This is a genomic window from Sphingomonas sp. J315, from assembly GCF_024666595.1.
Lineage (GTDB): Bacteria > Pseudomonadota > Alphaproteobacteria > Sphingomonadales > Sphingomonadaceae > Sphingomonas.
This window is the reverse complement of sequence record NZ_CP088296.1, coordinates 1405259-1631015: the sequence shown is the minus strand read 5'-3', so window position 1 is coordinate 1631015 and position 225757 is coordinate 1405259. Positions and strand designations below refer to the sequence as shown.

The following is a 225757-nucleotide window of genomic DNA, read 5'->3' as shown; positions in this document are numbered from 1 at the left end:
CGGGCGCGGGGCACTGTCGACACCGCGCGCGGTGCGGCGGGAGCCGCACATGGCGCGACCGGCAATCTCGGTGGCGTCACCGGGGCGCTGGCAGGCGGCGGATCGGCAAGCGGCTCTGCCGGTTCGGGCGGCGCATCGGGATCGGCTGGCGGCGCGGGCGGAGGCATGCTCGACATCGATAGCGGTGCGGCACCGTCGCTCGATCGCGGCATGCCGATCCAGGATGCGCGCGGCCGTGTCGTCGGCAAGCTGCGCAGCGTCAATCGCAACGCGCGCGGAGAGATCGAATCGCTCGGCGTCGCGGTGGGACGCAAGGTGGCGACCATCCCCGCCGACAATTTCAGCTTCAGCGGCAACGCGCTCGTCTCGGCGATGGGCAAGGGCGAGGTAAAGCAGGCGGCCGAGGGCAACGGTACCCCCGAATAAGCCGGCGTCAGGAATGCGGCGCGGCCGGGGCGATGCCCCGGTCGCGCTTGCTTTACGCGGGCACCATCTCCGCCCGCTCCGTCTCGCGGATCCAGCCGCCGCCCAATACGCGCTCGCCGGAATAGAGCACCGCCGCCTGACCCGGGGCGACGCCATATTCGGGGGCGTCGAACACCACCCGGTCGCCGTCGAGCCGCGCCGGGACCGGCCGGGCCATCGACCGCACCTTCGCGGTGAGCGGTGCGCTATGGCTGCCGCCGATCCAGTTCAGCCCCTCGATCCGCGCGGCGCTGACCGCGAGCGCCGACTTCGGACCCACCACCACATCGCGCGTCGTCGGGTCGAGTCGCAGGACATAGAGCGGCTCTGGGCTGCCGCCGATCTCAAGCCCGCGACGCTGGCCGACGGTGAAGTGGATCAGCCCCTTGTGCTCGCCCAGCCTATTGCCCGCCTCATCGACGATCGCTCCGGCGGTATCCGCTTCGGGGCGCAGTTTTCTGACCAGCGATGCATAGTCGCCGTCGGGGACGAAGCAGATGTCCTGGCTGTCGGGCTTGTCCGCGACGCCCAGACCGATCTCCGCCGCGATTTCGCGCACCCGGGCCTTGGGCAGGCCGCCCAAAGGAAAGCGCAGGAAGTCGAGCTGCGCGCTGGTCGTCGCGAACAGGAAGTAGCTCTGGTCGCGCGCCGGATCGGCGCCCTTGTGCAGTTCCGGCCCTTCCGGCCCCTCGACCCGCTGCACATAATGGCCGGTGGCGAGGCAATCGGCGCCCAGATCGCGGGCAAGCGCGAACAAATCCGTGAATTTCGGCCCCATATTGCATTTGACGCAGGGGATCGGCGTGCGGCCGGCAAGATAGGTGTCGGCGAAATCGTCGATCACGGTCTCGCGAAAGCTGCTTTCGTGATCGAATACATAATGCGCGATGCCGAGCCGGTCGCACACCGCGCGCGCGTCGCGGATGTCGCGGCCCGCGCAACAGCTGCCTGCACGTCCGACCGCTTCGCCATGATCATAGAGCTGAAGCGTGACGCCGATCGTCTCCGCGCCGGTGCGCGCGGCGAGCGCGGCCACGACCGAACTGTCGACGCCGCCCGACATGGCAACGACGATCCGCCGCTTTTCGAGCGGCCCGGCAAGCTGGAAATCTCCGGTGAACATCGCCGCGCACATAGTGATTTCACGGTGCCGATGCAAAAGCGCTGCATTTACCGGGCTTTTAGCCTTCGTCGCTAAACGGGGTCTAATGGATTCGACCGATGACAGCAGGCTCCAGTGGATTTGAGCTTCCGATTCGACCGGGATGTGGCGGCGACGCCCATCGTCGCGCCGATCGCGGTGCTGCTGGCGACTGCGGCAGTGCGCCAGTCGGCGAGCCCGACTGCACGGCTGCAGATTCGGCTCGACCGGCGCACGCCCGCGCACGGATTGCTCGCCCCGCCGCACGGCGCGTTCAACCTGGCGGTCGAACGCACGCTAACCCGATGGCAACGGCAATGAACGCGCCGTTTACCGTGCCGTTTAGGCGAAGCGAAATCCGCAGACGTTATGACGGGCTTCAGATGCAGTTGGGGACCCCCCGCCCTGATCGAGGTAAGAATGATTGAGAACCAGAAGATCCGTCCAGCCAAGGTGATCGGTCCGCTCGGCGAGCCGCTGACGCTCGATTCGCTGCCGCCGCCCCAAACGACCCGCTGGGTCGTGCGGCGCAAGGCGGAAGTCGTCGCGGCGGTCAATGGTGGCCTGTTGAGCATCGACGAAGTGTGCGAACGCTATGGCCTGACGGTGGAGGAGTTCGCCGGCTGGCAACGCGCGATCGACCGGTCGGGCATGCCGGGCCTGCGCGTCACGCGCATCCAGCATTACAAGTCGCTGTACGAGCGCCAACAGAAATATTGAGAAGCGGGGGCTTCCCCGCGTCACATCGCCAACTCTCCCATCCGCCCGCGCCTCAAAACGCGGGCGGAACCATTTTCGGCCCCTGCGCGTCTTCGCCCCACATCGTCCGCACCGCTTGCGGACGTCACAGTGGAGGAAGACATGGATCTCGTGGGACTTATCGTCTGGCTCGTTGTCGGTGGCGTGGTCGGTTGGCTCGCCAGCATGGTGATGCGTACCGACGCGCAGCAGGGCATCCTGCTCAACATCGTCGTCGGCATCGTCGGCGCGTTCATCGGTGGCCTGTTGTTCGGCGGGTCGATCAACAGCGTGATCACCGTGATGACCTTCGTGTCGTCGCTGGTTGGCGCGATTATCCTGCTGGCGATCGTCAATCTGGTCCGTCGCGGTTCGGTGCGTTGACGATTTGATTCTGCTGCGCTGAATGCGGTGCACCAAAGATAACGAGGGGCCGTCCCAAGTGGGGCGGCCCCTTTTCGTTACTGCAGCAGAAAGCGGACCCGGACGTTGGCGCTGACCTGCTGTTCGCCGGGTGCGATCTGGGTCGAATCCTTGGCTTCGGCGCGGACCATCATCTGCGGCATCGGGCCGGGGACATCGCCGTCGCTGCCCTCGCTGACCACCACGATGCGGGCGACCCGCATGCCGAGTGTGCGGGCATAAAGCTCGGCACGGGCGCGGGCGCGCTTCACCGCATCGACCCTGGCCTCATCCATCGCGGCGTCGATGGCATCGATCGTCAGGTTCGGCCCGTCGATCTGGTTCGCACCCTGTTTGACCAGCGCGTCGAGGATCGTGCCGCTGCGCGCAATGTCGCGAAACCGAACCGATACGCTGTTGGTCGCCTGATAGCCGGTGATGGCGGGCGGCTGGTTCTCGGCATAGCGATATTGCGGGTTGAGCGAGATCGTCGCGGTCTGGACATCGCGGTCGGCGATTCCCGCTGCCTTCAGCGCGGTAAGGACCGACGCCATCTGGCGCGCATTGGCGGTCAGCGCCTCGGCGGCGGTCGCGCCCTGGCTGACCACTCCGGCGCGAATCAGCGCGACATCGGGCACCCGGTTGACCCGGCCCTCGGCCACCACGTCGAGCAATGTGCCCTCGACCGCAGTCGCGCTCGGGGCGACCTGCGCCGCAGCGGCGAGCGGAAACGTCGCGGCAAGGGCGGCGACGGTCATCAATCGGATCATGGATTCAGGGCCTTTCAGCAAAATGTTCCGCCGCTGTCTTGACGCGGGGCGGAACAACGGGGGCTGAACGGCCCATTGCGCTGCTGGCCCGATCCCCGACCCTTGCCACCCATCAACGATTGCGTGCGGGTGACCGGGAGGGGGAGCGGGCGGCACCGCTTTCAGTAAAACCGAATGCAGGCGCCAAATTCAACGTGCGCGGCGGGTCATTACCAGGCGGTACAGCGCCAGCAGCACGATCGCGCCCACAGTGGCGGCAATATAGCTGTTGAGCGTGCTGGTCAGATCGACCCCGATCGATGGCGCGACAAATCCGGCGAGCAGCGCACCGGCGATGCCGATCAGGATGGTGACGATGATGCCGCCAGGGTCCTTGCCCGGCATGATCAGCTTGCCAAGGACGCCGGCCACAAGGCCGATGAGAATCCAACCGAGAATTCCGTCGGGCATGTATTCCTCCTGTTGTGACCCCTCACCCCAATCAGCATCCCCCGATCAGGCTGGAGCGCCGGGGAGATTGCCCGATGATCGCGTCGCTGAATACCCCCATTTGCGTGCGACGGCCCTTGCGCCGATTCCCCAAAACGGGCATTTCGCGCGCACTGTAAAACTGCCCTTGAGGCAAGTGACTTATTCAGATAATACAGCGCGACGGGGAAGACCCGCGCCGGCGTTGCGTCGGGGGGTAAAAGAGGTCGCGCATGAATTACGAGGCTCGGATGTTCGGTGGGGAAGAACGGCTCGCTCTGGCGGGTGAGGGTGAAACGCGGTCGCGCCGCAAATGGTGGATCATCGCGGGGGTCATCGCACTCGTCGTGATCGTGGCCGCGTGGTTTGCCTTTGCGTCGGGCGGTGCGGGCGACAAGGCCGATCCCGCCAAGGCGGGCGCGGCGGGCACCGTCAAGGGCGCGCCGGGCGGGGCGCGTCAGCTGCCCACCGTGACCGTTGCGGTGCCGGGTCGTAACACGATCACCTCGGTCATCACGGGCACCGGTTCGCTCGCCGCACGGCGCGAAATGCCCGTCGGCGTCGCGGGCGAGGGCGGGATGGTGACCCGCGTGCTGGTCGAGCCGGGCGATTGGGTCAATGCGGGTCAGGTCCTCGCGACCGTAGATCGGTCGGTGCAGAGCCAGACCGCGCAATCGCAGGCGGCGAACATCCGCGTCGCGCAGGCCGACCTTGGCATCGCCCAGGCGGAACTGGATCGCGCCCAGCAGCTCTTGTCGCGCGGCTTCGTGTCCAAGGCGGATATCGATCGCAAGACCGCGACCCGCGACGCTGCCGCCGCGCGTGTCCGCGTCGCCCAGTCGCAGCTGTCGGAAACCCAGGCGCGCAACCGTCGCCTCGACATCCGTTCGCCGGCGGCCGGGCTCGTGCTCACGCGCGCGGTCGAACCGGGCCAGATCATCAGCTCGGGTTCGGGCACGCTGTTTCGCATCGCCCAGGGCGGCCAGATGGAGCTGCGTGCCCAGCTGAGCGAGGCGGATTTGCACCGCGTGCCTGTCGGCGCGCGCGCCGAGGTCAACCCGGTCGGGATGGAGCAAAGCTTCACCGGCGAAGTGTGGCAGGTGTCACCGATCATCGATCCCCAGACCCGTCAGGGCATCGCACGCATCGCGCTGAGCTTTGACAAGGCGCTGCGTCCGGGTGGTTTTGCCTCGGCCCGCATCACTGCGGGCGGCGCGGTCGCCCCGCTGCTGCCCCAGTCGGCGATCCAGAGCGACGCCAAGGGCAATTTCGTCTATATCCTGAATGCGAAGGACGAGGCGGAGCGACGCGCGGTGACCACGGGTGAAGTGTCCGACGCGGGCGTCGCGATCACCAGCGGCCTGGCGGGCAGCGAGCGGGTGGTGCTGACCGCCGGCGCGTTCCTCAACCCGGGTCAAAAGGTTATTCCCAACCTCACCACCCTGAAGCGGTAAAGGCACGGACATGCGCAACATCTCCGCCTGGTCGATCCGGAACCCGGTTCCGCCGATCGTCCTGTTCATCGCGCTGACCATCGCCGGCTTTGTCAGCTTCGCGCGGATGGACGTGAACAACGATCCGGACATCGACTTTCCGATCGCGATCGTCGTCATCAGCCAGCCGGGCGCCGCCCCTACCGAACTCGAGACGCAGGTCACCCAGCGCGTCGAATCGGCGGTGCGCGCGCTGCAGGGCATCGACCAGATCGAGTCGACGGTTCAGGAAGGCAGCTCGCAGACCGTCATCCAGCTCGACATCGGGACGCCGATCGATCGCGCCGTCCAGGACGTGCGCGAGGCGGTAAACCAGATCCGCAGCGATCTGCCCGACGGCATCCTCGAGCCGCAGGTGTTCCGCGCCAACACCACCGACAATGACATCGCCAGCTTTACCGCGATCACCACCGACATGACGCTGGAAGAGCTGAGCTGGTATGTCGATAATGCGGTGTCGAAAGAGCTGTTGTCGGTTCCCGGTCTGACCGCGGTCGAACGGATCGGGGGCGTCAACCGCGAAATTCGCGTGATCCTCGATCCGGCGAAGGTCCAGTCCTATGGTCTGACCGCGAGCCAGGTGAACCAGCAGCTGCGTCAGGTGAACCTGAACGCTGCGGGCGGTCGCGCCGAAATTGCGGGAACCGAACAGTCGGTGCGCGTGCTGGGTAACGCGGCCAATGCCTATCAGCTCGGCCAGACCCAGATCGCGATCGGCGGCGGGCGCACCGTGCGCCTCGCCGATATCGCCGATGTCCGCGACCGCTATGCGGAAATCCGCAGCTCGGCCGAATGGAACGGGCAACAGGTGCTCGCCTTCGACATCAAGCGCGGCAAGGGTGCGTCCGACGTGTCGGTCTTCGCCGAAGCGGAGCAGAAGCTAAAGGCGCTGCAGGAGCGCAACCCGAAGGTGAAGTTCGAGGTGTTGTTCAACAACACCAAATACGCGAAGGATCAGTATGAATCGGCGCTGTGGGCGCTGATCGAGGGTGCGGCGCTCGCCGTGGTCGTGGTGTTCCTGTTCCTGCGGGACTGGCGCGCGACGTTCATATCGGCGCTGGCAATTCCCCTGTCGGCGATCCCGACCTTCTTCTTCATGGAGCTGCTCGGCTTCAACCTCAATCAGATGACGTTGCTCGCGCTCAGTCTGGTGGCGGGCGTGCTGGTCGACGATGCCATCGTGGAGATCGAGAATATCGTCCGCCACATGCGGATGGGGAAAACCGCCTACCAGGCGTCGATCGACGCGGCGGACGAGATCGGCGTCGCGGTGGTTGCGACCACCATGTCGATCGTCGCGGTGTTCCTGCCCGTCGGCATGATGCCGGGCATTTCTGGCCAGTTCTTCAAGAATTTCGGCCTGACCGTCGTCGCCGCCGTGCTGATGAGCCTTGCCGTCGCGCGTCTGCTGACGCCGATGATCGCCGCCTATTTCCTGAAGGCGAAGGGCCACGCCACCCATGGCGAAGGGTGGATGATGGATCAGTATATGAAAATCCTTCACTGGACGCTGCGCCACCGCTGGTCGGCGGTGGTGGGCGGGCTGGCGTCCTTCGCCCTGACCATCTGGTGCTTCACCGCGCTGCCGATGACGTTCCAGCCGAACCAGGATCAGGACGCGGTTACGGCGACCATCGAAATGGTCCCCGGCACGACGCATGAGCAGACCAAATTGGTGGTCAATCGCGTCCGCGACCTGCTCGCGAAGCAGGAGGGTGTCGACAACACCTATTCGCGTGCCTTTGTCGCCAATGGCCGTGTCACCGCGATGCTGGCCGAGGAGCGGCCGTTCAAGAGCGACGAGTTCGAACGGCGACTGACCCCGGAACTGGCAAAGATCCCCGACGCCCGCGTGTCATTCCGCAACCAGCAGGGCTGGGGCGGATCGGGCCGTGCGTTGACGATCACGCTGGGCGGTGAGGATCCCGCGCTGCTCCAGGCGACGGCGCAGAAGATCGTGGAGGAGATGGAGAAGCTCAAGACGGTCGTCGCCCCCCGCGTCACCGGCGACCTCAAGCGGCCTGAAATCGTCATCCGTCCGCGCATGGACCTGGCTGCCGATATGGGCGTGACCACGGCCGCGTTGTCGAGCGCGATCCGCATCGCCACGCTGGGCGATATCGACCAGAACAGCGCGCGATTTTCGCTCTCCGACCGCCAGATCCCGATTCTGCGTGGCGCTTGACGAAGACGCCCGTGCCAAGCTTTCGACGATCCAGAACCTGCCGGTCGCGACCCAGTCGGGCGGTTCGGTGCCGCTCAGCCTGGTCGCCGATATCGGATTTGGCGCGGGTCCGACCCGGATCGACCGGATCAACAAGCAGCGCCGCATCATGATCGGTGCGGACCTCGCTCCCGGCGTGGTCAGCGGCGACGCGATGGCGCAGATCAATCAACTGCCCACGATGAAGAATCTTCCGCTCGGCGTCGGCAAGCTGACCGTCGGCCAGGCCAAGTGGCAGGCGGAGATGATCCAGAACTTCATCGTCGCGGTGGTCGCCGGCGTCTTCCTCGTCTTCGCGGTGCTGGTGCTGCTCTATCGCCGGTTCATGTCGCCACTGGTGAACATGGGCTCGCTCCTGCTCGCGCCGCTCGGCGGACTGCTCGCGCTGATGATCGCTGGCCAGCCGATCTCGATGCCGGTGTTCATCGGTCTCCTCATGCTGCTCGGCATCGTCGCCAAGAACTCGATCCTGCTGATCGATTTCGCGCTGGAAGAGATGGAGAAGGGCGTCGACAAGCTCACCGCCATCGCCGACGCCGGGCACAAGCGTGCCCAGCCGATCGTGATGACCACGGTGGCGATGGTCGCGGGCATGGTGCCGACGGCCATTTCGCTGACCGGGGACAGCTCGTGGCGCGCGCCGATGGGCATCACGGTGATCGGCGGACTGATCCTGTCGACCATCCTGACGCTGCTGATCGTACCGGCAAGCTTCAGTCTGGCGATCGGTGTGGAACGGTGGATGGGGCCACGTCTGCGCCGCCGTCTGCTCACCTACACTCCGGGCGATGAGGACAAGCCCTACGGCCCGGCGGCGATCGACCATCAGCCCGGCGGCCGGATCGGACATCGCGGAACCGAGGGTCCGGAGCCCGCCGAGTGAACCAAAACAGGGCACGCGGATTGTTACGGGTATGAACCCGACGATCCGCGTGCTTTCTGGTCCAGTGATTCGCGACCGTGACCCCGTCCCGCCCGGCCTGAGGCGGATGCGCATTCTCGCCACCGGACTGCTGGTGGCCATGGCGTTCGTTTATTTCGTCGCGCGCAGCTACGAGCCCGACTACACCGTGGCGGGTTTCATCCGCGCTTTTGCCGAGGCGGCGATGGTCGGCGGCCTTGCCGACTGGTTCGCGGTCACCGCGCTGTTCCGCCACCCGCTGGGCGTGCCGATCCCGCACACCGCGATCATTCCGCGCAACAAGGACCGGATCGCCACCACGCTGGCCAATTTCCTGCGCGACAATTTCCTGATCCCGCGCGTCGTCGCGCGGCGGATGCACAATATCGATGTCGCGGGAGCTGCCGGCCGCTGGCTTGCCCAGCCGCCGGAGAGTTCGGGCAGGCTGCGCCGCGGCGCATCGCGCATGGCGGCATCGATGCTCGAATCGCTGGACAAGGATCAACTCGGCGGTCTGATCAAGGGCGCGGTAGGCAATCGTCTGCGCCAGACGGACATTGCTCCGCTGCTCGGCCAGGCACTGGGCGCTGCGATCGCGGAGGGGCGGCATCTGCCGCTGATGGACGGGATGCTGCGCTGGCTGGCGAAGATCATCGATCAGAACGAGGCGCTGATCCGCAAGATGGTGCACGAGCGTGCGGGATCGATCATGCGCTGGACCGGGCTCGACGAGACGCTCGCCAATGCGATCATCGACGGGCTGTACAAGCTGGTGTCGGATGTCGCCGAGGATCCCGGTCACCCGCTGCGCGCCAAGGTGGAGGAGGGGCTCGAGAAGCTCGCCTTCGACCTTCAGTTCGACATCCCGACGCGAATGCGGGTCGAGGAATTCAAGGCTGAAATGCTCGACAATCCGGCGCTCGCCCGCTGGATCGACGGCATGTGGGAACAGGGCCGCGCGGCTTTGCTCCGCGTCGCGCGCGATCCCGATGCGGCGCTGACCGGCAAGCTGGGCGACGCGCTGCGCCAGCTTGGGCAGACGCTGCAGAGCGACCCGCGCCTCAGCCACATGATCAACCGCTTCGTCCGCCGCGCCGCTGTCGGTACCGCCGCCGACTATGGCGACGGCATCGTCCGACTGGTGTCGGACACGGTGCGCGGCTGGGACGCACGGACGATCACCGGGCGGCTCGAAAATGCGGTGGGCAAGGACCTGCAATATATCCGCATCAACGGGACGCTGGTGGGGGGCCTGGTCGGGCTGACGCTGCACACATTGCACATTGTGTTGTAAGGCACCCCAAACATCCCCCTGGCGGGAGAGAGTTTTGGGGCTACCCCTCCCAGTCCAGCACCGCCCATCCCTTCGCCGCCGCCAACTTTCGCAGCGGGCCATGCGCATTCACCGCGAACGGCTCGTCCGCCCATTCCAGAACCGGCGCGTCGGAGACATGGTCGCTGTAGAAGCGCACGCGAACGTCCTCCCGCGCGATCCCCTCGCGCGCCATCCACGCTTCGATCAGACGCAATTTGGCCGGGCCGTAGCAATTCTCGCCCTCAAGCCCCGCCAGCACATTACCGTCGGCATCGCGCCGCGCGGCCGTGGCAATCACCGTGCCGACGTGCAGCCGCGCGGCGATCGCCTCAGCGTAATAGCCATGGCTCGCGGTCGCCAGTACCGGCTCCCACCCCGCCGCGCGATCCGCCTCGACCCGGGCGCGGGCGTCGGCGAACAGATTGGTGCTCGCCATATCGTCGGCAAAGGTCTCCGCCACCGCCATCAGGTCCGCGGGCGGGATCGCGCGGCCGATCATCAGGCGGTGGGTGATCTCCTTCAGCCGTGCGCGGTCGATCGCCTTGGCCAGATAGGCAAGACTCGCCAGCCCGGCGAGCGGCAGCAGCGCCAGCCGCCACGGCGCGCGCGTTTTCGCCGCATGAATCAGGAACGGCGTCCAGGTCGCGCGCCGGGTGATCGTCTTGTCCATGTCGTAAATGGCGAGGCGGCGCATCGGAACCTTTCCTGACCGTCCGCAATTGGTTCGGTCCATATCTTATCCTCTACCTGCAGGTGCTTGCCGTTCCAGCCCGAATCAACGATGGATGGTTGCGATGAGCGCGCCAGCCGATTTCCAGCATGACACGGCCGAGGGAGCGCTGCGGTTCAGCGGCAACCTGTCGTTGCGCAGCATCGGCGATCTTCCGACCCGGCTCGGTGCGGTCGAAGGCGATGTGCGCACGCTCGACATGCGCGGGATCGAGCGGATCGATACGGTCGGCGCCTGGCTGATCCACCGCTTCGCGCGCGACCATGATGCGCAGGTGACCGGGCTCGACGCCAATCAGCAATTGCTGTTCGACCACGTCGCCCAGGCGGACCACCCGATCGAAGGCCCGCCCAAGCCGATGGGCGCATTCGCGCAGCTGCTCGCGGAGATCGGCGAGGCGGTCGTCCAGGCGTTCCAGACCATGTACGGCCTGCTGGGCTTCATGGGTGCGACTGCCGTCGCGGCGGGACGCGTGATCGCGAACCCGCGCCGCTTTCGCTATCACGCGACCGTCCACCGGTTCGAAGTGGTCGGCGTCTCCGCGCTCGGCATCATCGGGTTGATGAGCTTCCTGATCGGCATCGTCATCGCGCAACAGGGCGCGGTGCAGCTGCGCCAGTTCGGGGCCGAAGTGTTCACGATCAACCTGGTCGGCCGGATCACCCTGCGCGAACTCGGCATCTTGATGACCGCGATCATGGTCGCCGGCCGCTCGGGCTCGGCCTTTGCGGCGCAGCTCGGCACGATGAAGCTGACCGAAGAGATTGACGCGATGCGCACCATCGGGGTCAACCCGATGGAGGCGCTGGTGCTGCCGCGCGTGATCGCGGCGGTGCTGATGCTGCCATTGCTCGGCTTCTACGCCTCGCTGCTTGGCATGATCGGCGGCGGACTGCTGTGCTGGATCGCGCTCGACATTCCGCCGATCACCTTTGTTCAGCGGCTGCGCGAAGTGGTACCGATCACCGACCTTTATGTCGGCCTGGTCAAGGCGCCGGTGTTCGGTGCGATCATCGCCATCGCCGGCTGCTATCAGGGGATGCAGGTGGAAAGCGATGCCGAGCAGGTCGGCATGCGCACCACCACCGCCGTGGTTCAGGCGATCTTCCTCGTCATCGTGCTCGACGCCTTTTTCGCGGTGTTCTTCACCGAAGTGGGGTGGAACTGATGACCGCCCCGACATTCGACGATGAAGAGGCGATCATCCGCGTGCGCGGCCTGCGCAACAGCTTTGGCGAGCAAACTGTCCACGACAATCTCGACCTCGATGTGCGGCGCGGCGAGATTCTCGGGGTAGTCGGTGGGTCGGGTACCGGCAAATCGGTGCTGATGCGGTCGATCATCGGGCTGCAACAGCCAGACGCGGGCGAGGTCCATGTGTTTGGCGAATCGGTGCTCGATGCCGATGAACAGCAGGCGATCGAGATTCGCCGTCGCTGGGGCGTGCTGTTTCAGGGCGGCGCGCTGTTCTCGACGCTGACCGTGGCCGAGAATGTCCAGGTTCCGCTCAAGGAATTCTACCCCCAGCTCGACCAGCAGCTGCTCGCTGAAATTGCGGCGTACAAGGTGGTCATGACCGGACTGCCCCCAAATGCCGGCCCCAAATATCCCGCCGAACTTTCGGGCGGGATGAAGAAGCGCGCGGGCCTGTCGCGCAGCCTCGCGCTCGATCCCGAACTGCTGTTTCTCGACGAGCCGACCGCGGGGCTTGACCCGATTGGAGCGGCCGCATTCGACGAACTCACACGCTCGCTGCAGCAGACATTGGGCCTGACGGTGTTTCTCATCACCCATGACCTAGATACGCTCTACGCGATCTGTGACCGGGTCGCGGTGCTGGCCGACAAGCGGGTGATCGCGGTGGGAACGATCGACGAGCTGCTCGCTTTGGACCATCCGTGGATCCAGGAATATTTCAACGGACCGCGCGGACGCGCGGCGGTGGCGAGCGCAGAACGCGCCGGGGCCATGGGGACTTAGGATGGAAACACGCTCAAACCATGTGCTGGTCGGCGCGGTCGTGCTGATCCTGCTCGCCGTACTGGCCCTGTTCACCGTCTGGCTCGCCCGCGTCAACACGACCAGCGAGAAGGAATATGACATCTTCTTCAAGCAGGCGGTCGATGGGCTGAACAAGGGGTCGGAAGTCGCGTTTTCGGGCGTGCCGGCGGGACAGGTGCGGGAAATCGGGCTGTTCAAGCCAGACCCCAGCCTGGTGCGCGTCCGCATCGCGGTGAACAGCGACGTGCCGATCCTTCAGGGCACGACCGCAACGATCCAGGGCGTCGGATTCACCGGGGTTAGCCGGATCCAGCTCGATGGCGCGGTCAAGGATGCGCCGCCGATCGTCTGCCCCGATGCCAACCCGCGCAGCGTCTGTCCGCTCGGCGTGCCAGTGATCCCGACCAAACAGGGTGGTCTTGGCGCGCTGCTCAACTCCGCGCCGCGTCTGCTGGAGCGTCTGTCGACACTGACCGAGCGGCTGACCGAGCTGCTGTCCGACCGCAACCAGGCGTCGATCAGCGGCATCCTCGCCAATACCGAGCGGCTGACCGGCGAGCTGGCCAAGGGCGCCCCCGATATGCGCGCGACACTCGCCGAACTGCGCACCACGGTCGCCAAGGCGGGCGTGGCGGCCGAGCAGATCGGCAACCTTGCCGGGACCACCGACCGCGTGCTGGGTGACGAGGTGGGGCCGGCGATGAAGGATTTCCGCAAGGCGATCGAGTCGGCTGACAAGAGCATGAAGGCGCTGGAACGCACGTTGGGCAAGGCCGATGGCGGGATCGACGAGGTCACGACCAGAACGTTGCCCGAGATCAACCAGCTGATCCAGGATCTGCGCCAGATGACGGCGGCGCTGGCCTCGGTTGCCGAAAAGATCGACCGCGAGGGAGCCGGATCGCTGATCGGATCGCCCAAGCTGCCCGACTACGACCCCAAGAAGAAGTGAGCCCGATGATGCGCAAGCTCCTCCTCGCCCCCGTCCTGCTCGCCGCACTCCCGCTCGGCGGGTGCATCAAGTTCGGAGCCGAACCGCCGCCCTCGCTGCTCAAGCTGGAGGCGGACGCCACGATGCCGACCGGCCAGACGGTGAGTTCCGCGACGACGCGCTCGATCGCCGTCGCGGTCCCGTCGGTGCCGCAGGAGCTTGCGGTGACCCGCGTACCTGTGCGCAGCGGCGATACTGCGGTCGCCTATCTCAAGGATGCGCAATGGGTGGAGGCACCCAACCGCATGTTCGCGCGCATGCTCGGCGATACGATCTCGGTGCGAACCGGGCGCGTCGTGCTCGGCATGCGTCAATCGCTGTCGGACCCCGGCGCGCGGCTGGGCGGAGAGCTGCGCCAGTTCGGCATCGACGCGGATACGAACGAAGCGGTGGTGGTCTACGAGGCGACGTTGGTGCGCGACCGCCGGGCCGCAGCTGAGGGCACACGCCCCGCGCTGACGTTCGAAAAGCGCCGGTTCGAGGCACGGGTGCCGCTGGCGGAAATCGTCCCGGCTGCTGCGGGGGCTGCGCTCAATCAGGCGGCGAACCGCGTGGCGGGAGAGGTCGCCGACTGGGTCGGAAAATAGCTTCTACTCCGCCCGGCGCACCGGCGGCATGACGTTGCAGATATCCGCGCCGCCCGAGGGCAGGTTGAAAAAGGGCGGTTGACGGTTTTCGCGTGCCTTGACCCAGGCCACAAAGCGCGGGTTGTCGGCGGCGCGATACTGAAAGCGCGGGCGCTCGCTTTCGGGCAGGTCGCTGGCGAGTCGCCCGCGTATGAACGGCACATGCTGGCTCGCCTCCTTGTAGAGGCCGAGCCCGCCCTCGGTCCCGCGGGGCAGCGCCGACAAATGCTCGATCCCTTCCAGCACCCGTCCGACGATCGCGATATTGCGGTCGAGATGGCGGGGGCCATGCCCGATCACGGCGTAGAGGTCGCCCCCGCTGCCCGTGCTGGGGGCCAGGTCGCGCGCGACGCCGACCATGGCATAGCAATGCGGGATCCACGCGACCGTGCCGTTGGTCGCGAGCGGCCAGCCATCGGCGCTGTGCCCGGTGGCGGTCGAATAGGGATCGGTGCGGGTCAGTCGCGTCACCGCGTCGTAACGCGGCCAGTCATATTCGGCCGGCGGTTGGGCGATGACACCAGCAGGCAGCGGCTTCTTCTCGGTCGGATCGCCCCATTGCACGACATAATTGTCGTGGACGCGATAGACGCGCGCCGCGTCCCACCAGCCCGCCGTCGCCAGCTTGCGGATATTGGCGACATGGACCGGCGCGTAACGCGGGGCGAGGCGGATCACTACCTGCTTGCCGTCGCCCAACGTCATCACCAGCAGCTCATCCGCCGGAATGTCGCGCCAGTCCGCCGCGATCGGATCGGAGGGCATTGGAGCAGGGGCGGGTGCCGGGGTCTGAAGCGCGAGCGCGAGGATGAGGGTCAGCATTGCCCCAAGCTGTCACGCCAAGCGCGCCTGTGCAACGCGCTTGCGCAGCGACCGGCAAATCTCTAGGCAGCGCGCTTCCAGCGGTGCGGAGCGGTGGCCGAGTGGTCGAAGGCGCTCGCCTGGAAAGTGAGTATACGCCAAAAGCGTATCGAGGGTTCGAATCCCTCCCGCTCCGCCACTATTCTCGTGCAAAACCAATCACTTAGTTGAGATAGGATGTGCCGGGATTGGCGCGCTTAGCACCGGTATCCGTGAAAGTCACGTTAGCGGGACTGTCGGGATCGGACGCTCGAATTGGCGCGGTTCCGCCATTCGACGACTCGAGAATGTCCAGCCCGCCAACGAGATCGTTCGGCCGAAGGTGGACGTAGCGGTCCGCAGTGATCTTCGGGTCCGAGTGGCCGGCCCATTGCTGAAGCTGGAGCAGGCCCATCCCGCCCTGGGCGAGGCGCGTCAGGCACGTATGCCGCAGCGTGTGAAGCGTGACGTCGTCGATGCTGAACCCGGCGGCCTTCACGTCCTCCCGGATGTTGTCCCACATGTACCATGCGGTCCCCTCGGAGATCGGGAAGTAGCGCCAAGCACCCTTCCGCTGGGCGAGCTGTCGGCCGAGCTCGTCGAGCCCTTCGCTCACCGCCGCGGTCAGCGGGAGCGTGCGGGGCTTGTCATTCTTCGTCCTGTAGCGGGCGAAGGTGACGTAGCGGCGACCGTTGAGGTCCGTGATGTCGTCCGGGCCGATCCCGAGGGCTTCTCCGAGGCGCGCCCCGGTATCCAGCAGGAACCGGATGAGCCGCTCGAAGCGCCACCACTGGCGGCCGGGCTCCTCGGTCCGTCGCTTCTCGATGGCGAGGAACACAGCGAGCTCCTCATCGCGCTCGAGGATGCGGTCCTTCAGGTTAGCCACGCGGATCGCCGGCATGGTCGGCTTAGCGACCAGCAGCGGGCGGCCCTTGTCGTCGGTCCAGATGGTCGCCATCCGGAGCGCCTTGGAGACCATGTCCATCTTGCGCTTGATCGTGCCGGGAGCATAGCCCATCGCGCGAAGTTCCTCGACCAGCCGTTCCAGGCGGGAGTAGTTCATCGCGGAGACTACCTCGTGACCAATGAGGCGGCCTAGGATTTTCAGGTTAGACCGGATGGTCCCTTGGCTCTTGGCTTCGCCCGGCGCCCACACGGTCTTCTCAGCGCGGTCGAAAAGGTTCTGCATGGTAACCGTACCGTCCCCGGAACGTGACCGTTGAGTCGACGTCTGAGGAGCGATCCCGAGCACGATGTCCTTTCCCATCGCCCTCGCCTTGGCGAGGTCGCGGGTGTTCGTTGAGACCCGGCGGCGTGCGCCGGTCTCGTCGAGAAACTCCCAGTAATGGATGCCTGAAGGCTTAGTCTTGAGCTGAGGCGCTGCCATTGAGCATATCCTTGATTTGAGCGACCTCGCGCTCGGCAAGATCAATTAGGACTATATCGCTCTCTCCAGGGATCGCGACCTGGGTCGCGAGCTCAATGAGCCGCTCGACCACGTCCAGCGGAAGCGTTATCGCCACCTCACGCATTGGCCCGGTCGAGGGGCGCCATCGCCAGGAGCGCAGCGCGCACCACTTCCTCGCCTTTCGGCGTCAGGGTGAAGAGCTTCTCGCGCTCGTCATCCGGGTTGATCTCACGGGTCAGCCAACCGAGACCGTTGGGGTTCCGCGGCGAGGGCTCGAGGAACACCTTGTAGGTGTTCTTCACGCTTCTCGCGAGGGCATCCGAGCCGGCGCCTTCCATGATCTGGAAGAGCGTCAAGGGAACCCCGCGGATCGCGCCGGTCGCCGCCAGAAAGAAGAAGGCGGCTTGGCTGAGGCTGAGCCGGGCATTGCCGGCATCAGCTAGGTACATCAGGAAGGCCGAGGACCCGGCCAATTCGCCGACGTGTCTGTTCAGCGAGCTTCTTGAAGTCTTCATCGTGGCCCCTGTCGCTTGGCGCGCGGCCATTGCCGTTTCCGCCGTCATAGTGGGTCTCCTTATCGCGGTGATCCCGCCCCGTCATCATCATAGATAACTCCTACTCGCTGTCATTGCAACGTGACAACCCCTAGAGAAGGATAGTCACGCTACCGGGACAAGTCAACGACTCGCCCGTAGTGGAACAAGAGGAGAACTGACTAAGAAATTTCCTACATTGCAAGATCGCACCCCGCAACCGCTGAAAATTCTGCGGTCCTCCGTGGCTTTTATGCATCCATCAGAGAGACCGGATAGATGTCAGGTTCGGCGTCCTCGGTGTCGTCCAGCGTGAGGAGCTGGGTCTCAACGACGAAGGTCTCGGGTCCGACCGGAAGACTCCCGTGTATCATCGGATGGGTCGAAATCTCCTCGACAAAGGTCTCGGCGCCGGAGCGCGCGGCCTCCTCGCTGCCCGCCTCAATGCGGACCCGGAGGTAGGTGGGGACTTCAACGTCATAGATCGCCATGATAGGCTCCTTTCTGCAACTGATGGGCAAAGGGCCGCCCGGAGCGAGTGCTCAACAGACGGCTCGCTCCTGCCACGGAGAACTCAGGGCTCGAGCCAAATCCAGAGGAAGTTGGCGCCGACGGCGAGAGGGAGTTGGATACCCTCGGGGGCGAGCAAGGCGGCCAGAACGCAGCCCGTCACGGCGACCTTCACGCCCAGATAATGGCCATGCGTGGTCGGCCGATGGACACGGCACGCAGCCAGATAAGTTCGATCTGCGATCCTCATTTCTGCCTCCGCTTCATGGCGTGCATGGCGACCGCGATCCCGGCGAGCAGGATCAGGTAGCTGACAAAGACGACGAGCTCACCGCGCATTGGAGGCTCCCGTCGACTCGGCCGCGAGGCCGACCCCGAGGCACACTAGGGCGGCCCAGCCGTAGACCCCGTGTCCCTCGACAGCGACCGCCGCGAAATAGACGAGATGAATACGTCCGGCCCAGGCCTCGGAATGGTGATGGATGCGCTCCCGACAGACCGAGAGCGTGTGAAGGATGTTCGGCATTGAACCCTCCTGAGGTTTAGGCAGTCTCAAGCTTGGGCGTGTGGAGCGCCTGCCAGAGCCACTTGATCGACGTCGCGCCTTCACCGGCCGCGTTAGCGACTCGCTTGACGGACCCAGCCCGGACATCGCCGACCGCGTAGAGCCGCGGCATGGAGGTCTGGAAGAAATCGTCGGTCACGATGAACCCGTGGTCATCCACCTGGCAGAGCCCGTGGATGAAGCCGCAGTTGGGCGTTGCCCCGATCATCACGTAGATGTCACTGACCGGCAGGATCGTCCGATGGTCGGTCTTGCGGTTCCGGAAGGTGACCGTCTCGACCTGATCGGCGCCACCGATGATTTCCGTCTCGCATCCGTAGTGGACCGTGATGTTCGGCGTACGCTCGATGCGGTCGAGAAGGTAGACCGACATGGTCTCGCGAAGGCTATCCTTGCGGACGAGGAGGTGGACGTGCCGGGCCTTACCCGACAGGAACATGGCAGCCTGTCCGGCGGAGTTGCCCCCCGCCGATCACGACCACGTCATCGCACCGGCACTTGCGGCGGACCTCGCTCGGCGTGCAGGCATAGTGGACGCCCTTGCCCTCGAACCGAGCGAAATCGGTGGAGGGATCAAGCCGTCGGTACTGCGCGCCGGAGGCGACGATCACAGACCGCGCCCGGATGATCGACCCGGAAGCCGTCAGGATGTGGAAGCAGTCGTCGATGAAGTCGACCTCGACCACCCGACAGGTGATGAAGGTCGCCCCGAACTTGAGGGCCTGACGACGCGCGCGACCGGCGAGAGCCGGCCCGGAGATACCACCGGGGAACCCCATGTAGTTCTCGATGCGGCTCGAGGTTCCGGCCTGGCCGCCGATCTCGCTGACAAGGACGACGACCTCAAGGCCCTCGGCGGCAGCGCCGATGGCAGCGGACAGCCCAGCCGGGCCTCCGCCGATGATGGCGACATCAATGGGCATCTTCGCCTCCTCTGTCTTTGAGCAAGGTTAGGGCCGCAGCGTCCCGCTCCGACTTGGTAGAGTATTCCCGCCGAACCTCGGTCAATTCGTCTGTCCGGTCGAACAGCACAAATCGACGACCGTTGCTTCCGTCATAAACCCCCCCGCCTAAGGCCATATTTTTGGAGGTTCCGAGAGCTCAGAGCGTCCATCACACGGACTCCTCTTCAGGGTCGAGCACCACGGCGATCTCTTCGACCAGCCCCGGACCTTCCGGGTTGTCGCGCAGATGCTCGAACGCCCGGATCATGGAGTTGGCCAGCTCGGTCCGCGACTGACCGTTGCGGTCCGCCAGAGTGACCAGCATGTCGAACCCGACGATCATGTAGCAGCCCGGACAGAGCGGCTGAGTCGAGGCCTGGTGGAGAGTCCTCCCGCGCGCACCAACGCGCATGAGGTGATCGAGGTCGGTGGCTAGGGCCTTGCCGAGATCGGCGCGCTTACCGTCGGGGACGTGGATCAGGTTCGGATCGCCGCCATAGACGCGGCCCTCCGTGCCGTCCTGTGTAAGGCGCACGCCAAGGCGTTCCGCCAGAACGGTGGACATAGTGCTTCTCCTTGTGGCAGACTCCGCCCCATGCGGAGCATCTCTCAGACGTGGACGAGCGGTTTCGTCGCGCTCGTGACGCTGATCCTTTCAGCGGCCGCGGTCGGTGGCCTCGTGCTGTTCGTGACGGCGGCCGTAGTCGGCAGCGATGACGCGCCAATCTGGACGGCCTATGCGGCTCCGTTGTGGGTGCCGTTGAGTATCTGGATGGGCCTCAGCGGTGTCCGGAAGGCTCAGCCGTGAGGACCTGGGCAAGCGATAACGTCTCGCCCTCACGCAAAGGGCCGGAGTAGGACCGCAGCATTGCCCAGAGGTTTTCCTTGACGGCCTCCCTGTCGGACCCGACGGGATAGCTGGCCTCGACACCGGGACGGAACCAGCCGGGACGGCCGTAGATTTCCAGTCGGAACCGGATCATTGCCAGTCCGCCCCGGCCCCGCTGAGGGCGCTCTCAAGAGGCTCGAGGGTCTCCGGATCGAGAGGACGCTTCGGACCGACCGGAATGAACATGCGCTCAGCCTCCGACGTTCCCATTTCGACGGCCTTGGCCGGGACGTCATAGACCACCGGCCGGAACCCTGCGGCTACGTAGAGGCGACGATACCGAAGCGGAAACCACCGCTCGAAGCACTCGAGGTCTGGGGCTCCAAAGATCGGAGGGCGACCGAAATCGCGCTCGAGGCGCTCCCAGCGGCGGCTGGCTGAACCATATCGAAGGTCGTTCAACGTCTCCGCGATGGCTCTTGAAGAAGCGGTGATTTCCGCAACAAACTTGCGGAACTCCTCCCACCCCAGCACAGGCCAAGCCGTGCCGTAGAACGGCCCCCGACCAGCTTCATCCTCCATCCGATAGATGAGCATGACGTGTCTCCCTATGCGTGGATATATCCGGCCTCGAGGGCCGGCCCGAACTTTTCGAGCGTGAGCATGAACACGGGGAACGGCTGATCGGCGATCTTGTAACCGTTGTCGCTCCAGTCGACGGTATTCTCGTCTACGAGACGAGCGCCGAGCTCGCGCGCGATGGCAGTCGATCCGACCGGACGCTCAGCGGCGGGGATGAAGTCGGCGATGGCAGGGACGTCATCGACGAGGGCAGTGCCACCAAAGCACATAATTCTGTTCCTTGTTCTGATCCCGACACGACGTCGGCTAAAAGGGCGGACAGCGAGAACCGCCCGCCCTTCAGGTCGAGGTTGGTCAGATGATGCGGGTGAAGACGGCGGCGTCGCCGACCTCCTGGTCGCGCGTGGTGATCCAGACGCCAGCGGTATCCGGGGCGAGCGGGTCGCCGAGGAGGATATAGGCGACTTCATCCCGGTCGATCCCGACCGCGCGGATATCGTCAGCAAACAGCATGACCGAGTCCGCGACGGCGGCCGCATCAGGGGCGGGTGTCAGCTTGCCGGCCCAGACAAGGGGCTTCAGGTCCCGTGCTTGGCGCTTCGCGCCGACAGGTTCGTGACTGATCGGCAGCAGGTTCGCATCAGCCGCTTCACCGGTCGGCGTAACGGTGATGAGCGAGGCGTCGTGCTCACGAAGTTCGGTGTCGAGCATGATAATTCTCCTTGGCATTATCCGGCCCAGCGCCGGCTAGACGCGCGGATGCGAGACCCGCGCGTCAGGTCGAGGCTGGAGTAGGAGGGAGGCCGCAGCCTCGACAATCGGGATGGGAGGAACATCCCGTAAACGTGAACATTGGTTAGGCGGCGAGTGGGTACGACGCGACGACCTCCGCCTGGGTCGGATCAAAGACGACCTGAACGCCGCCCTTGAGAACGTGCTGATCCGGAACCTCGAACTCGAAGAGCTTGTAGGCCCGGTCATGGAGCGCCTGACGGGCGCGCTTCGGAAACCAGCGGATGACGTCGCGGATCGTAGCGCAGCCGCATGGACGCCCGCCGCCATTCAGTATTCCGTCCTCCCAAGGACAGGGCATGGCCTGATAGTGGCTCGGGCGTCCCAGCGCATATTCGAGGACCCGCTGGCCTTCTCCCTGGAACGGCCCCTGACCGCAGTCGCGCTGCACACGAAAGACACGCATCTCATATCCTCCCTGAAACGTGACTATCAGATGAAGTCGACCCGCACGGGTGACGTTGAGCGCATCACGGTGTCCTGCCGGTAGAGCGCCTTATAGACCCTAGCGACCGCCAAGAGCGCCTTGACGCTCTCCTCCGACCCGTCATGGGCGACCTCGATGATCGTCGCGGGTTCGTGAACGGGCTCGCCGGTCGCCTCATCGCGCCATGCGCCCTCGGCGTGGATCACAGTGTATCCCGCCGGAAACGCAGGGGCGACGTGACGAGCCTCGAAGCGCGCCCAGTCTAAGGCGTCCACGAAGGAGCCGTCAGGGACCTTGCGGCCGAACGTCAGGCGGTCAAGCGTGGTCAGCATGGTCAGCCCTCCGGATTGAAGTGGTTCCGTCGAGGTGGTCGAAGTGGACGTCGAGGCCACGCGCCCATCCAGCCCGAATGGCGACAGTGGTTGCGGCGGCCTCGGTAGGGTAATCGGCCAGCCACATTGGAAGGCCGTCGGTGTCAGCCTCGTAAAGCCCCCAAGCGGCAATACGGTCACCCGCAAACGCCCGCTCGAAAGAGCCGTCGACCGGCTTGACCGGACGGACTTGGAGATAGCTGTCATCCATCACTATCCCCCTCGTTGCTGTCCGGGTCCTCAGCGGCCTCCATGTCGTGCATCCGGAGAGCCGACAGGACGAAGGCCTCGACGTCCGCCACTCCGGCTTCCAACCGGGCGAGGTGGGTCAAGCCCGTGATGAGGTCCTTGATCCGGGTCGACAGAGGCTCAACGTCATCGACGGATCGACCGGAGCCGGGGAAGTAGACCTGAGCGTCGAAGGCGTCCTGAGCGATGCGCGCCCAGTCCGCACGGTCACGGTTGGTGACTTGGAACATGGCCGGCTCCTATCCGATGATGCTGTAGGGTTTCGCCTCGCCCATCCGGTAGAGCTCCGAACGGTAGCGACCGGGTTCCGCGAGGGAATACGGCGGTTTCCAGTGGTCCGCCTGATCGTTGATCGCCTCGTGGTCGGACTCAACCGCAAGGTAGCGATCCAGCCAGACCGTCCCGTCAGGCTCGCGGATGACAAGGCGATGCGTGGCGACCTTGCCGATGATGGCGGTCGCCTCACCGCGCTCGATTGCGCCCGTGACGTGGTGGCGGAGGGTTCCAAGCGGGCTCACTTCAGGTCGCCCTTGCTCTGCGCGACGTAGGCGTCAGCCAGCCGCGCCATGCGGAACAGCTCCGCTTCGGCGGCCTTGATGCCGTCGTAATTGCCGTTCTGGAGGATCATGGAGATGATCCCCGCCGTCTCTTCCCATGTGGGCGTCAGGTCGATGGTTCCGACCACTTTGACGTCACCGGCCTTCACAGCTTCACCCGCGCCGCGTCAGCCAGCGTGGCGACAGCGGTCCCCGGATAGTGCTCATCCAGAAGCGCGGTGCGCGCCGCATAGGATAGCCGTCCAACGACAGCTTCCGCAGCCGCGATAATCGCAACCGCTCCCTTGAACGTGAACATTGTTCGCCTCCTCAGATGAACAGGTCAGCAAAGAGGAACGAGATCAAAACCCCCGTGACGGCCCCGAGAATGAACATTGAAAGCGCGAGGCTTTCCTCATCTTCGCGGATGCTGCGGTTGGACATGACGGTCCCCTAAACGTGAGTATCGGGTGCAATCCGGGTGATCCGGACGGCTTCTTTTGGGGATGGCTGCGCAGCGTGTTAGGTTCGTCCGACTAGTCGGTGCACCGGGTCGAAGTCCCCTAACGCATCCCCAAAAGAAACCGGGGCGAGCGTGATCCGTCGCACTCGGCACTCGCCCTGTTTCCCTTTTCGTAAGCCTCTACGCCACACGGCGACCCCTTGCGGGACGGCTTGGCCCTGCCCTAGCAATGCATATCCCTCCGCAGGACGCATATCGCCGGTAACCAGACCTCTTGCGCGGACTGAACGCTGTAGCCTACTCAAGCCGCCCGCATGTTTTCCAGCTTGCAGCGCACAAGGCGCGGTCCCACTGTTAGCCCATCCGACGCTTGCGCGACTAGGAAGGGCCATGCGTGCCGCAAGATGGTTCTCCCATCGTCCGACAAGGCTAAGCCGCCAAACAGAGGCGGATCAATCGAGGGGGCTTAGCGGTCCCTCTAGCTTCCCCCGGACGGACCTAAGGGAAGGCTTATCTATCGCCGTTCGATCCTAACGCGTCGCGTTAGGCTCCACCGTGGCGGACCTTGGCGGGTTCCGATTGGAGCCGCTAGAGAACCGCGAGAACCGTCCGACTAGACGTAACGGGAGCCGCAGAACCCCTTGGCATCCAAGCCCGGCCATTACAGCACAAGGCAGGGGACCCTAGGTCCGCCGCCGGAGGTCTTTCGCCCCGCGTCCGGATCATCCGGCGACAACAGGAATATGGATTAATCCGGTGTCCGATACAATCCCCCTAACGTGATTTTCTCGACTTTTTTCGGTTTCCCTTGTGCATCAAGCACTTAGCGGGGCGTTTTTGGCGCTTCAGGGGTGCTTCAAGGCAGCCGGCAGGGTTCCGCTAAGGCCTCCGCGATGGTCCCCGGATCGAAAAAGGCAGGGGCTAACAGGCGCTCGCCTCGCTGTACGGATCAAGCCAGCCCCGTCCCCTGCCGTCCCTCGCCCCTCCAGCCCCTCCACCGTGCCCGTCTGGCGCACAATCCGCCATCCGATTGGCTGATTTGCGAGGGGTCCGCGTCAATTGTGCCAGCATGTTGCGCCAAGAGGACGGCGTGGCGCCTTGCGGACAGGGGAAGACGCGACGCGCGTAGCAAGAACCGTGCCACCCACCCCTATGGGGGAACCGCGGTGTCGAGCGCGCGTATATGGGGTCTCGGAATTGTGCGCCAAAAGTGATCGACTTATACGGTCCAGCGTATAGGTCCCCGACATGCGCAAAAGCGTATATGCTCTAATTTGCCCCAGGAGCCCCGTACAGAGCCTTCAGGCTCCTCACGCTACCCTGATAGCCCCCTTACCCATATCTGCGCTGTAGACCCTGTTTCACGGCGTTTCACGGGCCTATGGATGTCCGAAAGATGCCTACATGGTTCGGACAGTCCCCGGCCGGGTGTCCGACCAGGGTCCGCCACGGCGAGAGACCGGTCCCAGGGGAGGGGACCCCTTGAAAAGGAGACCGATCTTTCTACGTATATACCTTAAGGATACTATAAGGGTTCCGTGACGGTATCCCTTACGGTATCCCTTACGGTATCCCTTACGGTATCCCTTACGGTATCCCTTACGGTATCCAGTCTATGTTTCTCTTTCTGTCTTCTACCCTAAGGAGAACCTCAAGGACTCCTTCACGGCATCCTCAAGGCGTTCTCAAGTCTCACCACTCGTGATCCCGGCCGAACCCTATGGGTGGGGGGAGTGTGATAGATCGGGTCCCCGTCCGAGGTGACCAATCCGGTATCCACATGGTCCGGACCGTCCACCGTGAGGTGGGGGAGAAGAGGGTCGTCCTCCCAGGGACCCAGCGACCGGGGTCGGGGAGGGGCCACTCGGCGTCCCGTGATGTAGGCCATAAGGTCTCCTAACGGCGCCTGCCGCGTCCCCGGCCGGTCTTCCGGCGGGAGTGGACAGGGATCACCTGGGTCTGGAAGATCAGCCGCTCGAACTCTCGGTCCTGAGCCTCCTTCAGCTTCAGCTCCGCCTCGTGGGCGTCGGCGTTCATCCGACTGGACCAGTAAGCGAGAGCGTGGGCGAGGACGTCGAGGCGGTCGTCGTGCTTCAGAGCACCACGAGCCTCGGTCAGGTGCGTGAGCTGATAGAGCCCAGAGGTCTCCATCGAGGAGCCCCTATCGGAACCCTTGAGGAGCTGTGCGGCTCGCTTGGCGGACTGGAGGTCGTCCCGCACGACGGTCGTGTCGATCACGATGCGATGCTGCTGGAGCGCCGGCCGGATCAGGCCCATCATGCGGACCTCCTTCTGCCCAGAGACCTTGTGGTCTTCGGTGGCGACCGGGTAGCCGACCGCGCGGAGGTGAGGCTCGAGGAGCCGCAGGAACATGCCGTCGCCAAAGTTGCCCTCGGCCCGAACCAGGTTCACCTTCTCCTCCTTCGCGATCTCCGCAAGGCGCCGCAGGGTTGCCTCTGAGTGGCCGTCACGGAACCCGCCCCAGCGGCGGATGAAGACCACGCCGTTGAGGAACTTGGTCACGATGTAGGCGGTCTCGTCGCTACCGCGGCCCGAGGGGTCGATGTCCATGACGGACCCGCTGAAGGGCTGGAAGTCGGCGGAGGTGAAGATCGGCGCGTACAGCCGGTCGCCGTCGAAGCCGACGTTGTCGAGGTCCTTGTGGACCTTCTCCGGGGCAGCGCCCCAGGCGACACGAACTGGAGCGACCTCCGGAGGGACGTCCATCACGATCAGGTCGCGGGTCTTTAAGGGGAACCGCTCGGCGTCGCTGAGCGACGTGTCGAGCATGAATTGGAGCTGGAAGCCGGCCGCACCCCACTCCGCCTCACGTTCCATGAGGTCGGTCTCGTGGAACCGGTCAGGGTCCGTTGGGGCTCCGCCGAGGGTCGAGCCGGTCGCCTTCATCAGCGCTGGGTTGGCGTCGATGTCGGCCTTCAGCGGCGGCGCCAGGAGGTCGGCGTAGAGGTGGAGCTTCTCCGCCAGGGGGATACCGGGCGGGCCATAGCCGCATCCCGTAGCCCTTCTCCATGAGGTGCCGATAGATCGACTGCATGGACTGGAAGGTGCCGAGGTAGATCACCTCGCCGCCTGGCTTCAGGATCGCCGCGGCCTCCTCAGCCCGGCTCTCGATCTTCTCCCGCTGCGCCTCCGTCTCGGAGTTGCTGGGGACCTCGATGTCGTCGAACAGGATCAGATCAGCGCGGCCGCCGGTCATCTGCCCGGTGATCCCGACGGCGAACACCGAAGGGTCCTTTGAGGGCGATGAGGGGCCAACGTCGAACTCGAGGGTGGAGTTCTTCTGCTTCGGGCCGGCGCGGAGCTCGGCCCAGGGGACCTCCTCGCGCGTGATGCGGTCTTCAGCGTTGATGAGGGTGTGGACGAAGGCGGCGACCTTGGTCGCAAAGCGCTCGTTCGCGGACACCACCATGATCTTGAGATCGGGCTCGCGCCAGAGCCGCCAGACAATGTAGGCGGCCGTGAGGAACGTCTTGCCGACGCCGCGGAAGGCCGCGATGAACCGCTTGCGCGGCCCGTTGGCGATGTAGTCGGCGATGTCGAGCTGAACCCGCGTGGGCTTAGGAAGCCCCAGGATGCGGGTCCAGACATACCACAGGAAGACGATGAAGGAGCCTTTGAGCTTCTCTTCGGGGGTCACAGTGCTCCCTTGCGCGTCAGATATGCCGTGAAACGCCGTGGAACAGGGTCCTCAGCGTGAATATCACGTTTCGGGTACTAGGAGACCACTCGAGGCTCGAGGGCGCTGTACGGGCCTCCTAGAGGCTCACTGGAATGAGGCCATGTCGCCCACGTCGAGGTCCCTGAGGGCTTCCGCGAGGTTCGACACCGCCGATCCCCGAGCCGGGGAGTCGATGCCGTTGTCCTTGAGGAACTTCAGGACCTTGTCGATGAGCTGCGGGTTGAGCGCCTGGTAGGCGGGGTTCGGGATTTTCGCCTTCCCATCAGGGGATCGGATCGTCCGCGGTTCCCGCGCAGCGGCCGACGCCCGCTTCAGTTCGTCCGCCAGCGTGCGTGCCGCGAGGGCGTGCAGGGCGTCGAGCTCTGAGGCGGCAGCGCGGCTCACTTGCGCTTCCCGAAGAGGGACTTGAGGTGTTCCCAGAGGTCCTTAGGGGCTTGGCCAGCGACCTCAATGGCCGCCAAGCGGAACCGGCGTGCGCCCTCAAAGGCCGACATGCCGATCCCGAGCTTGACCGCGTCTTGTACGATGGTTGGCCAATCAGGAAACATTGCGACCAGCGCTCCTCCAACGTAGTGGCTCACGATGAGGCCAACGGTGAATTGAAGGATGCGTTGGGTCCACGGTAAGGCGCCCTGGAAGAAGACGCCGAGCGCCGCCCCGATCATCCCCGGCACGAGTCCGGAGATGAAGCCGAGGATGTCCCTCAGGAGAGTTGCGGGTTCGTTGTGGGTCAATTTAAGGGAGTCCTTGAGAGGCGGTGCGTCATGCAATCCACGGGCCTTCGACCGTCAGGTTGAACTGCGTCCCCGCGTCGATGTTTGTGGTCGACTCACCCGAACCGGCCGATCCGAACACTATCTTTGCCGAGTTTTCGGCCTGAATGAACGCGGTGAGCGTGACAGGCGCGGGCAGAGCCTCGAGCGGCACCGCCCGTACATCGTCGCCGGGTCGCCCGCCGTTCAGCGTGAAATTGAGCGAAGCATTCGCCGTCGGGGACACATAGACTGCGCTGCCCAGCGTCAGGGTGAACTTGATATGTCGCCCCGTCCGCCCATTGATCGACACGAGGTTGTCGTTGACCGACGCCCCCTCAGGCAACGCATCGTTCATCCGCGCATTGGTGACGAACGCATTCCCCCGGTCGGGACCGGCTCTGTCGTCTGCGGCTGTCCGTCATAGACGATCACCGCGCGCGCCGTTTCGGCAACGCCCGTCTGAACCGAGCAGTTCGTAGAGCCGCTTAGCTCCCCCTCCACGTCGTGCGACGTGATAAGCCCGATGGTCAGCCAGCAAGCTCGGTTAGGACCATCTGCCGCGAAATAGCTGATGCCGTAACTCTTGTTGTCGATGGCCCAGCCAATATACCCATCCTCGATCCGACGGATGTTCATCCTGATATTGTCGTTCCGGCCGAACACCCAGATTGACGAACCCAGATTGTCGGCCGGCTTCCCGCATCCGCTGATGAGGTCGAAGTCGAACGAACAGCCCGTCGATCCGAACGCAATCACGCCGCCATGTGATCCGCGAGACAGGCGAGCGCCTGTGACCGTGAACCGTTTTGCAATCGGCAGCGCCAGCGCGGCGAATTGCGCCCACCCCGACGTGCGATCATACGTCCCATCAATGTCGATATTGGTCAGTGACGTATCGACCATGCCGAAAAACCCGACCGAGTTGGTGAAACTACGCGCCAGCGTTTCGGCAATGGTGATCGTAGTTCCATCCTTTGAGACGACATTGTAGATGCCGCCAACCAGCGCCTTTACAACAGCATTGTCGGCGTGTGCTTCGGCAGCAGTCCCGAACATGCCCCGGCCCGTCATCGTGAACGATCCACCCGATGCAGACACCTCGACGATCTCGCTTCCGATCAGCAGATAGACGAGGTTACTCGTCCCGAGTGTCGTGCTGGCGGTCTCGTTGAAGGCGATTGCCCCGGTGCCAGTCCCTAACGCACCGTCAAGCGTGTGCTCGATATAGCTGTCTTCATCGTGCGCCAGGATCAGCAAGCGCGCACCGGGCTGGATGCCGCCCGCGAACTGTGCCGTCAGCGTCGACGCCCCCGCGGTGCCGGTGACATAGGTTTGCCAGACATGCGACTGAACGACGCCAATCGCGGGCGCCGTGTTTTCCGAAAGCGTGGTGATCTTGGCTGACGCGCGGATCGTTACCCGCTGCGCCTCGATGGACAGGTTCGACGGGAGCTTGATTGGCCCGCCGCCAGTGACGTTGGTGTTAACGTCCTTCGTTATCACAACCGATCCAAGCCGAAGTTTGGCCCGGCATCGGTAGAGATCGGCAAATGGGTTTACCGACCAGTGCCAGGTTCCGCGAACCATAGTCGCGTCGATTTCAGCACCAGGACGGTTGGCTTCTACCCATTCAAGCAGGGCTTTGAACTTTGCGGTGATGTCTATGGAGTTCGTTCCAGACATCACGTCGGCCCGCTCGGCTGGTGTGAGCACGTCAAGGAGGCTAATTTGTTCCGCAACCTTGTGGTTGAGATCGATAATCTGGGAACCCGTCGCCGCCTGTTGGAACGTGACCGACTGCGCCCCCTGACGTACCCATGCGCCCCCACTCAATGGCTCGTTGTCGCTTTCGATGATGTTGATGTCGTCATCGTCTCCGGTGAAATCACCGGGGGTCCAATTGAAGGTCGCCCCGTCATAGATCATCGTGACGTTGGCAATCGCCGCCGCCTTGAGCTGGGTCAGATCGGCGGCGACGTTGCCTGCTGCGCCGGGCTCGCCCTTAAAGAGAGTCCGCGCGGCCGCCACGCTAAGCGCAGAGGGGTTCCCGTCAGTGTCATACGACGCTAGACTATCAGCCCGTGTTGAGGCGCTTGGCAGTGCGGCAATCGACTCACCTTCCGGAGTCCTGACCGCCCGAGCAGTGATCGCCGCCGCGTCGTCAGCAATCTCCTGAACCTTGCGAAAAACTTGATCGCTGTCGACGTTCAGATCGGACGCGCCGAGAACGGCGGTATCGGCGAATTCGACCTCACGATCTTCGAACGGGGTGGAGCGGAAGATTTTGATACGCGCTCCGGTGTCAGGAGCGGCTGCGAACCTAAGGGTCGAGGGGTTGTCGAGGGAGAACTCGGTCGCTTCGCCGTCGACCGTCGCGTTCAGATCGGTGGTGCTCGACTTATAGTCGAACGGGATCGAGTAGGTGACGGTCGAGCCGTCACCCACGTAGACCACTTGGGTCGCCATTGGGTTCCTTCAGAAGTAGGGGGTGAGGCCGGGAACTCGCCCGGCCTCGGAAGCGATCAGCGGCGGCTGACCTTGAGGTCGACTTCGACGGCCGCCGAGGCGGCGATGTCGGCACCGCCAACCAAGAGTTCGATGATGTCGCCGCTGGCCAGGTCGAAGGGGACGGTCGTCTGCGCGGCGCCGGTAACCTTGCTGGCTCCGCCGGCCGTCGTGGCCGCCGTAAGGACCGTTCGGGTTCCGCCGCGGTTCGCGCGGAGCTGGACCGTGCAGCTTGCGCCGAGGGTCCCGCCGACCTTCAGCGAGGCGTCGAAGAGGCGGAAGTTCTCACCTACAGGAACCGTGAAGATTTCGATGGTGTCGGCGTTGTCCGCCGCGTCGGCGGCGAGGGTGACGCTCTTGCTGATGACACTGAGGCCACGGCTGAGCTGAGGGATGGTGTCGTTGCGGTAGGAAGTGACGTTTGCCATGTTCTATGGTTCTTTCGTTACTCGCTCGGTTGGAGACCAAGCTGTTGGGCAAGGCGCTGGGCCTCGCTCTCGTTCTGTTCACGGGTTGCCCCGCGGAGCTCGCCGGCCTCAAAGACCTCCTGCCGGAGGGCCTTGTAGGCGAACCCCTTATCCTCCTGGAGGAGGGCGTCTGTGGCCAAGCGGCTGAAGCCCTCCATCTCCTTCCGGATCGCTTCGACGCGCGCGGCGTCAGCCATCTCGGCATACTCAGGGAGTTCAATCAGGGTCTGGAGGGTTTCCTCCAGCGTCAGTCCGGTCCGCGCGTTGCGAACGACCTGACCTTTCAGCTCGAGGAGCCGGCTGTATTGAGCCGCTGTGAGCTTCACTCCCTCGACGGTCCGCCGAGAGCCGGGGACCTTGAAGGAGAGGCGCTCGAGTTCGGCCGCCAACGGATCGGCGTCCTCGTTGGACCCGACCCCAGCGCGGAGCCCGACCAGTCGGTCGAGGCCCTCGAGGGGGACCGGGCGGCCCAGGAGCGGGTCCCGGCGGACCGGCAGCGTCGAGGCGCCGAGCGAGGCCTTCATCAACTGATCGTTGAAGGTCATCGCCTGACGCATCGCCTCGTCGCCCCACTTCTCCGCCTGGCGCTGAACGCCGGACGCGGGAACGAAGCGGGTCGCGAAGCCTTGGATGAAGCGATCCACACGAGACGAGAAGTCCTCGTCCGAGGTGGCCCCTGCGAGGTCCGTGAGGTTCCGCAGCGAGGTCAGCCAGGTCTTCGACAGCATGTTCGCCGTCAGGGACCACAAGGTGGCCTCGATGAGCTGCCCCATCATCTCGGGGGCATCGGGGTCCCCTTCGATGGTCCGGAAGTAGTCTCGGAGATCCGCGCCGATCCCCAGCAAGGTGCCGAGAGGATCGATGCGGCTGAACTCGTAGACGTCGTCGCCGACCCGCAGCGAGTAGCTGGGGCGGCCCGTCCGGGCGGAGCTCGTGTAGCCGCCGTCGTTGCCCACGATGGTCCGGTCGTCCGCCAGAGCGAACGCCGTCGACATCGCGATCAGGCCCATCGAGATGCGCGCGAGCGCCTCATCCCGTTCTGGCCCGCCGGCCACGATGGCCTTCCTGATGCGGTCCTTGAGGAGGCCCAGGGGGTGTAGTCGATGGCGGTCCGCTCCAAGATGCGGAGCGGGGTCTTGATGAACGGCACCACAAGGTGGAGCAGCGGGGTCGCCCCCAACCCGTCGTTCATCTTCTGCGTGATGATGAGCTCCAGCTCGTCCTGGAACAGGACTTCCCGAGCTTCAGCTTCGCCGGCCGCGCCGACCGCTTCCCGAACTCCGGCCTCGAAGCCATCGTCCGACCAACCGGCTGAGTGATCGGCGAGCTGGATCGTTCGGGCCTTGAGGTACTGGCTCAGGCTTGGCCCCTCCAGGCCCAGCTCCGCCGCCTCGCTCGCCGCGGTTCGCACCGCGTGGCTGTAGGCGCCGGCACGGGCCGCAAGGGTCCCGATGAACTGGTCAGGGAGGTTGATGAACAGGATCGTCCCGAGACGCGACAGCGAACCGACCACGTTGGTCGACCCGGCGATCACCCGCGCGAACGCGGCAAGGCCTTCTTGGAGGAACTCTGGGCCCGGCATTTCGCGGGCCATCTGCTGCATCGCGCGCCACTCCGAGGGGAGGATCGCGAGGTTGCGATAGCTCTTCACGTCGGCGCGCTCGAAGGAGCCGTCGATGATCTCACCGGCCGCCCGGTTGGAGCGGTCAGCGGCCTTCATGGCGAGCTTGTGGAGACCCAGCGTGTCCAGGTTGAGGGACAGCTCGGAGCCGCCCTCCTTCTCCAGGACGCGGATCGTGTTCGCGAAGGCCTCGCCGAAGCTGGAAACCAGCCCGTGGGAATAGGCCCACGCATCCATTACTGCCAGCCGAGCCTGGGCGCCGGCCGCCTTCCCGCCCAGAGGGGCGAGGGCCAGTCGGGCCATCATCGACATCGTCCGTTCCAGGATGCGCGATCCCAGCATGGTAGCGCCGGAGGCGACGTTGTAGATCGCCGTGGCGGACGAGAAGAGGTTCCCGACGGTTTCCTTAAGGGCTCCGTCAAGCCTCCTCAGGACGCTCATGTTCTCCCGACGGACGTGCCGCGAGAGCTCCCCGACGTCGCCGCCGAGGGAAGTGAGGCGTGCCAGGGCTTCCAGCTTTTCGGCATCCGTCACGAGCCGCTCAGCGAACTCGGAGGCCCCTTGGACGACGCGGTTCTCGGACACAGCGCGGCCGGTACTGACTGCCTCTGTCTCCAGGGCATCAGTGACCGTCTTGGCCGCCTTCGGCTTGCTGACCTTGGCGAGCGTCTGAAGGGAGCGCAGCGCCCGACCGACCTCCGACCCGGCACCGCGCAGGGCGCCCAGGTAATAGGCGTGCCGGTGGAAGGCTTCGAGGAACTCGGCCCACTTGGCCCCGGCGCCGCCACTCACGATCTCAGTCGCGGCCTCGTCGGCCAGCGCGAGCAGCTTGTGAGCGTGTGCGCCGACGAACATCCGGGCACCCATCAGCTCCTCAGCGAGGTTCGACGTGGAGCCGTGGACGGACTTCAGGACATCCGCGGTGGAGGCCAGAGAGCGCGCTGCGGAGGCCGTTGCGGCTTCCGTGATGCGGAGGTTCGAGCGGCCCAGCTTGGAGGCGTAAGTCTCGTACAGCTCCGCCATCCCCTTCTGGAGACGGCCGAGCATGTCGGGATCGTCGAACTTGGAGAAGTCGAGCTTCGCCGGATCAATGCCGATCTTGGCGAGGGCGTTCTCGGGGTCGCCGAACAGGAGGTTCTCAGCGAACCGTGCGGCAGTCGCTTCGTCGACCTCGAGGTCACCCGACTTCCGCTTCAGGTAGTCGAGCACGTCCTCGAAGTCGGTGACGTTCGGGGCCGCCTTGGCGTCCTTGGAGGGATCGTAGGCGCCCTTGGGGATGTCCGAGAACTCGGCATCCGCAGCGCCGGCTGCGTTGTCGTTCGCACCGCGCGAGACGTTGTCGTTGGCGACGGTGGGAAGGTTGCGCGCCTTCGGGTCGAGCTTGACATCCTTCTTCAGAGCGGCGACCGTGGCGGCCGCTTCATCAGCCGTACCCTTCCAGGCGCGGTAGGCGCGGATCGCCTTGGAGCCGACCTCGAAGGCCGCATCGCCGAGGAGGCCGATAGGGGCGCCCACGGCGGCCGCGCGGAAGCGCGTCTCGAGGGCGTCGTCATCGTCTTCCGCTGCGAGCGCGTCTAGGACGTCCGACTTCAGCCCGAAGCCGTCGCGGAGCGCGTTGGCGATGTTGCCGGAGACCGGATCGGACTGGGTGAAATCGACAGCGGCGCCGGCAAGCATACCTCGGCCCGCCCGGCCGAGCCAGGTGGCCCCACGAGCGATCCCGACGGCCTTGGCGTAGCCGGTGAAGGGGATGGCGTAAGAGGTCAGGCCGCGGAGGACGCGCTCGGCGACCCCGGCGTTTTCCTCGCCTTCGAGCGTCGGCAGCGTGGTAGCCTTGCGGCCGGCCGAACCGGGGGCGAAGGTGGAGCTGACGGCGCCCGCGATGGCGCCTCCGGGCCGCGTGCGCTTGACGAGGTCCAGGGCGGAGCCCACGACCCCGCCGCCGGGGAGACCGGTCAGCGGGTTCTGCGAGAACTGCCCGAGCTGGACGTCACGGCGCGCGGTGTAGCCGGCAAGGTCCCCTACGGTATCGATGAGACCCTGTGCGGCGTCTCGGAGACCACCGACGGTGACGCGGTAGATCGAGAAGGGGCGGGGCTTTGGAGGCCGCGTAGGCCGCGCGGCGGCGGCCTTATCGAGATGCTTCCCGCCCTGCTCCTTGTCGTCCTCGTCCCGAAGCTCCCGCTCCAGGCGGCGCAGCTCGTCGAGTTCAGCCTTTGTGAGGGACATTCAGTCTCCTTGAGGGGGGTCTTAGCGGCCTCCCTGGCGAGCCCTGAGCTCCTGGAGGCGGCGCTGCTGAGCCTTCTTCCGACGTTCGTCGTTGGGGCCGTGCTTCGCGATTGCTGCGATGTACGCGGACTGAGGGTCCTCGCCGCTCTTGATGAGCTTCTTGTATTCCGCGAGCATTGCCGGCCGGGGATCGACGGGGTCCGGACCGGCTCCTTGAAGAGCCCGCTGGACGCTCGTCCCCTTGAGGGTCGGCGGCTTGTAGTAGTGGTCGATATACTCGGCGTGCTTGGCGACTTCAGGGTCCGAGAGGCGGGCCTGCTCGCCCTGACGGGCGGCAGCACGCAGCATCTTGAACCGAGCCACAGCTCGCCGGCCGGAGCCTAACTCGCCGCGCTCGAAGCGCCGGACGTCGTCCTCATGGGTCGCGCCGCGGAGAACGCCAGTGCGCCGCATGTCGGCCTCAGCGCCCGCCTCGAAGTCGAGGTCGGCATCTGCCGAGCGTTCGGCCTCACGGGCTTCAGCGGTTGCCATGCGGGCTTCCTGACGGGCGTCGGACTCGATGCTGTCGACCAGCGCAGAAGCGAAGCGGCCCGAGATATCGTCACGGGTTTCCCATTCGCGGATCGTGGCGATGCTGGGCGTCCGCCCTTGCGCCATCTCCGACATCAGGATTTCTTCGTTCGCCTCGTAGCGCTCCGTTCGGATGCGCCGCGCCTCGACCCGCATGTTCTCCTTGATCCGGTCACGCTCCCCGCGGATCGTGGCGATCTCTTCAGGGGAGAATGAGGGCGAGCCATCCTTGCGGGTGGAGCGCCCGAGTGCGTCCAACCACTCGGGGCGCTTCTTCTCTTCGGCTCCTGAGAGGAACGCTGAGAGGAGGGCCTTCTTGGCCACACCGCGAGGGACAGTGTCCGGAACGCGGGCCATCGCCGCCTCGAAGTCGAGGGGCGCGGGAGCGGCAGCGACTTCAGCGTTCGCCTGCGCGGGCTGGAGGTTCGGATCGGCCGTCGCTTCGGTGGCTGTCTCGGGAAAGCGGAAGCTCTCCGGATCGACAGCTTTCCCGTCGACGCGAACCACATAGTGGAGGTTCGGCCCGGTTGCGGTGCCGGTTTTGCCGACCTTCGCGAAACTCGAGCCGGCCTCGACCGTGTCGCCCTTCTTGACCCCTACGGAACTCAGGTGACTGTAGGAGGTCTGCACCCCGCCGGGGTGCTCGATGACGACGAAGTTGCCAGAGTTCTTGTCTTTGCCAACACGGATGACCTTGCCGGACGCCGGGGCCTCGACGGAGGCCCCTATCGGAGCCGCGATGTCGATGCCGTTGTGGTTCGTGGAGGCACCAGCGGTTGGTGCGCGTCGGCTCCCGAAGCCGCTGGTGAGCCGCCCTTGGACCGGTAAGCGGCCAGTAGGCGCCTTCACCGGGGACACAGCGGCCGCCTTGGGGGTAAGGTTCGCAAGTGTTGGCGGAGCTCCAGGAATGGCCGCAATCGGCCCCTGCTCGAGCTCCTGAAGGACGTTGAAGGCCACTCGGCCGACCGCCTCGGAGTTCGTCCGTTCGCGGATCGCTTCGTAGGCAGCACCCATCAGCCGAGTTCGCGTGGCGTTGAGCTGCTGGGCCACCGCCAAGGAGGCTTTGGGGTTCCCGAAGTCTCGAGGCTTTCCCTCGTCATCGGTCGCGAAGGACCCGAAGGCGTTGTCGATGATGCCCTGAATGTCGTCCAGCGTGGCCGGATCGTCCTCGTCCGCCAGCCGATCTTCGATCAGCTTCGTCACGTCGAGATCGAGTTGGAATGCGCCTCGCTTGGCTCCCTCCAGTTGGAAGGCCTCACGGTACGCATTCGACTTGGCGAAGAGGGCCTCATCGGGAGCCCCGCGGGCTCCATCTAGAGTACCCATGCCGGCGCGCTTGGCGGCCGTCTTCTCCATCGCGTTCTCGCCGATGGCGGCGGCAACATCAGTGGCCAGCCCTAGCGTGCGGGCGAGGATTTCAGCGCTCTCGGCCGGGCCTGAGGGACGGACGATGGGGGCGTTGATCTCCAGTCGAGGCGCATCGGTGTCGCGCCGCGACGGGAGGGTATAGTCGCGATTTGAGGTTCCTCGGCGCCGAGCTTCAGTCGGCGTCCGGGTCTTCGCCAAGTCTGCCATCAGGGCTCCTTGAGGTTAGGTCTTCTTCGAGGCGCCCGCGTAGGCGCTGCCGCCCGAGAGGGCGATTTGGAGCCCCGCGCCTAAAGCGGTCGGTCGCGATGACATCCGCGCTTGCGCTTCAGTCCGTGCGGCGTCCTTCCGGCTTTCCCGGTTCGCCAAGGAGCGGGAGTTTGACAAGCCAGCTTGCTGCGCGCTGTCGATAAGGAGAGCCTCGATCCCGCCACTCTCAAGGTTTAGGCCGGCTTCTCCGGCTGCAACCATGATACGGCCCTGCTCTCGGCGGGCCTCGCGGAGACGGTCATTGATCTCGGCCGTGGCGGCCCGGTCAATTTCCTTCTCGCGCACGGCTAGTTGGGAATTAATGGCACCGGCTTGGGCATTGGCTGCCTGAATTTGACCTACGGTCGAGACCGCGGTGCCGGCGACGGCGATGGCCGCAAGAGCGATAGGGTTACACACTAGACGGTCCTCGCAAACTCAAAGAAGAGCCGGCGCTCCGCGCCATAGGCCGCGTCTGCGTCGATTAGGTGGAAGCCCGAGCGAAGGAGCCATTGAAGGCTTAGCTCGTTTCGGGCGTCGATGAAGTTCCAGAGGACCGGGAAGTCCTCATGCATGTATTCGAGATGGCGGCGTGTCTGCCGCGCGACGGCGATCCACTCCCGCTCGATCCCCGAGGTCCCGAGGAGCCACACTATGCCGACACCCGGCGTAGGAGCCGGGGCGACACCGAAGGCGCCGATAGGGAGGCCGGTGCGGTCGAGGATCAACCAGGACCGATCCGAGGCCGCCCAGCTCGCCTTCAGGGTCTCCACAGGGTCACCCTCGGTGGACGCCTTGACCTCGTCGAGGTCCTCCTTTCGGAGGTTCTCACCGATGTAGGTCAAGGCGTCCATGAGAGTGTCGTAGGGGATCGTTGAAGTCTCTACTGTCCGGGCCCTCAACCGAAGGCTCGCGAGAAGAAGAGGCCTTCCCACTCAGCCGCGACCCAGATCGAGGCGTAGGGACTCGAGTTGGTCAGTGCGACGTAGACCAGCGAGGCATCGCCGGCCACCGGGAAGGTGAACGAGGCGGTCCGGTAGGGCAGACTGCCTAGTCGGTACGTGTTCGAGCCGATCACTCGGCCATTAAACACGACAGTCTGGGTCAGGTCCCCGGCGGCGACCGCGTCCCGCCCGTAGGGCTGGATTTTGGCCTCGAAGTAGGCGGTGTCAGAGTGGAAGACCGTGAAGGTGTGGAGCTGGAGACGACCGGTCGTCAATGGACGCCCCTGGTAGTCCAGAGGGAACTGACGGCTGAAGACCAAGCGGGTCTCATAGACCTCACCGACGGTGGCGGTGTGGCTACTTTCGTTGCCCGGCACGGTGACCGTCAGGCCATCGAAAGTGTATCCGCCGACCGGGATCAAGGACTCCGGATGAGTAGCCCCGGCCCCTCGAACGAGCCTGAAGGTATCCGGATTGGGCTCATACGGCAGGGTGAACGTGGTTGTTCCTTCCTCAGCGTCGTATTCCCCCTCAATCGACAGTTGTCGGTCGAGATAGATGAGATGCTGCTGGTCCGGCGTCTTCGCCTCCGGACGGAGGTCGATCTTCTCGAGGAAGAAAGAGCCGTCACGCTTAATCAGGAGGTGAAGCTCGCCGTCGAGGAAGACCCCGGAGACGACCTCGCCGTTCCCGAAGTCCCACGGCCGCCAAGCGGACAGGATTTTACGCTCGCCGTCCCAGAAGAACTGGTAGACGAAGGCCTTGTTGCTGTCCTCCGCGTTCGCCCGCAGAACCACCACCGCGTTGAGGTCGGGTATCGGGATCAGGCGTGACACGCCGGTCTTGATGAGGCCCGTTACGTGCGCCGTGATGTCCGCTGCGTCGGTCGCGTCGGACCCGTCGAGGCGGCTGTATTCCTGGACCGCGACGTAGCCGCCGGAGTCCGATGCGAAATACACTTGGTTCCCGAGGGGGACCGGCCGGACACCCGGAGAAGTCACGAACGAGGTCACCGGGTTAATCTCGATGCTCGCGGCTGACAGCCCGGACTCGCCATTCGATAGGGAGAACTGGCGCTGAGCGCTGAAGAGCATGATCCCGTCGTTGAAAGGGACCGCATAGTCGAGCAAGGCCACGTCGGTGGTCGTTGCGGAAACCGACAGGGGGTCGCTCTCGATATAATCGAGAACCGTCCGGCGCCAGAAGTCACCATAGTCGCCCGCTACCGAGAATACGACGCTCTCGTCGACCAGGAAGCCCAGCCGGTTCTTATAGAAGAACACGTCGCGCAGGCGGCGGTTCACGAACGGAGGGGCTGGGTTGGTCACGAGATCGCCCACGCGGCGCGGCTTCCAGGAGAAGGGCGCGAACACGAAGCTCCCGTCCGACTGCCTCACAAGGGCGTGAGGCATCGTCGCAGCGGAGATCGCGTTGGGAAGTCCAGGGGATACAGTTTCGTCCCAGACGCTCCCGTTACGGACCACGTAGTATGAGACAAAGCCAGTCTCCGCGGAGCCGGCAATCCTGTAGATTTCGCCATCGGCGGGGCTCTCAGGGAGGTCCTCGAACTTCTGCACGGTTCCCGTCAGGGCACCTGCGGTCGGGTTCGGGCCATACTGGTACGCCCCACCACCGATAGGCGCCTGTGACGGGTCACCAAGGAATACGCCGTAGTCCCGCGGCGAGTTACCGCCCGGCCAGACGTAGTAGTCCGGCTGCGGGGTCTGATCGGCTTCAACCTCATCTAAGGCGCAGACGACGTCCGCGTTCACGATGAAGGTGTAGTCCGCCACGGTGATCGCGCGGTACGAGGAGCCGGGGGAGCTGAGGTAATCAAGCCCGCCTGGGGCTGTCACAGTCTGCTCCTCGCCCGTCTCGTGGTCGAAGACCTTGATGAGGTCTTGGTTCACGATCACGAGATAGCGCTCATTCACGTCACGATTGATATGGTGGATGAAGGCACCGTCGAGGTCCGCCGATACGATCTCCGCGACTAGGCGGGTAGGGGGGGCGGCGGGCGACGCCACTAGCGATCTCGCCCCAGGTATTGAGCTCATCCTCGGTTTGATCGGGAGAGCGGAGAATGGCCGGCTGGCGGGAGACGCCATTGTTGATCGCCGGCAGAGTGCGCGTGGTGAGCGCCAACTATGCCTCCAGTCTGGAGGTCAGAACCTCCGACGGCTGTAGAAACGGCGAACTCCAGCGTTCGCGCGGAAGACGTTCGTGTCTCGCGTCCGGCGCTCGCCGCGCTGGAGCAGAAACCAGGCCCGCTCTTCGTCAGTCTCATTGTATCGGTCGAGGACCGTCGAGGAGACCACGCGAGCCTGGAAGCGCCGCGCTGCGGCCGTCGAGATGTACGTGCGGGCAATCTGCGGGAGATCGTTGAAGGCGATGCCCCAGATGATCTTACAGTCCACCGGGGAAGTGAACGTGAAGGTCCGGTTGTCGAGGTCCCAGAGGCACATGGAGCCGTTCTGGGGATTGCGACGTTGCGCGACGTTGACCGTAGGGTCCGCTGCGTCCACGTCGAGGACGCCGTTGGGGATCAGGATGTACCCATTGGCGTCCGGAGAAAGGGGATAGGCGTCGTCCGTGTTCCAGCTCCAGCCGGCCGTCTGGACGTCGCGCGAGGTTTCCTCAAGGTCCTGTCGGGCCTTGTTGACGTCACCGATACCGGTGACCTCGAGGGTGTTCACGGGGGCCTGACCGATGCTCTTAAGCATCCGGTTGACCGCCTCGAGTTCACTCATGGGAGCGAGCAGCGCCATCAGCGAGTACCTTCCAGATATTTGATGGCCTCTCGAAGGAGGTCCGGGCTGTCTCGAAACTTGCCGAGACCGGTGTTGCATTTCTGACAGAGAAGGCCGCGCACTTCCCCCGTCGAGTGGTCGTGATCGACAGCCAAAGATCGGCCGTCTTTAACCTGCTCTGGTTCGCTACAAATCGCGCAGACGCCGCCTTGAGCTTCTAGCAAGTCGTGGAAATCCGTCAGACTTAGGCCGTAGCGGTTTCGGAGATCGCTCTCTTTCGCGCGTGTCGGGTGTCGCGCCCGATAGCGGCGGGTCGCGTCTCGGTAATACGCCCGCCGGCAATGGTCGGGCCACGAATGGATAGGCCCTTCAACGTCTTGACAATCCAAAATTCGGCCTACGTAATGACGAAAAAAGGGGCCGAGCCCAAAGGCCCGACCCCTTTAGGTGTGCGAGTTAAGCGATCTTCAGTTCGACCGCGCACTTGTTGCGCAGAGCGCGCGTGCCGCGCATCTGGCGACCGATCATCAGGATGCCCTGCTTCTCGGGCTGATCGACCATCTGGAAGCCGAGGTCCTGCACGACTGCCGAAGCCGCCGCGAACTCGGTCCACACGATGCCACGAGTGTTCGTGAAGTCAGCGCGATAGTACGAGGGGATCGCGGTGTTCGAGCTGTCGTTGACGCCGAAGACGCGCGAGGCGACGTTCGACTTCAGGATTTCGATGTCGTCGATGGTGCTCAGCGTGTGCTTCTGGATCGAAGCCGCGCCGCCGTTGTAGTCACGGTTGAGGTTCCGGTCCGACCGGGCGAGCAGATACCACTGCGCCGGGAGCAGGAGGCCGTAGACCTTCTGCGTGTCCACCGGGACGCGCTTGGTATCCATCGCCTCCTTCGCCTGGCTGAAGCCGTCGAAGAGGGTCGTTGCGGTGGTCGCGAAGCCGGCCGAGGTCAGGCTCGAGCCGCCGCTGTCGCCCGTGAAGAGAGCGCCGCCGCGCGAGGCCAGGATGACCGCACGCATGATGTTCGCGTCCGAGTGTTCGGCCAGTTCGCGGCCGATGGCCTCAGTGTAGGGCGACCGGACGTTGACGTCGAAGAGCTCCTCATCCACGTCCGACACGAAGACCGAGGAGATCAGCTTGTCGTCGGGCGTGACGGTCACGTCCTGCGAGGCGATCTGGCCGCCAGTGATCTCCACGCCGGGGACGTGGTATTCTGCGCTTGCGTTCCAGAAGGCGGGGAACTTGACCGACTTGGCGCCGGAGAGCTGCTGCGTCTTGTGACGCGAGTCCATGACCGTGGTAGCGTTGTAGGCCGTCAGGACCTCGCCGCCGCGGACATCGAGCATCAGCTCGGTAACGTCGCTACCGCCCTGGCGAAGGGCCGGACGCGACGGATTGCTATTTGCCATGTTACTTTCGTGCTTTGTTGAGGTTGGGTTTCTTGGGTCCCGTTGTTCCTCAAGGTCCGCGCGTGAGTGGGGTTGTCGGCCGCAGCCGGCCCCCGCTTCGGATTATCTTTTGGCAGCTTGGGTATAATCCGGAGAGACAGCGGCCTTCCGAGGAGCGTCCTCTGCGCTTTCGCGCTCGACCACTATCCGCTCTGCTGTTTGGCCCCGTCAGGGGCGTCTCTCCGGGCAGGAATAGCCCGAGTTCCACGGGCGTCCCCCTGAGCGCGTCCGCTTGAGGGTTGTTGGGCGAGTGAGGGGCGGGCCAACTGTCCCCGTCCCGATCAGTGCGCTGCGGTATCTATCCGCGCGCCGACCAGGACCATCGCGTCATCGGCGGAAGGGGCCGGACCGCGGAGTGATCTCCTTGACGGTGCCGGCCTTCTTCGACCGTTCGAGCTTCTGCACGGCCTTGATGCGGGCGGCCTTGTCACCAGCCGCGTCAGCCGCGGCGAGGTCCTTCAAGAACTCGCTCTTGTCCGTGTAGACTTCCCCGGTGACGGGGCCGTTATTGATGTTCGTGAGCCTGCCTTCGCCCGGATTGGCCTCCTTGAAGGAAGCCATGAGGCCCTTCACGGTGGTCTTCACGAGCGCCGGATTACCGACCGAGGCGTTGAACGCGGCGATCTCCTCCGGAGACCAGTTCTCGGCCGCCCACGCGGTCGCCTCAGCGAACGCTTCAGGACTCCCGGCGGCTTCGTGAGCGGAGGCTTCAAGAGCCCGCTCCGTCGCCTTGACGCCCGCGATGTAGGTCTCGAGGGCCTCGGCAGGGATGCCGGCCGCGACCAGCGCGTCCTTGTGCTCCTGCGGAAGGTCGCCGCCTGCGGTGGCGTAGGCCTCCTGAGCGGCCGCGATGGCCGACGTCAGGGCCTCGTTGGGCGGGTCCTGCTTCTCGCCGGTATCGGCGTCCGGATCACCGTCCGGATCACCGTCGGGGTCCACCGCGTTGGCGTCGTCAGCGGGAGGATCGCCCTCGGGCTTGCCTCGGCCCTTCTCGAGCTCGAGGTAGCTCTTGAGGAGCGCCTCCTGGTTCACCTCGCCCTTCTCGGCGTCCCAGAACTTCTCCGGGACGTTGTCGGGGCGGGTAGGCTTGTCGGTTTCCGGAGCGGTGTCCGGCGTGGTGCCGTTACGGCCGAGTTCGGCGAGACGCTGGGTCTCTTCCGACAGCTCGATCTGATCCTCTTTGCCCTCCATGGCGATCAATACCGAACCGTGTGTACGATCCCGCCGTCAAGCTTGAAGCTCTCTTCGCGGTCAGCCTTGGGGGCCTCCGCGGGCGGGAGATCGGTGTTGTCGATGAGCTTGATGTTCGTGTCGACCGACACTTCCGGCTCGACCGCCTCGATGGCCGTCTCGACCTCGATCTTCGGCTGCTCCGGCTCGGTCACGACCGGCTCTACGACCGGCTCAGGCTGAGGGGCCGTCGAAGCGGCCCGATTTGGTTTCGACATTCAGTCTCCTATTGAGCGGCCATTGCGTCCATCGCCCCCTTCGCCACTTGCGGGGCGACGGCGGTGGCGATGTCCCCAGCGGCGGCGTTCGTCTGATCCGCCTCCATGGCCTCGGGGGATTTGATGAGGGTCTCGACGGCTTGCACGCCTCTGCCGGTGCCAAGACGCTTGGCGATCTCAGGCTTGTCGAGGAAGTCCAGCGCGGCCTCTCCGGGAGAGTCTCCCGGAGATCGCGCAGCCAGTCGCGTAGAGCCGCCGTCTCGTGGTTCTGCCCGAGGGCGTTGAACCCGGTGACGATAACCGGCGTGACGCTCGGCGGGAGCTTCGGGGCCTTCTTCTGGCGGCTCAGGATGTAGAGGAGCCGCTGGGCGTATGGCCGCTGCACTTCCGACGAGAGGACGGTATAGGTTCCTCCCAGCGCGTCTTCGAGTTCCGAGGCGATGGCCCGGATTTCCTCAGCCGTTACGCGCTCCGCATCGCGGATGGCGTTCGTCGTCAGGAGGAAGGCCTGGCTCAGCCGCCGCTCGATGGACTGGGCGATACTCCAGAGCACGTCGAAATCCATCGACTTGTCGAGCTGGAGCGTCTTGATCCGATCCGCGAACCCGGTGAGCACGTCGCCGGACTCGGCCGTCGCAAGCTCCTCTACGTCGATGCCCGAGTTCGGATCGACGATGCGGAGGATGCGGGCGGCTTCGGCTCCGAACTTCAGGATAGCCTGCGAGGCGTCCTCGAGGGTCAGGAGGTCGCCTGCGTACTCGGTCACATAGGACCGACCGTAGTCGGAGCCGGGGACGGCCTGCCACCGAAGGGCTTGCCAGCCAGCGTCGTCGACTTTGACGGACCCGCGCGAGCCGGGTACCTCGATGTCGTTGATCTCCTCCCAGTGCTCCACCTGATCCTTGACCCGGCGGATGTACGTGTAGAGGGGGACCTTCCTCTCTTCCTTCGCGGATGCCTTCGAGGGGTCTTCGTCTTCCTCAATTTCGATCTCGACGGCGGCCCGAATGGCCTCCTCAAGCTCGGAGGGGTAGACTTCCTCGCGGATCACCGCCTCGATCATGTCGCCCTGGGCGTTGCGGCGGACCACGTACTGGTCCAGACGCCACATACGCATCCGGGTCCCGTCGTCGGGGTGATAGACGAGGACGTTCCCGGCCACCACAAGGTGCCGGAAGACCTCCATCCAGATAGTGCGGGAGCGGGAAAGCTCCGCTAGGACCATCGCCTTTCGGGAGATGCCGGCGAGCGCCGCCTGGACGTCCCCGATCTTGGAACCCATCTCTTCCGCCGTGTCTTGATCGACGTCGAGGCGGAAGAAGGTGCGCTCCGGAGGGAACATGGTGACCAAGAGCTTGGCCGAGATATTATTCACGCCGCGTGCGCCGACGGAGGTGTAGGGCTGCTCCGTGACGTCGTGCGGGTCCGAACTGCCCTCTTCAGGGATCAGTCCGGGGATGGTGACGCGCGCCGCTTCTCGAGACGATGTCAGGACCGTGTTGCGGGCCTTGCTGAGGCGGTTGTACGTCTGCGCTGCGGTCGCCAAGGGCTACCTCAGTTTCCCATGATCGGGATGCGGATGCCTGACCGGGTGTTCGTCTCGTCGCCGCCGCGGTCGATCCTCAGTGAGGAGCGGCCCATGCGGGTCGAGCGGATGGACTGGTCGAGGCCGTCCAGAAGGGGGTTCCGTAGCACCGGCAGCGGCTTGTTGCTGTCGGTCGGCGTTTGGATTTTAGGGGTCTTCACGACGCACACGGCGGCCGGCTCCTCGTCGGGCGCTCGGCGGCTCCTCGTAGGGCCGCGCTCGCCATTGCTTCAGGAATTGCACGACGGACCGTTGACCGGCGCCGTACTTGATTTGGTCCATCGTTGTGTCAGGCCCGATGGCGGGCTCGGGGAAACGTCGATCCAGCTCGTCAAGGAGATCGTCGACGGAGTTCGGGAAAGCGGTCACTCGGCCTCTCAAGGAAAAAAGCCCCCGCCCCACGCAAGTTGACCCCGCGCTTCACCGTACAGACGGCTGCTACTGGGTGTTGCTGGGCGAGGGCGAGGAGGGCTTGCCAATAGGAGGCTATGAGGAGCTTCTACGTCTCCTCTAGGCGTCCCCTAATTAACGTCTTCGGGATCGTAGGCGGGCGGAAGCCAGAGGAGCGGGCTCCGGCCGTCATAGTCCCGGTATTGGAGGATGCGCGCGAGGCGGGCCTGACGGATCGCAGCGTCTTCGTCGCGGCCGACATGGGCGAAGGCCATCAGGACCTCCTCCCAGGCCTCCTCCTCGGTCTCCGCCTCGAGCACGTCCTGAGCGTAGGGGCTCAGCTTGCCGACGCCGGGTGCGCCAGGATAGCCGTCGGTCGTGTCGCCGACGATGGTCTGCCAGAAGTGGAACCGGATCGCCTCGATCTCGGAAATGTCCAGGATGCGCGGCTTCTTCAGCGGGCGCCCCTTCTCGTCGACCTGGCCCTGTGGGCGGTAGAGCAAGCCGGGGACCGTCATCATGTCCTTGTCGGCCGACACGATGATCCTCTCATCGGTCCGCGAAGGGTCCGTTGCGATGATCCCCATGACGTCGTCCGCCTCGAGCGCGGTGCGCTCCTCGACGATGTATTCCGACCGGAGCCAGTCCTTGACGTCGTAGAGGTAGACCGGGCGCTCGGTGGACGCGCGGGCGGACTTGTAGGTCCGGTCGATGCGGTCCTTCCGGAACGACGTCAGGTCGTCCGATAGGCACACGATCATCTCGTCAGGCTGGAGCCGGTCGATGAGCCGGTTGAGCTCGTCCTCAGCGTAGCGCTTGGCGGCCTCGAAGTCCGCCGAGACCGACACCGTCTCGCCGTCCCACTTGTATCCCTTCTGCGTTGCCGCGGAGGATCGGTAGGACAGGAGATCGGCGTCAACCAGGAGCGTTCGGGTCACGCCGACGGCTCCTCCCAGGTAACCCCGAGTTGCGCCAGGCGGCCTTCGTGAAACGCGAGAAGCGTGTGGACGACGAGGTCCTGCTCCTCCGCGGTCAGGCGCAGGAACAACCGGCCCGTGTCCTTCACGGGACCTTCCGGGTCTGTCCCGGATAGCGTCAGGTAAACCGGCCGGCTCGGGTCTGGACTCCACGACCCGATCTCGTCGACTCGGGTCAGCGAGTGGTAGGCACGACGGAGTTGGTCAGGCTGCAAGGTGTCGCTCCTCAGTGAGTTCGTGGAAGCGGTCCAGGAACCACTTCTTCGCCTTCGGCTGCGCGACGGCGGCGATCCGGAGACCAGGAGCGGGCTCACCGGGGACCAGCCCCGGCATGGGCGGCGGCTTCAGGAGGTCTCGCTGCTCCGCCAGCAAGACGGCGTTGTCGGCCAGCTTGATGGACGGATGGAGCTCGATAGGGAGTTGAAACCGACGCGCGATGGCGCCCCAGACGCGATCCTCGATCTCTCGATAGTTCGTCAGGGCGGGCTTCACGGGTCTCGGAACGTCCACCACGTAGGCCTCTGAGGCGTCGTGGAGGAGAGCCTGGAGGGCATGCTCCGGTGGCACGAACCGGGAGACATAAACACTATGCTCCGCGATGCTGTACCAGTGATCGGCGTGGCCGGCGAAGCGCCCCTGCATTGAGAGCGAATGGGCGATGTCCTCGATGTCGACCTCTTCGGGGCGCGGATCGAGAGGCCAGAAGGCCTTGCCCGTGTAGGTCTGCATCCAGTTTCCGACGCGGTCAGTTCCGACGGGCCGATTGTCGTAGGTTTGGTTATCGTAACTCATTCGCCGATCCCCTGCTCCTCGACAGCTCGGAGAGCGACGGCTCGGGGGCTCCGCCAATACTCGCCGAGGTGGAGGTCGAAGCAAGCGGCGCAGGACCCCCAGTTCACGACGTGCTCACCGTCGGAGATCGGGGCTCCGCACTCGGCACACCACGCGATCTCGACCGCGAGGGCGCGGCTCATTAGAAGACCCCCAGGAAGCGCTTGCGCTCGAGCTTCTTCTTTGCTTCAGCTTCGCGAGCATCACACGCGCGCCCGATACCAACGAGGCCGTCAGCGCGGGCGTTAGCTTCGTCGACTTGACCGCTCTCTCTGTTAGCGAAATCGACCCAATCCCCAGCGCGGTCAGTCCTGGGGAGGGGAGCGTGAGGGGTCTTCTTGGTCAGCCCCGACGCCTCCGCCATCTGGGTGAAGCACGGTTGCGCATACAGCGTCGTCGACGCCGTCACGCAGGCAGAGAGCCCGAAGGCCAGCGGCATGAAGAGCAGGGTCAATGCGGTCCGCCGCACCCGGCGCAGAAAGGATGTCACGAGATGAGGTCTCCGTGATCGTGCGGATTTCCCGGACTCGGTCCTGGGTCTGCACGGTGATCTTGAGGGAGTCCGTTCCGGCCGCAGCTTGGCTCTCGGCCACGACCTGATTGCCGCGCGCTTGGGCGGCGTCAGTCGCAAGGGAAACAGGGCGGATGAAGAAGTACCAGCCCGCAAGGGCGGCGAGGAGAAGGGTTCCGATGAGGGCTCCGATCTGGAACCCTCGGGACCACTTGAGGGGGCTCACGCTGGCTCTTCGATACGCACAGGAACGACTTCACAGCGTCCCATGTACGCGGCTGTCTTGTGGTTGCCGGCTCTGACGTGCTCTTCAGACCACGCTCGACGCTCTTCCTGATATCGCGCCTCTTTCGCGGCGGACTTAGGGTTCCTCCAAAACTGAGCCTCTTCAAAAGGCGCGCCGCCTGAGTAGCTCTCACCAAATGAACGCCATTTGGTCGGGTCCTCGACAGACCTGACGGCGTAGAGGGTAATGAAGCCCGGCATCAGAGATCGACCCGGCCGCCGTCGCGGAACGCCTTGAAGACGATCCGATAGGCGTCCTTGAAGAAGTCGAAGAAGGCCGGCAGTTCATCCTTGTAGAACTCGTAGCTCCCCAACACGAAGCTCGCGGCAGCGGCGTAGGGCAGGAACACAAAGGCGACGAACAGGGCAATCAGGCGGTTCTTGAAAGCGGTCATGGGTTTCCTTTCGGAGACGCTCCAGTCACCCTGACGCCCCTCTGGAAGGTGGCGTAGAAGCTCGCGATGGCGCGGAGCTCTTCGATGCTGGCGTCTGATTTGAGACGGTTGGCTCGGTTCGAGATCACGACGATGTTGCCCGGCACGTAGCCAAGCTCCGGCTCGATCCGGTCGAGGGACGGCGAGTTCGGCCCGCCGCCCTTCTTCCCGGTGATCTGGAACAGAGGAAGCCCGAGGATCGGGCAGTGTGTGGGGACCACGATGTCGCTGGCTTTGAGCAGGAACGGCACCCCCCGCGGCTTTTGCGCGGGCGCGGGCGTTCTGGATCATCACCGTGCGGACGTCAGTGGGTTGCCGACCAGCGGTCCCCGATGTCGCAGCTCCCCGCGAGGGGGCAGCGGAGCCCGAACGCTTCACCCGCTTTGCGGATGGCGTCAGCGGCAATCGACCCGATCTCCTTCGCAAGGTTCTCGTCGGCCTCTATTTGGAACTCATCATGGACGTTTACGACGAAGGCGTACTCGCGGCCGAAGGACCAGCCACGAGCCTCGAACTCCTCGTAGGCGAGGACCAAGGCCAGCTTCATCATGATGGCGCCGCCGCCCTGGAGCAGGGTGTTGAGCGCCGAGTGGAGACCGCGGACGTGCAGTTTCCGACCGTCGAGGCCTCGGAGTGACCCGCTTCGAGCGGTCTCCTTCACCTTCTCCTGGAGCTTCCCAAGAGCAGGCAGGCCTCCTTCGATCTTCCGCCGGCCGCGCAAGCCGAGACGGCTGAGGGCGCCTTCACGCTCTTCGCCTGCCGGGTGCTTCGACGCGAACGAGGCTCGGGAGTTGTCCCCGAGGTCTTCGTAGGCGATGAAGCCGAGCTTCCAGTTCCCGGCGCCGTACAGGTAGGCGTAAATCCAGGTCTTGGCGTTGTCGCGGGAGTTGAGCCCGACAACGTCCCGGTTGACGCTGTGTGCGTCGGAGGCGTCCGCCTTGTTGCCGTCGACCACGTTGTGGACGTAGGCGCCGCCGTCGTAGCGGGCCATGTAGTGGGCCAGCATCCGGAGCTCGAGCCCCTCAGCGTCAACGCCGACGAGCTTCTTACCCTTCGGCACGATGAACAGCGAGCGGAGCTCGTAGCCATAGCCGCCGGCCAGCCCGAGGATCGGGTTACCGTCGTGGTCGACCTTCACCTTTGGCACCTGAGCCAGGTTCGGGCTGAAGTGGGTCATGCGGCCCGTGACGGCGCCGTTGGAGTTGACGCGGCCGTGGATGCGGCCGTCAGGCCCAACCATCTTGAGGAGGGCCTTGTCACCAGTGGCGAGGAAGCCCAGCCGCTTGGCTAGGGTCAGGTAGTCCTTGAGGAGCGCAGCCTCGGGATACTCCAGCCCGTCGAGGGTCGTTTCGTCGACCTTCGGCTTGCCACCCTCGGTGAACTCCTGCGGCCGCCAGCCGAAGAGCGTGGTCAGTCGGTTGGCGATCTTGTCGCGGGAGTTCGGCTCGAAGCTGACCAGCTTGAGCTTCTCGTAGGTCTCGCCCTTGGCGAACTCGACGAAATACTCGGAGCCGTCCTCGCGCCACCGTCGGACCTTCGTTCGGCGCTTGGCAGTGACGACCACTGGCTGGCCCTTGTAGCGGACCGGCTCGACCCACGGCGGAAACGCGACGCGCAGCTTGTCCTCGAGCTCGGCCATCACGCCGGTCATCTCGATGGCGAGCTTCTCAGCCGCCTCAACGTCGAACAGGATGCCGTGCTTCTCTTGGAGGTCGATGATCTTGGCGACCTTGGTCTCGATCTCGAGTGAGGTCGGCGAGTAGCCTTCCCCTTCGATCTTCTCGACCAACTTGCATGTCACTCCGACGTCTTGGTCGCAGTATTCGTCCATCTCGACCGTGAAGGCGTCCCAGGGACCTTTGAAGTCCCCCTTGTATTCGCCCAGACGGAAGCCCCAGGCCTCCAGCGAGTGCTTGCCGATGAGCTTGAGCTCCTCGAACTCGCGAGGCCGGCGGCGACGCTTGATAGCGCGGAGGTCGATGTCTCGGATTTGGGTCCAGATGACCCGAGCGTAGATCAGGGTATCGTGGATGCGGCCCTTGGGGCGGAACCATGGGAAGATTTTTTTGGATCGCGGGGATGTCGTGGCCGATGATGTTGTGGCCAGCGATGTCTTCCGCCTCCATCAAGCGGCGAGCTCCGTCTTCCAGGGAGCCGTCCCGCGGGGCAGGGGTGCCATCCGCGTAGAAGCCCTCATTGTATCGCTCCCGCCGGCCGGTTGCCCGGTCGACGAGATTGATGCAGTGGAGCTTTGTCATATCCGCGAGAAAGCCGTCCCCTTCGGTATCGAAGACGAGCATCGGCCTCCTTTGGATTAGAGCTTCAGGATGCTCCCGATGCGGTCACGGACCGCGATGGCAGCGCGCTCTTCCGCCGAGTGTTCGGCGTGGCGGGTGGCGAGGACATCGATGGCGCGCTCGACGGTTACCTTGCGGAGCTGTGCTCCTTCGGCGACCGCCTGAGCTTCGATCTGAAGGACCTCGAGTTTGGCTTCGAGGTCAGCCGCGGAGGGAGCTCTCAGGGCGCGGAAAAGGGACAGGGACATAGGGGGTTCCTTGTTCTTGGATCAGACCGCGGCGGCTTCTTCAGCGGCCATCAGGTCGTCGACGAGCTTCGCGTAGCCGACCATGTCGTGCCAGTTGTCGCGGTAGGCCGGGTCGCCGGTCAGCGCCCGGCTCATCTTGAAGAGGATCATCTCGATCCCCTCGCGCTGGTAGTCCGTCATGTGGGGCCACGAGGGGGCCGACGAGATCAGCGCTTTGAGCCTCTGGGCGAACCGCGCGTTGTCCGCGAAGGAGCCGTAACGGGACCCGCGCTCGGCGAGGGTGGCGGTAATCCCGACGCTAGGGGTTTCGGAGGGGGCCGTAGAGCGGTTTCGGATGAAGTAGTAGGCGTTCCGATCCCCGCTGTTCCAGGTCCCATCCGCCTCATACCACCACGAGTCGCGGAAGCCATAAGGCGGGTCGCCCCGGCGATAGGTCGCGTCAGGGGGAATTTCGACCAAGTAATGGTTGTGCCGGTTTGGACCCTCCAACAGCAGGACCGGGGTTCCATCGTCCAGCTCAATGGGGGCCGACCAGTCGATCTCAGAAGTCTTGGCCTTGCGTTTCGTCACGGAACTTTACCTCTTCCTCCAGGTCGACCTCAAAGAGCCGCCCGGTGTCTCGGTCGTACTGGAGGCCAAACGTCACGCCCGTTGCGTCGCCCGTCTCGCGATCCTTGAGGATGCGGAACGTGGTCGGATCGTCGGGGCGTTGCTTGTCGCGTTCCAGCGCGAACATGTTGTGGGACCAGCGGGCGATGGCTCGGCCGCCAGTGAATTGCTTTTCGAGGACCCGTCCGCCCTCCTCGTGCGCCTTCCCGTCCGGTGTGGTTAGGTGGCTGATGAGGTAGAGCGTGAAGTCATGCTGCTCGACGAGGCTGGCGAGGTCCGCCATGATGACGTCAAGAGCCTTCCGGTCGTCCTCAGCGAACGCCAAGAGGGCCGTGAGGTGATCCAGGAAGACATCCTTGATCCCCAGGCCGAGGACCATGTAACGGATGACGTTCTTGATCCCGTCCCAGTCCTTCGCGCCGAAGTGGTCGTAGGGGAACAGGAGACCGTCCATCTCCTCCATCGCGGCCTCGAGCTCCGCCGGATCGAACTCGACGCCGGGGACGTGGACGCGCTTGCCGATACGCATACCGGCGAGGGTCTTCAGGGTCTTGTCAGGGGCCTCTTCGAGGAGGATCGCGCCGACCTTGCGCGGGGTCTGCCAGTCGGGCGGAAGGTCCATCCCCTCGTGGTCCTCAGCGACCATCGCCGGGAACATCGCGGACAACATGAGCTGTTTGAACAGCGTCGTCTTGCCCGACCCGACGCCGGCGCCAATGGTGTAGAGCTCCCGCCGACGGATGCCGTAGGTGCGCTCCGTGAGGGTCCGGAAGGGGAACGGGAGGCCGAAGGTTGGAGGCGCAAGCGCCTTTGCCTTCAGCTCACCGACCGACCGGATGCCGTCCGGCCGATACGCGCGGGCCTGCCAAGCGGCGTCGACCAGCTCCTTGGAGCGGCCGGCCTTGACCATCTCGTTGGCGTCCTTGAGGGGGAGCTCAGCGATGTAGGCCTTGCCCGGCGTGAGGACTGCCGCGGCTTCGACCGAGGCGGCCCGGCCGGGATCGTCCATGTCGAACATGAAGACGACGCGGTCGAAACCCTCGAGCCACGCTGCGGCTTTCGCTATGGCCTTGGCCGCTGACGGGGCGCCGTCCGGAATGGAGACCGCTGGCCACGTCCCGCCCATCGCCTGGGCCACGGACATGGCGTCGATCTCGCCTTCCGTCACGACGACCATGCGTCCCCCGGACTTCCACTTGGCTTGTCCGAAGAGTGGGAGAGCGGCCTTCTTGTCGCCAACCCAGCTCATGCGGTTCTTGTCGCGGGGGCGGACCTTCTGCGCGACCACGCGCCCGGAGGCGTCGTGATAGGGGGCCAGTTGGACCGTCTCGCCGCGCTGTTTGCCGACCCGGTAGTCGAACTTCTCGATGATCTTGAGATCGAGCCGCCGGGATGCGAGCGGGGCCTGCTCGCCGGGGATCAGGTCGGGGCTGAGAGGCTCCGAGCTGGAGCCCTCACGGGACGCGCCGTGCGTCACTCCACAGGAGAAGCAATGCGTGTGGCCGTCGTCGTAGAGGGCGCAAGCGTCAGAGCTTCCGCAGTCCGAGCAAGGCCCCTTGGAGACCAGCTCGGAGTCGCTCACTCGCCCAGCAACGCCCGCAGACGAGCGCGCTTTTCACGAAGCTCTTTCTTCAGGATCGAGCGGATGGTCTCCATTGGAACGTAGACCGTGAAGCTGGGGTTGTAACCGAGGACCGCCGAAGCCCGTGAATTGGACCCTTTGGTCTGCTCAAGCTGCCGCTCTAGGACGGAGATGCGGTCGGAAATTGCGACGACCTCGCGGGCGGTTTCTACCGCGCTCACGCTGTTCGCGTCCCCTTCCAGGTCGCCGTCCGCGCCAGCCCGTTCATGTGGTTCAGCGCGGCGCCGTAGACGACATCTTCGGGAACCCCGATGGCCAGCATGGCGTCCTCGAAGGCCAACCGCATGGCGGTCTTGTAGCGGAGCGGACGGATGCGCTCAGGCGCGGGCGCGCTCGACGCGCCTCCGTGCGGACGCCGACGATTTCGAGACGAGGTGGTATTCGCCATAGGGCGCTCCTTTGGTGTCGACTTTGTGGACGGTCACGATCTCCATCCCTTCCGGGAGGAGGTCGGACCGTTCGTTCCGCAGTCGGTGGATGACGTCGGCCAGTCGGAACCGGCCGTATTCGATGAGAGCCGAGCCCTCAGAAATGTGACCGCGCTGCGCCAAATGGCGGGCGACGGTGTCGATGCGCGACTTCATAGGATGAAGACCTCTTTGACGCTGTCACCGCGGCCGAAAGCCCGTGCCAGGCCTTCGGCCGCGATGAAGCTTGGGCCGGACTTTGCGGCCGAGACGCTTATTCAGGCTCCCAGGCGCGGAAGGGAGGGCGGGTTCATCAGCATCGTCGTCCCATGCGACCCATCCGATGCTTCTCACAGCTTCGCATACTCCGACTTGGCGTCGAAGCTCGGGCAGGCCTTCATGTATTCATGCGGCTCGACCTTGCCGTCCTTGTCGAGGTCCGGCGAGAAGTCGCGGTGGCCCTGGACGATGGCGTTCGGGAAGCGCCGCTTGAGGGACTTCAGGAGGTCCGTCAGGGCGACCTTCTGGGCAGCCGTTCGGGTGTCCTTGGGGGTCTTGCCATCCTTTGCCAGGCCGCCGGCATAGACGATGCCGATGGTGTTCGCGTTGTGGCCCGCGACGTGCGCGCCAGGCTGCTCTAACGGGCGGCCACTCTCTACGGTGCCGTCCAGACGGACCACGTAGTGGTAGCCGATCCTGGCAAAGCCGCGCTGCCGGTGCCAGCCATCGATCTCCTTTGCGGAGACGTCACGGCCTTCAGGCGTGGCCGAGCAGTGCACCACAAGGTGCGTGATTTTCCTCATTCCGTGTTCTCCAGGAACTCGATCTGGACGAGGTATCCGGGGGTCTCGCCGGGCCTCGTCCAGCGCTTCCGGAAGGGACCCTCGACGATCTGATCGTCGTCCTTCCACCAGCCGCCAGACTGCGTGATGGCGTCGAAGACGCCCTTCTCGAAGTTGTCGCGGTCGCCGGAAGGGCGGCGCTTCTTGGTCGTCTTCGGCTTCTCGACGATCACCTCCACGCCGACCGAGACGTCCCCCTCGAAGGGGGAGTCAGGGAATGGCGCCTCGAGCTCTTTGATGAGCTCGACCGCTCGGTCCTTCCATTCCCGATACTTCGGGTCGGTGTAGACCGTAGCGAAGCGGCCCCGACATGTGCATCGGGACCGCTGGCTGGGGTTGGGGGGATCGCGAGAAAGAACTGGCGCTTCACGTTAGAAGTCGCCGTCATCTCCGCTCTCGTCCGAGAAGCCGCCGGCCGAGGTCGGCTCGTCGCCGTCTTCGATGTCGTCGCCGTCTTCAGCGGTGAAGCCGTAGAAGTCCGCGGTGCGTTCGCCGCCCTGGATCAGCTTCAGAATTTGCGCGCCCTCGAGCTCGAAGCGCACGCCGATGGTCTTGTCCTTGGCCATCCAGTAGTCCATCGGGACCACGCCGAGCTTCAGCACGGAACCGCCGCCGATCTTCGGGGGTTCTTGAGGGACTTGCCCTTCGCGTTGAAGATGTCGGGCTTCTTGTCGAAGCTCTGGCCAGCGCGTGGGCCGTTCTTGATGTCGACGCGGGCGTTCATCGAGGCGCGGAAGATGTAGAACCCGGTCTCGTCGCCGGTCTCGGGGTCGATCTCGGGCTTGATGATGGCCTCAGCCTTGTTCAGCTCCTTCAGGAGCGCGCCCTTCTTCTCGCGGGTCAGCTCGGCCTTCTTGGCCTCGAAGGCCTCGTCGAGGATCGCCTGGGCGGCGTCAACGACCGGCTGCCAATTCGGGAGATCGTCGGCGGCGATACGGAGACGGGCGTGATACTCGCCGGTATCTTTTTTGAACTTGTAGTCAGGCTCGTTCAGCGCGGGCCAGATCGACGGGGCGGCCGGCGTGATGAGGCGGGGGTAATCTTTACGTTCACGAAGCACGGATGCTTGTCTCCTTCAGCGGTCGGCGAGGATGCGCTCGACGTCGCGGGTGAGGTTGCGGAGGAGGTAGCCCTCAGCGGAGAGCTCGGACTGGATGGCGACGTCGACGACGCCATCATCCAGATATTGTTCGACGGCCTGCTCCAGGAGGAACTGGATGCGGCCCTGTTGCGCGTTCACTGGCGAAGTTCTCCCTTCGCGTATTCGGAGATGGCCGACGCGGCGGACTCGACCGCCTCGATGTCGGGGACCTGACGCTTCGCCCGAGCAATGAGCTCGTGGGCGTCCACACCCAGCGCGCGGGACAGGATCACGGCAGCCGCGAAGACCGCCTCGATCTGCCGAGGCGCAGGGAGGTGCTGGAGCGCGTCGATCACCTTGAAGGCGGGGTCACGGACCGCATCGGCCGATACGGAGGCCGCCAAGGCGAACCGGATGTTCGCCGGGACGGTTCCCCATGACGGATGCATCAAACGAGCTCGACCCGCTTGAGGACGTCGCCTTCGGAGGTGAGCTTGATGACGCCGATATGGCGCGAGGAACCGCCGACACGGCGGTCAGCGTCGGCTTCCGTCTTGTAGAACATTCCGACGGATGGGCCACTGTGCCTCGCCGAGCGGTAGACGTTAGCATAGCGCTCGATGCGCTCCGGCACGTTGACCAAGTCGGCGTCATTCGGAACCCCTCCGGACCCGCTCAGACTGCCGTCAGGATACCGATAGACGATGACCTCCTCGTCGCCGACGTCGATAGCCGCGAGGATCGGGCGAGAAGCGTCGCGACCCCTGAGGTCGGTCGCGAGGATACGAACCGGGAGACCGCTACGGGTCCGGGCCGGCTTGGTGGGATCGAAACTCATGTGATATCTCCTTGGGCCGGGCAGGCCGGCTTCTGTCTCCTAGAGGTGGAACCTAATAACGTTTGCGGGATAGTCCCTTAAACGTGAGTATCAGGCAAAGACGTAGGGGCTCCTCTCGATGTCATCGAGATCGAGCGTTCCTTTGGGCGGCAGCGGAGGGATTTGTTCCGCAAGGTCAGGTGGAAGCTGCTCAACGATCTCGTCGCGCAGGCGGGCGAGAACGTCAGGCCTGTATTGGTCGACGAAGGTCTCCCGAAGGATCGTGACGAGCTCGTCGGTCCGCGCGGCGTGCGTCCCGAAGCTGTCATGGATCACCGCAAGGTAGTCGATGCCCCGCGCCTTGGCCCCGCGCGCGACGGCCCGAAGATGGGCGGCGTCGAGCGAGTGGACGAAGTTTGGGGCGATGCCGTTGATCTGGCCACGGGAGTTGATCCCGGAGCCCTCGACGGCGAGCGTGACCTTGATCTGACGGCCCATCCAGTGGGCCTTCACGCGGCGCCCGTAGAGCTCCCGGTACGATTGCTCGACCGGCAGACCGTCAGGGGTCGTCCAGCGGATCGGCTCGTTCGCCGCAACGGCGACCCTCGCGACATCGCGCAGCCACCCCATCGCGCCACTCGCGGCGGACACGACCTCGGAGATCGCCTCATACATGACGTGGCTCAGGTAGAGCGCAGCGGCATAGTTGTCGGCTCCTTCGAGATGCGGCAGCTTGCCGGCCTCCGCGTTCGCGCGGTCTAGGTCCCGCAATGCCGACAGGATCATGTCCTGCATCCCGAAGCGGGTCGCCGAGTAGACGAACGTCATCGTCGGCCGCTTGGAGATCGCGCGGATTACCTTCCCGTTCCGCCACGGGTCCGCTTCTGGCGCCGGGTCGGCGTCCACGACGGCTTGAGCCCGTCGGCCGACCTCCATGTAGACGTCCTGGGGCTCCGCGGCGGGCAGGAGGTTGACCGCGGCGGCGCCGACAGGATCGCGCAGCATGGCGCTGAAGTGCTGAAGACCGGAGTTCGACCCGTCGAGCGGGATCGGCAGGCGCGAGACGTGCGCTTCCCCGTGCTCGAGGAAGTCGGCGAAGTCGAAGGCGGCCGCGAGGGCCATCCACGGGGAGTCCGCGGTGGTCCAGAAACGGTTACCGTCGAGCGGGTTCAAGGCGCTGTCGATGAGCTCTGCGGAGTGCGCGTAGGTCCAGTCGACGCGGTCTTTGAAGGAGACCTTATCGACCCCGAACAGGTTAGCGATATGGACCGCCAGCCAGAACCCGCCGGTCGGCCCGACGGGCAGCCCGTGGGCAAACTCGAGGAGCGCCTTGCCGGGGTCGTCGGCTTGTGGATGCACGCCCATCGCCGGCATCGGGTAGACGCGTCCGCGGAAGTCCATTGAGTGCGGGAAGTAGATTTCCGGCTCGTCGACGAACTTCTCCCCGAGCCAGAGCGTCGTCTGCACCCGGAGGCGCCGGGCACGGGCCTCGGCGTTCGCCTCGTGGATCATTGCGGCTTCGCGGTTCCAAGCCTTCCGCACGTCGTCGTCGACGTCGGCCGCCTCGGGTCGCTCAGGGATCGTCTCGTCTTCGCGAGGCGGAAGGCCGGCGAGCGTGCCGCCTCCATCCCAGACCTCGCGCATCACCTCAAGGACCCGGCGATTGATCCGCCAAGGGGTCTCTTGGATATGGTTCACGGCCTCGTAGACGAGAGGCATTGAGGTTTCCGCGAGGAGACTTTGGTGGGTCTTGGAGCTCGACTTCACGATCCGGTGCGAGGACAGGCCGGTATCTTGACGACCAGCATGGGCCACCCGACGGGAGCCCAAGTAACCGCCAACCTTCGGCGTCCGCCAGCGCTTCGGCCGAACGATCATGGGCAAGAGCATCGGGCTCAGGAGCTCGCATCGCGCGTGCTGCCGCTCGAGCCAATCTTCAACCAGCTCGGTGGGTCGTATTACATAAGCGCGATCTCGCGGTCGAATATGCGTGAGGTCGACCTCGAACAGGCCCGTGGCCTCGATCAGCGTCTCCAAGACCATCGTACCAAGGTGGATTTTCTCCGTCACCGTGATCTCCGCCCGAGCGTCCTCGTTCTTGAGGACGTTGCGGACAGCGGATGCGCGCTTCTTCGAGCCTCGTGTCTTGCCCTTCTGGCTCCCGACGAGGCCCCGGTAGCCCGGAGCGTTCTTCTTCCGCAGGCTTTCCATCTCGACGTGGTGGATGATCGCCTCGCCGAGGTTGCGAGTGGTCGTCTGAAAGGAGGCGCGCGCCATAGCGGCACCCAGCGCGACTCGAGCGGCGAGATAGGCCACAACCTCAGGCTTAGCGCTCTCCAGCCACTTGAGGGCAGAGAAGCGCCGGCCAGCTTTTCCCGACGCCGCCGCAGCCAGCTTCTCTCGGAGGAGCGCGGCCGTAGGCTCGACCGCCAAGCGAATGAGCTGTTGGCCAGGGGGAGGTTGGCTTCTTCGTCGAGCGGAACGCGCTCACCCTCTTCAGGGCGAGGACGGGAGTTCCGATAGCGGATCGCGCCCAGCGTCAGACCCTCTTGTTCGAGGTCGAGCTGACGCCGGACGTCTTCACGTAGGATCATTGAGGTTTCCTTATGGTTCCTTAAGGGTGTCGCCCTTCGGGCTCCCCTAGAAGTGGAACTTAATTGCTCCCGTTAGCGTGAGTAACGGCGCTCATATCTCTCCCCGCCAGGCTGACCTGACGACCATCACGGTGAAGCCCAGGCATAGAAGAACCATGCCAATCGCGCCGATCTTAAGCGGGGCCGGCGAGTCCATCTCGAAAGCCATCAACGGCCCCGCCAGCATGGCAAGCGAGAAACCTCCCGCAAGAGAGCCCGCAAAGATAGCTTTGAGCAGTCGGAGAATTGCCACACTGCGCATCTAAATACTCCCTTAAACGTGACTAGTGTGCCAAACCGTGGCGGCGCCGCGCGGATCGCGCAGCGTTCCATTGGCACAGTCGAAAAATGAGCTGAAAAGTGGCGGAAAACGGCCATCGGGATGCCGCCCGCTCCGCCAGAACCCCGATCCATGGCGAACCAATGCGAACCAGCGCGAGCTGCTAAGCTTTTGCTTTTATATCGACTTTTCTGAAATCCAAATCGCCCTCTTGTTCGCCATGGGTCGTAGTTGTGGGCTTTAGACCGCCGCCAGAGTTATGGCCAAACTTATGACTTGATAGCGATCTTAGATTTCATTTATCGCTTGGCGCGGCGAATGTGATGCGAATCAGAAACAAGTTAAATGTGAAGCAGCTGGCTGGGCTCAGGTCACCCGGTGTCTACTCCGACGGCGGCGGGCTGTACCTGCGCGTTCGGAGCAGCGGCTCGCGGTCTTGGCTTTATATTTACTCTCTGCACAGCCAGCGTCGCGAAATGGGCCTCGGCTCGGATTTGGACGTCACACTGGCAAACGCGCGTGAGAAGGCAGCTGCTGCACGCGAACTGGTACTGGCCGGGATTGATCCGCAAAGGGCACGGATTACGGCCAAAGCTTCAGCGCCTGAAAAGTCGCCGATGACGTTTGGCGAGTTCGCGACCGATCTGATCGACAGCATCGAGGACGGCTTCAAAAACCCAAAACACCGGCAGCAATGGCGCAATACGCTGACGACCTACGCCGCCTCGCTCTTCCCCGTGCCGATCGCCGACGTGTCGACGACCCATGTGCTCGAAGCGCTGAAGCCGATCTGGTTGAGCAAGGCCGAGACGGCCTCGCGCGTTCGTCAAAGGATCGAGCGCGTCCTGGATGCTGCGAAAGTCAAAGGACTACGTTCCGGTGAGAACCCGGCGCGAGGTCGCGGTCACCTCGATCTGCTACTGCCCAAGCGCCCGAAGGCCGATGTAAAGCATCATGCCGCCCTGCCCTTCAATCAGGTCGCTGGGTTCGTGAAGGAACTTCGGCAAAAGGCGGGAATGGCCGCGCGTGCTCTCGAGTTCACCATTCTGACTGCCGCACGATCGGGCGAAATTCGCGGCATGACCTGGAGGGAGATTGATCTCGAAGGCAAGTTGTGGACCGTGCCAGCGAGCAGGATGAAGGCCGGTGCCAGTCATGAGGTCCCCCCTGAGCGATGCGGCAATCGCGATCCTCAAAGCTGTCCGCCCAGAAACGCTTCGGCCCGAGACGATCGTATTTCCCGGTGCCCGCGGCGTTATGTCCGACATGACGCTTTCGAAGGTGCTGAAGCGTATGAACCGGGATGACATCACCGTTCACGGATTCCGATCGACGTTTCGGGACTGGGCTGGCGAGACAACCCAATTCGGGCGCGAAGAGATTGAAATGGCGCTGGCGCACACGATCGAATCTGCGACCGAGCGCGCATACAGAAGAGGCCGCGCCCTCGACAAAAGACGCGACCTCATGGCCCAGTGGGCCGATTATTGCCTAACAGCCAACAGCTCCATCGACGCCAACTCGCCTCACACCGGTCACGGCAGTGACCAGAACCCCATTGACGCGAACGTCTAACTGCCTGCCAGGCTGGTTCGGCATTCCGTCATAGGTGCGTCCTTGGAGCAAGCGTCCGGTTAGCTTCTTTTTCGGCCCGCCCCATTGCTTGAAAAAGAATGCGACGTCGTGACGGCGGCACATCCGATATATCTCGCGCACCCAGGCCTCCGGCATGGGCCGAGCACCCGGACCACTTTCGCTGCCCAAGATCGCCCAATGGAAAGGCTGGGGGGCGCACGCCCCCAGCGGTTTAACGGGTCTTGATGATGGGCAGGTTCCAGCGTTTGGCGCGGATGTACGGCATCAGATCGACCCAGAAGCTGGCGATGGCGTCGGGATGCAGCACCGCCTTGCCGCCGTGCGCCTCCCGCAAGGCAAGCGCCCGTACGAAGGCAGTGATCCTGCTGCGAACGCCCACGCCGCCACCACCGGCAAACATGGCGTCCTCGAACGGAACCATGGTGCGAAGCTGCGCCAGGCGAAGGTAGCGGACATACCGATCCCCCTTCTCGCTGCCGTTCATCTGTCCCCGCTTGCCATCCTTCCCTGGATTCCAGTTCATGCACTTGTATGGCTGTTTGAACAGATATGCTGATACGCGCATTAAGTTGATCGGTGTCGCCTCAACCTTCTTGACGTTGATGGCGGGTGCACCAGAGATGTTGGATGCGTAGCGAGCGGCATGCTTCACGGCGACTTGATTTGCCTTGGCCAGCGTTCCCGGCGGTCCAGCGATGATGGCGTGCCCATGGGGTTGGAGAACCCGACCCCCGTGCGGATGACGGTGGCTGTTGAACAGTGCCAGCTCGTAAACGCCAAAGAAGAAACCCGGCGCCATAGCCCGAAGCGTACTCACCATGCGTTTCCGTGACGTATTCGGGTCGAGCTCGGCGACGAAGTGTGAGGTTGCATCTTCCCCCGAGATGAGGGTGACCAAACCAAACTCGATCTCAGAATCGGCCTGGGCCATCTCAGCGAGCGAAACACCGAGAATCTTGTAGGCTTCCAGGCACACGAGCTCGCTGGTGAGCAGCGGAACGGATACTGCCCCAGGGTGGTTCAAAAGCGCCTCCACAATGGCGCGCTTATTGGGTGGCACCTTTTCGCAAAGCGCCCTCAACGCCTTCTTGCGATGGGTGGCAGCCCATTTGGAGATGTGCGCATCGATCTCCTGATCCGTCCGGCATGCCCACAGGCCTTTGTACGTCCCATCCCTCGGTTCAGGTGTATTGGTACCGTTGAGTAAGGCTGGATCAACGAGCGAAATGTGCGGCTTTGGCCGCGTACGCTTCTTCCATGTTGAATGCTTTCGACTTGAGTTGCCGACTTTACGCCTCGAATTGAAAAAATGTTTCAAAGTGCGGTTCGAACCGTTGTTGCGCTTTGCCATAAAAAATAAATTTCTTTCGACTGAATCGGGCGCAAACAGCCGTGTTCAGACGTGTAGGACGCCTAAACTTGATATGTTTGCAATGTACGGATTGGTTGAATGAATACTACGAAGCTTGCCGGTATGATGCGTCTCTCACCACGCACCATTCGGCTGCTCGTAAATTTAAATTATTCTGTAATTTTCTAGATTGACGGGCAGCTTTGTCAGACAGGCGTAGCGATTGGCTAAAGTCCTGCCGCTCGATGGATGCTAGCCAGCGTGATACGCGTTGCACGCCCGAGCTTAACGCGATCCAGCACCCCCGAGTTGATCAGCTGATATGCCTTTGTCTTTCCACAGCTTAAACGCTTGCAGGCATCCTTCATCGTTACCAACAGCGGTTCTACACCACGACAGTTCGTGATCATCCCCGCGTCTAGTGTCGCAGACTCGTTCTTTTTAGCCATGGTCAGGTCCTTTCCGTGGGAGATACTTGCTATCTCCACGCTCTCAAATCCGCATGCCATCTGCGGACAAGAGCGTTCAAACACGGATGATGGCGTGACACAGAGCGGCTAGGATAATGGATTTGGCTATTTGGCCGGGCTGCCAAGTGGCACAAGCTATGCGCCGCTCCGGTGCCACAGGTCCATGATGGCTTTAGCCTTCAGTTTTGTTGTCGACTCCGGTGGTTCTTCACCTGTTTCCCTTACTATGCGCTCTCGAATGAAACTCACGATCCTCGCCTGCGCACCATAGTCATCTGAGCTGCCAAATTGAGACATGTCACCGTGTTCGACTCGAGACTCGAGCTCGGCGAGAGCCGTGGCCCATGGCCACTTCTTTTTCTAGGCTTGGCCCGTGCACTGCCTCGCTTCTCGTCGACGTGGCGCGCTAGCTTGTCCAGGTAGTCGGACGCTTTCTGCGCATTGAATTGAACATCGAACGCCACCCATCGCTTCGGCACTTCGACGAACCATCGGTCGTCACCTTCCCATTGCACCAGGCCTCCCTGTGCAGAAGCGGCATGCGCAAATATGCCCTGCTGCCAATTCCATAATCTGCCTGGCACGATCGAGCGGCCCCCTCGCCAGAACGCCGGCAAAATAAGGACAGGCTGTTCGTTAAGCGCGAAGCGCTCATAGCAAAATGGACCAAACTCTCTTGGTGCTGATATAGGAACCTCCCCATAGTCAGGTCCTACGATCCCCACTGCTGCCCGGGCGTGCCAAGCGTTATTGACCAGTGCTTCATCTAGCGCCTTTTCGGCTAGTTCTGCGTTGCCCAAAATTTGAATCGTCCGATGAAAGATATCTGAGCTATCTATCCAATCACTTGCTACAGGCGGTTGTTTATCAATCAAAAACATATTGCATCACTCAATGTTCCCGACTTGTTCTAAATAAATTTATGTGCTAACGTAAGCGTAGCAGCAACAGTTAAGCTCGTTACACGAGGGTGATCTGAACAGACGTTTGCATTCAGTAAAAGTTAAAAGCCGCCGTGCCAAACTCATCCCCATCCCAGACCAGAAACGCTTCGTCGAGCGCGTGGCAACGAAGCGTCATGGCACGCGAAATATGGTAATCGCGTTGCTCAGCCTCAAAGCCGGACTTCGTGCGTGCGAAATAGCCGGACTTGATTGGTCGATGGTTTGCGACACGAGCGGTCACGTCGCCGACAGTCTTGAGATCGACCGATCGATCGCAAAGAAGGGCAGCGGTCGTCGCATTCCGATGCACCCTGAACTTCGTGCCGCGCTCATTCGCCTGCACACTGAATTGAATGGCCCACGATCAGGGCCCGTGTGTCTGTCGGAACGGGGGCACGCAATGACTGCGAAAGTCGTGGTGAATTGGTTTTCCCAGCACTATCGGGCGCTGGGTTTAGCGGGGTGCTCCAGCCACAGCGGTCGTCGAACCATGATAACGATGGCCGCGCGAGCGCTCGCACAAGTCGGCGGCAGTCTGCGTGACGTTCAGGAACTTGCTGGGCATCGCAACCTCGCCACGACTGAGGGATACATCGAAGGCGATCGAGAGGCGCAACGTCGCTTGATCGAGCTTGTATAGCGGTGGGCGGAAGTGCACACGCTGCGCTCCGCCCTCCACCCCAACCATCCTTCAAAACCTCTCACGCCGTCGAGTTAGCGGCACGCCGTGAATTGGCGCCTTTCCTTCAAGGGCAACTCGCTTCGCTATGCAGCGTCTACTCGATCATTCATACGCTAGAGTTAGCGTTAGCCAACGCTCAGACGCCGTCCGATGCTCGGTGTCGACAGCTGTTTCGGCTCAGCGTCGAATATCTCGATCGGCGACGATGGCTGGCCGAAGCCTTAGTTGACGGCCTCGAGCCTGGGCGCCGCAACGCGCTTGCTCGCCACTTGGCCAAAGCGGTCACCACGACTGACGTTGAGATTGCCTTTGAAAGGCCGGATCATCGCGGCTGGTCGATCGAACACGTATTCACTTGGATCGAGCAGAGCCTGGCCCGTGGTCAGCCCGTGTTGATCACGCTCACCGGTGCCCTCGAGCACCACACGGTGGTTGCGGGGATCACCGCTAAGCGCCTCCAACTGTTTGACAGCAGCGGGCACCAGTTCGTCCGTAGGTCCAGCTGCGGCATCCGCAGCGGTCGCTACCGGCTTCCGCTCAACGCACTGCTTCGCGTCGCGATCACGCGACCGACCTAGCCCCACGATTTCCACCACCGACGATGAAGGAGACTGGCAATGGATGGCCACGATGGGATGACCCGCGCCCAGCGCATAGCGGCGCTGAATGACCGGCTACGAACGACAGGGCAGGGGGGCCGCATGTTCGTGACGCAAGCGGTCGCTGCCTTGCCGTCGCATGTCAGTGATCAACTGCTAACCCGGTTGCGCAGCTTCGCCGAATTTACGCCGCACAATGATCCGCATGGCGAGCAGGACTTTGGCATTATCACGATCGAGGGCACCGATTTCGCGTGGAAGATAGATTATTACGATGTGAACCTGGAATACGGCTCGCCGGACCCAGCCGACGAGACCATCACCTGCAGAGTACTCACGCTGATGACGGCGGAGGATCTCTGATGGCCCACCGCACTCTTGAACTTTGCCGTTTCCCCCAGCATAGCGATGTCACCTGCGGTCAGTCCCGCGGGGGAGGCGTAGGAACCTCAGATAGCATACGCCGGTCGAGATCTTTCGGCCGGGTGGCCGTCACGCATGTCCAGGGTCCGCCTAAAGGTGGCGGCGCCTTGGGTATGCTCAGGGTTCCTAACACCCGGCTCTCGCCGGTGCCTCCACGATTGGGGGTGCTGATGCCGCGTGACCTGACCATTCACCTTTTTCAGCGCTGAGATTTGCGCCGGCCACGCCTCCTAATCAGGGGAGGGCGGAGCGATGAAGAGGCTCGATCATCGCGGGCCCCACGATGGCCGCTCGGACGACATCATTGATGCCGAGTTCACGGAGGTTCCTAGAGGTCTGGGAGCAGCGTCTAACGATGGGCAGACCATTGGTCAGTGGCTGCGCAGTGTTTGTTTGTACGGTTTGAAAGTCGTGGGAATTGTAGTCTCCCTCGGCATCATTGCGACCTTGGCGATCGCCATGTTGGCCCCGCTTTTCGAGACGGATCAGGCTAACGCGATTGACCATGAGCCGCTCGATGTGAATGCGACCGAGCCAAGCCCTGACTTTGTCGCGTACATTTACAACGACCCAACTAGTGCTGGCGGTATCGCCATGATCGACGAGCTTCCCGACAGCGCCGCCCCCGTGTGCGACGGGAAGCTGATCTGGACCTTCAACGGCAACGACGACACATTCACGCTGACAGGGCCGGATACTAGCAGCTCAGGCCGCTACGCATTCGACGGCGCTCGGCTCAAGCTGACGAACGTCGAGGAGCAAGATGCTGACGGGAATGCAATTGGCGCGGCTAGGTCGTTCACGCATGAGGTTTCACGAGGGGCTGGAGGCCGAGTTGTAATCGGCAGCAGATCCTATCGACAGTGCGCGGCGACGGGCGCTGGCGGAAACGATCGCCAATCGCAAGCTGAGCGAGAGCGAGCGGCTTCCAGTACCCCGGCGCAAGCTGCTACGTCGGAAGTGCCAGCGCTTACCTGCCACGCCATTGAGCAAACAGCCGCCCAAATTATTTCCGGCCGGACCGGCCGAAAGATTATCGAAATCAACATTTCGAGCGAGACGGTGGAAGACGGCCAACTGAGTTGCAGGGGTACTGCGATGACCGATACTGGTGGGGGGCACGATCAGCTTTGGTACATCGACAACTCCTCAGGGACGTCGATTGGTGGTAGCTTACTTCATACCAGTAAGCTTCTGATCCTTCCGTGCCTGGCGCTAACCTCGGCAGAGTGGCGGCTTTGCGTCCTACTTTTGGTCATTCCGCTTGATCGACGGATAGCCCAAAATCTGCCACCAGCATGATCTCCTGCAACGCCGGCAATCGGGTGGAAAGCCGCCCGATGTCTTTCGATCACTTGGATGGCAAGAACCGACGCTTGTTCACGAAGCTCGGCGATGACACCTTAGTTTCTCTGCTGCGTTAGCGGCGCCGCGCGCGAGAGATGGGGGGAGAGGGGCCAGGAGTGGGTAAGATCGGAAGAAACCAGCCTTGTCCGTGTGGGAGCGGCAGAAAATATAAGAAGTGTCACGGTCAACTCGGTGCGACCGTTAGTCCTGCAGCAACGATCGTGGCAGGGGCACGGCTGCGTGCGCGCGAGGCATCTGAGATCATCCGCCAACGAGCGGAGGGGCACGGTAGGCCCATCATATCGACGGAATTCAAAGACTATCGGTTCGTCGCGATTGGCAGGCGAATGGCTTATGGCAAATGGCGCTTCTTCACCGACTTCTTGATCGACTTTGCCAAGGATACACTGGGGCGGGACTGGGGTCGCTCTCTGCAGGGACGGAAGCAAGCCCACCCCTTTCTGGAGTGGCTTCGCCTCTTGCAGGCCCACAAGACGGAGGCCACCCTCCAGGCAGATGGGACGGTGTTCGCCACGGGGGCCGCCTACGCACTTGCGGTTTTCCGTTTCGCATACGCGCTCTATCTGATCGAGCATCATAGCAAGCTTCCCAAGCTACTGTTGAAGCGGCTCCGAAATCCTCACACGTTCAGGCCTGCCGCTTTGGAGACGTTGGTCGTCGCGGCATTCGCTCTTGCCGGATTCAAGGTCGAGATGGGCGAGACTCAGCGCGGCGTCAGTCCGGAAGGCGAGTTCACTGCCATCGGAGAAAGCGGCATCGCTTACAGTGTTGAGGCCAAGCGCAAGGATCACTGGACGGCCGGCACGGGAGACGTCCAAGCTGAAGCTTTCAAGGATGAGCTCCGTCAGTGGGTGCGACAGAAGCTCTACGCAGCAGCACGAAAGAAACTGCCAAAGCCGATTTACTGGTTCGAGCTTTCCATTCCGGACTTGGATAATCGTGAGAAAGCCCTGTCAGTCCAAGCGACCGTTCGCGAAGCTCTACGCTTGGCGGAGCGCGAACTGCGGGTCGGCGGCGAAGTGCCAGGCCCCGCCTACGTCTTCGTGACGAGCCACTGCTATCTGGCGGACGATCGTGCCGCCGGCGAGCATTGTACCATGTTGGAGGGGTTCCACATCCACATGCATGTCACCGGGGACGTGGTCGACATTGAGGCGGCCTTAGATGAGCGCGACCGCGATCGCGAGATGGTATGGCTGCTCAAGTGCCTAGAGCGAGTGCAGCAGGTTCCCCACCACTTCGACGGGACCCCAGATGCGCTTGTCGGCCCTAACAAGAAGCCGTTTCCTCGTCTCCAGGTGGGCGAAGTCACAACAATTGAAATGCCTGATGGCGCAACATTCGTCGGCTTGGTCCTCGACGTCGTTTCAACGGGCGACAAGGCGCATGTTGTGTTGATGGACGAAGCAACGGGCGCTCAGCGGATGCTTGAGGTCCCTCTGTCGGCAGAGGAGCAAGCGGCTGCGGCTACCTTAGGAGACGTCGTGTTCGGGAACCCGAACGCTACCGAGCGCATTCCCGACGAAGATCCCCTCGCAATCTACGACTTCTTTTTAAATACGTATTCTAGAACCCCACGGGATAAACTGTTGTCGTTCATTGCGGAACATCCTCACGCGCGCGAGCTTAGCAAGCTGGAAACTCCCGATCTGTGTCGGCGAGTATGTCGCGAATGGGCCAAGTCCGTCATTGCCGACCATCAGCGGCGAAACCCAGGCCCTCACCCCATCAACCGGCCTGTCTCGGTGATGGCGCCGGACAACACCGACCAGCAGGTTGACGAAGGCAGCCAAAGTAAAAACCCGGTTGGCATGCGGCAGGCCGATAAAACCACCTGACAAACTTCAGGTCTAGGAGGAATCCTTTTAAGCGCAAGGCGTGCGCATTTAGGCCGAAGCTGCATTTGATCACTCGGACACCAGCAAGGTCAGCTAGGCGCCAATTGGGCATCGGATCTGTCTAATGCAACAAGCTGTTGCGGTGATACGGTTCAGCCGAATGCACGGCCACAGGCCCTGAGCAAAATCACTAGTGGAATTCATCAGTGTCCGGGTGATCCGAGAACCATTCGCATGATAGGATCAGCAGCCACCGGCCGATGGCTTCTGCGCTTCCCCTAAGCTGGGTCCAATCATGGGCAAAATCATCGCTGGAACCATGGATAAGCCTGCTCCGACCCGCATCGTAAATTTGAGCAATCAGGGCCTTGGTCGTGCGGCCATCGGTCATCAGCGGATCATCGGGCTTATGACCCAAGCGAGCACCGATCAGGGCGATAATGCCCCGAGCCTTTTTCCCGCCCGCCAATGCATCCATGCTGGCAGCGAATTTGGTGGTCGCGATCTGATCCTGTGCTTCACGGCAGGCCTCGTGATACCACCAGAGGCTAAGGAACAGCGCGTTCATAACCTTCGGGCGTCTCGCTGGCCGGACCGGTTGTATGTAAGCGAAAAGTGCCTTCCCAACTTGATCAAACAGCCATTGATAGGACCGGATATTCTCCAGCAGTTCCGGTTCTGAATAGCGGCCGGAAGGCATCTCCGGGCGCTCGGAGTTCGACCCCACGTTGGCGCCATTGCCAAACAGCACGGTGTGCCGACGATCCCGTCGCCGATCATACAGCAAGTTCATCCAGCGAATACCTTCGGATGGCTGATGCCAAGACAGAGAGATCGCCGTCATGGCCAGCCGAGCCGCGAGCAGACCTTTCTGCTGAACGTACTTTCCTGAGAGGCCCTCGGTGGCGACACTGCATACGATCGGGCACTCGCCGATCGCGTCAAAAATCGATTCCTCAGCGGCAGAATCGAAGCTGCGCTTGCGCTTTCTGAGCGGTTTCCCGTTCCAGTGAGCCAGCAGGCGGCGCGCCGTCGTCGCGGATAGTTTGCCTGCTTCCAGCATGCGCTGCCGCCAAGCTTCCCGTGTCTCGAATTGGACCGGTCCGATCTGGATGGGGTATGGCTCGTCGCCCTCGATCAGGTGGCATCCAACGGTCAGGTGGATAGGCCGAATGCTTTGTTCGACCTGTTCGGCCAGTATAGCCGTCACCCGGCCGCTGACGGTGGGATGTAATTGTTGATCGGATAGATCGAGGTCGATCTCCCCCAGTGCCGTCGCAACGGCCTGATGGACCAGCCGTTCAAGTTCATCGATCTTAAAGCGGGGTCGCAATCTTGGGTCATTATCCCAACATATCCGCGCGTAGGCCACGATGGCCTTCAACAACCCTTCGGTCGCGCGGAACGACCGACCATCGCCTGGCCACAGGGTGGGCGGAAAGCTGATCTGTCTAACAGGACCAGATTGCGGACGTTGCCATTTCTCGGTCTGCGCCTTTCGGATTTCCCGCAACATCTCGGCAATCAGTTCGGATTTGGTCGTCATAAATGGTTGGCATCACTTCCGTGTTGGACAAGACCGTAGGTCGAGAACTTTCACCATCAGGCGTATATCACCGCGGAAGAACCGACGGCAGCTGACGACGCCTCGGCCCGGAACCGCGAATGTCAGCCCCGTCGGCGCAAATGATCAAGGGTTCAAAGCGCGTGGAATGTCCGGCTGTGGCGTAAACGGGACATAACTGATGCCGGATCGGAACGGCTGGAGCTGGTCGCAAGCCGAGGTTCGCTAATATAACGCGACAATGGCAGCTATCGCGTTTCCTAATTTCGAAAGCGGACTAACCATTTAGGGCCCATCAGCAGCCTGCCTGCTTTCGTCACAACCAGCCCGTCGGCAACGCGCCCTAATGTCGGTCGTTCCGGCAGGCCTCAAGAACTCCTGAAACCTGCCGTTCGATCAGACGCCGTTACGTCCGGACCGGGCGAACCGACTCAGCCTGCGCCCGCTTTCGGTCGCGGACTTCCGGCGCAAACTTGTTCGTCGCTTTGCTCATACACGCTCCACCTTCTCAGGAGTTGGAGCCTCCGGCAAACCCGGGGCGGTTCACGAAGTCCGCAGAATCGGTCGGGAGCTCACCGGTGAGTTTTCCGAGGCGGGTGTGGGTAGCAACCTCCCCTTTGGTATATTCCCAGAGGTTGGCGCGCATGTCGCCGACCTTCGGCTTCGTGAGTGCTGTAAAAGGACCGCGCGCAAAGGGCAGCTGACGTTAACCCGATCCTGCCGACCATGACCTGACCAGATTGTGATAGCATCCAGTCAGCGCGATCAGTGCGGCGTCCGCGTCGCCGACACGCGCTCTCAGCGATTGAATGGCGATGTCCATGTCGAACAGGATGTCACGACGCCCCGCATCAGCGACCAAGCTCTCGACCCAGAAAAACGATGCCACCCGTGTCCCGCGCATGACGGGCGACACGCTGTGGAGCGTAGTCGCCGGATATAGAAACAGGTGCCCGGCCGGGAGCTTCACCCGTTTGCCATCATGTCCGTCCTCGATCACCAGTTCGCCGCCATCATATTCGTCCGGGTCGGACAGGAAGAGGGTAGCGGACAAATCGGTCCTGATCGTCGCCCCGCTGCTGCTGGGACGCCAGGCATTATCGACGTGCGAGCCGAAGCCTTGGCCGATGCCGTAGCGATTGAACATCGGTGGAAAGATGGAACGCGGCAGCGCGACCGACCGAAATACGAGACTCTGTTCCAGCGCCGCCAGGATGATGGCACCCGCTTCACGGGTTTCGGCGCAGTCTTCGGGAAGCTGCGCGTTGCTCTTGGCGAGCGCCGACTGATACCCGGCCGTAGCCTTGCCGTCCGCCCATGGCGCGTGTTCAAGAATGAGGCGGATGCGGCGAACCGCATCCGCGTTCAGTAGGTTTTCGAGCTCGATCATCATGCCCGAGCCTTCAAAGATCAGTATTTGAACGTCAAGGTAAGCGTTGCCGATCGACCCGCCGCCGGAATGGACTGGCCGCTGGCGAAGGAATAGAAATAGCTTTCGTCGCCGATATTATAGACATTTGCGCGCAGTCCGATCCGATCGGTGATGTCATATTCGGCAAAGGCATCGAAGACCGTGTAGGAGGGCGTGACGATCACGAAATCCGATGTCGCGGTCGGACGGATGTTGCTTGTCCGGCTGGACACGTGTTGAGCGCCGCCGCCAATGACAAACCCCGTCGCCAGTGCATAGCTGGTCCAGATCGAGGCGGAATGCTCCGGCGTTCCGTCGAGCCGCTGGCCTACCTCAAAAGGACGGTTGGATCGGGTCACTTTTCCATCGAGATAGCTGTACCCTGCGAACAGGTTCCACTTCGACGTGACGCGACCGACGGCCTGGAGTTCAAATCCACTGACGCGCTGCTCGCCATCCAGCACGACCGCTGGATCGCCCGGGTTGATGCCCGGGGTCCGCGCATTGTCGCGGGTTATCTGGAACACCGCACCCGAAAGCTGCAGAGTGTCCTGCATCAGGTCGATCTTGGCACCTGCTTCCCACGCCCGGCTCGTTTCCGGATCGACGAAGAAGTTGGCTGCGGTGACGGGAGCATTGTTGTTACCGCCCGCCAGCTGAACGACCTCCGCCCCGCTGCCCGGTTCGAACGCGGTGCCATAGGCGACATAGATGCTCGAATTGCTGCTCGGCTTGAACACCAGCGCGGCATTGCCGCTCCATTCGCTGTCGCTGCGGGTGAAATCGACCACAAATCCCGGCGCGGTGCCGGAATCATCGATGCCCCGCGCGCGGGTCTTGACCCAGTCATGCCGCACTCCGGCAACGATGTTCCATTGTTCGCCGAGTTCGATCGTGTCGAATATGTAGAGCGACTGTGTGGTCACATCGGTCCGTGCACGTGTGCCGTTGTACGCGATCGGCGCTGCCGCCTGGAGCACCGGGTCGAACAGGTTCGTCACAGGGCCATTGGCATCGAGCCGCCGCCGGTTCTCGTTCGATTCGTCGACCAGTTCGCCGCCGATCACCAGCGTATGGTCGATTCCGCCGGTCGCGAACTTCGCCGTCAGGCTGGTCTGGTTGATGAACAGCCGGTCGACCTGATCGCGCGGCTTGCGATTGCCGACGGCCTGGGTGGCAGGTCCCAGCGTCGTGACACTGCCGACAAAGCGAGGCGATGAGATCAGCTGGTCGTTATGGACCCTAGCGAAGCGGGTCGTATTGCGGATGGTCACGCTGTCGCTGAAACGATGTTCGAACCGCCCGGTGACGCTGTCCGTGGCCACCGTGCGATAATCGGTCGAATAGCCATAGAAGTTGGTGCGGTGGACGGGCGCTACGCGACCTTCGAAGCCGGATCCCGCCAGACTGGGATTGCGACCATTGGGCAAGCCGGCATCGGGACGGTCGTTCTGCTCCAGATGTAGATAATTGACGATGAAGCTGGTGTCGCCGTCAAGGCCGAAGCCGATCGAAGGCGCTACCGCCCAGCGGCGGTTGAACACATGATCGCGGCCCGGCTCATCCGCACTGTGTCCCATCGCGGTCAGGCGAACGGCAATGCCGGCCGCTTCGTCGACCACCTGGTTCACGTCGAACGTACCACGGAAGAAGTTGTCGGTGCCGACACCCAGTTCGCCGGAAATCCGACCTGCTAACACGGGTTGGCGGGTCACGATGTTGACGGTCCCGCCGACATTGCCGCGGCCGGCAAATGCCGAAGCCGGGCCCTTGGTGACTTCGATCCGCTCGGCATAGAACGGATCGCGGAAATAGTTGCCGGGATCGCGAATCCCGTCAACGAACACATCGTCCCGCGCGGAAAAGCCGCGCACATTGAAGGCGTCCGATCCGCCTGGCGGATTACCCTCGCCGGCCTGAAAGCTGATGCCGGTGATGTTGCGCATCGCATCGCGCAAGGTGCGGCGGCCCTGCTCGGCCATGAGGTCGTCCTCAACGACGGTGATGGTTTGCGGCGTATCGACCAGGGGCTGGGTATGCTGCGGTGTCGACAGGCGGTCGGCCAGATACTTCCCCGTTACCACGACCTCATTCTCGACAGGGTCCGACCCCTGCGCAGAGGCCGGGGTCCCTGCAAGTGACGCGCCGGAAACCAGCGCGCCGATCAGCGTATTGCGAATCACTAACCACTCTCCCGCGAATATCGCGAGCCGAATAATCGTAATGCGAATTAGTTGCAACTTTGAGTTTGGCTTGAGGCGCTCGCGCCCGTCGGGCTTTGAATGCTGGCGAGTGCGCTGATGATTGCTGTCGGAGGCTTGATTAGCACCGGGGAATGACCGTCGCGGCAGGGCTAATCAGTGCGAAGTCGCTCGGGCGGATCGAACGAAAGTGCCCCGAACGATGCGAAACAGCGGTGCGCCTTGCCTCCGCAGAAAGGTCGCCGACCTGCGTAGGCTCAGCGAAAGATGCGCGCCCGCTTCGGATCGACCGCAATCCCAACCTGCTGCCCGGATTGCGGGGCGTCGCCCCGTACCGAGAGCGTGAAGCGGGTCTCGGCGATCCGTACCGTCACATCGGTTGCGTCCCCGGAAAACCGGGTGTCGATCACCTCGGCGCGAATGGGGGACTTCTCGCGCAGGGCAAGGGCGTCGGGGCGCACCATCAGCTCGGCGGGGCCGTCGGCCTGCGCCCCCCGCGTCGAACGTCCCGATGACGCACTGGGTGACCCCGGCCCGAATTTGCGCGGGAAAGACGAGCGCATCTCCCAGCAATCGTGCGGCCCCCACCGACACCGGGGCACGGTAACAATCCTGCGGCGACCCCGTCTGTAATATCTGTCCGTGCGACATCAGGATCAGGTGATCGGCCACCTGCATCGCTTCGCGCGGGTCGTGGGTGACGATCAGCACGCTCGTTCCGGTTGCGCGCAGATCGGCCAGCACCGCCGCCCGCACCTCGGCGCGCAGCTGGCCGTCCAGGCCGGAAAAGGGTTCGTCGAGGAGCACCAGGGCTGGGTCGCGGGCCAGCGCGCGGGCGATTGCCACCCGCTGCTGCTCCCCGCCGGACAGGGTGTGCGGCCAGGCATGCGCCAGATGCTCGATATGAAAGCGCGCGAGCATCGCTGCAACCCGCTCTGCCCGCGCCGCGCTCGGACGCCCGCGCAGGCCAAAGCCGATATTGTCGGTGACGTTGAGGTGCGGAAACAGCGCGAAGTCCTGAAACACCAGCCCGACGCCGCGATCCTCCGGTGCGATCGCCCGCCCGGGCTGCGAAGCGATCGTGCCGCCCAGGTGGATTTCGCCGCCATCGACCGGCTCCAGCCCAGCGATCATCCGCAGCAGCGTGCTCTTGCCGCAGCCAGACGGGCCGAGCAGACAGGCGACGCCCCCCGCCGTCAGGGTAAAGCTTGCGTCGGTCACTGCCGGCCTGTCGCCATAGCGGCGCGAGACAGTCCGGACGTCGAGCACAGGATGGGTCATCCGCTTGCGCCTAGGTGCCGGGCCGCGCCCGCGCAATCCGGCGCGTGAGCCATGCGACCGCAGGCAGCGACAGCGCGACGATCAGGATCGAGGGCAGCCCGGCCTGGCCCAGCCGCTCGTCGAGCGCATAGTTGCTGGCGATCACCGCCAGCGTGTCGAAGTCGAACGGGCGCAGGATCAGCGTTGCGGGCAGTTCCTTGAGCACGTCGATGAACACGATCAGTGCGGCGGTCAGCATTGCGCCGCGCGCCACCGGAAGCTCGACGGCGAAGGCGGCGCCGCTCTCGCTGCGCCCGAGCGTCCGGGCCGCCTGGATCATCGACGGGGTGACCCGCGTCAGGCCCGCGTCGATCGGCTCAAGCGCGGCCGCCATCAGTCGCGCGGCATAGGCATAGACGAGCAGGACGATGCCCACCGCCATGCCCGATCCCGGCACCAGCCCCCAGATGACCCCGGCCGGCGCGAGCAGCCCGATCGCCATCACCGCGCCGGGCGTAGCATAGCCAAGGCTTGCCAGCCGTCCGGCAAGCGGCAGCCGTCGGGTTCCGAGCGCGAGCATGGTTGCGAGAGTCACGGTGACGATCGCACCGGCGATGCCGAGCGACAGGCTGTGTCCCGCCGCGCGGGTCAGGCGCGGCCAGTCCGGGGTGACCCCGGCGACATTCCATGCGAGCCAGCCGACCGGAAGCACCAGGCCCGCGAGCAGCAGCACCGCGCAATATCCGGTTGCCGCCCAGGCCGAAGGTCCGGCGAGCGGTCGGACCGGCATGTCGCGCCAGCGCCCGCGGCCCGATTCATGCGTGCTGCCCCGGCGACCCTGCCGTTCGATCCACAGCAACAGCGCTGCGGCTGCCAGCAGCGGGAGCGCGAAGCGTGCGGCGCTGACCGTCGATCCATAGACCGACCAGGCGCGCACGACGCCGGTGGTAAGGGTCTGGACGCTCAGAAACTGGACCGCGCCATAATCGGCGAGCGTCTCCATGACTGCGAGCGCGACGCCTGCGGCGAGCGCCGGTCGTGCCATCGGGAGCGCCACCCGCCACAGCGCCTGCGATCCGCTGCAGCCGAGCATCCGCGCGGCTTCGAGGATGTTGACCGACTGGTTCACGAACGCGGCGCGCATCGCGAGGTAGACATAAGGATAGAATGCGCAGGACAGCACGAATGCCGCCCCGCCGCTGGTGCGGATCCCGAATGGCAGGTCAAAGCCAAGGTCGGCGCGCATCCAGCTGCGCAACGGCCCTGCGACATCGAGCAGATCGGCATAGCCATAGGCCAGCGCAAAGGCGGGGACGGCGAGCGGCAGCGCGAGCGCCCAGGCGAACAGGTCGCGCCCGGGGAAACGGTGCATCACCACCAGCCAGGCCGCGACCGTGCCGGTGACCGCAGTGGCGATGCCGACGAGCAGCGCCAGCCAGGCGGAGGTGGCGGCATAGCGCACGACGTCGCGCCCGGCGATGTCCGCGGTCTCGCTGCCCAGCGCTGCGAACACCACACCGATCAGCGGCAACGCAACGGCAATTCCGGCCGCCCCTGCAAGGGCGGCCGGGATCGAGATGCGTGGAAGAACGCCTTGGCGCAGCGCCGTCAGCGCCAACCCGCCGCGCTCATCATCGATTGGGCCTCGGGCTGGCGCGCAGCGAAGGCGGCGACGCTCATCGGGTTGGCGGTGAAGGTCGCATAGGCATCCACCGGCGGCGGTGCGGGCACATCGGGCGACGCGGGGTACTCGTTATTGTTCTTCGAGATATGCGCCTGGCTGTCGGCAGAGGCGAAGAATTCGAGCAGCTTGAGTGCATTCGCCTTGTTCGGGGCGTTGGCCGCGACGCCGCCACCGGAGATGTTGATATGCGCGCCCTTGCCGTCGAGGCTGGGGAATCCGAGCTTCACCTTCTGCGTGATGGCGCGATCCGCTGCGTCTTCACCGGTGGCCATCCGCACATAATAATAGCTGTTGGTCAGCGCGACTTCACATACGCCAGCGCCGACCGCGCAAATCTGGTCGCGGTCGCCACCCTCCGGAGGGCGGGCCATGTTGGCGACGATGCTCTTGACCCACTGGTCCGTGCGTGCCGGCCCCCCAGGCCTCGATCAGGGCACCGACGAGCGAGAGGTTATAGACGCTGTCGGACGAGCGGACGCAGATCTTGCCCTTGAAACGCGGGTCGGCAAGCTTGGCGTAATCGTCAATCTCTTCGGGCTGAACCTTGGCCGCGTCATAGGCGACGACGCGCGCGCGGCGCATGAAGCCGTACCAGTTTCCGCCGGGTTCGCGCAGATTGTCGGGGATGCGCGCGGTCAGCGTTTCGGACTGAACCGGCTGGAACAGGCCCGCCTGCTGCGCGCGCCACAACGCGCCGGCATCGGCGGTGATGAACAGGTCGGCAGGGCTGTTTGCACCCTCGCTCTTCATCCGGGCGATGAGTTCGTCGGGCCGCCCCTCGATCCGGTTGATCTTGATCCCGGTTTCGCGCGTGAACCGCTCATACAATGCATTGTCGCTGTCATAATGGCGCGCGGTGTAGAGGTTGACGACCTGTTCACCCGCGGCTGCGCCGCTGTCCTTGGCGCCGTCCGAACAGGCGGTGGTCAGCGCGAGCGTAAAGGTTGCGGCGACGGCAAGAAATCTCGACACATCAACTCCAGTCGTTCGTAAATGACCCCGCCGATCTAGACCAGTTGCAACCGGTTCTCAACAACCCCGTGGCGGGATCAGCAGCGCGTCATTCGATTCGCTAGCGACCAGCCAAACCGCGCGCAACGCGATCCGACGCTCAAAGCCGCTGAGAAAAGTTGAGATGTTCGAGATGCACCGCGCGCCGGATGATGCCGCTGATCACCCGCCGATCATCGACCCGCGCCACACCGCGCACGTTGTCCGGCAGCGGACGCAGCCGTTCGAACTGGGCTTCACTCAACCAAAACTCGCTCTAATTCCCGAAAGCGGTCGTCGTTATCATGCTCTTGCGGTTCGCTTGGAGATGAGACGCAGGCCGCCTAGAAGAACGGCAGTGAGCGGCATATGTCACCCGAACGCGGTGGGCCGTCCTTCGCGGTCGACTGCAACCATCGTAAAGCGCGCCGACCCGGCCAGGCGGCGTTCGCCCGTCAAAAGGCCTTCTGCCCACAGGTCCACAGCGATTTGCACCGACGTGCGGCCGGTACCAACCGGTCTGGCTGCGAGTTCGACCAACTCACCTTCACGGATGGGAGACTCGAATTCAATCTTGTCCGACGCCGCCACGACCATCACCGCGCGCGCGCGCCGGGTCGCGGCGATAAACGCCGCCTTGCCCATCATCTTGAGCGCGTCGCCGCCGTAGAGCGTACCATAATGGTTGGTCTGCGGTGGGAATACGATCTCGACCATCCGCAAGAGATCGTCGTTTGGCGCAGAAGCAGTCAGGTCGAGCGGCGGGAGCGGCAGGACCGTTTCGGCCGTCTTTACCGCGACCATCGCAAAGCGCCCGCTCGCGCAGGTGCGTCGCTCACCAGTAACCAGGGCTTCGGCAACGAGTTCGACCTCCACATCGAGCGAACTGTTGCCGACACGAACCACGCGACCGGTGGCCTCGACCATCTCGCCGATGCGTCCCGGTGCCCTGAAATCGATCTTGTCCGATGCTGCGGTAACGAACGGTGCGCGGCCATGACGTGTGGCGGCAAGAAACGCCACCTTGTCCATATGTGCGAGCGCCACGCCGCCGAACAGCGTGCCGTGATGGTTGGCATCGCCGGGGAAGATCATATCGATCAACTGGACGGTACCGGGCGCAACGGCGGCGAGGTCGCTGCTCATCGATCTGCGCACGCTGCCGAGGCAGCGGCTCCGACCTTGAGCCCTGAAGATGGCAATGAACAGTGCATCTGATCGACGGGCGCAAGAGTGTGGAAGTCGCTGGAGTGGAAGACGAGAGGCATGACCGCGTTGGCCACCGATGCGCGATGAAGGCGAAACAGGACGATGTCGTGGTCTCCGGCAGGTATCTCCCGCTCGAGTGCGCATTCGAGCCAGGCTGTCGCACCGGCGAGGAACAGCCCGCCGTTGGTGGTCACGTCATAATCCAGCCCCTCAAACCGGTCGTCGCTGCGCTGCGATAGCTGACGCGCGACTGCGGCGTGCCCGTGGCCCAGAAATGAGATTCCGATCCGGTCGCACCCGCGCAATTGCTGCCAGGTCCACGACCCGTGCTTGATGCACACCGAGACCAATGCGGGCTTGAGCGAGATCGCCACGAAGGCGCTTGCGGTCATGCCGATCGGCTGGTCCCCATTCATCGCGCACAATGCCGTGACGCCGGTCGGGAACCGGCCGAACAGCTGGCGCAGATCGCTGTCGTCGTCGATATCGCGGAGGATGGTCATAGGGTTTGATCCTTGACTGACGGCTGGATGAATCGGGGTCATGCCGCGGCTGTGACCATCGGCACGGCTTGTTCGGGGCGCAGGCTGTAGCGCCGGGCGAGCGCGGCGCAGATCATCAGCTGCATCTGGTGGTACAGCATCAGCGGCAGGACGATCAGGCCAACAGTGCTGGCCGGAAAGAGGATGTTCGCCATCGGCAGTCCGCTCGCCATGCTCTTTTGCGATCCACAGAACGCGATCGTGACTTCATCCTCGACCGGCAGGCGCGACAGGCGAGCGGCCGCAGTCGTGAAGACGAGGGCGATCGACAGCAGCAGCAGATCGAGCAGGATGACCAGCGCAATGCTCTGCGGCGTCACCTTGCTCCAGATGCCCGCGACCACGCCCGCGCTGAACGCCGCATAGACGACCAGCAGGATCGATCCGCGATCGACCAGCATCGTCAGCGTCTTCTGGCGGGTGAACCAGTCGCCGACCAGCGGGCGCGCCAACTGGCCGATGATGAAGGGCAGCAGGATCTGCAGCGCGATCTCGCGCACCGCGTCGAGCGAAATGCCGCCGCTATTGGTGGTCAGCAGCAGTGCCGCGAGCACAGGCGTGATCACCACCCCGGCTAGGTTCGACAGCGACGCGCAGCACAGCGCCGCCGGGACATTGCCGCGCGCGATTGAGGTCAGCGCGATCGACGATTGCACCGTGGAGGGCAACAGGCACAGGAACATCAGGCCGGTGACCAGCCCGCTATCCAGAACGCCCCCCGCCAGAGCGATCAACGCGAACCCGATCACCGGGAAGGCGAGGAAGGTGGTGGCAAAGACCAGACCCTGCAGGCGCCAATGGGCGATGCCCTGCCAGATCGCCTGCCGCGAAATCTTCGCGCCATAGATGAAGAACAGCAGCGCGATCGCGGCGTGCACGACATGATCAAGCACCTCTTTCCCGACGCCCCGCGCGGGAATGATCGCGGCCACCGCGACCATCGCCATGATCGCGAAGATATAGGGATCGAGCCGCGGGCGGCGCAGAAGAGCGTTCATCGAATATTCCTGAATCGAGCACGCGACCGCGCCCGGATACGCCGTCCGGCGATGCCGTGTGGGCATCGCCGGACCCGATTTTTGCTTACGCCGCCAGTTCCTTGCGGACGATCTCCGCACCCGCACCCAGCGCCCTCAGCTTGCCGTTCGCAACCGCACGCGACAGCGGCGCCATGCCGCAGTTGGTGGCGGGGATGAGCTTGTCGGCATCGACGAAGCGCAACGCGTTGCGCAGCGTCGCCGCGACCTCTTCGGGCGTCTCGACCGTGTCGGTCGCCACGTCGATCGCGCCGACCATCACCTTCTTGCCGCGAATGAGCTCGATCAGGTCCATCGGTACGCGCGAACACTGGCATTCGAGGCTGACGATATCGATCGTCGACTTCTGCAAATTGGGGAAGATTTCCTCATATTGCCGCCATTCGGAGCCGAGCGTCTTCTTCCAGTCGGTGTTAGCCTTGATGCCATAGCCATAGCAGATGTGGACCGCGGTCTCACACTTCAGCCCCTCGGCGGCGCGCTCCAGAGTCTTGATGCCCCAGTCGTTCGCCTCGTCGAAAAAGACGTTGAACGCCGGTTCGTCGAACTGGACAATATCGACGCCTGCGGCTTCCAGCTCCTTCGCCTCTTCGTTGAGGATGCAGGCGAATTCCCAGGCGAGCTTCTCACGGCTCTTATAGTGATCGTCGTACAACGTATCGATCATCGTCATCGGACCGGGCAGCGTCCATTTGATCGGCCCGTCGGTCTGCGCGCGCAGGTACTTGGCATCCTCGACGAACACCGACCTGGGCCGCGACACCGCGCCCACCACCGACGGCACGCTGGCGTCGTAGCGGTTGCGGATGCGCATGACCTGCTTCTTTTCCCAATCGACGCCTTCCAGATGCTCGATGAAGGTGGTGACAAAATGCTGGCGCGTCTGTTCGCCATCGCCGACGATGTCGATACCCGCCTTTTTCTGATCATCGACCGCAAGGCGCAGCGCGTCCTGCTTGGCGGCGACAAGTTCTTCGCCTTCATGCTTCCACGCGGCCCACAGCTTCTCGGGCTCAGCGAGCCAGGAGGGCTTGGGCAGACTGCCCGCGGTCGTCGTGGGCAACAACATCGTCATGTTCGAAAATACCTTTGAATTCAGGGGAGATCAGGCGGCGAAACTGGCCGACCATTGTTCAAGCGCTGCGCGATAGGGCTTGATGAACCGCTCTTCGGCGAACTTGCCCTGTTCAAACGCGAGCCGGCTACGCTCCTCGCGGTCATAGACGATGCGGGTCAGCGAATAGTCCTGGTATTTCAGGCTAGGCCGATACTGTTCCGCCGCTACCGAATTGGCGTTGTAGATCTCGGGGCGATAGATGCGCTGGAACGTGTCCATCGTCGCAATCGTGCTGACCAGCTCGAGGTTGGTATAGTCGCCCAGCAGGTCGCCGATATGGTAGAAGGCGAAGGGCGCGGCGCTGTTGCGCGGCATGAAGTAGCGGACCTTCATCCCCATCTTCGCGAAATAGTCGTCGGTCGCCGAGAACTCGTCATTCTCATATTCAAAGCCCAGGATCGGGTGCTCGTTGCCGGTACGCTGATAGGTCTTGTTGCTCGACACGCTGAGACAGATCACAGGCGGCTTGCTGAACGTTGCGCGATACGCTTCCGACTTCAGGAAATGCTTGAACAGATTGCCGTGAAGGTCGCCGAACCCTTCTGGCGTGCCCGAGTTGGGATGCGCCTTGCTATGTTCGGGCAGCACGACGCTGAAGTCGTAATCGCGGATGTAGGAGGAAAAATTGTTCCCGACGATGCCGTCCATCCGCGCTCTGGTCTTCTTGTCGATGATCGTGGTCCTGAGGATCTCGATCAGCGGGAACGCATCCTGAGCGCCGTTGGCGGCGACATGCATCTCGGCGGTGATGATGGTGAGCTCGAGCGCGTAGCGATCGCCCGCCGGATTGTCCCAGTGCACCAGTGAATTGAAGCGGTTGTCGATCATGCGCAGCGTGTTGCGCAGATTTTCCTCACGGCGCTCACCCCGCGCCAGATTGGCGAAGTTGGTCGTGATCCGCGTATTGTCGGCCGGCCGATACTCTTCGTCGAACGGAATGCTCTTGAGCGTGAAGGTGAAGGCGCTGTCGGTCATGGTCGGTACCCCAAACTGCATGTGCGGGCAGGAGGGCCGAAGGAAGAACGCGCACGATGGACAGGCGACGGCGGACAGCCGCAAGCCCTGCGTCAAGCGCGATCCACCGGAGACACCCCCGTCCGAGGAACGTTATCGCGTCGGAGGCAGGTCTCCTGGCTCACGGGTCGTCGCGGTGGTTCCGGCCTTCCCGAGCGTCTTGCGGACGCTCAGTGGCACAAAATGGAACCGCCACTCGCCGCTTACAGTTGCGGGGGCAGCGCCGGAATCTGCCCAGAAGGACATCACCGGCTTCCCGTCTTAGCCCCGCCGTCGTGCCTGAGGCGGGGAACCTCGACGCGCCCTTTCAACACAATCGAAACTACGCTGTCAATCCTGATATAAAGATATCTTTATATCGTTATGAGATTGTGCTGCGCGGCGATTGTCATGCGGGAATTGATGATTGACATATCGACGGGTGCGGCCGGTCGAGAGCGTGACGCACAAGGGTCGACCAACGACATGGTCCGCAATCGGGGCGAGATCGAGAGCCATGCTCTCGGACCGCAGACCCACTGCGAGGTGATGATCGAGCGGAAGACGGCAGTGTTCAGAAACGGAGTTCTGGCGCAATCGGCTTACGTGCGTCGGCTTTGCCCACTGCCGTACCCGAAAATAGACAGGCTGCTGACGGCCTAATTCGAGTTGTACGCGCACCACCCGCTACGATGTCTGCTTATGCCGCTCCGGCGGCCACAAGCCGCCAGTCCGGTTGCGGCCCATTTTCGGCCATCGCCCGGCAGGGGTAGCGAACGGCGGGATGTGGGCCGTAAGCGGTCTGGCGGCTTTTGGCAGGACGAACCACGAAAGCAGCCATCGCGTGACTTGCGCGGACAGTGGGTAGATCCCCGCCAAGAGGCTAGTGGATTTCTGCGTTTCAATCCGCTCAACTGCTAGAGGTTATCTCCGACCATCGGTCGCTAGAGGTCAGGTGGATTCGGGGTGGCGACCAAGGCTTATGCGCTTGCTCAATATACATTGCCTCGAACCGGTAAGCTGGATTCGCTAATCTGGCATCGCGAGGTCATGAAGTAGCCGCCTTAAAGCCGGACCCCGAATCGTCCCAGCACAACCGTCATCCCCGCATAGAGCAGCACCGTCAGCACGCATCCGGCTGCGAGCGACGGCAAGAAACCGACGCCACGCTTGAGTAACAGTGGGATCACCAAGAACATCGGCAGGCTGGGAAGCACATACCAGAAGGTCGCGAGTGCGTGATCGGCCATCAGCGTTATGTCGGGTTTGTCGCGCCAGAGCCAGATCATGCCGAGGACAGAGACCAGCGGCAGCGACGCGACCAGCGCGCCGAAGCCGGGGGAGCGGCGGGCGATCTCCGAGACGAGCGCGATGAGCACGCCGGAAATCGCCGCCTTGATTGCTAGGTAGAGCATCAGACCTCCTGAACCGCGCTATGCGCATGCGCCACCATCTTCAGCCCTGCACCTATAACCTTCAGAACCAGGCACGGACCCCCAGGACGAGACTGGTCGCATGCGTATCCTCGCCGGACGCACGCGCGAAGGATGCGGTTCGTCCAAACTTTCGCTCATGCACGATGCCTACATAGGGCGCGAACTCGCGCGCGATCTCGTAGCGCAGACGGAGCCCCGCCTCGGCGCTCGAGAACCCGCCCCCGATGCCGAGCGCCGGGATGTCCTGTGCCGATAGCTCGAACTCGATCTTCGGCTGAAGGATCAGGCGCTGGGTCAGACGCTGGTCATATTCCGCCGACGCACTGGCGCGCAGTTCCCCCTGTGTCGAGAGCGACAGATAGGCATCGACCTCAAACCAATAGGGCGCGAGCCCTTCGATGCCGATCACGGCATGGGTCCGGTCGGGACCATGACCAATCTCCTGTCTCAGACCGCCCTGAAGATTGAAATAGGGGCCGATCGCGCGTGAGTAGAGCGCCTTGAAATCAACGCCTTCGATCGCCTCGCCAAAGGTGCCTTCGCCTTCAGCCTTCAACGCGAGGCGGTTGATGTCACCGCCGAACCATGCGTCGGTCTCGAAACGATATCCTTCATGTCCCTTGGCGATGGTCAGCTCGGCCAGATCGATCGTCACCTTGCTGAACGTGCCGCCACCGTGATGGCGGCGCAGGTCGTCGCGGGTCGGCTGCATCGCCTCGCGGCCCCAGACGCGGTCGGCATAGTTCGCCGCGACGGGGGCGGGTGCCGGGCCAGTGCCCGGCGCCAGGTCGGTGCCGACCGCATCCTCTGCCGGTGCCGCGTCCTTGGGTGTGCAGTGCCCCATTTTTGCGTGTTCGGGGGGACAATCCGGGTCGTTCGTGGGGGGGCTCGCCGGCGCCTTGGTATCAGGCATCTGGCAATGCCCCATCGCCGCATGCTCTGGCGTGCAGGCTGACGCGGCCTGAGCCTCAGCCTTGGGAGCCGCCATCGGCGGCATCGTCTGTCCGGCGGGCGCAAGACCCATGGCAGAAACAAAGCCGGTCCCGGCGAGAAGTAGGCTGCCGATCATGCCGCGTCCTCCTGCGGGCGCACGGTCACGACCTGCATCATCCCGGCATGCATGTGATAGAGCATGTGGCAGTGGAACGCCCAGTCGCCCACTGCGTCGGCGGTGAAGTCGAAGGCAGCGGTGCCGCCAGGCTGAACGTTGACGGTGTGCTTGCGCGGCGAATGGTCGCCATGCCCCGTCACCAGCTCGAAGAAATGTCCGTGCAGATGGATCGGGTGGGTCATCATCGTGTCGTTGACCAGGGTGACCCGGACGCGTTCGCCTTCGGTGAACGGGATCGGGGCGCCAACCTCGGACAGCTTCTCGCCATCGAATGCCCACATATAGCGTTCCATATTGCCGGTCAGGTGGATGCGCACTTCGCGCTCAGGGCCGCGAATGTCGGGGTTTCGATCGAGCGCGACCAGATCACGATAATTGAGAACGCGATGGCCGACATCGTCCAGCCCCTGTCCAGGTTCGCCCATCCGATCGACTGGCATCGGCGAGATCGACTGGACCGTCGGCGTCTTGGCAACGTCAGGCGCGACCGAGAAATCGCGCATCGAATGCTTCATCGCGGTGCCAGCGCTGTGTTCCGCGCCGTCGCCGCTTGGCATCGTGCAATGGCCCATGGCCGCATGCTCAGGCGTGCAGGCGGCAGCGCCATGACCGCCCATGCCACCCATTCCCATATCCTTCATCGTCGCCAGCGGTCGCTTGCGCAGCGGTGGCACCGGTGCGCGCATGCCGGGCCGAGGTGCCAGCGTCGCGACCCCCATTCCCGAGCGATCAACCGTCTCGGCGACGAAGGTGTAGGCGCGGTCCTCGCTCGGCTCGACGATCACGTCATAGGTTTCTGCGACCGCGATCTGGAACTCGTCGACCGCAACGGGGCGCACATTCATTCCGTCCGCCTGCACGATGCTGAGCTTCAGCCCCGGAATGCGCAGGTTGAATGTCGTCATCGCCGACGCATTGACGATGCGCAGCCGCACCCGCTCGCCCGGTCGAAACAGGCCGGTCCAGTTCTCTTTCGGGCCATGGCCGTTGACGAGGTAAGTGTATGTCGCGCCGGTGACGTCAGAAATATCGGTCGGGTCCATCCGCATCTTGCCCCAGGCCATCCGCTCGGCGGCCGACATCGCTTCGCCGTCGGTCGCGGTCAGCTTCTGGTGGTTGAAGTAACCGCCCATCTGCTTGAGCTTCTGGAAGATCCGGTGCGGATGCATGAAGCTGTAGTCGGACAGCACGATCACATGCTCGCGATCGGACTGGATCGGATCATCGCCTTCGGGATCGATCACGATCGGGCCGTAATGGCCCATCTGCTCCTGCAACCCCGAATGGCTGTGATACCAGTAGGTGCCTGCCTGAACGATCGGGAACTCGTAGGTAAAGGTGGTGCGTGGCTTGATCCCAGGAAAGCTGACCCCCGGCACCCCGTCCATGTGAAAGGGGAGGATCAGGCCGTGCCAATGAATCGAGCTGTCTTCGTCCAGAGCGTTTTCGACATGAAGCCGGACATTCTGCCCCTCGCGCAACCGGATCAGCGGCCCCGGCACGGTGCCGTTGATCCCGATCGCATGGCCGTGGCGGCCGTCGAGATGGATCATCTGGTGCGCAATGCGCAGCCGGATGTCTTCGCCGGACACCGTCTTGAGGTCAGCAACCAGACCGGGAGAATTGCTGCGCGCCCATGCCGGCATCCATTGCGAAAGCGCAAGGGCAGCGCCCCCCATCCCGACGCCGCCGAGCAGCTGTCGTCGATCCATTGTTCGAACCATGGCTTGTTAAAGCTCCGTTGAATTGCACCTGACTACGCGCCGATGCGGGTCATCCCTCACGGCGATGCATGCTGTGGGCTCAGTGCGTGGCAAGCAGCGATGGTTTTGCCACCATCCACACCGCCATCGCGACCATCATCACATTCTCGGTCAGCGAGACGAAACCCAGCGGAACCTTGCTGTCGCCGCCGACGCAGGCGCATTTGAGCTCCCGCCGCTCGATATAGACGGCATAGAACACGGATACCGCGCCGATCGTGCCGATGAACAATGCGATGGGCACCGAAAGCCACATCATCGTCCCGGTGACCATCAAAATGCCGGCGGCAAGCTCAGCAAAGGGATAGATGCGGCCATAGGGCACCCACCGCTTGGCCAGCAGGTCGTAGTTGAGGAACATCGTCGCGAAACTCTCGACATCCTTGAGCTTCTGAAGGGCGAGCAGACACATGGCAAAAGCGATGAACCACTCGGCCGCGCGAACCGTAAACAGGCTCTGTTCGATTGCCCAGCTGGCCGAAAGCGCCATCGCGGCGGCGACGCCGAACAGCGCGATGACCGGGACATAGGTCACCGCGTCCTTGTCGCGGACGCGCTTGCCCAGATAGCGGCGCAGATCGTCATAGCCGCCAATGCGCCGTCCATCGATGAAGACCTGCGGCGTGGTCGCCACCCCATGCTCTACCTTGAACGCATCGGTTTCGGATCGCGTCGTCAGGTGATGGTCATCGACCGAAAAGCCTTCGCGCCGGAGCAGATCGAGTGCCTTCAGGCCGTAGGGACAGGTGTGCTTGGGCATCACCATACGAAACAATTCTGCGGTCTTTACGGTGCGTGCCACGTCGAACTCCTTGAATTTGCGGAGTCAGGGTCGCTTCCAACCCCAACGTGATGGGCCAATAATCCTTCCAACCATTGGAAGGTCAAGCCGGTGCCGCTATATTTTTTGCGTCGGTATCAGCGGGCGGACAGACATGAATATAGGCACGGCGGCGCGGTTAACGGGAATCTCGGCAAAGATGATCCGCTATTATGAAGAGATCGGGCTCATCCCGCCCGCGGATCGCCGCGATTCTGGCTATCGCGACTATTCGGATGCCAATGTCCACGAGCTACGGTTCATCGGGCGCGCGCGCGACCTGGGATTCTCGGTCGCGGAGATTTCCGAACTGTTGGGCCTGTGGCGCGATCGCGAACGCAAGAGCGCCGATGTGAAGGCAATGGCGGCGGGCCACATCGGCAAGCTTCAGGCCAAGATTAACTCTTTGCAGGCTATGGCCGACACGCTGAGGGATCTTGCGTCGCATTGCGCGGGGGACGATCGGCCGGAATGCCCGATCATCGCGAAGCTGAACGATCCGTCGGATCACCCTGCATCGAGCAGATAGCGGCGCGCGCGGTATAACCGCGTCTCGACCGCTTTCTCGCTGATTCCGAGCAGTTCGGCGACCTGCGCCTGGGTCAGTTCGTCGATCGTCCGCAGCAGCAGCACTTCTCGCAAGCGCGCGGGCATTCCCGCTATCCTCCGTTCGATGCTGGTCAGTTCGCTGCGGTCGGCCAGTTGGCGATCGGGCAAGGCAGCGTCATCGGCGACATTCTGACCCTCGCCGATCGGCAGCAGTGCCCGAAGCGCCGCGCGCACGCGCTCCTTGCGCCGCCAGTCCCGCGCCTTGTTGAGCGCGATCCGCGCGAGCCAACCCCGCAGCGGGCGATCGGGATCATAACGCCGAAGCGCGGCATGCGCCGACACGAACGCCTCCTGAACCAGGTCGAGCGCTTCGTCGGGATCGCCAACCAGCCGGACGATGATGGCGTAGAGATAGCGTTTGTAGCGCCCGACCAGAATGGCGAACGCGCGCTGGTCCCCTGCCAGCGTTCGCGACACCAAAGCGGCATCGCTGCCATCGTCGCCGACGCTCACTTGGGCGCTTCGACAAGCGCCTTGGTCACAGCCTCATCGAACACCCCGACCTGGTCGTCCCGCAGCAACGCGCGCATAGCGAAGACATGCGCGACGGTCGCTTTTTGAAGCTCGCCCATCGTCATGTGTGTGGCGTCGATCGCCGCCTCGACCGCAGGGCCGTTGCGGTGCTCCGCCTGGATTGCGGCGGCGAGCCGACGATTGTCTGCGCGCATCCGCGCCTCGAGCGACCGTCGCTGCTCCGCGAAATCGCGCTCCAGAACCTCCAGCTTTTTCGCCTGCTCGGCGTCAAGGTTCAGCCGTTCGTGGAGCACGGCGTGAATATCGACCGAGGGTTTGACGGGGTCAGGGATCAGAAAATGCGCGACCAGCGCGCCGCACAGCGCAGCAACAAACGCAATCAACGCGAGTCCGGCGCGACGGCGGATCATTCGGCCGCGCTGCCCAGCAACAGCGTGGACGGCGCCAGCGGCCCCGGCTCAACCAATCCATGCGGCGTTGCGGCCACCGCGCGCTGGCCGGGCACGCCTCCAAAGACTGCGCCGATCAACAACGCGCCCGTCGCAAGCATTACGGTCATGCGCGGCCCCACCGCGTCGGAACTGCGCGCATCGATGCCTGCGATGATACGTTCCTCGATGCCGTCGAGGCCGGGATGCTCGGACCAGCGCGTCTGCGCCATGTGGGCGGTATAGTCGATTTCGGTTGCCATCTTTTTCGTCTCCGCCCCTCACTACGTGCGTATGGGCGTGTGCCCTCGAAATTTCGAGGGGTGCGATGTGCCTGCACGTATCATGCATCGAACCAACTGGAGTAGTTCATGCGCTTCCTTTCGAAATCCATGTTCGCAGCAGCGATCTTCTCGCTGCTCGCGGTGCCGGGCATCGCGCTGGCCCATCCCAAGCTGCTGTCCGCGAGCCCGGCGGCGAATGCGACGGTCAAGACCGCCGCGCGCATCGTCCTGAAGTTCAGCGAGCGGCTGACGCCGAAGCTGTCGGGAGCGACGCTGACCATGACCGGCATGCCGGGAATGGCCGACCACCCCGACATGAAGATGACGGGCGTCAACTCGGCCGTCGGCAGCGATGGCAGCTCGATCGTGCTGACCTCGGCCAAGCCGCTCCCGGCTGGCACCTATCGGGTCGATTGGCACGTCGTCGGCGGCGACACGCATCGGATCACCGGCACGCACAGCTTCACCATCGGCTGACATGATCGGGGTAATAGCGGGGGAAGGCGTGGCAGTCGCGCTGCGCTTTCTCCTCTACCTCGATCTGATGGCAATCGCCGGGTTGCTCCTGTGCGCGCAGCGAACCGCGCCGGCCGCGGTGTCGCCGCGTTTGATCGCCTTGCTCGCTGCCATTGGCGTGGTGGTCACTGCCGCGCATTTCGCGGCAAGCGCCGCAGCCATGGTCGGCGGTGATGAAGCCCTTCTCGATACCGAAATGCTGCGCTTCATCGCGCTCGAAACGAGCCACGGAAAAGGGGCGGTGGTCCGACTTCTGGCCTTGGGCGCGCTGCTTGTGCTTACCGTGCTAGCGCGATCCGAACGTTCCCCCCTGCTGCCAACAATGCTGGGCGTAGTTGCGCTCGCGAGCCTCGCCTGGTCTGGCCATGCGGGGGCTGGCGAGGGTGCGACGGGCGTCCTGCATAAGGCGTCCGACATCTTCCACCTGATCGCGGCCGCCATCTGGATCGGTACGCTGGTCCTTCTGCTCGTTGCAATCGGGCGGCGCGAGCCCGCGATCGACGAGATCGTCCCGGCATTGCGCCACTTCGCGAACACAGGCACGGCAGTCGTCGGTGTGCTGATTGTGACCGGCGTGATCAACCTCGCCTTGATCGCCGATCTCGCCCGTCCCGTGCAGTTGATCGCGAGCGACTATGGCCAGACGCTGGCGGTCAAGATCGCCCTGTTCCTGGCGATGCTCGCATTCGCGGCGGCAAATCGCTGGCGCTTCACCCCGCAACTCGAACATGCCGCCGGTCGCGACATGCGCGCGATCCGCATCAGCCTGTTGCTCGAATTAGCGCTCGGCATCACTGCGGTGCTGGTGGTTGCGCTCCTTGGAACGCTATCACCCGACTAGCGCTTGGTCGCCGATGACCAGTGAATATGGACGATCTTCCACACGCCAGCCGTTCGACGCAGGATCATCGTCTCCGTGCCGGTAAGGGCAAGCGTTTTCCCCTTCAAAGTGCCGGTCGTCTCGGTTTCGCTGGTGACCCAGGCGGACTCGGCTCCGATCCAGAACGTACGCTTCACCAGCTTGCGTTGGGTCGCGCCCGCGAACTCGGCGTCCGCTTTAAGATGATGGTTCGCATATTCCGCCTTGCTGCGCTCTGCCCGACCGGACTCGTAGATCAGCACATCGTCGCTCAGCAGCCTGAGCGCGGCTTCGACTCTCCCCTCAGCCAACGCTAAGTGAAACCTGTCCACCGTCGCGATTGGTGGTTGGACGGCGGCGATGTCCTCAGCGGTTGTGGCGATTGCGAGTGGTGTCTTGCTCAAGCCGACAAGCGCCAGCGTCATTGCGATCAACAGTCCTGTATTCATCATTTTCCCCCTCCACCGGCCATATAAATACGCGAACTGCCAATGTGTCCCTCATCGGGCGTGGCCACACGTTAGAAGTATCGGCCGCATTGCCGAATAGCCACGTTCCATACCGACGTCCGGCACCGAAGTGCGTAGCCCTGAGCCGTTCGGCCTGCGCGCCGATGGACAGCTTCCTATTCGTTAGCTCACGCGGCCTGCCAATCGGCGAGGGCCGGATCAAATCGCGGTTTTGCGACCAGGCCTTGTCGCTACAAGGGATAGCAGACTTGCAGATATGGGCCGGAAAGGTACTATCTCCCCTTCAATTGGGAGGCTGGCAATGAACATGAGCGACTGCTGCGATAAGGACTGCCCCTGCTGCGCTAAAGAAAGAGATAAAGGAAAATGAGATTAGGGCCGCGGTGCGAACTGCGGCTCTTTCCAGATCGATGCTCCACAATCGGGTGCATCGCGCGATCCATTCCCAACAGGTGTGGCAGGACACCAAAACCACCGCTCTCGCGGCATCGGGACGAACGACGGCTTTTAGGAAAGCTCGCGGCCCTGCTGAACGACGGATAATGGGGCGCAAAGCGGTCGTCACTCATGGCATTTTCGCCAAAGTGCCATGAGTGACGACGGCTTTGCGCCCTAATATCGGTCATTTGAGGTGACCTTGAGGACTGCCAAAAGCCGCCATTCGCTCGACGCCTGGTCAAGGAATGCTATAGCCATGACGGGCGGCCACCCGTCAGCTCCTAACAGCTAGTGCATTTGCTCGAGCAGAGCCTCAAGGCCGCAAACCTTCGCCGGATCTAGAAATTCGTGCGACCATCGGCGCACGGATGGGCGCGCTATTGTCGTGCTGATATCAAACCTGCCGTCTGGCGCGGCTGGGTGTGAATAGGGAGATGTATACACACCTCTTTGAAACAGACGAGATTGACGCAATTGCAAATGAGCGCGAAATCGTACCTCCAATAATCACTTGGAGAACTGCCTATGTCGGGGGGAGGAGATACAAGTTCCGGCTTTGATGATTGGCGTCAAAGCGGAACTTCACAAGGTGGCAGTGCTGGAGAAGGCGGCGGCGGTGGGGGTCCGGATAAGTGTGCGATCTATGAGAAGACTGTCATAGCTTCGGCCGTCGCTTCGGTGGTTGCGACGCTCAAGGCTGGCGACATCCTGTTGGTCGAGCTGGAAACGGCGCCTCGTAACCGGGTTGTGGTCAAAACGGTCGCGGGCGCAGTCGTGGGCGCCGTAACCTCACTCAGGCTCGTCGATATGATCGAATGCCTGAAGGAGAAATTTGCCTATCAGGCCGAGGTTCTGTCGATCAGCGGGGCAAAGGTCGAAATCGAGATCAAACCGGCATGACCGCGCTCTCTGTTGTCGGCGGAGTCTACGGAGAAGAATGCGCGTTTCCGATCAGGAGGCAGGTGTTCGGCTCCGCTGGCCGGGCGGCTGTTGCGTTAGCTCCGTACTTCGACGCCGTGACACTTCACACGGTGCTGCCCGACCTCGCAGCCGAGCGCGTAATCCCCAATTTCGAAGCCTACGGAGTCGATGTCGTCCGTCATGGCGGCGACCAGTTCATCAGCTTCGAATATCTACATTCTCTGGCCGAGCCATTAATTCATCCACGGCTGTCTGAGATCATGGCTCAACCGTCGTTCCATTTGGATGGCGGGCTGGTTTTGCAATTCGGGATGCTCGAATGCTCTCCGACGGTGAGGGCTGACATCTGCGTCTACGATCCCCAGTCGCCAATAAGCCCGAAGGGTTTCCGGCAATCGGGTTCGACTGCCGATCGGCTCGCCATTGTCGCAAACGCGGCGGAAATCCGGCTGCTGACGCGAATGCAGGTCGATCAGGGTGCAATGCATCTTCTCAAAGAGGAAAGCGCCGAGGTTGTGATCGCAAAATGTGGGCTTGATGGCGCGCGCATATTCACGCGTGATGGCCTGGAAGGGACCGTCCCAGCGTATCGAGCCTCGAGCGTATTCACAGTGGGTTCGGGCGACGTGTTCGTAGCAGCGTTTGCGCTTGCGTGGGGCAAGGAGAACATGACTCCTGTCGAGGCCGCCGACTACGCTTCACGAAGCGTCGCCGCCTATGTGGAGTCCGAAACCCTTCCGATCGCTCCGATCTCTGAAACCTTGGCGGGCTCGCACGAGCCCATCCGCCTCGCGGGCGGCAAGGTGTATCTGGCCGGGCCGTTTCGCGAGCTGGGGCAGCGCGTGATTATCAATGAAGCGCGAAAGGTGCTGGCCGGTTGGGGTATGGAGGTATTCAGTCCCGTTCACGATATCGGCCACGGACCCGCTGAAGCCGTGGTCGAGCAGGATCTTCAAGCAATCCGAGATTGTGACGCAGTGCTAGCCATTATCAATGGGAGCAGCCCAGGCACACTGTTCGAAGTCGGCTACGCTGTCGCGCTTGGTAAGCCGGTTTTCTGCGTTGCTCAGAACATGCGCTCAAACGACACAAAGCTTCCTGCCGGGGCGGGATGTACCATCCATGAGGACTTCATCAGCGCCCTGCATCTGCTTGCGTGGCGAGCATGACCAAAGCGGTCCTTCTGTCCGGCGGGATGGATTCGACCTGCATCGCCTACTGGCAACGACCCGCATATGCAGTGACGATAGATTACGGACAGAGGCCTGCCGCAGGAGAAGTTCGGGCGGCCAAGGCGGTAGCTGACGCGCTCGGAATCGAGCATGTGGTGGTTGAAGCTAATATCGCTTCGCTCGGCAGCGGCGACTTAGCGGGAACGCCAGCCTCCGAAAGCGCACCCGCAAGCGAATGGTGGCCGTACCGAAATCAGTTCCTAGTCACCGTTGCGGCCATGAAATGCCATCAGCTCGGTGTAACGGAGCTGATGGTCGGCGCACTCCGTAGCGATGGATTCCACGCGGACGGAACCCCTTCCTTTTTTGCAGCCGTCAACGAGCTGATCGGCCAACAGGAAGGCGCGCTACAGGTCACAACGCCCGCAATACATCTCACAGCGGGGGAACTGGTGCGGATTTCGGAAACGCCGTTGGAAGTCCTTGGATGGTCGCTGTCCTGCCATATCAGCGATATTGCGTGCGGATTCTGCCGCGGATGCCGAAAGCACTTCGAAGTCATGGGAGAGGTCTTTGGACTCCCACATTGACCCCGTCCCAAAGCATTCCAATCGAACTCGGCCGAAGGACCCCTGGCCGATGACTTCGATCTACGACATGCCGAGGACGGAGTTCGCCCCGAAAAGCGGCTTTCTCGATGTGGCGTTAGGCCGCCGAACGATCCGCGAAATATCGTCGCTCGATCTAGATGAAACCTTTGCGCTCGTTCGCGAGGTGATGCAGGTGCGGCAACTTGGCATTGGGGGAAATTCGGGCCGGGCTCGCAAGGTGTCGCTTTCCGCCGGAGCATTACAGTCGATCGAAGTCCTGATCGTTTCAGGCCCGGGGGTAGAGCTGCCAATCCTCTATTGCGACACCCACGACGTGTTTGGAACAATCGAGGTCGAGAACGCCGAACGCCTCAACGAAGCGCTGACCCCGCTGCGGGGGGTGCTTCCCGATGCGTCGGGGCACTTCCTTTTACTGGTGGCGAACGTACGACATGCCGAACAGTCGTATGAGAATCCGATAACGCTGCTCTGGCGCGATACCGGTGCGGTGCTTCAATCATTCTCCTTATTCGCCGCCGCCTATGGCTGCGGCTTCGCACCATTGGGGCCCACTGGTGCGGATTTGCTGTCGAGCTTGAAGCAGCCCCATTCAAACTATCTCGCGGTTGGGACGGCCATCATTGGACGCAAACGGTCTCCCGCTGCACATGAGTCCGATTGATCGCGGTTGGACCGATCCGTCGCATATAGTCCCACATAAGCGAGTCCACCAAACTCGCGGGCTCGCCGATCGCTCCGCAGAATTGAAGGAAGCGGGCTTCAAGTTTGAAATAGTCCCTCGCGGGATCGGCGCCGGGCAGAAATAGCCCCATCGCTACACCGGCTCTCAATATGTGTACATCGAGGATCGCAACTTCGTCGCACGCGTAGTGATTTCGAACTACCCAGGACGCGGTTTTCGGTCCTATCCCGGGCAGGCGGACGAGGAAATCGCGGAGTTGCCGGGGAGCTTCAGGGAGTGCGCCAGTCATTTGCAGAGCATGCCAGAGGTAGCGCGCCTTTTGCTTTGGAAAGCGATATCGCCGCTGCCGATTTCCAATATGGAACGGCTCGCTAAGCGCGCGCTCGATTTCTTCTTGCCGTACCTCAGCCGCCAGAAGGCTGCGGTCACGCAATCGATGAAAGGCCGCTAGACCGAGTTCCGCCGGCATACCGAATCCTCCGAGGAGGCAGACTGCCAGCTCCTCTGTGATTGTGTTTCCGAGGCGAAATGAATTGCGGTCGACGCGAAGCTGAAAGCCAGCGGATTGATATTTCCAAAATGCGGGCGTGAATAACTCCGTCGCGCAGCCCCAAACCACGCCCGGCATTATCTCGGCCGAAGCGGGTGGGATTTCGAGGGAGCGTAACTGCCGTCCGCTATAGGTCCAAGCGACCTGTATGCTTTGCTCCACCACCATAGCGAGCTTGAATCAACGAAGTTTATCGCCAGCAACCGGAGATATTCGACGTTCTCAGCATGATCCGCATTTGGACTCGTTCCGATTCAACAAGCGCCGCGCTTTTCATGAGGGGTGTTGCAGGGCGGCCACGGCTTTCTCACGCCGCTGCGATCCAATACTGTCTTGCGTGTGGAGGATGCCCAATGAAAATAGAACAAGTCACCATCTCGAATTTCCGATGCTTCGGTCCGGAGCCGGTGACGATCCAGTTCAGGGATGATGTAACAGCCATTGTCGGCAACAATGGGTCCGGCAAGACCGCTATTTTCGCGGCGCTCACAAAACTATTCGGTATCTCGCCATCGCTCCGCGCGTTGCGCAAAAGCGACTTCCACGTGCCATTGGACAGCACAGGCCCGGCATCCGGCGCCACCCTCTCCATTGATTGCGTACTTGGCTTCCCGGAACTGGAAGCCGACGATGATGGCGAGGACAGTGCGACCGTCCCGGAAGTTTTCACGCATATGGCGACCGGAGACGAGGACTCTCCGCTCAAGGTCCGTATCAGGCTTCAGGCAACCTGGGCGGACGACACGACGCCAGACGGCACGGTGGAAGACGAGGTTCGATGGATTACGACCCTCGATGACGAGTTCACATGGGAAGAGTGCCGGCGGGTTCAGGCTGTCGAGCGAAACTACATCCAGCTGGTTTACGTGCCTGCTAATCGAAATGCCTTCGATCAGGTCACGAACCTTCTGAAAGGGCGGCTGTGGCGCGCCGCCCGTTGGTCGAACGCGCTGTCCGAAATCGCGCTAAAGGGGGCCACCGACATCCAGACGCAGTTTGATGCGGAACTGCCCGCCAAGTTCATTTCCGAACGATTGGAAAAGCGGTGGGCAGAAGTCCACCAAGGCGACACGGACTCCAAACCGCTAATGCGTCTGGTTGAGCATGAAATGGAACAACTCGTGCGTCGCGCCGAGTTTGTGTTCTTCCCTGACGAAGCAGCCCAGACGAGGCGTTTGGACGACCTTAGCGATGGACAGCGCTCCCTGTTCCACATCGCTCTGACGGCTGCCACGTTAGAAATCGAACGCGACGCTCTCGCCCAAAAACCTGCCGATAGCGTGTTCGATCAGGAGAAGCTGCGCAGAACCTATTTGACGATCTTGGCGATTGAGGAGCCGGAGAACAGCCTGTCGCCGTTTTTCCTCTCGCGCATCATGATGCAGGCGCGCGACATTGGTAAGCTGGACGGGGCGCAGGTGGTGATTTCCAGCCACAGCGCGAGCGTCTTGAGCCGCGTCGAACCGGAAGAAGTCCGCTACGCTCGGATGGAGGCGAAAACCCGGGAATCGGATGTCCGGGCGCTAACGCTGCCGGAAGCAGACTCCGACGCCAGCAAATACGTTCGCTTGGCTGTAAAGGCTTTTCCGGAACTGTATTTCGCCCGCTTCGTCGTACTCGCCGAAGGCGAGTCAGAGGCCATCGTGTTGCCCCGGCTGGCCGAAGCGATGAAGTTCCCTCTTGATCGATCTTTCGTGCCGATCGTGCCTCTGGGCGGACGTTTCGTCAGCCACTTCTGGAGGCTGCTGGCGGATCTCAATATCCCCTATGCAACATTGCTGGATTTGGATGCGGGCAGGAAGCACGGCGGCGCGGGCGCGATCGCCTACGTGGTCGAAGAACTGGCAGAAATCGGCAACACGCTCGACGAAAACTCGTTCGTCCTATCAGGAGACATCGAAGTCGGTGATGTCGATGAAATTGACGATCAGGAACTGGTCGATGAGGATCAGGCTCATGTTTGGTTAAAGGCGCTGCGTGAGGAAGGCGTGTTTTTCTCGTCTCCCATCGACCTCGACTTCAGCATGCTTCTTTGCTTCGGCGAAACTTATCAGATGAAAAATGAGGGCGGGACCGGGCCCCGTACAGGAGCGCAGGCCCTCGCGGATAAAAAGGCCGTAACCCTTAAAACGGGCGGCAATCCTGACCTCTATGACGACCATTGGGACGATGAGTTTCTCTGGTATCCGTATCTCTTCATTTCCAACAGCAAGCCCGAAATTCACATCTCCGCTTTGAGCAAAATCGACAACGACGAACTCGCGAGCGACGCACCACCTGAACTGATAAAGTTGGTCAAATACGTCCGAAAGTCCGTCCTCGGATGACTTTGATCAAGCCAGACGATTGGGTTCCTCAAGGTGTCGAGAGCTTGGAGGACCGCGCGTGGGAAGCTTTGCGAGAAACGGCTCGAAGCGTGTGTGTCACCGCCGGCGCTGGCGCAGGCAAAACGGAGTTCCTTGCGCAGAAGGCGACCTATTTGCTTCAGACGGGCCTATGTCCACATCCGAAACGGATATTGGCGATCAGCTTCAAGCGGGATGCGGCGCAAACGCTGGCGCAGCGGGTTGGAAAACGATGTCCGGAGCATCAAGCGCGGCGCTTCGTCTCACAAACATTCGACGCCTTTACCAAAGGGCTGGTGGATCAATTTAGAAACGCGCTCCCACCGCAATTTCGACCACCCGCCGATTACGAGATTTCATTTCCGACGGCCGCAATCTTGAACGATTTTCTCCAGCGCGCTGACATCAACGACGTGAATGCGCAGACCCTGACAAAGTGGATCGGGATGCGTCGGCTGCTCGACCCTACTCAGGGAGTGTCGGCGCGGCAGAAGGAAATCATGGATGCGTATTGGCAGGACCAATACCACGGCGGTGCACACGCCTATTTGACCTTTGCGATGATAAATCGACTTGCCGAGTACCTATTACGCACGAATTCCAGAATTCGGCGGGCCATTCGGATGACCTATCCGATTGTGTTCCTCGACGAGTTTCAGGACGCGACCTCTGCCCAGTTTGAAATTGTCACCGCAGCGTTCGATCCGGCCACCGCCAAACTGACGGCGGTGGGTGACGATAAACAAAAGATCATGGGTTGGGCAGGCGCAATGACCAATGCTTTCGCGGCATTTACGGCCCACTACAACGCCCGTTGTATCTCATTGCTTCTCAATTGGAGATCGCATGAAGACCTTGTGGCGATCCAACACATCATCGCCAGCCAGATCGACCCGGATGTTGAGCCCGTCGAGGCGCGGGCGGAGCGCGAGGTTGACGGCGATGTGGCAGCGATTTGGATATACCCCGACAAAGAGACTGAAGTAGCGGGATTGGCCGGGTGGGTGCCCGAAGAGATCGAAAGCGGCACCGTGGAAGCGCACGACGTCGCCATCCTTGTCAGGAACTACGCCGACGCCGTCGAAGCTGAACTTAGCGAAGTGTTTGCCGATAGGGGCGTCACCATTCGTAACCTGGCCCGCAATGTCGGCGACATAGCCATTCAGGATTTGCTGACGGAAAATCTGACCGCGCTTTTGATCCCATGCTTGCGCCTCGGCGCGACCAAGAAAAATGCCGAAGCATGGTCAACTGCGCAGGATGAGTTGCGGTCGCTTGAATCGATCAGCGACGATGAGGACGTGTTGCTGAACAGGTTGAGCATGAAGGTCGAAGAGGTCGCTAAGGCATGCCGCGCCTTCATGGCTGCGAACGCCGCCGCGAAGGGATACGGTGGTGAACTGACGACCTTGATTGTCGATATGATCGGGGAGGAGAATATTCGGCAGGCCAACCCTTCTTATCAGCGACAAGCCGATTTTGACCGGGTTCGCGAAGGGTTTATCGCACTTTTGGATGAAAGCTTGACCGACGCGGAGTCGTGGCCTGATGCGCTCGATCGCTTCGAAGGGAAGAATCAGGTCCCTCTGATGACGATCCACAAGAGCAAAGGGATGGAGTTTCACACCATCATTTTTTTTGGCCTCGACAATCAAAGCTGGTGGAGCCTGACTCCCAACCGCACCGAAGAACTCAATTCATTCTTCGTAGCGTTCACTCGGGCGAAGCAACGTGCCTTCTTTACGCGCTGCGCCGAGCGCGGGGGGCATATCGCCTGGCTCGACAAGATATTGGGAGACACGGTTCCTCGCGTTGCCGGGCCGATCGCTCTTCCGGATGGCAAAGCCTAATATGGCTTGGGGGGGCGCTGTTAGACTAAAGCGAAACGCTCCCTCCATGATGCATTTGGGTCTTTGAAGCCGGCGGCCTAACTCGCGAGAAGAGCCACTCAGCAAAGGATCTGAGCGACGTTCCTTGTAGGCTGCATCAGCGACGTCTTTGTGTCTGCTTCAGGTGGCCGCTGCATCGGAAGCAGACAGTCAACTGACGGCCCATCAGCGGTCTGTCTGCTCTTGTCACAACCAGCCCGTCGGCAACGCGCCCTAATTTCGGCCGTTCAGGCTCGAATGGGAGAATCCCAAAAGCGGACGAACCTCACTTCGATAGTCTCACGATCAAAAGATAGTTCGGATCCATCCGGGCGCACCAATTTCCTAATCGCAGTAGAGGCGGAAAGCGGCGGGGAAATGCGGAACTCGCATAGCATTGGTGGCGGAACACGGTGCCCGCCAGGTTTCATGGTTTGGCACCTCTCACCACGAGTGTGTGTTTTCTGAACGTCTGCCAAACGAGCAACCGAACCGACGCCCTTCAGCGAAGGGCTATCCGGCGAGCGTTTGCCAGATGCCGAACAGGCTGATTGCGGCCAAAATAAACCCTATTACAACGAGTAGCGCCTTGGCCGGGACGCGCTTCGCCACCAGTCCGCCGAGCGGAGCTGCCAGTATTCCGCCGATCAGCAATCCAATCGTAGCGGCCGTGAATGCGGCCCAGCCCATCGTTGCGATGAATGTCGCGGATATGGTCACGGTCAGAAAGAACTCGGCGACGATGACCGTGCCGATCACCCGGCGCGGCGTCGCACCCTGAACAAGCAAGTTACTGGTCACGATCGGTCCCCAACCACCACCGCCCGCTGCGTCTAGAAAGCCGCCGACCAGCCCAAGTGGCGCAACATACCGTGGCCTGCGATCGGCGGGCGGGGCTCTGAGTCCTTTCCAAACGAGAAAGATGGCCAGAATTGCGAGGTAGGCCAGAACGAAGGGGCGGGCGATCTGCGCATCAACGTGAGTGAGAACATAAGCACCCAAAACGCCTCCGATCACGCCGGGAATGACGAGTCTCAAGAACAGACGCCAGTCGACATTCTTGTGGGCGATGTGACTGGTTCCAGAGGCAGCAGTCGTGAAGCTTTCCACCGCATGGACGCCAGCCGAGGCCGCGGCAGGAGGAACCCCGAGGCTAATCAGCAGCATGCTCGAGATCACCCCAAATGCCATGCCGAGGGCGCCGTCCACCATCTGCGCGGCAAATCCCACCGCGATGAACGGGACGAGGTCTGCCCAGGTCAGGAGGCTCAGGTCAAACAACGAGGGCTCTCAAGAGCCGGCCGGCAACTGGCTGGCATCGCAAGGCTCGCTTCAGGATCAGTGCGATAGGAACGTAGGCAGCGCCGGTGCTTGCAAGACCCCGCGGGTGGCTCCGCCCAGAACGAACTCCCGGAAGCGCGAATGCCCATACCCTCCCATCACCAGGAGATTCGCTTCCAGACGGGCGGCGGCGGCATTGATGGCTTGAGCTATGGTCAGATCGCCACGCTCGGTCTGTTCATAGCAGGCCGTCACACCGCGGTGCTTCAAGGAGGCAACGACGCCGTCACGCGTGAGACTTGATGCCATTTCCTTGTCGTCTCCGAAGGTTATGATCGCGACTTCTTTCGCCGCTCGCAGGAACGGCATCGCGTCGCCAAGGGCGCGCGCTGCGGTCCGGCTGTAATCCCAGGCGACGATCACTCGCTCGCAGGAAAAGGGTCCCGAGTGATCGGACGGAACCACGATGAGTGGACGTCCTGATTGGAAGAGCACATAGTCGGCTATAGCGTGCTCACTGAGCAAGCCGTGGTCGTCTATTCCGCAGACGGTAAGGTCATGCAGGCGCGCCCGGTCGGCGACTACCTCTGGAATAGTGTAAGCAAACGAGCGGTCCGTCAGCACCTCGGCTTCCAGCTGCATACCGGCGGCAGCGTCACGCAGACCCGCGGCTTTCCCTCGTGCATCGGAATTGCGTTGCGCCAGGGTCGTCCGGGCCTCGGCCGTGATCTGGCGCCCATAGGCGCTGCGCGGAAGCACCACGTCGAGCTCGTAGACCAATGCCGTCAACCGGGCGTCGAATGCGCGCGCAAGCTGAAGCGCGTACCCTGTTGCCCCGAGCTGCGGGTCGCAGCGTTCTGCAGCTGCGTGGTGCAATATACTATGGAGTGTCATGTTGATCTTCCCCTGAAGACATCAAGCGGTGGTCGAGGATGGGGTTGCGGACGCGCGGGTCTTCCACAGCGACCACACGACGCCCACGAGCAGAATCGAGAAGGTCACCCCAAGTGAGGCGGCAGGCGGAATTTTGGCCAGGCCGAGAGCATCGGCCACGAAGATCTTGGAGCCAATGAACACCAGCAGGACGGCCAGCGCGTATTTCAGATAGTGGAAGCGGTCGACCATCGCCGCGAGCGCGAAATAGAGCGCCCGAAGACCGAGGATCGCGAAGATGTTCGAGGTGTAAACGATGAACGGGTCAGTGGTGATGGCGAAGATCGCCGGCACCGAGTCCACCGCGAAAACCACATCGACGAACTCGATCATAATCAATGCGAGAAACAAGGGGGTCATGAACCACGCCAGCTGACCCGTCTTTGGATCGACCTTTCTTACCCAGAAGCTTTCGCCGTGTAGCTCGTCGCTGACGCGGAAGCGTCGCCGCACCCACTTCAGCACGGCCGCGTTCCCGACGTCGTAAGGCTTGTCCGCCATCACCCACATCTTGATGCCGGTGAGGATCAGGAAAGCAGCGAAGACATAGAGGACCCAGCTGAACTGCTCGACCATCGCGGCGCCGAAGCCGATCATCACCGCGCGCAGCACGATGACCCCCAGAATACCCCAGAAGAGCACCCGATGCTGGTAGAGCCGTGGGATGGCGAAGTAGCTGAAGATCATGGCGATAACGAACACATTGTCCATCGCCAGGCTCTTCTCGATCACAAAGCCCGTGACGTAGGCCATCCCGGCGGTTTGCCCCATATACCACCAGACCCAGGCGCCGAAGGCCAGGCTGAGCCCGATATAGATGGCCGACAGGATCAGGCTCTCGCTGACGCCGATCTCGCGCTGCTTGCGGTGAAGCACACCCAGGTCGAGCGCCAACAGAATGATCACGATGCCGATGAAGGTCAGCCACATCCACGCGGGCTTGCCAAGAAAGTCGAAGAACAGAAATTCCATGAGTAGATCCGATCAAAACCGCGCGTGCTGACGCGATGCTGGTTCGATCCGACATCGCGGCTGGTGGAGGCCAGCCGCCAGAGGGTCCCGGATCCGAGAAGATGGGCTCCACTGCCGACGCTGGACGCCGGCGGCGGGATGAGTTCAGTCGAATAGCTCCGAAAGGAACGACTTTTTGCGCTTGCGATAGCCGCCGCGACGGTAATCATCGTGGTAATCGTCGCTGTAGCGTTGCTGAGGGGGGTACGGCGCCTGTCTTCCTCCCTCGGCACGGGGGAGCGGTGGCGGCGCCGTATCAGCCGCGTTGCGTTCGATGATCTTGTCGAGCTCGCCACGATCGAGCCAGATGCCCCGACAGGTCGGGCAATAATCGATTTCGATTCCCTGCCGGTCGGACATGACCAGAGCGGTCCTGTCGGTGGGGCAGAGCATCGCGCTTACTTCTTCCTGACTACGCATGGCTTAGGTCTCCTGGCGCTGGCCGAAGAAGGCCAGCAGCAATTGAAAGAGATTGACGAGGTTGAGGTAGAGCGAGAGCGCGCCCATGACGGCGAGCTTGTCGGCATGCGGCGTTCCCGCATAGGCGACGTAGTCCGACTTCGCCCGCTGCGTGTCCCAGGCGGTAAGGCCGGTGAACACCAACACTCCAACCAGCGACACCACTAGCTGCAGCGTCGACGATCCCAGGAACAGATTGACGATGCTCGCGCTCACAACGCCGATGAGGCCCATGAACAGGAAAACCGTCCAGCGGGTGAGGTCGCGCTTCGTCGTATAGCCCCACAGGCTCATTCCCAAGAACATCGACGCGGCGATGAAGAAGGTGCGGGCGATGCTGGTCCCCGTGTAGACGAGGAAGATGCTCGCCAGCGAGATGCCCATGACCGCCGAAAAGGCGTAAAAAGCCGTGCGCGCCGAGGCGGTTGTCATCCGCTCGATCCGGAACGACAGGAAGAGGACGAAGCCGAGCGGAGCGAAGATCGCCAGCCACTTGAGCGGCGTCCCGAAGATCGGGCCATGGAGTGCCGGGGTGGCCGCGACCAGGAGGGCGACCAGGCCGGTGATCGCCAGCCCCAATCCCATATGATTGTAGATGCCGAGCATGTGCCGCCGGAGCCCCTCGTCGAACGGGGCTCCGACGCGTGCTTCGGCGCGCGGCACCGGGTAGGGCGTGTTCACGCGCCGACCCTCTTGTCGCGAAAACCGTGGTGGAGACGGTCCTTGACGGCGAGCCGGAGCTTCTTGAGCCGCAGCAGCTTGATGCTGTCCGGGAAGCGTCGCTTGAGCTCCCGACGGATCTCGTCGTCGAGCTTCCGGTGGATAACGCTCAGTCTATACATGAATGCGTTCATAGCCTCTCTCCAATCGACGTTGCATCGATCGGGCGGGCCGCGGCGCAGAAACGGGGCGTGTAGCTGCACCGGACCAACCCGATGCGGTCCGACATCGCTGTTGTCAGGGGAGACAACCGCCAGAGGGGCCCGGCCCGCAACCCTCATTTAGCGCGCGGCGGGCATATCGACCATTCGATTGAATAGGCCGCCTGCGATAGGTTGCCTCTATCGCTCGGGACGCGAGGTGAGCGGCGAGGCTTCCTTTCTGAATAGGGTAAGCGACCATGAGGTATGATGGGGCCCCCTCAGCGGTTCCCAGCGCGATGCTTAGCTCGACTTCGAGCCCTGGCACCGATCACCGCAAAGCATCGCGGCAGAATTTGAATGGACAAGACGAGGCATTCAAACGCGGCGGCTTGCCGTCTCTATTGGCTTCATTCGGCGGTTCAATGCATTCCCATTTAGTCCAGCATTAATACTGGGACATTTGGCTGAAACTCACCTCGAGTAACCAGCTTGATTCTGAAATTCGTCGTGCCGCTGCCGCGCATCCTCTACACGATTGTGCACATCGTCGATTCTATTAGAGAGTTCCGGCGCGACGGCGTTGAGATGTTCGTTAGCTCGAGAGCGGATCTCGTTTTCGGCGGCGGCGGCTCGCTCGGAAATTTCGTTGCGGACCTGATCTTCTGCGGCCTGCTGGACATCGCACGCGGCGAGCGGGAGAAAGACAAGGATAAAAGCGAACTTCTTCAATCTGGGTCTCCGCTTGTTCCGTAGACACTTCAGTCTTTATGCTCTTGGGCCCGTACCGGTGCTAAGGCCCACCGGAATCCTCGCAATCGGATCTAGTCATCATCATTTTCATCAGCCTGAGAGCCCCGTTCCGTGCGATCGTCTTCATTGTTGTCACTCTGCGGGGCGTCGCAGGCCGACAAGGTGAGTAGTACAGCGGTTGCAGATGCGATGAAGAACTTCATTTTTTGCTCCTTAGCCCTGAAAACTCATGCAGCGAACTGAAACCGCTTTTCACCAAGCCGGCCACGCCAATTGCGCGCATGGCAATGACCCACTCGCTTAGGGCACGGCGGGCATGACAGCCATTCGATTGAAGGGACCTCCAGCGAAAGGTTTTTTCTATCGCAGGGGCGGCGCGGTCAGCAGCGAGGCCTCTTTCTGAATACGGCGAGCGATCATGAGGTACAGATCGCCGTAGGCGGCCCCGCAGCGCCACGCTGCGGCGATGCTCCTCGACTCCTTCCAGCCGGCGACATCGAGCACCCGCACGCCTGCGCCGCCACCGACCTCAGAGCGAATGTAGAATTCCGGCAATATCGCGAGGCCAAGCCCAGAGCCGGCCATTTGACGGAGGCTGTCCAAGCTGGTGCCTTCATAGTCGCGCAGCAGGATCATCTCATAGTCGGCGCAAAGGTCCGCAACCGTGCGGTGGAGGTGATGGCGGCGATCCAGGCTGAGGATTTCCGCTCCTTTGAGGTCGTGTTTCGTCACCCGCGATGCCTGCGCAAGCGGGTGATCAGGCGGCGCCACTAGGTACAGTTGCTCACGCAGCAGCGGCTCGATGACCAGATCGTCTCCCTGAATCGGCAGCGGCCCCAGCAGCATGTCGATCTGGCCGCGCGTCAATTCCAGCGCCTGTTCGTCCGGTATCCCTTCGCGGATATAGAGCCTGAGGTCGGGCTGCTCGCGATGGAGGGCAGCGACGATCGCCGGCATGAGATAAGGTCCCAGTGTGGGCGTGACTCCGAACCGGATGGTTCCCGCCCCGCCTTCAGCGGCGCGCGTGGCCAATGCACGGATGTCTTTCATTCCGATCAAGAGACGCCGGGCGCGATCGGCAATTTCCCTTCCGACAGGTGTGAGTTCGACGCTGCCGAGGCCCCGTTCGACCAGCGTGACGCCGAGCCGCTCCTCGAGAGCGCGAAGCTGTTGGCTCAACGTGGGCTGCGAAACGTGAGCTGCCTGCGCAGCCCGACCGAAATGTTTCAGATCCGAAACTGCGACAAGATACTCGAGTTGGCGAAAGGTCGGCATGCTAATCCTATAGCGACATTCTATCGCTTTCCGCGATTTCTCTCGCCTTGCCTACTAAGCCAGCGCGGGATCGTTGTGCGAGCCTGCCGTATGATCAGGGAGATCGACCTCCCGAACGGTCCCGGTTTCGGCCTAGTCATGTCCGCTAATGTGGACTCTCCGGCAGCCTAGAGCGTCCACGTTGGCAGCGATACCGACCGACTGGTCGCGTGGCTGCGACGGCGTCTCCTCTCAGAGCTGTCGTTGACAACGCGACCACCTCGGCGGGAATTAGTCGACGGCTTCCACCGGCAGCTCCCATTGTGGCGGCCGAACTTGCGCCTGGTAATTGGATCGATTGGTCCTCGTCGAATTATCAGCGGCGGCGCGGTTGTGGGGGTAGCGGCAACTGGTGGACCGCGGCGGCTCTATGGTAGTACGAGCGGCGACACATATTCGTTATTTTTATCCAGCGTGGGGCGCCAATCATGACCATTTTCCCGCGTTCATGCTGACGGCTGCCAATCCGTCATCTGCAATATATTTCCACCTAAGCGCTGAAACGCGCGTTGGCGGCAGGAAAAGACGATGATCTGCTGATCGCGCGCCTGGCGATGCAAGGCATCGAACATGCGCTCGATTCTGATCGTCGTCCGAATAGACAAGCGCATCGTCCAGGATGACCGGCGCCGGGCGCCCGTCGCGTGCGAGCAAGCGGGCGAACGCCAGCCGGGTGAGCACCGAGAGCTGTTCGCGCATACCGCCGCTCAGACGCTCGACATCCTCTTCCTGACCGCCGCGCACAATCTTCTGCGGCAACAGGGTGCGATCGTCGAAGCTGATCGTAACATCGTCGAACAACAGGCCGAGCAGCGGGCGCAGTTCGTTCATCACCGGCGTGAGATACAGGTCACGCGCCTCTGCCCTCGCCGTCTCAAGCGCCGCAGACAACCGCGAGAGCACCGCCACCTCCTGCGCAAACGCTGCCACCCGAGCTTCGGCCGCATTCAGCGCATCGACGGTCTGAAGCCAGTTTTCCTCGACGGCGTCGTCGGATCGAGCCGTGATCCGCGCATTCAGTCCCGCGATGGTCTCGCGCAATTGCTGGATCTCGCTCTCGGCGGCCTGCTCGACCGAACGAATCCGGCGCAACGCTGCCTCCGCGGCGTCGAAATCCTGCACAGCGGAGACCAACGCATCCACCTGTTCCTGCGCTTGTCCAAGCAGCGCCTCGCGCTCGGCAAAGCGGATGCCAAGCTCCTCGCCTCTCGCCTCGCGCGCATCTGATGGGCCCAGCACCGCAGCGCTCTGCTGCTCCCGCGCCTGCAACCGCGCCAGTGCCGTTTCCGCGCCAACGAATGCCGTTTCCGCCTGAGCGCGAACCGGTTCGGTCACGCGGATCGTCTGCGTTGCATCGCGTCGTCGTTGTTCCGCCGCTTCACAAGCGACGCGCGCCTCCTCCGGATCGGCCTTCAGTTCGATCGGCACCGGATCGACCGCCGCCAGCATCACCGCAGCCCCGCGCAACGCCTCCAGCCCATCCGGCGCAAGCACGGCGAGCTGCGCGCGCGCCTCGCTCGCCTGCGCCTCGATCCCTTGCGCGTGGACCTGCTGTTCGCGGGCCGCCGCCAGATCGGGCACCCCCATCGACGCGAGCAGCGCACGCCGCTGCGCCTCCACCGCGGCGAGCCGGCCGTCATCCTGATCGGCCCGGTTCGATCGCAGCGTGATCACCCCGACGCCCGGTGCGACGAGTTCGGCGTGACCGTCATAGCCGCGCTCCTCGCCATCCTCCAGCACGAGACCCTGCAGCGTGACGCTCTCCGCAGCGCCGTCGGCATAGGTGACGGTGACCGAAGGGCGCGCGGCATCCTGCACGGCGCGGATGCGGACGATTTCCACGTCGAGCCCGGCCAGCTCCTCGATCGCCCCCGCTGGCAGGCGCACCTGCGCGAGCCGCGCCTCACAGCCTTCGATCTTTGAGCGCGCTTCCTCGGCGCGGCGAAGACGATCCTCGACCTCGGTGCGCCGCTCGGCAGCATCGCGTGCGCGCGCTGCGGCATTCAGTGTGTCGAGCAAGGCGCGCGCTTCGGCTTCCTCCGCCTCTGCCTTCTCTGCTTGAGCCTGCGCCGCAGCGATTGCGGCGCTTGCCGCCTGGCGACGGCGGACCGCCTCGTCCCGCTGCGAATTCGCCGTGCGGCTCTCCTCGGCCACCTGCTGCGCTTCCGTCGACGCGGCGAGAAACTGTTGCTGCTCGCGTTCCGCCATATCCCGGCGTTCGCGTGCCAATCCGAGTTCGGCTTCCGCAGCCTTGAGCTTGTCAGCCTGCGCGCGAGCCGCATCCAAGGTGGCTTCGGCGGCAATCACTGCCTGGCGCCGCGCATCGCGCTCGTCCGCATTCTCCAGTTCGGCAAGCCGCTTCTGCGCCACGCCGCGCCGGTCAAGCTCATCGCGTAGCGCCGCAACTTCGTCCGCGAGCCGGCGCTCGTCCGCCGCCAGGCAATCGCGGAGCTCGATCGCAGCGGCGTAGCGCCCACCCGCCTTGGGGCGACCGGTTGCTGTCACTAATGCCCCGCTTTCCTCTGCGGCGGCAGCGATGATCTCGGCCATGCGCCGCCCGCCCGTCATTGCTTCGACTTCGCCCTGCACCGATTCGAGCAGACTGGTGCGCGCGAGCCGGTCGCTATCCTCCGCTGCGCGGCTCCGCTGTTCGATCCCGGTGATGCCCTGGCGCACCCAGAGCAGCCCAGCCGGCCCGCCGGCGCCGCCATGGATCAGGCCGGCGATGAAATTCTCCGCTTCGTCAGCCTGCGCAATCAGCCGACCACTGGCCATATCCGCAACTTTGGCGAACCTCCCGGTATAGAATTGCTTGGTGATGCGCAGCTGCTGGTCGCCAACTGCGATATCCGCCTCGATCAGCGGACTGCCGCCGCTATAGGGGCGCAAATTGCGGACATCGCCAGCGGTGCTCGAATGCGGCTGGAAGAACAGGCCGTGCAGCGCCTCGAAGCTGGTCGATTTGCCGAACTCATTGGCAGCACACAACACGTTCACGCCATCCCCAATCCCCTCGATCGCCACGCCGCGCCCGCCGAAGCGCTTGACGTTATGCAGGCGGAGGGCGGTAAGCTTCATGCCGACACCGCCTGGGCATAGCCATAGAGCCGCGCCAGCGCAGCCGCGGCGACACCGCGTTCCGCCGCAGAACGGCTGCTGTCCTCGCTTTCGGCGAGCAGGGCGTCGGCTGCCTCGCGCAACGCGCCAGCACGATCGATCCCATCCAGATCCTCCACCGCACACTCGGTCGCGAGATCCGCGTCGTCGAGCGCAAGCCACCCGAAATCGGGCGAAACCGCTTCCACCCCCGCTGCCAGAGCGGTGCGTGCCGCTAGTCCTGCGCGTCCGCTGGCCACGATCCGCGCGAGTGTCTGCCGACGATCGCGCAATTCAGGCAACAGCGCGGCCAATGCAGGGGCAGGATCGTCCTCGGCCAGCAAATGCAGGTCGAGCGTACGCCACACAAAGCTGGCGGTGGCGAGCGCAGTCGCCTGCGGCAGTGCGCCGGGTCCGGCGATCTCGATCAACAGCGCCTCTCCCGGACGGTCATGCTTGAACCGATCCTGTTCGGGCGTGCCGCTGTAGCGCGTGCGCGGATCGACTTCGATCGCACCGTGCCAGTCGCCGAGCGCCAGATAGTCGAGGCCAGCCCGGCGCGCACGATCAGGCGCGATCACTTCCGACGCGCCGGAGTCCTCCGAAAAACTCTGGATCGGGCCATGCGCCATGCCGATGCGAACTGCTCCCTCGGGGGTCCCCGCCCCGTCCATCCACGCACTCAAATCGCGTCCGGGGCGGCGCGTGGTGCACGGCGCCGGAAGCAGCACGGCCCCGGATGCCAGCTCCATCGGAGCAGCGTCGACCGCCAACACGACATTCTCGGGCGCTTCTCGCGTCAGTTGCGCCCACAATTCGCTCGCCTGGAGCGAGTCATGGTTGCCTGGCAGGATCACCCAGCGGATCGGCGCGTGATGCGCCATTTCGGTAAGCGCCTGGCGCCGCACATCGGCGGCTGGCGTCTCGGTATCGAACGTATCGCCGGCGAGCAGGATGGTGTCCGCCCCCTGTGACCGCGCATGTTCGGCGAGCCGACCAATCACCGCGTGACGCGCCTCGCGGAGCCTGCCGGGCAGGTCGCCGTCGAAATTGCCGAAGCGCTTGCCCAGATGCAGGTCGCTCGAATGGATGAAGCGGATGGTCATTCGGTGATGTTCTGCATTATCGGCGGCCCCGCGTCACCGCGCATCCGCGCGATCGCCTCGTCGAGCCGCGTGCGCGATCCCGCCGCGAGCCGTTCGACACCCAGCAACCGCGCCAGTTCGCGCGCGGGATCGGGCTCGTCGAGCAGTTCCGGATGCGCCTGAATCACCGCCGCCAGTTCGGCCAACGGGATATCCGGTATCCCGCGACGCGACTCCTCGTCCGCCGACATGCGGTATGGGACGGTTTCGGCTATCGCACCCCGCTTCCAGATGAACTCGCCGCTCGATTCCTGTGTTCGGTCGAAATCGCGCAGATGCATTTCGATGCGCTCGCGGATCTTGGAGCCGGTACGCAGCCAGCCATGTGCGCGCGCGATCCGCTGGTATAGGATATCGGTGCGCAGTGGGCTTTCGCTCTCGATCACCGCCGCGATCAGCGCCCGGAGCGTGTCGCGATAGGCAAAGTCGAAGAAGCGATCGGGATCGGTCGCGATACCGGACAGATCGGTCAGGCGATACGCCCCCTCCGCAGCAACGCCGGGCGATGCTTCCCCTTGCACGGTTGCGACCTGGGTTGGGGGCGCTTCGGCTGCGACCACTGCGCCTTCGGCGACGCCGGGCCCTGGGACCGTTTCGAAGGTCTCGACGACGTCATTGTCGACGATTGGCTCGATGCCCTCGGCTTCATGCCCGGCGTCCCAACGGACCGTGACGGCTGGCTCGGTTTCTGCGACGCGGCCGGCCTCCAGCAGCGCATCGAGCGCAGCATGCAGCCGCTCGATGCAGCCGGATGGGTCATACCACCAGTCGGTCGACCAGACGCGCAGGATATTCCAGCCCAGCCCGACCAGGACCTGCTCACGCACCTTGTCGCGATCGCGCGCGGTTGCGGCGCTGTGATAGGAGGCGCCGTCGCACTCGACACCGGCCAGATAGGCTCCGGGCAGATCGGGATGGCGAATGCCGAGGTCGATGCGAAATCCGGAAACGCCGACCTGCGGCACGACCTGCCAGCCGCGCCGCTCCAGCTGCTCGGCTACCGCTTCCTCGAACGGAGAATCGAAACCCCCGACCGACCCCATGGTCCGTGCCGGCAACGCGATCGTCCCGCGCTCGGCATAGTCGAGAAAGGTCTTGAGGTGATGGACCGCCATCGCCTTGGTGCGCGTCGAATCGATCTGGTCGGCGGTGAAGCCCGAAAACACGATCAGCTCCTGCCGCGCGCGCGTGACCGCCACGTTCAGCCGCCGCTCGCCACCGTCGCGATTGAGCGCGCCGAAATCCATCGTCAGCTTGCCCGCCGCATCCTTCCAGAAGGTGATCGAGAACAGGATGACATCGCGCTCGTCGCCCTGCACATTTTCAAGATTCTTGACGATCGTCGGCTCGATCCGCTCGTCGGCGAAAAACCATTCGAGCGCGGGCATTTCGCGCCGGGCTGCGTCGAGTAGGTCGAGGATCAATGATTGCTGCTGCGCATTGAAGGTGATGATCCCCAACGTCGGGCGGGTCTTTTCGGGCAGGTCGAGCCAGGTCCGCATCCGCGCCACGGCTTCGTCCGCAACGACCTGCGCCTCGATCCGGTTGGTCCGGCTCTTGCCACGGTCGTAAACTCCGTTCGGCACCTTGTGCAGCCTGACTGCGCGATCCTCGACTTGGGGCGACGGGAAGGTGACCAGCCGGTTCTGATAATAATGATAGTTCGAAAAGGCGATCAGCGATTCGCTGCGGCTGCGATAGTGCCAGCGCAAGTCGCGCACCGGAATGCCCGACGCCTTGGCTTCGTCGAGGATACTTTCGAGGTCGCGCTCGTGATCGGCGACCTCCTCCTCTTCCTCGTTGCGCCCGAAGAAGTTGGTCGGCGGCAATTGCTTGGGGTCGCCGACGATGATCGTCTGGCGTCCACGCGCGATTGCGCCCACCGCGTCCCAGGTCGTGATCTGCGAGGCTTCATCGAAGATCACCACATCGAACAATGCCTGATTAGGCGGGAAATATTGCGCGATCGACAGCGGCGACATCAGCATGCACGGTGCCAGCTTCGAGAAGCTCTCGGGCATCTTGCCGATCAGGTCGCGGATCGACTGGCTGGGGCGTTGCAACTCCATCTGATAGCGCAGCAGGCCCAGTTCGGAATTGCGCGGCACTGACTGCACCGGCGGAAGCCCGTGCGCGATGGCGCTGATCACCCGCCCGGTTGCATGGCTGCGAACCAGATCGTCAATCTCACGAAACTCGACGATGGCGTTGTCATGGCTGAAGCGGCGGAAGTCGCGCAGCACCGGATCGCCATCCAGCACCGAGGGCAACCACCACCGCGCATAACCCAGGCGGAACGCCGCCTGGGTCTGGTCCGGGGCCACGCCCCCATCTTCCAGGCGGGCGACCAGCCCTTCCAGCCCTGCCGCGATGGCGCGGTTGCGCACGCGGCACCATGCCGACCAATCGCGCAGCAGGTGGCGCGACTCCGCCAACGCCCCAAGCGTATCGCCCAGCGCGGTCAGCGCGTGTGGCCCGCTGTCGACTGTCACGCGGCGCCCTGCGCTGCTGGCAAAGCGGTCCCGCGCCGTGTCGAATACCCGCGTGGCCGCGAGCAGCTTGGCGCCCGCCTGCCAGATCCAGCCCGTTTCATCGCGATCCCGCAACGCAGCGGCGATGCGCTGCGCCACAGCGTCGCGATCCTGTCCGTCTAGCTTCACGGCAGCGCGGAGCTTGCCCGCGCGGGCGAGCAGGTCGGCGATCGCCACAGCGTCGGTGTCGAGGCCCGCTATCGGCAAAGGTCGATCGGTGAGAGGCGTACCGTCAATCACTGCCAGCTGCGCCTTCATCCGGCGCAGGTTGGGCAAGTCCTTTTCCGGTCGCGGCTCGCCACTTGTCGCGTAGCCCTGCAACAGCCGCGCGACCTTGCGCCGACCCAGCGCTGACAACGGCCAGAATGAGGCGCTCGCCTCGCGCCACTGGCGCTCCAGTGCCTCGGGATCCAGATCTCGCACGGCAGCGGGCTCGAACGTTGCGGCAAGCCCGTGCTCGGCACCGCGATAATCGGCGATCGCTGCCTCCAGCGCAGACAGGTCGCCCGCCCAGCGCGCAAAGTCGGGATCGAACGCGATCGACAGGTCGCGTCCGCGGGCACCCTCCATCGCTTCGGCGAGCTTCGACAGCGCGACGATTTCGGCCTCGCCCGGCCGATCCGCCGCCTCAATGCCGAGCGCGGACCGATAGCCGTCAAGCGCGCCTTCGAGCAATTCGCTCGCATTGCGCAACGACGCCCCCGCCGCGAGCGCTTCGTCCTGGCGTGCCGCGCTCCATTCCTCGATGTCTACCAGATCGAGCGCCGGCCGATGCTCGACCGACCCGAAGACCTTCCCGAGTTCGTCCGCCAGTTCCTCCAGCGCGGCCAGCGTCTGCGCGTCTTGCACCTGCCCCGGTTGCCAGCCGAGTTCCGGCGCGGGTGCGTCCGCGGCCCGTAGCGCGATGCCGAGCGCGAGATAGGGCGTCCAACCATTGGGATAGCGCTTGTGCAGCGCTGCGACATAACCGTTCAGCATATCGCGCCGCACCCGCAGCCGCTCGTTCACCGCGATCCATTGCGCCGGATCACCGCTCCCCCCATGCTCCCATGCGGACTTGAGCTGCGCCAGAAAATGGCGCCGATCGGCTTTGTTCGAATGCAGCTCGATGCAGTGATCGCCCAGGCCGTGCTCGCGCAGCCGACGATAGACCACGTCGAGCGCAGCCGTCTTCTCGGCGACGAACAGCACGGTCTTCCCCACCGCCAGGCAGTTGGCGATCATATTGGCGATCGTCTGGCTCTTGCCCGTGCCGGGCGGACCAACAATCACGAAATCGCGTCCCTCCGCCGCAGCCAGGCTTGCGGCAGTTTGCGACGAATCCGACGGCAACAGGCAGATGATGTCCACCGGCGCATAGATGCGGTCGAGCTCGGCTTCGTCATGAAAGGCCACCTGCCCCTCCTCACCGGAGAAGGGGTGTTCGGGCGTATCGATGAGATGTCGCACCACGCGATTCTCGCGAAGCGCATCGGTCCGTTCGACCAGATCCTTCCACATCAAGAACTTAGCGAAGCTGAAGGTCGACAGCGCGGTCTCGTCGAGCACTTCCATTCCCGGCACGTCGCGCACGGCGTGACGCATCATCGCATGAATCCGCGTCACATCGATACCGCTATCGTCGGTGGGCAGCGCGCCGGCGAACTGCGGCAGCTTCAAATCGAACTCGCGCTCCAGGAACTGCAACAGCGTCGCGTTGAAGCGCGGCTCGTCCTCGTGGAAGCGCAGGCGGAAGGGCGCGCTCGCGCTGCGCCGCTCAAGCTTGACCGGCACCAGCAGCAGCGGTGCGCGATAGCTGCGTGAGTCTTCGGGCTTTTTCTTCCAGCGCAGAAAGCCCACCGCGAGGAACAGTGTGTTCGCGCCGCCCTCGGCAAAATCGTTGCGGACCTGGCGATGCAGGTCAATCAGCCGCGCCTCCAACAGCGCTTGTTCGAGCGGCGACGGCAATTCATCGCGCGCCAGCGCTTCCGCCGCGAAACCGCGTTGGATATCGCGCCCATGCACCTCGCGGTACAGCCCAGCATCGCGCTCGCCGAGCGGGTTCTGATGGGGCAGCGAGACGATCTGGATCGCCGCGCCATCGGCCAGCCGATCCTCGAGATAGGCCACGTCCGTGCACAGAAACGGGATCGTCTTCTTGGTGTCCGGGAAGTTGAGCAGCCGGTTGCGCAACGTCAGATCGAGCAGCTTGCGTTGCCAGCGATCAATCCGTCCGGCGGCATTGGTCGGCTTTTCCTCAACCGGCACGACTGCCAGCTCATTGAAAGAAGGCGCCGCGGGCAGGGACAGTTCGGCTACCGCCGCCGCATCATCCGCATCCACATCCGCAGGGGCCCGCAGCTCGTGCGAGGCGAGCGGTGTGATCCCGCCGCTGCGCGCGCGCCGCACGTCGATTGCCGCGACAAAGCCGTGCGCGTCTTCCTCCCCCAGTCGGTAATCCAGCGCGCGCTGCGCCGCGTCGAGCGCCATCGCTGGTCGATGCGTCACGCCTGTGGTCTCGAACACGATCAGTTCGTGCGAGGCAAGCGCCTTGCGCACTTCCATCGCATCGGTCTCGATCGTATTCGCCAGCGTCCGCTTGACCAGCCATACGCCGACTGCGGCATGTCCCTCGAACATAAGGATGACGGGGTATAGGCCCGCCCCTTCCAGCGCCGCCGCGAACAGCAGCGTGGTGTCGAGGCAGGTGCCCAGTCGCTCCTCGGCAATCGTCGCCGGGCGGCGCACCTTCTGTCCGCGAGCCTCGAAGCTGGCGGGCGGCTCGGCATAATGCACTCCCATGGCAGCGATCGCCGAATAGATCGCCGCACACAGCATGTACGCGCGCTGCGGGTCACCCGACTGATAGCCATCCAGCCCGCTGGCATGGCCATGCGCCGCCAGCCGCTCTGCCGCGGTGCGCAGAATACGCGCGACCGCGGGTTCGTTCGGCATTACGAACGCGGGAAGCAGTTGCGCCATGTCGGCGACCCCGCCCCATTCGTCGCGCGCCAGCAGGCGAACGGCGAAGCGCTGCTCGTCGAGCAGCGTGTCGCCAGCGATAAGCCGCAGCGTGATCTCGCCGCGCTCGGCCTCGTTCAGGCCGGAAAGATAGTCGGCGTCGAGCTCGACCTTGCGGTCGCCGAGCGGCAGGCTGTCACCCGGCGCAAGCCTGTCGATCATCCAGGTCTTAGGCCGCAAAAAGGCGGGGGACGCAGTCAGCTCCAGTCGGCAGTTTTCATGGCGCTGGCCCGGTTCGTTGTCGATTCGGATCGAACGAAGTACGGGGATCGCGTTCTGATAGGAAGCGTAAGTGAAACTGCCCGCAACATCGGCGACTATCGCCGGATGGCGCCCCTCTCCTGTCTCCGACCCTGCCGCATCATCGTTGAAAATCTGCATGGCATCCCCCTTGATGGACAGGATAGCGACGCATTACCAAGTTAAAAAGAATGAACTGCGCACGAATTTTCGGCCGTTATGGTCTGTTCCGGCGCGCGCCAGACGTTCCCGCTGCTTGACCCAGCTGTAAAACGATTGCTTCAAGCAGCATCGCTCGACAATTAAGTTTGAGAGCATGCGGAGAACAAAGGCCAACGCGATATCCGCAAAACTCTACGGTGATGGCGGCGCAACCAGGGTGTCGCAAGCCTGCCTTTGACCTTACCGAAATCTGTCATCCAACAACGCCAGCGACGCCCTGGAAAACATTCAGGGGACTTCCAGTTCATGTTGAGTCTGCGACGCGCCGGACGTCAAGCTCGACGACGTTCGCGTTCTGCTTTCTCAAGGCGTGCCGATTTGTCAGCTGTGCTGGAGCTCTGAGCGGTCACAGGTAACATCATAAACGAGTGGCTGAAGTTTGGAAATCGCAAGGGCGGCCTGAATGACCGACTGTGGGTCCTTTGCGACTCGAGGCTTAGTTGAACGAAGGTCCGCTTTCACAGCTGCTGCTCTTGAAACCGGCCAGTCTGCAATCGGCCCAGTAGCTGCCGGGCCGTCTCAGTACAAACTGCCAGTCTGCAATGCGCTCGAAAATCCGTCATTCAGCCTGCCGATCGTGCCACTACAACCTGTCGCGACAGTATTATTATGCGACGGCTCTTCTCAATCGCCCTATTGATTCATTTTGACCGGCGCCGCGTCGAGAACGCGTCACCAACTTGGGTTATTGCCCGACCGGCATTTGCGTCATCTTAAGCGCAAACCTGGAGAGATGCGGCATGTCCCTTTGTCAGCAAATGGACGCGGTCCGCAAATCCCGAGCATGGAGCTCTGAAAGCGATCATTCGCGGGCAGCATGGCAGCTATTAGCGCGCTCAATCGAGCATTTTTTACAATTGCAGCGCGCATGGGATTAAAATAATAGTAGCACGTCAAAATATTATGTCGCGTTCATCGCGACTAGCCGTGACTTGATACGCCTTCTTGATATCTTCGATCTGCATCAGAAAGTTGTTCAGATCGGAGTCTGGGTGGGGCACAAAATACCGGACCGTTCGATCATTCAGCACGACGACATCGCAGATTGCGTCGATCCGACGCAGATCCCGGATCAGGTCTCCAATCTGATCGGGTTCTACCCGAAGATACTCAGACATCTTGCGACCCAGGTAGTTCGAGCCGCGCACCACGCGTCCTGGGGAATCGGGAACCACAATCAAAACCTCATCGACTCGGCATATCTCAATGGCGTTCTGCAGACTCGTTGCCCACTCCTTCGCGGTTACACGCGCCTCGGCTCGCTCGACTATCGCTAGCGCGCGTTCATAGCTCGGTTCTGGGGTCGTCGGCACCGCACTGGCGGAACTGCCAGAATTGAGCATCTGCAACGCTGCGAGAGGTAGGGCGATCAAAGTTGCCACCTCGCCTGGCGAGGTGCGCCGCTCGTTGAGCCACTCAACCGTCGCAATCCACATTGTGGTCAGAGACCCCTGCTGTGCGGAGAGCAGTTCAAGCTCGATCCGCACCTCATATCCGCCGGTAGCTGCTAGTTCTTCCGCCATGCGCGTGAAGGTCGAGGTAACACCACCGATGAAAGCGGCTGGAAGTGTGAGCCGCGGCTCATCTAAGCGCCGGAATTGAAACGTGACAGCGTCGTTAATCATCTCGGTCTCACCTCTTGGGGTGCATGATGGGAAATTGCTCGCGGCGCGTCCAGGATTAACGGCAGCAGAGGGAGTTCTAACTTCATTGGCCTGCTCGATTAGCTAAAGTCGGGAATGTTGGCAGTGATGCTACTTTGGATTTTGGCCGTGTTTGCGTCGCCAACATGAGGAGCCAGATCAGTTCATGGAACTAAGTTTGGAGGTCCGCAGAAGGGATGCGACCTGCTCGCGTTCATCGTGTGCTTAGCAAAACGGATTTTTTAATCTGCGCCTCAACTCCGGACCGGCTATCCCAGTCTCCCCGGTCGATCGCTTGGCCAACAGGAGCGGTCACCTTTAGAGCCCCGAACCAGCGCGAGCGTCCGACCGTAGCGATCCCATGCGCTTGATGCGAACATTACCGATCAATGTGGCCTTGGGAAGCGCTGAGATGCCCTTGGGTCGTATGGCGCGCATTTGCGGCCCGCACCTCCTCCTCCGCTGTCGTGGTTGTGGCGTTTTCTATTCATGACGAGTCCGAAGCCGGCTTTATGGCCAATATTATGACGAAACACTTGAAAGACATAATTTCTCTTTAGATTCAGAAAAATTTGGCAGCCTCCCGCTCCGCCATTCGTCTCTCTTTCACGGGCGTGCGATTTGCCCGCAGTCCTGAACGGCAATGCTCGCGGGCACCTTGGCGTCCGTGTCGTCACGTCCCCATTGCGACCGAATGGCTGGCTGATAAGTGTTCGACTTCGGGGTCGGACCCGGAGTCCGCGACCGGGGGAGTGTTGACGAGAGTGCCTATCGGAATTCAGCGCTTGGACGGCTCCATGCTTCACTTGGCGATTCTGTCGTGAGCGGGTCGGTCCTGATCGCGGACGATCACCCGCTGTTCCGCCAGGCGCTGAAGCTGGCGATCGAGCGGATCATGCCGGGCGCGCGCATCGTCGAGGCCGGCACGCTGGCGACCGCTGCCGCGGCCGCCGCATCGACGCAGGAGCTGCGCCTGATCCTGCTCGACCTCAAAATGCCCGGCGCGGTCGGCTATTCGGGTATTGCGTTGCTGCACGCCGAATGCCCCGATGTTCCGATTCTGGTCGTATCGAGTGCCGGAGCCGAAGCGGCGGGGGAGGCGCGCGCGTTTGGCGCGGTCGGCTATCTTCACAAAGGGTGCGACCTCGCCACGATCGAGGATGCGATCGCTCGCGCGCTCAACCATGTCGCACCGGTCGAACAACCGCCCGGTGTCCAGCCGGCAGATCAGGTCCGCAGGACGGTTGCCGGTTTCACTCCGATGCAGCTCAAGGTTTTGCTCGCGGTGCTCGATGGACAATTGAACAAACAGATCGCCCACCGCCTCGATATCAGCGAGGCGACGGTGAAGGTTCACATGACAGCGATCATGCGCAAGCTGGACGTGCGAACGCGGACCCAGGCGGCGCTGGTGGCGCGCTCACTCGGGATCGATTCGCGCGACTGAGGCGCCGCGCAGGAACGCATCGATCGCGTCGGGGGTCGCGGGCTTGGCGAGCATCTCGACGCCCAACGCTGCAGCCCGGGCGCACAGTTCCGCGCCGGACTCTGCGGTAACCAACAGAATCGGTAGTCCCGACCGGCGCGCGCGCAAGGCCGGGATGAGGGCCAGACCGGTTTGTGCGTCGCCAAGCTGATAATCGACCAGCGCAGCGTCTGCGCGCTCCACCATCTCGAGCGCTTCGTTCGCGTCGCGCGCACCCATGCCACGATGGCCCAATGCCGCGAGCAGCGCGAGGCTGGCCGCGACGATGCGGGAATCGTCATCGACGACAAGGACGGTGAGCGCACGCGACGGCCCGTCAGGCTCCGTTACCGCTGCCGGGTCATGCGCCGGGACGCCGTCGGCGGCAGGCAGGGTCAGAATGAACCGGCTGCCGCGACCCGGGCGCGACCGGACGTCCAGCCGGCCGCCGATCAGCGGCAGGATCCGTCGCACCAGCGCCAGGCCCAGCCCGAGCCCCTCCGCCTCGACCATGCCCAGCCGGGTGAACTCGGCGAAGATCAGGGGGATCTGCGCTTCCTCCAGGCCGACCCCGGTATCGACGATATCGATGCGCCAGTCGCCGCCACGGCGGCGCACCCCGACCAGCACGCCGCCCGCAGGAGTATAGCGCAGTGCGTTGCCGACAATGTTCTGCAACACCGATCGGAGCAGCCCGACGTCGCACCGCACCGCGCCGCGCAACGCGACGGCGTCCAGACGCAATCCCTGCGCCGCCGCCGTCGGACGGAGATTCGCGAGCAGATCCGACAAGAAGGGAGCAAGCGCGATCGCGACCGGCTCTGGCGTGACCCCACCCGCGTCGAGTCGGCTGATATCGAGCAGCGAGCGCAGCAGGTCCTCGGCTGCCAGCAGCGAGCCTTCGATCTGTCCCACCAGGCCCTGTTGCGTCGGTGACACGTCCCGGGCGAGCGCGCCGGTAAACAATCGCGCGGCGTGAAGCGGCTGAAGCAGGTCATGGCTGGCCGCCGCCAGGAAGCGCGTCTTGTCGCGGTCCGCCAGCGCGAGCCGCTGGTTGGCGGCGCTCAACTCGCTGGTGCGCTGATCGACCCTGCGCTCCAGCTCCTCCAGCGTCGTGCGCAATTCGGCCTGCGCGCGTGCTTCGGCGCTAATATCGGTGAACGACATGACATAGCCGCCGCCCGGCATCGGGCCGCCAACGGTCTTGATCGTCTTGCCGTCGTGACGGCGGCGCTCGAAGCTGTGCGGCTGACCGTTGCGCAGGTGATCCAGCCGCTTCTCGACATGATAGTCGATCTCGCCCGGTCCGAAATCGCCATGGCGGGCATTGTGGCGGATCAGGTCGGCGACCGGTGCGCCGACATAGACCATGTCGGACGGATAATCGAACAGCTCGAGATAGCGGCTGTTCCACGCGACCAGGTTCAGGTCGGCGTCGACAACGCTGATCCCGGCATCGATATTCTCGAACGTCGATGCGAGCAGCTTGCGCGAGAATTGCAGGCTGGCCCCGCCTTCGTCGAGCAGCCGTGCGACATCCTGGAGGCTCATGCGGTTGCCGGCGAGCGCCGACGCGACGAGCGCGCGTGCGGAGGAAGCGCCGACCACCTGCGCAATCAGCGCGCGCGCACGGCGCGCCGATCGCCGATCGACCGGTGCCATCGGGTCCATGTCGTCAAAGGCGCGATCCGCGCGCTCATGGCCGACAAAGCTACCGGTCAGTGCGATAAGGTCGCGCTGGTTGCTGATTGCGCGCTCGGCTCCGAACAGGCGGGGCAATTGTGGCGCATGGATGCCGCGTGCTGCCACTGCCGCATAGACGAGGAGATTGGCGCCGACGCTCCAGATCACGCCATGCGTCAGCGGAGAGGCGGAGCCGATACCAAGAAGGTTGACCGGGTCAGCCAGTCCACCCGTCAGTCCTGCAATCCAGTACGCGGGCAGCACCGGCGGCAACGCCAGCGTGTAGAGCCACAGCAGGAACCCGGTCGCCAGGCTCGCCCGCGCGGCTAGCGGGTCGCGATCCTTCCCGGTCGCGGCGAGCATCAGATGCGGCACGAATTGCGCCATCGCGGCAAAGGCGATCAGCCCGATCGAGGCAAGCGAATCCTGCGACGAGACCAGTAGCGCCCATCCGAGGCCAAGCGCCATGATCGCGAGGATCGTGAGGCGGCGGAGCGTCAGCATCCGCTCACCCATCGCGCCCGATGCGGCGGCGGAGGCGAGGCCGCGCCGCCGCACCAGTGTCGGAAACAGCAGGTCGTTCGAGACCATCGTCGCCAGCGCGGTCGAATCGACGATCGCCATCGACGCAGCCGCGCTCACCCCGCCCAGCAGGGCGGCGATCACCACCCAATATTGGCCCTGCTCGGCGGGCAGTTCGAGGACGTACCAGTCGACCGGGACATCGGGTTGCAGCGAGATCACCCCGGCCAGCGCGATCGGCAAGACAACCAGCGCCATGACCGCCAGATAGGAAGCCAGGCCAAAGCGGGCGTGGACGAAATCGTCGGGCTGCCGCGCCTCGACCAGGCCCATATAGAATTGGCGGGGCAGGACGATGATCGCCGGCATCGCGATCAGGAAGATCACCGCGACTTCGATCGAGATTCGATCGGTGCTAAAGCTCTGCTGGAACCGCTCCAGCCCACGGCTCAGCGTTGCCGGATCGCTATTGGCGATCACCGCCACCGCGATCCCGGCGACGAGCAGAAGGGCGACAAGCTTGATGACCGATTCGAGCGCGATCGCATAGAGCAGCCCTTCGCTGCGTCCGGCGAGTTCGAACTTGCGCGCGCCGAACAGCGCCGCAAACAGCGCGAGCACCGGCGCCGCGACCAGCATCGTCTGGGTGGCGACATCCGCACCCGACACGATCGAAAAGGCGGCCCCGATCGAGCGGAGTTGCAGCGCAATGTACGGAATCGTTCCGAACAGGGCGATGGTGGTCACCAGCCGGGCGACGACGATGTCGTGGCGAAACCGTGCGGCGATAAAGTCCGACACGGTCGTCGCCCGCTCCTCCGCGACCGAGTAAGCCAGACGTCTGAGCAGGCGCGGCGCGACCAGCAGCAACAGGATCGGCGCGGCATAGATCGGCAGATAGCTCCACCCGTCACGCACCGCGCTGCCGACCGCGCCGTAAAAGGTCCAGCTGGTGCAATAGACGCCCAGCGCGAGCGTGTAGGCACGGCGACGCAGATGCGGGCGCACGACGTCCGACTTGCGCTCGACCAACGCCGCGACGGCAAACATCAGGAGAACCAGCGCCAACGCAAAGAAAGTGGAGAGGCTGAGGCTCACAGTGACTCCGCAGAGCAATTGGGGGCGAGCAGATGTCCCGCCCGAGCGGCTCGACCTTGGCAGCACTAGGCAGTCTGGCCGGCTGTGCGCAATCGCATTCGTCGCAGGTCGGCGCTTTGTCCCGGGGTGAATGCGCGCCGCCTGCTCGGGCTCGTCATCTGGCGCGGCGACCCGAATGGGCCTAGGCGCAGTCCCGGCGAAACGGTCAGGGGGAATGCGTGGACGAGGACGTGCTGATCTTGCCGGGGTTGATGTGCGACGCGGCCATGTTCGTGGAAACGTTGAAGCAGGTTCCGCGATCGCACGTGATCGATGATCACTATGGCGGCGCCGACCGGATCGATCAGATGGCGGCGCACGTTCTAGCCGCTGCGCCCGACCGGTTCGCCTTGATCGGTCATTCGATGGGCGCGCGGGTCGCGCTCGAAATCGTCGCGCGGGAACCCGATCGCGTTACCCGATTGATGCTTGCCGATACGGGCGTCCATGGCGTCCGTCCGGGAGAGATGGAAAACCGCTATGCCTTGCGCGATCTCGGTCGCCGCGAAGGCTTCGACCGGCTGGTCGATGCCTGGCTTCCCCCGATGGTGGGTGATGCGGCACGCGGCGACCCGGTGCTGATGGATGCGTTGCGCGCCATGTGCCGGCGTGCCGGGCAGAAGGTGTTCGAGGCGCAGACCGAGGCACTGTTGCACCGCCCTGAAACCGGCCTGGTGCTGCAGGCACTGACCTGTCCGGTCAGCGTGGTCGTCGGGGCCGAGGACCGATGGTCACCGCCTGCCCAACATCGCGAGATTGCGGCGGGCATCGCCGGCGCGCAGTTTCATGTGCTGGACGGTGCGGGGCACATGGCGCCCGCCGAAAAGCCGGATGAATTCAACGCATTGGTTCGCGGGTGGCGCGCGCTTCCGACTAAAGCAACCCGCCCGGCTCCCTGAGGGAGCGGTCAGCGGCAGTCTGGACGCGCGTCGCGCCGGTCGACCTGCACATCAGCGCGTCGAGTCGCGGATCAGGTCGATCAGCCAGCGCAGGCCCGGATCGTTGCTGCGCGTAACATGATATTGCGCCATCTCGACCAAGGGCGGGATCGGCAGCGGGGGTGCCACGGCCACCAGCGGAAAGTTGCGCGCCATCTGCGCCGCCAGCCGTCCCTGGATCAGCGCCAGCCAGTCCGTATCCTGCAACAGCCACGGCAGCATGCCGAAATTGGGCGCGATCATCGCGATGCGGCGCTGGATGCCCATGCGGTCGAGAAAGGCGTCGCCGAAGCTTGGCAGTCGCTCGTCGCCGATCGCGACATGGACATGGTCATAGGCCAGCATCGCCGCCAGCGTGGTCTCGCCGCCGAGTGCCGGGTGGCCCGCACGCCCAACGAGGTGATAGGCGTCCTCGAACAGCGGCTCCGACGGCAGTTCGGGGGTCAGATATTCGCGCAGCGTGATGAGCAGGTCGATCCCGCCGCTTTCGAGCAGTTCGATCCGGCGCGGGCTGGGCAGCAGCAGTTCGATCCGCACGCCGGGCGCGGTCGCGGACAGGCGGGTGACGATCGGGAACAGGATCGACGTCGCGATGTAATCCGATGTCATGATCCGGAACGTCCGGTTGGTCGTCGCGGGATCGAAATGGCGCGAGGTGGCAATCACCCCCTCCATCGTCTCCAGCGCCTGTCGCACCTGCGGCAGCAGTGTCTCGGCGAAGGGGGTGGGATACATGCGCTTGTTGCGCGCGATCAGCAGCTCGTCGCCGAAATAGCTGCGCAGCCGGGCCAGCGCGTTGCTCATCGCCGGCTGGCTGAGGTTAAGCCGCTCCGCCGCGCGCGACACGCTGCGGTCGCTCATCAGCGCCTCGAACGCGACGATCAGGTTGAGGTCCAGTCCCTTGAAGCGCATCGGCCATCCATTTTTTGCATGAATGCTAATGGATAAAAACAATCACTTTTTCAATGAAGATCGATGCCGCTAGGGCGGGGACAACCACGATTGGAGCAGGATGCATGAGCAAGGTAAGCGAGATCCGCTATGTCGGATATGCCGTCACGGCGCTGGAGGAAGAGCGCGCCTTTTACGCCGATGTCTGGGGGCTGGAGGCGGTCCCGTCGGACGATGGCATGGTCTATTTCAAGGCACAGGGGCACGACGAGCATCATGTCGTCCGGCTGCGCGCGGCGGATACCAAGCGGATCGATGTGATCGCGCTGGCGGCGGAAAGTCGCGCCGATGTCGATGCGCTGCACGCCAAGGTTGCAGCGGCCGGCTGCCGGATCATCCATGCCCCGCGCGATCTGACTGCGCCGGGCGGCGGCTATGGCTTCCGCTTCTTCTCCCCCGATGGCCTGCCGTTCGAGATTTCGAGCGATGTCGCGCGCGGATCGAGCCGCGAGATGCAGCGCTGGGACGGCGTGCCGCAGAAGATCAGCCATATCGTGCTCCACTCGCCCGACCATCAGGCGATGGTGAAATTCTTTGTCGACGTGCTCGGCTTCCGCGTCAGCGACTGGCTGGGCGACTTCATGTGCTTCCTGCGCTGCAACAGCGCGCATCACCGTATCGCGATCCTGCCCGGGCCGGCCTGCCTCAACCATGTCGCCTATGACATGCTGACCGTGGACGACATGATGCGCGGGATCAGCCGCCTGCGGAAGAAGGGCACCGATATCCGCTGGGGCCCGGGGCGGCATACGGCGGGCAACAACACCTTCAGCTATTTCACCACGCCGAGCGGCTTTGCGGTCGAATATACTTCGGAGCTGGAAGAGGTCGATTTCGAGAATCATGTCGACAAGGTGCACGTCCCGGGACCGCAGATCATGGACCAATGGGGCGTCGGCGTCGGCGGCCCGCAGACCATGCCGCATCCCGAGCCCGATGCGGGCCTGTTCCAGGCGGCGGAGGTCTGATCGATGGCACTCTTCGAATATTTCCCGAACTATATCTGGAACCTGTCGGTCGCCATCGCGCTGGAGAGCGGCGGGCGGATCGGCGAGATCGTCGATATGTGCCAGCCGATCCGCGACGCCGCCGCGTCGGGTTCGGATGCCGGCACGCCGCAATTCATGGCCAAATGGGTCGAGATGGGCGACAAGCTGATCGGCCTGGCGGACGAGGATGAGGCCGCGGGGCGCGGCTTCTCCGCCTCCGACAAGCTGGAACGTGCGTCGCTCTATTTGCTCGTCGCCGAGCGGATGCAGGGCCATGGCCATCCCGGCCGCGCCGAAACCTATGCGCGCGCGCTCGACACCTTTGCGCGCTCGACCCGGCTGGGTTCGATCAACCGCGAGCGTGTGGAAATCCCGCTGACCACCGGCACCATGCCCGCGCTCTGCACCCGCGCCGAGGGGCCGGGGCCGCATCCGGTGGTGGTCTACTGCAACGGTCTCGATAGCTGCAAGGAGCTGCTCTACTGGTCCCGCCTGCCCGAGGCGCTGGCCAAGCGTGGCATCTCGACCCTGTGCGTCGATCAGCCGGGCACCGGTGAAGCGCTGCGCCTGCAGAACCTCCCCGTCGATCCGCACAGCGAAAACTGGGCGAGCAAGGCGATCGACTGGCTCGAAACCCAGCCCGACGTCGACCCCAAGCGCATCGGCATGACCGGCATCTCGCTCGGCGGCCATTTCGCGCCGCGCGCCGTCGCCTATGAACCGCGTTTCGCCAGCGGCGCATGCTGGGGCGCGAACCACAATTGGGCCGAGGTACAGCAGAAGCGGCTGAAGCGCGAAGGCGAGAATCCGGTCCCGCATTACTGGGCGCACGTGATTTGGGCGTTCGGCGCCAAGGACATGGACGACTTCCTCGCCAAGGCGGAGGATATGAACCTCAACGGCCATATGGGCGGGGTGCGCGTCCCCTTCCTCGTCACCCATGGCGCCAAGGACCGGCAGATCAGCGTCGATTATGCGCAGGATTGCTACGACCAGCTGGTCAACTCGCCGCGCCGCGAACTCAAGCTGTTCACCGAGCGCGAAGGCGGGGTCGAGCATGTCGGGGCCGACAATATGAGCTTTGGCCGCGACTATATCGCCGACTGGTTTGCCGAGACGCTCGGCGGAAAGCTGTCCTGATGCGCCTCGCGACATTGCGGCGCGGCGGGCGCGACGGGACGTTGGTGGCGGTTAGCCGCGACGGTGCGCGCGTCGCGCCGGTCGCGGGCTATGCGACGCTTCAGGCCGCGCTCGACGATTGGGATGCGGCCCAGGGCGCGCTGGCCACTGCGGCTGAAACGGCGGAGAGCGGCGAGGCGGTCCAGCCGGACGATTTCGCCGCGCCGCTGCCGCGCGCGTGGCAGTGGCTCGACGGGTCGGCCTTTGCCAATCACGGCGCGCTGATGCAGCTCGCGTTCGGCCATGCGCCGATCGAGACCGATCTGCCGCTGATGTATCAGGGGATGAGCCATCAGTTCATCGCGCCGACCGCCGACGTGCCGCTGCCCAGCGAAGCCGATGGCATCGATTTCGAGGGAGAGTTCGGCGTCATCACCGGCGATGTGCCGATCGGGTGCAGCGCCGCCGACGCGCTGGCTCATGTCCGGCTGGTGGTGCTGATCAACGATTGGTCGCTGCGCGCGATTGCGATCCCCGAGATGAAGACCGGCTTTGGCTGGGTGCAGGCCAAGCCCGCATGCAGCGTCGCGCCGTTCGCGGTGACGCCCGACGCGCTGGGCGATGCCTGGCGCGACGGTCGCGTCCATCTGCCGCTGACGGTCGAGGTCGATGGCAAGTGGTTCGGCAACCCCAATGGCGCTGCGATGGGCTATGGTTTCCACGAGCTGATCGCGCACGCCGCACGGACCCGCTCGCTGCCCGCCGGCACGATCATCGGATCGGGCACGGTGTCGAACGCGGAGCATGAGACGGTCGGATCGACCTGCATGTCCGAACGCCGCGCGATCGAGATGATCGCTCACGGCGCACCGCAGACGCCGTTCCTGTCGTTCGGCAGCCGTGTGTCGATGCGGGCGGGGGAGGGCGCATCACCGTTCGGCGCGATCGATCAGCGGGTGGTGAAGGGGTAGCTCCGATCCTGTGAACTCCCCTCCCTGAAAGGGAGGGGCAGGGGTGAGTTTAGCGGCCAGCGAGGCTCGATGCCTCGCTGGCCGCTTTTTTTCGCGCTGTCTGTTGGAGTCTCTTCGGCGCGCAGACGCGCGCACCCACCCCGCCCCCTCCCTTTCAGGGAGGGGGGATTGGCACCTAACTCCCGTCCGAAATCAGCGTCCCGCCATCGACCACGACGGTTTGACCGGTGGTGAACCCGCCCGCGTCGCTGGCGAGGTAGAGCGCGGTCGCCGCGACCTCGTCCGGTGATCCGGCGCGACGCAGCGGGGTCATGCCCAGCCGCCGCGCGGCGCGCTCCGGGCTCGACAGGATCGCGCCCGCCCAGTCGGTCTCGATCAGCCCCGGCGCAATGGCGTTGGCGCGCACCCCCGACGGCCCCCATTCGACCGCCAGGTTGCGCGCGAGCTGCGCCAGCGCCGCCTTGGTCATCCCGTAATGCCCCAGCATCGCATTGCCGCGCAGCCCGGCGATGCTCGACAGCAGCACGATACTGCCCCGCCCGCGCGCCGCCATCGCCGGGGCGATGCGGCTGGTGAGGCGCAGAGGGTGGAGCAGGTTGATCGCATAGAGCCGCTCGCGCGCGTCCTCGGTCATCGCGTGCATTGGCGACGCCTGTCCCGCGATCCCGGCGTTGCAGACAAGAATGTCGATGCCGTCGGTCCGGGCCTCGGCCTGCTGCGCGAGCCGGTCGAGCGCGGCGGCATCGCCGACATCGGTGGGGATGGAGATGCCGCCTAGCTCCACCGCCAACGCATCGCACGCCGCGGCATCCAGATCGGCCAGCACCAGCCGCGCTCCGGCTCCGGCGAACAGGTGCGCGATCGCCAGTCCGATCCCACGTACCGGCCCGGTGACCAGCGCGGTGCGTCCGTCGAGGCGAAAGGCGGCCAGGGGGTCAGAGGTCGCCAATCACCGTCTCCACCAACTTCGTCAGATTGCCGTCATGCCGGAACCCGAGCGCGTCGGCGCGCGGCGTTACGAGCTGCGGGTAGCTGCCGAAGGTCGCGCGGGTCGCGGGAACCTCTTCAAACCGGATCCCCGATACGTCGCCGTGGCGCCCAAGCTCTGCGACAAGATTGCCGACTGTCACGCGCAGCGCGGGCAGCGTCACCGCCGTCTGTTCGGTCCGCTCGCCCAGTGCCGCCGCAACCAGGTTGGCGGCGCAGCAGCGCACCGACATCAGCCAGCTGGTCGCATCGGGCGCGACTGGCACCCGCAGCACCTTCCCTGCCAGAGCGGAATGAAACATGCCGCTCAGAAATGCCGAGCCGAAACCACCGGCCGCAGCCGGTCGCGCGACGATGCCGGGCAGGCGCAGCGCGAAGCCGGTCACGGCCCCGCGCCGCACCGCGTCGCCAAAGGCCAGCTCGACCATGCGCTTGTGCGTGCCATAGACGCTGGTCGGCGTCGGCACTGTCGCCTCGTCCACCGGATCGGGCAGCACGCCGCCGAACACCGCGATCGACCCGGCGATGACCAGCCGCCGCCCGCGCATCGCCTCGATCAGCGCGAGCGGCATGTCGAGATTGACCGCGCGCGACGCGGCGGGATCATGCTCCGCAGCACCGCCGGGCAGGGCCGCGAGGTGGAGCACCGCATCGACCCGCTTGGCGGTCAGCGCGGCGATCACCGTCGGGTCGGTCAGGTCGCCTTCAAGCGTTTCATGCCCGTCGAACCCCGCCACCTCGCGGTCGGCGAGCAGCAGGTCGACCCCCGGATGTTGCGCAGCAAGCTGCCGCACGACCGACCGGCCGACGAACCCCGCCGCGCCGGTGATCGCCAGCCGCATTACTTCAGCTCGGGCGCGAATTCGCCGTCGATCAGGATGAAGGCGATCCGGCAATTGGCGTTGGAGCGGTTGGACCAGCCATGGTTGGTGCCGCGCTGGATCACGATGTCGCCCGCGCGCACGGTGGTCTCGCCCTCGTCCATGATCAGGACCAGTTCACCCTCCAGCACGATGCCGTAATCGATCGTCTCGGTGCGGTGCATCAGCGCGTGGCGGCTGCCTTCGCCATGATGCGCCGACGCATCGCCCGCGCCGATTTCGGCGAAATGCGCCTGCGCCTCTTCGGGTGACATGGTGCGGATCTCGTCGCTCTCGGGCGGGATGTCGAGCACGCGGATGCGGGTGCCGCCCTTGGGCGGGGCGAGCTTGATGCCGTCCTCATGCGGCTCGCCCGAAGCGGCGTCGATCAGCACCGGAGTCGACTGGGTGTTCCAGATTTCGTGGAACATCGGCCCCGACGGCCCGCCGATCTGCTGCACACGCGGGGCGGCGCCATCCTCCTGGATGATCGCGCGGCCGCTGGCATCGTGGCCGGTGACGACGCGACGTACTGGCTTGGTCATTTCATGCTCCTTGAGTTGCCGGACTGCGACGCAGCAGCGCGACGCCCGCGCCGATCGCCGCCGCAGCCGCGTAGAAAAGAAAGACGCCCGACAGGCCGCCGAGCACCCCCGACAGCGCCACCGCGACGATCGGCGCGACGAACTGGGCGAGGAAGAAGGACCCGGTCCACACACCCGTCCCGCGCCCGCGCGTCTCCGGCGGAAGGCGGCGGAGAACCCAGGCGAGCATCGTCGGCAGCATCAGCCCGTTGCCGATCGAGATCACGACCGCACAGGCGGCGGTCAGCGCGAAGCTCGTGGACAATGCAATGCCGACATAGCCGAGCGCGACCAGAGGAAGGCCGATCGACAGCAAGGTCTGCCCCGACCAGCCCTTGAGCCGCCCGAACAGCATCGACCCGGCCATCACGCCGAGATTGGCGGCGGCTCCGGCCAGCCCGATCGTGGCGGGGGAGGTGACCCCCGTCGCTTCGATCACCGGCCCGAGCTGGACGATCAGCGTGTAGAACAGCATGCCGATGCCAAAGGTGATCGCGACCAGCATCGCGATGCCCTGCGCCTTGCCCGCAGCTGCGGGCGCGCTCGCGGCAGTCTTCGCCGGTTCGAACAGGATCAGGGCAGCGGCAAGCGCCACGGGCAGCGCCAGCAGATACAGCCAGAACGGCCCGCGCGACCCCAAAGCCTCACCCAGCGCGCCGCCCGCCGCGATCAGGACGATCGCGCTGACGCTCGCGGTGGCGATCTGGATCGACACCCATTTTTCGCGCCGCTCGCCGGTGAAGTAATCGCCGACCAGCGCGGTCGCGACGGTCATGATGATCGCCTCGGTCACCCCCAGCGCGACGCGCGCGCCAAGGATCATGCGCAGATCATCGAGCAGCAAGGGCAGCAGGCCGAACCCCGCATAACCGACCAGCGCCGCAATCAGCAGCCGCTTGCGGCCGAGCTTGTCCGACAGCCAGCCGGCGACCGGGGAAAACAGCGCGACGCACAAAGCGGGAATCGTCAGCGCCATCGGCACCAGCACCGCCGCGCCCGGCACATCGGCGAACTCGCGCATCAGCAGCGGCAGCACCGGCACCAGCGCTATGATCGCCATGGTCGGCATCACCGCGGTGAGCATCAGGATCACGCCATGCCGGGTCGTCGCTTGCTGGGTCATCGGACGATCCTCAAATTGGCTTTGCCACGACTTCGAACATTTCGTGCGTTGCCTTGGCATTGTCCACCGGCGGCCCCTTGCCGAGCTGGCCCATGCAGATGGCGAGGCTGGAGCGGACGATATAGGCGCAGCGCTCGAACCGGCGCGCGCGATAGGCGGTCAGCGCTGTCTCGATGTCGTCGTGGCGCGCCAGCTCCTCGGCCAGCACCAGGCTGTCCTCGATCGCCATCCCCGCACCCTGGCCCAGATGCGGGGTGGTCGCATGCACCGCATCGCCCAACAGCGCGATCCGCCCGCGATGCCACGCGCCCTCGACCAGCATGCCTTCGAGCGGGCGATAGACGACGCCATCATCATCGGTGACCAGCTCCGACAGCTCGCGGATGTACGGCGCGCAATTCGCCATTTTCGAGCGCATCACTGCGGCCAGCCCCTCACGCGGGTAGCGCGGGTTATCGGGCTCGGGCGTGGTGACATAGATGTACATCAGGCTTTCCGACACCGGCACCAGCCCGACGCCGGTCGGCCCGTTATAGACGTGCAGCGCGTCGAGATCGGCGGGGCGGGGCAGGTTGTAGCGCCACACCGCTTGCCCGGTGAATTGCGGCCCGGTCAGGTCGGGGAACAGCGCCGCGCGCGTCTGCGAATAGACGCCGTCCGCGCCGACCACGAGGTCGAAGCGCGCGCTCTCGCCATTGGACAGTGTCACATCGACGCCCGCGCCATCGTCGCTCAACTCGGTCGCGGTCACCCCCAGCAGCACCTTGGCCCCGCTGGCGATCGTGCTGTCGCCGAGGATCTTGTGCAGCGCCGGGCGGGCGATCCCCATATTGGCCGGATAGCCGTCGACCAGTCGCGGGGTGGGGACGCGCGCGACCTTTACCCCCGTCGGCGTGTAGATCTCGACCGCATCGAACCCGACGCCCGACGCGACATATTCGTCGATCAGCCCCAGCTGCGCCATCGCGCGGATCACGTTCGATTGCTGGATGATGCCGACGCCATAGACCGACCAGTCGGGATCGCGCTCGATCACCGTGACGTCAAAGCCCTTGGCGCGCAACGCGATGGCGGTGGTCAGGCCGCCAATGCCGCCGCCGATGACGAGGATGTTGCCGGATTGCATGTTTGTTCTCTCAGAATCGGTCGAGATCGTTGGCCAGCGTAATCGGCCCGGCAAAGCGGGCACGGACCTGCGCGATATAGCCCCGGGTGCGGACGGGGTCGGGGGTGCCGCCCGCGAAATGGGTGATGACCACCGCCTTCACCCCGGCGCGCGCGGCAAGATCGCCGACCGCTTCGGGCGTCAGGTGATGGGTGGACAGATGCTGTTCGAGCTTCTGCTTGGCGGGGGGCGGCATGTTCGGCGAATTGCGCGCGACCGTCGCCATTGTCGCGGCCATGTCGATCATCTCGCTGACCAGCAGGTCCGCGCCCTTGGCTAGCCGTTCCACGGCCGCGCTCGGCCCGGTGTCGCCGGTATAGACGATCGACCGGCCGGGCAGGTCGAAGCGCAGCGACAGCGACTTGTAGTTGCGGTCCTCGACGCTGCCGGGCGGGAAATCGTAATGGCTGTTCTGCGCCGCAGTGACGGTCATGCCGTCCACCGTCATCTTGTCGCCGTCGTTCAGCTCGATCACAATCACCGTGTCGGCGGGCGGCGCCCAGGGCTGGCCCGGAATGCCATAGCCGACCCGCGCGGCAGGCTGCATCGACGCGACCATTCCCGCGACCAACTCGCGCGTGCCCGGCGGGCCATAGACGGTCAGCTTCTCCGCGACATTGGTCTGGTTGCGCAGCCCCAGCACCGCCGACAGGCCGCCGGTATGATCGGTGTGCAGGTGGCTCAGGAACACCGCGCGCACGCGGGGCAGCTGATAGCCAGCCTTGGTCAGCTGCTGGACCGCGCCATCCCCGGCATCGACCAGATAGACGCGCCCGTCATGCACCAGCGCATTGGCGGGCTGCGAGCGGTCGCGGCTCGCCACCGGTCCGCCCATTGTGCCGAGCGTGATGAACGCATCGCCCTGGGGCGGCGCCTGCTGTGCGGACGCGGGCACCGCCGCGAGCACCGCCGCAACCACCAGTCCCAGAAGCGACGCGCGCATCAGAAGTCGAACCCGACGCGGACGCCATAGGTGCGCGGCGGGCGCAGCGTGCCGACCGGGAAGTCGAGGATCGGCCGGGTACCCGCGCGCGCCAGCACGACCTCATCGGTCAGATTGTTGACGAAGCCGGTGACGCTCCACCCCTGCTGGCTGCGCAGTGTGACGAACGCGTCGGCCATCACGAACCCGTCCTGCTTTTCTTCAGGGCGGTAGTTCGAGTTCATGAAGCGGCTGCTCTCGATATTCGCCCGCGCACCCGCGACGAAATCGAGGTCGCCGGTCAGCTCGAACGTCCGCTCGTACCCGACATTGATCGCCCATTCGGGCGAGTTGACCGTCGGCTTGCCCGAACAGTCGATGTCATAGAAGCGCGCGTTGTTGACCCCCGGATTGGCCGCACGGCTGCCCAGCGTGGTGCAGCCCGTGGTCACCGGCGCGCCCGTCGGCGAGAAATTCGCCGTCTGCAGGCTGTCATACTTGCCCTTGAGATACTGGACGTTGAGGTTGAACAGGTCGTTGCGGGTCGGCGCAAAGCGCGCCTCGAATTCGGCGCCATAGATGTGCGACTTGCCGGCATTGACCGTGATCGACCCCTGCGCGAACACGCCGGTCCCGGTCGGCACGCCGCCGACATAGGTAATCTGTTGGTCCTTGTAGTCCCAGTAGAATGCCTCGAAATTCAGCTGCAGCTTGTTGTCCATGAAACGGTTCTTCGCGCCGAAGGTATAGGCGGTCAGCGTTTCCGGGCGGAACGTGTTGTTCGGCGGCTGCGCGACGAAGAAACCGCCCGCCTTGAAGCCGGTCGCGACATTGGCATAGACCAACGACGCCGGACCCGCGTCGAACTCGACCCCCGCCTTCCAGGTGAATTTCTCGAAGCTCAGGCTGCCGGTGAACGGCGCGCTCAGCGGGGGCAGCACCGGGCCGGGCAGGCCGCCCGACGCGGTCGAGGTGAGCTGTTTCTTGTCCTCGCGCGTGAAGCGGCCACCCGCGACAAGGCGCAGCTTGTCGCTGAGGTCGAAGGTCAGCTGTCCGAACGCCGCGACGCTCTCGGTATTGAGGCGCGGGGTAAAGCGCGTGGTCGAGATATTGCCCTGGCGGAAGAAGTTCAGAGTGTTCTGATTTTCGCCGAAATAGAAGCCGCCGACGACGTAGCGCAGCCGCCCGTCCTCATTCGACGCCAGCCGCACCTCGACCGAGGTCTGCTCGGCCAGATCGGTGATGTCGCCGGCAAAGCCGGGCAGATAGGTGCGGAAATTGACGTCCGAACGCCGCCATGCGGGGAGGACCGTCAAGGTGCCGAAGCCAAGGTCGCCGACCACGGTCGCGCTGACGCCGATGAACTGGTTGTCGAGGAAGCCGTCAGTCCCGGCCAGCGCCACGCAGCCGCTGTTCACGAAATTGCCCATGCCGCCGCAGAAGGGCGGGGCGGAGATGGTCGACGCCAGCTGACGGATCGCGGCGTGCGCGCGCGGGTCCGACACGCTGACGCGATCCTCGAGCGCCGGAACGGTGTAGCGCGCCTCGGGCAACAGCACCGCGCCCGATCCCTTGCCATGCTGGTTGTAATAGTCGGCGACCAGGGTCATCGACCAGCGGTCGGACGGCTCGATCAACAGCGACGCGCGCACCGCCTCGCCCTTGTCGTCGTCATAGCCGTCGGAGATATATCCGTCCCGATCGACCACCTGCCCCGCGACGCGCAGCGCGACCTTGTCGCCCAGCGGCACGTTGAGCGCGAGGAAGCCCTTCTTGCTGTCGTAATTGCCATATTCGAGCAGCGCTTCGCCGCCGAACTTGCCGAGGATCGGCTTTTTGGGGAGCACGTTGATCGCGCCGCCGGTAGCGTTGCGGCCATAGAGCGTGCCCTGCGGCCCCTTGACCACCTCGACGCGTTCGAGGTCGTAGAACACGCCGGCGGGTGCCGTCGGGCGGCCGACATAGACGCCGTTGAAGTTGAACGCGACGGCGTTTTCCGAGAACGAGTTCTGCGAATTGGTGCCGACGCCGCGCAGGAAGAAGCTGGTCGTGCCGCCGGTCGGCTGGACGACGAGCGAGGGGACCAGCTTGCCGAGGTTGGCGGTTTCGGTGATGCCCGATTGGGCGAGGTCGTCGCCGGTCACTGCGGTCACCGCGACGGCGGCGCGCTGGAGCGATTCCGAACGGCGCTGCGCGGTGATGACGATGTCCTGAAGACCCTCGCCTTCCTCGGTCGCCTGCGCGGCTTCGGGGGCGGCGGGCGCATCCTGCGCCAGCGCAGGAGCAGCATGGGCGACGAGGATCGCGGTCCCCGCGAGAAGCAATTTTTTCATCAGACAATCCTCCCATGGGCGCCGCTTCGCCGAGCGCGCCTCTGCATTGAGGATGGTCAAAGCCGATCATTTATCATAACGATTTGTTTCTATCGTTTAGCACAAATGGAATTGATGGATGCGGCTCGATCAATTCGATCTCAACCTGTTGATTGCATTCGACGTCCTGATCGAGGAACGCAGCGTCACGCGTGCGGCGGAGCGGCTCAACCTTACCCAATCGGCGATGAGCGCGGCGCTCAAGCGGTTGCGCGAATCGTTCGCCGACGAAATTCTGGTGCAGCACGGCAAGCGGATGGTGCCGACCGCTGCCGCTCTGTCGCTGGCGCCCGACGTGGCCGCAGCACTGCTGAACATGCGCGCGATCCTTGCGAGCGGTATGCGGTTCGATCCTGCCCAGTCGCAGCGCACGTTCCGCATTGTCGGGTCGGATTATATCACCACCGTTCTACTCGGCCCGGCACTGCGCATGCTGCACAGGGAAGCACCGCACATCCGGATCGAGATTACGCTGCCGCGCTCCGACATTCTCGAACAGCTCGACGACGGCGAGATCGACTTGCTCATTTCGCCCGAACAGTTTCTCAGTCCGCATCACCCGCGCGAATTGCTGTTCGAGGAACGGCATGTCGTGGTCGGTTGCTCGACCAACCCCGTGATGCACCGACGGCTGGATGCAGAGACCTATTTCGCCAGCGGGCATGTGGCGACCAGCGTGTCGCGCGATGGCACGTTCATCGACAATTATCTGCGCGGTCAGGGCGAACAGCGTCGTGTGGAAATTGTCTGTGCTGCCTTTTCGCAGGTGCCGTGGATCCTGCCCGGGACGACCCGCCTCGCGCTGATGCACGAACGGCTCGCACGCGAACTGGCGCCGCAACTGGGGCTGATCGTCCAGGAATCGCCCTTCCCGCTGCCGGTGATGCGCGAAATGATGCAGTTTCACAGCGCGCGCAGCAGCGACCGGGGCCTGTCATGGCTTTGCGACCGGCTGAAACGTGCCGCAAGTGGCAACGCCGGGTCGGGCGAAACGGCGACCGGGTAATCCAATCGCCATCTTGTCTGATTTGGCCAGCCGCGTATCCACGGGTGCTGCGAGGTGTAACGGGGGGCCGGGGTGAGCGGATCGGGGTGTTGGGAATTCGCGATCGATCGCGGTGGCACCTTCACCGATATGGTTGCGCGTGCGCCCGACGGAACACTGACGACGCTGAAGCTGCTATCGGAAAATCCCGGTCACTATGACGACGCGGCGATTGCCGCGATCCGGCGCGTAACGGGTGTCGCATCGGGGGCGCTGCCGCCGATGCAGGTGCGGATCGGCACCACCATCGCGACCAACGCGCTGCTCGAGCGCAAGGGCGAGCCGGTGTGCCTGGCGATCACGCGCGGCTTCGGCGACGCGCTGGTGATCGGCACCCAGGACCGGCCGCACATCTTCGCGCGGCGGATCGAGCGCGCGCCGTCATTGGACGCCGCGACGGTCGAAATTGACGAGCGGGTCGGCGCGGATGGAGCGGTGGTGCGCGCGCTCGACCTCGACGCGGCGCGGCGCGATCTGACGGCGGCGTTCGAGTCTGGGTTGCGCGCGGTGGCGATCGTGCTGGTGCACGGCTTTCGCTATCCCGCGCATGAGGTGGCGCTGGCGCAGCTGGCGGTACAGATCGGCTTTACCCAGATTTCTGCGAGCCACGCCGTGGCACCTCTCATCAAGCTGGTCCCCCGCGGCGATACCTGTGTCGCCGACGCCTATCTGTCGCCCGTGCTGCGCCGCTACGTCGCCGGTCTCGACGCCGCGCTGGGCGCGGACAATGCGCCGCTGTTCATGCAGTCGAGCGGCGGGCTTGCCCCGGGCGGGGCGATTTCCGGAAAGGACGCGATCCTGTCCGGCCCCGCCGGCGGCATCGTCGGCATGGCGGAAACTGCGCGCGCCGCCGGGTTCGATCGCGTGGTCGGTTTCGACATGGGCGGCACCTCGACCGATGTGTCCTTGTTTGCCGGCCGCTATGAGCGCGACAGCGAGACGATCGTCGCGGGCGCGCGCATCCGCGCTCCGATGCTGCGCATTCACACCGTCGCGGCGGGCGGCGGGTCGATCTGCCGGTTCGAGGACGGCCGGCTGCGCGTCGGCCCGGAATCGGCGGGGGGCGGTGCCGGGTCCGGCCTCTTATCGGCGTGGCGGGCCGTTGACGGTCACGGACTGCAACTTCGCGCTGGGCAAGCTCCAGCCCGGTTTCTTTCCCGCCGCCTTTGGTCCTGACGGCGATCTGCCGCCCGATCCAGAGTCGGCGCACGCGCGGCTGGCGGCGGAGGCGGCGGCTGCGGGCATGACGCCTGAGGCGGCGGCCGAAGGATTCGTCGCCATCGCGGTCGCCAACATGGCCAATGCGATCAAGTCGATCTCGATCGCGCGCGGGCAGGATGTGACGCGCTTCGCCCTGTCGTGCTTTGGTGGCGCGGGCGGGCAGCATGCGTGTCTGGTCGCCGATGCGCTGGGGATCGAGACCGTCCTGATCCACCCGCTCGCCGGGGTGCTCTCGGCCTATGGCATCGGCCTGGCCCGCCAGCGCGCGATCCGCGAGCGGACCGTGGCGCTGCCGCTCGTCGACGCTGACAGGCTGGCGACGGCGCAGATTGCTCTTGCCGATGAGGCGTGCGCGGCACTGGCCGCGCAGGGGGTGGCGGGAGGCGTCACCGTTGAAACGCTCGCGCATCTGCGGCTGCCCGGCTCCGACAATCTGATCGCGGTGCCGTTCGGTGCGGGGGAGACGATGCAAGCCGCCTTCGCCGAGCAGTTCCGCGAGCGCTTCGGCTATGCCCCGCGCGGCGAACTGACGGTCGAGATGCTGAGTGTCGAGGCAATCGAGCCCGCCCGCGCTGCGCCGTCGCTCCCCGCTCCGCCCGCCCGTGCGGCGAAGCCTCACGCGCAGGTGCGGCTCTACACTGCCGGCGACTGGCACGACGCACCCGTCTTCCGCCGCGATGCGCTGCCCGCCGGGGCGCAGGTGAGCGGTCCCGCGCTGGTCATCGACGATGTCGCGACCAGCGTGATCGAACCCGGCTGGACCGCAACGATCGATGCCGAGGGCAGCATCCTGCTGACCCGAAGCGGAGCCACCGCACGCGCGCAACGCAGCGACACCAGCGCCGATCCGGTGCGGCTGGAGATCTTCGCCGGGCTGTTCATGGCGATCGCCGAGGAAATGGGCGCGGCGCTCCGCCACAGCGCGACATCGGTCAATATCCGCGAGCGGCTCGATTTCTCCTGCGCGCTGTTCGACGGCGCGGGCAACCTCATCGCCAATGCGCCGCATATCCCGGTGCATCTGGGGTCGATGGGCGAGAGCATCCGCACCGTGATCGACCGGCGCAGTGCCGACGGGCGCGGCATCCGGCGCGGCGACGTCTACGCCCTCAACGCACCCTATAATGGCGGGACGCATCTGCCCGACATCACCGTGATCCAGCCGGTGTTCGTCGGGTCGGGGGACGCACCCGACTTCTTCATCGCGGCGCGCGGGCACCATGCCGATATCGGCGGGATCAGCCCCGGATCCATGCCACCGGACAGTGTGGACATCGCGGAGGAAGGAGTCGTCATCGACAATTTCCTGCTGGTCGAAAATTCTGTGCTGCGTGAAGCGCAAACCCGCGACTTGTTCGCATCGGGAAAATGGCCGGCCCGCAATATCGACCAGAATCTCGCCGACCTTGCAGCTCAGGTAGCGGCGTGCGCGCGCGGCGCTTCCGAACTCCAGCGACTGTGCGACGAACAGGGGGTGGCGGTGGTCCGCGCCTATATGGGCCATGTCCAGGATCATGCCGAAGCGGCGGTGCGACGGCTCATCGGCGGGCTGTCCGACGGCACCTTCCGCTACGAACTCGACAACGGTTCCGTGGTGGCGGTCGCCGTAGAGGTCGATCGCGATGCCGCCACGCTGAGCTTTGATTTCACCGGGACTAGCGACCAGCTGCCCGACAATTTCAACGCGCCGCTGTCGGTCGTCCGCGCGGCGGTGCTCTATGTCATCCGCTGTCTGGTCGATGAGCCGATACCGCTCAACGACGGCTGTCTGCGCCCGGTGACGATCCGCGTGCCGGGAGGGTCGATGCTCAATCCGCGCTTTCCCGCCGCGGTGGTCGCGGGCAACGTCGAGACCAGCCAGGTGGTGACAGACGCGCTGTTCGGCGCTTTGGGCGCAATGGCGGGGGCGCAAGGGACGATGAACAACTTCACCTTCGGCAACGAGCGCCACCAATATTATGAGACGATCGCGGGCGGCTCCGGTGCCGGTCCGGGGTTCGACGGGACCGCGGCGGTACAGACGCACATGACCAACAGCCGCCTGACCGACCCAGAGATCCTCGAAACGCGCTTCCCCGTGCGGCTCGAGGAATTCTCGATCCGGCGCGGGTCGGGCGGCAATGGTCAGTGGCGGGGCGGCGATGGTGCGGCGCGCCGGGTCCGTTTTCTTGAGCCGATGCACGCAGGCATCCTCGCCAACCGCCGCCGCGTGCCGCCGTTCGGGCTGGCGGGCGGCAGGGACGGAGCGACCGGCGCGAACCATGTCGAGCGTGCGGACGGCACCGTCGAGCGGTTCGGCGCGACCGCCTCGGTCGAGGTCGGCGCAGGCGATGTGTTCGTGATCGAAACGCCTGGCGGCGGAGGCTATGGCGCATGAGTTACCTCCCCCTGCTCGGCATCCTGGTCGTCGTTGCTGGCTTTGCGCTGCGCCTCAACCCGATGCTGGTTGTCACCGCCTCGGCGCTGGTCACCGGTCTGCTTGCCGGGATGGGGCCGGTCGAGGTGATCTCGGCGTTCGGCAAGGCGTTCAACGACAACCGCATCATCGCGATCGTATGGATCGTGCTGCCGGTGATCGGTCTGCTCGAACGCTATGGCCTTCAGCAGCGGGCGCGCGCGGTGATCGGCGGGTTCCGCCGCGCGACCGCCGGCCGGCTGCTGATCCTTTACCTCCTCTATCGCCAGATCACGGCGGCGATCGGGCTCCATTCGACGGCAGGGCATCCCCAGACGGTGCGACCGCTCGTTGCTCCGATGGCGCTGGCCGCCGCCGAGCAGCAGCATGGCGCGCTGACCGAGGATGAGGCGGAAACGGTCAAGGCCAATGCCGCCGCTACGGACAATGTCGGGCTGTTCTTTGGCGAGGACATCTTCTTCGCGATCGGATCGATCGTGCTGATTCAGGCGACGCTGTCGACCTATGGCATATTGCTCGCCCCGCTGGAGCTTGCCGTCTGGGCGATCCCGACCGCGATCGCCGCGTTCGTCATCCATGCCCGCGCGGCTGCTGCTGCTCGACCGACGGTTGGGGAGGGGGCGCACATGATCACCCTTAACTGGCTCTACGTCCTTGCCGGTCTGATGTTCGCCGCCTTTGCGGTGCTGAGCGCGCGCGACCGGCGCAATACGAAGCGGTTCGGCAACGCCGCCTTCTGGGGCCTGATGGCGCTGAGCCTGCTCGCCGGATCGTATCTCGGCGACCTTGGCAACGGGCTGCTGGTGCTGGGGTTGGCGGGGCTAGCCGGGTTCGGCGCGATCGGGCGCGGCGAGCCGGCGACGACCAGCGACGCCGAGCGTGAAGCGTTCAGCGCGAGGCTCGGCAACCGGCTGTTCCTCCCCGCGCTGATCATCCCCGCCGTCGCGCTGTTCGGGACGTTGCTTTACAATTACACCCCGCTCGGCACCTCCGGCCTGATCGAAGCGAAGCGCGAGACCTATGTGCTCCTCGGTCTCGGCGTGCTGGGCGCCATCCTGGTGCTGTTCGTGTGGTTGCGCCCGCCCGCGCTCGCCCCGCTTCAGGAGGGGCGGCGGCTGATCGACTCGATCGGCTGGGCGGCAGTGCTGCCACAGATGCTCGCCGCGCTCGGCGTGGTGTTTGCTGCGGCCGGGGTTGGCACGGTGATCGGCGACCTTACGCGCGCGATGATACCTGGGGGTAGCGTGTTCCTGACCGTCGTGGTGTTCGGCGTCGGGATGGCGTTGTTCACGATGATCATGGGCAACGCTTTCGCCGCTTTTCCTGTGATGGCGGCGGCGATCGGCGTGCCGTTGTTGATCGTTCAGTACAACGGCGACCCGGCGGTGATCGGGGCGATCGGGATGCTGGCTGGCTTTTGCGGGACGCTGATGACGCCGATGGCGGCGAACTTCAATCTGGTCCCCGCCGCGCTGCTCGAGCTGAAGGACCGCAATGGCGTAATCAAGGCGCAGGTGGCGACGGCGCTGCCGCTGCTGGGGGTCAATATCCTGTTCATCTGGTGGCTGGGCTTTTGATGAGCACCCTCACCCCCGAACTCGCCGCGCGGTTCGCCCGCACCACCTTGTCGCACCTCGGCCAGCAATGGCCGTACAAGATGGACCATGTGCTGAACGGGCCAGAGGATGCGCGCCCGCCGGTCGCCTTCCACCCGATCTTTCACGGCAGCTTCGACTGGCACAGCTGCGTGCATGGCTGGTGGCAGGTGATGCGGATCGCTCGGCGCTTCCCCGACCTGCCCGAGGCGGCAGCGGCGCGCGCGCGGGCCGATGCGATGCTGGTGCCGGACAAGGTCGCGGTCGAGCTTGCCTATCTCTCGCGGCCCTATGCGGCGGCGTTCGAGCGGCCCTATGGCTGGGGCTGGCTGCTCGCGCTGCATGGCGAGCTCGCGCGGCACGACGCCCCGTGGGCGGCGGCGCTGGAGCCGCTGGCGCGCGCGTTCGCGGAGCGGTTCATGGGGTTCCTGCCCAAGCTGACCTACCCGCTCTATGTCGGCACGCATTTCAACACGGCGTTCGCACTGACGCTGGCGCGTGACTGGGCGCTGGAGCACGACGGCGCGCTGCTGGTGCTGATCGACCAGCGGAGCCGCGACTGGTTCGGGTCGCTGCGGGATTGCCGGACGTTCGAGCCCGGCGGCGACGAGTTTCTGTCGCCGACGCTGTCGATCGCATTGCTGATGAGCCGTGTGCTCGATCCGGTCGCATTTGCCGCGTGGTTCGCCGCCTATCTGCCCGCGATCGGCGACCATCTGCTGACACCGGCGCATGTGTCGGATCGCAGCGACGGCAAGATCGCGCATCTCGACGGTCTCAACCTCAGCCGTGCCTGGGCGTATCGCGGGATTGCTGCGGCATTGCCCGACTCGCATGCGCACATCCCGACGATGCGCGCCGCCGCCGACCGCCATCTCGCCGCCAGCCTGCCGCATCTGGAGGACGACTACATGGGCAGCCACTGGCTCGCCAGCTTCGCGCTGCTCGCGCTCGAAGCCTGATTTCCATCGCGCGACCGTCCCCCATTGCCGCAAATCCATGACCCGAAAAGATATTCACACTCGTGATAGTGAATGTTGACAGGCTCCGGACATCGCGACATATTCCTTCCAGCAAGTCGACGCATGATCGACGGCATCGAGGAGAGGTAAGGATGAGGGCAAGGCTTCTGGCGACCGCGTGCGCGGTCACGCTGTTCACGGTTCCGATGTCCGCTGCGGCGCAGGACGCCCCGGCCGGCGACACCGCCGCTCAGGGCGACGATGAAGTGGTCGTCACCGCCACCCGCCGCGCCGAGCGCATCCAGGACGTGCCGCTCAGCATCAGCGCGTTCCAGCAGGAAGAGCTGACCGAAAAGGGCATTGTCGGGTTCGAGGGGATCGCCCGCGAAACGCCGGGCGTCGTGCTCAACCGCCCGACCCAGAATTTCAACAATTTCACTGCACGCGGCATCGCCACCAACGGCTATAACGCGAACCTGCAGAGCTCGGTCGCGGTCTATATCGACGAACTGCCGATCTCGACGATCGGCAACACGACGGTGGTCGACCCGACCCTGTTCGACGTCGAGCGCGTCGAGTTCCTGCGCGGTCCGCAGGGCACGCTGTTCGGGTCGGGATCGCTGTCGGGTGCGATGCGCATTCTGACCAAGAACCCCAATCTGTCGTCGTTCGACATGGCAGGGCAGGTCGATCTCGCGCTGACCGGATCGGACAGCTTCCGGCAGCGTTACAATGTCATGGTCAACCTGCCGATCGTCAGCGACACGCTGGCGGTGCGCGCGGTGGGCTTCTATCGCAACGAAGACGGCTATCTCGACAATGTCGGGACGGGCGTGAAGAATTCGAACAAGCTGATCAACTGGGGCGGGCGCGTCATCGCGCTGTGGAAGCCGACCGACCGGCTGTCGGTGCGCGTGATGGGGTCCTATGAGGACAGCGATCCCAAGGACAGCTCGCTCACCAGCCCGTCGCTCGGCCGCGAGAAGCGCGTGTCGGATCAGCCGGACCGCTTCACCGGAAAGCAGACGATCATCAACGGCACGGTCGAATATGAATTCGATTTCGCCCGCCTGACCAGCTCATCGACCTATTCGGATTTCGACCAGAAATTCTATGTCGACCTGGCCGGCACCTTCGCGCCCGGCTCGTTCCCCGGCGCGCCGATCGCGTTCGGCCTCGACGCCGACGCCTATGACAAGGTGTTCGTGCAGGAAACGCGGCTGGTGTCGTCGCTCGACGGCCCGTTCGAATTCACCATTGGCGGCTTCTACATGCACCGCCGCCGCGACGTGGACTTTTTCTACCGCTCCAACCCGCAATTCCTCGCGGCGCGCGGGATCACCGGCCTGCCCGATCAATATTATCAGAAGCTCTACACGCATTCGAAGAGCGACGAGCTGGCCGGGTTCGGTGAGCTGACCTATCGCTTCTCGCCCAAATTCTGGCTGACTGGCGGCATGCGCTATGGCCGCACCTCGGCACAGGCATTTACCGAGGCGGGCGGCTATCTCGCGACGGCGGGCGGGTTCAACTATTTCACCTATGCGCTGTTCGGCATTCCGGTGAACTTCAATCCCGCCACCTTCACCCCCTATGCCGCAGCGGCCGGGGTCAAGGCGACCGGATCGGCTCCGTCATGGAAGGCGAGCGCGAGCTGGAAGCCGAGCGAGGCGATCACCACCTACGCCACCTTCTCGACTGGCTTCCGCGCGCCGATCGTCAATGCCCGCGCCGGTGCCGCCAGCCTGACCGACCCGACCGACATTATCATCCCCTACGGTGCGGACTCGGACGACCTCAAGAGCTACGAAATCGGTGCCAAGGCGCGCTGGCTCGACGGTCGGGTGACGATGAACGCCGCGCTCTACCTGATCGACTGGAGCAACATCCAGGCCCAGGCCAACCGCCGCTCGGACTCGGTCCAGTTCGCCACCAATATCGGCGCCGCGCGTAGCAAGGGGTTCGAGGTCGAAATCGGCGTGATCCCGGCCAAGGATGTCTTCGTCGGTCTCAACGCCGCATATAACGACTCAAGATCACCAAGCTGACCCCGACCGAGGCGACGATCTCGGGCGCGGTGCTCGGCCATCGTCTGTCGGCACCGCGGCTGCAGGGTGCGGCGTACATCTCCTATGGCTTCGACCTGGGGGATAGCGCGCGCGGCACCTTCGCGATCAACGCGCAATATGTGGGGTCTTACAACAGCTCGTTCCCGAACACGCCGGGCAACCCGAACCTGCGCCTCGCGACGTTCGGCAAGACCGACGAATATGCCAATGTGAACCTCAATCTGGGGGTCAAGAAGGGGTCGCTCTCGGCCAATCTCTATGTCGAGAATCTCTTCGACGATCATTCGGTCGTGTACATCCACCCCGAGGCGTTCCTGGTGAGCCGCTTCGGCACGCTGCGCCCGCGCACCGTGGGGATCCGCCTTGGCTATGGCCTCTGATGCAGCGACGGCCGGTGGCGACACCGGCCGTCCGTCACCCGCGAACCGACCGTGGTTCGTGCTGGTCACGCTCACCTTCGTCTATGTGCTCAATTTCCTCGACCGGCAGCTGATCGGCATCCTCGCCAAGCCGATCCAGGATTCGCTGAATGTCACCGACACCCAGTTGGGACTCATCGGCGGCCTCTATTTCGCGATGTTCTATTGCTTCATCGCGATCCCCGTGGGGTGGTTCGCCGACCGCACCAGCCGCGTCGGGGTGCTCAGCCTTGCCTGCGCGATCTGGAGCGGGGCGACGGTCGCATGCGGCATGGCGGCCAACTATACGCAGCTGGTCATCGCGCGGATGACGGTAGGATTCGGCGAGGCCGGCGGCGTCCCGCCATCCTATGCGATCATCACCGACACCTACCCGCCGGGCAAGCGCGCGGCGGCGCTGGGCATCTTCAACTTGGGTCCGGCGATCGGTGCGGCGGCGGGCGTCGCGTTCGGCGCGGCGATCGCCGAACATTATGGCTGGCGGCTGCCTTTCATCATCGTCGGCGCGATCGGCGTGGTCACGGCTGCGTTCGTGTGGCTGACGATCCGCGAGCCGCAAAAGGGCGCGATGGATGGCGCACGCGCGGCGAGTGCGGACGACAAGGCGCCGTTCTGGCCCACGGTCGGCGCGTTCCTTTCCAACCCGGTGCTGATGCTCGCGGCGCTTGGGAGCGGTGCGACCCAGTTCGTCACCTATGGCCTGGGCAATTTCGCGGTCCTCTATCTGATGCGCGAAAAGGGCATGGTGCTGGGCGACGTCGCGGTCTGGTACGCGCTGGTCCTGCTGATCGGCATGGGCGGCGGGATGGTCGTATCGGGCCGGGTGATCGACGCGATGACCCGGAAATCGCGTAGCGGCTATGCGGTTGCCCCGGCCGCGTCACTGGCGGTGGCGATGCCCTTTTACATCGGCTTTGTCTGGGCACCGGGCTGGCCGCTCGCATTGGCGCTGCTCGCGGTGGTGATGGTGTTCAACTATTTCTACCTCTCGGCCTCGGTTGCGCTGGTGCAGGAAGAGGTGCGCCCCAATCAGCGCGTACTGTCGGGTGCGCTGCTGCTGCTGATCATGAACTTCATCGGCCTTGGTCTCGGCCCGACCTGGGTCGGGTTCGCAAGCGACTGGTTCAAGGCGCAGGGCGATACGCAGAGTCTGCAAAGCGCGCTCTACACGCTCACCCCCTTCTATCTGATCGCGATCGGATTGTTCGTGGCGCTCGCGCGGCGGCTGAAGCGCGGGGAGGCGGCGGCGTGAAGCGGCTGATCGTCCTGATCGCGCTGCTGTTCGCCGCGCCCGCGCTGGCCCATCCGCGGGTCACCGCGCCGGTCGGCACGGTCGAGGGGGTGGAGCAGGGCGGCGTCCGGATCTTTCGCGGCATCCCCTATGCGCAGCCGCCGGTCGGCCCGCTGCGCTGGAAACCGCCGGTTGCGGCCCCGGACTGGCAGGGGGTGCGCAAGGCGACCGCGTTCGGCACCGCCTGTGTTCAGCCGCGCAACCGCAATGCCGGCATCTATACCAACCCGCTCGACAAGGTCAGCGAGGATTGCCTGACGCTCAACATCTGGGCGCCAGCGGAGGGCAAGGACCTGCCGGTGTTCGTATGGATCCACGGCGGCGCGCTGGTCGCGGGCTATGGCCATGAATCCATGTATGACGGCGCGCGGATGGCCCAGCGCGGCAACATAATCGTGGTGTCGATCAACTACCGGCTCGGCATCCTCGGCTATCTCGCCCACCCCGAACTGAGCGCGGAGTCGCAGGACGGCGTGTCGGGCAATTACGGACTGCTCGACCAGATCGCGGCGCTGAAATGGGTACAGCGCAACATCGCGGCGTTTGGTGGCGATGCGGGCAACGTCACCATCGCGGGCGAGTCCGCCGGGGCGCTCAGCGTCATGTATCTGATGGCCAGCCCGCAGGCGCGCGGCCTGTTCCACAAGGCGGTGGCGCAGAGCGCGTACATGATCACCACGCCTGAGCTGAAGCGCGGCGCGCACGGCCTGCCCTCGGCCGAAGCGGCGGGGAGCCAGATCATGGCGGCGGTCGGCGCGCGCGACCTTGCCGGGCTGCGCGCGATGGACGCGGAGAAGCTGACGGTCGAGGCCGCGACCAAGGGCTATGGCCCATGGGGGACGGTCGACGGCAGGACGCTGACCCGCCAGCTGGTCGCGATCTGGGACCATGGCGAACAGGCCAAGGTGCCGGTGCTGACCGGGTTCAACTCGGGCGAGATCCGGTCGCTGACGGTGCTGCTGCCGCCCGCGCCCGCGTCCGCCGAGGCGTATGAGGCGGCAGTTCGCGCGCGTTATGGTGACCTCGCCGAGCATCTCCTGCGGCTTTACCCGTCGAGCAACATCAAGGAGTCGCTGCTCGCGACGACGCGCGACGCGCTCTACGGCTGGACCTCGATGCGGCTCGCGATCGGCCAGACGACGATCGGGCAGCGCGCCTATCTCTACCTGTTCGACCATGGCTATCCGGCGGCGGACGAGAATGGGCTCCACGCCTTTCATGCTGCCGAAATCCCCTATGTGTTCGGCACCGCCAGCCGCACGCCCCCTATTGGCCCAAGGTTCCCGATGACGTGACCAACCGCCGCCTGTCGGACGCGATGCTGTCCTATTGGGCGAGCTTTGCGCGCAGCGGCACCCCGGTCGCGGACGGCCAGCCGGCATGGGAGGCCTATGGCAAGCCTGCCAACTACATGAACTTCGCAGGCAAGCCCCAGCCGGGAACGCGGCTGATGCCCGGCATGTTCGCGCTGCACGAAGCGGCGATGTGCCGCCGCCGCGCGGCGGGCGATCAGCCATGGAACTGGAACACCGGCGTCGCCTCGCCGGTCCTCAACAAGGCGACGGGTTGCCGATGATCGACGGAAGCATGCAGGATTATCCGCTGACGCTGGACAAGTTCCTGCACCACGCCGCCAAATGGCATCCGGATGCGGAGGTCGTCACTGCGCGGGACGGCGGCGGGATCGACCGGATCGGCTATGCCGGGCTGCGGGACCGCGCACTGGCGGTGTCGTCGCTGCTGACCAGCTTTGGCGTCAGGCAGGGGGATCGCGTGGCGACGCTGGCGTGGAACAGCCAGGCGCATGTCGAGACATGGTATGCGATCATGGGCATGGGCGCGGTCTGCCACACGCTCAACCCGCGCCTGACTGCGGCGCAGCTTGCCGATATGGTCGTGCAGTCGGGTGCGCGGGTGATGATCGTCAGCGCCGATCTCCAGCCGCTCGCGCGTGCCATCGCCGAGCGCGTGCCGGACCTGTCTCTGATGCTGGTGATCGACGGTGAAGCCGATGTTCAGACGGCGGGGACGTGTGCTGTCACCGCGCTGGAACCGCTGATCGCGACCGCACCCGGTGGAGCGGTATGGGGCGATTTCGCTGAAACGACGCCGTGCGGCCTGTGTTTCACCTCCGGCACGACCGGCGCGCCCAAGGGCGTGACCTACACCCACCGCGCCAGCTTCCTGCACACGCTGCGCTGCCTTCAGGCCGATGTGATGGCGATCCGGTCGACCGACAGCGTGCTGGTGGTGGTGCCGATGTTCCACGCCAATGCCTGGGGGCTGCCCTTCGCGCTGCCCGCAGCGGGTGGGCGGCTGGTGCTCCCCGGACGCGCGACCGATGGCGCGAGCCTCGCCCGGCTGATCGCCGCGGCGGAGGTGACGATCGGCGTCGCAGTGCCGACCGTGTGGTTGGGTGTCGCCGAACATCTCGAGGCGACCGGCGAGTCGCTGCCCAGCCTGGAGCGTATCATCGTTGGGGGATCGCCGCTCGCTCCAGCGTTGATGGAGCGGATCGAGCGCGTCCTAGGTGTCACGGTCCAGACCAGCTGGGGCATGACCGAACTGTCGCCCTCGGGCACCGTCGCGCCGCCGCACGATCCGCAGCGGACGGCGGCGGTCTCCGGCCGCCCGGCGATCGGCGTCGACCTGTTGCTGACCGATGCCGATGGCGTGGCACTGCCGCAGCAGCGCGATGCCGAAGGCCATCTGCGCGTGCGCGGCGCTGCCGTGGTGGACCGCTATTTCGGGCAGGATGCTCCCGCGACCGACGCCGACGGCTGGTTCGCGACCGGCGACCTCGCCCGCATCGACGCGCAGGGCAACCTCATCATCACCGGCCGCGCCAAGGATCTGATCAAATCCGGCGGCGAATGGATCAATCCCGCCGAGATCGAGGCGGTGGTCGGCGCGCTGCCGCAGGTATCGCTCGCCGCCGTGATCGGGCGCGAGGACGCCAAATGGGGCGAACGCCCTCTGCTGCTGGTCGAAATGCAGGACGATGCGCTGAGCGACGCCGAACTGCTCGCCCCCTTGCGCGGACGGGTCGCGTCGTGGTGGATTCCCGATGCGGTGGTGCGTCTCGACGCGATGCCGCTCGCTCCAACCGGCAAAATCGACAAGAATAGCTTGCGGTCTCAATATGGAAGCGCTTGAGACCTTGTTCGACCCGGCGCGCGGCGATCCGTCCGCGTCCGGGCAACAGGGGGAAGAACGCCCAGTGCCGGAACAGACGCCCGACAAGCCCAAGCCGCGCCGCCGCTCGACCAAGGCTGAACAGCGCGCGGAGACGATGGAGCAGATCCTCGACGAGGCGGAGTATCTGTTCTCGAAGCACGGGCTGCACGGAGTGACGCTCAAGGACGTCGCCAAGCGCGTCGGCGTGCACCACACGCTGCTCAACTATTATTTCGAGGACAAGAAGAAGCTGTTCGACGCGGTGTTCGCCCGTCGCGCGGTGGTGACCAGCGAACGGCGGCTGCGCGCGCTCGACGAATACGACGCCGCGACCGGCGGCAAGCCGACGCTGGAAGGTGCGCTCCACGCCTTTCTGGACACCGATCTCGACCTCTATATCGAGGGCGGCGAGGGCTGGAAGAATTACGGCGCGCTCGGTGCATTGGTGGCGAACACGCCCGAATGGGGTGCCGAGCTGATGGACGCGCATTTCGATCCCGTTGTCCTGCGTCTGATCGGCCTGCTGAAAAAAGCGCTGCCCGATTGTGCCGAAGAGGATATTTTCTGGGGCTATCACTTCGTGACTGGCGCGCTGATGGTCACGCTGGCGCGTACGGGACGCATCGACAAGCTGTCGGGTGGCTTGTGTCGGTCCAACGATTTTGCGGCAGTCAAGGAACGCATGGCTGCATTCATGGCCGCCGGTTTTCGCCAGATCTGCGAAACCCGGGGGGCGGGGCAGGGGCTAGCCTTGCCGATCACGAGGGTTTACCCCTAGTCAAGACATTCACTCACGCGTTAGCGAATATTATGGGAGATGGTTCAATGTCGCTCGAAGGCCGGATTGCGATCGTTACCGGAGCCGGTGGCGGGCTGGGGCGCGCGCATGCGCTCTACCTCGCGGGCAAGGGCGCGCGGGTGGTCGTCAACGACCTCAGCGAACACGCGGCGCAGCGCGTCGCCGCCGAGATCGGGGCGCAGGGCGGCAAGGCGCTGGCGTTGGCCGGTTCGGTCACCGACGAATGGGCGGTGTCGCACATCGTCGCATCGACCATTGATGCCTGGGGGCGGATCGACATTCTGGTCAACAATGCCGGAATCCTGCGCGACAAGAGCTTCGCCAAGATGACGATGGACGATTTCCGGCTGGTGGTGGACGTGCATCTGATGGGCGCGGCGATTGCGAGCAAGGCGGTGTGGGAGATCATGCGCGGACAGGGCTATGGCCGCATCGTGATGACCACCTCGTCCTCAGGGCTCTACGGCAATTTCGGCCAGGCCAATTACGGCGCTGCGAAGATGGCGCTGGTCGGGCTGATGCAGACGCTGGCGATCGAGGGCGAGAAATACGGCATCCGCGTCAACTGCCTCGCGCCGACTGCGGCGACGGGCATGACTGAAGGCGTGCTGTCGGATGCGAGCCTTGCCGCCCTTGACCCGGCGCTGGTCAGCCCCGGCCTGCTCGCTCTGGTAGGTGAGGACGCGCCGACCCGCGCGATCCTGTGCGCTGGCGCGGGGCATTTCGCGACTGCCAATGTGACGCTGACCGATGGCATCCAGATCGGCGGCGGCGCGGATGCGGGGGAGCAGCTCGCCGCGCGCTGGGCCGAAGCGAGCGATCGTGCGGGCGAGATCGTTCCGGCCTATGGCTTCACGCAGGCCGAACGCGAGCTGGAAGCTGCGGGAGTCAATGTTGCGGCGGTCGCTGTCGCGCGCTGATTCTTAACGTTATCCCTTCCCGGTGCCGGGGCGCGGCACCGGGAGGAAACGCCACGCATCAGGCTGCCGCACGCAGTTCCAGCCGTTCCCAGATCTCGACCAGAGCCCCGGTCAGTTCCGCCATCATGGCTTCGTCATGCGCCGGTCCGGGGGTGAAGCGCAGCCGTTCCGTACCGCGCGGAACGGTCGGATAGTTGATCGGCTGAACATAGACGCCGTATTCGGCGAGCAGGATGTCGCTGATCTTCTTGGCGCGAACCGGATCGCCCACCATCAGCGGGACGATATGCGTGACGCTGTCCATCACCGGAAGGCCGGCATCGGCGAACATCGTCTTCAGTTTCGCCGCCGCTGCCTGCTGCCCGTCGCGCTCCTCGCTCGATTGCTTGAGGTGGCGCACCGATGCCAGCGCACCGGCGACCAGCACCGGCGAGAGGGAGGTGGTGAAGATGAAACCGGGCGCATAGCTGCGGATCACATCCACAATGGTGCGATCTGCAGCGATATAGCCGCCCATCACCCCGAATGCCTTGCCCAAAGTCCCCTCGATGATCGTCAGCCGCGATGCCGCGTCGTCGCGCTCCGAAATCCCGCCGCCGCGCGCGCCATACATGCCGACCGCGTGCACTTCGTCGAGATAGGTCAGCGCGTTATATTTGTCGGCCAGGTCGCAGATCGCGTGGAGCGGGGCGACGTCGCCGTCCATCGAATAGACGCTCTCGAACGCGATCAGCTTCGGCACCGATGGATCGTCGGCGGCGAGCAACTCCTCGAGATGGTCGAGGTCATTGTGCCGCCACACCCGCTTCTCGCACCCCGAATTGCGAATGCCCGCGATCATCGAGGCATGGTTGAGCTCGTCCGAATAGATGATGCAGCCGGGCAGCACCTTGGCCAGCGTCGACAGCGTCGCCTCGTTCGAGACGTAGCCGCTGGTGAACAGCAACGCCGCTTCCTTGCCGTGAAGGTCGGCCAGCTCGGCCTCGAGATGGACGTGATAATGGGTATTGCCGCCGATGTTGCGCGTGCCGCCGGAACCCGCACCCACGTCGTGCAGCGCCTCTTCCATCGCTGCGATCACCTTGGGGTGCTGGCCCATGGCGAGATAGTCGTTCGAGCACCACACGGTGATCGGCTTTGGCCCGTTATGCCCGGCAAAGCAGCGCGCATTGGGGAACATCCCCTTGTTGCGCAGAATGTCGATGAAGACGCGATAGCGTCCTTCGGCATGAAGCCGGTCGATCGCCTGGTTGAATACGCGCGAATAATCTACCGCGCGCGGGGGTGCCTCGCTGGTCATTCTGACCCGTTAGCGATTTTTCGAGCGCTGCGCCACTAGGGCAATGCCCTAACTTTTGATCATCGTGATCGACTCTTCGTTACGCCGGCGCTTGCCCCAGATCAGGACTCGACGGGCGAAATCTGCTATAGGTCCGGGCACTGTGGAACGGGACTCCGGGCATTTCCGCAGCTGAGAGACCATCGCGCTCCCGCTGAACGCAGAATTGGGAGATCAAGGATGTCGCAGACGGACGTCGATTACTACACACAGCGCGAGCGTGCCGAGCGCGAACGCGCCGAACGCGCCGACGATGCGGGCGCGCGCCATGCGCACCTGGCAATGGCGGAGGTCTATGCGCAGCGGGTCAAGACGATGGCGGCGACCCCCGCGATTCCGCTCCGCTGACGATCAGCTGACGCGCCGCCACGGTTGCGGCTGGCGCATGTCGAGCCGACACACGCCGGTCAGCCTGTGCGCGGCGATATAGCCCGCCACCCGCATGTCATAGTCGCTGGCCAGCGGATCGGCGAACACCCAGTCCTTCGGCTGAAAGGTCGAATATCCGCCCAGCGTCGGCACCTGCCATAGCTGGGCGAGCAGCATCGAATCGTCGTTATGCGGGTGTTTCGCGTGCATCGCCGCGCTGCGGTACAGCGGCTCGCCCACGCGCGTCTGCACCGCGTAGAAGGCGCGGCAGCCCGACGGTGGCGGCGGCACCCGGGTCAGCGGCTCCCAATAGGCGTTTCGACTGAGCTGGGCGGCGGAAAAGCCATTGAGCTGTTCGGCCAGCAACACGCCGACAAGCGCGAGCGCGACGAGGCGCTTCGCATCGAGCAACGCGATCAGTCGATCGCGCCAGACTGCGGCAACGAGCAGCAGTACCGGCAGCACCAGAAAGACCTGGTAGCGCAGCACGACCCGCATCCCCTTCGCGCCGGGGACGAGGTGGAACACCGCACCCCAGGGCGATACGACCCACAGCTGGAGCGTGAGCGCCCAGCTGACGACGACCGCCAGGGTAAAGGCGAACAGCACGGGATCGGCGGGGATGCGTCGCCGCAACACGCGCCACGCCGCCACCGCGACCAGCACGAACAGCAGAAGCGGGAAGCCCGATTCATGCTCACCGCCGAACACACGGCGTGCAACATCGGGATCGGGCGCGAACAGGCCGAGCAGCGCCCGCAACGCGCGCTGGATCCAGCCCCACAGGAGATTGTCGGGGCCGGTATTGATCAGGTCGATAGGCGTGACGAGATAGCCCAGCATCTTCCAATAGCCATGCCCGCCCGTCTCCCCCGCCTTGGCGAGATAGACCGACAGAAAGGGCAGCACGGCAACGGCGAAGACGACCCCGCAGATGGCGAGTGTGCCGATATGGGCGCGGGCCAGCGACAGCGCGGCGACGGGACGCCAGTTGCCTGTCGAAACCAGCCAGCACGCGACGAACACGCAGCCGAACCAGATGGTGAACCACGCCATGTAGAAGCCGGTGATCAGCCATGCGGCGAGCAGCAGTGCGAGCAGGACGCCGGAAATCCGTGCCCTGGTGCGCCGCCCCGCCACCTCCGCGCGCACGGCATCGATCGCCAGGATGATCGCCACGGGCAACAGCGCGATGCTCTGCAACTGGGCATGCACTGCCTGGAGCGCCATTGCATTGTTGATCGTGAACAGCGCCGCGACCAGCAGCGCGACCGGCGCCTGCCAGCCGAGGGTCCGGCGGACGAGCCACCAGCTTGCGACAAAGCCGATCGTCTTGAATGTCGCGGCGTTGAGCGTGTCGGCAAGGAACGGGTCGAACCAGATCCGCCAGAAGGAATAGACGAGGCCGAACAGGAAATAGCCGTCATTATAGCCCAGCGTGCCGGGATGCGGGTGGAAATAGATCGGCTGGTTCCACGCCGATGCCCCCATCAGCACGTTGCGCCAATGTTCGAGCAGGCTGATCTCGATGATCCCGTCGGCGCGATCGCCAAAGCCCAGGTCGAACCCGCTCAACACCGGATCGCGGAATGCGATCAGCATCGCCGCAAGCCAGGCGAGCGCGACCCAGGCAAGCTCGCGGCGCAGAATCACAGCGTCTCGATCCGATCCAGGCCGTAGGTGGCGACCGCTGGCATCAGCGCGGGGTCGGGCGTCGCGGTGAACACCGCGATGCCGGGGGTGGGGCTGGTCGGCCATTCCTGTCCCTGCGTCAGGTGGGCGATGCGCCGTGCGATTCCCGGCCCGCCATCGACGAAATGCAGCGGATGCGGTGCAACCGCTGCAAGTTCGGCCTCGACCAACGGGAAATGGGTGCAGGCGTTGACGATCACATCGATGCGATCTCCGCCCGGCTGGTCGATCAGCCCGGCCAGCACCGCGCGAAACCGCGACGGATCGCTCGTCCCGCCCCGCAATTTCGCTTCGGCCAGCTCGACCAGTTCGGCGCTCCCGTGGCGCAGCACGGTGCAATCGGCGGCGAAGCGTGCGGTCAGATCGTCGACATAGGGCTGGCGCACCGTTGCCTGGGTCCCGAGCACGCCGATCACCCGCGTCCGCGAAAGTTCGGCGGCGGGCTTGATCGCGGGGACGGTGCCGACGATCGGCACGTCGAGTGCGGCGCGGACATGGGTCAGCGCGATGGTCGATGCGGTGTTGCATGCGATCACGATCAGGCGCGGCTTGTAGCGTTCCGCCAGCCGCCCCAGCAGCGCCGGGACGCGCGCGGCGATCTCCCCTTCGCTGCGCGTCCCATAAGGAAAACCGGCGACGTCGGCGACATAGACCAGAGGCGCATGCGGCAGCAGAACGCGCGCCGGTGCCAGTACCGACAGCCCGCCCACGCCCGAATCGAAAAAGAGAAGGGGCCGGGTGTCGGCCATGCACATGCGTCCGCTGATCGAGATTGTTGCGTGCGCTTACCGAAGCACCTAGCCTTTGTCCAAGCAAGGGGACTCATGCAGACGCAACTCGCCAATTTCGCGCCGGTGCTCGCCATCGCGCTCGGCTATCTTCTCGGCTCGATCCCGTTCGGGGTCATCCTGACCCGGATCGCCGGGGCCGGTGACCTGCGCCAGATCGGATCGGGCAATATCGGCGCGACCAACGTCCTGCGCACGGGACGCAAGGGGCTGGCGGCGGCGACGTTGCTGCTCGACATGCTCAAGGGTGCGGCGGCGGTGTGGATCGTCGAGGCACTTTGGCCGGGCCTTGGCGTGCTCGCCGCGGCCGGGGCGTTTGTCGGCCATTGCTATCCGGTCTGGCTGAAGTTCAAGGGGGGCAAGGGCGTCGCGACGCTGATGGGCATCGTCCTCGCGCTCCATTGGCCTTGCGGCCTGGTCTTTGCGACGGTGTGGCTCGGGCTGCTCGCGCTGCTCCGCATTTCATCGGTCGCCGGGATGGTTGCGGCGATGAGCGCACCGGTCAGCGCTGCGCTGATGGACCGTTTCGATCTCACCATGCTGCTCGTCGCGCTCGCGGCAATCGTGCTGTGGAAGCATCGCGAGAATATCGAGCGGCTGCTCGCCGGGACCGAACCGCGCATCGGGCGCAAGCATGGCTGATGAGGCCGCGCGCCTCGCCCGACTTCGCCTTATCCGGTCGCCGCGCATCGGGCCGGTCACCTATCGCCAGCTGATTGCGCGCTTCGGCGATGCGCAGGCCGCGCTCGACGCGCTGCCCGGACTGGCGTCGTGCGGTGGCGGCGCGGCCCCGACGCTCGCCGATCCCACGCTCGCCCGGCGTGAGCTGGCAACGGTGGAACGGCTTGGTGCACGTTATCTGTTCCTCGACGATCCCGATTATCCGGCCTTGCTTGCGGAGCTGGAAAACGCCCCGCCCGCACTGATCGTGCGCGGCGATACCGGCCTGTTGTTCCGGCCCTGTGTCGCGATGGTCGGCGCGCGCAACGCTTCGGCCGCTGCCTGTCGCTTCGCGCGCCAGCTGGCTCAGGGATTGGGGGAGGCGGGTGTGACCGTGGTTTCGGGTCTCGCGCGCGGGATCGACACTGCGGCACATGTCGGATCGCTCGCCAGCGGAACCGCGGGCGTGATCGCCAGTGGGATCGACATCGCCTTTCCGCCCGAAAATGCCGAGTTGCAGGAACGGGTCGCGCATCAGGGCCTGTTGATCGCCGAACAGCCGCCGGGGGCCGAACCGCTCGCCCGCCACTTCCCCTCCCGCAACCGCATCATCGCGGGGCTGGCGCATGGCACGGTGGTGGTCGAGGCCGCGCCGCGCTCCGGATCGCTGATCACCGCGCGCATCGCGGCTGAGGCGGGGCGGGAGGTGATGGCGGTCCCCGGTTCGCCGCTCGATCCGCGCGCACAGGGCTGCAACCTGCTGATCCGCGAGGGCGCAACGTTGGTGCAGGGCGTCGATGACATCCTTGAAATGATCCGCCCGATCGATCCGCGCGCGGTCCGCGCGCCGGTTTCCGGCTTCGGCACGGAGCCCCCGGTGGAGCCCGATGCCGCCGGGCGTGACCGGGTAGAGGGGTTGCTCGGCCCGGTCCCGGTGCCCGTCGACGAGCTGATCCGTCAGTCGGGCCTGCCCGGCGCGGCGGTGCAGCTGGTGCTGCTCGAACTCGAACTCGCCGGACGGCTGGAGCGGCATGCCGGCGGGCGGGTCAGTTTGCGGTGAGTATCGATGATTCGAATCGGCTGGAGATTGCGGAAGTTCTCGGCGAAGCCTCGGCGCTGATCGGGGCGCACGCACTGGCCTTCATCGTCGCGACCGCAATCTATGTGGTGTTCGGGATCTGGATCGAGGATCACGACGAATCATGGAGTGCGCAAGCCACGATGCTGATCGCGCCCGTACTTCTGCAGGGCTTGTTGCAATATCTCCTGTTCCGCCAGGCCTTTGGCGATGTGGGCGGTGGGTGGGTCGGCGGCGTGGTTGCGCCGTTTACCGTGATCGGGCTGCAGTTCGGGATCTGGTTGATTTGCGGATTGGGCTATTTCCTGTTGCTGCTGCCGGGTCTCTATCTGGCGGCCCGGACTTCGGCAGCGATCGGGATGGCAGCGGTTGAGCGCACCGGTCCGATCGACAGCATCGTCGGAAGCTGGCATCGCACGCGCCGGTCGGCGTGGCCGCTCGTGGTCGTGCATGCGATCCTGCTGTTCCCGATCGTTGCGCTGCTCGTCGGGATGTTCGGCACCATCATTCTAGACCAGGGCATCGAATATGAATCGATCGAGTTCAGGGTGGTCGCGAACCTCGTCTTCGGCGTCGTGACGATGGCGGGATGGGCAGTGGCGGGCGCAGTTTACCGCCTGACGGCACCGCCGCGCGGGGGACACGAAGACATTTTCGCCTGAATATCGTGCAGGGCGAAGCGGGTTATCGCGCCATCATCCGCGCGCTCGCCTCACGCAGGGTGATCGTGCCGCACGCGAGCGCGAGCGGGTAGAGGATCTCGTTCTCGATCCGCACCCGCGCGGCCAGTGCCGAGAGCATCCGCTTGCTCGCCTCGACGAACAATTCACGATCGCCTTCGATCTCCTCGGCGGTCCAGTCGCTGACATAGGCGCGCCACTGGGCGGCGAGCTTCTCGAAATCGCCCATCGCGATCTCCGCCGCCTCGCGCTGGGCAAGGTCACCGGCGGACAGGAGATGCGGATAAACGTCGAGATCCTCGGTCGCGAGATGCGCGGCGAGTTCGGTGTCGAGTGCGACGATCGCCGCATGCAGCTCCGCACCCGACGCGTTCGCCGCGTCGCGCATCAGCGCGTTCGCCATCGCAGTAATCCGCGCATGTTCGTCAATCAGCCGTTCGATAGAGACCATCTGCCCACCCTCTTCCGACTCTTATAGACGATCGGAGTTAAGAGGGGGTGGCGTTCTGCTTGACGCCCGCTATTCAGCCTCCCCATCCTCGCGCGTACACGTAAGGACCACCCGATCTCATGCAGCTCGTCATCGTCGAATCGCCTGCCAAGGCGAAAACCATCGAGAAATATCTGGGCAAGGACTATCGCGTCCTCGCCTCCTACGGCCATATCCGCGACCTCCCCGCAAAGGACGGTTCGGTGCAGCCCGATGACGGCTTTGCGATGGATTGGGAGACCTATCCCGACAAGGCCAAGCAGCTCAAGGCGATCACCGACGAGGCAAAAAAAGCCGATCGCCTGATCCTCGCCACCGACCCCGATCGCGAAGGGGAGGCGATCAGCTGGCATGTTCAGGAAGTGCTGGCGAAGAAGAAGGCGCTCCCCAAGGAGGTCGAGCGCGTCACTTTCAATGCGATCACCAAGGCGGCGGTGACCCAGGCGATGGCTGCGCCGCGCCAGCTCGATACCGACCTGATCGACGCCTATCGCGCACGCCGTGCGCTCGACTATCTGGTCGGCTTCACTTTGTCCCCGGTGCTCTGGCGCAAGCTGCCCGGCGCCAAATCGGCGGGCCGCGTGCAATCGGTCGCACTGCGTCTGATCGTCGAGCGCGAGCGTGAGATCGAGCTGTTCAAGGCGCAGGAATACTGGTCGGTCACCGCGCATCTCGAACATGACGGGACTGCGTTCGACGCGCGGCTCGTCCGCTTCGAGGGCAAGAAGCTCGACCGACTGTCGATCGGCACCGAAGGCGTGGCGATGCGCGCCAAGGCTGCGGTCGAACAGGGTCGCTTCACCGTCGCCAGCGTCGAGACCAAACCGGCGATGCGCAACCCGCCGCCGCCCTTCACTACCTCGACACTCCAGCAGGAAGCGGCGCGCAAGCTCGGCTTCTCCGCCAGCCACACGATGCGAATCGCGCAGGCGCTCTACGAGGATGGCGCGATCACCTATATGCGCACCGACGGCGTGCAGATGGACGGCAGCGCGATCGACGAGGCGCGCAAGGCGATCGTGAACCGCTACCAGGCAAGCTACATCCCCGACAAGCCGCGCCAGTACCAGTCCAAGGCCAAGAATGCGCAGGAAGCGCATGAAGCGATCCGGCCCACCGATTTCAGCAAGGACAAGGCCGGGTCGGGCGATCACGCGCGCCTCTATGACCTGATCTGGAAGCGCGCGCTGGCGAGCCAGATGTCGAGCGCCCGGATGGAGCGCACCACGGTCGAGCTTGAGGAGCCGACCGGACAGGACGCGCTGCGGGCGACCGGACAGGTGGTGATCTTTCCCGGCTATCTCGCTTTGTACGAGGAAGGCCGCGATGACGAGGGCGACGAGGATTCGCGCCGTCTCCCGGTGATCCGCAACGGCGACACGCCCGCCAAGAAGGGGGTCGACGCCGAACAGCATTTCACCCAGCCGCCGCCGCGCTTCTCCGAAGCGTCGTTGGTCAAGCGGCTCGAGGAACTCGGCATCGGCCGCCCCTCGACCTATGCCTCGATCATCCAGGTGCTCAAGGACCGCGCCTATGTCCGGGTCGAGAAGAACCGTTTCTTCGCCGAGGAGACCGGGCGGCTGCTGACCGCGTTCCTCGAGCGCTTCTTCGAGAAATACGTCAATTACGACTTCACTGCGGGACTCGAGGAAGAGCTGGACGACGTGTCCGGCGGTCGCGCGGGCTGGCAGGCGGTGCTCGAAGCCTTCTGGAAGGATTTCCGCCCGCGTACCGACGAGGTGATGGAACAGAAGCCGAGTGAGGTGACCGCCGAGCTCGACAAGTTCCTCGAGCCCTATCTTTTCCCGGACAAGGGCGACGGGACCGATCCGCGCCTCTGCCCGTCCTGCGGGGTCGGCAAGCTGGCGCTGCGCGGCGGCAAGTTCGGCGCGTTCGTTGCCTGCTCAAACTATCCCGACTGCAAATTCACCCGCCGCTTCGGCCAACCGGGCGGCGCGGACGGTGGCGACAGCGGGCCGGAAGTGATCGGCACCGACCCCGGCACGGGTGAGGAAATCAGCCGCCGCTCGGGCCGGTTCGGTCCCTATTTCCAGCGCGGCGAGGGCAAGGAGGCGGCGCGCGCGTCGATCCCCAAGGATATCCCCGAGCTGGACCTCGACTGGGCGGTCAAATTGCTCAACCTGCCGCGCACGATCGGCGACCATCCCGAAAGCGGCAAGCCGATCACCGCATCGATTGGCCGCTATGGCCCCTATCTGGCGCATGACGGCAAATACGCGCGACTGGCTTCGACCGCAGAGGTGTTCGAAACCGGCATGAACGCCGCGGTCGTCAAGCTAGCCGAAGCGGCAGCGGGCGGCGGGCGGCCACAGCGCGGGTCGCGCGAGCCATTGAAGGTGCTGGGTGCGCACCCGGTGTCGGGCGCGGAGATCAAGCTGATGGAGGGGCGCTATGGCGCCTACCTCACCGACGGGACCACCAATGCGACGCTGCCCAAGACGGTCGATCAGGCCGCGCTGACGCTCGACGAAGCCGTCCAGCTCATCGACGCCAAGGCTGCAGCCGGCCCCGTCAAGAAGAAGGGCGGGCGCAAGGCTCCGGCAAAGAAGGCATCGGCCAAGAAAGCCGCGCCGAAGAAGAAGGCGGCGGTGAAGAAGGAATAGCTTATCGTCGCCCCGGCTTGAGCCGGGGTCAAGCTGCCTTGTCAAAGGCAGAAGAAGCGGGGTCCCGGGTCAAGCCCGGGATGACGCCGTTCTGGGAGGGGCGTTACGCCGCCCGAAGGCTCGTCATCTGCAACCAGGCGCGGGCCTGTTTCTGCGCTTCGATGATTTCGCGCGCGGTCATTTCTTCCGCGACTTCGGCGCGCATGTATGGCGCCTGGGCGCTGCCCTTGAGGGCGGCGATGTTGAACCATTTGTGCGCTTCGATCAGGTCCATGTCGATGCCGGACGCGCCGCTCGAATAGACCATCCCGAGTTCGTAGGCCGCGTCGGCGCTACCGCGCGCCGCATCCGCCAGCCGGCTGTCGATCAGGAACTGTGCGCTCTTAATGCTGTTGCCCATGACTTTGCCCCACTTTTCATCGCTCTCATCATGGAGGCGAGAGTGCGGCATTCATGGTAAGCAAAAGGTTAACAGCGTTTACCGTTCATTCCGGCGTCGCCACCGAAACATTATCGATCAAGCGCGTGCCCGAAATCCGCGCGGCGGCGAGCAGGCGGCGGGGCTGGCCGGGGAGAGGTGCTGCGAGGCTGTCGGCATCGACCAGCTCGACATAATCGACTTCGAATCCAGCGGCTTCCAGCGATGCGCGTGCAGTGGCGAGTACGGCAGCAGCATCGTCCCCCTTTTCGATCGCACGCGCCGCCACGCCGAGCGCGCGGGGCAGAGCGACCGCGGCGGCACGATCCTCGGGCGCGAGATAGGCGTTGCGCGACGACAGCGCGAGGCCGTCATCGTCGCGCTGGGTGGGCACGCCGCGCACCTCGATATCGAAATCGAGGTCGGCGACCATGCGGCGGATCACCGCGAGCTGCTGGAAATCCTTCTCCCCGAACAGCGCGATATCGGGCTTCACCTGGTTGAACAGCTTGGCGACCACGGTGGCGACCCCGTCGAAATGACCCGGCCGCGCCGCGCCGTCGAGCGGCTCGCTGACCCCGGAGACCGAGATATTGGTCGAATGGCCCTCCGGGTACATCACCTCGACCGGCGGCATCCACAACAGGTCGACCCCGGCTTCGGACAGCATCCGCGAATCCGCCATCTCCTTGCGCGGATAGCGGGCAAGATCCTCGTTCGGGCCGAACTGCTTGGGGTTGACGAAGATCGACACCACCACGCGCTGTCCCGCCAGCTTCGCCTCGGCCACCAGCGCCATATGCCCGGCATGCAGCGCGCCCATCGTCGGAACGAAGGTGATCCGCTCCCCATTGGCGCGAAATCCCGAAACGGCATCGCGGAGGTCGGAGAGCTGACGGATGGTTTGCACGCGCACAATGCCTTGGATATGGAACGAAGGGCGGCCTTCTATGGGGGGCGGGCCGGGTGTTCAATCAGGGAAGTTGAGTGACCGACGCATCGAACTCGCTGCACGTGATCGTCTTCGCCAACGAAAAGGGCGGGACCGGCAAATCCACGACCGCTGTCCACACCGCGATCGCGCTCGCGATGAAGGGCGCGCGGGTGTCGTGTTTCGACCTCGACCATCGCCAGCGGACGATGGGCCGCTATCTCGACAATCGGCTTCAGACGATGGAACGCGCCGGACGACCGCTGCCGATGCCGCGGTACGAGACGCATGATGGCGAGAATATCGCGCGCTTCTCCGAATCGCTGGAGCGGCTGGGGCAGGATACCGACTTCCTGATCATCGACACGCCGGGGCGCGACGACAAGTTCGGGCGGATCGCGATCACCAATGCCGACACGCTGGTGACGCCGATGAACGACAGCTTCGTCGATTTCGACCTGATCGGGCAGGTCGATCCCGATACCTTCCGGGTCACCCGGCCGAGCTTCTATTCGGAGCTGATCTGGGATTCGCGCAAGCGCCGCGCCAAGGCCGACGGCCAGACGATCGACTGGGTCGTCCTGCGCAACCGGATGCAGCATATCGAGGCGCGCAACATGAAGCGCGTGTCGGAGGCGATCGACCAGCTCGCCAAGCGCGTCGGCTTCCGCGTCATCCCCGGCCTGTCGGAGCGCGTGATCTATCGCGAGCTGTTCCCCAAGGGGCTGACAATGCTCGACAGCCGCGAGTTCGGCGAAATGGGCCTCGCCCATGTCGCCGCGCGGCAGGAGCTGCGCGAGATGATGGCGGGCCTCGCCTTGCCCGAACTTGAGTCGGCGATGCCGCTCTTCGCATGATCGCGAAGTTTCTGATCGCCCTGCTGGTGTGCTGGCTCGGCTTTCGACTGTGGCATGGTTGGGGGCGCCCGATGCCCGGAACCCCAAAGCCGCCACCTGCGCCGCAGCCGCGCGATCCGGCGGAGGCGGAAGCCCTTTCAATCCTCGGCATCGCGCCGGGTGCGCAGCCGGACGAGATCCGCGCCGCGCACCGCCGTCTGATCGCCAATGTCCATCCGGATCGCGGCGGCTCGCCCGAGCTGACACGTCAAGTCAACGCTGCGCGCGACACGCTGTTGAAACCAAAAAACTGAAACGCATTGCTGTCAGCCGCGTTTGACGGTTGAACTTTGCGTAACGCGCGCGAAATGAAGCGCGTCGATTTCCCTGGAGGCCCAATGACCCATCGTTTCGATCCGACCTCGCTGCGCGAGTACGACATCCGCGGAATCGTGGGCAAGACGCTGGGGCCGGACGATGCGCGCGCGATCGGGCGCGGCTTCGCCACCCTGCTGCGCCGCGCGGGCGGACATCGGGTGGCGGTCAGCCGCGACGGGCGCGTCTCCTCGCCGGTGCTGGAGGCGGCGCTGATCGAGGGGCTGACTGCGTCGGGCTGCGACGTGGTGCGGATCGGGCTCGGCGCAACGCCGATGCTCTATTATGCCGAAGCGGTACTAGAAGTGGATGGTGGCATCCAGATAACCGGAAGCCATAATCCCGGCGATTATAATGGCTTCAAGATGGTGTTTCAGCACCGTCCGTTCTTTGGGGCCGACATCCAGACACTGGGCAAGATGGCCGCGGAGGGCGATTGGGAAGAGGGCGAGGGCACCGTCGCCGACGCCGATATCCTCGACGATTATGTCGGTCGCCTGCTCGCGGGATATTCGGGCGGCACCTTCCGCATCGGCTGGGACTGCGGCAATGGCGCGTCGGGTCCGGTGATCGAGAAGCTGGTCCAGCTGCTTCCGGGTGAGCATCACACGCTGTTCACCGATGTGGACGGCAATTTCCCCAACCATCATCCCGATCCCACCGAAGAGAAGAATCTGGCGCACCTCAAGGCACTGGTCGCGGAGAAGAACCTCGATTTCGGACTGGCCTTCGACGGCGACGGCGACCGGATCGGCGCGATCGACGGGCAGGGCCGCGTGATCTGGGGCGATCAGCTTCTGTCCATTCTGGCCGAACCTGTGCTGCGCAAGGATCCCGGCGCGACGATCATCGCGGACGTGAAGGCCAGCCAGGCACTGTACGACCGCATCGCCGAGCTGGGCGGCCAGCCGCTGATGTGGAAGACCGGCCACAGCCTGATCAAGACCAAGATGAAGGAAACCGGCGCACCGCTCGCGGGCGAGATGAGCGGCCATATCTTCTTCGCGCAGGATTATTACGGGTTCGACGATGCACATTATGCCGCGGTCCAGCTGATCAACGCGGTGCACCTGATCGGCCAGTCGATGAGCGACATCCGCAGCGCGATGCCCGCAATCGTCAACACCCCCGAAATGCGCTTCCAAGTCGATGAAAGCCGCAAGTTCGCGGTGATCGACGAGGTGCTGGCGCGGCTCAAGGACTCGGGCGCGGACGTCAACGACACCGATGGTGCGCGGGTCAATACCCCCGATGGCTGGTGGCTGCTGCGCGCGTCGAACACCCAGGACGTGCTGGTCGCCCGCGCCGAGGCGAAGGACGAGGCAGCGCTGGAACGCCTCCTGGCCATGATCGACGCCCAGCTCGCTGCCAGCGGGCTCGAGCGCGGGCCGCAGGCGGGGCATTGAACGCTGCCGTCGTAACATGGCTTGACGCGCTCGGTCCGGGGGATCGGGCAATGGTCGATGCCCTGCGCGCGATCGTCATCGACGCTGCCCCGGAGTTGGTCGAAGAAATCAAGTGGAACGCGCCCAGCTTTCGCGACGGCGCGGATCACAAGGTCACGCTGGGGATCGAGCGCAAGGGCGGGGTCCGCATTGTCCTGCATCGCGGTGTTGCATCCAGGGATGTTGCAGGCTTCAGCTTCGCCGATCCCGATGGTCTCGCCAGCTGGCCGGCAGCGGATCGCGGGGTGGTGACGTTGCGCGATCCCCCGACGATCGAGACGAAGCGCGCCGCGCTTGGCGCATTGATCGCGCGCTGGGTCGCCGCAACCCGATGAGCCGTTATCCCAGGCTATGCTTCACCGTCAGCGACGGCACGATGTGCTTGTTGCGGCTGCGATATTCGACCGCTGTGGGCGTGAGGGCGGAGCGATCCGGGGTGTAGAAAGTCCGTTCGCGCGTCCCCGGGGTTCCGGTCGCATTGTCGAGCGCAAAGGTGACCGTCGTCGCCTTTGACGGCCGCCATTCGGCGAAGGCGGTGACATAGGGCGGGACCATCCGGTTCGCATCGACCTCGTTCCGGCGATAGAAGCTGGAGCCGCTGTTGGCGAAGACCGAAAAGCCCCAGGCGAAGCTGCCCAGATCCTGCCGAAAGCTGGTTTCGTGGACGAAGCCGGTATAACCTGAAAAGGGCCGATCGCGGCCGGTATAGGGATCCTGCACCGAAGTCGCGACCATCGAATTATAGATGCTGAGCCGCCCGCCCTTGATGCCCAATTTGGCAAGCGGCGCGTCGATTCGGCTGCGCGCGATATAGACATGGCCGGTGCCCAGATTGCCCGGCGCATCGAATCCTTCGGGGGTCGGTACGCGATCCTGAACCTTCTCGACCCGCTGATAGCCGAGATCGACCTTGATCAGCCCGTCGCCCAGGAACTTGCGCTCGACCGTCAGCTGAGTCTCCCATCCGCGCTGGGGGAGGAGGTTGGCGTTGCCGCCATTGACGCGGTCGTTGCTCAACTCTGCGCTCGAGATGAAATCCTCGAACTGCAGCTGCGCGACGAAGCGTTGGGCCAGCCAGTTGACGTGCCAGTTGCCCGATCGCCAGTCGAGCACCAGCTTGGGCTTGAGAAAGCTCAGCGCGCGCTCCGACGTCGCATCGCCCGACACGGTGATGCGGGACGTTTCGAAGGTCGCACCCAGGTCGAGCCGCAGCCCCTTGCCGATCCCGCGTCCGGCGTTGAGGAACAGTTCGCCGCGCCGCTCCAGCACGACCGCGTCGTCGACCGGCAGGTCGATCCGCGTCCGTGCCCCGCCCGCGCCGAGCAGGAACAGGTCGACCTTGCTCTCCAGCCGGTTGATCACCCCCTCTGCGCCCGTCTCGACCGACCAGCCGCCAAGGTCGGGGCGGGTCCAGACGAGCCGCGCGAGCGTCTCCTCCAGCGTGTCGTCAAGCTCCTGCTCATAGCCGCCGGTGACGGTACCGGTGATGCGATTGAGCGACAGCTCGCGATTGTCACGGTAGCGGCGCGTGGCGAGGCCGATCAGCTTGATCCCGCCCCCGGCAAAGGGGCGCGTGACGTCGCCGCCTAGCTCATAGATATCGCGGTCGAAACGCTGGCTCAGCCGGTCGTCGCGCACTGGCCCGGTCGCCGGGGTTACGTCATTGTCCTGATCCAGCTTGAACCGGTCCAGGAAGATGCGGCCGTTGAGGTTGGCGGTGCGATATGCACCGTCGTTGAACGACCAGGATGCCGACAGCGCGCCATTGGGAGCGTTGATCCGGTTTTCCTTGACCCGATATTCGAGCAGCGCACCGTTCGGCACCGCAGTGATCCGGTCGTAGCCGTGCTCGGTGGTGAAGTCGTTGTCGAGGGCCAGCGCGACGTTGAACGTCGATCGCCCGCTGCGGATCAGCGTAGAGATGCTGCCCTCTGGCGCGACCTTGCCGGTATAGTCGCGCAGCACCGACGCCGTCACCGTGCCCGACATGCCGCCGCGGTTGCCGAGCACCAGGTTCAGCACCTGTGCCTTGCCCGCATATTCCGCGCCGAACCCGTCGCCCGGCCCGAGCTCGACGCGCAGCACCTGGCTGGCCGGAATGCGGGAAAGGATGGTGGTCAGCGGGTCGCTCTTCGAACTGGGGCGCTGGCCGTTGATGACCACGTTGCCGGCCGCCGAACCGAAGCCGCGCACTTCGGCATCGGTTTCCTGAATCGCAAAGCCGGGCACGCGATTGGCGATGTCGAGCGCGGTGGAGGGGGCGAAGGGCGCGAAATACGCCGCCTCGAACACCTGACGCCCCGCCGCCGCTGCCGTCGCGCCGCCGGTGTCTTCGCGCTCCGCTCCGTCATCGACAGCAGCGGCGACCTGCGCATAGGCCGGTGCCGAAGCGATCAGGGCGATCGCCGATACGGCGTGCAACAGGGTCATGTCTTTCTCCAGGCTCACTCGACTACATTCGTAGTCAAATGGGTGATCTATGCCAGCAAGACACGAGAGGCAAGGGGCTGAAATCGCGTTTCGACCAACTATCGACGCGGTTTGACGAGCGGCGTTCTAGCGGGAAGCAGGGTGGGCCAGATCCCAAGCCGCACGGACCTGCGCAGTATAGATCGGAGCGCTGCGCTCCACCGCCGCCTGCGCGTCGCGGGAGAAGCCTGTATGGGACTGAAGCCTGAGGCGCGCATCGGCTGCGGCGACGAGCAGCAGCGAGCGGACCTCTTTCGGCTCCCGCCCTGTCGCCTGAAGATGCCGCGCGAGGCCAAGGATCACCCGCGCGCGATCCGGATCCAGCGCCGGACGTCTGATCAGCACGGCGAACGCCTTGCGATACCAGGTCTCGGCCTCATCCATCCGGCCCTGTTTCGCGATGATACCGGCGACATAAGTCCGCCCCCGCGCCACGCCGGGATCATCCTCGCCAACCAGCAGCGCAGAGGCTTCGAGCCCCTTGCGAAATATCGCTTCGCCCTCCGCGAGCCGACCTTGGCTGGCGATATTGTAGCCCAGATTGGTGTAGGTCACGGCCAGTTCGAGACGGCCTCTGTTGTCGACAGGGTGGGCGCGTGCGGCGAGCAAAGGCGCATATGTGGCCTCGGCCTCGGCGAAGCGACCTTGGTCCTCCAGAAAATAGGCGATGTCCTGCCGAGCCTGCAGGATGTCCCGATCTCCGACTGGCAGCACCCGGGCGCGCAGGGCGAGCGTCGTGCGCATCATCGCTTCCGCCTCGCGATGCCGTTCCTGATAATTCAGATTCCAGGCAAGCGCCTGATAGACATCCGCGACCTCAACGTGCTGCGCCTTCTCCGCCTCAAGCAGCGCGAGCGCCAGCCGGTACAGTGGTTCACCCTCCATGAAGCAGGCCTGCTGCTCCATCCCGCTGGCGAGGTGCAGATAGGTGCGGACCAGCTGCGCCGTGCGCGTCATCGGGCGGCGGTCGGTATGGAACAGCGGGGCATAGCGTTCCGCCACCCAAAGGTCGCCGGGATCGCGCGACGCGACCAGCAGCTGTCCCCAGCTCGTCGCGCATTGCAGCGTGGGTTTGGCCGGGTCGCACGCGGCCAGCTCCGCGCGGCGCGCGGCGATGTAGCGGGCACGGGCGGCATCGCCCCCGGCGAGTTCGATGCAGCGCGGGGCTCGTGCGGTCGCCGGCGAGAGCGAAACGCCCGCCAGCGCCGGGCTGGCCAGCGTCAGCGTCAGGAACAGCAACAGGCGGCGCAGCAGGTGCATGGGGCGATCCTATCGCGCCGCGCGCCGCGCACCAGCGACGATCTCTGACAGGGCGGGACAGTCCGCACCGGTCGGGGCTGGCAAATCGCGGCGGCGCAGGCCACATGGGGGCATGGCTCCCCCGCCCCCCAGATCATCCGCGTCATCGACCTCGAAACCACCGGCAACGCCCCGCCCCAGCATGGCGTGTGCGAGATCGGGTGGCAGGATGTCGTGCTGGGCAAGGACGGCCGTTGGGCGCTGGAGGGGAGGGCGGCGCGCGCCTCGTCAATCCCGGCCGCCCGATCCCGCCGCTGACCATGGCGATCCACCATATCCGCGATGAGGATGTCGCCGACGCATCATGGTGGCACGATGTCGCGCGCCCGGTGCTCGATCCCTGGCCGCGCCGCGTCGCGCTGGCGGCGCATCGCGCGAGCTTCGAGGAGCAGTTCTGCACCCCGTCGCTGACACGCGGGGCAGACTGGATCTGCACGTATAAATGCGCGCTGCGGCTGTGGCGCGACAGTCCGGGCTTCTCGAACCAGTTCCTGCGCTATTACCGCATGCCCGAGGGGCTGGAGCATGAGCGCGGCCTGCCCGCGCACCGCGCCTTTCCCGACGCCTATGTGACCGCGCACCATCTGCGCGACATGTTGAACGAAGCGAGCGTCGCGCAGCTGATCGAATGGTCGAAGCTGCCCGGTCTGCTCCCGCGCGTCCGTTACGGCCCGGATCGCGGGAAGGAATGGAGCGAGATCGACGACGAATCGCTCGACGCCTTCCTGCAGGATCGCGACGAGGACATTCGCTACACTGCACAGGTCGAACTAGACCGCCGCCGCGGCCGGGGTCCGGAGTTCAAGCCGGTCTGCCAGCCGGATTTGTTTTAGGGCGTCCTGCATTTGGCTCCCCTCCTTTCAGGGAGGGGAGCCAAGGCTCAATACTCGATTCGCTGGGTCTTGATCTGGCGCTTCTCCAGCATGACCTGAACGCTGTCCGGCCCGGAAAGGTGGCCCGCACCGACCGCCATGAACACGACTCCCGGCTTGTCGAGCCGCGTGTCGATCCACTCGGCCCAGCGCGCGTTGCGGTCGGCGAGCAGCATCTTGCTGAGCTCGGGCGAGCTGCGCAGCGCCTCGTTCATGATCGCGGCCAGACCCTCGGCATCGCCTTCCGACCATTCCGCGACCATCTTGGCGAATTCCGGCCCGACCTGCCCGAGCTGCTCGAGCGTTTCGCTGAGGAACTGAATCTGCGCGGCTTCCGAGAGGCTGTTGAAAAAGCCGAACTGCATCTCGATGCTCTCAAGCCCCGAAACCGGCTTGTTCGCCGCCTTGGCCGCTTCGCTGAGCGCGGTTTCCGCGCCCGATGCGGGATTATAGCCCGCCTTCATCAGCGCGACGAGGCTGAGCTGGCTGGCGGCGAACCAGGGCTGGAACCGCTCGACCGCCTGCGCGGGCAATCCGGCATCGGCGACGGCCTTGGCAAAGGCGGCGCGCTTGTCGGCGGGCAGGCGTTCAGTAAGGGTCGGACCGGCCGTGCTGACGGCATATTTGAGGATCAGCGGCTGGACGCTGGCGGGATCCGGCATCTCGCCGATCTCGGTCACCATCTCGCTGCTCTCGTCGAACGCCTTCTTCACCGCCTCGTCAAACCAGCTGAGGCCCGCTGGCAGGACGTGGATCGTGCCGAACAGATAAATCGTCGTGTCCTCGTCCTTGACGACCCAGAGTGCGGGGTCGGAATCCTTGAGCTGCGCCACCGGGGCAGGGGCGGGCGCCTGTTGCGCCAGCGCGGCGGGGGTGACGAACAGCAGCGCAAGGGCAGTGCCGGTGCGCGATAGCATCTTGATCATAATTTACTCCGATACCAATGATTTGGGGTCAATCAGGGACGTAATTTCTTGTAGCCATAGGCAAGCAGCATCGCGATCATCGTCGCGACGAACACGCCCTCATGCTGGGGCTCGGGCACCAGTCCACCGCGCCACCACAGATACCAGCAGGCATAGCCGGCGATGTAGAGGTTTAGCGCGACCGCCGAGGCCCATTGATTGTCGCGCCGGTCGAGCTCGTCGGTGGCGAGGTGATAGCGCCACCCGCCATAGCCGAGCGCGACCAGCAGCACGGCGGAGGCGACGATTGCCCAAGCGGCCGGAATGCCCTCAAGAAAGCCGCCGCCCTCGACCTCGAAAAAGGCCGAGAGGAAGCCGATCACGCCGCCCGCCGCCATCAATCCGCCGATGATGAAGCTCAGCCGCCGGCTGCGTGCCCTTGCTGCGGCGATGCCGGGGCGGGGATCATTCGCCATGGTCGTGCTCCGTGTCATCGAAAATCTCCTCGATCCTCAAATCGAACAGCCGCGCAATGCGAAAGGCAAGCGGGAGCGAGGGGTCGTATTTCCCCGTCTCGATCGCATTCACCGCCTGGCGCGACACGCCGAGATGCCCGCCCAGCTCGGACTGGCTCCAGTCGCGTTCGGCGCGCAGCACTTTCAGGCGGTTCCGCATGCGTCACTTTTCCCTGACAATATGTCAGTCACGGGTGACTATATGTCAGGTATCCATGACACGAGTCAAGCGGATTTCTTGCCCTGCGGAATCGCCGCGACGATCGCTGCAGCCGCCGTGCCGATGCACAGCAGATAGGGGAAGGCGAGACCTTGTGGCCCCAGGGCGAAGGGCTGGAGCAGGAATACGGTCACGAAACCGGTGAGCAATGCCGCGATCACCGACGCTGTATTGCCGCGCGTGCTGAACAGCGCGACGCCATAGACGCCAAGCAGCCCGGCATAGGCGAACACCATCACCGACAGCACGAACTCCAGCAGCGGCATGTCGCTGTGCTTCTGCCAGTAATAGCTCAGCACTGCGGTCGCGAACATCGCCACCGCGACCGCCGCCATGCCCCAGCGCCCGGCATGGACATAGTGGCGATCCGCCGCGCCGCCATGCGCCTCGCGCCAAGGTCGGTAGAAATCGCTCACCAGCACCGACGACATCGAATTGAGGGCGGATGTGACGGTCGACACCGCCGCCGCGATCACCCCGATCGTCACCAGCCCGCGCAGGCCGGGCGGCAATTGCGTCAGAATATAGTGGACGAACACCGTGATCTTCTCGCCGGCGAACTGGGCCGACACCGTGTTGGTCGCGCCCATCAGGTCGGGACGATTGTAGAAGATGTGGAGCAACAGCCCGATCGTCACGAAGATCGCGATTACGGGCACGCTGGCCAGGGCCGACAAGATCAGGCTGCGTGCGCCGGTCCTGGCGTCCGGACTGGCAAGCAGACGCTGGGTGGTGTCCTGGTCGAGTCCCGAGCTGGCGGTATTGAGCAGGAACAGCCCGGTGACCGCCGCCAGCACGGTGAACGGCTTGGCAAGATCGGTCGAGAAATCGAACAGCCGCAACTTGTTCGTGCCGTCGGGCGCATTGCGCAGCGCATCGATCAGCGCCGCATTGTCGAGCGGGATCGCGGCGCGCAGGAAGATCAGTACCGCGACCGCTGCACCGGCATAGACGATGAACTGGACGAAATCGTTCCAGATCACCGATTTGAGGCCGCCGCGCAGCGTGAAGGCAAGGCTGGCGAGCATCACCGCCGCCGCCGACAGGATGATCGACCCGGCGTCGATCGCGTTGAACCCGACCATCGCGATCGCGATCGCCGCCAGATAGACGCGCGCGCCCCCCGGACAGGATCCGCCCCGCCAGATACATGCCACCCGCCCAGCGCATCGCGCGTGGGCTGTAGCGCGTCTCGAGCAGCTCATAGACCGTCGCGACGCGCAGCGCGTAAAAGCGCGGGATCAGGACATGCGCGACGAAGAAGGCGGCGAGGATCGCGCCCAGCACCGCGCCGAGGTAACTGTAATCACTGCGATACCCGTAATCCGGGGCACCCAGAAAGGTCGCCGCAGACTGGTTGGTCGCGAGCACCGAAACCGCCGCGAGCCAGGCTGGAACGCTGTTCCCTGCCAGGAAATAGTCCCCCGCATTGCGCGTCTCGACCCGGTTGAAATGCCAGGACAGCCCGGCCAGCACGGCGAGGTAAAGCGCGACCACCAGCCAGTCGAGCGCGGCGAAATGCAGCATCATCGCAAATGTGTAGCAGAGGTGTTGCCGAGGTCACGCGGCAAGTTGTCGCCGGACTTCGGAACGACTCCCGCCCTCACGCTTTGAATCGGCCTCGCAACGAGGGAGGTTTGAATGGCAGCGCGCGCCTATTGGCAGGGTCAGATCCGACTGGCGCTGGTCTCGATCCCCGTGGAAATCTACAGCGCAACCAAATCCGGCGCACAGGTCGCCTTTCATCAGGTCCACGAACCTTCGGGCAAGCGGGTCAAGTACGAGAAGGTCGTGCCCGGCATCGGCCCGATCGACACCGACGAGATCATGAAGGGCTTCGAATATGAAAAGGGCCATTATGTCCTGCTCGACCAGGACGAGATCGACGCGGTCAAGCTGGAGTCGAAGAAGACGCTGGAACTGACCCAGTTCGTCGACGCGCACGAGATCGACGTCCTCTATTATGAAAAGCCCTATTTCGTCGTCCCTGCCGACGACCTTGCCGAAGAGGCGTTCGTCGTCCTGCGCGAGGCGTTGAAGCGCACGCGCAAGGTCGGCCTCGGCCAGCTCGCGATGCGCGGTCGTGAATATGTGGTGAGCCTCAAGCCGTGCGGGCGCGGCATGGTGCTCGAAACGCTCCGCTACGCCGATGAGGTCAACAAGGCACAGGGTTATTTCCGCGACATTCCCGATATCGAGCCTGACGCGGAACTGCTCGGCCTCGCCGAGTCGCTGATCGAGAAAAAGGCCGCGAAGTTCGACCCCGCGACCTTCCACGACCGCTATGTCGATGCGCTCAAGGGGCTGATCGACCGCAAGAAGAAGCAGAAGGGCAACCGCAAGATCATCGAGGACAAGGACTCGGGCGGCGACCCGCGTGGCGGCAATGTCGTCGACCTGATGGCCGCGCTCAAGAAGAGCCTCGAAAAACCCGGCGCGGCTAAGAAGGCATCTGCGGCGAAGACCCCCGCAAAAAAGGCTCCGGCCAAAAAGGCCCCGGCGCGCAAGCGGGCGTGACGCGATGGAGTTGAACCCGCCGATCACCTTCGACGCACTCAACTGGGATCCGTGGCTGCGGCTCGCCGGCGCGGCCGTTGCAGGCCTGCTGCTGGGGCTCGATCGTGAGGTGCGCGGGCATGGCGCGGGGCTGCGTACGCACGCGATCCTGTGCTTCTCCGCCGCGCTCATCACGGTCTGCGCGCTGGCGCTCTACTATCAGCTGGGCGGTGAGGAATCGCAGGCCGATCCGCTCCGCGTGATCGAGGGAACCGCCGCCATGGCCGGCGTGATCGGAGGCGCGCTCATCGTCTTCTCCAGGGGCGAGGTGAAGAACCTCACCACCGCCGCCCATATCTGGCTTGCCGCATCGATCGGCATCGCGTTCGGCGCCGGGCTTTATCCGATTGCGGTGATCGGCACGGTCGGGTCGGTGCTGCTGCTCACCCTGTTCGGCTGGATCGAGGACAGGGCCTTTGCGGGACGACGCGATGGCCAAGACTGACCCGCTCGCAAAATACAATGCGATGCGCGATTTCGCGAAGACGGCGGAGCCGCGCGGCGAGATCGGCAAGGGTGAAGGCCGCACCTTCATAGTGCAGAAGCATGACGCGACCCGCCTCCACTGGGATTTCCGGCTGGAAGTCGACGGGGTGCTCAAAAGCTGGGCGGTGACGCGCGGCCCCACCCTCGATCCCGGCGCAAAGCGGCTGGCGGTGCGCACCGAGGATCACCCGATGTCCTATGCGACGTTCGAGGGGACGATCCCCAAGGGCGAATATGGCGGCGGCACGGTGATGCTATGGGATCGCGGGACCTGGGCGCCGGTGCCGGGGAAGAGCGCCAAGGATCTGGACAAGGGCCATCTCCACTTCACCCTGGATGGCGAGCGGATGAAGGGCGAATGGCTGCTGATCCGCCTCAAGCCGCGCGGGAAGGAGAAACGTGAGAACTGGCTGCTGCGCAAGATCGACGACGCCTATGCTGGCGCGACCGATACGCTGGTGGAGACGGCGCTGACCAGCGTCGCCACCGGGCGGACGATGCTGGAGATCGAGGAGGGGGTCAAACCTGCGCGACAGCATAAGGCCGCAGCGCCGAAGGTCGCGAAGAGCCAGATGTCAGGCGGCAAACGCCCCAACTTCCGCGACCCTCAGCTCGCCACGCTGGTCGATGCGGTCCCCGCCGGAAACGGCTGGCTGCACGAGATGAAATATGACGGCTACCGCGCGATGGTCGCTCTGGGGAAGGGCGGGCCAAAGGTCTTCACGCGGTCGGGCCTCGACTGGACCGACAAGTTTGCGCGCATCGCGGAAGCCGCTGCCACGCTCCCCGCCGCCTCGGCGCTGATCGATGGCGAGGTGGTCGCATTCAAGGACGGCAAGCCCGATTTCTCGACGCTGCAGGAAACCCTGTCCGAAGGGCGCGGCGACCTCGCCTTCTTCGCCTTCGACCTGCTGGAACTGGACGGGGAGGACATCGCCGTGCTCCCCCAGATCGAGCGCAAGGAGCGTCTCCGCGCGCTCGTCGCCGGGGCCGATCCGCGCATCCAATTCTCCGAACATGTGCTGGGCGCGGGCGAGAAACTGTTCGAGGCGATGTGCCGTGAGGGGCATGAGGGCGTGATTTCGAAGCGCGCCGACGCTCCCTATCGCGGGACGCGGTCCAAGAGCTGGCTCAAGACCAAATGCACGCGACGGCAGGAGTTCGTGATTGTCGGCTGGCTGCCCAGCAGCGCGAGCGGACGCGGGCTGCGCTCGCTGCTGCTCGGCGTGCATGAAGATGGCGCGCTGCGATACGCGGGCAAGGTCGGGACCGGGTTCAACGCGACCAACTCCGCGGCGCTGATGGACAAGCTCGCCCGGATCGAGCGCAAGACGCCGCCGGTCGACGTCCCCAAGGTCGCGGCGCGCGGGGCGCATTGGGTCACGCCCAAGCTGGTCGCGGAGGTCGCCTTCGCCGAATTCACCGCCGAGAATGTCGTCCGCCATGCCAGCTTCATCGCACTGCGCGACGACAAATCCGTCGATCAGGTCGTGACCGAAACCGCCGCGCCGCCGCCCGCCGCACCGGAGAGCGATGTGAAGATCAGCAACCCCGACCGCGTGATCTTCCCCGATTCAAAGATCACCAAGGGTCAGCTCGCGGACTATTATGCCGCCGTCGCGCCAATCTTGCTGCCCTGGCTCACCAACCGCCCGGTCAGCCTGGTGCGCTGTCCGCAGGGCCGCGCCAAGCAATGTTTCTTTCAGAAGCACGACGCAGGCAGCTTCGGCGAACATGTCCATCATGTCGACATTCGCGAAAAGGACGGGTCGGTCGAACCCTATCTCTACCTCAAAGATGCCGACGGCGTGCGCGCCTGTGTCCAGATGGGGACGATCGAATTTCACGGCTGGGGCAGCCGGGTCGAGGATGTCGAAAAGCCCGACCGGCTGGTATTCGATCTCGACCCGGACGAGGGGCTCGACTTCGCCAAGGTGAAGACGGCGGCGGCGGATCTGAAACGGCATCTCGCCGATCTCGGCCTCACCAGCTGGCCGATGCTGACCGGGGGCAAGGGTGTTCACGTCATCGTGCCGCTGACCCCGCAGGCGGAATGGCCCGAAGCCAAATCCTTCGCCGAACGCTTCGCCCGCGCGCTGGCACAGGCCGAGCCGGACCGCTTCACCGCCAACCTCAAAAAAGCCGAGCGCAAGGGCCGCATCTTCATCGACTATCTGCGCAACCAGCGCGGCAGCACCGCAGTCATGCCCTATGTCGCGCGTGCCCGCCCCGGCGCGCCGGTTTCCGCGCCGTTGAGCTGGAGCGAGCTGCGCGACGCCGACAGCGCGCAACGCTTCACCGTGCGCGACGCCGCCATGCTGCTCGACCGCGCAACCGGTCGCGCGCTCGCCGGTTGGGGACAGGCGGATCAGGTGCTGCCCGACTTTTTAGCCCGGCAAGCCTAAAGCTTGTTGCACCCGCGAGCATGGCCCGTCACACACAGTCCGTCGAAGGGGGCACTGAATGGCGATCGCTGTGGCGGACACATATGACACGGCGACGATCGCGCGGCGCTGGCTGACCGATTATCGCGCCGCCACGCCCGCGACCGATATGCTCTACGCCGCCGGGCTCGACGATCCGGCGTGGAACGCGGCGCTGGAGGAACTGGCCGAACGCGCGGGCGAAGATCTGACCGCCGCGCGCGAAAAGGCGCAGCGCCATGCCGAAGATATCGGCACCGGCTTCCGCATCGCGGGGGAGGGGGAGGAGCGCCCCTGGCCCCTGTCGCCCGTCCCGCTGCTGATCGACAAGACCGAATGGCAGGGGATCGAGGCTGGCGTGGCGCAACGCGCCGAGCTGTTCGAAGCGGTGCTCGCCGATTGCTACGGCCCGCAGACGCTAGTTCAGGGCGGCAGCCTGCCCGCGAGCCTGTTGACCGGCAGCCCCTATTTCCTGCGTCCGATGATGGGGCTGGAGCCGCCTGGCGGATGCCACCTCCACTTTGTCGCGTTCGACTTGTGCCGGGGCCCGGCGGGCGAGTGGCGGGTGCTCGCCGATCATCTGCGCGCGCCGGCGGGGGCGGGCTATGCGCTGGAAAACCGGCTCGCCATCGCGCGCATGCTGGGCGGGTTGCAGGAACGGCTCAATATCGAGCGGCATGCGCCGTTCTTCGCGGCGTTTCGCGAAGGCATCGCCGCGCGTTGCCGCCGCAGCGATCCGCGCATCGGGCTGCTGACGCCGGGACGCCTCAACCCCAGCTATGCCGAACAGGCGCATCTCGCACGCTATCTCGGTTTCCTGCTGGTAGAGGGCGGCGACCTCGCCGTGCTCGACGACCGGGTCTATCTGCGCACCATCGCGGGGCTGAAGCGCGTCGATGCGCTGTGGCGGCGCGTCGATCCTCGGATGATCGACCCGCTCGCGTTCGATTCGCATTCGGCGATCGGGGTGCCGGGACTGATCGACGCGATGGCGCAGGGGGAGGTGGTGATCGCCAACTCGCCCGGCGCGGGGATGCTGGAGGCACCCGCCTTCGCCGCCTTCCTGCCGCGCGTCTGCGCGCGGCTGACCGGCGAGAGCCTGAAGCTCGCCAATATCGCGACTTGGTGGTGCGGCCAGCCGCGCGAATGCGCCGAAGTCGCGAGCGACCTCGACAATATGGTGATCGCTCCCGCATTCGGCGTCGCGACCAATGTCCTGTCCGACGCGATGCTGGGATCGGCACTGTCGCCCGACACCCGCGCCGCGCTGCTCGCCGACTTCGAACGCCGCCCGCAGGATTATGTCGGGCAGGAGGTCGTGCGCCTTTCGACCATGCCGGTGGTCAGCGACGGGCGGCTCGAAGCGCGACCCTTCACGCTGCGCGTGTTCGCGGCGCGCGGAGCGGACGGCAGCTGGCATGTCATGCCCGGCGGCTTCGCGCAGATCGGCGACAAGCCCGACGCGCGTGCGGCGGTGATGGGGGAGGGCAACTGGTCCGCCGATGTCGTGATCCATGGCGACGCGCCGGTCGCACCGGTGACCCTGCTCCAGCCGAGCGATACCACCCAGCTGCGCCGCAATCCCGGCACCCTGCCCAGCCGCGTTGCCGACAATCTCTACTGGCTCGGCCGCTATCTTGAGCGCGGCGAGGCGCGACTGGGCGTGGTCCGCGCGCTGCTCGGCCATTCGATCAGCGCCGACAGCGGCGCTGCGCTCGCCGCCGACACGGTTGGGCGGCTGGTCGGGCTGGTGGTGGAGGCGGGGGCGGCACCCGCGCCCGACAGCCTCGGTCGCGCGCACCTCACCCGCTTTGCCGAAATCGCGATGGACGCCGCCGATGGCTGGTACAGCGTCCGCGCGATCAACCGTCAGGCGCGCGCGATCGGCGCGGTCAGCCGCGACCGGCTTGCCGCCGACATGATCCGCCTGCTCGACGCGCCCTATCCGACGCGCGGCGGCGCGCTCGATCGGGCGGGGTCGCTCCAGCGGCGCTATTCGGCGCTGGCGGGGCTGTCGTCCGAACATATGGGCCGCACCGATGCCTGGCGCTTCCACGATCTCGGCCGCCGGATCGAGCGCGCGGTGGCGACCGTTTCGGCGCTGCTCGCATTGGGTCAGCCCGATGCGACGAGCGACGACCTCTCCGCGCTGCTCGATCTTGCCGACAGCCAGATCAGCTATCGCCAGCGTTACCTGACCGGCATCGCCCGCGTGCCCGCGCTCGACCTGATCGCGCTCGACCCCGGCAATCCGCGCGGCATCGCGTTTCAGGTGGAGGCGATCGTCGCGCATCTCGACGCGCTGCCGGTGCTGTCCGACGACGGCCTCGCCGAGCCGCAACAGGGGCTTGCGCGCGAACTCGCCGCGATGGTCGCGACCGCGCAGGCGGCGCATTTCGGCAACGACCAGCTTTACGCGATCGGCAACAAGCTCGCCGCGCTGTCGAACGCGGTCGCGCGCCGCTATTTCCTCCACGGATCGGAACCGCTGCGCGCCTCCGGGCTCGTGGTCGGCTGATGCGCTACGCCATCCGCCACGTCACGACATTCGACTATGGCGAGCCGGTCGGCTTCGCCCGCTGCAACCTGCGGCTGAAGCCGATCCACTGGTCGGGGCAGCAGCTGCACGACTATAGCCTGAGCATCGAGCCCGGCGGCGATACCGCGCCCGCCCGCGCCGAGGCTGGCCTCGCCAATGTCGTCCGGCTGGTGGTGACTCAGGCGGTGCGCAGCCTGACGATCGAAAGCCGCTGCACCATCACCGTCGACCGCCCGGTGCCGCTGCCCGCGCCGAATGATCCGACGCTGGCGCAGATCGCCGCGCAGGCGCGCGCCAGCCGCGATGCAGGACCAGCCAGCCCCGCCTCCTATCTCTTCCCCTCGCCCCTGATCCCGCTCGACCGCGACATTGCGGAGTGGTGCGCGCAGGAACTGGACCCGCAACGCGGCGCGCTGGACGCCGCCATCGGCCTCGCCCGCCGCATCCAGAGCGAGTTCGACTTCGATCCGACCGCGACTCTGGTCGACACGCCTCCGCACGAAGCATTCCTGAAGCGCGGCGGCGTATGTCAGGACTTCGCGCAGATCATGATCTCGGGCCTGCGCGCCGCCGGTCTCCCCGCCGCCTATGCCTCCGGCTATCTGCGCACCCTCCCGCCGCCCGGTCAGCCGCGCCTCGTCGGGGCCGACGCGACCCATGCCTGGGTGCTGTTGTGGTGCGGGCCGGAGCGCGGCTGGGTCGGGGTCGATCCGACCAACGGCATCTGGATGGCGAGCGACCATGTCATCATCGCGATCGGCCGCGACTATACCGACATTGCCCCGATCGACGGCATCGTGCTGGGATCCGGCGCGCAGAACATGGCGGTGTCGGTGGATGTCGAGCCGCTCGAATAGGCGCCAACCCTTGCACTCTCCCCCCGCCGCGCCGATGTAGCGGGATAATACGCTGAACGAGCATCAACAGGGAAACATCGTGGCCGATCCGTATTCGACTTTGGGTATCTCGCGCGGGGCCAGCGAGGATGAGGTCAAGAAGGCGTATCGCAAGCTCGCCAAGGAGCTGCACCCCGACCGCAACAAGGACAATCCCAAGGCCGCCGAGAAGTTCAGCACCGTGACGCAGGCGTACGACCTGCTGATGGACAAGGACAAGCGCGCGCGGTTCGATCGCGGCGAGATCGACGGCGACGGCAACCCGACCTCGCCGTTTGGCGCAGGGTTCGGCGGTGCGCGCGGCGGACCGCAGGGCGGCTTTCGTCCCGGCGGGTCGCAGTTCGATTTCGGCGGCGGTGGCGATGCCGGGTTCGAGGATATCCTCGAAGGGTTGTTCGGTGGTCGCGCAGGCGGCGGGTTCGGCGGGCAGCAGGGCGGCTTTTCCAGCGGCTTCGGTCGCCGCCCTCCTCCGGCCAAGGGCGCCAATGTAGCATACCGGCTGCGCGTGCCGTTCGAGGATGCCGCAGCGCTGAAGCCCCAGCGGATCCAGCTGCGCGACGGATCGACCATCGACCTCAAGCTGCCCAAGGGGGTCGAGACCGGCACCCAGATGCGGCTGTCGGGCAAGGGCGATTCCGGCCCGGGCGGCAATGGCGATGCGATCGTGACGATCGAGATCGAACCGCACCGATTCTTCACTCGCGACGGCGATCATATCCGCCTCGACCTGCCGATCACGCTCAAGGAAGCCGTCGCGGGGGCGAGCGTGCGCGTGCCGACGCCGGAGGGCCCGGTGAACCTCAAGGTTCCCGCCGGGTCGAGTTCGGGCAAGACCTTGCGGCTCAAGGATCGCGGCTTCCACGGCAAGGGCGCGCGCGGCGACCTGCTCGCCACGCTGATGATCGAGATACCGGGATCAGACCCGAAGCTCGCGGAGTTCGTCGCCGACTGGACCGATCAGGGGAACCCGCGCGCCCGGCTGGGCGTCTGAACGGATAGCGTGACCGAACCCGTATCCCCCGAATCGCCTGAAGCGCGGCGGCACGGCTTTCACAAAAGGCTGTCCGACCTCGGCGTCACGGACCGGGCGATCGAGGTAGCCAGGCGGGTGGCGGTCGGTGCCTATACCGATGGCTTCACCCATGCCGGCAACCTTGCCTATTTGAGCCTGGTCACGCTCTTCCCGTTCTTCATCGTCGCGACCGCAGTGGCGCGGCTGGTCGGGCGCACGGGCGACGGGCTTCAGGCGGTGGCTGCATTCCTGCGCACCGTGCCCCCCGAAGTCGCCGATCTGCTGCGGCCTGCCATCCTCGAAGTGCTCGACGCGCGCTCGGGGTCGCTGCTGTGGCTGGGCGCGCTGGTCGGGCTGTGGACCACGTCGGGCTTCATCGAAACCGTGCGATCCATCCTGCGTCAGGCCTATGGTATCCCGTCGGGCACGCCCTTCTGGCGGCTCAAACTGGCCACCATCGGCATGGTTATCGCATCGGTGATATTGGCAATGATGGCATTCAGTTTCCAGGTGCTGCTGATCGGCGCGGAACAGTTCATCCTGCGCGTCCTTCCTTTCGCGTCGGACGCGGCGCGGATGATCTCGCTGACCAAGGTCGCGCCCGCCATCGCCTTGTTCGGCGCGCTCTACATTCTGTTCTACACGCTCACTCCGTCGCGTTACCGCAAGTCCGAATGCCCCAAATGGCCAGGCCCGGCCTTTGTGACTCTTTGGTGGATGGGTTGCACGGCCGCGCTTCCCGAGGTGATCAGCTCGTTTGGCGGCTATGGCCTGACCTATGGCAGCCTCGCTGGCGTGATGGTTGCACTCATCTTCTTCTTCCTCATCGGCTTCGGGGTCGTTATCGGCGCCGAACTCAACGCGGCACTGGCAGAAACGCCCGAGAACGGGTTAGAGACACCGCTTGAAGGGACCGGAGGGTAAGACGTGACCGGATTGATGCAGGGCAAGCGCGGGCTGATCATGGGGCTCGCCAATGATCGATCGCTCGCCTGGGGGATCGCCAAGAAGCTGCGCGAACACGGCGCGGAGCTGGCATTCAGCTATCAGGGCGAAGCGCTGGAGCGGCGCGTGCGCCCGCTCGCGGAAGAGCTGGGCAGCGACTTCCTGATCGACTGCGATGTCAGCAACATGGACGCGCTCGACACCGCGTTCGAAACGCTTGCCAGCCGCTGGCCGACGATCGACTTCGTCGTCCATGCGATCGGCTTCTCGGACAAGAACGAGCTGCGCGGCGGCTATGTCGACACCAGCCTCGACAATTTCCTGATGACGATGAACATCAGCGTCTATTCGTTCGTCGCGGTGGCCAAGCGCGCGAGCGCGATGATGCCGAACGGCGGATCGCTGCTGACGCTCAGCTATTACGGCGCGGAGAAGGTCATCCCGCATTATAACGTGATGGGCGTGGCCAAGGCTGCACTGGAGACCAGCGTCCAGTATCTCGCGGTCGATCTCGGTCGCGACAACATCCGCGTCAACGCGATCAGCGCCGGTCCGATCAAGACGCTGGCGGCGAGCGGCATCGGCGACTTCCGCCTGATCCTCAAGTGGAACGAGCTGAATGCCCCGCTCAAGCGGAACGTGACGATCGAGGATGTCGGCGGCGCCGGCCTCTATTTCCTGTCCGACCTGTCGAGCGGCACCACCGGCGAAACCCACCATGTCGACGCCGGCTACCACGTCATCGGCATGAAGGCCGAAGACGCCCCGGATATCGCGCTGGTCTGAGATGACCATCACCATCCGCCCCGCCACCGGCGGCGACGTCGCGGCGATCGACGCGCTGCTGCGGCGCAGCTTTCCTGCGGCGGATGAGGCGATGCTGGTCCAGCGGCTGTGTATCGATGGCGACATGGTGCTGACCCTCGTCGCGGATGACGAGGAGACCGGCGCGCTTGCGGGCATGGTCGCGTTCAGCCGGATGGAGGTGCGCGTCAACGACGTCGCCCTCGCGGCCGTCGCGCTCGCCCCCGTCGCGGTCGAGGCGGCGTACCGGAAACAGGGCGTGGCCGAGGCGCTGATCGCGGCGGGGCACCGGCATCTCGGCGATGCGGGCTATCTGCTCAGCTTCGTGCTCGGCGATCCGGCCTATTATGGCCGCTTTGGCTATGCCGCCGATCTCGCGCGCGGTTTCGACTCGCCTTATGCGGGTGACTATCTGATGGCGCTGGCGTTGCAGGACGGAAAGCTGCCCTGCGGGGTGCGCGGCGTGGCGAGCCACGCGGGTGCCTTCGCGGCGCTGGCGCAGGACGCCTGATCCGGGCTTTCTCCGACCCGCGATCCTTCTTGCTTCCAAATCGCTTGGGATTGGGCGAGGAGATGACGCCATGAGCTTCAACACCTTTGGCCGCGTGCTGCGCTTCACCACCTTTGGCGAGAGCCACGGCCCGGCGATCGGTGCAGTGGTCGATGGCTGCCCGCCCGGCCTCACCCTCAGCGAAGCCGATATCCAGCCCTTTCTCGACAAGCGCCGCCCCGGCACATCGCGCTTTACCACGCAGCGTCAGGAGCCGGACGCGGTCCGCATCCTCTCCGGCGTATTCGACGGGCGGACCACCGGCACCCCGATCGGCCTGCTGATCGACAATGTCGACCAGCGCTCGAAGGATTATTCGGAGGTCGCAGCCGCCTATCGTCCCGGTCATGCCGACTATGCCTATGACGCCAAATACGGCTTTCGCGACTATCGCGGCGGCGGGCGCTCCTCGGCGCGTGAGACGGCAATGCGCGTCGCGGCCGGCGCGGTCGCAAGGCTGGTGATTCCGGAGGTGACGATTACCGCCTGGGTCGAGGCGATCGGCGGCGACGCCATCGACTATGCCAAGTTTGACGCGAACGACATCGGCAACAACCCCTTCTTCTGCCCCGACCCCGACGCCGCTGCCCGCTGGGAAACGCTGGTCGATGACGCGCGCAAGGCCGGATCGTCGCTCGGCGCGGTGATCGCGTGCGCGGCGACGGGCGTTCCGGCGGGCTGGGGCGCGCCGCTCTATGCCAAGCTCGACAGCGAGCTCGCCGCTGCGATGATGAGCGTCAATGCGGTGAAGGGCGTCGAGATCGGCGACGGATTTGCCGCAGCCGCCTTGTCCGGCGAGGCCAACGCCGATCCGATGCGTCCCGGCGCGGACGGCCCCGAATTTCTCGCCAACCACGCCGGCGGCATTGCGGGCGGCATCTCGACCGGCCAGCCGGTCCGCGTGCGCGTTGCGTTCAAGCCGACCAGCTCGATCCTGACCCCGGTCGAAACCATCACCCGCGACGGCGAAGCGACCGAGATCCGCACCAAGGGCCGCCACGACCCCTGTGTCGGCATTCGCGGCGTGCCGGTGGTGGAGGCGATGATGGCGCTGGTGCTCGCCGATCAGAAATTGCTCCACCGCGCGCAATGCGGCTGACCCGAACCGCTGAACCGGTTGATTATGTGGACAAAGTTCGGGCTGAAATGCGACTTTTGACCCCGTGCGCGCGTTCAGCCCGCGTCGGGTAGTCAGGAGTGTCTCATGCGCCACAAGACGTTGTTCAGCCTCATCGCCCTTGGCGGGTCCACCGCTGCCATCGCGGCGATCGGCACGCCACAGGCCGAGCCGCCGCTTCAGAACGAGCTGACCAACGAAGCGGTCCCGGACGACACGACCGCACCGGAGACCTTGTCGAACCGGACCGATGTCGAGCCCAGCGCCGACCCGACGCATCACGGGACCGAAACGGTGCCCGAGCCCAATTCGACCTTCTACTGACCTGTTTCGTCCCCGGGCGCGGCGCGCCGCGTCCGGGTCACATCAGTCCGCGAACGGATCGCGGACCAGGATCGTGTCCTCCCGCTCGGGGCTGGTCGACACCAGCGCCACCGGACAGCCGATCAACTCCTCGATCCGGCGGATATATTTGATCGCCTGTGCCGGCAGCTGTGCCCAGCTGCGCGCGCCGGCAGTCGACTCGCTCCAGCCCTCGATCTCCTCATAGACCGCGACCGCGCGCGCCTGATCCTGCGGGCTGGGCGGCAGATAGTCGTAATGCTTGTCGCCGACGGTATAGCCGGTGCAGATCTTCAGCGTCTCCATGCCGTCGAGAATGTCGAGTTTGGTCAGCGCGATGCCGGTGACCCCGCTCAGCGCGACCGACTGGCGCACCAGCACCGCGTCGAACCAGCCACAGCGGCGCTTGCGCCCCGTCACCACGCCGAACTCGCGGCCGCGCGTGCCGAGCAGTTCGCCCACCTCGTTATCCTGCTCGCTCGGGAACGGGCCGGAGCCGACGCGCGTCGTGTACGCCTTGACGATCCCCAGCACGAAGCCGACCGACCCCGGACCAAGGCCGGAGCCCGACGCCGCCGACCCGCTCACCGTGTTGGACGAGGTGACGAAGGGATATGTGCCATGGTCGATGTCGAGCAGCGCGCCCTGCGCGCCCTCGAACAGGATGCGCTTGCCCGCTTCCTTCGCGCCCTTCAGCGTCAGCCACACCGGCGCGGCATAGGGCAGCACCGACGGCGCGATCTCGCGCAGCTCCTCGAGCAGCCGGTCGCGGTCGATCGGCGGCTGGCCGAAGCCGGCGCGCAGCGCGTCGTGATGCGCGCACAGCCGGTCGAGCTGCGGCCCGAGATCGTCGAGATGCGCCAGGTCGCACACGCGGATCGCGCGGCGGCCGACCTTGTCCTCATAGGCCGGTCCGATGCCGCGCCGCGTCGTGCCGATCTTGCCCGCGCCGCTCGCATCCTCGCGCAGCGCGTCGAGGTCGCGGTGAAAGGGCAGGATCAGCGGCGCGGTCTCGGCGACCTGCAGCGTTTCCGGCGTGATCTCCACGCCCTGCGCGCGCAGCTTCTCCATCTCGTCGCGGAAATGCCAAGGGTCGAACACCACGCCATTGCCGATCAGCGACAGTGTCCCGCGTACCAGTCCGGAAGGGAGCAGCGACAGCTTGTACACCTTGTCGCCCACAACCAGCGTGTGGCCCGCATTGTGCCCGCCCTGAAATCGGACGACGAGGTCGGCGCGGCTGGCGAGCCAGTCGACGATCTTGCCCTTGCCCTCATCGCCCCATTGGGCGCCGATCACCGCGACGTTCGCCAAGTTTCCGATCCTTTCCGGTATGCGCGGCTCCCCTAGAGCGCGCGCGCCGCTACGTCCAGCACCGCGGTCAGCTATCGAGCGTCGCGCGGACCTTGGCGGCGAGCTGATCGACCCCGAACGGTTTGGCGATCAGCGATGCGGTGATTCCGGCATCGCTGGTGATCGCATTCTCGTCGGGCGTGTAGCCGCTGGTGTAGAGCACTTTCAGGCCCGGCTGGCGTTCACGCGCGCGTCGGGCGAGTTCGTCGCCGGTCATTTCCGGCATCACGACATCGGTGAACAGCAACGAGATCGGCTGGCTGCGTCCGATCAGTCGCAGCGCCTCGATCCCGTCGGGCGCCTGCAACACGGTATAGCCGAGCTCGCGCAGCGCCTCGACCGAATGGTTGCGCACCCGCTCTTCATCCTCGACCACCAGGATCACCTCATCGGGCGACCCGGCGCGCTGCCCCCCGGCTTCCGTGGCGCTGTCATTCGCTGCGGGCGGCGCATCGTGGCGGGGCAGCAGCAGCGTCACGCGAGTCCCGCGCCCCGGTGCGGTGTCGATTGCGACATGCCCGCCCGATTGCCGCGCAAATCCGAACACCTGGCTCAGCCCCAGCCCGGTGCCCTTGCCCACCCCCTTGGTGGTGAAGAAGGGGTCGAACGCGCGCGCCGCGACCTCGTCCGACATGCCCGACCCGGTATCGGCGACGGTCAGCGCGACATAATCGCCGGGCGCAAGCCCCAACTCACCTGCCGCCGCCGCGTCGAGCGTCTCATTCGCGGTCTCGATCGTCAGGCGCCCGCCATCGGGCATCGCGTCGCGGGCATTGACCGACAGGTTGAGGATGACATTCTCGAGCAGATTGGGGTCGGCCAATGCGGTTGCGAGCTGGCTTTGCAACCGAGTCTCGACTGTCACCTTCTCGCCCAATGTGCGCATCAACAGGTCGATCATCCCCGACACCAGTGCATTGATGTCGAGCGCAACCGGCGCGAGCGGCTGTTGCCGGGCAAAGCCGAGCAGCCGCTGGGTCAGCGCGGCGGCGCGGGTCGCGCCGTCCTTGGCCGCGACGATGTAGCGGTCGAGGTCGGTCGCTCCCTGCGCGATCCGCCGTTCGAGCATGTCGAGCGATCCGATGATGACGGCCAGCATGTTGTTGAAGTCATGGGCGATGCCGCCGGTCAGCTGGCCGACCGCCTCCATCTTGTGCGCCTGACGCAGCCGTTCCTCGGCGATCATCAGCTGCCCGGTGCGCTCCTCCACCGCCTGTTCCAGCTCGTGTCGCGACCGTGCCAGCACTTCGCGCGCGTCGACAATGTCCTGGATGTCGGTGCAGGTGCCGAACCAGCGGGTGATCGTCCCATTCTCGTCGCGCACTGCCTGCGCGCGGCCCAGTACCCAGCGATAGACACCGCTATGGTGCCTCAGGCGATACTCGATGTGATAGGGGGCACCGGTCGCGAGGCAGCCCCGCCACACTTCCCATGCGCGCGCCTGATCGTCCGGGTGGAACATGCCGTTCCACGCCTCGCCATCGGTCGAACCGGGGGAACGCCGGTATATTCGTACCAGCGGTCGTTGTAATAATCGTGATAGCCGTCGGGCTGGGTCGACCAGACCATCGGGTCGATCGAATTCGCGATGGCGCGGAACTTGGCCTCGCTCTCGCGCAGCGCGATCACCGCCGCGGCGCGTTCGACCGCATCCCAGGCGGATTGTGCGACCGCCTCGATCAACGCGACCTCTTCGGCGCGCCAGCGGCGCGGCTCGGCTTGGTTGGCATAGAGGCTGGCGACCCATGAGCCACCCCGCATCAGCGGCACGCCAACTGCGGCGGGGGAGTAGCGCGCGAGATCTGTCCCGACGAAACGCGGGTCGTTGGCGGCGTCGTCCGTCACCAGCGTCAGCCCCTGGCGGTACATCGCATTGGCCCCGCCCATGTCGAGCCGTTGCGTACCCTCCAGCGAGCGCAGCTTGCCGCTGGCGACGCACGGTCCGAACTGGACTGCCCCTTCGCCGACCACGCGGTAGAAGCCGACGCGGTCGATGCCCAGCCGCTCGGCGATCGCACCCGCGCTGAGCCGCATGATCGCGTCCGGCGAGTCCAGCCCGCGTTGCCGATTGGCAAGGTCGAACAGAAACGCCTGATCCTCAGTGATGGTTTTGAGATCGGCGGCAGCCTTGCGCGCGGCCTCCTCGGCCTCGCGCCGCTCGGTGACCTCGAAACTGACGCCGGGAAAGCGGATGGGGCGGCCCTCAGTATCATGGCTGCACCGCCCCTGCGCCGTGACCCACCGGATGCGACCGCCGCCATCGACCAGCCGATACTCGCTTGAGAACCGGTCGCCGCTGCGGATCGCCTGTTCGATCTCGGCGCGGACGCGCTGGGCGTCCTCGGGGTGGATGTGGCTGAAGAACGCCTCGATCGGGCCACCCTGCTCGGCCAGTTCCGGGTCAACACCGTAAAGCCGCGCGAATCGCGCATCGGTGCGGACCTGGTTGGCGACCAGGTCCCAGTCCCACACGCCGATGCCGTTCGAGGCGTCGAGCGCGAGCTGCAGCCGCTCCTCGCTCTCGCGCAGCAACGTTTCCGCGATCACCCGTTCGGTGACGTCATTGGCCTCCACAAAGATCGCGGTGGTGGTGCCTGCCGCATCCTTGATCGGCTGATAGACGAAATCGAGCATTCGCGTCTGCGCCACGCCTTCGCGCATCAGCTCGACCGGCTGCCCGGTCGCGCGGAACGCGATGCCGCTCGCAAACACCCGGTCGAGCAGATCGACAAACCCTTGCTCGACGATTTCGGGCAGTGCCTCGGCCAGCGGCTTGCCCAACAGATCGCGGCGACCGGTCAGGTCGCGATAGGCGGGATTGGCCAGCGCGAAGACATGGTCCGGCCCCTGCAACAGCGCCACCGCGCCGGGGGGATTGCTGAAACAGCTCGTGCAGCCGTTCGATCTCGGCGCGGCGTTCGCGCTGCGACAACACCGTCGCGGTGGTCTCGTTGCCCTGATTGAGGATGCCGCAGACCTTGCCATGTTCGTCGCGGATCGGCGTGAAACTATAGTTCCAATAGGTTTCGCGTGGGTGGCCCCCGCGCTCCATGTCGAGCCGCTGGTCATAGGTTGCAAAGCCCGCGCCTGTCGCGATTACCTGCGCGAATTGAGGGCCGACCACGTCCCAGATTTCCGGCCAGACATCCTCGCCGCGCTGCCCCAGCGCAGCCGGATGGCGCTCTGCCGGGATTGGTGCCCAGGCATCGTTGTAGAACAGGCGAAGCTCCGGCCCCCAATAGATCGCGGTGGGCATTTCCGAGCCGAGGCAGATGCCGAGCGCGAAGCGGAGCGGTTGCGGCCAGGTCTCCGGCGGCCCCAGAGGGGTTGCCGACCAGTCATGCTCGCGTATCCGACGGCCCATTTCGCCGCCTTGCTCCAGGAATCGAAGCTCGGAATACATGTGATCAGCGTTGCGGGTTGCGCCCGCGCCTGTCAATGCAGGGCAGATAATGTCTCGGTCGAAACCAGCCGGTTAGAGGATCGACGGTCAGGAGCAGGAGAAGCAGCGTGAAACTTGCCAGCCTTAAGAATGGCCGTGACGGTCGCCTCGTCGTCGTTTCGACCGATCTCGCCTGGTATGCCGATGCGAGCCATATCGTCGGGACACTTCAGGCGGCGCTCGACGATTGGGATCGGTATGAGGGGGCATTGCGCAACCTCGCCACGGATCTCGATCATGAAGTGATTCCGCGTGAGCGGTTTCACGAGCGCGATGCCGCCGCCCCGCTGCCGCGCGCATATCAATGGGCCGACGGCTCGGCCTATGTGAACCATGTCGCGCTGGTCCGTCAGGCGCGCGGGGCGGAGATGCCCGAGACCTTCTGGCACGATCCGCTGATGTATCAGGGCGGCAGCGACGGCTTTCTCGGCCCGCGCGACCCGATCCCCCTCGCCGACGAGAGCTGGGGCTGCGATCTCGAGGCCGAAGTGGTGGTCGTCACCGGCGACGTGAAGCTGGGCGCGAGCCGGGAAGAGGCGCTCGCCGCGATCCGCCTTGTTGGCCTGACCAACGACGTGTCGCTCCGCAACCTGATCCCGGGCGAACTCGCCAAGGGCTTTGGCTTCTTCCAGTCCAAGCCGGCCAGCGCCTTCTCGCCGGTATTCGTCACCCCCGATGCGCTTGGCGACTGGTGGCAGGACGGGAAGCTGCACCGCAAGCTGATGGTCGATCTCAACGGCCAGCCCTTTGGCCGCGCCGAGGCGGGCGAGGACATGACCTTCGATTTCGGCACGCTGATCGCCCATGCGGCGAAGACACGCGCGCTGGGGGCGGGGACGATCATCGGATCGGGCACCGTCTCCAACCGCGACGCCGATGGCGGGCCGGGCAAGCCGATCGCAGAGGGCGGCGTCGGCTATTCGTGCCTCGCCGAAGTCCGCACGGTCGAAACGATCCGCGACGGCAAGGCAGCGACCCCGTTCCTGAAGGCCGGCGACACCGTCCGCATCTGGGCCGAGGACGACAGGCACCACCCGATCTTCGGCGTGATCGAACAGACCGTCGGGGGCTGACCCCGCGCGGCGGTCAGTGAAAATCTCTTGATTTGACCGGGATCGCTTCGCCGCCGCGCCAGTGGCTGCTGTCATAGGGCGGGGGCCAGCGCGGCCCGGCCTCGCGCGGGTCGGGGCCGCCGCCATGGGTCGCGCCGTCGCCGGGCATGGTCATGCGCGGCAGGTCGATCTCGCCGATCTCGCGCAGCATCGCGGTGAGGTCGGTGATCGCATCGGCGACGACATGGATCACGATCCCCTCGCGCTGCACCTTGCCACGGATCGCCAGCATCGTCGCGGTCATCACGGTGCGGCGATATTGCTCGAACCGGTCGGACCACAGCACCGCGTTGGCGATGCCGCTCTCGTCCTCCAGCGTGACGAAGACGACGCCCCTGGCGCTGCCCGGCCGCTGGCGGACCAGCACCAGCCCCGCCACCTCGACCCGCGCACCGTCCTTCATGCCGGTCAGGTCGCCGCACGGCCGGATACCGCGCGCCACCAGCTTCGCGCGCAGGAAGGTCAGCGGGTGCGCGCGCAGCGACAATTGGGTCGCGCGATAATCCTCCACCACCTCGCGCCCGGCGGTCAGGGGGAGCAGCGCGACCGGCACCTCGACGCTTTCGGGTCGCGTCCGCCCCGCGCGCAGGTCGGCGGCGGCGAACAGGTCGAGTGGCCGGTTCGCCAGCCCCTTGATCGCCCACAAAGCCTGACGCCGGTTGAGCTCCAGCGCCTGAAACGCATCGGCCCGTGCCAGCCGTTCCAGTGCGGCGGGCTTCACCCCGGAGCGCCGCCACGCCTCCTCGACCGAGGTGAAGGGACCGCCGGCAGCGCGCGCCGCAAGGATCGCCGCACCATCCTCTTGCGCCAGCCCATGCACCACCCGCATGCCCAGTCGCAGCGGCATCAGCCCGGCCCAGCCATCGTCGCTGCCCCAATAGGCGGCATGACGCGGGCGGCGATTGGGCAGGCCGGGCAGTGCCCCCGTGTCCCAGTCGCTTGCGTTGATGCAGACCGGATGCACTTCCACCCCATGCGCGCGCGCGTCGCGCACCAACTGTGCCGGGGCATAGAATCCCATCGGCTGCGCATTGAGCAGCGCCGCGCAGAACAGATCGGGGTGGTGGCACTTCATCCAGCACGAGGCGATAGCGATCTTGGCGAAACTCGCCGCATGGCTCTCGGGAAAGCCGTAATTGCTGAACCCCTTGATCTGCTCGACCAGCCGTTCTGCAAAGCTGCTGGCAATGCCGTTCGCCAGCATCCCGTCGATCAGCTTCGCCTCGAACGGCCCGATCCCCCCGGTCGATTTGAACGTCGCCATGGCGCGGCGCAGCCGGTCGGCCTCGCTCGGCGAAAAACCCGCTCCCTCGATCGCCACCTGCATCGCCTGTTCCTGGAACAGCGGTACGCCCAGCGTTTTCTCGAGAACTTTCTTCAGCTTTGGGGAGGGATATTCGACCTGGTCCGGATTCTGCCGCCGCTTGAGATAGGGGTGGACCATATTCCCCTGGATCGGCCCCGGGCGCACGATCGCCACCTGGATCGCGATGTCGTAGAAATTCTCCGGCTTCATCCGCGGCAGCATCGACATCTGCGCGCGGCTTTCGATCTGGAACACGCCCAGCGTATCGGCCTGGCGGATCATCCTGAACGTCGCCGGGTCGTCTTCCTGCATCACCGGCGACGCCATGGTCAGTGTCACCCCCTTATGCTGTGCCAGCAGGTCGAAGCAGCGGCGCATGCACCCCAGCATCCCCAGCCCCAATATGTCGACCTTCATGAAGCCGAGATATTCAAGGTCCACCTTCTCCCATTCGATCACCTGCCGGTCGATCATCGCTGCGGGCTCGACCGGGACCAGGTCATGCAGCTTGTCGCGGGTCAGCACGAAGCCGCCGGGATGCTGCGACAGATGCCGCGGCGTCCCGATCAGCTCGCGCGCAAGGCTGAGGGTCAGCGCCAGCCGATGGTCGCCGGGGTCGAGGCCCAGTGCCGCGACATGTTCCTCCGGCACCCCGTCGCTCGACCAGCCCCAGACCTGGCTCGACAAAGCGCCGGTCAGATCCTCGGGCAGCCCCAGCGCCTTGCCTACCTCGCGTACCGCACCGCGCGTGCGGAACCGGCTGACCACCGCGGTCAGCGCCGAATGGTCGCGGCCATAGCTGTCATAGATCCACTGGATCACTTCCTCGCGCCGCTCATGCTCGAAATCGACATCGATGTCGGGCGGCTCGCGGCGCTCGGTGCTGATGAACCGCTCGAACAGCAATTGATGCTTTACCGGGTCGATCGAGGTGATGCCGAGCGCGAAGCAGATCACCGAATTGGCCGCGCTCCCGCGCCCCTGGCACAGGATCTGCTGGCTGATCGCGGACTGGACGATCGAATTGACGGTTAGGAAATAGGGCGCATAGCCCATCTGCTCGACCAGCCCCAGCTCATGCTCCAGCAAATCGAGATGCGCCTGTGACGGCTTGCCGCCGAACCGCTGGCGCAGTCCATTGGTGGCCAGGATGCGCAGCGCCTCTTGCGGCGACTTGCCCGGCAGCACCTCTTCTTCAGGATATTGGTGGCGCAGCCCACGCAGGGAAAAACTGCAACGCTCGGCGATCGCGGCGCTGGCGTGGATCGCATCGGGCCAGCGCGCGAAGCGGCGCGCCATCGCCTCGGGCGACTTGAGGTGCCGCTCGACGCTCCGCTCGCGCCGCAGCCCGAGCGCGTCGATCGTGCATCCCTCGCGGATTGCCGTCACCACATCCTGCAGCATCCGCCGGTCGGGATGGTGGTACAGCACGTCCCCGGTCGCGAGTGGGGTCAGCCCGAAGCGGCGGGCATCGTCATACACCGCGTTGAGCCGTACCGCCTCGTTCGGGCGGCGCATCGGCGTCATGCAGACATGGCCGGACGTGCCGAACAAATCGGCCATCCAGGCCAGGTCACCGTCCGCCCCGCGCGGCACCAGCGCGCCGACCAGTCCCGTGCAATGCTCCGCAACATCCTCCCAATGCAGGATGCACTGGCCCTTTTCGCCGCGCTGGGCATCGACTCGCGACTTGCCCAGCGTGAGCAGGCGGGTGAGGCGGCTCCACCCCGCTCGGTCCTCTGGCCACACCAGTAATGATGCGCCATCGGCCAGGTCGAGGCGGCAGCCATTGATCGGGCGGATATCGACGCCCTGTTGCGCCAGCTGGTCACACGCGAACAGCGCCTGTACCACCCCGCCCAGCGAATTGCGGTCGGTCACCCCCAGCGCCGCATGACCCATCAGCGCGGCGGCAGAGAACAGCTCGAGCGGAGACGACGCGCCACGCAGGAACGAGAAATGGGTGGTGACCTGAAGCTCGGTGTAGTTCACCCGAACAATCCGTGGAGATACCAGCTGAGGTCGCCCGTCACCCCCCGCTCGCCATCGCCGCGGCGGAACAGCCAGTAACGATGGCCGCCCTCGTCCTCGACGCGAAAATAGTCGCGCACGGCATGGGTTTCGGCCGAACGTCGCCACCATTCCCCGGCGATCCGCTCGGGCCCGTCGGCGCGCACCACCCGGATCGTCCGCCCGCGCCAGGTGAAACGGCGCGGCGGCTGGTCGGGCAGTTCGGCCAGCACATGGTCGAGCCGTTCCGGCCGGGCGAGCAGCCGTGCCGGGCGCGGCCAGTCGGGACGCCAGGCGTCGGGCGGCGTGGTCGACAGGAGCTGGCGGACATCGCCCGTTTTCATCCGCATGGCCCTGCGGTCGGGCGGATCTAGCACGCCCTCACGCCCGACGCTGCGCTCGGGCACATCGCTCTCGACCGGGCGGCTGCGCCACATCCGGCGCGATCCGATGCGGGTGGCGAGCGTATCGGCGAGCGGAGCAAGATCGGGCTTCGCCTCCTCGTCCAGCCGCTCGTCGACCGGGCGTGCGGCCAGTGGTTCGGTACGGCGGATGCGCAGCGTGATCGCGTCGATGCCATAGCCAGGCTCCACATCCTCGATCCGCCGCATGATCAGGCGGATCAGGTGCAGGCAATCGCGGCTGGCGCGGGCAAGGCCGATGCGGATGCGCTGTGGGACATGATCGACCCGGTCCGCCACCAGCTCAACCGCACGCGCGCCAAGGCCCGCAGCTTCGAGTGCGGCGCAGAGTTCGGGCACCAGTGCAGCAATCCAGTGAGCGATCCCTTCGGCGGTCGCGACCGGCTCGACGAAACGGCGCTGTACGGCGATGGCCTCGCGCGGAACGATGGGATCGAGCGGTTCGGGAAGGGTGCCCAGCGCCTGTTCGAGCCGGGTGACCAGCGCCCCGCCGAACCGCCGGGCGAGCGGGGCGCGCGGCATCGCGGCAAGCTGCCCGATCAGCTCCACGCCCAACCGACGCAGCAGTTCGACCGCAGCCGGATCGACGCGCAACGCGGGGATGGGGAGCGGGGCGAGGGCGCCGGCGTGCTGGCCGGGGGTACAGATCAGCACGGCATCATGTCTGGCGTAATGCGCCAGCGCCCAGGCCGCCCCCGGCGTGTCGGCAATCGCGATGCGACCCGCATGGCCGCGCCGCGCCAGCAGGCGGATAATCCGCGCCGCCATCCGCGCCTCGCCGCCATGGAGATGCGCGACCCCGGTCAGGTCGATCAGCAGCGTGTCGCTCCCCTCGATCGCCACGCTCGGCGCCCAGCGCCGCGCCGCCAGCAGCGCAAGTCGGTGGAGCGCGGCAAGGTCCCCCTCCGGGTCGGCGGGGCGGATTTCGAGGCCGGGCAGGTAGGCGCGCGCCTGCGTCACCGCCATGCCAGGAACGATGCCGAGCGCACGGGCGTGCGGACAGGCGGCGGCGACCAGCACGCGATTGCCGGCGCGGAGGGAGGTGACGAGGGGGGCAATTCCTCCCCGAGCTTGCTCGGGGAGGGGGACCGCGCCCGCAGGGCAGGGGTGGAGGGGCCGCCGCGCAGCGGCGGCGGTCGGCTGCCGCACATCCCGCGCCTGCGGCGCGGCCCTCCACCATCGCTGCGCGATGGTCCCCCTCCCCCCGCACGCTGGGGGAGGAACTCAATCGGAGACTCCCCGGCCGGAACCTGGCTGCGCACCTCGTCCGACTGCATCGGGCGAAACGGGTTCCCCGCCGCCTCCTCGCGCCGCCCCAGTTCGCGCTTCGACGGTCGCTGATGCGCCGGGAGCGCTGCGATGTCGTCGCGCGCCCAGCGCGCGCCGGGGCGCCAGCCGCCGCCGCGCGGGACCGAACAGGCATGTTGCTGTTCCGCTGCCGCCGCGTCGCCCAAAGTGCCTAGCACCGCGTCCAGCTGCACGTCGGGCGCGGCCTCAGGCGGCGGCGGCTGTGCGGTCCGCTCCGCCTGCCGCAGCCGTTCGATCGGCCAGCCGGGCAGGAAGAGCGCAGCGACCCGTTTCATCGCATGCCTCCACCAGGATATCGAAAGGATCACCCCCCCTTTTGTCGGGCAAGCGCAAGCTGCCAGCGCGCGCGCCCGACGCCCTCGACCGGGAGCGGCGAGGACGGCGCGCAGCCGACCCGCCAGCGTGTCACCGCCGCCGATGGCGCGGCAAGCGGGTCGCCGCCGTGACGCGGGTGGCGCTTCATCAGAAGGGCGATGGTGCGCCCGCCCTCCGCCGCCAGCTGGAGCCGCCGGGTCGCGGGCATCGCTACGCGCCGGGCCTCGCCCACCACCGCGCCCAGCCCGCGGTGACGCAGCCCTTCTTCCATGATCGCGAGCAGTTCGTCATCGTCCGCCGCCTCGGCATAAAGGACGCGCTTGGGCGCGAGTCCGGCCTGATAGAGGCCGGGCGCAAACAGGTCGCGCCGCCGCATGACCCACAGCACCGGTCCCCAGGCGCGCGCCGCGATCCCCGCGACGAACAACGTCGCGGCGGCATCGTCGGTCAGGTCCGCGCTCGCTCCCGCCACCTCGTGCAGCGCATCGAGCCGCAATCCGCCATCGGCGAGCCGCGCGTCCATCCGCTGCATGCCGAACGGCAGCACCGGGCGGCGGCGAAAGCCGCTGCCCTCGATGGCGCTCAATGTTTCGCGCAACTGGCTGATGATGGCGGGATCGGCCATGATCCGACAACAGACTCCGACTCGGGAAATATGTTCCTATTTTGTTCTTACCGTTCGTCGAGTCAAGCTTGCCAAGCGGGGATCGCCCCGTATCATCCGCCTATCACACCACCTCCCAGGGGAAGTTCATGAAGCCCGTTTCCGGCGCGATCCTGCTCGCCACCGCCTCGATCCTGTCGATCCTGCCCGCCGCCGCACAGACTGCGGCCCCCGCCCAACCGACCGCAGCCGCCCCCGATGCGGCACCCATGACCGACAAATGGCCCGGTCCGTTCGACGGCGTTCCCCAGTGGGACAAGGTGACCCCGGCGATGTTCCCGGCAGCTTTCGAGAAGGGCATGGCCGAGGCACGTGCCGCCTTCGCCAAGGTCCGCGACAATCCCGAGGCGCCGACCTTTGCCAACACGATCGAGGCGCCGGCCAAGGCAACCACCGCCCTGTCGCGCATCTTCCCTGTCTGGGGTGTCTATACCAGCAACCTCGCCACTCCCGAGGTGCAGAAGATCGCGCGCGAGTGGAGCCCGAAGCTGTCGGCCTTCTCAACCGAACTCAGCCTCGACCCCAAGATGTTCCAGCGGGTGAAGACGCTGTACGACAAGCGCCAGACGCTCGGCCTCAATGCCCAGCAGATGCGCCTGCTTGAACGCACCTATCGCGATTACGTGACTTCCGGGGCGTTGCTCAACGAGGCGCAGAAGGCGGAGATCAAGCGGATCAACGGTGAGCTGTCGGTCGCCTATACCGAATTCAGCCGCCGCGTGCTGGCGGATGAGGAAACCGCGATCCTCATCGACAGCGAGGCGGACCTCGCCGGCCTGCCCGACAGCTTCAAGGCGAGCCTTGCCGAAGAGGCCAAGTCGCGCGGGCAGGCGGGGAAGTGGGCGGTCAAGAACACCCGTTCGTCGATGCAACCCTTCCTGATGTACGCCACCAACCGCGCGCTGCGCGAAAAGGTCTACAACGCCTATATCAACCGCGGCGACAATGGCGGTGCGAACGACACCAACGCGATCATCGCCAACATCCTGAAGCTGCGTCAGGAGCGCGCCAAGATCCTCGGCTTCAAGACCCATGCCCATTACCGCATGGACGACACGATGGCCGAAACGCCGGAGAATGCGACGAAGCTGATGATGTCGGTCTGGCCGGCTGCGGTCGCGCGCGTCCGCCAGGAAGTCGCCGACATGCAGGCGCTTGCCGATGCCGAAGCGGCGGCGGGCAAGGGGCCGAAGATCAAGATCGAAGGCTGGGACTATCGCTTCTATGCCGAGAAGGTTCGCAAGGCGAAATACGACCTCGATGAGAGCGAGGTGAAGCCGTATCTCGAGCTCAACAACATGGTCAACGCCATGTTCTATGCTGCCGGTCGCCTTTACGACCTTGAATTCAAGGAAAATACCGGCACGATTCCGGTGTTCCAGGCCGATGTGCGGACGTTCGAGGTCAAGCGCCTCGGCAAGACGATCGGCGTCTTCTACCTCGACAATTTCGCGCGCGCGGGCAAGCGGTCGGGCGCATGGGCGACCAGCTATCGCAGCCGTTCGGGGCTGCGCGGCGACAATATCGTGCTGGCGTCGAACAACAACAACTTCACCAAGGGCGCGGCGGGCGAGCCGACGTTGATCAGCCTCGACGACGCCGCGACTTTGTTCCACGAATTCGGTCACGGGCTGCACAGCCTGCTCGGCAACGTCTATTATCCGGGCCTTGCCGGCACGCCGCGCGACTTCGTGGAATATCCCAGCCAGGTGAACGAAAACTGGCTGCTGACCCCCGACGTGCTCAACCGCTTCGCCAAGCATTACAAGACGGGCGAAGTGATCCCGGCGGCATTGGTGGAGAAGATCGAGAAGGCGTCGACCTTCAACCAGGGGTTCGACACGGTCGAGTATCTCTCATCGGCAATCGTGGACATGCAACTCCACAATCGCGACACCCCGGTGACCGATCCTGACGCGTTCGAACGCGACACGCTCGCTTCTCTGGGCATGCCGAAGGAAATCGTGATGCGGCACCGCCTGCCGCAGTTCAACCACCTCTTCTCCTCCGACGCCTATTCGGCTGGCTATTATAGCTACCTCTGGTCGGAGACGATGGACGCCGACACCTGGGCCGCGTTCGAGGAAAGCGGCAATGTCTGGGACAAGGGCGTGGCGGACAAATTCCGCACGATCCTGTTGGAAACAGGCAACGAAACCGACCGCAAGGAAGCGTACAAGGCGTTCCGAGGCCGCGACACGGACGTCAACGCGCTGTTCAAGCGCCGCGGTTTCCCGACCGGAAATTGAGCGGACAGCGCCGCCGGATTACTCCGGCGGCGTTATTTCCCAGTCGATCGGCTTGAACGACCCGTTGTTCGACTGCAGTGCCGAACAGGCGGTCAGGCCGATCACCAGATCCTCCATCGCGCGAAACACGATCCGGTCCCCCGCCTTGCTCAGCGGCGGGTCGACGCGCAACTCGCCCGTTTGTCCGTCGACCGGCACGTTCATGAAACAGTTGAACGCGGTCGGGATCATGTCCTCTGCGACCCCATAGGGCGCGAGCGCGGCGGCGAGGTTGCCAAAGCAGCCGCGATGCGGATCGGTGTCGCCATAGATGATCCGGAACGTGTCCTTTGAACACGGGGTCAGCAGGAAATCGTGCCGCCCGACATCGTCCGCGACGATTTCGAGCAGCACATTGCTGCGGTTCGAATAGAGTTTATCGCCCCTCGTCAGATAGATACGGCTAGCATAATCCAGCGTGCGCCCCGACGAGATCACCTCACGGACATCGTCCTTTTTGTAGGCCAGCAGATCGGCCACCTGTTCGCCCGTCGGGTCAGTCACGGTCAGCAACGCGCCGCGGGGCAACTCGAACGCGACGCCCGAGCGCGGCTCGATCCTATGCGGCATCCTGTGCTCCCTCCCGCCCGCGGAAGGGGCAGCGCCATTCGGGATCGACCATCCGCCCACTATACTGCCGCGCCTCCGACACCGTGCCGTGGAGCGCGAGCATCGGATTGGGAGCACCGGCCAGCGCCACATCCCGCGCGACGATCGAATCGCGCAATTTCTCATAGCGCCCCTGCGCGCGCAGCTGTTCGAACTGGTCGTGCAGGTTGAACACCAGAGCAGGCCGCTCGAACCGCCGCGCCGGGCGGCTGGCATGCGGGTGGAGGCCGACAACGAAGAATGCCTCACCGCCAAAACTCAGCGAGAAATGCGGGTCGTCTGGGTCATGGCTGACGCGCGGGTCGGCTTCCTGCCCCAGCCATTCGTCCTTGTCGGTCAGCGATTGCAGTCGCGCCCACAGATCCGCTTCGAACGCAGGTTCGTCGAGCGCGCGGTCCTGTTCGAACAGCACGACGAGCGACTGAAACAGCTCGGGCTCGGCGCGATAGTTCGCGGCCAGGTCGTGCAGACTCGGTAGGATGCGCAGGTCGTCCCAGGCCGAACCGATATCCTTCCCGACGACAAATCGCATGCGGTCGCGGCTCAGCGCCGACTTCGCGCCGACACAGGGAAATTCGGTGGATTTGACGAAGGCGCGAAAACGGTCCGCCAGCGGATGCGCGGAATCATTGCAAGGTTTCAGCATGCCCGTTCAACGCGCGGTTGGCCAAGTTGTTCACACGAAAAGGGCCGGCTTCCCGCAGGAAACCGGCCCAATTCACGCGATCATGCGATCGGCTTAGCGGCGGCAATAGCCCGGACGGTCCGACCGGTCGATCTCGCGTCCGGCGAGCGCGCCGACGACACCGCCCAAAATCGTGCCGAGTGTGCGATCGCCACGACCGGCGATTGCGTTACCGGCCAGGCCGCCAGCGATCGCGCCGACGATCGTGCCGCCGTCACCGTCGCGGCACTTTTCGGCCGCGCGCGAGCGCGACTGGTAGCGGCGGTCGCCCCGGCGATATTCACGATAGCCGTCGCGCTGATAGCTGCGACCGTCGCGATACTCGTAGCGGCTCTGTGCCGAAGCCTGGGTCGCTGGGACCAGAGCGGTTCCGGTCATCGCCAGCGCGGCGCCGACCAGGGAAAGCTTCTTGAACATGTCGTGTCTCCTTGTTCGTGCAATTCGTTGAACAAGGGATCTCGCACAATCGCATTGAGTGCTCCCTGAATGCTGCGGTTATCTGCGGTTCAGGATCGTTGCGACGTCGTAGCGTTGTTCCAGCTTCGCTGAAGCGGCGCGCGGGTCGGCGCCCAACTGGAATGACGCCAATGGGGGTGCCGGTGCGCCCGGAGCGCCCAAGGGGGAGTGCCCTGGTCCCGGTACGCAACACGGGAAGTCGGGCAGGGCGTTCGGATCGCACCGGCATATCGGGCAGGTCCGCGAAATAAGCCGCGGAACAGCTTGGCTGTCGTTTAGCTGAACGGGGGCCAACGCACGCTGAACGACGCTGTTATCTGAGGTTCAGCTTTGCGGCGTGATTGCGGCCGCTATGAAGAGGCTGCGATGCGTATCCTCCTGTCGATCCTGTTGCTGCTGCTGTTCCTGCCCGACTGGTCGGGGGAACCGCGCCTGCCGCTGTTGCCTCGCGACGCGGCGATCCGGGCGGAACGGGTAGTGCTCGACCGAGGCGATCCGAACCGCGTCAGAGTGGGCGGCCTGACCTTTCTGGGCGGTGTCGCGCTGTCGGGGCGGGGGGCGGCGTTCGGTGGCTTTTCCGCAATGATGGTGGAGGGCGATCGGTTCACCCTGCTGAGCGACGGCGGCAACATCATATCATTCGACATGGGGCAGGACTGGACGCCGCGTGCAGTGCGCTTTGCCGAACTCCCGCTGGGCCCGGGCAAGGGCTGGCACAAGCGGGAACGCGACAGCGAATCGCTGACCCGCGACCCCGCGACAGGCCAGCTCTGGGTGGGGTTCGAACGCGCGAACCAGATCTGGCGCTATGCCCCGCGCTTCGCGCGGGCGGAACGGCATGTCGCGCCTCCGGCGATGGCGAAATGGCCCAGCAATGGTGGGGCAGAGTCCTTGGCACGGTTGCGCGACGGTCGCTTCGTCACGCTGGCTGAGGACAGGAAGGGGAGCGCGAAGGGAACGGTACGCGGGCTGATGTTCAGCACCGATCCGGTGCTCGCACCGCAGCGTGGATTCGCGTTCAGTTACCGCCCGCCGCGCGGGTTCAAACCGACGGACATGGTCGAATTGCCTGATGGCCGACTCGCGATTCTCAATCGCCGCTTTGCGCTATCGACCATGTTCACCGCCACGCTGACGATTGTCCCGCGCGGCGCGATCCGGCCCGGCGCGATCGTTGCCGGGCGCGAGGTCGCGCGATTCGAGCCGCCTGTGCTGCACGACAATTTCGAAGCGATGGCCGTCACCCGCGAGGGCCGGGATACGATCCTGTGGATCGCATCGGACGACAATCAGTGGTGGATGCAGCGTTCGCTGCTGCTCAAGTTCCGGCTGGAAATGTAGGGAAACGGACGCCGCTGCCCGCAAAAACGCCGAACGGCCCGCGTCCCAGCGGGAGCGGGCCGGTCGTTGACGGCGAACCCCGAAGGGATCAGGCCGCGGCAGTCGCCTTCTTGGCGATCTCGCGCTTCAGGCGGCGCGCACGCAGCGACAGCTTCTCGTCGCCGGTCTTGAGCAGCCAGTTGTCGAGGCCGCCATTATGCTCGACCGAGCGCAGGCCGTGGGTCGACACGCGCAGACGGATCGAGCGCTCAAGCGACTCGGACATCAGCGTCACATTCTGCAGATTCGGCAGAAAGGTGCGCTTGGTCTTGTTGTTGGCGTGGGAAACATTGTGTCCCACCTGCCGGCCCTTGCCGGTCAGCTCGCAAATGCGCGACATCGGATCGTTCCTAGGTTTCAGCCTGTCCGGCGGTGCCGGGAAAGAGCGGCCCGATAACGGGACAGCGCGATTTCGTCAACCGTGCATCGCCCTGTTTCGCGCCGTGCGTGCAACCCCTATGGTCAATGACGCGTTATTTCGCAAACGATCTGAATAGGGAGATCGAGCCGATGCGTGGACTTCTTGCGATTCTGGGCCTCGCGGCCGTTGTGGTCGTCGTGCTGATGTCACTCGGCATGCTCAGCATCAACATGCAGTCGGGTTCGCTTCCGACGATCAAGTTCGAAGGCGGCAAGGCACCGACCGTCGCCGCCGATGTCGGCGATGTCGGCATGGGCACCACCAACACGACGATTCAGGTGCCGACCATTACCATGGAGAACAAGACGATCCAGGTGCCGACCGTCGAGGTTGAGAGGGCCCAGCCGACCCCGGCCGCCGCCACCAAGTAACCTCTGCAGCCCGCATGGCGGCGGCGCGCAGTGGCGGGCCGTCGCGGCTTGGGGCATAGCGGCACGATGTTCCCGCTGCCCGAACCGATGCGCACCGCGCTCGACGCCGCCCGTGCCGCCGCCGAGACCAGCGAGGTGCCGGTCGGGGCGGTGGTGATGCGAGGCGACCGGGTGATCGCGGTTGCGGCCAATGCGCCGCGCACGCTGCACGACCCGACCGCCCATGCCGAAATTCTGGCGATTCGCGCAGCGGCACAGGCGCTAGGCCGCGACCGGCTCGAGGATTGCGACCTGTGGGTGACGCTGGAGCCTTGCGCGATGTGTGCCGGTGCCATCGCCCATGCCCGCATCGCCCGCCTTTATTACGGCGCGGCGGATCCCAAGGGCGGTGCGGTCGAACATGGCCCGCGCTTCTTTACCCAGCCGACCTGTCATCACCGGCCCGAAGTGTATCCGGGGATCGGCGAGGCAGAGGCGGGGGCGTTGCTGCGGGAGTTTTTTGTCTCGCGGCGTTAGTCAGATCTATCTGACAGAAAACGCTATTTCTTCTCCTGTCCAGATCGGGGTAGATCGGGGGGGCTGCCCGGTCGAACGATAGCCCTTTCACTGATCGTTGCGCTGTTGCCGATATCTCTGGCACATGCCGGCGAGCGCTGGTCCGCCCGGTCGATTCTGCGCGGCGCGGAGTTGCGCGACGCCTATCCCGCCGCGAGCCTCCTCAACCTCAATCTGGCCCGGCTCTACGCGCGTTTGGGAGACGCCGGTGCAGAGCGGTCGATGCTGCGTCAGGCCGAGGCCGGGTCGCTCGATCGCATCCGCGCCCTGCCCGGGACTACTCCCGCCGCGATCGCCGAACGCGCGAGCTACCGGGCCTTGGTCACGCGCTACGTACGCGCTGCCTGGTTGCTCGCGAATCCGGATGAGGGACGTTAGCGCCGCATGTCGCTTTCCCGAATCGGGACGATCTTGATCTCGACGCGGCGGTTCTGGGCGCGGCCCTCGACCGATTCGTTCGATGCGATCGGCTGGGTTTCACCATAGCCGAGCGTCTCGAGCCGCGCGGCTTCCACCCCACGAGAGACGAGATAGTCGGCGACGGCCCGGGCTCGGCGTTCCGACAATGCCTGGTTGTAGGCGTCGGTGCCGACCGAATCGGTGTGGCCGTACACGTCGACATAGGTCTGGTTGTACCGGTCGAGCACGTCGGCGACCTTGTCCAGCGTCGGGCGGAACTGCGGCTGAACGGTCGAGCTGTCGGTGGCGAAGGTGATGCCTGACGGCATGGACAGGATAAGATCATCGCCGCGACGGATCACCTCGACATCGGTCCCGGCGGTCCGCTCGCGAATCTCGCGTTCCTGCCGGTCCATGTAATTGCCGATCGCCGCACCCGCGACCGCGCCGATGCCAGCGCCAACGATCTTTTCGGTCCGGTCGCGGCGGCCACCGACAATGTCGCCGAGCAGATATCCGCCGAGCGCACCGCCGATCGCGCCGATTCCGGCCTTCGACATTCGCTGCTCGCCGGTCACCGGATCGGTGACACAGGCACCGGTCAGCGCGAGCGCGGCGACAGCGGGGATGACCGCCCAGTTGGTTGGAATATGCATTGATACCTCCATGAACTTTCACGCGCCAAACGGTCGGGCCGGACCCATTGTTCCGCCTGCGCACCGACAGGATGTGAATCGGGCGTTGTGAAACCGGGATGAATGCGACTATGGGGGAGCAGGCCAATGGACCCGCTTCCCCCCATACCTTGGATCGACGTCGCGATCATTCTCGCCCTGGTCGCGCTCAACGGCGTGTTCGCCATGTCCGAACTCGCGATCGTGTCGGCGCGCAAGGCGCGGCTGGAGGCGATGGCGCGCACCGGCAAGCGCGGCGCGCAAGCCGCGATCGATCTCGCCGCCGACCCCGGCAAGTTCCTGTCCACGGTGCAGATCGGCATCACCCTGATTGGCATTATCAACGGCGCCTATTCGGGCGCGAGCCTGGGCACCCCGGCCGGCGCGCGAATCGAGGCGCTGGGGGTCGAGGCTGAGCTGGCGCAGACGATCGGCTTCGCCATCGTTATCGCCTTTACCACCTACGTCTCGCTGATCTTCGGCGAGCTGGTGCCCAAGCAGTTCGCGCTGCGCTCGCCCGAGCCGTTCGCGGTGATCATTGCGCCGATGATGAAGTTGCTCGCGCGAATCACCGCGCCGATCGTGTGGGTGCTGGACCGTAGCAGCGCGCTGGTGTTCCACCTGCTGCGGCTTAACCGCGAATCCGAGAATAGCGTGACAGCCGAAGAGCTGCACATGATCGTCGCAGAGGCGACCCATTCGGGCGTGATCGAGGAGCATGAGCGCTCGATCATCTCGGGCGTGGTGCGGCTGGCCGACCGCCCGGTGCGTGAGGTGATGACCCCGCGCACCGAAGTCGACTGGATCGACGTCAATCTGGACGAGGCCGCGATCCGCGCCGCTTTGTCAGCCACGCCGCACACGCGCCTGCCCGTCGCCGACGGGTCGGTCGATGCGGTGATCGGCGTGGTGCAGGCGCGCGACGTGGTGACTGCGCTGATCGAAGGGCGTCCGCTCGACCTGCGCGCGCTCGCCCAGACCGCGCCGGTGCTGCCCGATCAGGTCGATGCGATGGACGCGCTCGGTGCGCTGCGCCGCGCGGCGGTGCCGATGGGCTTCGTCCATGACGAATATGGGCATTTCGAGGGGATCGTGACGCCCGCCAATCTGCTCGCGGCCATTGCGGGCGAGTTCGCGTCGGATGTCGATGCGGGGGACAATCCGGCGATCACCGTACGCGACGACGGGTCGCTGCTGGTGTCGGGCCAGCTCGCCGCCGACGCGCTGGCCGACCGGATCAAGATCGAGCTGCCCGAGGACCGCGATTACGCCACCGTCGCGGGCCTGGCGCTGGCGGTGCTCAAGCGGCTTCCGAACGAAGGCGAGAGCTTTGTCGAACAAGGCTGGCGCTTCGAGATCGTCGACATGGACGGCCACAAGATCGACAAGCTGCTGCTCAGCGAGATCGAAGCCTAGTTCTCCGCCTCGCGCTCCTGCGCGGCCCGCGCGGCTTCGTCACGCGCTTCCTTCCAGCGCCGGTGCAGGCGGCGGCCCCACCAGATGATCGCGATGGCCCCCGCAGCGAGCAGCGCAATCAGCAGGAAGTGGGTGACCGTCGCCCATTCGAATGCCTCGGCCATTCCGGCCGGGGGCACATAGGGTTTCTCGTCCATGTCGCCATCTCCCCGCGCAAATCCTCAGTCACAATGCGCGAGAAGATCGATCGGGCCCATCAGTCCTTCGACGCGCTGCGTACCTCCTGCACCGCGGCCAACTGGGCGAGCTTGAGGAACTCGTTGCGCCAATAGCCCCGCGGGTGGCCCGCCAGGCCCCGGATCGCAGCATAGCTGTAGCCGCCGAGATATTTGTCGCCGCGCAGTTTCTGTCCGAAGGCGGCGACGGCGGTGGCAAACGCCATGTCACCGCTCGGTGCGGGGGCGGTACGCAGCAGCGCCGCTGGGACCGGCTTCTCGATCAGCCGCGAGGCATCCTCGCCCGGCAGCTTGTAGCGCAGCTTCACGAAGGCCAGTTCGCGGCCCGAGGCGGTCGGTGCGGGCGGGCGGTTGCCGTCATAGCGGCGGTCGGGCAGCCAGCCCTTCGCCCCGGTCGGCACCACTTCGTAGAGCGCGGTCACCTGATGCCCGGCACCGATGTCGCCGGTGTCGACCGCGTCATTGTCGAAATCCTCCTCGGCCAGCGCGCGGTTCTCGTACCCGATCAGGCGGTACTGGCTGACCTGCGCCGGATTGAACTCGACCTGGACCTTCACGTCCTTGGCAATGGTGAACAGCGAGGCGCTGAGCTCGTCGTCGAGCACCTTCTGCGCCTCCATTGCGCTGTCGATGTAAGCGTAGTTGCCGTTGCCCAGATCGGCGATGCGCTCCATCAGCGCCTCGTTGTAATTGCCCTCGCCGAATCCGAGCGTGGTGAGCGTGACTCCGCTGTCGCGATATTTCTTCACCATCGCTTCCAGCGCCTTGTTGTCGCTGACCCCGACGTTGAAGTCGCCATCGGTGGCGACGAAGATGCGGTTGATCCCGCCCTTGATGAAGTTCGCGCTGGCGATGTCATAGGCGAGCTGGATGCCCGCCGCGCCTGCGGTCGACCCGCCCGCTTCGAGGCAGTCGAGCGCGGCGCGGATATGCTTAGGGCTGGATGTCGGGTCGAGCACCACCCCCGCCGCGCCCGCATAAACGACGATCGACACCTTGTCCTTTGCGGTCAGTTTGTCGGCGAGCATGGTCAGCGCGCGTTTGACCAGAGGCAGCTTGTCGTCGCTGCTCATCGATCCCGAGACGTCGACCAGGAAGACAAGGTTGGCGGCTGGGCGGCCCTGTGCCGTCACGTCATAGCCGCGCAGCCCGATGCGGACGAGGCGGGTGTCGGGGTTCCACGGCGTCGTCGCGACATCGGTGGTCACACTGAACGGTGCCTGCCGCGTGGCGGGCAGCGGATAATCATAGCGGAAATAGTTGATCATCTCCTCGGTCCGCACGGCCTCTGCGGGCGGCGTCTGCCCCTTTTGCAGGAAGCGGCGGACATTGGAGTAGGACCCGGTGTCGACATCGACCGAGAAGGTCGAGACGGGCGCAGTTGCAACCGATTGAACCGCAGCGACCGCCTTGCCTTCATAGCGCTCGCGATTGCCCGGCGCGCCATAGGGAGCCGCTTGTGCGACGTGTCCCGGCGCGACCTTCATCCGCGCCGCATCGGCAGCCGAACCCGGCACGATCGCCCGGGGGGCGGGGGCGGCCATCACCGGCGGCGGCGGTGCCGATGGCAGGGGCGGGGGTGGGGGGCGGAGCTGGCGGCGAGAAGTAGCGCCGCTGGGGCATTATCGCTCCGGGGCGATAGTCGGCCTTGCCGATCTTGCAGCGCACCGGCGAGTCATTGTCGGCGCGCGGTGGGGACGGGCGGTGGGTTCGATGCTGGCCCGGCGGCGGCGCAGCAGCACCCAGCAAGAGGCAAAGCGAGACGAGAGCAGCGGTGCGCTTCATGGGCGGTCCCCTTGGGTCGCGATGGAGCGCCAAGGCGTGCTCCCGCCCGGATGAGCCGCAGATGAACAGGTGATAATGTTACATGAATTGACTGAAAGTGTCAGATTCGCGGTCAGCTCCGCTCCCGCGCCACTTCGCGCCAGCCGATGTCGCGGCGGGCGAAGCCGGTGGGGAAGTCGATCGCATCGACCGCGCGATAGGCGGCGGCTTGTGCCTGGGTGACGCTGGCACCGGTCGCAGTGACGGTGAGGACGCGACCGCCCGCTGCGACCAGTTTCCCGCCGTCCAGCCGGGTGCCTGCCTGGAACACCTTCGCGCCGGTCGCTTCCGCCGCGTCGATCCCGCCGATCGCGCCGCCAGTCTCGGGCGTCCCGGGATAGCCCCTAGCTGCCATCACCACCGTGAGCGCGGTGTTTTCCGAGAAACGGGGCGCGGCACGACCAGCAAGCGAGCCCGCCTCGGTCGCCAGCATCAGGTCGAGCAGGTCGTCCTCCAGCCGCATCATCAACACCTGACATTCGGGATCGCCGAAGCGCGCGTTATATTCGATCAGTTTCGGTCCGGTGCGGGTGAGCATCAGGCCGGCGTAGAGCACGCCCGAATAGGGGGTTCCGGCCTTGGCCATACCTGCGATCGTCGGCTTGATGATCGTCTCGATCGCTTCGGCTTCAAGCGCCGGGGTCAGCACCGGGGCGGGGCTGTAGGCGCCCATGCCGCCGGTGTTCGGCCCGACATCGCCGTCGCCGACGCGCTTGTGATCCTGGGCCGATCCGAAGGTCACGAAGTTCGTGCCATCGGCGATGACGAAGAAGCTCGCCTCCTCGCCCTCCAGAAACTCCTCGATCACCGCTTCGCCGCCGGGTTTCTCAAAGATCGCGGCGATGGCGGCCTGGGCTTCGTCCTCGCTCATCGCGACGGTGACGCCCTTGCCCGCAGCTAGGCCGTCGGCCTTGATCACCACCGGTCGTCCGAAGTCGCGGGCCAGCGCGGCGCGGGCGGTGTCGAGGTCGCGGACGCGGACATAACCGGCGGTCGGGATATTCTCGCGCGCGCACAGATCCTTGGTGAAGCCCTTCGACCCCTCCAGCTGGGCGGCAGCTCGCGACGGGCCGAACACCGGGAGCCCGGCGGCGCGCAGCGCGTCGCTCAGGCCATCGACCAAAGGTGCTTCGGGGCCGACCACGACGAAACCGATCGCGTGCGCGCGGCAAAAGGCGATGACGGCCGCATGATCGGTCAACGGCACGTCGTGACAGGTCGCATGATCGGCGATTCCGGGGTTGCCGGGGATCGCATGCAGGCTATCGAGCCGGGGCGATTGCGCGAGCTTCCAGGCGAGCGCATGTTCGCGGCCACCCGACCCAAGCAACAGGACGTTCATGTCAGACCCCTTCGACGACTTCGATAATCCGCGGCTGGTAGCCGAGGGGCGGGAAGGGGACAATGATGCGCCGCTGTCGGTTGGCGAATTGTCGCAGAAGCTGAAGCGGATGGTCGAGGGCGAGTTCGGCCATGTCCGGCTGCGCGGCGAGATTTCGGGCTATAAGCGCGCGGCGTCGGGGCATGTCTATCTGGCGCTGAAGGATGCCGATGCGGTGATCGACGGGGTGATGTGGCGTGGCGCCGCCGACCGTCTGCCGTTCCGCCCGCAGGACGGGGTCGAGGTGGTCGCGACCGGCAAGCTGACCATCTATCCGGGACGGTCGAAATACCAGATCGTGATCGAGCGGATGGAGCTGGCCGGCGAAGGCGCCTTGATGGCGCTGTTCGAGAAGCTGAAGGCGCAGCTGGCGGGCGAGGGGCTGTTCGATGCGTCGCGCAAGCAGTCGTTACCCTTTGCGCCCCGGGTTATAGGCGTCGTCACCTCGCCCACCGGCGCGGTGATCCGCGACATCCTCCACCGGCTGGCGGATCGCTTCCCGACGCGGGTGCTGGTGTGGCCGGTCAAAGTGCAGGGCGATGGCGCGGCAGCGGAGGTCGCGGCAGCGGTGCGCGGGTTCGATGCGATGCCGGAGAATGGCCCGGTGCCGCGTCCCGATCTGGTCATCGTCGCGCGCGGTGGTGGCTCGATCGAGGATCTGTGGGCGTTCAACGAGGAACCGGTGGTGCGTGCGGTTGCGGCGTGCCGCATCCCGATCATCTCGGCAGTCGGGCATGAGACCGACACCACCTTGTGCGATTTCGCGGCGGATATGCGCGCGCCGACCCCGACTGCGGCGGCGGAGCTGGCGGTGCCGGTGCGCGCCGACCTTAGCCACCATATCGCGACCCTCGCGCTGCGGACGGAACGTTGCGCGCGCCGTTACCACGAGCGCGGCAGTGAACGGCTGCAGGCGTTGGTTCGCGTCATTCCCCGGCGCGATGCGCTGCTCGGGCCGCAGCGGCAAAAGGCCGACGACCTCGCCGCGCGGCTCGATCGCGGGCTGGAGCGGCGGGTTACGGTGGCGCGCGGTGTGCTCGACCGAGCGGGCGGGGCGCTGCGCCCGGCGGTGCTGGAGCGAAAGCTGGAGGGGTTGCGCCATCGGCTGGAAGGTGCACGCAAGCTGCTCGAAGCGGTCAATCCCGACAATCTGCTGCAGCGCGGCTATGTCCGGGTCGGCGCCAAGGCGAGCGGCAAGGTGATCGCCAGCGCCGCGGACGCGCGCGCCGCCGGGGCGCTGACCCTTCATTTCCGAGACGGCCCGGTGGACGCGCGGGTTGAGCGCGGCGGCGGCAAGCCCTATGCTGGGGACAAGCCCGAACAGCCCGGCCTGTTCTAGCCCGCCCCAATTGCAAAGAGTGAGCGTTGCCATGCTGATGTCGTCCAATTCCGCCCGTCCGGCGCGGCTTCATTATATGGCGAACGGCTTTCGCGTGCTGTCGTCGGGCGATCATGTTGTCTGCGCGGTGAGCGGGGAAAAGATCTCGCTCGACGCGCTGCGTTACTGGAGCGTTGCCGATCAGGAGGCCTATGCCTCGGCGGAGATCGCGACGAAGGCGATGACCACGGCGTGAGGAAACTTGGCGGGACGATCGTCGCGGGCACAACACTCGTGCTGATGGGCACGTGCAGCATCGTGCCCGAACCGATCGCGCCCGCCGTCGCCGCTCTGCCCCCGCCTGTCGCCGCGGCGATCCCGGCCCAGTCAGCGCAGACCCGCAACGCCTTTCGCTTCGACGGCCCGATGATTCAGGGCGGCACCGTACTGGGCACCGCGCCAGCGCTGACCAGCCGCCTCACCCTTGATGGTCGCGCCGTTCCGGTCGCTCCTGATGGCCGTTTCCTGATTGCGTTCGACCGCGATGCGGGGGCAGCGCCGAGCTGATCGCGACGCGGGTCGACGGCAGCGTCCTGCGCCAGAGCCTGACGATTCAGCCACGCGCCTGGCGGATCGAGCGGCTGAACACGCTGCCGCGCTATTCCCAACCGACTGCGGAGTTTCAGCGCCGTCGCCCCGGCGAACTGGCACAGATCAATGCGGCGCGGGCGAAATCGCATGACGTTCAGGGCTGGCGTCAGGATTTCATGTGGCCGGTGACCGGGCGCATCTCGGGCCTGTTCGGGTCGCAGCGCATCTACAAGGGCGAGCCCGGTTCCTATCATTCCGGGGTGGATGTGGCCCGGCCCAGCGGTACTCCGGTGATCGCGCCCGCCGACGGAGTCGTAATTCTGGCGGCGCACCAGGACTTCACGCTGGAGGGCAAGCTGTTGATGCTTGACCATGGGATGAGCCTCAACAGTGCGTTCCTGCATTTGTCGCGGATCGACGTGAAGGTGGGGGATTTGGTGCGCCGGGGGCAGACGATCGGTGCGATCGGGACCACCGGTCGTTCGACCGGGCCGCACCTGCACTGGGGCATGAAATGGGGCAATTCCCGGATCGACCCGCTGCTGATCGCGGGGTCGATGCCGGTTACTGCGGATTGAGGTAGCGCGGGCCGTTACTCGACCCGCATCATCCGCACCGCACGCCCGCCATTGAGCGATCCCATGAAGCTGCCCATCGCGGCGCGCCTGACTTCCATCGTGTCGCCCGACTTGGGCTCCTTCACCCGGAAGTCCTCCAGCGTCGTCCAGGTCGACCCGTCGTCGAACTTGATCCGCCAGCGGATGCGGTCGGTCTTGTGCGCGGAAACGACCTTGGCGGTGATCGAATTGACGACGGTCTCCTCGTCATCGTCCACGCCGTCGCCGAACAGCTTGATCCGCGGCAACGCAATGCCGAACAGGCGGCGGCGGGTTTGCTTGACCGTGTCCTTGCTGACCACGATCAGCTCGCGCTTGTCGCGCGCGGATTGAAGCGCCGCCGCAGCCTTGTCGAAGCAGGCGAGGCGCGCGCCGGAATCGGCGATGCCCCGGCATTTTGCGATGTCGTCGACCAGGACGGACGAGCGGTCACCCACCCCCGAATCCTGCGCGGCGGCGCTGGCGGGCAGCAGGACGGCGATCAGAACGGCAACGGCCAGGCGCATGAGAGTTCCTCCTGCGTAATTATCTATCGTTCCTGCGCCCTAGCTGCATCATCAAATAATCATGCTGCAGTGCAGCATTACATAAATGTGTCGTATTTGTCACAGTGGATACGAAACGAATGCGGTTGAATGATTGCGCATTGCAGCGCGGGAAAGCGCAGTCCTAGAACGCACGATAGAGCCGGCTTTTGTCCGGCCGACCACAGATGGCCAATCTGGTCAGACTTAGGGGGTTTGAACCTATGAAATCCAATCTTCGCACGCGCCTGATGGCGTCGACGCTCCTGATCGGCGTGTCGATGGCGGCATCGCCTGCTTTCGCGCAGGATGAGGCTGCACCTGCAGACTCGCAGGAAGTCGTCATCACCGGCACCCTGATCAAGAACCCGAACCTCGAACAGGCGACCCCGGTCGCCGTGATCGGCTCCGACGAAATCGACCTGCAGCAGGCGAACGTCGCAGAAGAACTGCTGCGTGAGCTTCCGGGCGTCACGCCGTCGGTCGGCTCGGCGGTCAACAACGGCAACGGCGGTGCGTCGTTCGTCAACCTGCGCAACCTGGGCTCGAACCGCAACGTCGTCCTGCTCGACGGTGTTCGCCTGGTCCCGGCCGAACTGAACGGCCGGTTCGACCTCAACAACGTTCCGCTCGCGCTGATCGAGCGCGTCGACGTTCTGACCGGCGGCGCGTCGACCACCTATGGTGCGGACGCTGTTTCGGGCGTGGTCAACTTCATCACCCGCCGTGACTTCGCGGGCTTCGAGGCGAATGTCTCGAACCAGATCACCGAGCTGGGCGATGGCCACACCTTCCGCGCCGACGTCACGATCGGTGCGAACTTCGACGGCGGACGCGGCAACGCGGTGTTCAGCGTCGGGTATCAGGAAGCCGACCCGATCTATCAGGGCGCGCGCATCCATGGTCTGTTCGGTCTGAGCTCGACCTCGGGCGGCGGCGGCGGCTCGGGCACGGCGGTTCCGTCGCGCTTCTCGCTCCCCGGCCAGGGCACCCGTCAGGTCAACGCGGCGGGCACCGATTTCAACCCGGGTACCGCCTTTGCTGCGTTCAACTTCAACCCGTACAACGTCTATCAGACGCCGTTCGAGCGTTACAACATGTACGGCGCGGCGAACTACGAGATCAGCGACGCGGTCGAAGTCTACACCCGCGGCATCTTCTCGAAGAACACTGTCGAGACGATCATCGCTCCGTCGGGCGCGTTCGGCATCGCGGTTGCGATCCCGCTGAACAACCCGTTCCTGACCACCGCGCTGCGCAACACCTTCTGCTCGGCCAACGGCATCGACGCGGCGACCTGCACCGCCGCCGCCAACCCGGCGCTGCGCCCGGGCGACGCGGCCTATCGCACGGTCACCAGCTCGCTGTTCCGTCGTGCGACCGAAGTCGGTCCGCGTATCAGCGAATACACGACCACCTTCTTCGACTACCGCCTCGGCTTCAAGGGTGCGGTCACCGACTCGATCGACTGGGATGTCTGGGGCAGCTACGGCGAGTCCGAGAACCTGCAGCAGATCAAGGGCTACACGCTGAACTCGCGCGTGCGTGACAGCTTCCTGGCGGCCAACACCACCAGCTGCTTCGCGGGCACCGCGGCGGGCTGCGTTCCGATCAACTGGTTCGGTCCTGAGAACAACAGCACTTGGACCGCGGGCGCGGTGGACTTCCTGAACGAAGTCTCGACCGTCCGTACCAAGGTGTCGATGGCCCAGGCACGCGCAATGCTGACCGGCGACCTCGGCTTCGCCAGCCCGTTCGGCACCGACTCGATCGCGTTCGCGGCCGGTGGCGAGTTCCGCGAGTATAAGGCGTCGCAGGCGTCGGATACGCTCGCAGCAGGCGGTGATCTGGGCGGTGCCGGTGGCGCCGCTCCGAACATCGAAGGCGGCTACAAGGTCTATGAAGCCATCGGCGAACTGATCGTTCCGCTGGTTCAGGACAAGCCGTTCTTCGAAGACCTGACGATCGAGGGCGGCATTCGCTACTCGTCCTACACGGTCGACGCGCCGACCAACCCGTCGTTCGACACCACGACCTGGAAGGTCGCGGCAAGCTGGAGCCCGATCGAAGACATCAAGTTCCGCGGCAACTATGCCCGCGCGGTCCGCGCCCCGAACATCGCCGAGCTGTTCTCGCCGGTGAACACGGGTCTGACCAACCTGACCGACGATCCGTGCGCCGTGTTCAACGACGCGGGTGCGCCGATCCCGGGCCGTTCGGCCCCGACCGGCGAACTTCGCGCGGTCTGCCTTGCGCAGGGCGCGACGACGGGCAACGTCAACTCGATCGCGCAGCCGATCGCGGGTCAGGCGAACGCAACGGGTGGTGGTAACATCAACCTGCAGCCGGAAACCGCAAAGACCTGGACTGTCGGTGCCGTGTTCACGCCGACCTTCCTGCCGCGCTTCTCGATGTCGGTGGATTACTTCAACATCCGCATCGACGGTGCGATCACCTCGCCCACCCCAGGCGACGCGATCCGTGCGTGCTTCGGTTCGGGTAACACCCCGGCTGCGGGCGCATCGACCACGCTGGCATGCACCCAGATCCGTCGCGATCCGCTTACCGGCGGCCTGAACGGCGACCCGAACACCACGGGTGGTCTGTTCCTGGCGACCTCGAACCTGGGCAAGCTCGAGACCAGCGGTATCGACGTTCGTGCCGATTATTCGCACGATGTCGGCTTCGCAAAGCTGAGCTTCACGGGCGCGGTGACCTGGACCGAAAAGTCGAAGTTCCAGGCCACCTCGGTCAGCTACGATCGTGACTGCGTCGGCTACTTCTCGGCCAACTGCGGTCAGCCGATCCCCGAGTGGCAGTGGTCGCTGCGTACGACCATGTCGATCGAGGCGCTCGACGTGTCGCTCCTGTGGCGCCACGTTGGGGGCACCGTGTACGAAGGTCAGGCATCTGACTTCGCGGCACGCGGCTTCTCGACTGGCTCGCGCAACCTGTTCAACGGCACGCTGCCGGCGAGTGCAGGGGGCCTGGCGGGCACCGTTGAAAACTTCAACGAAATCCCGGCCTATGACTATTTCGACCTGTCGACCCGGTTCACTGTCAGCGACAACTTCACTCTGTCGTTCACCGTCCAGAACCTGTTCGATCGTGATCCGCCGCTGGTCGGTGGTGAAGCGGGGTCGACCTCGTTCAACAGCGGCAACACCTTCCCGTCGACCTACGACTCGATCGGTCGCCGCTACGTGGCAGCTGCCAAGATCCGCTTCTGATCGGATCGGAACTGAATCGGGGGAGTGGGCAGCAATGCCCGCTCCCCTTTTCATGCCTGCCGTCTGGAAAAGCGCGGGCGTGCCGCCGCCGGGTGCGGCGAGCGCACATCGATGTTCGTTGGGTTCAGTCCAGCAGCGCTGCGGGTAGGTCGAGCGCGACCCCGGCACTGGCCGCCACCGCGCGTGCCCAGTCGTGCACCTTGGCAATCTCGTCGCCATGCGCGGCGTCGGCTGCCGCCCGTTCCAGCGCGCGCGCTTCCGGCGAGAAGTCGCGCCCGTCCTTGCTGTGCCGCCGAAACGCGGGATTGGCGTCGAGCAGCCCCGCCGCAGCGGCGCTTTCCGGAATGAATCCACGCCGCGCCAGCGCGCCGAGCGCGCGCGCAGGGTCCGCCATCAGCCGGTCGGACGACAGCGTGAACACCCGCCCGGGATGCGCGGCGGCGAGCGTGGCGAACAGACGGTGCTGGGCAATCCACCCCACCGCCGCGACCTGGAGGTCGCTCAACCGGAAATAGTCATTGGGCTCAAACCCGAGATCGACCAGCCGCTCGCGCAGCATCCCCTCAAGCAGCTCGCGCACCCATAGCCGACACCACAACCCCTTGCGCGCCACCGATGCGAGGAAGTCGGGCAGCGGCGCATACAGCAGCAGCGCGCGCGCGTCGGGACGCAGCGCCAGCATCGGCCCCATCAGCCCCGCAACGATGTTGGACGGCTTGAGCACAACCGTCTCGTCCGGTCCCCAGCGTCGCGCGAGCAGCAGCAGCGCGTCGTCGAGCAGCCGTGCGATTTCCGGCCCCGCCATCTCGCCACGGCGGCGAATTCCGACGATGTCGTTGAGCAACACCGGTTCTGACAAGGCCATCGCATAGTCGGGCAGGTCAATCGCGCGGGCAAGTACGGTCGATCCGCAAAAGGCCGAGTGGAACAGAAAATGGACCGGCGCTACCTGTGCACGCGCCGCCGCGACCGCATCGCTGCGCGACCCGATGTGCTGGGGCCGATCCCCCACCAGCTCGTCGGTCAGGAACGGCCCCTCGCCATGCATCGCGCGCGGGACATGGCGATACAGGATGCGGTCGCTCGCCCGGTCATAGCGGTGCGCCAGCCAGGTCGGATCGGTGGGATCAAAGACGGGGTCAGCCATGGATGCACGCGGATCTAGCCGGTTCGCAAAATCGGGCAACCATCTCTCTTTCCATCGTCTCGACGTGTCATTACGCCAATGTCATGTCGATATCGTCCCAGGAAGCCAATTCGCGTGGCCTTGCCGCACTTCGCGCGGGCGATGCGGCGAGCGCGGCGCAGTTGTTCGCACAGGCCACGGCGGCGGATCCCGGTGCCGGGAGCCTGCACCGCAACCTTGCCCATGCGTACCGTTTGCTCGGCGACGACGCCGCCGAACGCGCGGCGCTCGAGGGGGCGCTCGGCTGTGACCAGCGCGATCTCGGCGCGCTGATCCGCCTCGCCCAGCTGCACGAACGGCGTGAGGAGCGCCGCGACGCGCTGACCCGCTGGAGCGCAGTGGTCCAGCTGGGTGCACAGATCGCAGAGCCGGCACCCGAATTGCGGGCGCTGCTCGACCATGGACGCGCCTATTGCGCAGCGCAGACTGCGACGATCGCCGAGGCGGTGGAAGCGGCGCTGTCCCCCGCCGTTTCCGGATTCGACGCCACGGCACGGCGGCGCGCCGGAGCGTTTCTCGATCATGCTCTGGGGCGGCGTGCGATCTATCGCAACGAGTGCGCAGGGCTGCACTATCCCTTCCTGCCCGCCGACGAGTTTTTCGACGCGGGGCATTTTCCCTGGTTCGCGCAGCTGCGGACCGAGGCACCGGCGATCCGCGCCGAGCTGGAAGCGCTGCTGGCCGATCCGGGCGAAGCGCTGCGGCCCTATGTGCGTATGGACAAGGGGACGCCCGAAACCCGCTGGGATCCGCTCAACCATAATCTCGCCTGGGGTGCGTGCTTTTTGTGGGAGTATGGCGCGCCCAACCAGCCGGTACTCGATCGTTGCCCGCGCACGGCCGCGGTGCTGGCGGCATTACCGGGTGCGCGCATCCCGGGACGGGCACCCAGCGCATTCTTCTCGCTCCTGAAGCCGCGCACGCGCATCCCGCCGCATACCGGCGTGACCAACACCCGCGCGATCGTCCACCTGCCGCTGATCGTACCGCCGGAGTGCGGGTTCCGGGTGGGAGGCGAGACGCGCTCGTGGGTCGAGGGCGAAGCCTTCGCCTTCGACGACACGATCGAGCATGAAGCATGGAATGACAGCGATGAACTGCGCGCCGTGCTGATCTTCGACGTGTGGAATCCGCACCTTACATCTGACGAACAGTCGGTGATCGCCGATTATTGTGCCCTGGCGGACCGCGTCACCGAATAATGCTGCATCGCACTATTGTAACCCGAACTGGTCATGTTACGATCAATCCTTCTGTAAAGAGGGATTCCCCATGTTCGTAACGTCTCTACTGGCTGCCGCTGCGATGCAGGCAACGACGCCCACGCCCGCCACGCCGGCGCAGGATCCGGGCAGCGAGCGCGTGTGCAAGCGGATCGAAGTGACCGGCTCGATCGCGCGCAAGGAGCGCGTGTGCAAGACGCGCGCGGAATGGACGCGCCTCGCCGAATCGGGGAACTCCGTCGCGCGCGCCATCGTCGATCACGGCACCGGCCGACCCGCGGGCGGCCCGTAAGCGCCAGTTCTACCGAGGAAATACGAAGCTGCGTCCGGCCCGCGCCGTGTGCGGGTGAGCCGGACGCCAGGCTGGTAGCTGCGTACTCTTGGCGGTGCGCGCGCCGGCTCGTCAGGTCGCGCTCAGCACGAGCCCGCCATCGCCCTCGCTCACCTTGACGGTCGCACCGTCCCGCACCTCGCCGCGCAGGATTGCGTCGGCGAGGGGATCCTGGACATAACGCTGCACCGCCCGTTTGAGCGGGCGTGCGCCATAGACCGGGTCATAGCCGACCCGGCCCAGCCAGTCGCGCGCCTCAGGCGTGAGGTCGAGCGTGATCTTGCGATCCTTAAGCAACTTGCCGAGCCGGGCGACCTGGATGTCCACGATCGGCGCCATCTCGTCGCGGCCAAGGCGATGGAACAGCACGATCTCGTCGAGGCGGTTGAGGAATTCCGGGCGGAAATGCGCGCGGACGATCTCCATCACCTGCGGCTCGACGCTCGATACATCCTGCCCGTCCTCAAGCTGCGTCAGGAACTGGCTGCCGAGGTTCGACGTCAGCACGATGATCGTGTTGGTGAAGTCGACCGTGCGGCCCTGACCGTCGGTCAGGCGGCCGTCGTCGAGCACCTGGAGCAGGATATTGAAGACATCGCCATGCGCCTTCTCCACCTCGTCGAACAGCACGACCTGGTACGGGCGACGACGGACGGCTTCGGTCAGCACGCCGCCCTCTTCGTATCCGACATAGCCGGGAGGGGCACCGATCAGGCGGGCGACGCTGTGCTTCTCCATGAACTCGCTCATGTCGATGCGCACCATCGCGCTCGAATCGTCGAACAGGAATTCGGCGAGCGCCTTGGTCAATTCGGTCTTGCCGACGCCGGTCGGCCCCAGGAACAGGAACGACCCGAGCGGTCGGTTCGGGTCCTGCAGCCCTGCGCGGCTGCGGCGCACCGCGGTGGAGACGGCCTTGACCGCCGCCTGCTGGCCGATCACCCGCTTGCCAAGCTGTTCTTCCATCGCGAGCAATTTCTCGCGCTCGCCCTCCAGCATGCGGTCGACGGGAATGCCGGTCCAGCGGCTGACGACGCCGGCGATGTCGTCGGCGGTCACCTCCTCACGCAGCATCGCGACGCCGGTGGTGGCCTGCGCCTCCTCAAGCTGCTTGGTCAGCGCGGGAATCGTGCCGTAGTTGAGCTCGGCCATCTTGGCGAGGTCGCCCGCGCGCTGCGCCTGTTCGAGTTCGAGGCGCGCGTGATCGAGCGCTTCCTTGATCTTGGCCTCCCCCGCGATCTTGTCCTTTTCCGCTTGCCAGCGGCCGGTCAGCTCGGCGGATTGCTGCTCCAGATTGGCGAGTTCGGCTTCGAGCGCGGTGAGCCGATCCTTCGACGCCTGGTCACTTTCCTTGCGCAACGCCTCGCGCTCGATCTGAAGCTGCATGATGCGGCGATCAAGCGTCTCGATCTCCTCGGGCTTGCTCTCAACCTCCATGCGGATGCGGCTCGCCGCCTCGTCCATCAGGTCGATCGCCTTGTCGGGCAGGAAGCGGTCGGAGATGTAGCGGTTGGACAGGGTCGCGGCCGCGACGATCGCCGCGTCGGTGATCCTGACCCCGTGATGCAGCTCGTACTTTTCCTTGAGGCCGCGCAGGATCGAGATGGTGTCCTCGACCGTCGGCTCGCCGATGAAGACCGGCTGGAACCGCCGCTGCAGTGCCGGGTCCTTCTCGACATGCTTGCGATACTCGTCAAGCGTGGTCGCACCGATGCAATGTAGCTCGCCGCGCGCGAGGGCGGGTTTCAAAAGATTGCCCGCGTCCATCGCACCTTCGGATTTGCCCGCGCCGATCAGCGTGTGCATCTCGTCGATGAACAGGATGATGTGGCCGTCCGCGCCCTTCACCTCGTCGAGCACGCCCTTCAGTCGCTCCTCGAACTCGCCGCGATACTTTGCGCCCGCGATCAGGCTGCCCATGTCGAGCGACATCAATGTGCGGTCCCTGAGCGTGTCGGGCACGTCGCCATTGGCGATGCGCAGCGCCAGCCCTTCGGCGATCGCGGTCTTGCCGACGCCGGGGTCGCCGATCAGCACGGGGTTGTTCTTGGTGCGGCGGGCGAGGATCTGGATCGTCCGCCGGATTTCCTCGTCGCGGCCGATCACGGGATCGAGCTTGCCGTCCTTCGCCGCCTGGGTGAGGTCGCGGGCAAATTTCTTGAGCGCGTCATAGCGGTCCTCCGCCCCCGCCGTGTCTGCGGTGCGGCCGCCGCGCAGCTGGACGATCGCCGCGTTGAGCCCCTCAGGCTTCACCCCGGCGGCGGCGAGTGCGCGCCCGGCATTGGTGGTCGAGGCAAGTGCGAGTGCGAGCAGCAGCCGCTCGACCGTGACGAAGCTGTCGCCCGCCTTGCCCGCAATCTGTTCGGCCTGGTCGAGTACCCGCACCGCGTCATTGTCGAGTCCCGGTGCCTGTTGCGCTCCGCTGCCCGTGACTGCGGGAACGCGGGCGAGCGCCGCGTCGGTTTCCGCTACCGCGCGCTTCGCGTCGCCGCCCGCCGCCTGGATCAGCCCGGCGGCCATCCCCTGCTCATCCTCGAGCAGCGCTTTCAGCAGATGCTCGGGGCTGATCCGCTGGTGGTTCATGCGAATGGCGACGGTCTGGGCGGACTGAAGGAAGCCCTTGGCGCGGTCGGTGAATTTTTCGAGATTCATGATCGTCCCTGCTCTCCTTCACCGTGGGAGATGGTGTTGCAATTCTGCAACACAAGCCCCTCTGCAATAATTCTATGTCGCACGATTTGATGCTGCCGCGCCGATGATGCAGCAGCAAGCTGGGAAAACAACGCAGGGTTGCGCGCCCTCGACAGGCCGGTATGTTGTTGCGGTCGATACCTTCCACTTCGGGAACTCTCCGCACCATGAAACCAGCCTTTGCCAGCCTGACCGCGATCGCGGTCGTGCTCAGCGCCCCCGTATACGCCCAGCAGGCTCCCGCTCCGACGGTCGCAGCCGTGCCCGTCGCCGATCTCGTGAAGCGGGTTGACATTCCCTATGAGCAGTTCGTGCTCGCCAACGGTCTGCGCGTCATCGTCCATACCGATCGCAAGGCACCGATCGTCGGCGTCGCCGTGTGGTACGATGTCGGGTCGAAGCATGAGCCGAAGGGCAAGACCGGGTTTGCCCATCTGTTCGAACACCTGATGTTCAATGGCTCCGAGAATTCGCCGGGAGAGTTCTTCGAGCCGCTCAAGGAAGTAGGCGCGACCGACTACAACGGCACGACCAATGTCGATCGCACCAACTATTTCCAGACCGTGCCGCGCGCTGCGCTCGACCGGGCGCTGTTCCTGGAGAGCGACCGCATGGGCTATCTGCTCGGCGCGGTGACCCAGGCGAAGCTCGACGAGCAGCGTGGCGTTGTGCAGAACGAGAAGCGCCAAGGTGACAACCAGCCCTATGGCCTGCTGCGCTACAAGATTACCGAGGGGCTGTTCCCCGAGGGACACCCGTACCGCCATTCGACGATCGGTTCGATGGCCGATCTCGACGCCGCCAGCCTCGACGACGTCAAGAACTGGTTCCGCCAATATTATGGCCCGAACAATGCGGTGCTGGTGCTGGCGGGCGATATCGACGCCAAGACCGCCAGGCCGCTGGTCGAGAAGTATTTCGGCGCGATCAAGGCCGGTCCCAAGACAGCCGAGCCCAAGATCACGGTGCCGACCTTGGCCGAGGCCAAGGCGGAAGTGATGAAGGATCGCGTCGCGGTGACCCGCATCTATCGCATGTGGGCGGTGCCGGGCATGCGCGAGGCGGACTCGACCGTGCTCGACGCATCGGTCGGCGTGCTGGGCGGCCTTGCCAGCTCGCGGCTCGACAATATCCTGGTCAAGCAGGAGAAGCTGGCGGTCGGCGTCAGCGCGTTCAACCAGTCGATGGCACAGGCCGGGATGGTGCTGATCTCCGCCGATGTCCGTCCGGGTGTCGATGCGGCCAAGGTGGGCGAACGGCTCGACGCGATCATCGCCGATTTCATCAAGACGGGTCCTACCGCCGAAGAACTGGAGCGATACAAGACGCGCACTGCGTCGTCGCGCATTCGTGGTCTTGAATCGGTTGGCGGCTTTGGCGGCAAGGCAGTGACGCTGGCGTCGGGCGCGCTCTACATGAACGATCCGGGCTATTACAAGAAACAGCTCGCGACGCTGGCCGCCGTGACGCCGGAACAGGCGCGGGCAGTGACCGCCAAGTGGCTGTCGCGTCCCGTCTATGCGCTGACGATCGAGCCGGGTGCGCGCGAAGCCTATGCCGAGGCCGCCGGTGCTCCCAAGGACAAGGTCAAGGTCGCGGACGAAGTGGTAAAGGGTACGCGCGGCGAGCTGCCCGGCGTCGCGGAGGTCAAGGATATCGACTTCCCGACCGTTACCCGCACCACGCTGTCGAACGGGATCGAGCTGGTCTATGCACAGCGCGATGCGGTGCCGGTGACACAGGCGGTCATCACATTTGACGCGGGTGTTGCATCCGACGTGCCGACCGCGCTCGGCACCGAGCGGATGACGCTCGCGCTGCTTGAGGAAGGAACGGCGACCCGCAACTCGGTTCAAATCGCCGAGGCGCAGGAGCGGCTGGGCGCGGGTATCGGCGCAGACAGCAGTGCCGATCGCGCGACCATCTCGATGTTCACACCGAGCCCGAACCTGGCCGGTTCGCTCGACCTGATGGCCGATATTGCGCGCAACCCGAGCTTCCCGCAGGCGGAGATCGAGCGGGTGCGCAACCAGACGCTCGCGCAGATCGCCCAAATTCGGTCGAACCCGGCTGGCTTGGCGCAGATGGCGATGCCGACGCTGATCTATGGCAAGGATTCGCCCTATGCGAAGACCGCCGCGCTGGCCGGCGACGCGGCCGCAGTGAAGAAGCTGACCCGCGACGATCTGGTCAACTACTACAAGGCGTGGATCCGCCCGGACAAGGCCAAGATCTTCGTTGTGTCGGACCGTCCGATCGCGGAGGTGAAGGCGGCGTTCGAGGCGAAGTTCGGCGACTGGAAGGGCGAAGGTGCCGCCGGTACCAAGGATTTCGCCGCCAAGCCGCAACAGGCCGCGCCCAAGATCCTGCTGATCGACCGGCCGGATTCGCCCCAGTCGCTGATCCTTGCCGGTCAGATGACGCCGGTCGATCCATTCGCCGATCCGATCGCACTCGGCACCGCCACCGAAGTGCTGGGCGGCGACTTCCTGTCGCGCATCAACATGAACCTGCGCGAGGACAAGGCGTGGTCCTATGGCGCGCGCGGCGGCATCAGCCGTTTGGAGCATGCGGTGCCGTTCATCGTCTCGGCCCCGGTCCAGGCCGACAAGACGGGCCCGGCAATCCTCGAGATCCAGAAGGAGCTGAAGGGCTATCTGGGCGACAAGGGCATCACCAAGACCGAGTTCGACCGGTCGGTGATCAGCGCGATTCGCCGCATGGCGGGCCAGTATGAAACCGCAGGCGCGGTGCTGGGCGCGATGCAGTCGAACGACTTCATGCGCCGCCCCGACGACTATCAGGAGCAGCTGGCAAAAAAATATCGCGCGCTGACCATCCCGCAGGTTGACGCTGCGGCACGCGCGGCTCTCGACCCGAACAAGCTGGTATGGGTCGTGGTCGGCGATGCGTCGAAGGTGCGGCCGCAGCTTGACAGCCTCGGCCTGCCTGTCGAGGTGGTGAAGCCTGAAGCCGTCGGCCCTGGCGCCGGCGGCAACTGAGGCGACACCGGATTGCAGGAGAGACGAGCATGGCGAATGTCGATGGAAGCTGGGATACCGTAACCCACTCGCCGATGGGCGACCAGAAGGCGACCCTCACCGTAACCAGCGCGGGCGACAGCTTCACCGGCACCTATGCCGGCGCGATGGGGACGACCGAGATCAAGAATGGCAAGGTCGATGGCGACAAACTGAGCTGGTCGCTCGACATCACCATCCCGATGCCGATGACGCTGACCTGCGAAGCCACGATCGATGGCGACGCGATCAAGGGCACCGTGACGGCTGGTGCATTCGGCAGCTTCCCGATGGAGGGCACGCGCGCCTGATCTAGGCGATGTCGTGAAATGAAATGGCCCGCTGCTCCTCGGAGTGGCGGGCTTTTTCGTGGGTGCGGGGCAACTCCGGGCGGCTGGCGCGTTCTCCTTCGCATAGAGGGAGATTTCAGATGCTGCGTGCTGCCTTCATCTTCGCGATCATCGCGCTCGTGCTCGGGCTGCTGGGCTTTGGCGGGATTGCCGGGTTTGCCTGGGATATCGCCAAGATCCTGTTCTTCATCGCATTGGCGGTGGCTGTGCTGTTCCTGGTTCTGGGCGTGACGATCTACAAGAAGGTTACCTGAGCCTAGCGGGTCACGCGGGTAACGTGACCCATCTTGCGGCCCGGGCGGGCCTCATGCTT

Annotated in this window: 220 protein-coding genes, 1 tRNA gene, 11 pseudogenes and 1 riboswitch (2 of these 233 cut by a window edge); of the genes and pseudogenes, 85 read left to right on the top strand and 147 right to left on the bottom strand. The window is 64.8% G+C overall.

The window, feature by feature from the left end; genetic code table 11:
• Positions 1-426 carry the 3' end of a hypothetical protein gene (locus tag LRS08_RS08365; RefSeq protein ID WP_257844096.1) on the top strand. The gene continues 474 nt to the left of window position 1, outside the view, so 426 of the gene's 900 nt are visible here — the last part of the coding sequence; its start codon lies off the left edge, out of view; its stop codon occupies positions 424-426.
• Between the two features lie 52 nt (positions 427-478).
• Here LRS08_RS08365 and mnmA read toward each other — a convergent pair whose 3' ends face one another.
• Positions 479-1588, bottom strand: coding sequence for a tRNA 2-thiouridine(34) synthase MnmA (mnmA, locus tag LRS08_RS08360; RefSeq protein ID WP_257845465.1), 1110 nt, complete (start codon positions 1586-1588; stop codon positions 479-481).
• 144 nt (positions 1589-1732) lie between these two features.
• On the opposite strand from mnmA, the gene LRS08_RS08355 reads away from it, so the two are divergent.
• The 3 genes from LRS08_RS08355 to LRS08_RS08345 all read left to right on the top strand — a co-directional run bounded on the left by LRS08_RS08355 (position 1733) and on the right by LRS08_RS08345 (position 2728).
• Positions 1733-1927: a hypothetical protein gene (locus LRS08_RS08355; protein WP_257844097.1), complete on the top strand. Its 195-nt coding sequence runs from the start codon at positions 1733-1735 to the stop codon at positions 1925-1927.
• 99 nt (positions 1928-2026) lie between these two features.
• The gene (locus tag LRS08_RS08350) at positions 2027-2326 is read left to right on the top strand and encodes a DUF1153 domain-containing protein (protein WP_257844098.1); all 300 of its coding nucleotides are present in this window, start codon (positions 2027-2029) and stop codon (positions 2324-2326) included.
• A gap of 150 nt (positions 2327-2476) precedes the next feature.
• Complete coding sequence (locus LRS08_RS08345) at positions 2477-2728, top strand: GlsB/YeaQ/YmgE family stress response membrane protein (protein ID WP_257845466.1); 252 nt, start codon at positions 2477-2479, stop codon at positions 2726-2728.
• A gap of 77 nt (positions 2729-2805) precedes the next feature.
• Here the strand turns inward: LRS08_RS08345 and LRS08_RS08340 are convergent, their stop codons facing one another.
• Both LRS08_RS08340 and LRS08_RS08335 read right to left on the bottom strand, forming a co-directional pair.
• Positions 2806-3504 carry an SIMPL domain-containing protein gene (locus tag LRS08_RS08340; protein ID WP_260481559.1) on the bottom strand — a complete coding sequence of 233 codons (699 nt, stop codon included), beginning with the start codon at positions 3502-3504 and terminating at the stop codon, positions 2806-2808.
• A gap of 201 nt (positions 3505-3705) precedes the next feature.
• A complete protein-coding gene (locus tag LRS08_RS08335) occupies positions 3706-3966 on the bottom strand; it encodes a GlsB/YeaQ/YmgE family stress response membrane protein (RefSeq protein ID WP_257844101.1) in 261 nt (86 codons plus the stop codon).
• Between the two features lie 251 nt (positions 3967-4217).
• On the opposite strand from LRS08_RS08335, the gene LRS08_RS08330 reads away from it, so the two are divergent.
• From LRS08_RS08330 to LRS08_RS08320, 3 genes and pseudogenes are all read left to right on the top strand, one after another.
• The gene (locus LRS08_RS08330) at positions 4218-5438 is read left to right on the top strand and encodes an efflux RND transporter periplasmic adaptor subunit (protein WP_260481558.1); all 1221 of its coding nucleotides are present in this window, start codon (positions 4218-4220) and stop codon (positions 5436-5438) included.
• A 10-nt stretch (positions 5439-5448) separates the two neighbouring features.
• Positions 5449-8584, top strand: a pseudogene (locus LRS08_RS08325) (efflux RND transporter permease subunit).
• Between the two features lie 106 nt (positions 8585-8690).
• Positions 8691-9896 carry a DUF445 domain-containing protein gene (locus LRS08_RS08320; protein ID WP_257845467.1) on the top strand — a complete coding sequence of 402 codons (1206 nt, stop codon included), beginning with the start codon at positions 8691-8693 and terminating at the stop codon, positions 9894-9896.
• A gap of 40 nt (positions 9897-9936) precedes the next feature.
• On the opposite strand, the gene LRS08_RS08315 is transcribed toward LRS08_RS08320, so the two are convergent.
• Positions 9937-10611 carry an HAD family phosphatase gene (locus tag LRS08_RS08315; protein WP_257844103.1) on the bottom strand — a complete coding sequence of 225 codons (675 nt, stop codon included), beginning with the start codon at positions 10609-10611 and terminating at the stop codon, positions 9937-9939.
• Positions 10612-10711: 100 nt separating this feature from the next.
• On the opposite strand from LRS08_RS08315, the gene LRS08_RS08310 reads away from it, so the two are divergent.
• Genes LRS08_RS08310 through LRS08_RS08295 form a run of 4 tightly spaced genes read left to right on the top strand, consistent with a single transcriptional unit; the run spans position 10712 to position 14226 of the window.
• A complete protein-coding gene (locus LRS08_RS08310) occupies positions 10712-11815 on the top strand; it encodes an ABC transporter permease (RefSeq protein ID WP_257844104.1) in 1104 nt (367 codons plus the stop codon).
• Complete coding sequence (locus LRS08_RS08305; protein ID WP_260481557.1) at positions 11815-12627, top strand: ABC transporter ATP-binding protein; 813 nt, start codon at positions 11815-11817, stop codon at positions 12625-12627. Before LRS08_RS08310 ends, LRS08_RS08305 begins: the two co-directional genes overlap by 1 nt.
• A 1-nt stretch (position 12628) precedes the next feature.
• Positions 12629-13600 carry an MlaD family protein gene (locus tag LRS08_RS08300; RefSeq protein ID WP_257844105.1) on the top strand — a complete coding sequence of 324 codons (972 nt, stop codon included), beginning with the start codon at positions 12629-12631 and terminating at the stop codon, positions 13598-13600.
• A 5-nt stretch (positions 13601-13605) separates the two neighbouring features.
• Positions 13606-14226 (top strand): ABC-type transport auxiliary lipoprotein family protein, encoded by a 621-nt coding sequence (locus LRS08_RS08295; protein WP_257845468.1) that lies wholly within the window; start codon positions 13606-13608, stop codon positions 14224-14226.
• 3 nt (positions 14227-14229) lie between these two features.
• Here LRS08_RS08295 and LRS08_RS08290 read toward each other — a convergent pair whose 3' ends face one another.
• Complete coding sequence (locus LRS08_RS08290) at positions 14230-15087, bottom strand: peptidylprolyl isomerase (protein WP_257844106.1); 858 nt, start codon at positions 15085-15087, stop codon at positions 14230-14232.
• A gap of 87 nt (positions 15088-15174) precedes the next feature.
• Here LRS08_RS08290 and LRS08_RS08285 point away from each other — a divergent pair.
• Positions 15175-15265 (top strand) — tRNA-Ser (locus LRS08_RS08285).
• A 24-nt stretch (positions 15266-15289) separates the two neighbouring features.
• On the opposite strand, the gene LRS08_RS08280 is transcribed toward LRS08_RS08285, so the two are convergent.
• From LRS08_RS08280 to LRS08_RS08240, 9 genes are all read right to left on the bottom strand, one after another.
• Positions 15290-16492: a tyrosine-type recombinase/integrase gene (locus LRS08_RS08280; protein ID WP_257844108.1), complete on the bottom strand. Its 1203-nt coding sequence runs from the start codon at positions 16490-16492 to the stop codon at positions 15290-15292.
• Positions 16467-16637: a hypothetical protein gene (locus tag LRS08_RS08275; protein ID WP_257844109.1), complete on the bottom strand. Its 171-nt coding sequence runs from the start codon at positions 16635-16637 to the stop codon at positions 16467-16469. The genes LRS08_RS08280 and LRS08_RS08275 overlap by 26 nt, the downstream gene beginning before the upstream one ends.
• Complete coding sequence (locus tag LRS08_RS08270) at positions 16630-17076, bottom strand: hypothetical protein (RefSeq protein ID WP_257844110.1); 447 nt, start codon at positions 17074-17076, stop codon at positions 16630-16632. The genes LRS08_RS08275 and LRS08_RS08270 overlap by 8 nt, the downstream gene beginning before the upstream one ends.
• 221 nt (positions 17077-17297) lie before the next feature.
• Positions 17298-17537: a hypothetical protein gene (locus LRS08_RS08265; protein WP_257844111.1), complete on the bottom strand. Its 240-nt coding sequence runs from the start codon at positions 17535-17537 to the stop codon at positions 17298-17300.
• An 83-nt stretch (positions 17538-17620) separates the two neighbouring features.
• Positions 17621-17806, bottom strand: a complete 186-nt coding sequence (locus tag LRS08_RS08260; protein WP_257844112.1) for a hypothetical protein — start codon at positions 17804-17806, stop codon at positions 17621-17623.
• A 78-nt stretch (positions 17807-17884) separates the two neighbouring features.
• Positions 17885-18082: a hypothetical protein gene (locus LRS08_RS08255; RefSeq protein WP_257844113.1), complete on the bottom strand. Its 198-nt coding sequence runs from the start codon at positions 18080-18082 to the stop codon at positions 17885-17887.
• A gap of 16 nt (positions 18083-18098) precedes the next feature.
• Positions 18099-18560, bottom strand: coding sequence for an NAD(P)/FAD-dependent oxidoreductase (locus LRS08_RS08250; RefSeq protein ID WP_260481556.1), 462 nt, complete (start codon positions 18558-18560; stop codon positions 18099-18101).
• A complete protein-coding gene (locus LRS08_RS08245) occupies positions 18544-19044 on the bottom strand; it encodes an NAD(P)/FAD-dependent oxidoreductase (protein ID WP_260481555.1) in 501 nt (166 codons plus the stop codon). Before LRS08_RS08245 ends, LRS08_RS08250 begins: the two co-directional genes overlap by 17 nt.
• Before the next feature lie 190 nt (positions 19045-19234).
• A complete protein-coding gene (locus LRS08_RS08240; RefSeq protein WP_257844116.1) occupies positions 19235-19630 on the bottom strand; it encodes a hypothetical protein in 396 nt (131 codons plus the stop codon).
• A 30-nt stretch (positions 19631-19660) separates the two neighbouring features.
• Here LRS08_RS08240 and LRS08_RS08235 point away from each other — a divergent pair, with 30 nt between their 5' ends.
• A complete protein-coding gene (locus tag LRS08_RS08235) occupies positions 19661-19873 on the top strand; it encodes a hypothetical protein (protein ID WP_260481554.1) in 213 nt (70 codons plus the stop codon).
• 171 nt (positions 19874-20044) lie between these two features.
• Here the strand turns inward: LRS08_RS08235 and LRS08_RS08230 are convergent, their stop codons facing one another.
• From LRS08_RS08230 to LRS08_RS07980, 52 genes and pseudogenes are all read right to left on the bottom strand, one after another.
• On the bottom strand, positions 20045-20491 hold the full coding sequence (locus LRS08_RS08230) for a hypothetical protein (protein WP_257844119.1): 447 nt from the start codon (positions 20489-20491) through the stop codon (positions 20045-20047).
• Positions 20492-20502: 11 nt separating this feature from the next.
• On the bottom strand, positions 20503-20745 hold the full coding sequence (locus LRS08_RS08225; RefSeq protein ID WP_257844120.1) for a hypothetical protein: 243 nt from the start codon (positions 20743-20745) through the stop codon (positions 20503-20505).
• An 85-nt stretch (positions 20746-20830) separates the two neighbouring features.
• Entirely contained in the window at positions 20831-21187 is a 357-nt protein-coding gene (locus LRS08_RS08220; RefSeq protein ID WP_257844121.1) for a hypothetical protein, read from the bottom strand.
• A 145-nt stretch (positions 21188-21332) separates the two neighbouring features.
• Positions 21333-21674: a hypothetical protein gene (locus LRS08_RS08215; RefSeq protein WP_257844122.1), complete on the bottom strand. Its 342-nt coding sequence runs from the start codon at positions 21672-21674 to the stop codon at positions 21333-21335.
• A gap of 26 nt (positions 21675-21700) precedes the next feature.
• The gene (locus tag LRS08_RS08210) at positions 21701-22027 is read right to left on the bottom strand and encodes a DUF3574 domain-containing protein (protein ID WP_257844123.1); all 327 of its coding nucleotides are present in this window, start codon (positions 22025-22027) and stop codon (positions 21701-21703) included.
• Positions 22011-22277, bottom strand: coding sequence for a hypothetical protein (locus tag LRS08_RS08205; protein WP_257844124.1), 267 nt, complete (start codon positions 22275-22277; stop codon positions 22011-22013). The genes LRS08_RS08210 and LRS08_RS08205 overlap by 17 nt, the downstream gene beginning before the upstream one ends.
• Positions 22270-22545: a hypothetical protein gene (locus tag LRS08_RS08200; RefSeq protein WP_257844125.1), complete on the bottom strand. Its 276-nt coding sequence runs from the start codon at positions 22543-22545 to the stop codon at positions 22270-22272. Before LRS08_RS08200 ends, LRS08_RS08205 begins: the two co-directional genes overlap by 8 nt.
• A 9-nt stretch (positions 22546-22554) precedes the next feature.
• Complete coding sequence (locus LRS08_RS08195) at positions 22555-22833, bottom strand: hypothetical protein (protein WP_257844126.1); 279 nt, start codon at positions 22831-22833, stop codon at positions 22555-22557.
• Positions 22830-23021 (bottom strand): hypothetical protein, encoded by a 192-nt coding sequence (locus tag LRS08_RS08190; protein ID WP_257844127.1) that lies wholly within the window; start codon positions 23019-23021, stop codon positions 22830-22832. Before LRS08_RS08190 ends, LRS08_RS08195 begins: the two co-directional genes overlap by 4 nt.
• The gene (locus tag LRS08_RS08185; RefSeq protein WP_257844128.1) at positions 23018-23170 is read right to left on the bottom strand and encodes a hypothetical protein; all 153 of its coding nucleotides are present in this window, start codon (positions 23168-23170) and stop codon (positions 23018-23020) included. Before LRS08_RS08185 ends, LRS08_RS08190 begins: the two co-directional genes overlap by 4 nt.
• Positions 23171-25210: 2040 nt before the next feature.
• Positions 25211-26254, bottom strand: a complete 1044-nt coding sequence (gene terL / locus LRS08_RS08180; protein ID WP_260481663.1) for a phage terminase large subunit — start codon at positions 26252-26254, stop codon at positions 25211-25213.
• Entirely contained in the window at positions 26175-26972 is a 798-nt protein-coding gene (terL, locus tag LRS08_RS08175; protein WP_257844130.1) for a phage terminase large subunit, read from the bottom strand. The genes terL (LRS08_RS08180) and terL (LRS08_RS08175) overlap by 80 nt, the downstream gene beginning before the upstream one ends.
• Positions 26973-27098: 126 nt before the next feature.
• Positions 27099-27398, bottom strand: a complete 300-nt coding sequence (locus tag LRS08_RS08170) for a hypothetical protein (protein WP_257844131.1) — start codon at positions 27396-27398, stop codon at positions 27099-27101.
• Positions 27395-27748: a hypothetical protein gene (locus LRS08_RS08165; RefSeq protein ID WP_260481553.1), complete on the bottom strand. Its 354-nt coding sequence runs from the start codon at positions 27746-27748 to the stop codon at positions 27395-27397. Before LRS08_RS08165 ends, LRS08_RS08170 begins: the two co-directional genes overlap by 4 nt.
• Before the next feature lie 28 nt (positions 27749-27776).
• Positions 27777-28124, bottom strand: coding sequence for a hypothetical protein (locus LRS08_RS08160; protein ID WP_257844133.1), 348 nt, complete (start codon positions 28122-28124; stop codon positions 27777-27779).
• Positions 28121-30235 carry a phage tail fiber protein gene (locus LRS08_RS08155; RefSeq protein ID WP_257844135.1) on the bottom strand — a complete coding sequence of 705 codons (2115 nt, stop codon included), beginning with the start codon at positions 30233-30235 and terminating at the stop codon, positions 28121-28123. Before LRS08_RS08155 ends, LRS08_RS08160 begins: the two co-directional genes overlap by 4 nt.
• Positions 30236-30291: 56 nt before the next feature.
• Entirely contained in the window at positions 30292-30702 is a 411-nt protein-coding gene (locus LRS08_RS08150; RefSeq protein WP_257844137.1) for a hypothetical protein, read from the bottom strand.
• 17 nt (positions 30703-30719) lie between these two features.
• Complete coding sequence (locus tag LRS08_RS08145) at positions 30720-31796, bottom strand: hypothetical protein (protein ID WP_260481552.1); 1077 nt, start codon at positions 31794-31796, stop codon at positions 30720-30722.
• Positions 31742-34591, bottom strand: a complete 2850-nt coding sequence (locus tag LRS08_RS08140; RefSeq protein WP_257844139.1) for a hypothetical protein — start codon at positions 34589-34591, stop codon at positions 31742-31744. Before LRS08_RS08140 ends, LRS08_RS08145 begins: the two co-directional genes overlap by 55 nt.
• Positions 34592-34612: 21 nt before the next feature.
• Positions 34613-36736: a M23 family metallopeptidase gene (locus LRS08_RS08135; RefSeq protein ID WP_257844140.1), complete on the bottom strand. Its 2124-nt coding sequence runs from the start codon at positions 36734-36736 to the stop codon at positions 34613-34615.
• Between the two features lie 15 nt (positions 36737-36751).
• On the bottom strand, positions 36752-37081 hold the full coding sequence (locus LRS08_RS08130; protein ID WP_257844141.1) for a hypothetical protein: 330 nt from the start codon (positions 37079-37081) through the stop codon (positions 36752-36754).
• 113 nt (positions 37082-37194) lie between these two features.
• A complete protein-coding gene (locus LRS08_RS08125) occupies positions 37195-37629 on the bottom strand; it encodes a hypothetical protein (RefSeq protein ID WP_257844142.1) in 435 nt (144 codons plus the stop codon).
• Between the two features lie 44 nt (positions 37630-37673).
• Positions 37674-39776, bottom strand: a complete 2103-nt coding sequence (locus tag LRS08_RS08120; RefSeq protein WP_260481551.1) for a hypothetical protein — start codon at positions 39774-39776, stop codon at positions 37674-37676.
• Positions 39777-39884: 108 nt separating this feature from the next.
• Positions 39885-40487, bottom strand: a complete 603-nt coding sequence (locus LRS08_RS08115) for a hypothetical protein (RefSeq protein WP_257844145.1) — start codon at positions 40485-40487, stop codon at positions 39885-39887.
• On the bottom strand, positions 40487-40858 hold the full coding sequence (locus LRS08_RS20275; RefSeq protein ID WP_374580593.1) for an endonuclease VII domain-containing protein: 372 nt from the start codon (positions 40856-40858) through the stop codon (positions 40487-40489). Before LRS08_RS20275 ends, LRS08_RS08115 begins: the two co-directional genes overlap by 1 nt.
• Positions 40859-40925: 67 nt before the next feature.
• Entirely contained in the window at positions 40926-41879 is a 954-nt protein-coding gene (locus tag LRS08_RS08110) for a hypothetical protein (protein WP_260481550.1), read from the bottom strand.
• Positions 41880-42245: 366 nt separating this feature from the next.
• Positions 42246-43118, bottom strand: coding sequence for a hypothetical protein (locus LRS08_RS08105; protein ID WP_257844147.1), 873 nt, complete (start codon positions 43116-43118; stop codon positions 42246-42248).
• Entirely contained in the window at positions 43115-43303 is a 189-nt protein-coding gene (locus LRS08_RS08100; RefSeq protein ID WP_260481549.1) for a hypothetical protein, read from the bottom strand. Before LRS08_RS08100 ends, LRS08_RS08105 begins: the two co-directional genes overlap by 4 nt.
• Before the next feature lie 19 nt (positions 43304-43322).
• Positions 43323-44912 (bottom strand): portal protein, encoded by a 1590-nt coding sequence (locus tag LRS08_RS08095; RefSeq protein WP_260481548.1) that lies wholly within the window; start codon positions 44910-44912, stop codon positions 43323-43325.
• A gap of 8 nt (positions 44913-44920) precedes the next feature.
• A complete protein-coding gene (locus LRS08_RS08090) occupies positions 44921-45121 on the bottom strand; it encodes a hypothetical protein (RefSeq protein WP_260481547.1) in 201 nt (66 codons plus the stop codon).
• A 351-nt stretch (positions 45122-45472) separates the two neighbouring features.
• A complete protein-coding gene (locus LRS08_RS08085) occupies positions 45473-46279 on the bottom strand; it encodes a hypothetical protein (RefSeq protein ID WP_257844150.1) in 807 nt (268 codons plus the stop codon).
• On the bottom strand, positions 46276-46407 hold the full coding sequence (locus tag LRS08_RS08080) for a hypothetical protein (protein ID WP_257844151.1): 132 nt from the start codon (positions 46405-46407) through the stop codon (positions 46276-46278). Before LRS08_RS08080 ends, LRS08_RS08085 begins: the two co-directional genes overlap by 4 nt.
• 115 nt (positions 46408-46522) lie before the next feature.
• Positions 46523-47110 (bottom strand): hypothetical protein, encoded by a 588-nt coding sequence (locus tag LRS08_RS08075; RefSeq protein ID WP_257844152.1) that lies wholly within the window; start codon positions 47108-47110, stop codon positions 46523-46525.
• Between the two features lie 181 nt (positions 47111-47291).
• Complete coding sequence (locus LRS08_RS08070; protein ID WP_257844153.1) at positions 47292-47603, bottom strand: hypothetical protein; 312 nt, start codon at positions 47601-47603, stop codon at positions 47292-47294.
• Positions 47604-48145: 542 nt separating this feature from the next.
• Positions 48146-48340, bottom strand: a complete 195-nt coding sequence (locus LRS08_RS08065; RefSeq protein ID WP_257844154.1) for a hypothetical protein — start codon at positions 48338-48340, stop codon at positions 48146-48148.
• Positions 48337-48630: a hypothetical protein gene (locus LRS08_RS08060; protein ID WP_260481546.1), complete on the bottom strand. Its 294-nt coding sequence runs from the start codon at positions 48628-48630 to the stop codon at positions 48337-48339. The genes LRS08_RS08065 and LRS08_RS08060 overlap by 4 nt, the downstream gene beginning before the upstream one ends.
• 53 nt (positions 48631-48683) lie before the next feature.
• Positions 48684-50168, bottom strand: a complete 1485-nt coding sequence (locus tag LRS08_RS08055; protein WP_260481545.1) for a DNA polymerase — start codon at positions 50166-50168, stop codon at positions 48684-48686.
• 525 nt (positions 50169-50693) lie between these two features.
• Positions 50694-50924, bottom strand: coding sequence for a hypothetical protein (locus LRS08_RS08050; protein WP_257844158.1), 231 nt, complete (start codon positions 50922-50924; stop codon positions 50694-50696).
• A gap of 21 nt (positions 50925-50945) precedes the next feature.
• Positions 50946-51494, bottom strand: coding sequence for a DUF6378 domain-containing protein (locus tag LRS08_RS08045; RefSeq protein WP_257844159.1), 549 nt, complete (start codon positions 51492-51494; stop codon positions 50946-50948).
• Positions 51466-53115 carry a toprim domain-containing protein gene (locus LRS08_RS08040; protein ID WP_260481544.1) on the bottom strand — a complete coding sequence of 550 codons (1650 nt, stop codon included), beginning with the start codon at positions 53113-53115 and terminating at the stop codon, positions 51466-51468. Before LRS08_RS08040 ends, LRS08_RS08045 begins: the two co-directional genes overlap by 29 nt.
• Positions 53112-53336: a hypothetical protein gene (locus LRS08_RS08035; protein ID WP_257844161.1), complete on the bottom strand. Its 225-nt coding sequence runs from the start codon at positions 53334-53336 to the stop codon at positions 53112-53114. The genes LRS08_RS08040 and LRS08_RS08035 overlap by 4 nt, the downstream gene beginning before the upstream one ends.
• Positions 53333-53461: a hypothetical protein gene (locus tag LRS08_RS08030; protein ID WP_257844162.1), complete on the bottom strand. Its 129-nt coding sequence runs from the start codon at positions 53459-53461 to the stop codon at positions 53333-53335. Before LRS08_RS08030 ends, LRS08_RS08035 begins: the two co-directional genes overlap by 4 nt.
• A gap of 31 nt (positions 53462-53492) precedes the next feature.
• A complete protein-coding gene (locus LRS08_RS08025) occupies positions 53493-53759 on the bottom strand; it encodes a hypothetical protein (RefSeq protein ID WP_257844163.1) in 267 nt (88 codons plus the stop codon).
• Positions 53760-53932: 173 nt separating this feature from the next.
• Positions 53933-54385 (bottom strand): N-acetylmuramoyl-L-alanine amidase, encoded by a 453-nt coding sequence (locus LRS08_RS08020; protein WP_257844164.1) that lies wholly within the window; start codon positions 54383-54385, stop codon positions 53933-53935.
• Positions 54382-54756 (bottom strand): annotated as a pseudogene (locus LRS08_RS08015) (RusA family crossover junction endodeoxyribonuclease); the annotation flags it as partial. The gene LRS08_RS08020 and the pseudogene LRS08_RS08015, both read right to left, overlap by 4 nt.
• Before the next feature lie 39 nt (positions 54757-54795).
• The gene (locus LRS08_RS08010; protein WP_260481543.1) at positions 54796-55026 is read right to left on the bottom strand and encodes a hypothetical protein; all 231 of its coding nucleotides are present in this window, start codon (positions 55024-55026) and stop codon (positions 54796-54798) included.
• On the bottom strand, positions 55020-55484 hold the full coding sequence (locus LRS08_RS08005) for a hypothetical protein (protein WP_260481542.1): 465 nt from the start codon (positions 55482-55484) through the stop codon (positions 55020-55022). Before LRS08_RS08005 ends, LRS08_RS08010 begins: the two co-directional genes overlap by 7 nt.
• 15 nt (positions 55485-55499) lie before the next feature.
• Positions 55500-55664 (bottom strand): hypothetical protein, encoded by a 165-nt coding sequence (locus tag LRS08_RS08000; RefSeq protein WP_257844166.1) that lies wholly within the window; start codon positions 55662-55664, stop codon positions 55500-55502.
• A complete protein-coding gene (locus LRS08_RS07995; RefSeq protein WP_257844168.1) occupies positions 55661-55954 on the bottom strand; it encodes a hypothetical protein in 294 nt (97 codons plus the stop codon). Before LRS08_RS07995 ends, LRS08_RS08000 begins: the two co-directional genes overlap by 4 nt.
• Positions 55954-56343, bottom strand: a complete 390-nt coding sequence (locus tag LRS08_RS07990; RefSeq protein ID WP_257844169.1) for a hypothetical protein — start codon at positions 56341-56343, stop codon at positions 55954-55956. Before LRS08_RS07990 ends, LRS08_RS07995 begins: the two co-directional genes overlap by 1 nt.
• Before the next feature lie 90 nt (positions 56344-56433).
• Positions 56434-58755: a DNA-directed RNA polymerase gene (locus tag LRS08_RS07985; protein ID WP_260481541.1), complete on the bottom strand. Its 2322-nt coding sequence runs from the start codon at positions 58753-58755 to the stop codon at positions 56434-56436.
• A 252-nt stretch (positions 58756-59007) separates the two neighbouring features.
• Entirely contained in the window at positions 59008-59217 is a 210-nt protein-coding gene (locus LRS08_RS07980; RefSeq protein ID WP_257844171.1) for a hypothetical protein, read from the bottom strand.
• A gap of 341 nt (positions 59218-59558) precedes the next feature.
• Between LRS08_RS07980 and LRS08_RS07975 the strand changes: the two genes are divergently transcribed.
• A complete protein-coding gene (locus tag LRS08_RS07975; protein ID WP_260481540.1) occupies positions 59559-60542 on the top strand; it encodes a tyrosine-type recombinase/integrase in 984 nt (327 codons plus the stop codon).
• Positions 60502-60810, top strand: coding sequence for a hypothetical protein (locus LRS08_RS07970; RefSeq protein WP_260481539.1), 309 nt, complete (start codon positions 60502-60504; stop codon positions 60808-60810). Before LRS08_RS07975 ends, LRS08_RS07970 begins: the two co-directional genes overlap by 41 nt.
• Here the strand turns inward: LRS08_RS07970 and LRS08_RS20270 are convergent.
• The 4 genes from LRS08_RS20270 to LRS08_RS07960 all read right to left on the bottom strand — a co-directional run bounded on the left by LRS08_RS20270 (position 60727) and on the right by LRS08_RS07960 (position 63533).
• The gene (locus tag LRS08_RS20270; protein ID WP_374581273.1) at positions 60727-61038 is read right to left on the bottom strand and encodes a DUF5131 family protein; all 312 of its coding nucleotides are present in this window, start codon (positions 61036-61038) and stop codon (positions 60727-60729) included. The two genes, LRS08_RS07970 and LRS08_RS20270, sit on opposite strands and share 84 nt — an antisense overlap.
• Before the next feature lie 4 nt (positions 61039-61042).
• Positions 61043-62182, bottom strand: a complete 1140-nt coding sequence (locus LRS08_RS07965; protein ID WP_257844173.1) for a hypothetical protein — start codon at positions 62180-62182, stop codon at positions 61043-61045.
• A gap of 227 nt (positions 62183-62409) precedes the next feature.
• Entirely contained in the window at positions 62410-62550 is a 141-nt protein-coding gene (locus LRS08_RS20265) for a helix-turn-helix domain-containing protein (protein ID WP_409456297.1), read from the bottom strand.
• A 347-nt stretch (positions 62551-62897) separates the two neighbouring features.
• Positions 62898-63533 carry a hypothetical protein gene (locus tag LRS08_RS07960; protein WP_257844174.1) on the bottom strand — a complete coding sequence of 212 codons (636 nt, stop codon included), beginning with the start codon at positions 63531-63533 and terminating at the stop codon, positions 62898-62900.
• Between the two features lie 211 nt (positions 63534-63744).
• Here LRS08_RS07960 and LRS08_RS07955 point away from each other — a divergent pair, with 211 nt between their 5' ends.
• Complete coding sequence (locus tag LRS08_RS07955; RefSeq protein WP_257845469.1) at positions 63745-64236, top strand: site-specific integrase; 492 nt, start codon at positions 63745-63747, stop codon at positions 64234-64236.
• 263 nt (positions 64237-64499) lie between these two features.
• Here the strand turns inward: LRS08_RS07955 and LRS08_RS07950 are convergent, their stop codons facing one another.
• The gene (locus tag LRS08_RS07950; protein WP_257844175.1) at positions 64500-64874 is read right to left on the bottom strand and encodes a hypothetical protein; all 375 of its coding nucleotides are present in this window, start codon (positions 64872-64874) and stop codon (positions 64500-64502) included.
• Between the two features lie 21 nt (positions 64875-64895).
• Here LRS08_RS07950 and LRS08_RS07945 point away from each other — a divergent pair, with 21 nt between their 5' ends.
• The 4 genes and pseudogenes from LRS08_RS07945 to LRS08_RS07935 all read left to right on the top strand — a co-directional run bounded on the left by LRS08_RS07945 (position 64896) and on the right by LRS08_RS07935 (position 68506).
• Positions 64896-65240: a DUF3768 domain-containing protein gene (locus LRS08_RS07945; RefSeq protein ID WP_257844177.1), complete on the top strand. Its 345-nt coding sequence runs from the start codon at positions 64896-64898 to the stop codon at positions 65238-65240.
• A gap of 312 nt (positions 65241-65552) precedes the next feature.
• Positions 65553-66602, top strand: coding sequence for a hypothetical protein (locus LRS08_RS07940; RefSeq protein WP_260481538.1), 1050 nt, complete (start codon positions 65553-65555; stop codon positions 66600-66602).
• 140 nt (positions 66603-66742) lie between these two features.
• Positions 66743-66832 (top strand): annotated as a pseudogene (locus tag LRS08_RS20260) (SEC-C metal-binding domain-containing protein); the annotation flags it as partial.
• A gap of 162 nt (positions 66833-66994) precedes the next feature.
• Positions 66995-68506, top strand: coding sequence for a hypothetical protein (locus LRS08_RS07935; protein ID WP_257844179.1), 1512 nt, complete (start codon positions 66995-66997; stop codon positions 68504-68506).
• Positions 68507-68696: 190 nt separating this feature from the next.
• On the opposite strand, the gene LRS08_RS07930 is transcribed toward LRS08_RS07935, so the two are convergent.
• The 18 genes and pseudogenes from LRS08_RS07930 to LRS08_RS07850 all read right to left on the bottom strand — a co-directional run bounded on the left by LRS08_RS07930 (position 68697) and on the right by LRS08_RS07850 (position 87590).
• The gene (locus LRS08_RS07930; protein ID WP_257844180.1) at positions 68697-70052 is read right to left on the bottom strand and encodes a hypothetical protein; all 1356 of its coding nucleotides are present in this window, start codon (positions 70050-70052) and stop codon (positions 68697-68699) included.
• 724 nt (positions 70053-70776) lie between these two features.
• Entirely contained in the window at positions 70777-71463 is a 687-nt protein-coding gene (locus LRS08_RS07925) for a Fe2+-dependent dioxygenase (protein WP_257844181.1), read from the bottom strand.
• A gap of 17 nt (positions 71464-71480) precedes the next feature.
• Entirely contained in the window at positions 71481-73664 is a 2184-nt protein-coding gene (locus LRS08_RS07920; RefSeq protein WP_257844182.1) for a TonB-dependent receptor, read from the bottom strand.
• A gap of 275 nt (positions 73665-73939) precedes the next feature.
• The gene (locus LRS08_RS20255) at positions 73940-74146 is read right to left on the bottom strand and encodes a TOBE domain-containing protein (RefSeq protein WP_409456296.1); all 207 of its coding nucleotides are present in this window, start codon (positions 74144-74146) and stop codon (positions 73940-73942) included.
• A 334-nt stretch (positions 74147-74480) separates the two neighbouring features.
• A pseudogene (locus LRS08_RS20250) lies at positions 74481-74963 on the bottom strand (ABC transporter ATP-binding protein); the annotation flags it as partial.
• A gap of 10 nt (positions 74964-74973) precedes the next feature.
• Entirely contained in the window at positions 74974-76560 is a 1587-nt protein-coding gene (locus LRS08_RS07910) for an iron ABC transporter permease (RefSeq protein WP_257844184.1), read from the bottom strand.
• Positions 76551-76997 carry an extracellular solute-binding protein gene (locus LRS08_RS07905; protein WP_260481536.1) on the bottom strand — a complete coding sequence of 149 codons (447 nt, stop codon included), beginning with the start codon at positions 76995-76997 and terminating at the stop codon, positions 76551-76553. Before LRS08_RS07905 ends, LRS08_RS07910 begins: the two co-directional genes overlap by 10 nt.
• The gene (locus LRS08_RS07900) at positions 76933-77598 is read right to left on the bottom strand and encodes an extracellular solute-binding protein (protein WP_260481535.1); all 666 of its coding nucleotides are present in this window, start codon (positions 77596-77598) and stop codon (positions 76933-76935) included. Before LRS08_RS07900 ends, LRS08_RS07905 begins: the two co-directional genes overlap by 65 nt.
• A 187-nt stretch (positions 77599-77785) precedes the next feature.
• Positions 77786-77881 (bottom strand): annotated as a pseudogene (locus LRS08_RS07895) (IS5/IS1182 family transposase); the annotation flags it as partial.
• 107 nt (positions 77882-77988) lie between these two features.
• Entirely contained in the window at positions 77989-78762 is a 774-nt protein-coding gene (locus LRS08_RS07890) for an acyl-CoA thioesterase (protein ID WP_257844188.1), read from the bottom strand.
• Positions 78759-79328, bottom strand: coding sequence for a flavin reductase family protein (locus LRS08_RS07885; RefSeq protein ID WP_257844189.1), 570 nt, complete (start codon positions 79326-79328; stop codon positions 78759-78761). The genes LRS08_RS07890 and LRS08_RS07885 overlap by 4 nt, the downstream gene beginning before the upstream one ends.
• Before the next feature lie 38 nt (positions 79329-79366).
• On the bottom strand, positions 79367-80365 hold the full coding sequence (locus LRS08_RS07880) for a bile acid:sodium symporter family protein (protein ID WP_257844190.1): 999 nt from the start codon (positions 80363-80365) through the stop codon (positions 79367-79369).
• 85 nt (positions 80366-80450) lie between these two features.
• On the bottom strand, positions 80451-81479 hold the full coding sequence (locus LRS08_RS07875) for a methionine synthase (RefSeq protein WP_257844191.1): 1029 nt from the start codon (positions 81477-81479) through the stop codon (positions 80451-80453).
• 30 nt (positions 81480-81509) lie between these two features.
• The gene (locus LRS08_RS07870; protein ID WP_257844192.1) at positions 81510-82496 is read right to left on the bottom strand and encodes a DUF1852 domain-containing protein; all 987 of its coding nucleotides are present in this window, start codon (positions 82494-82496) and stop codon (positions 81510-81512) included.
• A gap of 127 nt (positions 82497-82623) precedes the next feature.
• A riboswitch (cobalamin riboswitch) is annotated at positions 82624-82847 on the bottom strand.
• 731 nt (positions 82848-83578) lie between these two features.
• Positions 83579-83929 carry a DUF3147 family protein gene (locus tag LRS08_RS07865; protein WP_257842939.1) on the bottom strand — a complete coding sequence of 117 codons (351 nt, stop codon included), beginning with the start codon at positions 83927-83929 and terminating at the stop codon, positions 83579-83581.
• Between the two features lie 61 nt (positions 83930-83990).
• Positions 83991-85019, bottom strand: a complete 1029-nt coding sequence (locus LRS08_RS07860; RefSeq protein WP_260480887.1) for a copper resistance protein B — start codon at positions 85017-85019, stop codon at positions 83991-83993.
• The gene (locus tag LRS08_RS07855; RefSeq protein WP_257842941.1) at positions 85016-86785 is read right to left on the bottom strand and encodes a copper resistance system multicopper oxidase; all 1770 of its coding nucleotides are present in this window, start codon (positions 86783-86785) and stop codon (positions 85016-85018) included. Before LRS08_RS07855 ends, LRS08_RS07860 begins: the two co-directional genes overlap by 4 nt.
• Before the next feature lie 79 nt (positions 86786-86864).
• On the bottom strand, positions 86865-87590 hold the full coding sequence (locus LRS08_RS07850) for a glutaredoxin (protein WP_257845404.1): 726 nt from the start codon (positions 87588-87590) through the stop codon (positions 86865-86867).
• A 169-nt stretch (positions 87591-87759) separates the two neighbouring features.
• On the opposite strand from LRS08_RS07850, the gene cueR reads away from it, so the two are divergent.
• Positions 87760-88173, top strand: coding sequence for a Cu(I)-responsive transcriptional regulator (gene cueR, locus LRS08_RS07845; protein WP_257842942.1), 414 nt, complete (start codon positions 87760-87762; stop codon positions 88171-88173).
• Here cueR and LRS08_RS07840 read toward each other — a convergent pair.
• Genes LRS08_RS07840 through LRS08_RS07830 form a run of 3 tightly spaced genes read right to left on the bottom strand, consistent with a single transcriptional unit; the run spans position 88152 to position 89418 of the window.
• Positions 88152-88706: an RNA polymerase sigma factor gene (locus LRS08_RS07840; protein WP_257842943.1), complete on the bottom strand. Its 555-nt coding sequence runs from the start codon at positions 88704-88706 to the stop codon at positions 88152-88154. The two genes, cueR and LRS08_RS07840, sit on opposite strands and share 22 nt — an antisense overlap.
• Positions 88703-89137 (bottom strand): periplasmic heavy metal sensor, encoded by a 435-nt coding sequence (locus LRS08_RS07835; protein ID WP_257842944.1) that lies wholly within the window; start codon positions 89135-89137, stop codon positions 88703-88705. Before LRS08_RS07835 ends, LRS08_RS07840 begins: the two co-directional genes overlap by 4 nt.
• Positions 89134-89418 (bottom strand): hypothetical protein, encoded by a 285-nt coding sequence (locus LRS08_RS07830; protein ID WP_257842945.1) that lies wholly within the window; start codon positions 89416-89418, stop codon positions 89134-89136. Before LRS08_RS07830 ends, LRS08_RS07835 begins: the two co-directional genes overlap by 4 nt.
• 108 nt (positions 89419-89526) lie before the next feature.
• On the opposite strand from LRS08_RS07830, the gene copC reads away from it, so the two are divergent.
• Positions 89527-89916 carry a copper homeostasis periplasmic binding protein CopC gene (copC, locus tag LRS08_RS07825; protein WP_257842946.1) on the top strand — a complete coding sequence of 130 codons (390 nt, stop codon included), beginning with the start codon at positions 89527-89529 and terminating at the stop codon, positions 89914-89916.
• 1 nt (position 89917) lies between these two features.
• Positions 89918-90796, top strand: coding sequence for a copper homeostasis membrane protein CopD (gene copD / locus LRS08_RS07820; protein ID WP_260481534.1), 879 nt, complete (start codon positions 89918-89920; stop codon positions 90794-90796).
• Here the strand turns inward: copD and LRS08_RS07815 are convergent.
• Positions 90793-91239, bottom strand: a complete 447-nt coding sequence (locus LRS08_RS07815; RefSeq protein WP_257842949.1) for a nuclear transport factor 2 family protein — start codon at positions 91237-91239, stop codon at positions 90793-90795. The genes copD and LRS08_RS07815 overlap by 4 nt on opposite strands.
• A gap of 1161 nt (positions 91240-92400) precedes the next feature.
• On the opposite strand from LRS08_RS07815, the gene LRS08_RS07810 reads away from it, so the two are divergent.
• Genes LRS08_RS07810 through LRS08_RS07795 form a run of 4 tightly spaced genes read left to right on the top strand, consistent with a single transcriptional unit; the run spans position 92401 to position 95087 of the window.
• On the top strand, positions 92401-92622 hold the full coding sequence (locus LRS08_RS07810; RefSeq protein ID WP_260481533.1) for a hypothetical protein: 222 nt from the start codon (positions 92401-92403) through the stop codon (positions 92620-92622).
• Entirely contained in the window at positions 92619-93812 is a 1194-nt protein-coding gene (locus tag LRS08_RS07805; RefSeq protein WP_257844196.1) for a PfkB family carbohydrate kinase, read from the top strand. The genes LRS08_RS07810 and LRS08_RS07805 overlap by 4 nt, the downstream gene beginning before the upstream one ends.
• Positions 93809-94405, top strand: a complete 597-nt coding sequence (locus tag LRS08_RS07800; protein WP_257844197.1) for a 7-cyano-7-deazaguanine synthase — start codon at positions 93809-93811, stop codon at positions 94403-94405. The genes LRS08_RS07805 and LRS08_RS07800 overlap by 4 nt, the downstream gene beginning before the upstream one ends.
• A gap of 49 nt (positions 94406-94454) precedes the next feature.
• Positions 94455-95087: a hypothetical protein gene (locus LRS08_RS07795; protein ID WP_257844198.1), complete on the top strand. Its 633-nt coding sequence runs from the start codon at positions 94455-94457 to the stop codon at positions 95085-95087.
• Here the strand turns inward: LRS08_RS07795 and LRS08_RS20245 are convergent.
• The gene (locus LRS08_RS20245) at positions 95044-95577 is read right to left on the bottom strand and encodes a hypothetical protein (RefSeq protein ID WP_409456295.1); all 534 of its coding nucleotides are present in this window, start codon (positions 95575-95577) and stop codon (positions 95044-95046) included. The two genes, LRS08_RS07795 and LRS08_RS20245, sit on opposite strands and share 44 nt — an antisense overlap.
• Before the next feature lie 434 nt (positions 95578-96011).
• Here LRS08_RS20245 and LRS08_RS07785 point away from each other — a divergent pair, with 434 nt between their 5' ends.
• Complete coding sequence (locus LRS08_RS07785) at positions 96012-97985, top strand: ATP-dependent nuclease (protein WP_257844200.1); 1974 nt, start codon at positions 96012-96014, stop codon at positions 97983-97985.
• Positions 97982-99853 carry a UvrD-helicase domain-containing protein gene (locus tag LRS08_RS07780; RefSeq protein ID WP_257844202.1) on the top strand — a complete coding sequence of 624 codons (1872 nt, stop codon included), beginning with the start codon at positions 97982-97984 and terminating at the stop codon, positions 99851-99853. Before LRS08_RS07785 ends, LRS08_RS07780 begins: the two co-directional genes overlap by 4 nt.
• Before the next feature lie 531 nt (positions 99854-100384).
• On the opposite strand, the gene LRS08_RS07775 is transcribed toward LRS08_RS07780, so the two are convergent.
• The 6 genes from LRS08_RS07775 to LRS08_RS07750 all read right to left on the bottom strand — a co-directional run bounded on the left by LRS08_RS07775 (position 100385) and on the right by LRS08_RS07750 (position 104409).
• Positions 100385-101152: a sulfite exporter TauE/SafE family protein gene (locus tag LRS08_RS07775; RefSeq protein WP_257844204.1), complete on the bottom strand. Its 768-nt coding sequence runs from the start codon at positions 101150-101152 to the stop codon at positions 100385-100387.
• Positions 101153-101209: 57 nt separating this feature from the next.
• Positions 101210-102028, bottom strand: coding sequence for a universal stress protein (locus LRS08_RS07770; protein WP_257844205.1), 819 nt, complete (start codon positions 102026-102028; stop codon positions 101210-101212).
• A gap of 39 nt (positions 102029-102067) precedes the next feature.
• The gene (locus LRS08_RS07765; RefSeq protein ID WP_308222991.1) at positions 102068-103057 is read right to left on the bottom strand and encodes a TerC family protein; all 990 of its coding nucleotides are present in this window, start codon (positions 103055-103057) and stop codon (positions 102068-102070) included.
• A gap of 144 nt (positions 103058-103201) precedes the next feature.
• Positions 103202-103516: a zf-TFIIB domain-containing protein gene (locus LRS08_RS07760; protein ID WP_260481532.1), complete on the bottom strand. Its 315-nt coding sequence runs from the start codon at positions 103514-103516 to the stop codon at positions 103202-103204.
• Between the two features lie 3 nt (positions 103517-103519).
• Positions 103520-104161: a Bax inhibitor-1/YccA family protein gene (locus LRS08_RS07755; protein ID WP_257845471.1), complete on the bottom strand. Its 642-nt coding sequence runs from the start codon at positions 104159-104161 to the stop codon at positions 103520-103522.
• Positions 104162-104232: 71 nt separating this feature from the next.
• Positions 104233-104409: a DUF465 domain-containing protein gene (locus tag LRS08_RS07750; protein ID WP_257844207.1), complete on the bottom strand. Its 177-nt coding sequence runs from the start codon at positions 104407-104409 to the stop codon at positions 104233-104235.
• Between the two features lie 498 nt (positions 104410-104907).
• Between LRS08_RS07750 and LRS08_RS07745 the strand changes: the two genes are divergently transcribed.
• Positions 104908-105171 carry a hypothetical protein gene (locus LRS08_RS07745; protein ID WP_257844208.1) on the top strand — a complete coding sequence of 88 codons (264 nt, stop codon included), beginning with the start codon at positions 104908-104910 and terminating at the stop codon, positions 105169-105171.
• 68 nt (positions 105172-105239) lie between these two features.
• Here the strand turns inward: LRS08_RS07745 and LRS08_RS07740 are convergent, their stop codons facing one another.
• The 6 genes from LRS08_RS07740 to LRS08_RS07715 all read right to left on the bottom strand — a co-directional run bounded on the left by LRS08_RS07740 (position 105240) and on the right by LRS08_RS07715 (position 118341).
• Positions 105240-105371, bottom strand: coding sequence for a hypothetical protein (locus tag LRS08_RS07740; protein WP_257844210.1), 132 nt, complete (start codon positions 105369-105371; stop codon positions 105240-105242).
• Positions 105372-105528: 157 nt separating this feature from the next.
• On the bottom strand, positions 105529-106443 hold the full coding sequence (locus LRS08_RS07735) for a hydrogen peroxide-inducible genes activator (protein ID WP_257844212.1): 915 nt from the start codon (positions 106441-106443) through the stop codon (positions 105529-105531).
• 465 nt (positions 106444-106908) lie between these two features.
• Positions 106909-109560 (bottom strand): AAA family ATPase, encoded by a 2652-nt coding sequence (locus tag LRS08_RS07730; protein WP_260481531.1) that lies wholly within the window; start codon positions 109558-109560, stop codon positions 106909-106911.
• Positions 109557-110684 (bottom strand): exonuclease SbcCD subunit D, encoded by a 1128-nt coding sequence (locus tag LRS08_RS07725; RefSeq protein WP_257844214.1) that lies wholly within the window; start codon positions 110682-110684, stop codon positions 109557-109559. The genes LRS08_RS07730 and LRS08_RS07725 overlap by 4 nt, the downstream gene beginning before the upstream one ends.
• A complete protein-coding gene (locus tag LRS08_RS07720) occupies positions 110681-116635 on the bottom strand; it encodes a DUF3320 domain-containing protein (protein ID WP_260481530.1) in 5955 nt (1984 codons plus the stop codon). Before LRS08_RS07720 ends, LRS08_RS07725 begins: the two co-directional genes overlap by 4 nt.
• A 974-nt stretch (positions 116636-117609) precedes the next feature.
• Positions 117610-118341, bottom strand: coding sequence for a hypothetical protein (locus LRS08_RS07715; RefSeq protein ID WP_257844216.1), 732 nt, complete (start codon positions 118339-118341; stop codon positions 117610-117612).
• An 838-nt stretch (positions 118342-119179) separates the two neighbouring features.
• Between LRS08_RS07715 and LRS08_RS07710 the strand changes: the two genes are divergently transcribed.
• Positions 119180-119806 carry a response regulator gene (locus tag LRS08_RS07710; protein WP_260481529.1) on the top strand — a complete coding sequence of 209 codons (627 nt, stop codon included), beginning with the start codon at positions 119180-119182 and terminating at the stop codon, positions 119804-119806.
• Here LRS08_RS07710 and LRS08_RS07705 read toward each other — a convergent pair.
• Positions 119780-123097 (bottom strand): PAS-domain containing protein, encoded by a 3318-nt coding sequence (locus LRS08_RS07705; RefSeq protein WP_312026671.1) that lies wholly within the window; start codon positions 123095-123097, stop codon positions 119780-119782. The two genes, LRS08_RS07710 and LRS08_RS07705, sit on opposite strands and share 27 nt — an antisense overlap.
• A gap of 248 nt (positions 123098-123345) precedes the next feature.
• Between LRS08_RS07705 and LRS08_RS07700 the strand changes: the two genes are divergently transcribed.
• Positions 123346-124065 (top strand): alpha/beta fold hydrolase, encoded by a 720-nt coding sequence (locus LRS08_RS07700; RefSeq protein WP_260481528.1) that lies wholly within the window; start codon positions 123346-123348, stop codon positions 124063-124065.
• A gap of 51 nt (positions 124066-124116) precedes the next feature.
• Here LRS08_RS07700 and LRS08_RS07695 read toward each other — a convergent pair whose 3' ends face one another.
• A complete protein-coding gene (locus tag LRS08_RS07695) occupies positions 124117-125016 on the bottom strand; it encodes a LysR family transcriptional regulator (RefSeq protein WP_257844218.1) in 900 nt (299 codons plus the stop codon).
• A gap of 104 nt (positions 125017-125120) precedes the next feature.
• On the opposite strand from LRS08_RS07695, the gene LRS08_RS07690 reads away from it, so the two are divergent.
• Genes LRS08_RS07690 through LRS08_RS07680 form a run of 3 tightly spaced genes read left to right on the top strand, consistent with a single transcriptional unit; the run spans position 125121 to position 128134 of the window.
• On the top strand, positions 125121-126023 hold the full coding sequence (locus tag LRS08_RS07690) for a VOC family protein (protein WP_260481527.1): 903 nt from the start codon (positions 125121-125123) through the stop codon (positions 126021-126023).
• A gap of 3 nt (positions 126024-126026) precedes the next feature.
• Entirely contained in the window at positions 126027-127184 is a 1158-nt protein-coding gene (locus LRS08_RS07685; RefSeq protein WP_260481526.1) for an alpha/beta hydrolase family protein, read from the top strand.
• Positions 127184-128134 carry a fumarylacetoacetate hydrolase family protein gene (locus tag LRS08_RS07680; RefSeq protein ID WP_257844219.1) on the top strand — a complete coding sequence of 317 codons (951 nt, stop codon included), beginning with the start codon at positions 127184-127186 and terminating at the stop codon, positions 128132-128134. The genes LRS08_RS07685 and LRS08_RS07680 overlap by 1 nt, the downstream gene beginning before the upstream one ends.
• A gap of 175 nt (positions 128135-128309) precedes the next feature.
• Here LRS08_RS07680 and LRS08_RS07675 read toward each other — a convergent pair whose 3' ends face one another.
• Genes LRS08_RS07675 through LRS08_RS07645 form a run of 7 tightly spaced genes read right to left on the bottom strand, consistent with a single transcriptional unit; the run spans position 128310 to position 136108 of the window.
• Entirely contained in the window at positions 128310-129083 is a 774-nt protein-coding gene (locus LRS08_RS07675) for an SDR family NAD(P)-dependent oxidoreductase (RefSeq protein ID WP_257844220.1), read from the bottom strand.
• Positions 129070-129963 carry an NAD-dependent epimerase/dehydratase family protein gene (locus LRS08_RS07670; protein WP_257844222.1) on the bottom strand — a complete coding sequence of 298 codons (894 nt, stop codon included), beginning with the start codon at positions 129961-129963 and terminating at the stop codon, positions 129070-129072. The genes LRS08_RS07675 and LRS08_RS07670 overlap by 14 nt, the downstream gene beginning before the upstream one ends.
• Positions 129963-130526, bottom strand: a complete 564-nt coding sequence (locus tag LRS08_RS07665; RefSeq protein ID WP_257844223.1) for a cupin domain-containing protein — start codon at positions 130524-130526, stop codon at positions 129963-129965. The genes LRS08_RS07670 and LRS08_RS07665 overlap by 1 nt, the downstream gene beginning before the upstream one ends.
• A 1-nt stretch (position 130527) precedes the next feature.
• Positions 130528-131688, bottom strand: a complete 1161-nt coding sequence (locus tag LRS08_RS07660) for an MFS transporter (RefSeq protein WP_260481525.1) — start codon at positions 131686-131688, stop codon at positions 130528-130530.
• A 10-nt stretch (positions 131689-131698) separates the two neighbouring features.
• Entirely contained in the window at positions 131699-132814 is a 1116-nt protein-coding gene (locus LRS08_RS07655) for an FAD-dependent oxidoreductase (RefSeq protein WP_257844226.1), read from the bottom strand.
• A gap of 10 nt (positions 132815-132824) precedes the next feature.
• The gene (locus LRS08_RS07650; protein ID WP_260481524.1) at positions 132825-133796 is read right to left on the bottom strand and encodes an MBL fold metallo-hydrolase; all 972 of its coding nucleotides are present in this window, start codon (positions 133794-133796) and stop codon (positions 132825-132827) included.
• On the bottom strand, positions 133796-136108 hold the full coding sequence (locus LRS08_RS07645; protein WP_257844232.1) for a TonB-dependent receptor: 2313 nt from the start codon (positions 136106-136108) through the stop codon (positions 133796-133798). Before LRS08_RS07645 ends, LRS08_RS07650 begins: the two co-directional genes overlap by 1 nt.
• A 118-nt stretch (positions 136109-136226) precedes the next feature.
• On the opposite strand from LRS08_RS07645, the gene LRS08_RS07640 reads away from it, so the two are divergent.
• The 13 genes and pseudogenes from LRS08_RS07640 to LRS08_RS07585 all read left to right on the top strand — a co-directional run bounded on the left by LRS08_RS07640 (position 136227) and on the right by LRS08_RS07585 (position 152061).
• Entirely contained in the window at positions 136227-137153 is a 927-nt protein-coding gene (locus tag LRS08_RS07640; RefSeq protein ID WP_257844234.1) for a LysR family transcriptional regulator, read from the top strand.
• A gap of 129 nt (positions 137154-137282) precedes the next feature.
• A pseudogene (locus tag LRS08_RS07635) lies at positions 137283-140790 on the top strand (hydantoinase B/oxoprolinase family protein).
• Positions 140787-141459, top strand: a pseudogene (locus tag LRS08_RS07630) (DUF969 domain-containing protein). The pseudogenes LRS08_RS07635 and LRS08_RS07630 overlap by 4 nt, the downstream one beginning before the upstream one ends.
• Complete coding sequence (locus LRS08_RS07625; protein WP_257844237.1) at positions 141456-142406, top strand: DUF979 domain-containing protein; 951 nt, start codon at positions 141456-141458, stop codon at positions 142404-142406. The pseudogene LRS08_RS07630 and the gene LRS08_RS07625 overlap by 4 nt, the downstream one beginning before the upstream one ends.
• Complete coding sequence (locus tag LRS08_RS07620; protein ID WP_257844238.1) at positions 142406-143386, top strand: DUF2891 domain-containing protein; 981 nt, start codon at positions 142406-142408, stop codon at positions 143384-143386. The genes LRS08_RS07625 and LRS08_RS07620 overlap by 1 nt, the downstream gene beginning before the upstream one ends.
• A gap of 152 nt (positions 143387-143538) precedes the next feature.
• Entirely contained in the window at positions 143539-145434 is a 1896-nt protein-coding gene (locus tag LRS08_RS07615; protein WP_260481523.1) for a TonB-dependent receptor, read from the top strand.
• A gap of 29 nt (positions 145435-145463) precedes the next feature.
• The gene (locus LRS08_RS07610) at positions 145464-145835 is read left to right on the top strand and encodes a TonB-dependent receptor (RefSeq protein ID WP_260481522.1); all 372 of its coding nucleotides are present in this window, start codon (positions 145464-145466) and stop codon (positions 145833-145835) included.
• Positions 145825-147126, top strand: coding sequence for an MFS transporter (locus LRS08_RS07605; protein ID WP_257844240.1), 1302 nt, complete (start codon positions 145825-145827; stop codon positions 147124-147126). The genes LRS08_RS07610 and LRS08_RS07605 overlap by 11 nt, the downstream gene beginning before the upstream one ends.
• Positions 147123-148460, top strand: coding sequence for a carboxylesterase family protein (locus tag LRS08_RS07600; protein ID WP_308222993.1), 1338 nt, complete (start codon positions 147123-147125; stop codon positions 148458-148460). Before LRS08_RS07605 ends, LRS08_RS07600 begins: the two co-directional genes overlap by 4 nt.
• Positions 148457-148741, top strand: coding sequence for a hypothetical protein (locus LRS08_RS20045; protein ID WP_308222994.1), 285 nt, complete (start codon positions 148457-148459; stop codon positions 148739-148741). Before LRS08_RS07600 ends, LRS08_RS20045 begins: the two co-directional genes overlap by 4 nt.
• Positions 148738-150321, top strand: coding sequence for an AMP-binding protein (locus tag LRS08_RS07595; RefSeq protein WP_257844241.1), 1584 nt, complete (start codon positions 148738-148740; stop codon positions 150319-150321). The genes LRS08_RS20045 and LRS08_RS07595 overlap by 4 nt, the downstream gene beginning before the upstream one ends.
• The gene (locus tag LRS08_RS07590) at positions 150308-151120 is read left to right on the top strand and encodes a TetR/AcrR family transcriptional regulator (protein WP_260481521.1); all 813 of its coding nucleotides are present in this window, start codon (positions 150308-150310) and stop codon (positions 151118-151120) included. Before LRS08_RS07595 ends, LRS08_RS07590 begins: the two co-directional genes overlap by 14 nt.
• Positions 151121-151167: 47 nt before the next feature.
• Positions 151168-152061 (top strand): SDR family NAD(P)-dependent oxidoreductase, encoded by an 894-nt coding sequence (locus LRS08_RS07585; protein WP_260481520.1) that lies wholly within the window; start codon positions 151168-151170, stop codon positions 152059-152061.
• Positions 152062-152119: 58 nt separating this feature from the next.
• Here LRS08_RS07585 and hemA read toward each other — a convergent pair whose 3' ends face one another.
• Positions 152120-153361 (bottom strand): 5-aminolevulinate synthase, encoded by a 1242-nt coding sequence (gene hemA, locus LRS08_RS07580; RefSeq protein WP_257844243.1) that lies wholly within the window; start codon positions 153359-153361, stop codon positions 152120-152122.
• A gap of 219 nt (positions 153362-153580) precedes the next feature.
• Between hemA and LRS08_RS07575 the strand changes: the two genes are divergently transcribed.
• Positions 153581-153748: a hypothetical protein gene (locus tag LRS08_RS07575; RefSeq protein ID WP_257844244.1), complete on the top strand. Its 168-nt coding sequence runs from the start codon at positions 153581-153583 to the stop codon at positions 153746-153748.
• Between the two features lie 3 nt (positions 153749-153751).
• Here the strand turns inward: LRS08_RS07575 and LRS08_RS07570 are convergent, their stop codons facing one another.
• The gene (locus LRS08_RS07570; RefSeq protein WP_257844245.1) at positions 153752-155422 is read right to left on the bottom strand and encodes a hypothetical protein; all 1671 of its coding nucleotides are present in this window, start codon (positions 155420-155422) and stop codon (positions 153752-153754) included.
• Complete coding sequence (gene murI / locus LRS08_RS07565; protein WP_257844246.1) at positions 155419-156210, bottom strand: glutamate racemase; 792 nt, start codon at positions 156208-156210, stop codon at positions 155419-155421. Before murI ends, LRS08_RS07570 begins: the two co-directional genes overlap by 4 nt.
• Positions 156211-156285: 75 nt before the next feature.
• On the opposite strand from murI, the gene plsY reads away from it, so the two are divergent.
• From plsY to LRS08_RS07550, 3 genes are read left to right on the top strand one after another with little or no spacing between them, the layout of a single operon-like run.
• Positions 156286-156891, top strand: a complete 606-nt coding sequence (gene plsY, locus LRS08_RS07560; RefSeq protein WP_257844247.1) for a glycerol-3-phosphate 1-O-acyltransferase PlsY — start codon at positions 156286-156288, stop codon at positions 156889-156891.
• On the top strand, positions 156884-157969 hold the full coding sequence (gene dprA / locus LRS08_RS07555) for a DNA-processing protein DprA (protein ID WP_257844248.1): 1086 nt from the start codon (positions 156884-156886) through the stop codon (positions 157967-157969). The genes plsY and dprA overlap by 8 nt, the downstream gene beginning before the upstream one ends.
• On the top strand, positions 157966-158649 hold the full coding sequence (locus tag LRS08_RS07550; RefSeq protein WP_260481519.1) for a hypothetical protein: 684 nt from the start codon (positions 157966-157968) through the stop codon (positions 158647-158649). Before dprA ends, LRS08_RS07550 begins: the two co-directional genes overlap by 4 nt.
• A 22-nt stretch (positions 158650-158671) precedes the next feature.
• Here the strand turns inward: LRS08_RS07550 and LRS08_RS07545 are convergent, their stop codons facing one another.
• Positions 158672-159118 carry a hemerythrin domain-containing protein gene (locus LRS08_RS07545; protein WP_257844250.1) on the bottom strand — a complete coding sequence of 149 codons (447 nt, stop codon included), beginning with the start codon at positions 159116-159118 and terminating at the stop codon, positions 158672-158674.
• Positions 159119-159237: 119 nt separating this feature from the next.
• Here LRS08_RS07545 and topA point away from each other — a divergent pair, with 119 nt between their 5' ends.
• Positions 159238-161781: a type I DNA topoisomerase gene (topA, locus tag LRS08_RS07540; RefSeq protein ID WP_257844251.1), complete on the top strand. Its 2544-nt coding sequence runs from the start codon at positions 159238-159240 to the stop codon at positions 161779-161781.
• 103 nt (positions 161782-161884) lie between these two features.
• On the opposite strand, the gene LRS08_RS07535 is transcribed toward topA, so the two are convergent.
• Positions 161885-162181, bottom strand: coding sequence for a hypothetical protein (locus LRS08_RS07535; protein ID WP_257845472.1), 297 nt, complete (start codon positions 162179-162181; stop codon positions 161885-161887).
• Positions 162182-162266: 85 nt separating this feature from the next.
• The gene (gene panC, locus LRS08_RS07530; RefSeq protein ID WP_257844252.1) at positions 162267-163109 is read right to left on the bottom strand and encodes a pantoate--beta-alanine ligase; all 843 of its coding nucleotides are present in this window, start codon (positions 163107-163109) and stop codon (positions 162267-162269) included.
• Positions 163110-163186: 77 nt separating this feature from the next.
• Between panC and LRS08_RS07525 the strand changes: the two genes are divergently transcribed.
• The 4 genes from LRS08_RS07525 to LRS08_RS07510 all read left to right on the top strand — a co-directional run bounded on the left by LRS08_RS07525 (position 163187) and on the right by LRS08_RS07510 (position 166121).
• On the top strand, positions 163187-163987 hold the full coding sequence (locus tag LRS08_RS07525; RefSeq protein ID WP_257844253.1) for a division plane positioning ATPase MipZ: 801 nt from the start codon (positions 163187-163189) through the stop codon (positions 163985-163987).
• Positions 163984-164280 carry a J domain-containing protein gene (locus LRS08_RS07520; protein WP_374580635.1) on the top strand — a complete coding sequence of 99 codons (297 nt, stop codon included), beginning with the start codon at positions 163984-163986 and terminating at the stop codon, positions 164278-164280. The genes LRS08_RS07525 and LRS08_RS07520 overlap by 4 nt, the downstream gene beginning before the upstream one ends.
• Before the next feature lie 84 nt (positions 164281-164364).
• Entirely contained in the window at positions 164365-165747 is a 1383-nt protein-coding gene (gene pgmG / locus LRS08_RS07515) for a phosphoglucomutase/phosphomannomutase PgmG (RefSeq protein WP_257844254.1), read from the top strand.
• A complete protein-coding gene (locus LRS08_RS07510) occupies positions 165744-166121 on the top strand; it encodes a DUF1801 domain-containing protein (protein ID WP_260481518.1) in 378 nt (125 codons plus the stop codon). Before pgmG ends, LRS08_RS07510 begins: the two co-directional genes overlap by 4 nt.
• Before the next feature lie 4 nt (positions 166122-166125).
• On the opposite strand, the gene LRS08_RS07505 is transcribed toward LRS08_RS07510, so the two are convergent.
• Together LRS08_RS07505 and LRS08_RS07500 are read right to left on the bottom strand one after the other, a co-directional pair.
• Positions 166126-168216 (bottom strand): TonB-dependent receptor, encoded by a 2091-nt coding sequence (locus LRS08_RS07505; protein WP_257844256.1) that lies wholly within the window; start codon positions 168214-168216, stop codon positions 166126-166128.
• 126 nt (positions 168217-168342) lie between these two features.
• Positions 168343-169515 carry a tetratricopeptide repeat protein gene (locus LRS08_RS07500; RefSeq protein WP_257844257.1) on the bottom strand — a complete coding sequence of 391 codons (1173 nt, stop codon included), beginning with the start codon at positions 169513-169515 and terminating at the stop codon, positions 168343-168345.
• A gap of 132 nt (positions 169516-169647) precedes the next feature.
• On the opposite strand from LRS08_RS07500, the pseudogene LRS08_RS07495 reads away from it, so the two are divergent.
• A pseudogene (locus LRS08_RS07495) lies at positions 169648-170387 on the top strand (exonuclease domain-containing protein).
• Between the two features lie 47 nt (positions 170388-170434).
• Here LRS08_RS07495 and LRS08_RS07490 read toward each other — a convergent pair.
• The 5 genes and pseudogenes from LRS08_RS07490 to LRS08_RS07470 all read right to left on the bottom strand — a co-directional run.
• Positions 170435-171352 (bottom strand): TraB/GumN family protein, encoded by a 918-nt coding sequence (locus LRS08_RS07490; protein ID WP_257844259.1) that lies wholly within the window; start codon positions 171350-171352, stop codon positions 170435-170437.
• 32 nt (positions 171353-171384) lie between these two features.
• Entirely contained in the window at positions 171385-171807 is a 423-nt protein-coding gene (locus LRS08_RS07485; RefSeq protein WP_257844260.1) for a hypothetical protein, read from the bottom strand.
• Entirely contained in the window at positions 171797-172006 is a 210-nt protein-coding gene (locus LRS08_RS07480; RefSeq protein WP_257844261.1) for a helix-turn-helix transcriptional regulator, read from the bottom strand. The genes LRS08_RS07485 and LRS08_RS07480 overlap by 11 nt, the downstream gene beginning before the upstream one ends.
• A gap of 65 nt (positions 172007-172071) precedes the next feature.
• Positions 172072-173223 (bottom strand): sodium:solute symporter family transporter, encoded by a 1152-nt coding sequence (locus tag LRS08_RS07475; protein WP_260481517.1) that lies wholly within the window; start codon positions 173221-173223, stop codon positions 172072-172074.
• 67 nt (positions 173224-173290) lie between these two features.
• Positions 173291-173593: pseudogene (locus LRS08_RS07470) on the bottom strand (sodium:solute symporter family transporter); the annotation flags it as partial.
• 114 nt (positions 173594-173707) lie between these two features.
• On the opposite strand from LRS08_RS07470, the gene LRS08_RS07465 reads away from it, so the two are divergent.
• The 11 genes from LRS08_RS07465 (at position 173708) to LRS08_RS07415 (ending at position 185718) form a co-directional block, all read left to right on the top strand.
• Complete coding sequence (locus tag LRS08_RS07465) at positions 173708-174583, top strand: Ku protein (protein WP_260481516.1); 876 nt, start codon at positions 173708-173710, stop codon at positions 174581-174583.
• A 4-nt stretch (positions 174584-174587) separates the two neighbouring features.
• A complete protein-coding gene (locus tag LRS08_RS07460) occupies positions 174588-175067 on the top strand; it encodes an MgtC/SapB family protein (RefSeq protein ID WP_260481515.1) in 480 nt (159 codons plus the stop codon).
• Positions 175054-177513 carry a DNA ligase D gene (ligD, locus tag LRS08_RS07455; RefSeq protein WP_260481514.1) on the top strand — a complete coding sequence of 820 codons (2460 nt, stop codon included), beginning with the start codon at positions 175054-175056 and terminating at the stop codon, positions 177511-177513. The genes LRS08_RS07460 and ligD overlap by 14 nt, the downstream gene beginning before the upstream one ends.
• Before the next feature lie 58 nt (positions 177514-177571).
• Positions 177572-180049 carry a circularly permuted type 2 ATP-grasp protein gene (locus LRS08_RS07450; protein WP_257844265.1) on the top strand — a complete coding sequence of 826 codons (2478 nt, stop codon included), beginning with the start codon at positions 177572-177574 and terminating at the stop codon, positions 180047-180049.
• A complete protein-coding gene (locus LRS08_RS07445; protein ID WP_257844266.1) occupies positions 180049-180927 on the top strand; it encodes a transglutaminase family protein in 879 nt (292 codons plus the stop codon). The genes LRS08_RS07450 and LRS08_RS07445 overlap by 1 nt, the downstream gene beginning before the upstream one ends.
• A 79-nt stretch (positions 180928-181006) precedes the next feature.
• Positions 181007-181957 carry a DnaJ C-terminal domain-containing protein gene (locus LRS08_RS07440; RefSeq protein WP_257844267.1) on the top strand — a complete coding sequence of 317 codons (951 nt, stop codon included), beginning with the start codon at positions 181007-181009 and terminating at the stop codon, positions 181955-181957.
• A gap of 9 nt (positions 181958-181966) precedes the next feature.
• On the top strand, positions 181967-182902 hold the full coding sequence (locus tag LRS08_RS07435; RefSeq protein WP_260481513.1) for a YihY/virulence factor BrkB family protein: 936 nt from the start codon (positions 181967-181969) through the stop codon (positions 182900-182902).
• 3 nt (positions 182903-182905) lie between these two features.
• The gene (gene fabI, locus LRS08_RS07430) at positions 182906-183709 is read left to right on the top strand and encodes an enoyl-ACP reductase FabI (protein WP_257844268.1); all 804 of its coding nucleotides are present in this window, start codon (positions 182906-182908) and stop codon (positions 183707-183709) included.
• Position 183710: 1 nt separating this feature from the next.
• Positions 183711-184238: a GNAT family N-acetyltransferase gene (locus LRS08_RS07425; protein ID WP_257844269.1), complete on the top strand. Its 528-nt coding sequence runs from the start codon at positions 183711-183713 to the stop codon at positions 184236-184238.
• A 70-nt stretch (positions 184239-184308) separates the two neighbouring features.
• Positions 184309-185376 carry a chorismate synthase gene (gene aroC, locus LRS08_RS07420; RefSeq protein ID WP_257844270.1) on the top strand — a complete coding sequence of 356 codons (1068 nt, stop codon included), beginning with the start codon at positions 184309-184311 and terminating at the stop codon, positions 185374-185376.
• Between the two features lie 105 nt (positions 185377-185481).
• On the top strand, positions 185482-185718 hold the full coding sequence (locus tag LRS08_RS07415; protein ID WP_257844271.1) for a hypothetical protein: 237 nt from the start codon (positions 185482-185484) through the stop codon (positions 185716-185718).
• 42 nt (positions 185719-185760) lie between these two features.
• Here the strand turns inward: LRS08_RS07415 and LRS08_RS07410 are convergent, their stop codons facing one another.
• From LRS08_RS07410 to LRS08_RS07400, 3 genes are all read right to left on the bottom strand, one after another.
• On the bottom strand, positions 185761-187050 hold the full coding sequence (locus tag LRS08_RS07410; protein ID WP_257844272.1) for an adenylosuccinate synthase: 1290 nt from the start codon (positions 187048-187050) through the stop codon (positions 185761-185763).
• 67 nt (positions 187051-187117) lie between these two features.
• The gene (locus LRS08_RS07405; RefSeq protein WP_260481512.1) at positions 187118-188551 is read right to left on the bottom strand and encodes a PAS domain-containing hybrid sensor histidine kinase/response regulator; all 1434 of its coding nucleotides are present in this window, start codon (positions 188549-188551) and stop codon (positions 187118-187120) included.
• A complete protein-coding gene (locus tag LRS08_RS07400; protein ID WP_260481511.1) occupies positions 188461-189951 on the bottom strand; it encodes a PAS domain-containing protein in 1491 nt (496 codons plus the stop codon). Before LRS08_RS07400 ends, LRS08_RS07405 begins: the two co-directional genes overlap by 91 nt.
• Before the next feature lie 648 nt (positions 189952-190599).
• On the opposite strand from LRS08_RS07400, the gene LRS08_RS07390 reads away from it, so the two are divergent.
• On the top strand, positions 190600-191604 hold the full coding sequence (locus LRS08_RS07390; protein ID WP_257844276.1) for a fumarylacetoacetate hydrolase family protein: 1005 nt from the start codon (positions 190600-190602) through the stop codon (positions 191602-191604).
• Between the two features lie 13 nt (positions 191605-191617).
• On the opposite strand, the gene LRS08_RS07385 is transcribed toward LRS08_RS07390, so the two are convergent.
• The 4 genes and pseudogenes from LRS08_RS07385 to LRS08_RS07370 form a co-directional block, all read right to left on the bottom strand.
• Positions 191618-194941, bottom strand: a complete 3324-nt coding sequence (locus tag LRS08_RS07385) for an error-prone DNA polymerase (RefSeq protein WP_260481510.1) — start codon at positions 194939-194941, stop codon at positions 191618-191620.
• Positions 194938-196401, bottom strand: coding sequence for a DNA polymerase Y family protein (locus LRS08_RS07380; RefSeq protein WP_260481509.1), 1464 nt, complete (start codon positions 196399-196401; stop codon positions 194938-194940). Before LRS08_RS07380 ends, LRS08_RS07385 begins: the two co-directional genes overlap by 4 nt.
• Positions 196338-196964, bottom strand: coding sequence for a hypothetical protein (locus LRS08_RS07375; RefSeq protein ID WP_260481508.1), 627 nt, complete (start codon positions 196962-196964; stop codon positions 196338-196340). The genes LRS08_RS07380 and LRS08_RS07375 overlap by 64 nt, the downstream gene beginning before the upstream one ends.
• Positions 196876-197629: pseudogene (locus LRS08_RS07370) on the bottom strand (ImuA family protein). The gene LRS08_RS07375 and the pseudogene LRS08_RS07370 overlap by 89 nt, the downstream one beginning before the upstream one ends.
• A 128-nt stretch (positions 197630-197757) precedes the next feature.
• On the opposite strand from LRS08_RS07370, the gene LRS08_RS07365 reads away from it, so the two are divergent.
• Positions 197758-199917 (top strand): M3 family metallopeptidase, encoded by a 2160-nt coding sequence (locus tag LRS08_RS07365; RefSeq protein ID WP_257844281.1) that lies wholly within the window; start codon positions 197758-197760, stop codon positions 199915-199917.
• Positions 199918-199935: 18 nt separating this feature from the next.
• On the opposite strand, the gene LRS08_RS07360 is transcribed toward LRS08_RS07365, so the two are convergent.
• The 3 genes from LRS08_RS07360 to LRS08_RS07350 form a co-directional block, all read right to left on the bottom strand.
• Positions 199936-200526: an urea carboxylase-associated family protein gene (locus LRS08_RS07360; protein WP_257844282.1), complete on the bottom strand. Its 591-nt coding sequence runs from the start codon at positions 200524-200526 to the stop codon at positions 199936-199938.
• Positions 200516-201211, bottom strand: a complete 696-nt coding sequence (gene gntA, locus LRS08_RS07355) for a guanitoxin biosynthesis heme-dependent pre-guanitoxin N-hydroxylase GntA (RefSeq protein ID WP_260481507.1) — start codon at positions 201209-201211, stop codon at positions 200516-200518. Before gntA ends, LRS08_RS07360 begins: the two co-directional genes overlap by 11 nt.
• Before the next feature lie 93 nt (positions 201212-201304).
• Positions 201305-201667, bottom strand: coding sequence for a glycine zipper 2TM domain-containing protein (locus LRS08_RS07350; protein WP_257844284.1), 363 nt, complete (start codon positions 201665-201667; stop codon positions 201305-201307).
• Positions 201668-202072: 405 nt separating this feature from the next.
• Between LRS08_RS07350 and LRS08_RS07345 the strand changes: the two genes are divergently transcribed.
• Entirely contained in the window at positions 202073-203047 is a 975-nt protein-coding gene (locus tag LRS08_RS07345) for an esterase-like activity of phytase family protein (RefSeq protein ID WP_257844285.1), read from the top strand.
• A gap of 88 nt (positions 203048-203135) precedes the next feature.
• Here LRS08_RS07345 and rpmB read toward each other — a convergent pair whose 3' ends face one another.
• The gene (rpmB, locus tag LRS08_RS07340; protein WP_257844286.1) at positions 203136-203426 is read right to left on the bottom strand and encodes a 50S ribosomal protein L28; all 291 of its coding nucleotides are present in this window, start codon (positions 203424-203426) and stop codon (positions 203136-203138) included.
• A 170-nt stretch (positions 203427-203596) separates the two neighbouring features.
• On the opposite strand from rpmB, the gene LRS08_RS07335 reads away from it, so the two are divergent.
• The 3 genes from LRS08_RS07335 (at position 203597) to LRS08_RS07325 (ending at position 204811) form a co-directional block, all read left to right on the top strand.
• Entirely contained in the window at positions 203597-203878 is a 282-nt protein-coding gene (locus LRS08_RS07335) for a hypothetical protein (protein WP_257844287.1), read from the top strand.
• 87 nt (positions 203879-203965) lie between these two features.
• Entirely contained in the window at positions 203966-204394 is a 429-nt protein-coding gene (locus LRS08_RS07330; RefSeq protein ID WP_260481661.1) for a nucleoside deaminase, read from the top strand.
• Positions 204395-204499: 105 nt separating this feature from the next.
• Positions 204500-204811, top strand: a complete 312-nt coding sequence (locus LRS08_RS07325; RefSeq protein ID WP_257844288.1) for a hypothetical protein — start codon at positions 204500-204502, stop codon at positions 204809-204811.
• Here LRS08_RS07325 and LRS08_RS07320 read toward each other — a convergent pair.
• Positions 204808-205488, bottom strand: coding sequence for an OmpA family protein (locus tag LRS08_RS07320; RefSeq protein ID WP_260481506.1), 681 nt, complete (start codon positions 205486-205488; stop codon positions 204808-204810). The genes LRS08_RS07325 and LRS08_RS07320 overlap by 4 nt on opposite strands.
• A gap of 126 nt (positions 205489-205614) precedes the next feature.
• Between LRS08_RS07320 and LRS08_RS07315 the strand changes: the two genes are divergently transcribed.
• Positions 205615-206922 (top strand): hemolysin family protein, encoded by a 1308-nt coding sequence (locus LRS08_RS07315; RefSeq protein WP_260481505.1) that lies wholly within the window; start codon positions 205615-205617, stop codon positions 206920-206922.
• On the opposite strand, the gene LRS08_RS07310 is transcribed toward LRS08_RS07315, so the two are convergent.
• The 3 genes from LRS08_RS07310 to purD form a co-directional block, all read right to left on the bottom strand.
• Positions 206919-207119 (bottom strand): hypothetical protein, encoded by a 201-nt coding sequence (locus tag LRS08_RS07310; protein ID WP_257844290.1) that lies wholly within the window; start codon positions 207117-207119, stop codon positions 206919-206921. The genes LRS08_RS07315 and LRS08_RS07310 overlap by 4 nt on opposite strands.
• 59 nt (positions 207120-207178) lie before the next feature.
• Positions 207179-208702 carry a VWA domain-containing protein gene (locus tag LRS08_RS07305; protein ID WP_260481504.1) on the bottom strand — a complete coding sequence of 508 codons (1524 nt, stop codon included), beginning with the start codon at positions 208700-208702 and terminating at the stop codon, positions 207179-207181.
• A 353-nt stretch (positions 208703-209055) separates the two neighbouring features.
• A complete protein-coding gene (gene purD / locus LRS08_RS07300) occupies positions 209056-210324 on the bottom strand; it encodes a phosphoribosylamine--glycine ligase (RefSeq protein ID WP_257844293.1) in 1269 nt (422 codons plus the stop codon).
• On the opposite strand from purD, the gene xseA reads away from it, so the two are divergent.
• The 3 genes and pseudogenes from xseA (at position 210323) to LRS08_RS07285 (ending at position 212850) form a co-directional block, all read left to right on the top strand.
• On the top strand, positions 210323-211702 hold the full coding sequence (gene xseA, locus LRS08_RS07295; RefSeq protein WP_257844294.1) for an exodeoxyribonuclease VII large subunit: 1380 nt from the start codon (positions 210323-210325) through the stop codon (positions 211700-211702). The genes purD and xseA overlap by 2 nt on opposite strands.
• 31 nt (positions 211703-211733) lie before the next feature.
• Positions 211734-211937 carry a DUF2093 domain-containing protein gene (locus LRS08_RS07290; protein ID WP_374580654.1) on the top strand — a complete coding sequence of 68 codons (204 nt, stop codon included), beginning with the start codon at positions 211734-211736 and terminating at the stop codon, positions 211935-211937.
• A 44-nt stretch (positions 211938-211981) separates the two neighbouring features.
• Positions 211982-212850: pseudogene (locus tag LRS08_RS07285) on the top strand (M23 family metallopeptidase).
• A 14-nt stretch (positions 212851-212864) separates the two neighbouring features.
• Here LRS08_RS07285 and LRS08_RS07280 read toward each other — a convergent pair.
• The gene (locus LRS08_RS07280) at positions 212865-213395 is read right to left on the bottom strand and encodes a hypothetical protein (RefSeq protein ID WP_257844295.1); all 531 of its coding nucleotides are present in this window, start codon (positions 213393-213395) and stop codon (positions 212865-212867) included.
• A 269-nt stretch (positions 213396-213664) separates the two neighbouring features.
• Here LRS08_RS07280 and LRS08_RS07275 point away from each other — a divergent pair, with 269 nt between their 5' ends.
• Entirely contained in the window at positions 213665-216643 is a 2979-nt protein-coding gene (locus LRS08_RS07275) for a TonB-dependent receptor domain-containing protein (protein WP_260481503.1), read from the top strand.
• A 124-nt stretch (positions 216644-216767) separates the two neighbouring features.
• Here LRS08_RS07275 and LRS08_RS07270 read toward each other — a convergent pair whose 3' ends face one another.
• Complete coding sequence (locus tag LRS08_RS07270; protein ID WP_260481502.1) at positions 216768-217790, bottom strand: hypothetical protein; 1023 nt, start codon at positions 217788-217790, stop codon at positions 216768-216770.
• 83 nt (positions 217791-217873) lie between these two features.
• Here LRS08_RS07270 and LRS08_RS07265 point away from each other — a divergent pair, with 83 nt between their 5' ends.
• On the top strand, positions 217874-219031 hold the full coding sequence (locus LRS08_RS07265) for an aspartyl/asparaginyl beta-hydroxylase domain-containing protein (protein ID WP_260481501.1): 1158 nt from the start codon (positions 217874-217876) through the stop codon (positions 219029-219031).
• A 70-nt stretch (positions 219032-219101) separates the two neighbouring features.
• Complete coding sequence (locus LRS08_RS07260; RefSeq protein WP_257844301.1) at positions 219102-219344, top strand: hypothetical protein; 243 nt, start codon at positions 219102-219104, stop codon at positions 219342-219344.
• A 111-nt stretch (positions 219345-219455) separates the two neighbouring features.
• Here the strand turns inward: LRS08_RS07260 and clpB are convergent, their stop codons facing one another.
• Positions 219456-222035, bottom strand: coding sequence for an ATP-dependent chaperone ClpB (gene clpB, locus LRS08_RS07255; protein WP_257844302.1), 2580 nt, complete (start codon positions 222033-222035; stop codon positions 219456-219458).
• A 206-nt stretch (positions 222036-222241) separates the two neighbouring features.
• On the opposite strand from clpB, the gene LRS08_RS07250 reads away from it, so the two are divergent.
• The 3 genes from LRS08_RS07250 (at position 222242) to LRS08_RS07240 (ending at position 225698) form a co-directional block, all read left to right on the top strand.
• Positions 222242-225076 (top strand): pitrilysin family protein, encoded by a 2835-nt coding sequence (locus tag LRS08_RS07250; protein ID WP_257844303.1) that lies wholly within the window; start codon positions 222242-222244, stop codon positions 225074-225076.
• 29 nt (positions 225077-225105) lie between these two features.
• Positions 225106-225405: a hypothetical protein gene (locus LRS08_RS07245; RefSeq protein ID WP_257844304.1), complete on the top strand. Its 300-nt coding sequence runs from the start codon at positions 225106-225108 to the stop codon at positions 225403-225405.
• A gap of 119 nt (positions 225406-225524) precedes the next feature.
• On the top strand, positions 225525-225698 hold the full coding sequence (locus LRS08_RS07240; protein WP_257844305.1) for a DUF1328 domain-containing protein: 174 nt from the start codon (positions 225525-225527) through the stop codon (positions 225696-225698).
• A 2-nt stretch (positions 225699-225700) separates the two neighbouring features.
• On the opposite strand, the gene LRS08_RS07235 is transcribed toward LRS08_RS07240, so the two are convergent.
• Positions 225701-225757, bottom strand: partial view of a 5-(carboxyamino)imidazole ribonucleotide synthase gene (locus LRS08_RS07235; RefSeq protein ID WP_257844306.1) — the end only. 1011 nt of this gene lie beyond the right edge of the window; the window shows 57 of its 1068 coding nt (coding positions 1012-1068); the start codon falls outside the window, past its right edge; its stop codon occupies positions 225701-225703.

Coding starts and splice junctions, on each gene's coding strand:
- mnmA (WP_257845465.1), bottom strand. CDS start 1,588: ATGTTCACCGGAGATTTCCAGCTTGCCGGGCCGCTCGAAAAGCGGCGG.
- LRS08_RS08350 (WP_257844098.1), top strand. CDS start 2,027: ATGATTGAGAACCAGAAGATCCGTCCAGCCAAGGTGATCGGTCCGCTC.
- LRS08_RS08340 (WP_260481559.1), bottom strand. CDS start 3,504: ATGACCGTCGCCGCCCTTGCCGCGACGTTTCCGCTCGCCGCTGCGGCG.
- LRS08_RS08335 (WP_257844101.1), bottom strand. CDS start 3,966: ATGCCCGACGGAATTCTCGGTTGGATTCTCATCGGCCTTGTGGCCGGC.
- LRS08_RS08330 (WP_260481558.1), top strand. CDS start 4,218: ATGAATTACGAGGCTCGGATGTTCGGTGGGGAAGAACGGCTCGCTCTG.
- LRS08_RS08320 (WP_257845467.1), top strand. CDS start 8,691: ATGCGCATTCTCGCCACCGGACTGCTGGTGGCCATGGCGTTCGTTTAT.
- LRS08_RS08315 (WP_257844103.1), bottom strand. CDS start 10,611: ATGCGCCGCCTCGCCATTTACGACATGGACAAGACGATCACCCGGCGC.
- LRS08_RS08310 (WP_257844104.1), top strand. CDS start 10,712: ATGAGCGCGCCAGCCGATTTCCAGCATGACACGGCCGAGGGAGCGCTG.
- LRS08_RS08305 (WP_260481557.1), top strand. CDS start 11,815: ATGACCGCCCCGACATTCGACGATGAAGAGGCGATCATCCGCGTGCGC.
- LRS08_RS08300 (WP_257844105.1), top strand. CDS start 12,629: ATGGAAACACGCTCAAACCATGTGCTGGTCGGCGCGGTCGTGCTGATC.
- LRS08_RS08295 (WP_257845468.1), top strand. CDS start 13,606: ATGATGCGCAAGCTCCTCCTCGCCCCCGTCCTGCTCGCCGCACTCCCG.
- LRS08_RS08290 (WP_257844106.1), bottom strand. CDS start 15,087: ATGCTGACCCTCATCCTCGCGCTCGCGCTTCAGACCCCGGCACCCGCC.
- LRS08_RS08280 (WP_257844108.1), bottom strand. CDS start 16,492: ATGGCAGCGCCTCAGCTCAAGACTAAGCCTTCAGGCATCCATTACTGG.
- LRS08_RS08275 (WP_257844109.1), bottom strand. CDS start 16,637: ATGCGTGAGGTGGCGATAACGCTTCCGCTGGACGTGGTCGAGCGGCTC.
- LRS08_RS08270 (WP_257844110.1), bottom strand. CDS start 17,076: ATGACGGCGGAAACGGCAATGGCCGCGCGCCAAGCGACAGGGGCCACG.
- LRS08_RS08265 (WP_257844111.1), bottom strand. CDS start 17,537: ATGGCGATCTATGACGTTGAAGTCCCCACCTACCTCCGGGTCCGCATT.
- LRS08_RS08260 (WP_257844112.1), bottom strand. CDS start 17,806: ATGAGGATCGCAGATCGAACTTATCTGGCTGCGTGCCGTGTCCATCGG.
- LRS08_RS08255 (WP_257844113.1), bottom strand. CDS start 18,082: ATGCCGAACATCCTTCACACGCTCTCGGTCTGTCGGGAGCGCATCCAT.
- LRS08_RS08250 (WP_260481556.1), bottom strand. CDS start 18,560: ATGTTCCTGTCGGGTAAGGCCCGGCACGTCCACCTCCTCGTCCGCAAG.
- LRS08_RS08245 (WP_260481555.1), bottom strand. CDS start 19,044: ATGCCCATTGATGTCGCCATCATCGGCGGAGGCCCGGCTGGGCTGTCC.
- LRS08_RS08240 (WP_257844116.1), bottom strand. CDS start 19,630: ATGTCCACCGTTCTGGCGGAACGCCTTGGCGTGCGCCTTACACAGGAC.
- LRS08_RS08235 (WP_260481554.1), top strand. CDS start 19,661: ATGCGGAGCATCTCTCAGACGTGGACGAGCGGTTTCGTCGCGCTCGTG.
- LRS08_RS08230 (WP_257844119.1), bottom strand. CDS start 20,491: ATGCTCATCTATCGGATGGAGGATGAAGCTGGTCGGGGGCCGTTCTAC.
- LRS08_RS08225 (WP_257844120.1), bottom strand. CDS start 20,745: ATGTGCTTTGGTGGCACTGCCCTCGTCGATGACGTCCCTGCCATCGCC.
- LRS08_RS08220 (WP_257844121.1), bottom strand. CDS start 21,187: ATGCTCGACACCGAACTTCGTGAGCACGACGCCTCGCTCATCACCGTT.
- LRS08_RS08215 (WP_257844122.1), bottom strand. CDS start 21,674: ATGCGTGTCTTTCGTGTGCAGCGCGACTGCGGTCAGGGGCCGTTCCAG.
- LRS08_RS08210 (WP_257844123.1), bottom strand. CDS start 22,027: ATGCTGACCACGCTTGACCGCCTGACGTTCGGCCGCAAGGTCCCTGAC.
- LRS08_RS08205 (WP_257844124.1), bottom strand. CDS start 22,277: ATGGATGACAGCTATCTCCAAGTCCGTCCGGTCAAGCCGGTCGACGGC.
- LRS08_RS08200 (WP_257844125.1), bottom strand. CDS start 22,545: ATGTTCCAAGTCACCAACCGTGACCGTGCGGACTGGGCGCGCATCGCT.
- LRS08_RS08185 (WP_257844128.1), bottom strand. CDS start 23,170: ATGTTCACGTTCAAGGGAGCGGTTGCGATTATCGCGGCTGCGGAAGCT.
- LRS08_RS08160 (WP_257844133.1), bottom strand. CDS start 28,124: ATGAACGATGCGTTGCCTGAGGGGGCGTCGGTCAACGACAACCTCGTG.
- LRS08_RS08155 (WP_257844135.1), bottom strand. CDS start 30,235: ATGGCGACCCAAGTGGTCTACGTGGGTGACGGCTCGACCGTCACCTAC.
- LRS08_RS08150 (WP_257844137.1), bottom strand. CDS start 30,702: ATGGCAAACGTCACTTCCTACCGCAACGACACCATCCCTCAGCTCAGC.
- LRS08_RS08140 (WP_257844139.1), bottom strand. CDS start 34,591: ATGTCCCTCACAAAGGCTGAACTCGACGAGCTGCGCCGCCTGGAGCGG.
- LRS08_RS08135 (WP_257844140.1), bottom strand. CDS start 36,736: ATGGCAGACTTGGCGAAGACCCGGACGCCGACTGAAGCTCGGCGCCGA.
- LRS08_RS08125 (WP_257844142.1), bottom strand. CDS start 37,629: ATGGACGCCTTGACCTACATCGGTGAGAACCTCCGAAAGGAGGACCTC.
- LRS08_RS08120 (WP_260481551.1), bottom strand. CDS start 39,776: ATGAGCTCAATACCTGGGGCGAGATCGCTAGTGGCGTCGCCCGCCGCC.
- LRS08_RS08115 (WP_257844145.1), bottom strand. CDS start 40,487: ATGGCGCTGCTCGCTCCCATGAGTGAACTCGAGGCGGTCAACCGGATG.
- LRS08_RS08110 (WP_260481550.1), bottom strand. CDS start 41,879: ATGGCAAATAGCAATCCGTCGCGTCCGGCCCTTCGCCAGGGCGGTAGC.
- LRS08_RS08075 (WP_257844152.1), bottom strand. CDS start 47,110: ATGAGTTACGATAACCAAACCTACGACAATCGGCCCGTCGGAACTGAC.
- LRS08_RS08065 (WP_257844154.1), bottom strand. CDS start 48,340: ATGACCGCTTTCAAGAACCGCCTGATTGCCCTGTTCGTCGCCTTTGTG.
- LRS08_RS08050 (WP_257844158.1), bottom strand. CDS start 50,924: ATGTCCCTGTCCCTTTTCCGCGCCCTGAGAGCTCCCTCCGCGGCTGAC.
- LRS08_RS08030 (WP_257844162.1), bottom strand. CDS start 53,461: ATGCGGTTGGCCTTCGAGGACGCCATGCTGGCCATCGGGGTTCCCGAA.
- LRS08_RS08025 (WP_257844163.1), bottom strand. CDS start 53,759: ATGAAGTCGCGCATCGACACCGTCGCCCGCCATTTGGCGCAGCGCGGT.
- LRS08_RS08020 (WP_257844164.1), bottom strand. CDS start 54,385: ATGAGGAAAATCACGCACCTTGTGGTGCACTGCTCGGCCACGCCTGAA.
- LRS08_RS07995 (WP_257844168.1), bottom strand. CDS start 55,954: ATGCATCCGTCATGGGGAACCGTCCCGGCGAACATCCGGTTCGCCTTG.
- LRS08_RS07990 (WP_257844169.1), bottom strand. CDS start 56,343: ATGAGTTTCGATCCCACCAAGCCGGCCCGGACCCGTAGCGGTCTCCCG.
- LRS08_RS07980 (WP_257844171.1), bottom strand. CDS start 59,217: ATGCGCAGTGTGGCAATTCTCCGACTGCTCAAAGCTATCTTTGCGGGC.
- LRS08_RS07975 (WP_260481540.1), top strand. CDS start 59,559: ATGCGAATCAGAAACAAGTTAAATGTGAAGCAGCTGGCTGGGCTCAGG.
- LRS08_RS07970 (WP_260481539.1), top strand. CDS start 60,502: ATGACGCTTTCGAAGGTGCTGAAGCGTATGAACCGGGATGACATCACC.
- LRS08_RS07965 (WP_257844173.1), bottom strand. CDS start 62,182: ATGGCAAAGCGCAACAACGGTTCGAACCGCACTTTGAAACATTTTTTC.
- LRS08_RS20265 (WP_409456297.1), bottom strand. CDS start 62,550: ATGAAGGATGCCTGCAAGCGTTTAAGCTGTGGAAAGACAAAGGCATAT.
- LRS08_RS07960 (WP_257844174.1), bottom strand. CDS start 63,533: ATGTTTTTGATTGATAAACAACCGCCTGTAGCAAGTGATTGGATAGAT.
- LRS08_RS07955 (WP_257845469.1), top strand. CDS start 63,745: ATGGTAATCGCGTTGCTCAGCCTCAAAGCCGGACTTCGTGCGTGCGAA.
- LRS08_RS07945 (WP_257844177.1), top strand. CDS start 64,896: ATGGATGGCCACGATGGGATGACCCGCGCCCAGCGCATAGCGGCGCTG.
- LRS08_RS07940 (WP_260481538.1), top strand. CDS start 65,553: ATGAAGAGGCTCGATCATCGCGGGCCCCACGATGGCCGCTCGGACGAC.
- LRS08_RS07935 (WP_257844179.1), top strand. CDS start 66,995: ATGGCTTATGGCAAATGGCGCTTCTTCACCGACTTCTTGATCGACTTT.
- LRS08_RS07930 (WP_257844180.1), bottom strand. CDS start 70,052: ATGACGACCAAATCCGAACTGATTGCCGAGATGTTGCGGGAAATCCGA.
- LRS08_RS07925 (WP_257844181.1), bottom strand. CDS start 71,463: ATGATGATCGAGCTCGAAAACCTACTGAACGCGGATGCGGTTCGCCGC.
- LRS08_RS20255 (WP_409456296.1), bottom strand. CDS start 74,146: ATGGTGCGCCCCGACGCCCTTGCCCTGCGCGAGAAGTCCCCCATTCGC.
- LRS08_RS07905 (WP_260481536.1), bottom strand. CDS start 76,997: ATGGCCCGCCCTCCGGAGGGTGGCGACCGCGACCAGATTTGCGCGGTC.
- LRS08_RS07890 (WP_257844188.1), bottom strand. CDS start 78,762: ATGAGCAGCGACCTCGCCGCCGTTGCGCCCGGTACCGTCCAGTTGATC.
- LRS08_RS07885 (WP_257844189.1), bottom strand. CDS start 79,328: ATGACCATCCTCCGCGATATCGACGACGACAGCGATCTGCGCCAGCTG.
- LRS08_RS07880 (WP_257844190.1), bottom strand. CDS start 80,365: ATGAACGCTCTTCTGCGCCGCCCGCGGCTCGATCCCTATATCTTCGCG.
- LRS08_RS07875 (WP_257844191.1), bottom strand. CDS start 81,479: ATGACGATGTTGTTGCCCACGACGACCGCGGGCAGTCTGCCCAAGCCC.
- LRS08_RS07870 (WP_257844192.1), bottom strand. CDS start 82,496: ATGACCGACAGCGCCTTCACCTTCACGCTCAAGAGCATTCCGTTCGAC.
- LRS08_RS07865 (WP_257842939.1), bottom strand. CDS start 83,929: ATGCTCTACCTAGCAATCAAGGCGGCGATTTCCGGCGTGCTCATCGCG.
- LRS08_RS07860 (WP_260480887.1), bottom strand. CDS start 85,019: ATGATCGGCAGCCTACTTCTCGCCGGGACCGGCTTTGTTTCTGCCATG.
- LRS08_RS07855 (WP_257842941.1), bottom strand. CDS start 86,785: ATGGTTCGAACAATGGATCGACGACAGCTGCTCGGCGGCGTCGGGATG.
- LRS08_RS07850 (WP_257845404.1), bottom strand. CDS start 87,590: ATGGTGATGCCCAAGCACACCTGTCCCTACGGCCTGAAGGCACTCGAT.
- cueR (WP_257842942.1), top strand. CDS start 87,760: ATGAATATAGGCACGGCGGCGCGGTTAACGGGAATCTCGGCAAAGATG.
- LRS08_RS07835 (WP_257842944.1), bottom strand. CDS start 89,137: ATGATCCGCCGTCGCGCCGGACTCGCGTTGATTGCGTTTGTTGCTGCG.
- LRS08_RS07830 (WP_257842945.1), bottom strand. CDS start 89,418: ATGGCAACCGAAATCGACTATACCGCCCACATGGCGCAGACGCGCTGG.
- copC (WP_257842946.1), top strand. CDS start 89,527: ATGCGCTTCCTTTCGAAATCCATGTTCGCAGCAGCGATCTTCTCGCTG.
- copD (WP_260481534.1), top strand. CDS start 89,918: ATGATCGGGGTAATAGCGGGGGAAGGCGTGGCAGTCGCGCTGCGCTTT.
- LRS08_RS07815 (WP_257842949.1), bottom strand. CDS start 91,239: ATGACGCTGGCGCTTGTCGGCTTGAGCAAGACACCACTCGCAATCGCC.
- LRS08_RS07805 (WP_257844196.1), top strand. CDS start 92,619: ATGACCGCGCTCTCTGTTGTCGGCGGAGTCTACGGAGAAGAATGCGCG.
- LRS08_RS07800 (WP_257844197.1), top strand. CDS start 93,809: ATGACCAAAGCGGTCCTTCTGTCCGGCGGGATGGATTCGACCTGCATC.
- LRS08_RS07795 (WP_257844198.1), top strand. CDS start 94,455: ATGACTTCGATCTACGACATGCCGAGGACGGAGTTCGCCCCGAAAAGC.
- LRS08_RS20245 (WP_409456295.1), bottom strand. CDS start 95,577: ATGCCGGCGGAACTCGGTCTAGCGGCCTTTCATCGATTGCGTGACCGC.
- LRS08_RS07785 (WP_257844200.1), top strand. CDS start 96,012: ATGAAAATAGAACAAGTCACCATCTCGAATTTCCGATGCTTCGGTCCG.
- LRS08_RS07780 (WP_257844202.1), top strand. CDS start 97,982: ATGACTTTGATCAAGCCAGACGATTGGGTTCCTCAAGGTGTCGAGAGC.
- LRS08_RS07765 (WP_308222991.1), bottom strand. CDS start 103,057: ATGGAATTTCTGTTCTTCGACTTTCTTGGCAAGCCCGCGTGGATGTGG.
- LRS08_RS07760 (WP_260481532.1), bottom strand. CDS start 103,516: ATGCGTAGTCAGGAAGAAGTAAGCGCGATGCTCTGCCCCACCGACAGG.
- LRS08_RS07755 (WP_257845471.1), bottom strand. CDS start 104,161: ATGCTCGGCATCTACAATCATATGGGATTGGGGCTGGCGATCACCGGC.
- LRS08_RS07750 (WP_257844207.1), bottom strand. CDS start 104,409: ATGAACGCATTCATGTATAGACTGAGCGTTATCCACCGGAAGCTCGAC.
- LRS08_RS07740 (WP_257844210.1), bottom strand. CDS start 105,371: ATGAAGTTCTTCATCGCATCTGCAACCGCTGTACTACTCACCTTGTCG.
- LRS08_RS07735 (WP_257844212.1), bottom strand. CDS start 106,443: ATGCCGACCTTTCGCCAACTCGAGTATCTTGTCGCAGTTTCGGATCTG.
- LRS08_RS07730 (WP_260481531.1), bottom strand. CDS start 109,560: ATGAAGCTTACCGCCCTCCGCCTGCATAACGTCAAGCGCTTCGGCGGG.
- LRS08_RS07725 (WP_257844214.1), bottom strand. CDS start 110,684: ATGACCATCCGCTTCATCCATTCGAGCGACCTGCATCTGGGCAAGCGC.
- LRS08_RS07720 (WP_260481530.1), bottom strand. CDS start 116,635: ATGCAGATTTTCAACGATGATGCGGCAGGGTCGGAGACAGGAGAGGGG.
- LRS08_RS07715 (WP_257844216.1), bottom strand. CDS start 118,341: ATGATTAACGACGCTGTCACGTTTCAATTCCGGCGCTTAGATGAGCCG.
- LRS08_RS07695 (WP_257844218.1), bottom strand. CDS start 125,016: ATGCGCTTCAAGGGACTGGACCTCAACCTGATCGTCGCGTTCGAGGCG.
- LRS08_RS07690 (WP_260481527.1), top strand. CDS start 125,121: ATGAGCAAGGTAAGCGAGATCCGCTATGTCGGATATGCCGTCACGGCG.
- LRS08_RS07685 (WP_260481526.1), top strand. CDS start 126,027: ATGGCACTCTTCGAATATTTCCCGAACTATATCTGGAACCTGTCGGTC.
- LRS08_RS07680 (WP_257844219.1), top strand. CDS start 127,184: ATGCGCCTCGCGACATTGCGGCGCGGCGGGCGCGACGGGACGTTGGTG.
- LRS08_RS07670 (WP_257844222.1), bottom strand. CDS start 129,963: ATGCGGCTGGCGATCACCGGCGCGGCGGGGTTCGTCGGCCGGTCGGTC.
- LRS08_RS07665 (WP_257844223.1), bottom strand. CDS start 130,526: ATGACCAAGCCAGTACGTCGCGTCGTCACCGGCCACGATGCCAGCGGC.
- LRS08_RS07660 (WP_260481525.1), bottom strand. CDS start 131,688: ATGACCCAGCAAGCGACGACCCGGCATGGCGTGATCCTGATGCTCACC.
- LRS08_RS07655 (WP_257844226.1), bottom strand. CDS start 132,814: ATGCAATCCGGCAACATCCTCGTCATCGGCGGCGGCATTGGCGGCCTG.
- LRS08_RS07650 (WP_260481524.1), bottom strand. CDS start 133,796: ATGCGCGCGTCGCTTCTGGGACTGGTGGTTGCGGCGGTGCTCGCGGCG.
- LRS08_RS07645 (WP_257844232.1), bottom strand. CDS start 136,108: ATGAAAAAATTGCTTCTCGCGGGGACCGCGATCCTCGTCGCCCATGCT.
- LRS08_RS07640 (WP_257844234.1), top strand. CDS start 136,227: ATGCGGCTCGATCAATTCGATCTCAACCTGTTGATTGCATTCGACGTC.
- LRS08_RS07625 (WP_257844237.1), top strand. CDS start 141,456: ATGATCACCCTTAACTGGCTCTACGTCCTTGCCGGTCTGATGTTCGCC.
- LRS08_RS07620 (WP_257844238.1), top strand. CDS start 142,406: ATGAGCACCCTCACCCCCGAACTCGCCGCGCGGTTCGCCCGCACCACC.
- LRS08_RS07615 (WP_260481523.1), top strand. CDS start 143,539: ATGAGGGCAAGGCTTCTGGCGACCGCGTGCGCGGTCACGCTGTTCACG.
- LRS08_RS07605 (WP_257844240.1), top strand. CDS start 145,825: ATGGCCTCTGATGCAGCGACGGCCGGTGGCGACACCGGCCGTCCGTCA.
- LRS08_RS07595 (WP_257844241.1), top strand. CDS start 148,738: ATGATCGACGGAAGCATGCAGGATTATCCGCTGACGCTGGACAAGTTC.
- LRS08_RS07590 (WP_260481521.1), top strand. CDS start 150,308: ATGGAAGCGCTTGAGACCTTGTTCGACCCGGCGCGCGGCGATCCGTCC.
- LRS08_RS07585 (WP_260481520.1), top strand. CDS start 151,168: ATGTCGCTCGAAGGCCGGATTGCGATCGTTACCGGAGCCGGTGGCGGG.
- hemA (WP_257844243.1), bottom strand. CDS start 153,361: ATGACCAGCGAGGCACCCCCGCGCGCGGTAGATTATTCGCGCGTATTC.
- LRS08_RS07575 (WP_257844244.1), top strand. CDS start 153,581: ATGTCGCAGACGGACGTCGATTACTACACACAGCGCGAGCGTGCCGAG.
- murI (WP_257844246.1), bottom strand. CDS start 156,210: ATGGCCGACACCCGGCCCCTTCTCTTTTTCGATTCGGGCGTGGGCGGG.
- plsY (WP_257844247.1), top strand. CDS start 156,286: ATGCAGACGCAACTCGCCAATTTCGCGCCGGTGCTCGCCATCGCGCTC.
- dprA (WP_257844248.1), top strand. CDS start 156,884: ATGGCTGATGAGGCCGCGCGCCTCGCCCGACTTCGCCTTATCCGGTCG.
- LRS08_RS07545 (WP_257844250.1), bottom strand. CDS start 159,118: ATGGTCTCTATCGAACGGCTGATTGACGAACATGCGCGGATTACTGCG.
- topA (WP_257844251.1), top strand. CDS start 159,238: ATGCAGCTCGTCATCGTCGAATCGCCTGCCAAGGCGAAAACCATCGAG.
- LRS08_RS07535 (WP_257845472.1), bottom strand. CDS start 162,181: ATGGGCAACAGCATTAAGAGCGCACAGTTCCTGATCGACAGCCGGCTG.
- LRS08_RS07520 (WP_374580635.1), top strand. CDS start 163,984: ATGATCGCGAAGTTTCTGATCGCCCTGCTGGTGTGCTGGCTCGGCTTT.
- pgmG (WP_257844254.1), top strand. CDS start 164,365: ATGACCCATCGTTTCGATCCGACCTCGCTGCGCGAGTACGACATCCGC.
- LRS08_RS07505 (WP_257844256.1), bottom strand. CDS start 168,216: ATGACCCTGTTGCACGCCGTATCGGCGATCGCCCTGATCGCTTCGGCA.
- LRS08_RS07500 (WP_257844257.1), bottom strand. CDS start 169,515: ATGCACCTGCTGCGCCGCCTGTTGCTGTTCCTGACGCTGACGCTGGCC.
- LRS08_RS07490 (WP_257844259.1), bottom strand. CDS start 171,352: ATGATCAAGATGCTATCGCGCACCGGCACTGCCCTTGCGCTGCTGTTC.
- LRS08_RS07485 (WP_257844260.1), bottom strand. CDS start 171,807: ATGGCGAATGATCCCCGCCCCGGCATCGCCGCAGCAAGGGCACGCAGC.
- LRS08_RS07480 (WP_257844261.1), bottom strand. CDS start 172,006: ATGCGGAACCGCCTGAAAGTGCTGCGCGCCGAACGCGACTGGAGCCAG.
- LRS08_RS07465 (WP_260481516.1), top strand. CDS start 173,708: ATGGCAGCGCGCGCCTATTGGCAGGGTCAGATCCGACTGGCGCTGGTC.
- LRS08_RS07460 (WP_260481515.1), top strand. CDS start 174,588: ATGGAGTTGAACCCGCCGATCACCTTCGACGCACTCAACTGGGATCCG.
- ligD (WP_260481514.1), top strand. CDS start 175,054: ATGGCCAAGACTGACCCGCTCGCAAAATACAATGCGATGCGCGATTTC.
- LRS08_RS07450 (WP_257844265.1), top strand. CDS start 177,572: ATGGCGATCGCTGTGGCGGACACATATGACACGGCGACGATCGCGCGG.
- LRS08_RS07445 (WP_257844266.1), top strand. CDS start 180,049: ATGCGCTACGCCATCCGCCACGTCACGACATTCGACTATGGCGAGCCG.
- LRS08_RS07425 (WP_257844269.1), top strand. CDS start 183,711: ATGACCATCACCATCCGCCCCGCCACCGGCGGCGACGTCGCGGCGATC.
- aroC (WP_257844270.1), top strand. CDS start 184,309: ATGAGCTTCAACACCTTTGGCCGCGTGCTGCGCTTCACCACCTTTGGC.
- LRS08_RS07415 (WP_257844271.1), top strand. CDS start 185,482: ATGCGCCACAAGACGTTGTTCAGCCTCATCGCCCTTGGCGGGTCCACC.
- LRS08_RS07405 (WP_260481512.1), bottom strand. CDS start 188,551: ATGTTCCACCCGGACGATCAGGCGCGCGCATGGGAAGTGTGGCGGGGC.
- LRS08_RS07375 (WP_260481508.1), bottom strand. CDS start 196,964: ATGAAACGGGTCGCTGCGCTCTTCCTGCCCGGCTGGCCGATCGAACGG.
- LRS08_RS07365 (WP_257844281.1), top strand. CDS start 197,758: ATGAAGCCCGTTTCCGGCGCGATCCTGCTCGCCACCGCCTCGATCCTG.
- LRS08_RS07360 (WP_257844282.1), bottom strand. CDS start 200,526: ATGCCGCATAGGATCGAGCCGCGCTCGGGCGTCGCGTTCGAGTTGCCC.
- gntA (WP_260481507.1), bottom strand. CDS start 201,211: ATGCTGAAACCTTGCAATGATTCCGCGCATCCGCTGGCGGACCGTTTT.
- LRS08_RS07350 (WP_257844284.1), bottom strand. CDS start 201,667: ATGTTCAAGAAGCTTTCCCTGGTCGGCGCCGCGCTGGCGATGACCGGA.
- LRS08_RS07345 (WP_257844285.1), top strand. CDS start 202,073: ATGCGTATCCTCCTGTCGATCCTGTTGCTGCTGCTGTTCCTGCCCGAC.
- rpmB (WP_257844286.1), bottom strand. CDS start 203,426: ATGTCGCGCATTTGCGAGCTGACCGGCAAGGGCCGGCAGGTGGGACAC.
- LRS08_RS07335 (WP_257844287.1), top strand. CDS start 203,597: ATGCGTGGACTTCTTGCGATTCTGGGCCTCGCGGCCGTTGTGGTCGTC.
- LRS08_RS07330 (WP_260481661.1), top strand. CDS start 203,966: ATGCGCACCGCGCTCGACGCCGCCCGTGCCGCCGCCGAGACCAGCGAG.
- LRS08_RS07320 (WP_260481506.1), bottom strand. CDS start 205,488: ATGCATATTCCAACCAACTGGGCGGTCATCCCCGCTGTCGCCGCGCTC.
- LRS08_RS07315 (WP_260481505.1), top strand. CDS start 205,615: ATGGACCCGCTTCCCCCCATACCTTGGATCGACGTCGCGATCATTCTC.
- LRS08_RS07310 (WP_257844290.1), bottom strand. CDS start 207,119: ATGGACGAGAAACCCTATGTGCCCCCGGCCGGAATGGCCGAGGCATTC.
- LRS08_RS07305 (WP_260481504.1), bottom strand. CDS start 208,702: ATGGCCGCCCCCGCCCCCCGGGCGATCGTGCCGGGTTCGGCTGCCGAT.
- xseA (WP_257844294.1), top strand. CDS start 210,323: ATGTCAGACCCCTTCGACGACTTCGATAATCCGCGGCTGGTAGCCGAG.
- purD (WP_257844293.1), bottom strand. CDS start 210,324: ATGAACGTCCTGTTGCTTGGGTCGGGTGGCCGCGAACATGCGCTCGCC.
- LRS08_RS07290 (WP_374580654.1), top strand. CDS start 211,734: ATGCTGATGTCGTCCAATTCCGCCCGTCCGGCGCGGCTTCATTATATG.
- LRS08_RS07280 (WP_257844295.1), bottom strand. CDS start 213,395: ATGCGCCTGGCCGTTGCCGTTCTGATCGCCGTCCTGCTGCCCGCCAGC.
- LRS08_RS07275 (WP_260481503.1), top strand. CDS start 213,665: ATGGCGTCGACGCTCCTGATCGGCGTGTCGATGGCGGCATCGCCTGCT.
- LRS08_RS07270 (WP_260481502.1), bottom strand. CDS start 217,790: ATGGCTGACCCCGTCTTTGATCCCACCGATCCGACCTGGCTGGCGCAC.
- LRS08_RS07265 (WP_260481501.1), top strand. CDS start 217,874: ATGTCGATATCGTCCCAGGAAGCCAATTCGCGTGGCCTTGCCGCACTT.
- LRS08_RS07260 (WP_257844301.1), top strand. CDS start 219,102: ATGTTCGTAACGTCTCTACTGGCTGCCGCTGCGATGCAGGCAACGACG.
- clpB (WP_257844302.1), bottom strand. CDS start 222,035: ATGAATCTCGAAAAATTCACCGACCGCGCCAAGGGCTTCCTTCAGTCC.
- LRS08_RS07250 (WP_257844303.1), top strand. CDS start 222,242: ATGAAACCAGCCTTTGCCAGCCTGACCGCGATCGCGGTCGTGCTCAGC.
- LRS08_RS07245 (WP_257844304.1), top strand. CDS start 225,106: ATGGCGAATGTCGATGGAAGCTGGGATACCGTAACCCACTCGCCGATG.
- LRS08_RS07240 (WP_257844305.1), top strand. CDS start 225,525: ATGCTGCGTGCTGCCTTCATCTTCGCGATCATCGCGCTCGTGCTCGGG.